A 174547-nucleotide genomic window follows, 5' to 3' on the forward strand; every position below is an offset into this window, starting at 1 on the left:
GCGCCGACAGCATCGGCGAAGCCCTCAAGCTACTTACCCCTTCTGCCCTCGACCGGTTTTATGAGTTCACGGCCTAGTCGCCCAGACCTATAATATGCTCGACCGATCTTGCGGTTTTGGCATGGCCCACCGGAACCGCTCAACGACTGCTAACAGGGGATGTATCCAGAAATATGGGGACACTATACTTAGTGTTAATCGCCTCAATTAAGTATAGTGTCCCCGAGTTTCCAGGCGATGTCATTGCTTTTTTGCTTTCCCGGCGAAGGCCGGGCCCCAGTCGGGAGACGCTGGTGATATGCGTTGCGCGTCATTTTCTCTGCCATCCCGACTGGACCCCGGCCTTCGCCGGGGAAGTACCCTTTCTGTGCCTGGAACAAACCTGAACGGGGGCCGGATCGGAGCCGACCCCACCTGATTCAGAATTTCACGCGGGCGCCGACCTGGAAGAAGCGTCCGATCACATCGTAATATTGGCCGTTGGCCGGGGTCAGGAGCGTCGAGTTGGGGACCGGCGGCGGCGCCTTGTTGAACAGGTTGCGGACCGACCCGAACAACTGGAAACGGTCATTGACGTCGAACGAGGAGAAGAGATTGAAGTAGGCGACCGCCGGCACATGATTGATGTTCGCCGTCGGCCCGCCGGGCGTGTTGTAGGTGTTGTCGAGCTTGCCCGACGAGATGAAGTTCATCTGAGTCGTCACATTGAAGCCCTTGTTGGTGTAGCTGAGCGACCCGTTCATGCGCAGCCGCGGCAGGGCGTAGGTGTTGATCGAGCTGTTCTCCCCGGCGCGATCGACAGCGACCGAGCCTGGCCCGGTGCTGACATAGACATGCTGCGTATAGGTCCCGTTGAGGTTGAAATCGAGCGTGCCGGGAAGGCTGGACGAGAGCTTGTCGAGCGGCAGGCGATAGGAAATCACGGCATCGAAGCCCTGGATATGGACCCCGGCAAGACTCTGCACGCCGAGGACGAGCGCGGTCGGCGGACCTGCCGCACTGAAGGTGAAGGCTGAGCAATAGGCGAGCTGACCCGCGCTGCAGAAGCTGCCGGCCGCGGACGAGCCGAGCGCCGTGATCGCCCGGGAGAGCTTGATGTCATAATAGTCGATCGACGCGCGAAGCCCTTCGACCGGCGTGACGACGGCGCCGATCGTATAGGTGTCGCCGCGCTCGGGCCCCAGGTTCGGATTGCCGATCGTCAAATTGACCGGGATGCTCTGCGTGTAGGTGACGCCATTGGCGGGATTGCGGACGGTGACCGACTGATTGGCGAGCACGCCGGGACCATAAAGTTCGTAGAGCGCGGGCGCGCGGATGTCGCGCGACCGGGTGGCGCGCAGCCTCAGGCCCCTGAAGGGCTCATAGGTAGCGCCGACCTTCCAGGTCGTTTGCGTGCCAACCGTCGAATAATCGGCGATACGCCCGGCGGCATTGAGGTCGAGCGAGCGTCCGAGCGGCGAATCCTTCATGAGCGGTACGACCGCCTCGAGATAGGCTTCCTTGACGTTGAACTGGCCTTGAAAAGCGCCGGCATTCGAGATCTCGAACCCATTGGCGGTCGAGATCGGGTCGCCGGTCGTGACCTGCTTTTCCCAGCGATATTCGAGGCCCGTCGCGATGGCGACAGGGCCAGCCCAGGTCGAGAAGGGTTCGCCGCGCACATTGGCGGCCGCCGAGCGCTGCTGATAGGTCACACGGGCGAAGCCGTCCTCGGTGATATAGTCGATCGCCGCCGCACTCGGCGCGCCCGCGCCGAACAGGTTGAGCGGAACGCATCCGGCCGCCGCAGTGGGGTTGTAGGTCGAGCTTCCCGGCACGAGCGCGCGGCAGGTGATCTGTCCGTTGAACAGCACGGCGTCGGTCGCGAAGGTTTCGCGCTGGCGGACGAGATTGTTCGGGACCTGGCTGAGATAGGTGTTGCGTCCCCAGGAAGCGTGAGCGTCCCACCGCCAGGTTTCGCCGAACTTGCCTTCGGCGCCGAAGGCCAGATGGGGCGTCGTGTTCTTCACCGTCACCGCCTGGTTGCCGGTGGGTACGAAATCGAAGTTCGCGCGGTTGAAGGTGAAGGTGCCGTTGGCGGGCATCGCGGCGACAACCTGCGGATAAAGCTGCTGGAGATAGGCATTGTCGCGCCGGATCGTCTGGCTGGTGAATCGCGCCGGCGAGGTCAGGAAATAGGTCTCCAGATGGGAATAGGAGCCGAGGAGATAGATGTTGGTCGAATCCGAAATATCGAACTGGATGCGCGCATAGGGATCGAAGCGCTTGATCTGCGGCGAGAGCGAAATGCCGGCCGCCTGCGAAACCCCCTGCCCGCCGATCGTCGCCGTGCCGCTGGCGAGCGAGCCAGTGTTGAACGGCGTCACCGTGCCGTTGCGCTGAAATTCGAAGTTGCGGAACGCGAAGTTGGCCGGCCCGGTGATCAGCATGTTGGGCGAACTGTAGAAGCGCACATGCGGCACGAGGAGAATGTCCGGCAGGCCATTGGTCGCCGATGCGCCATTGGCGACGAGCTGCCATTCCTCCCGCCCCCAGGGCCGCTGGTAGATGTCCCCCACCCGGTCGTTGCTGGTATAGTCGACCGCGGCGACGACATGCAGGCGATCGTCGAGGAAGTTCCCGCCGGCGAGTGCGCCGACGCGAAAGCTCCCGGCATCGCCATATTCGGAAATGCCCTTTTGCGCCGTGATCTGAATCCCGTCATATTTCTTGCGCAGGATGATGTTCACGACGCCGGCAACCGCGTCCGAGCCCCATTGGGCCGACGCGCCGCCGGTCACGACATCGACGCGCTCGACCATGAGCGCGGGAATCTGGTTCATGTCCGGCGAAACGCCGGACGTGTTGTTGCTCGCCGGCGCCTGCGGCACGACGCGCATGCCGTCGACGAGGACGAGCGTGCGCACCGATCCGAGACCGCGCAAGTCGGCAAGGTTCGACCCGGGCAGCTGGGTGCGAACGCCGGTGGCGCCCGGTGAGACGGTCGGCTTGAAGGCGGGGGTTTCCTGCAGGACATCGGCGATATTGGCCGCCTGACGCCGCTCGATCGCCTGGGCGCCGATCACCGTGGTCGGCGACGGCGCATCGAAACCAGCCACATTGGTACGGCTCGCGGTCACGACGATGTCGCCTTCCGGCGTTTCCTGGGCTGGCTGCTCTTCGGCGCCCGCGGCCGGAGTGACCTGCGCCGCCGCCTGTCCCGCGAGCAGAAAGAGTGCCCCCATGGCGCCGGTCAGGCCGGTGCCGAACCTCGCGCGAGCATCAATATGCCGATTCATCCCTGGATCCCCTCTCATTTTGTTATCGGCTCAGCCTATCTCAATCATAAAACATGGTCTAGTAGGTTTTTATCTACCTCGACCTACATGACCACGACGCTGAATCACCGCTCCTGGCACGGCAAATGCGCCCAATTAAAAACTTAATTCCATAGGTATTGTTTTCCGTCGTCAGGCAAAGCTCCGTCCCACGAACCAGAAGGTGCCAACGGCCACCAGGGCGGCCGCCGCGACGTCGACGACGATCGGCCTTGGCAAGGTCAGCCTGAACCGCGCGAGGAGCGCGACCGCCCCCGACAGCAGCAGCACGATGGAGAGCTGCCCGATCTCGACGCCGAGATTGAAGCCGACCAGGATCTCGGCGAGCTTCTCGGTCGGCAAGCGGCTCTCGAGGAGATCGGCGGCAAAGCCGAAGCCGTGAATGAGGCCGAAGACGAGGGTAACGACAAGGCGGATACGCCCCGCATCGGAGAGATGGCCCGAGACCATGAGATAGCAGCTGGCAAAGAGAGCCGAGCCGATGAGCAGCAGCGGTGGCAGCAGGCCGATGCCACCGAGCCGCAGCGCCGCCATGGTCGCCAGCGATCCTCCCACCCACAAGGCGACAAAGCCCGGGCGGCGCGACGCGAGCGCGATGTTCTCGGCACCGATAAGGGCGATGGTCAGCGCGACGAGGGCGTCGATGAACTCGGCATGCGGGCGAATGACGCCCGTCACCGCGAGCGCGAGCGTCAGGCTGTGGCCGATGGTGAAGCCGGTGACGACAAAGACGAGATCGCGCAGCCGCCGGGATATGAGGACGAGCCCGACGAGGAACGACATGTGGTCGATCCCGGTGAAGATGTGCATGACGCCCATCTCGATGAACTTGAAGAAGCTGGCCGAGCCCAGATTATTGCCGCCGGCCTCATCGAGCTTGATGGTTTGCTCGCCCGCGGTGAGGACCTGCTCGACGAACTCGCCGTCCGGCCGCTGGATCTCCGCCATATGGATGTGGGTCGGGACCACATCGAAAAAGGCCCGGTTCGCGATCTCCATGGTCGAGCTGGACGGGCAAAGGAACTGGAATTCAGCTCTTCGAAAGCCGGTCGCCGCCGCCAGCATCTTGGGTTTCGCACCCAGGGGGCAGGCAGTCCCATCGGACGTCACGCCGATCCGCGACTGGAGATAGGCGAGCAGCGCGGCGTCTGTCACCGGGCGGCCGGGCGTCAGGCGTTCGACCTCGATGTCGGCCACGGCGAAGCTCATATGGATGAGCCGCCCATCGAGCGTCCAGGAACTGTGCGACTCGCTCCGGGTATGGGCGCCGGCCGCAACCGGGAGGCATGCGAGCAGGACCAGGAACAGATGGACGAGCCTTCTCACCGCTCGAAGCCCTTCTGGACCTGGATGTCGGCGCGCTTGCGCAGGAAGCGATCATTGCCGACCAGAAGGACCCTGGACCTGCTGGTGATATAGTCGTCGAGAACCTTGTCGCGGACCTGTTCGAAGGGCCGCGGCGGCGGGATGATGTTGCTCTTCACGATCAGGATGTGAACGCCGTCCGGCATGGCGACCGGCCCGGACACCTCCCCCGGCTCAAGCTTCCGCACCGCCTCGAAGAGCTTCGGCCCGAGATGAATCCGCGCCGCGAAATGATATTCCTCGCCATTGACCATGAGCCTGGTCCGGCGAAGCCCGGCCACGGCGACCGCCGAGGGCGAGGCATGGGCCGAGCGGAGCGCCTCGACGATCGCGGCCGCCCGCGCCGGATCGGGGGCGATATAGTCGTCGACCGCGATGGTCGGTTCGTCGGCATAGCGCGCGCGGTGAGTCTCATAGAATTGCCGCAGCGCCTTCTCTTCGGGCTGGGCCACGGTCGCGTCGATTGCCGCCTGGGCCTCCACGGCCCCGACCAGGGCGATCCGGATCTCGGTGGTATCCGCCTGCAGCCCGAGTTCGACGCCGCGTTGAACATAGAGTTCCTCGCGGACCATGTCGTCGAGGACCTTGCGCTTCTGCTCGGGCGTCGCCTTGCCGAGGGGAACGTCGTAGAGCGCCTCGAGCTGCTGATTGAAGTCGCTGATCAGGATCGGCACCTGGTTGACCAGCGCGACGTCCTCGGCCGGCACCGTCGACGTCCGGGTGCCCTGGGCTGTGAACAGGCCGAAGCCCGCGATCAGGAGGCCGATGATCGCGCCTGCCGCACACAGCAGAAGCGAGCGCCGTTCATCGGGTTTCGAGAGCGACCAGTCACGGGCGGGAGCTGCAATCCCCTGCATCATTGTTCATCCTTGGGCTTGGGGGCGCCGAGCGCCGCGACATAGGCGGACACGGCGCGCGCATCGGCGGGTGCCAGGCGTTTCGCGAATGCCGGGCTCTTGCCGGCATGGCCCTGCGCGATCGAGCGATAGACCGTCTCGGGCGACCCATCGCCGTAGAGCCAGACATCGTCGACGAGATTGGGGGCGCCGACGGCGGCATCGCCCGAGCCGTCATTGGCATGGCAGTCCCAGCAGCCCGCGCGCCCCTTGAAGAGCGCCTCGCCCAGAACGACCTGCGCCTGGTCGACGGGCTGGCCGTGAAGCGAACCGAGATAGGCGACGATGCTATTGATCTCGCCGGGCTTGAGCGGCGGTATCGGCTCGGCCGCGTAAGGACGCCGGCGGCCATAGGCCGGCATATAGGCCGCCATCCATCCACGCGGATCGCCTGACCGGATGCCGTGCAGTGTGATCTGCTCGATCTCGCCGACCCTGCCGGATCCATAGAGATAGTCCCCGTCGGTCAGGTCCGGCACGCCGCGGCGGTTGTCGCCGCGTCCATCAGGCATGTGGCAGGATGCGCAGGCCCGCTTATAAACCGGCTTGCCGATCGCAAGAGCCGTCTCGCGCAGGCTTGGGTCCGCGAGGATCGATTCGGGGTCGGCTGCCATCAGGGCCGCGCGTGCGCGCCGGCCGTTCGACCAATGAAGAATCCCGGCCGCCAGCAGAAGCAGCGACAGGGCAAGCGCGGCAAGGCCGAGGCGGCCCGTCGTCGAGCGCGGATACCGGGAAAACGGCCCTCTGCCCGGCACGATCAGACCTGCCCCGCGCAAGCAGGCATGGAAGGCGGCATATGGTCGGTCCCCTGAATCTATTCCGGCGCTGGACGAGCCGTGCCGCGTGAGCACCACAGGAGGCGGGTGTTCGTAAGTACCGAACCGTTAGGAAACGTTCGGAACGTTGAGACGCCGCGCATCACGCCGGCCTTGGCCCGTGGCGGCGCCCGCACCTCAGGCCGGGCAAGCGGCCCCGGTGTCGATCCAGTGACGAACGACCCTCATGAACGCCTCGCGGCTGAGCGGCGGCTGGCGCCTCGGCTTGCCGTCGAGGTCGACGCCCGGATCCCAGGCCCAGCCGACCAGCGGGTCTTCCCCGAGATGATGGACGAGCTGCGGGAGAGTCATGTTGCCGCGATTGGGATCGGTGAGCGAGCGGCAGATGTCGCCGTCGCTCAACGTCTCCCACTCCATTTCCAGCGGCGCCAGATGCCAGTTCGGATTGCCGGGCACGCCTGCCGGCGCGTTGGTCTTGCCATGGCAGGTGTTGCAGCGAAGGGCAGGCGACCCATGGCCGTCCGGCCCGCGCGCCACGGCCATGATGTGGCGGTGGCGATCATCGCCCTGCCGCGGGAAGCCGGTCGCGGTGTGGCAGTTGAGGCACCGGGGATGCTTGAGCACGGTGACGATCGTCGAGAAGAATGCCGCGGACTGCGCCGCCTCGGAGGCGGGCGCCGCAGCGACGGACGGCTCGCTCAGCGCTCGCGCCAGCCCGGACCCGAAGAGCGCGCAGGCGGCCAGGAAGAGAAATCGGCTCAACATCAGGCGGCCCTCAGATCATGGTTCTTGATGGGCAGGGTGCGGATACGCTTGCCGGTCGCCGCATAGATGGCATTGCAGAGCGCGGGAGCGAGCGGCGGCACGCCCGTCTCGCCGATACCTCCCCAGACCGGCCCGTATTTGCCGAGGCTTGGGCTGAGGTGGATGTCGATCTTCGGGATCTCGTTCATGCGCAGGAACGGATAATCGTGGAAATTGGTCTGCTGGGCCCTGCCCTTTTCGAAGGTCACTTCGCCGGTAAGCGCAGCCGAGAGTGCCTGGATGATACCGCCCTCCATCTGTGCGATCGCGATGTCGGGATGAACCACGAAATTGGAGTCGAGTACGGCGACGACACGGTGAACCCTTGGCGTGCCGTCCGTGTCGATCGAAAGATCGACGACCTGGGCGCACCAGGCGTTGTTTTCCTCGACGATTGCGATGCCCTGATGGACACCGGCGGGAGCCTTGCCCCAATCGGCCCGGGCGGCGACCTCGTCGAGCACCGCCAGCGCGCGCGGATTGTTCCTGAGCAGTTCCCGCCGATACCGATACGGGTCCTTGCCCGCGATCTCCGCCATTTCGTCGACGAACGCCTCGCGGAAAAAGCCGTTCTGGGAGAGGTTCACCGCCCGCCAGAAACCCACCGGGATCGCGGTATTGCGACGGGAACTATACACCTCGAAATTCTCGACCGTGTAGCCGAGCTGCTTGTCGACGAAACCGTCCATCAGCAACCGGTCAACGCCATCGCGCATGAGAAACGGCGCCAGCTGCGCGAAGACCGACGAGGCGCATAGCCGCACTTCCCATCCCAGCAGATTGCCCGAGGCATCGAACGCGGCCTTGTGACGGCAGATGGCGAAGGGCCGATAATAATCGTGCGTAACATCCTGTTCACGCGACCAGATCATCTTGACGGGCTGCCCCACCGCCTTCGCGATGAGGACCGACTGAACGGCCCAATCCTGGGCCAGCCCGCGGCGCCCGAAGCCGCCCCCGAGCTGCCGCTGATGAATCGCGACCTTCGACTTGTCGAGGCTGAGCACCCTGGTGACCGTGTTGAGCGTCCCCTCCGCATTCTGGGTGGGGGCCCAGACCTCGGCGCCCGCATCCGTGACGTGCGCGGTGCAGGTCTGCGGCTCCATCGTCATGTGCGCGAGGAAGGGCGCCTCATATTCGACGTCGAGGATGCGGGCGGCTCCAGCGAAGGCGGCCTGGAGATTACCGTTGCCATGCCCCTTCACCACATCGTCCGCAGTGAGGCCCGCGCGGAGCATTCTGCGGAGCGGCTCCATCGACAGTTCCGCGGCGGCGGTCTCGTCCCATTCGACAGGCAACTGGTCGAGCGCAACCTTCGCCTGCCACCAGCTCCGGGCGACGACCGCGACCGCGTCCTTGCCGACGGGGACGACATGGGTGACCCCGGGCATCGATTTCACATGTGCCGCATCGAAGGATTTGAGAATTCCACCGAACGCTGGGCAACCCTGCACGGCGGCATGGAGCATCCCCGGCAGCGCCGTGTCGATCGCATAGACCGGCTCGCCGAAGATACGCGGGCGCTGTTCGAGCCGGCGCGCCGAGGTGCCGAGGAGACGCCAGTCCTTCGGATTTTTGAGCGCTACGTCGGCAGGGACCGGTCGCTGCGAGGCGGCCTGGGCGACGTCGCTGAAGCGGACCGTCCGTCCACTCGGCGCGTGCCTGATGATGCTGTTACGGGCCGAGCATTCGGCGAGCGGCACCTTCCACCGCCCGGCCGCTTCGCCGATGAGCATGGTGCGTGCCTGGGCTCCCGCCTTGCGCAGATACTCCTGCGAGCCCCGGATCGACACGCTGTTGGAAGCAACCATGTCACCCCAGACGCGGTCGCGCGCGGCATTTTCGGTCGCGGAGACGAATTCGGCGCGGACGCTGGCCCAGTCGCATTCCAGTTCCTCGGCGACCAGCATCGGCAAGGAGGTCAGCGCGCCCTGCCCCATGTCGCTGCGCGCCACCCGGATGACCGTCCTGTTGTCCGGTTCGATCACGATCCAGGCGGTGACCTCGGGTGCCCTGGCGGCGCCCGCCACCGCCTGCGAAAGCGCACGCGCGGCGACGGAATTTGCCGCGACCAGCCCGCCAGCGGTGGCGCAGACGCCAAACAGGAAGCTCCGGCGCGATGCCATGCCTCCTTCGGTCATGCCGCACCCGCCCGGCGCCCACCGCGCCCGCTCATCGATGCTGCCGCGGTCTCGATGGCGGCGCGGATGCGACTGTAGGTGCCGCAGCGGCAGATATTGCCCGACATCGCCTGGTCGATGTCGGCGTCGGTGGGATTGGGGATCGCCTTCAGCAGCGCTGCGGCCTGCATGATCTGACCCGACTGGCAATAGCCGCACTGCGGAACATCATGCTTGATCCAGGCGTCCTGGAGCGGATGCGGCTTTTTCGCGCCTAGTCCCTCGATCGTCGTGATGGCGCCGTTGCCGACTTCCCCCACTTTCAGCACGCAGGAGCGCCGGGCCGCTCCGTCGACATGGACCGTGCAGCAACCGCACAGCGCGGCGCCGCAGCCGAAGCGCGTTCCGCTGAGGCCCAGATGATCCCTCAGCACCCATAGCAAGGGAGTCGAGGGGTCCACATCCACCGTCCGGCGTGTCCCGTTTATCGTCAGCCTGATTGGCATGTGTGACCCCAGCCGTAAAACCCTAAAACCTCTGTTTATGGTTCATATGCGTCAGAGGATTCGTTTGAAAGGAGATTTTGCTTATTTCCGTCAGCATCGTTGCCGATCCGGCAACGGCAACCGGATCACCTTCGCGCTCACGAATCCGACCGCGTGCACCATTGTTTGTCCCCGAAAAGCAAAACTTCGCCGCGCCCAATTCGTCCCGGCGTTGAATATCCCATCAAATTGATAGAGATTAGATCGCGACATAGTGAAAGGTCGCGTCGCCCGTATGATTCCATCTCACCCGCCGCTGGAAATCCGTCCGGATCGCCATCTCGATTGGCCGACCCTGACCGTCGCAGTGGCGATCTATGCCGGCTGGATCGCGGCGACCGCCTGGCATGGCTCGATCCCCACGCCGCTGCTCGTCCTGAGCGGTGGCTGGCTTCTCGCATGGCATGGGTCGCTGCAGCATGAGACGATCCATGGTCACCCGACCGGCATTCGGCTTCTCGACGGCGCAATCGGCTCCGTGCCGCTGTCGCTGTGGCTCCCGTACCGCCTCTATCGCAGCAGCCACCTCGCCCATCATGCCAGTCCGGCGACCACGCACCCGCACGAAGACCCCGAATCCCGTTATGTCGACCGCAGTCGCGGCCTCGCCTGGCTGGCCGCCCGGCTTCAGTCGACCTTGCCCGGCCATCTGCTGCTCGGTCCCCCGATCGCGATCGCCAGGTTCGCCGGCCACGAAGGCAGGCGCGCCCTCACCGCCCCCCTGCAGGTGGCCCGCGACTGGCTGCCGCATCTGCTCGCGGTCGGATTGATGCTCCTGTGGCTCGATCATGTCGGGCTGAACATCGCCCGTTATGTCCTCATCTTCGTCTATCCCGGCATGGCGCTCACCAATCTGCGTTCCTATGCCGAGCATCGCGCGGACCTCGCGACCAAGGGCCGCGCCGCGACCGTCGAGCGGGGTGGGCCGCTGGCGCTGCTGTTCCTCAACAACAATCTCCACGCCGCGCATCATGAGCGGCCGGGCCTGTCGTGGTACAGGCTGCCATCCTACCACCGCGAGCATCGGGCTCGGCTGATCGGCGACGGCACCGTCCTCTATGACGGTTATGGCGAGATTGTCCGCCGCTTCGCCGTGAGCGCGCACGACACGGTCCTGCACCCCCATTATCGCAGCAAGAGCGCGTGAGGATGGGCACCGCTTCGCTCGGCATGTACGATCACGCAAGCCAGCGTGACGCAAATGACCGCCTCTGGGCGGCAATCGCGCGTATCCTGCGCGACCGTGGTGTCGCCGGCGTGCCGGACCGGCTCGAGCGCGACCGTTCGGTCCAGGATAGCTGGCGCGACCCGGAATTGCTGTTCGGACAGATTTGCGGGTTCCCGCTGATCACCGACACCTCGCTCGCGCTGCGTGTCCTGGCACTGCCGGTTTACGATACGCCGGGTTCCGGCGACGCCCTGCATCGCAGCTTCCTCGTCACCCGTCGGGGCGATGCGACCGCGCTCGCTGCCTATCGAGGCCGCCGTGCCGCGATCAACGACCGTCAGTCCAATACCGGCATGAACCTGTTTCGCGCCGCGATCGCCCCGCTCGCCACCGGCGGCCACTTCTTCGGCGCGGTGCGCGAGACCGGCGCCCACCGGCAAAGCCTCAGCGCGATCGTGATGGACGAGGCGGATATCGCCGCGATCGATGCGGTGACCTTTACCGCGATCGTGCGCGCGGAGCCCGAGCTGACGGAATCCCTGCAGACGATCGGCACGACCATCGCCTCGTCGACGCCGCCGTTCGTGACGGCGCGCGGCACGAGCATCGAGACCGTCGCGGCCCTGCGCCTGGCGCTGGCCGATGTCGCGATCGATCCGGGCCTCGCAGAGGTCCGGGCGGCGCTCTTCCTCGCGGATATCGCACCTGGGGGCGTCGACCGTTTCGCCCCGCTTCGCACGCTGGAGATCGACGCCGCGATCGCCGGCTATCCCGACTTACGCTGACCGAAAGGACTTGCCCATGCGGTATCTGATGACCTGCCTCGCCGCTCTGCTCGCGACCACCCCGCTCGCGGCACAGACCATCGTGTTCGATCCCCATGTCGATCTTCCCAAATCGGCGGTGGCGCCCGGCTGGACCGGGCTCTCGGATCCGAACTCGCAATTCGACCTGGAGCGTGCGCGCAAAGGCGGGCTGACCACCGCGGCGATCGCGCTGTTCGTGCCGCAGGGTTCGCGCGATCCCGCAACCCTGGCGGCTGCGCAGGCCGCCTTCGCCACTCGCGATGCGGTGATCCACGCGATCGCCGACCGCAACCCGACCTATGCTGAAATCGCCCGCTCGCCTGCCGACGTCCGCCGGATCGTCGCAACCGGCAGGTTCGCGGTCGTCGAGAGCCTGTTGAACGCCTGGCCGCTCGGCAACGAGCTCGACGCGTTCGACCGCTGGCATGCCCGCGGCGTCAGCATCGTCGGGTTCGTCCACGCCGGCCACAACCAGTTCGCCGACTCCTCGCGTCCTGCACTCCAGCTGGGCGATCGTCCGGCGGAGCATGGCGGCCTGTCACCGCTCGGGCGCCGGGCGGTGAAACGCCTCAACGATCTTGGCGTGCTGATCGACGTGTCGCAATTGTCGGACGCGGCGTTCGATCAGGTGCTGGCGCTCAGCCGGGCGCCGGTCATCGCCACCCATTCCGACGTGCGGGCGCTGGTCGACAACACGCGCAACCTGAGCGATGCGCAACTCGACGCGTTGAAAGCCAAAGGCGGCGTGATCGGCATCAACGCGTTCAGCGCCTATCTGCGCGCGCGGAGCCCCGAGACGCTGAAGGCAGTCGCCGATCTCCAGGCCGAATATGGCCTGACGCCGGCGGGCAAGGCGCTCTCGCCCGAGCGCCAGGCCGATTATGATCGCCGCTATCACGACATTGTCGGCAAGGAACCAGTCGCGACCGTCTCGAATCTGGTCGACGCGGTCGACTATGCCGTGAAGCGCATCGGCATCGACCATGTCGCGCTGTCGTCGGACTTCAATCATGGCGGCGGCGTCACCGGCTGGGCCAATGTCGGCGAAACCGCCAACGTTACCGCCGAACTGAAGCGCCGCGGCTACACGCCGGAGCAGATCGACAAGCTGTGGGGCGGCAACGTCCTGCGGGTCTGGCAGGCCGCGATCGATGCGCGCGACCCGGCCTATCGGCCCGTCAAATGACGGCTCATGCTGAGGGGTTGCGCAACCCGGCGGACCCGGCAAAGAGGCCGGCCATGACCGCCAGCCAGCTCCAGGACCTGCTCATCGCGCGATTGACCCGCAAGCTGGGCGGCAGCGCCCGCCGCTGGCGCATCGCGATCGGGCCGGTGCACTTGCACGACCTGGCGACCCATGGCCCGTTCAACTGGTCGGTACGACCGAGCGGCACGCCACGCGAAGTTGCGGAGATCGAGCGGTTGCTCGACACCGTCCGGCTGGATCACCCGGTCTTGACGGCGGATTGATCCATGCCACTTGGACGGCCTTCATTCTGGGCGAATTCGGCCGATGGCTGAGGTCTCTAGCCGGGCGATCGCCCGAGCGTCGCCGGGCCGCCGTTCTCGAAGATGATGGGGCTGAGGCGGACAAGGCGATCCTCCACGCGCTTGAACAGGTGCAGGCGCCGGTCCTCGATGCTTTCCGCTGCGATAAGATCGCTGGATACGAACATCGCACCTTGAGCCCAGGCGCCGATCTTTGCCCTGTCCACGACAACCAGCCTGCGGTCTCTGATTGCGAGCAACACGACCTCGCTATCGGGTGAGTAGCGCGGGTCGGCGCGGTCGATCGTGCTCATATTCTGGTTCGCGGTGACCACAAACCTCCCATCGGCCGAGCAATCCACGCCTTCGGGGGACGGCCCGACGCTGACGGTGTCGATCGCCCGGACTGGTTCAGCACGCAGGTCGATCAGGCTGATCGTGTCCCTATCACCCGACACCGTCCCGAAATTGCCCACCACCGCGTAACCGGTGTTGCCGCAGACGGCGATCGATGCGGGATAGAGGCCGGTGCTGATTTCCCGAAACGGCCGCGGCTCGATCTCCGTGCCGTGCCGCCGGAACAGCGCGACCCGGTTGCTGCCGGCAAAGGTGATCGCGAGAGAGCGGCCGTCGGGCAGGAACGCCATGGCCAGCGGCCGCGAGCCCTTGTCGAATCTGAGACGGCTCGCGATCTCGGCGCGCTTTCCCGCGACGCGCAGGATCGTGGCGCTGTCGTCGTCGGCGTGAGTGACGATCATCATGGCGCCGTCGGGGCTCAGCGTAGCCGATGTGCCGGCAAGACCAAGGCGTAGTGTCTGCACCAGCCGAGGCGCGTCACCGGATAGATCGATGATGGAGAGCGTATCGATCAGCACGAGTGTCCGGGGAGCATCGGCGGCACGGCCGTTTGCCGCCGGCACGAAGGCCAGGCGCCGATCCGGCGTGATGGCGATCGAGGCTGGCGGCCCCTGGAAGCTGACCGGGACATCGATCGTTCCCGATCGCCGCAGCGATCCCGAGACGAGATCGAAAAACACCACCTGATCGGGCGTTATCCGCTCGGGAGGCACTGCGTCGCTTCCGACCAGCCGTGCGTCTGCCTCCAGACCGACGGCGAGGATGGTTTCTTGCGCCGCTCCGGGCGACGCGGCGAGCAGGCACGAAGCCAGGATGATTCGATTCAGCATATCCATAGTGTCGGCACATCGGGGCGGGAGCGGTAGGCGGTGACAATGATGCGGGCTGTTCACTAGAAGTGAGCAATGGAGCGCGAAAATCTTTCCCAGCTAAACATCTTTGTCTCGGTCGCACGGGTCAGCAGTTTCCGCGAAGCCGGGCGCCAATTGAATCTGTCGTCGTCGGCGATCAGCCAGTCGATCGCGCGGCTCGAGCGATCGCTCGCCACCCGCCTGTTCGAACGCTCGACCCGCAGCGTCCAACTCACCCCCGAGGGCGAGCAGTTATTGGCTCAGGTGGCGCCGGCGCTGACGAGCATCGAACAGGCGATGGAGACCAGCCGTACAAAACCGGGCGAGGTGCGCGGGCGCCTGCGGATCACTGCGCCGCGTCTCTGCACGACCTTTCTGTTGGCAGATCGCCTGGCTGCCTTTGTCCGGGCCTATCCCTCCATTCAACTCGAGATCGACGTCGACGACAGCATGGTCGATATCGTCGGTGCGGGTTTCGACGCCGGCATCAGGCTGCACGAGCAGCTCGAGCGCGATACGATCGCCGTCCCCATTGGCGGGCCGCAAAGAATGATCGCGGTCGCATCGCCTGCTTTCCTAGCGGAATATGCTGCGCCGGCTCACCCCCGCGATCTGCTCGGCCTGCCGTGCATTGCGTTGCGGCTGGAGAGCGGGAGGCTGCACCCATGGCAGTTCGAAAAAGGCGGCGCGCCCTTGAATGTCGCGGTTCAAGGGCCGCTGATCGTCAACGATGACGATCTTGCCCTGACGCTGTGTCGCGATGGGGCCGGTATCGGGTTCCTCTTCGAGGCGAGCCTTCGGGAAGATCTTGAGTCGGGCCGGCTGATCTCCCTGCTCGAAGATTGGAGTCCACCCTTTTCGGGCTTCTACCTTTATCATACCGGCCATCGTCATGTACGCCCTCCGCTCCGCGCGTTCATTGACTGGATGCGGCGGTCGTTCGCCGCCGGCGTGCGGTAACGCGCTATCCTGCTTCTCCGGCGAGGGGCCGCTCGCCAGGGGCGCCGGCAGGACGGTGGGCCAGGAACAGGACCATCGCCAGGCCGAGCGCCGAGGTTGCCGCCCCAGCAAGCGCAACCGCCGGATAACCCAGACGAGCGGCGATCACCGCGCCGCCGAGCGCCGCGCCGATGGCGTTGCCGAGATTGAAGGCGCCGATGTTGACCGACGAGGCCAGGTTCGGCGCGTCCGCGGCGGCCGCCATGACCCTGAGCTGCAGCGGCGGCACCAGCGCGAAGCTCGCCACACCCCAGAGAAACACGAGAAGGGCGGTCGGTGCCGGCTGACGCATGAAAAGCGCAAAGGCGATCAGCACCACCGAGAGCCCGCCAAGCGTGACGATCAGCGTGCGATCCACCGACCGGTCGGCGAACTTGCCGCCCAGCCAGTTTCCGACCGTCAGGCCAACGCCATAGGTCATCAGCATGGCGGTGACGAAGCCGAGCGACGCGTTCGTCTCCTCGCGCAGGATCGGCGCGACATAGGTGAAGACGGTGAACATGGCGCTCGAACCGAGCACGGTCAGCGCGAGCGCCGCGATCACCGGCCCGCGCGTCAGCACGCGCAGTTCCGCCATCATGTCGCCGCCGGCCGGAGTCGGCATGGGCGGCAAGGTCAGGCGGAGCGCCGCCATGGTCACCAGACCAAGCCCGGCGATGCCCCAGAAGGACGCGCGCCAGCCGAGCTGATCGCCAGCCCAGGTGGCCAGCGGCACGCCCACCACATTGGCGATCGTCAGCCCCATGAACATCGCCGCCACGGCGCCGGCGCGCCGATCGGCCGGCACGAGGCTCGCCGCCACGACCGAACCGACGCCGAAAAAGGCGCCGTGGTTCAGCGAGGTGACGACGCGCGCGATGAGCAGCATGCCATAGCCGCCCGACACCGCCGACAGCAGGTTGCCGATCGTGAAGATGGCGGCGAGCCCGATCAGCAGGGTCCGGCGCGGAATTCGGCCTGTGGTCAGTGTCATCAGCGGCGCGCCGAGCATGACGCCCAGCGCATAGGCGCTGATCAGCAATCCGGCCGCCGGGATCGAGACGTGCAGATCCTGCGCGATCACGGGCAGCAGACCCATTGGCGCGAACTCGGTCACGCCGATGCCGAAGGCGCCTGCCGCGAGGGCGAGAAGAGGAGCATTGAGTTTCATGGAAATAGCCTCGACGATCAGACCAAAGGCGGATTGAGGCGGGCAAAGCCCTCCTGCTGCCGATAGGGGGTGTGGGGGTAAGGCGGCAGGACGGCGCTTGCGGCATCCAGCGCCGCGATCTGCGCAGGGCTCAGCGACCAGCCGACGGCACCGAGATTGTCGCGAAGCTGCACTTCGTTGCGCGCGCCGATGATGACGGAGGAGACAGTCGGACGCTGCAGCAACCAGTTGATCGCGACCTGCGGCACACTCTTCCCGGTTTCTTCGGCGACCGCGTCAAGCGCATCGACGACGCGGTAGAGATGCTCGTCCTCGACCGGCGGCGCAAAGGCGGCGGTCTGGTGCAGGCGGCTCCCTTCCGGAATCGGCGCGTCACGGCGGACCTTGCCGGTCAGCCGGCCCCAGCCGAGCGGGCTCCACACCAGCGCGCCGACACCCTGGTCGGCGGCGAGCGGCATCAAATCATCCTCATAGGAACGGCCGATCAGAGAATAATAGACCTGATGCGCGACCATGCGCGGCCACCCGTGACGGTCGGCGGCGGCCAGCGCCTTCATCACCTGCCAGCCCGGATAGTTGGAGACGCCGGCGTACCGCACCTTGCCCGCGGCAATCAGCATGTCGAGCGTGACGAGCAGTTCCTCGACCGGCGTCGAGGCATCGAAGGCGTGAAGCTGAAGCAGGTCGATATGATCCGTGCCGAGGCGCGCCAGGGCACCCTCGACCGACCGGGTCAGGCGCGCCCGGGACACGCCCCAGTCGCCGGGACCGTCACCCATCGGCAGGCCGGTCTTGGTGGAGATCAGCACGGCATCGCGCCGGCCGCGGATCGCCTCGCCCAGCACGCGCTCCGACGCACCGTCCGAATAGACATCGGCGGTATCGAACAGGTTGACGCCCGCCTCGAGGCAGATGTCGATCAGCCGGCGTGCCTCCGCGGCATCGCTCTGGCCCCAGGCACTGAACAGCGGGCCGGATCCGCCGAACGTACCTGCGCCGAAGCTGAGCACGGGGACGCGCAAGCCCGACGCCCCCAGTTGACGATAGTCCATGATTGACCCTTTCTGTATCTCGAAGCACAGATGGGCCGTATGGATGAGGGGCGGTAGCCCATCGTAGCGCCAAGGATTTGTGATATGGATACACAGATGATTGCCACGACTGACAGGGCGCGGGCTCTGGAGGTGTTTGCGGCAGTGGCGGCGGCGGGCAGTTTCTCGGGGGCAGGCCGCTCGCTTGGCCTGACGCCGTCAGCGGTCGGGCGGACGATCGACCGCATCGAGGCCCGGCTCGGCGTCCGGTTGCTGTTGCGCACGACACGAGCGCTGACGCTCACCGCCGAGGGACAGGCCTATCTCAGCGCGGCCCGGCGCATCCTGACCGACCTCGACGATGCCGAGCAGGCGATCGCCGACCAGGGCGCGCCGCGCGGGCGCCTGAGGGTCAGCGCGTCCCTCTCGCATGGCCGGCTATGCGTCGTACCGCTGCTCGGCGCGTTCGTGCAGCTTCATCCGCACATCCTGCTCGACATCAATCTGACCGACGCGGTGGTCGATATCGCGGGCGGCCAGGCGGATGTCGGCGTGCGCTTTGGCCCGTTGACGGACAGTCCGCTGACCGCACGCAAGCTGGGCGAGACGGGCCGTGTGATCGTCGCCTCGCCCGGCTATCTGGCGCGGCATGGGACGCCGAAGGTTCCCGAGGATCTGCACCGCCACAACTGCCTCAGTTTCAACTTCCGCCGCGCCGAGCCGATCTGGCCGTTCCGCAGTGACGGGCAGGAATATGTGCTGAGCGTGCACGGCAGCATCGAGGCGAATAACGGCGAGACGCTGGGGCAATTGGCGGTCGCGGGGGTCGGCGTGGCGCGCGTGGGGGCGTTCAGCGTAATCGATGACATCGCGGCGGGCCGGCTGGTGCCGTTGCTCGAGGAATATAATCCCGGCGATGTGGAGACGATCCACGCCGTGTTTGTCGGCGGAACGAATGTGCCGGCACGGGTGCGGGCCTTTGTCGACTTCCTGGCCGAGCGGTTGCGATAGGCGGAATCCGCGCAATCTCTTATGTTGACCAACGCTGTGAAAGAGCGAAGCGACACACCCAACAGCGCGCCGCCGAACCGCACATTGCCGTCATTCGCGGAGGCATTGAATCAAGACACGATTCGGCGCCGAGTGCCGGGCCTCCCTGACGGTCAATCCTCCCGTAGCGCCGTTGCGGGTCGCACGTTCAGCACCGGCAGGCTGCCGAGCACGCCGATGCCGAGGGTTACCAGGATCGAGGCGGCCAGGGTCAGCGCGACCACGCCCCAATCCGGCGCCCATGGGAGATCGAACACCTGCACGATGACGTACCACCCTGCCCCTGCCCCGATCGCCAGCGCCACGCCGGCGAGCAGCAAACCGAGCAGCGCATATTCCATCGCCTGGACCGCCAGCACCTGCGCCCGGCTGCCGCCGAGCAGCTTCAGGATCACCGCATCCATCCGGCGGGCACGGGCCGAGGCAGCGACCGCGCCGACCAGCACGGCGATGCCGGCCGCCACCGTCACGGCCGCGGCGGCACGGACGGCGAAAGCGATGCGGCCGAGCAGCTCGCCCAGCTGCCCGATCACATCGCCGACCCGGATCAAGGTGACCGAGGGCAGGGCCGCGCCGACTTCGCGCGCGATCTGTCCGTCACGGCCCGGCAGTGCATAGACGCTGGCGAGCAGGCTGTGCGGCGCTTCCTCGATCAGGCCGGGCGAGAAGACGATCGCGAAGTTCAGGCCGAGCCCGCTCCAGTCGATCGTGCGCAGCGCGGCGATTCGGGCCGGCACGTCGACACCGAGCACAGCGACGGTGATCTCGTCACCGATCTTCAAGCCGAGCGCAGCGGCCGCCTTGTCCTCGATCGAGACGAGGGGCGGGCCGCGATAGTCGGCGGGCCACCATTTGCCGGCGCTGATCGTGTTGCGCGCCGGCAGGGTCGTCGCCCAGGTGATGGTGCGGTCTCCGCGCAACACCCAGGCGTCCTCGGGCAGGTTCTTCATGTCGGTCACGCGCTGTCCCTTGAGCGCCACGACCGAGCCACGCAGCGACGGCGTCGCTTCGAACCGCGCGCCTGGTGCGGCGCGCCTGACGGCGATGCGGAAGGTCGCTGCGTCCTCGGGCTGGAGATCGATCGCGAAGAAGCGCGGTGCCTTGGCCGGGGCGGCATTGGCCATCTCGCTGGACAGGCTGGTGTCAATCACGGCCAGCGCGACGAACAGCGAGAAGCCGAGGCCGAGTGCGACCACCAGCCGGTCGGTCTGAGCGCCGGGCCGGTGGAGATTGGCGAGCGCCATGCGCAACAGCGGGCGGCGCGGGCGCGGCAGTCTGGCGATGCCACGCCGGAGCGCCAGCCCGATCAGCCATAGCGCGATGATCAGGACCGCGATCGCGCCGACGAAGCCAAGCGCGAGGATCGGGTCCGACGCGGTGAGCACGGCGAGCGCGACCAGCGCGGCGAGCAGACCGGCCATCGCTCCGACCACCCGCCACGACGGCAGATGGCGCCGGGCGACAGCGCCACGCAGCAACCGCGCCGCGGGGACGCTGCGCGCCCGGGCCAGTGCCGGAAGCGCGAACAGAACGCCGACGATCAGACCAAGCGCTGCCGCGCTCAGCAAGGGTGCGGGATAGAGAGCGAGGCGTGGCGGTACGGGCAGCGCGTCACCCGCGAAGGCAGTAACGATCGCCGGTACCGCCGCGCCGAGGACCAGGCCGCCGCCGATGCCCGCGCCGGCGACCAGGCCGAGCTGGATCAGGAACATCGAGGCGATCGTGCTCGACCGTGCTCCCAGCACCTTGAGCGTTGCGATGATCGGCGTCTTGCCGGCGAGATAGGCGCTGACGCCGCTGCCGACCCCCACGCCGGCAATGGCCAGCGCAGCGAGGCCGACGAGCAAGAGGAACTGGCCGAGCTGGGCAATGCCGCGCCGGAGCCCGCCAGCAGCGCTGTCGGCGGTGCGGTCCGACCAGCCCGCGCCCGGGAAGCGCGCGGTCAGGCGCTTGCCCAGCGCCTCGGCATCGATGCCCGGCGGGAGCGCCAGGCGGTAGCGGCTCTCATACAGGCTGCCCGGCTGCACCGCATTGGTCGCGTCGAGCCCGGCCATGTCGACGATCACCCGCGGACCGAAGCTGAAGCCGTCGCCCAGCGCGTCCGGCTCCTCGGCGATGATGCCGATCACCGCGAGGCGCGCGGTACCAATGCGGATATGGTCGCCGACCTTCAACCCCAGCCGGTCGGCGAGCGCGGGGGCGATGGCTGCCTGTCTACCGTGCGGTCGCGGAGCAGTGGCGCCGGGAGCGAGCCTGAAGCTGCCGACGAGTGGCCAGCGATCGTCGACCCCTTTGAGGTCGATCAATGTAGGCGTCGCCCCATCCTCGGGCTGGACCATCGCGCGCATGGCGACCGTTTCCGACGTGGGTCCCCGCGCGGCGAAGGCAGCGCTCTCCTCGACCGTCGCTCGGCGCTGCGAAATGCGCATCTGCAGATCGCCCCCGAGCATTGCCCGGCTCTGCCCCTCCAGCGCTGAGAGGATGCTGGCCGAGAGGCTGCCGATCCCGGCGAGCGCGGCGGTGCCGAGGAACAGGCATAAGGCGAGCAGCATCAGGCCGCGCCCGCCGCGCCGAAGATCCCGCAGCGCCAGCCGCCAGGCGAGACTCACGCGCGACGCCGGTCAGCGACGATGCGGCCGTCGGCAAGCTCGATCACGCGGGCGCAGCGTGCCGCCAGCGCGGGATCGTGCGTGATCACGAACAGGGTCGCGCCGGTATCGCGGTGGCGCGCGAAGAGCAGGTCCATGATCGCGGCACCGGTCGCCGTGTCGAGATTGCCGGTCGGCTCGTCGGCGAACAGCAAGGCCGGGCGCGGGGCAAGTGCGCGGGCGATAGCCACGCGCTGCTGCTCGCCCCCGGACAGTTGGGCGGGATAGTGATCGAGCCGGTGGCCCAGCCCCACCCCTTCCAATTCTGCGACGGCCCGCTCGAACGCATCGCGCTCGCCGGCCAGTTCGAGCGGCACGGCAACATTCTCCAGTGCGGTCATGGTCGGGAGCAGGTGAAAGGCCTGGAGTACGATACCGATCCGCCCGCGGCGGGCGACCGCCAGCGCATCCTCGTCGAGCGTGGCGAAATCCAGGCCGGTCACGCCGACCGCACCGCTGCTCGGCCGCTCGAGCCCGGAGAGGATCGCCATCAACGACGATTTGCCCGACCCCGACGGTCCGAGCAGGGCAACGCTGTCCCCGGTCGCGACCGACAGGTCGATCCCGTGCAGGATCTGGACGCGGGCGGGTGGTTGCCCGAGCGCCAGCGTGACTCCGCCCGCAACGATCACGTTGCTTTCGGATGGTGGAAGCGTATCCGGTGAGCCGGCCGATGCTGAGGAAGATGATGGTGCCACGATTCCTGCGATATGGCGTGCTTCGGCGGCTTGTCCAACTCGGGCTGTTGCTGGCGCTCACCGCGGCGGCCCCGGCACCGCCCAAAAAGCTGGTCTGGGCGTTCGGCGACAGCCTGATGGCGGGCCTCGGCCTGCCGCCCGACCAGGGATATGTACCGCAACTCCAGCGCGCGCTCCGACAAGCCGGGGTCGATGCCGAGGTGCGCAATGGCGGGGTGTCGGGCGACACCGCAGCGCAGGGACGGGCGCGGGTGCTGTGGGGCCTGCGCGGACTCGGGCGGAAACCCGATCTCGTCCTGCTCGAACTCGGCGCGAACGACATGCTGCGCGGCCTGCCGACCGACCAGGTCGCAAGCAACCTCGACCGGATCCTGGCCGAACTGAAGCGGCGCCAGATACCGGTGCTGATCATGGGCATGCGCGCCGCGCCCAATCTCGGGACCGACTATCGCGGCGCATTCGAAAGCATCTATCCGCGCCTGGCGAAGCGCCATGGCGTACCGCTCTACCCCTTCTTCCTCGACGGCGTAGCTGGCAACCGTACCCTGATCCAGGCCGACGGGTTGCACCCCAATGCCAGGGGAGTCGCGATCGTGGTGCGCAGGACCTTGCCGGCGGTGCAGGCGGGGCTCCGGCGATAGCCTGGCCGACCGAGTCGACTCGCCGTTTCGGGCCAACTAACAGGGAGAATAGCGGAAAAAATTTCCTCCCTGTTATGTTGGATTCAACACGGGTTTTTCCGCTTTCGTATCAACACCTTATTTGATACCCTCCCTGTTATGCGGAACAGGGAGAGAAATCGCGCATAACAGGGAGCCCGCGCTGCATAACAGGGAACCCTATTTAGCCGGCGATGTGAAAGAGCGCGACCAACGCCTGGCGGTCTCGTGTCCGGCGACATCATGCCGCGCTTTTCGACAGGATTGAATCGACCCGATCAGAGCAGGATGCGCGGGCGATGGTCGTGCAAGCGCTGCACGGAGACGGGCTTCCGCATCGACAGGTAAAGGTTGGCCGCAAGCGGCCTGGTGCCTGCTTGACTCTTATATTGCTATTTGGCTATATAGCCGAATGACGATGCAAACGAACCCCGGCCTCGATGCCGTCTTCTCCGCGCTCGGCGACCCCACGCGACGCGCCATTCTCGCGCGGCTCAGCCTCGGTGAGGCGAGTGTCTCCGAACTCATGCGCCCCTTCTCGCTCAGCCAGCCGACCATCTCGAAGCACCTCAAGGTGTTGGAGAATGCCGGCCTGATCGAGGGCGGCCGCGATGCACAGCGCCGGCCCCGCCGGCTGCGCGCCGAGGCGATGAAGGACATGGCCGACTGGATCGAGCCGTTCCGCCGACTGTGGGAGCGCCGCTTCGACAATCTCGACCAACATCTGGCCGCCCAGGCCGCGAAAGAGGAGGACTGACCCATGTTCACTGCCACCGACACCGACAACGACCTCATCAACCCCACCGGCTTCACGATCGATCGCGATACGAACACGATCCGCTTCACGCGCGCTTTCGACGCCCCCTCCATCCGCGTCTTCGAAGCGTGGACTCAGCCCGAGCAGATCGCCGGCTGGTGGGATCCGGCGGGCGAGCGCCTCAGTTCCTGTGAGATCGATCTGCGCCCGGGCGGTGCCTTCCGCTTCGTCAGCGGGCATCATCCCGACCGGCCCTTTTCCGGCATCTATCGGGAGATCGCGCCGCCGCACCTGATCGTATTCGACGCCAATGGCGCGGTCGGCCGAGTCATGCTCGACGAGGTCGCGGGCAGGACTCGCATGACCGTCGAGATCCAGTGCCAGTCGAGCGAGCATCTCGACCAGTATATGCAGATGGGCGTGCATCTCGGCACCAGCCGGACGCTCGACAATCTCGTCGCCTTTGTCGGTAAAGGTCCGGTCGGCTGAGGTCGCTCGGCCGCGACCTCAATCCGCCGCGATCGGGCCTTTCGGCGGTTGCGGACGGCGGGTCAGCCAGACCATGAAGACCAGGATCGCGCAGAGCCAGGCGGAGAGGCGGAACAGGTCGGTCGAGGCGAGCAGATAGGCCTGGCCGACCATCTGGCGGGTAATCGCGCCGGCCGCCTGGACATCGCTCATGCCGAGACCATGGAGCGCCTCGCGCGCTGCCTGGAATGGCGCGCCGGTGCCGACGGCTTCGGACAAATGGCTCTGGTGAAGCGCCTCGCGTCGGTCCCAGGCCGTGGTGGTGATCGAGGCGGCGAAGCTGCCCGCGGTGATGCGGGCGAAGTTCGAGATGCCCGATGCCGAGGGAATCCGCTCCGGCGGGATGCCGTCGAGCGAGATCGTGATCATCGCCAGGAAGAAGGTGCTCATCGCCACGCCCTGGACGAGCAAGGGCAGCATGAAATCCCATTCGCTCGCGCCGGTCGTGTAGCCGGCGCGCATATAATAGGAGATGCCGAACGCCACGAAGGCGATCGAGGCGAGGATGCGCGCATCGATCTTGCCTGAGGCGCGGGCGACGAAAGGCGTGAGGACTACCGCGACCAACCCGCTGGGCGCCGCGACGAGGCCCGCCCAGGTCGCGGTGTAGCCGAGCTGGGTCTGTAGCCAGAGTGGCAGGATCAGCGTGTTGGCGAAGAACACCGCATAGCCGAGGCAGAAGGCGATCGATCCGAACAGGAAGTTGCGGTTCCTGAACAGGGTCAGGTCGACCGTCGGGTTGGCGTCGGTCAGTTCCCAGATCACCCAGGCGGCAAAACCGATCACCGCGATGACGGCCATCACGACGATGCGGGTGGAATTGAACCAGTCGTCGTTCTTGCCGAGATCGAGCATCATCTGCAGCGACCCGACCCACAAAACGAGCAGGATCAGCCCGACCTGGTCGATCGGCAGTTTCCGCGTCGGGGTCTCGCGGGTGCGCAGGCTCTGCCAGCAGACGAACGCGCAGAACAGGCCGACCGGCACGTTGATCAGGAAGATCCAGCTCCAGTGATAATTGTCGGAGATATAACCGCCCAGGATCGGCCCCATGATCGGCGCGACCAGGGTGGTGATCGACCAGATGCCGAGCGCGGTGGAACGCTTGTTCGGAGGGAAGATCGCGATCAGCAGCGCCTGGCTGCCCGGGATCATCGGGCCCGACACGGCGCCCTGCAGGATGCGGAATCCGATCAGCGACGGCAGATCCCAGGCGATGCCGCACAGGAAGGAGGCGAAGGTGAACAGCAGCACCGAGACGCTGAAGGTCTTCACCACGCCGAACCGGCCCATCAGCCAGCCGGTCAGCGGCACGGCCACGCCGTTGGCGACGGCAAAGGCAGTGACGATCCAGGTGGAATTGTCGCTGCTGACGCCGAGATTGCCGGCGATCGTCGGCAGCGAGACATTGGCGATGGTCGAATCGAGCACCTGCATGAAGGTGCCGAGCGCCAGCGCGAACGCCGTCAAGGCTAGAGCACCGCCCCGGAGCGGCGCCTGGGCGGCGCCGGACATCAGCGGTTCGCCGCGATGATCTGCGCGATGCGCGCCTCGACCCTGGTGTCACCGCCATCGGAGGTGCCGTCCCGATACACCAGACGCGCCGGCGCACCGACCCGCGCGCCGCTGACATCGGCGGTGTCGATCGTGGCGTTGACCGAGAGGCCGACACGCAGCGGATTACGCTGCAGCTCGCCCCGGTCGAGCGCGATGCGCACCGGCAGGCGCTGCACCACCTTGATCCAGTTGCCGCTCGCATTCTGCGGCGGGAGCAGCGCGAAGGCACTGCCGCTGCCGGCGCCGAGACCGATGACGCGGCCGTGATAGACGATGCCGCTGCCATACATGTCAGCGGTCACCGTCGCGGGCTGGCCGATGCGGATGTCCTTCAGCTGGGTCTCGCGGAAATTGGCGTCGACCCAGACGCGGTCGAGCGGCACAACCGCCATCAGCGGCGTGCCCGCCGCGACCTGCTGGCCGAGCTGCACGGTGCGCTGCGCGACGACGCCGTCGATCGGCGCGGTGATGTGCATATGGCTGTGCGCGATGGCGGCGCGGCGATAGGCGGCGATAGCGGCGAGCACCGCCGGGTTGGTCGAGACGGTGGTGCCCTGCACGCCGGTGCGCGACTGGGCCTGCTGGCTGCGCGCGAGGGCGAGATTGGCCTGGGCGACCTTCACCGCATCGACGGCGTGACTCAGTTCTTCGCCGGAGACGGCGCCTTCGGCCGCCGCGCCGCGACGGCGAGTGAGATCGTTCTGAGCGCGGGCAAGCTCGGCCTGGGCCTGGCCCACCGCAGCGCCGGTTTCATTGAGCTTCGAGAAATCGGACCGAGTCGAGCGCACCGCCCGAGCCAGTTCGGCCTCCGCGGCGGCGAGGCCGACGTCCACCGTGGCGGGATCGAGATCGAGCAAGGGCTGACCGGCGCGAACCGTCTGGGTATTGTCGGCATGGATCGCGAGGATAGTACCCGGATCGCGCGCGGTAATGGAGACGACGTCGCCCGCGACATAGGCGTCGTCGGTTTCCTGCTCCGGGCTGGCGAGCAGGAAGTGGAACACCGCCCACATGATCGCCGCGATGGCGACGAGCACAGCCAGGACGGTCAGGCCACGCCGGCGTGCAGTCGGATTGCCGCGCGCCGGCGCGGTTGTTTCGCTTCCGGCGGCGGCCGGCGTCTCGGCAGGCAGGTCGATCTTTTCCATCTTGGTCATTTCGGGTCCTTCGGATCGAAGCCGCCGCCCAGCGCCATGACCAGCGCGACGCGCTGGCTGGCGGCATCGGCCGCGAGATTGGCATCGGACTGCTGCGCGTCGAGCAGCCGCACATCATTGTCGACAAGGCCGAGACGGGATTCGAGCCCGCTCGACACGCGGATCGTGTTGAGGCGTCCGGTTTCGGCAAAGCCGCGCACCACCTCGGCCTGGCGCGCGCGATCTTCGGCGAGGCTGCGGATGCGGGTCAGCGCATCGGCCGCTTCGCGCACCGCGCCGACGACCTTCTCGTTGTAATCGGCGATTGCGACATCCACGCTGGCGGTCGCGCCTTCGAGGCCAGCCTTCAGCCGGCCATTGTCGAAGATCGGCAGATGGATCGCAGCACCACCACCCACGGTGCCGGCATCGGCGTTGACGAGATTGCCCACGCCGATCGCCTGCAGCCCGACCAGTGCCGACAGGTTGACGTCCGGATAGAAGGCACGCCGCGCGGCCAGCCGACCCTGTGACGCCGCGTCGATCCGCGCGAGCGAGGCTGCCACATCCGCCCGGCGTGCGAGCAGGTCAGCCGGAATCGTCGCAGGCAGCGACAGGGCGGCATCGAGCTGGAGCGTCGCGGGGGCGATGGTGGCGGGATAATCCACGCCGCGTCCAGCGAGGGCGGCCAGCGCATTCGCCGCGAGCCCGCGCTGTGCCCTGGCGCGCACCAGCGCCTGCTGCGCCTGGGCGAGCAGGGTCTGGGCCGCCTGTGCGTCGAGATCGCTCGCCAGCTTGTTGCGGATGCGCACCCGCACCAGCCGGAGCGAGCCCTCACGTGTTGCGATGGTGCGCTGAGCGAGCGCCGCGAGCCGTTCGGCACGGGCAAGCTCGATATAGGTCTGCACCACCGACCCGGCGAGCGCGAGGCGCGCCGCCGTCGCGTCGAGCACCGCTGCGCGGGTCGACGCGCGGGCGCCGGCGATCACCGCCTTTTGCCGACCGAACAGGTCGAGATTCCAGTTCAGACCGGCCTGACCCTGGCCGATGAAACGCGTGGTGCCGGCAAAGGGCGGCGGGATCTCGTAGCGGCCGCTCAGCCGGGCGACCTGCGCCTGGGCATCGAACGCCGCATCGGGGCCGTTCTCGGCGCGCTGGCTCGCGAGGATCGCGCTTGCCTGGCGCACACGGGCGAGGGCAGCGTCGAGCGTCGGATTGCCGGCCTGGGCATCGGCGACCAGCCGGTCGAGCTGCGGATCGCCGAACGAGCGCCACCAATCATCGGCGATCGCCGGGAAGGCGGCGTCGGTAGCACCGGTCAGGCCGAGCGCGGAATCGGCGATCGGGGCGACCTCGGGTCGCGACGCTGGAATCGCGCAGCCGGCCAGCAATGCCGTGGTGGCGAGTGCCAGAGCGGTCAGGCGCATGAGGGTTCTCCGACCTGGGCCTCAAGCGATGTCCGCAAGCGCTGCAGATGGCCGATCAACTGCGCGGCATCCTCCCGCGACCAGTCGACCAGCCAACCGTTCCACCGGTCTACGACGCCGTGCATACAGCGCTCGGCGATCTCCCGGCCCTTGTCGGTCAGCACGAGATTGATTACGCGCCGGTCGCCCTCGTCCCGGTCCCGGGCGAGAAAACCCCGCTCCTCCAGCGAGTCGACCAGACGGGTGGTGGCGCCCTTGTCATGGCCCAGATCATGGGCAAGCGCGCGGCAGGTTTCACCGCGGCCATGCCAGATCGACACCAGCGCAGACCATTGCAGATACGAGACGTCCTCCTCGGCGAAGATCGGTTCGAGCCCGACCAGCGCAGCCTGGAAGATGCGCTTCGTCAGATAGCCGACCGAGACGTCGGGGTTGAACTCCTCGTGCGTGTAGATCGGCACGTCGTTGCTCCAGCAATGATTGCTCCGGCAACTAATAAGAGTGCCACCATGGCGTTTCAAGTGAGCGGCCAGGGGAAATGTTCGACCCATGCCTAAGTATGAGAGGCGGACGGAGGCTGGTGGTCGATCTGCGGAGGGAACCACCATGGCTTTCGGGCGGTTAGGCAGGGCAAGGGGCCGGGATGGCCGGGTTGTGTCTGGACCGGACGCAACTCGCCCGATAGGCGCCGCACGGGCAGGCATTTCACTTCATTCGCGCCGGGGGACAGGCTGTTTTGCGTTCAAGCTCAAGCTTACTCCTGTTGGCGAGCCTGTATGCCGTTACGCAGCCTGTATCGGCGCAACGCCGCCCTGACCCGATCGAGGAGGCGCGCAAGGACCAGAAGGATCAGGCGACCAAGGCTGATCCGGCCGCGCCCGAAAACAGCGACCCAATCATCCCGGACTCGCAGTTCGAGGAGGCCTTGCCAGCGATCGATGTCGAGCTGAAGCAGCCGCTCGCGCCGATTGAAAGTATCGATGCGATGCCGGTCGAGCCAGCCCCAACGGCAACGCCCGGAAGCCCCGCTCCCACACCGCAGACGGTCACCGCGCCCGCCGTCGAGGATCCGGCGCTCGCTCAACCGCTGCCCCCGCTCGCCGGCTTCGATGTCGAACCGCCGGCCGCCACGACTCAAACCGAGGTCGCCGATACCCCTTCCGAGCTGCGCTATTCGGTGAAGATCGAAGGGCTTGACGCGGTCAACCTCGAAGGTCCGTTCCGCGCCCTTTCCGCGCTCGACAAGGGTGACGGCAAGGGCGCCAATGGCGCGGTAATCTCCGCCCGGGCGAAGGAGGATGAGGGGCTCGCCCAGCGCCTGCTCCGCGCCGAAGGCTATTATGACGGGGTGGTCTCCTCGCTGGTCGAGCCGGTGCAGAACCAGCCGGGCCGGGTCACCGCGACGATCAGCGCCGCGCCGGGCACGCGTTATATGCTCGGCTCGATCGTGATCGAGGGGCCAGAGACGGTGCCGCCGGGCATGGTCCGAGGCGCGCTCGCGCTGCGCACCGGCGACCCGATCGTCGCGAGCGCGATCGAGGCGGCCGAGGGCGGCGTCGCGCTGCAGCTGCCGCAACGGGGCTATCCCTTCGTGAAGATCGGGCAGCGCGACATCGAGCTGGACGACGCGACTCATCTCGGCGCCTATACGCTGCCGGTCGATCCGGGGCCGCGCTCGTCCTTCGGTACCTATTCGACGACGGGCAAGCTCGCCTTCGACGCGAAGCATGTCGGTGTGCTGGCGCGCTTCAAGCCGGGCCAGCTCTATGACGAGCGGCAGGTGAACGACCTGCGCGAGGCGCTGGTCGCGACCGGCCTGTTCGACAGCGTCGCGGTCGAGCCGCGCCGGACCGGGCTCGCGGCCGCCGACGGCACCGAGGTAGTCGACCTGCTCGTCACCCAGAATGCCGGCAAGCCACGCCGCCTTGCCGCGACCGCCGGCTATTCGACCGGCGAAGGCATCAAGCTCGAAGCGAGCTGGACCCACCGCAACCTGTTCCGTCCGGAGGGATCGCTGACCTTCACCGGCACCGCGGGCACGCAGGAGCAAGGCCTGGCTGCGACCCTCCGCCGCGCCAATGCCGGACGGCGCGACCGGACGGTGCTGCTCGGCGTCACCGCCGACCGTCAGGATTTCGACGCGTACAAGGCGCTGACGATCGGCATCAACGGCAAGATTTCGCTCGATTCCACGCCGATCTGGCAGAAGCGCTGGACCTGGGCGTACGGCTTCGAGCTGCTGGGGTCGCGCGAGGACACGTTCCAGCCGGCGACCGGCACGCGCGAGTATCAGAATTACGGCATCTTCGGCCTGAACGGCCAGATTGCCTTTGACAGCACGAACAGCCTGCTCGATCCGACCAAGGGCTATCGCGCGATGATCCGCATCAGCCCGGAGACGTCGCAGACCCAGGGCAGCAACTATCGCTACGTCCGCGCGCAGGTGGACGGCAGCACCTATTATCCGGTGTCCGAAAGCCTGGTGATGGCGGCGCGGGTGCGGGTCGCCTCTATCGCCGGGGCACCGCGCGACGCGATCGCGCCGTCGCGACGGCTCTATGCGGGCGGCGGCGGATCGGTGCGCGGCTTCGGCTATCAGCAGCTGGGGCCCCGGGACATCAATAACGATCCGGTCGGCGGGCGCAGCCTGGTCGAAGGCGCGATCGAGGCGCGCTACCGGTTCGGCGATTACGGCATCGTCCCGTTCTTCGATGTCGGCCAGGCCTATGCCTCGACCCAACCGAAGTTCAGCGACCTGCGCTACGGCGTCGGCATCGGCGCACGCTATTATACCAATTTCGGGCCCGTGCGCTTCGACGTCGCCACACCGCTCGGCCGGCGCAAGGGTGAGTCCAAGATCGCGATCTACATCTCGATCGGACAGGCCTTCTGATGGCCGATACCGACGTCGAAACCCGCGCGCCGCGCCGTCGCCTTCCGGTCGGGCGGATCGCCAAATGGCTGGCGATCGCGATCGGCGCGCTGCTGGTGCTCATGGTGCTGGCGGTGTTTGCGCTCAATACCGATCCGGGGCGGCGGTTCCTGGTCAGCAGGCTCTCCGGCTATGAAACAGCGTCGGGCCTGAAGGTCGAGCTGGGTCGGCTGGATGGTTCGCTCTACGGCAAACTCACCATCCATGACCTGAAGATCGGCGACCCCAAAGGCGTGTTCGCCATAGCGCCTCAGGTCGACCTCGACTGGCGGCCCTTCGCCTTCATCCGCAACCATGCCGATATTCGATCCGCCAGCGCGCCGCTGATCACCTTGGCCCGGCTGCCCGAATTGAAGCCGGTGCCGAGCGACCCCAATGCCCCCACCCTTCCCGATATCGATATCGACATCGGGAAGCTGAAAGTCGGCCGGCTCGTGCTCGGCGCGCCGATTACCGGCACGCGGCGGACGATAACGCTCGACGCGGTGGCACATATCGCCGATGGCCGCGCGCAGATCACCGGCAATGCCGCCGCGCTGGACGGCGGCGACCGGCTCGCGCTGAAACTGGATGCGGTGCCGGACCAGGATCGGCTGATCGTCGATGCACGGCTCAATGCGCCGGCCGGCGGGATCGTCGCGGGGGTGGCGGGCCTCAAGCAACCGCTCGTCGCGCGGATCGACGGGCGAGGGAGCTGGTCGTCCTGGCAAGGCAAGGCGCAGGCCGCGCTCGGTGGGAAGGCGCTGGCGGCGCTTGACCTCACCGGGCACAACGGCACCTTCACCGCGCGCGGGCTGCTCCATCCCGGGCTGATCCTGACCGGTCCGGTCGAGCGGCTGACCGCCCCGGCGCTGCTCGTCGATCTCACCACGACCCTCGCCCAGCGCCGCGCGAACACGAAGCTGTCGGTGCGTTCCGACGCGCTGGCCGTGACCGCAAACGGCATGATCGATCTCGCGCAGAGCCGCTTCGAGGGCCTGCAGGTCGAGGCGAGCCTGCTCACCCCCGGCTCGATCGCGCCGAACCTCAACGGCCGCGACGTGCGCGCGTCGCTCCGGCTCGACGGGGCCTTTGCCCGGCCGCTGGTCGATTACAAGATCAGCGCGGCGGCGATCGGGTTCGACAAGACAATGGTGCAGGGCCTCTATGCCGAGGGCCGCAGCCGGGTGGATGCCGACCGCATCATCGTGCCCGTCGCGGGCCGGATCGCGCGTGTCACCGGGCTGAACGCAGCGGCCGGCGGATTGCTGACCAAGGTGACCGTGAACGGCGAGTTCGCGATCTCCGGCGACACGATCCTGTCGGACAATCTGCGCATCCGATCGCCGCAGATCGATGCGACCGCGATCGTGGTCGCCGACCTCTCGACCGGCATCTACCGCGCCGGATTGAAGGGGAGGATCAACGACTATCGGATCGAAGGCGTCGGCATCATCAACCTGACGACCGATATGAATCTGGTCACCGTTCCGTCAGGCGGCTTCGGGCTGCAGGGGCGGTTCGGCATCGTCACGGTGAAGCTCGACAATGCGGGCGTGGCGGACTTCCTCGGCGGGCGGGCCGTGATCGCAGGTACGATCAGCTTCGATCCCAAGGGCGTATTCCGAGTCCAGAACCTGCGTGTGGGCGCACCGAACTTCCGCCTCAGCGGAGGCCAGGGCAGCTATCTGCCCGACGGCCGCATCGCCTTCACCGCGCAGGGCCATTCGACTCAATATGGCCCACTCGCGGTTGCCGTGTCGGGCACCGCCGAGCGGCCGCTGATCCAGGTGCGGGCGAGCCGTCCCAATGTCGGCGTCCAGCTCAGCGATGTCGTGGCAACGATCCGCGGTACGGGCACCGGCTATGCGGTGGTCGCGACCGGGGGCTCACCTTATGGGCCGTTCAATGCGGACGTGCTGGTCCGTACCGGCGGCGGGCCGCTGACCATCGACATCCACCGGGCCCGCTTCGCCGGGGTCGATTTCGCCGGCACCGTCCGTCAGGCGCCCGCCGGGCCTTTCGCCGGCAAGCTCACCGCCAATGGTTCGGGCGTCACCGGCACCGTTACTTTGTCGGCGGTCGGCAAGATCCAGCGTGCCCAGGTCTCGGCGCGCGCCAACGGGGCGCATATCCCGGGCCAGGCCAAGCTCGTCATCGAACGCGCGATCGTTGAGGCGACGATCACCCTCTACGCCAAGGCACCGGAGATTCTGGCCGATGTGCAGCTTGCCGGCGTGCGCCAAGGCAATTTCCTCCTCCAGACGGCGCGCGCCAAGGTGAACTACCAAGGCGGCCGCGGCACCGCACAGCTCGTCGCGAACGGCCAGAGCGGCGCGAGCTTCCGCATCGCCGCCAATGCCCAGCTCTCGCCCGACCTGTACCGCGTCGCGGCGCAGGGCCAGGTCGGCACGGTGGCGTTCCACCTCGCCCGGCCGGCGGTGATCCGCAACGAGCGCGGCACCTATGTGCTCGCCCCCGTCGCGATCGTCGTACCGCAGGGCCAGGTCCGTGTCGCCGGGCGTTATGGCAAGACGCTCGAGTTCCAGTCGCGCTTCGACAATTTCGACCTCGCGATCCTCAACACCTTCGCCGCCGGCGCGGGTATCGGCGGCCGGGCGACCGGCAGCCTCGACTATGTCCAGGCCGGATCGGGCGTGCCCCGTGCCGATCTGCGCATTGATATCCGCAGCTTCACCCGCTCCGGCGCGGCGGTCGTGTCGACTCCGGTCGACATCTCGGCACTCGGCACACTCCGTCCCGAAGGCGGCACGCTCGCCGCGCTGATCAAGCGCGGCGGCGCGACGATCGGGCGGGCGCAGGTGCGGCTGCAGCCAGTGGGTGGCGGCGACTGGATGACGGCATTGATGGACGCGCCGCTCGGTGGCGGCATTCGCTATAACGGACCGGCCGATGTGCTGTGGAGCCTGGCCGGCCTGGCGAACCAGACGCTGACCGGGCAGATCGGCATCGCCGCGGATTTCTCTGGCCGCCTTGCCAGCCCGCAACTGACCGGGCTGATCCGCGCCAATGCACTCGCCTATGACAATGAGACCTATGGCACCCGCGTCAGCGCGATCAAGCTGACCGGGCGCTTCACCAACGACCGGTTCGAGATCAGCGAGTTCAATGGGCGTGCCGGCAAGGGCAGTGTTTCCGCACGCGGTAGCGTCGGGTTCGGATCGGACGCCGGTTTCCCGATCAATGTCCGCTTGACCCTTAGCAATGCGCAGCTCGCGCGCAGCGACGCGCTCGGTGCTACCGTGTCGGGCGAGATCGCGGTGACCAACAGCAAGGCGAATGGCGGGCTGATCTCGGGCACGCTCAACCTGCCCGAGGTGCGGTACGAGATCATTCGCCAGGGCGCGGCCGAGGTCGCCGAATTGCAGGGTGTGCGCCGCAAGGGCATCAGCCGCGCCCAAGCAGCGCGCGATGCCGCCGCGGCGGCGGCGGGCGTGCCCAGCCTGTTCAAGCTCGACCTGCGCATCCATGCCGACAACCGCCTGTTCGTCACCGGCATGGGGCTGGAGAGCGAATGGAGCGCCGACCTGCGGGTCGGCGGTACATCTGCCACGCCGGAGGTGGTCGGCAATGTCGATCTGGTGCGCGGAACCTACAATTTCGCCGGCAAGCGCTTCGATCTCGACCAGGACAGCGTCATCCGGTTCGAGGGCGGCGCGGTCTCGAACCCGACCTTGTCGATGCGGGCGACCGCGACCCTTTCGGGCACCGCGATCACGATCAACATCGCCGGCCGGGCGCAGAACCCCCAGATCACCTTCAGCTCCTCGCCCAGCCTGCCGCAGGACGAGTTGCTCTCGCGCATCCTGTTCGGCAATTCGGTAACCGAGCTGTCGCCGATGCAAGCCATCCAGCTTGCCTCAGCGCTGAATTCGCTGCGGGGATCGGGCGGCGGGCTGAACCCGCTGGGCAAGCTGCGCTCCGCCTCGGGCATCGACCGGTTGCGGGTGCTTGGTGCGGACGAGGCGACCGGGCGCGGGACCTCCGTCGCGGCCGGCAAGTACATCTCCAACGACATCTATGTGGAGATCGTCACCGATACGCGCGGCTTCACCGCGACCCAGATCGAGATCGCGCTGTCCAAGGTGCTCAGCATCTTGAGCCAGACCGGCGGATCGAACGGGACAGCGATCAACCTGCGCTATTCGAAGGACTATTGAGGGGCTAACCCGTCAGCATTCGACCACGTTGACCGCGAGTCCGCCCAGACTAGTCTCCTTGTATTTGGAGCGCATGTCCTCGCCGGTCTGGCGCATCGTCTCGATCGCCTGGTCGAGGCTGACGATATGTGTGCCATCACCGTCGAGCGCGAGATAGGCCGCGTTGATCGCCTTCACCGCGCCCATCGCGTTGCGCTCGATGCAGGGCACCTGGACGAGCCCGCCGATCGGATCGCAGGTGAGCCCGAGATTATGTTCGATGCCGATCTCGGCGGCATTCTCGATCTGGGCATTGGTGGCGCCGAGTACGGCAGCAAGGCCGGCGGCGGCCATCGAACACGCCACGCCGACCTCGCCCTGGCAGCCCATCTCGGCCGCCGAGATCGAGGCGCGGGTCTTGTAGAGCATGCCGATCGCCGCCGCGGTCGACAGGAAGATGCGGATGCCCTCGCGCGTTGCAGGGCCCTCGAAGGTTTCGTAATAGCGGATCACCGCGGGAATGATGCCGGCGGCGCCATTGGTCGGAGCGGTCACCACACGCCCGCCCGCCGCATTCTCTTCGTTCACCGCGAGCGCCCAGAGGCTGACCCACTGGATCGTGTGCGACGGCGCGCCGCGTTCCGAGCGGGAGATCAGCGCTTCGTGCAATCCCTTGGCGCGGCGGCGGACGCTGAGGCCGCCGGGCAATATGCCGTCCTTCACCATGCCCCGATCGATGCAGGCGCGCATCGCATCGGCCACGCCGTCGAGCAGCGCGTCGGTTTCAGCGGCCGTGCGCCAGGCGGTGTCGTTGCGGCGGACCAGCTCGCTGATCGAGATATGCTCGGCCTCCGCCGCGACCAGCAGCTCGTCGCCCGAGGTGAAGGGATGACGCACCGCGATGTTGCCGAGCTCCAGCCGCTCGCCGCCGCGCCGGATCGTGCCGCCGCCGACCGAATAATAGCGTGATGTGTGGGCCGTGCCGTCTGGGAACCAGGCGGTCAGATCGAGCGCATTGGGATGTTCGGGTTCGAAGCGTTCGGGGTGGAAATCGATGCCGCCTTTACCGTCCAGCTCGACCGGATACCCTCCGTCTCCGGCGCCTCGCCCCAGCGGCAGCGCATTGTCAGCGCGGAAGCCGGCAACCATTGCCGCCGCCGCTTCGGGATCGACCGTCTCCGGTTCCCATCCGGCGAGCCCGAGCAGGACCGCGATATCGGTGCCGTGCCCGATGCCGGTCAATGCGAGCGATCCGTACAGGCTACAGCCGATCTTTATCGCAGGCTCCGGCAAGGCCAGGATGGTCCGTGCGAAATCCGCCGCGGCGCGCATTGGGCCGACCGTGTGAGAACTCGACGGGCCGATGCCGATGGTGAACATCTCGGCGATGCTGATCGGGCGATGACGCGGGTCCGGAAGAGTCGAGGTCGCGGTCGGGGTCACAAAGGCATGCTCCTGTCAGGCGCTGCGAGCGCCGTTGCATGCCCCCTCTGTCCCTTTGCCTGAGATCGTTATCCCGTCGGCGGGTGCCGTGGCACCACTCTCCAGAGTGTCTGTGTCGCGCGGTCCTTTTGCCTGAGAGTTTCCGGGGCGGTTGCTCCTTCGGCGCCGGCCAAGGCCGATCTCTCCCGTGCGACGGCCGTTACCTGAGCCTGCGCCGCGCGCAAGTCAACGGCGCGGCAGGCTCTTCTAGTCCGGCAAGGTCAGCTTGAACGCCTGATAGGCGGCCGCGAACTCGGGGAGCCCCTCGCACCGCGCGGCGTGCTCGGCGAGCGCGACCCAGCCGTCCATGACGAACTGATCGGCCAGCGCCTCACCGACGAAGCGGTGCATCGTCCCGAGCAGGACATCGGCATGGCTCATCGTCTCGCCGAGCAACCATGGGTCCTTCGCGGCGGCCCGCTCGCGTTCGAGCAGGTCGAGCGTGTCGATCACCTGGGCGCGGCAGCGTTCGACCCACATCTTGTGCCCGTCTCGGAAGGCACGTTCATAGACAAGGCTGACCGCCTTTTCGGCGACGCCGGCGGCAAAGGCGCAGGTGCGGAGCATCGCGCGGCGATCGTCGCCGCGCCGGGTGAGGAAGGCGCGGTCGGGGCCGACCATCTCGTCGAGCGCATCGACGATCGCGCTGCTGTCGGTCAGCGCGACGCCGTCCTCATAGACCAGGGTCGGCACGCGGCGCAGCGGGTTGTAGCGCGCGATCTCCTCGACATCGCCGAACGCCGAGAGGGGCGCGTGGCGATAGGGCAGATCGTAGAGCTTCAACGTCACTGCGACGCGGCGGACGAAGGGCGAATCATATTGTCCGATCAACAGCATGGTCCGCCCTTTCCTTCTTTCTACCAGACCTTCACGCGCGCATTGGGTTCCAGATACAGCTTCTGGCCCGGCTGCACGTCGAACGCCTTGTACCACGCATCGAGATTGCGCACCGTCTGCGCGCGGAAGGCGCCTGGCGAATGGCCGTCAGTCGCGACCTGCTGCCGCACCGACTTTTCGCGGGTCTTCTCACGCCAGCTCTGGGCGAAGGCGAGCATGAAGCGCTGGTCGCCGGTCAGCCCGCCGATCACCGGCGCCTCCCTGCCGCCGAGCGAGGCGCGATATGCCTCGTACGCTGCGGTCAGGCCGGCCACGTCGGCGATATTCTCGCCCAAGGTCTGCTCGCCGTTGAGGTGAAGGCCGGGGAGCGGCTCATAGGCGTCATATTGCCTTGCGAGTGCCGCGCTCTGCTCCTTGAAATGCGCGAAATCGGCGGGGGTCCACCAGTTGCGCAGCTTGCCGCTCGAATCGAACTCGGCGCCGGTATTGTCGAAGCTGTGGCTGATCTCATGGCCGATCACTGCGCCGATCGACCCGTAATTCGCCGCTGCGTCCGCCTTGGGATCGTAGAAGGGCGCCTCGAGGATCGCCGCCGGGAAGTTGAGCGAATTCTGCAGCGGCAGGTTGACCGCATTGACGGTCTGCGGCGTCATCCACCACTCGCCCTTGTCCGGCGCCTTGCCGATCTTGCCGAGCTGATGCTTGTACTCCGCGAGCCGCGCCCGCTGGAGATTGCCCAGTGCATCGTCGCCCTTGATCTCCAACGATCCGTAATTGCGCCAGGTGTCGGGATAGCCGACGCCCACGCGCATCGTCTCGATCTTCTTGCGCGCTTCGGCCTTGGTCGCGGGCGCCATCCAGGTCAGGTTCTCGACGCGCTTGTCAAAGGCGGCGAGGATGTTCTTCACCATGCCCTGGATGTCCGTCTTGGACGAGGCGGGGAAGAATTTGGCGACATAGATCTGGCCGACCGCGTCGCCCAGGCTGTTGTTCACCGCGCCGATCGCCCTCTTGTCGCGGGGCCGCGGCTGCTGCGTGCCGGCCAGAGTCTTGCCGTAGAAGTCGAACGACGCGTCGTCGAACGCCTTGGGCAGCACCGCGGTGACGGTGTTGAGATGGTGGAAGGCCATCCAGTCCTGCCACGCCTCGAGCGGCTCGCTCGCGACCAGCGCGGAGAGCTTCGCGGTCGGGGCGGGATGCCAGACGATGAAATCCTGCTGGCCCGACAGGCCCGCGCCGGAGAAGAAGGCATTCCAGTCCAGGCCCGGCGCCTTCTTGGCGAAGTCGGCCTGCTTCCACGGGTTGTTCGCCTTGTGGACGTCCTGGCTCTCGATATAGCCGGCATGGGCGCCGGCGATCTTGGTCTCGAGTGCCATCACCCGGTCGGCGCGCGCGGCCGGGTCGCTCAGCCCGGCCAGGCCGAAGACCTTGGTAATATAGGCCTTATAGGCCGTGCGGAGCTGCGCCATCTCGGGCTTGGCCGAGACATAATAATCGCGCTCGGGCAGGCCGATGCCGCCCTGGAGCAGATAGGGCACGGTCTGGCTGGGGTTATCGAGCGCCTGGGTGACGAACAGGCCGAACAGATGCTCGGTGCGGTAGTTGGTCGCGTTGAGCGGATCGACATCGGCGCGCAGATCGGCGCCGAGCGCCTTGGCCAGCGCTCCCTTGTCGGCGATCGCGGCGATCGCATCGAGTTCCGGCTTGATCGGGGCGAGGCCACGCTTCTCGATGCCGGCCGTATCCAGATAGGCGTTGTAGAAATCGGCGATCTTGCGCTGGTCGGTGCCGGCGGCGGCATTGGCCTTGGCAGCCTCGGCGATCAGCTGCGCGTTGCGGCCTTCGGCGATGTTGAATACCTGGAGGAAGATGCCGGTGCTCGACCGGTCGGCCGGGATCTCGGTCTTCGCGCGCCAGCCGCCATTGGCATATTCGTCGAAATCGTCGCCGGGTTTGACGGCCTTGTCGATGCCCGCCACGTCGACGCCGATCGCAGTGCCGGCAACCGGCGTCGTTGCGCTCTGGGTGCAGGCAGTGGTGGCGAGCAGGGCAGCGAGAAAAATCGTTGAACGCTTCATGTGATAGACCTCTCCAGGGTGTATGGCGCGGGGGATACACCCGTGTTTTCGGTTACACCAGATACCAACGCCGCCTCTCGCGAACGCCGCTCGGCTCAGCTTTATGCCGCGAGCGTCGCTTCCCATTCCCGCGATCGCTGTCTAGTCAGGGGCCAAGATGAGGATGAAAACATGAGCGCGCCGGCTCTCGACACCAAGCTATCGCCGGAGAGCGAGACCTTCCGCGCCAACGCAGCGCACAACCGCGCCCTGGCCGAGCGACTCCGTGCGGACGTCGCGCGGACGGCGCTTGGCGGCAGCGAGAAAAGTCGTGAACGACATGCCTCGCGCGGCAAACTGCTCCCACGCGACCGAGTCGAGCGGCTGCTCGATCCCGGATCGCCCTTTCTGGAGATCGGGCAACTCGTCGCGAACGGGCTGTATGACGACGAGGTGCCCGGCGCGGGCATGATCGTGGGCATCGGCCGGGTTTCCGGGCGGCAGGTGATGATCGTCTGCAACGACGCCACGGTGAAGGGCGGGACCTATTATCCGCTGACCGTGAAGAAGCATCTGCGCGCGCAGGAGATTGCCGAGGCGAACCGCCTGCCCTGCATCTATCTGGTCGATTCGGGCGGCGCCAACCTGCCGCACCAGGCCGAGGTGTTCCCCGACCGCGACCATTTCGGGCGGATCTTCTTCAACCAGGCGAACATGTCGGCCAAGGGCATCCCGCAGATCGCCTGCGTGATGGGCAGCTGCACCGCGGGCGGTGCTTACGTGCCCGCCATGTCCGACGAGACGGTGATCGTGCGTAACCAGGGCACGATCTTCCTGGCAGGCCCACCGCTGGTGAAGGCCGCGACGGGCGAGGTGATCTCGGCCGAGGAGCTTGGCGGCGCAGAGACTCATGGCCGCAAGTCCGGCGTGGTCGACCATGTCGCCGAGAATGACGAGCATGCGCTGACCATCGTGCGCGACATCGTCTCGACTTTGCCCGAGAACCGGAAACCCGACATCGCGCTGAAGGAGCCGCGCGCGCCGAAGTTCGATGCCGAGGAGCTGTACGGGATCATCCCGTCCGATGTCCGCGCACCGTATGATGTGCATGAGGTGATCGCGCGGCTGGTCGACGGATCCGAGTTCCATGAGTTCAAGGCGCTTTATGGCTCGAGCCTGGTGTGCGGCTTTGCGCATATCTGGGGCATGCCGGTCGCGATCCTCGCCAATAACGGCGTGCTGTTCTCGGAGAGCGCGGTGAAGGGCGCGCATTTCATCGAGCTGGCGTGCCAGCGGCGCATTCCATTGCTGTTCCTGCAGAACATCTCGGGCTTCATGGTCGGCGGGCGCTATGAGGCGGAGGGCATCGCCAAGCATGGCGCCAAGCTCGTGACCGCGGTGGCGACGGCGAGCGTGCCGAAGATCACCGTGCTGATCGGCGGCAGCTTCGGCGCGGGGAATTACGGCATGTGCGGGCGGGCCTATTCGCCGCGCTTCCTCTTCTCCTGGCCCAACAGCCGGATCAGCGTGATGGGCGGCGAGCAGGCCGCAAGCGTGCTTGCGACGGTGCACCGCGATGCGGAGAGCTGGAGCGAGGAACAGGCCGAAGCGTTCAAGGCGCCGATCCGCCAGAAGTACGAGGACGAGGGTAATCCCTGGCACGCGACCGCGCGGCTGTGGGACGACGGCATCATCGATCCGGCGCAGACGCGCGACGTGCTCGGGCTGGCGTTTGCGGCGACCTTGAACGCGCCCGTTCCGGAAAAGGCGTCGTTCGGCGTCTTCAGGATGTGATGACAAACGTTACTCGGCAATTCCTCCCCGGCACGGGGAGGGGGACCATCCGTAGGATGGTGGAGGGGCTTGGGACGTGCTGACCGGGCCTGCTCAGACCGTCCGCCTTGCACGACGCTTGCGCAAGGAGATGACCTTGCCTGAAGTCCTGCTCTGGACCGCGCTACGCACGCGGCCAGGAGGCCTGAAGTTTCGTCACCAGCATCCGGCCGGCGGCTATGTACTCGATTTCTTCTGCGCGAGCGCGAAAGTGGCGATCGAGGTTGATGGCGAAGCGCATGGGCGCGGCGACAAGCCAGCGAAGGATCAGCTTCGCGATGCCTGGCTTGCTCGTGAGGGTGTTCGGGTGGTTCGAATCCCGGCTCAGGCCGTTCTCGATGATGTGGCGGCCGTGGTCGCTTTTATTGTGGCGAGCGTTACCCCCGACCAGCCCCTCCACCACTCGAGCGGTCCCCCTCCCCGTTCCGGGGAGGAATTTTTGTCCGGAGATATTCAATGTCCCTGATCCTTGCCCTTCTCGCCCAGGTCACGCCGATGCAGCCAATGCCCAAGGGCACCGGCCTGCCGCCCCCCGGCACCGACGAAGGCGCAGTGATGGCGCCGATCAACGCGTTGTTCGCAGGCCTCGCCGCGCGCGATTCCGCGGCGATCCTCGCGCAACTCCGCCCCGATGGCGGCGCCACCGTCGCCAATGAAGCGCCCAACGGCACGCGCACGGTCCGCCATATGAGCTGGGCCGAGTTCGCCGCGGGCGTCAAACCCGGCCCCGAGAAATATGAGGAGCGCATCAGCAATCCCGCGATCGAGATCGACGGCGACATCGCGATGGTCTGGGCGCCCTATACCTTCTTCATCGACGGCAAGGCGCATCATTGCGGCGTCGACCATTTCGACCTGGCGCGCGAGGCCGGGGCGTGGAAGATCGTCAACATCACCTGGTCCGCGCGCGCCACGGGTTGCGAGGGCTGATTTGTCCTTGCTGCTGTTCCTCGCCCTTGCGGCATCGGGCCCTGACGAAGGCAAGAAGGTCCTGGCGACCGTCGAGGCAGCGCTCGCCGGGGTGTCGGCGCGCGACGAAGCGGCCGTTCGCGCCCAGCTGCGCCCCACCGGCACCGCGACCGTGATCATGGTCGCGGCGGACGGCACCACCAAGGTCCGCAACGCCGCGCTGGATGCCTATGCCGCCGCGACGCCTGGCCCTGAGAAATATGAGGAACGGATGATCGATCCGATGGTGCGGGTCGATGGCGAGATGGCCATGGTGCGGGGGCGGTACACTTTCGCGATCGACGGCAAGGTGCGGCATTGCGGGCACCAGCATTTCGATCTCGTGCGCGATGCGGGGAGCTGGAAGATTCAGAACATCACCTGGACGGTCGAGACCGTCGGCTGCGAAGGAATGGGCGCGTGATCAAGTCCCTCCTCATCGCCAATCGCGGCGAGATCGCCTGCCGGATCATCCGCACCGCGCGGGCAATGGGCGTACGTACCGTCGCGGTCTATTCAGACGCGGATGCGAAGGCGCTGCATGTGCGCCAGGCCGATGAGGCAGTGCATATCGGGCCCTCCCCGGCGCGCGAAAGCTATCTGGTGGGCGAGAAGATCATCGCCGCCGCCAAGCAGACGGGGGCCGAGGCGATCCATCCCGGTTACGGCTTCCTGTCGGAGAATGCCGACTTCGCGCAGGCAGTGATCGATGCCGGCATCGTCTGGGTCGGCCCGAACCCCGCCAGCATCCGCGCGATGGGGCTGAAGGATGCCGCCAAGGAACGGATGATCGCCGCCGGCGTGCCGGTTACGCCGGGCTATCTCGGTGAGGATCAGTCGCCCGAACGGCTCGCGGCAGAGGCCGCAGCAGTCGGCTATCCGGTGCTGATCAAGGCGGTCGCTGGCGGTGGCGGCAAGGGCATGCGCCGGGTCGACGCGCCGGAGGATTTCGCCGATGCGCTGCTCTCCTGCCAGCGCGAGGCGGCGTCCTCTTTCGGCAACAGCCAGGTGCTGATCGAGAAATACATCCTCTCGCCGCGGCACATCGAGGTGCAGGTGTTCGGCGACAGCCATGGCAATGTCGTCCACCTGTTCGAGCGCGACTGCTCGCTGCAGCGCCGCCACCAGAAAGTGATCGAGGAGGCCCCCGCCCCCGGCATGGACGAGGCGACGCGGGAAGCGATCTGCGCCGCGGCGGTAAAGGCGGCCAAGGCAGTCGACTATGTCGGCGCCGGCACGATCGAGTTCATCGCCGATGCCAGCGAAGGCCTGCGTGCCGACCGCATCTGGTTCATGGAGATGAATACGCGGCTTCAGGTCGAGCATCCGGTGACCGAGGAGATCACCGGGCAGGATCTGGTCGAGTGGCAGTTGCGGGTGGCGTCGGGCGAGCCACTGCCGAAGCGGCAGGATGAGTTGGCCATCAATGGCTGGGCGATGGAGGCGCGGCTCTATGCCGAGAATCCCGCAACCGGATTCCTCCCGTCCACCGGGCCGCTGGATTATCTGTGGCTACCACAAGATCTGCGGATCGAAACGGGCGTCGAAGAAGGCGATGCGATTTCCCCCTTTTACGATCCGATGATTGCGAAACTCGTCGCTCATGCGAAAACGCGCGACCAGGTGTTGAGCGATCTTGCCGAAGGCTGCGCGCATGTGATGTGCGAACCGGTGAAGACCAATGCCTGGTTCCTCGCACGGCTGCTGAAGGAACCGGCCTTCGCGGCGGGCGATATGACGACCGGCTTCATCGCCGATCACGCGGAGGGTCTGACAAGCGCGCCCCAGCCCGGGCCAGCGTTGCTCCAGGCGGCGGCCGACCAGGCGATATTCCATGACGATTTCGTGATCGGCCGAGTCGGCGATCCGGATTTCGATCGGTTGCGCGGAATGCTCGGCTTCCGGCTGAATGCACCGGTCAATCGTCGCGTTTGGTTGGCCGTCGATGGCCGTGCGACGCAGGTCGATTATGTCGGAGAATGGGGACGCAGCTCCTATTTCGACGACAATCCGGGCTATGTTCAGATCGGCCAGTCTACTACGCTCTTCGAGAATGGTGCCGCATTCGAGACCCGGCCCTATCGTGCTGAGGGTGCAGGCGCCGCGGGCGCCGCCGCCGACGGCGCGATCCTCTCGCCCATGCCCGGCCGGATCATCGCAGTCGAAGTGACGGCGGGCGAGACCGTCACCAAGGGCCAGAAGCTGCTCACGCTCGAAGCGATGAAGATGGAGCATAGCCTCGTCGCGCCGTTCGACGGGACCGTGGCGGAGTTGAGCGCAGAGACTGGCGGGCAGGTGAGCGAGGGCGCGGTGCTTGCGCGGATCGAGCGAGCCTAATGAGCGTCATCTTCCGCACCGCCACCGCTGACGATCTCCCCACGATCGTCGGACTGCTCGATGACGACGAGCAGAGCAAGGGGCGTGAGGATGCGAGCCTGCCGCTCGATCCGCGTTATCTCGCCGCGTTCAAGGCGATCGCCGCCGATCCGAACCAGATGCAGGTCGTGGCGGAACTCGACGGGGTGGTGGTCGGCACGATGCAGCTGAGCTTCCTGCCCGGCATCGCCTTTCGCGGCGGATGGCGCGGGCAGATCGAGGCTGTGCGGATCGCGAGCGATCTGCGCGGCCAGGGGCTCGGCAAGCAGATGATCGAATGGGCGGTCGCGCTGTTCCGCGAGCGGGGCTGCCATATGGCGCAGCTTACCTCGATGTCGACGCGAACCGATGCGCATCGCTTCTACGAGCAGATGGGCTGGAACAAGAGCCATGCCGGGTTCAAGCTGAAGCTCTGAAAAAACAACAGGGGATGGATATGGCCGACGGCTTCGATTTCACCGGCAAGACCGTGATGGTGTTCGGCGGGACCAGCGGGATCAACCTGGGCATCGCCAAATCCTTTGCGCGGTGCGGGGCGAAGCTGGCCGTTGCCAGCCGCAGCCAGGACAAGGTCGACGCGGCGGTCGCGGCACTCTCGGAGAATACGCCAGCGCTCGGCTACAGCCTCGACGTGCGCGACTATGATGCGGTGAAGGCCGCGATCGACGATTTCCGCGCGCAACGCGGCATGATCGACGTGCTGGTGTCGGGCGCGGCGGGCAACTTCCCTGTCGCGGCGGCGATGCTCAGCTCCAACGGCTTCAAAGCCGTGACCGAGATCGACACGCTCGGCACCTTCCATGTGATGCGCGCCGCGTACGAGCATCTGACCAAGCCGGGCGCGAGCATCATCAACATCTCGGCGCCCCAGGCGTTCATCGCCACGCCGTTCCAGGTCCATGTCTGCGCGGCCAAGGCCGGGGTCGACATGATCACCAAGACGCTTGCGATCGAATGGGGGCCGGAAGGCGTGCGGGTGAACTCGGTCTCGCCGGGACCGATCGCCGGCACCGAGGGTATGGAGCGGCTGGCGCCCACGCCTGAGGCCAAGGCGCGATCGGCGAAGTCGGTGCCGCTGGGGCGGATGGGCACGGTCGACGATGTCGCCGATGTCTGCCTGTTCCTCGCCTCCGACTATGCGCGCTATGTCTCGGGCGTGGTGCTACCGGCCGATGGCGGCTGGACGGCGGGACGCACCCTGGGAGGCATGGGCTGATGGCCGGCAGGTTCTATGACGAATGGCAGGTGGGCGACCGGATCGTCCATGAGATCCGGCGCACGGTGACCGAAACCGACAATCTGCTGATGTCCACCCTCACCCATAATCCGCAGCCGCTTCACCTCGACGCCGAGTACGCCGGCGCGACCGAGTTCGGGCGGATCGTCGTCAACGGCACCTTCACGTTCGCGTTGATGGTCGGGGTGTCGGTTGGCGATACGACGCTCGGCACGCTGGTGGCGAACCTGGGGTATGACAAGCTGGTGATGCCGAAACCCGTGTTCATCGGCGATACCTTGCGGTGCGAGACCGAAGTGGTGGAGCTGCGCGAAAGCAAGTCGCGGTCTGACGCCGGGCTGGTGACGTTTCGGCACCGAATGATCAACCAGCGGGACGAAGAGGTCTGTTCGTGTCTGCGGACGGCGCTGATGCGGAAGAAGCCGGCCCAGGAGTCGGACGGATAGCGCCGGGGATGCCTCCCGAGGCACCTGTTTTACCTGTTATTTCCTGATTATTTTTTTCGCACCTGTTATGTTGGAGAAATCGTTCGATTTTCTCGTGCATTCTCAAAGCGATGAAAGCCGCCACCTGTTAATCGAATAACAGGTGCGGAACAGGTGGATAACAGGTGGGGATGTCGTGGAACAGGCTGACGCCGGCGCTGGGCAGTTTTGCATATTCAACCTGAGAAAGAGCGGAACCGCACCCGAAAATCCGATCCGACTTTCACATTGCCATGGCCGATCGAAACTTTGAATCGATGCCGCCCGATATCGATTTGCCCAGATCCAATCATCTCTCTCCGTTCGTTTCGAGCGAAGCCGAGAAACATTGAGGGAGCGCCAGGCCTGGTTTCTCGACTTCGCTCGAAACGAACGGGGGTCGGGAGATCAACCTTAAACCGTAAAGCTCTCGCCGCAGCCGCATTCGCCCTTGGCGTTGGGGTTCTGGAACACGAAGCCGGCGGTGAAATCGTCCTCGACCCAGTTCATGGTCGATCCGATCAGATACAGGATCGATCCGCCATCGACGAACAAGGTGCCGCCGGGCGTGTCGATGCGTTCGTCGAACGGCTTCGCCTCGGTGACATAGTCGACCGAATAAGCGAGCCCCGAGCAGCCGCGACGCGGGGTCGAGAGCTTCACGCCGATCGTGCCCTCGGGCGCCTTGGCCATCAGTTCCGTGATCCGCGCCTCAGCGGTCGGGGTCAGGATCAGCGCCGCTGGGCGCACGCGTGCGGTGGTCGCCATTACAGCATCCCCAGTTCGAGCTTCGCATCGTCCGACATCTTCTGCGGATCCCATGGCGGATCCCAGACGAGATTGACGTCCGCCGTGCCGACGCCCGGGACCGAGCCGACGCGCAGCTCGACCTCGGCGGGCATGGATTCGGCGACCGGGCAATGCGGCGTGGTGAGCGTCATCGTCACCACCGCATGGCCCTCATCCGTCACCTCGACGCCGTAGATCAGGCCGAGATCGTAGATGTTCACCGGGATTTCCGGATCGTAGATTTCCTTGAGCGCGTCGACGACCGCCTCATACAGCGCGCCGCCCGGTTCGCCCGAAGGCAAGCCCTGCGGCTTCTGCGAGAGGAAACCCTCCAGATAGTCGCGCTTGCGTTCGAACGTCTCCGTCACTCCGCCATCGACGCGCGCCTTGGGCGGCGCCTCGACCGAGTCCACTTCTTCAACCACAATCTTACGCTCTTCGTTCATCCGAAGATCCTCGTTACCCGTTCGATCCCGCGCACCAGCGCATCCACGTCCGCCGCGCCGTTATACACGCCGAAGCTTGCCCGCGCCGTCGCCGGCACACCGAGCGCCTCCATCAATGGCTGCGCGCAATGGTGCCCGGCACGGATCGCGACCCGCTCCTCGTCCAAGATGGTGCCGACGTCGTGCGGATGCACCCCCAGAATCGAGAAGCTGACGATTCCCGCCGAATCCTCGGGGCCGTAGAGCGTGACCGAGTTGATCTGCGACAGCGCCTCTCGCGTCTTTGCGACCAGAGCTGTCTCGTGCGCATGGATCGCATCGAGGCCGATCCGCTCGACATACTCGATCGCCGCATGCAGGCCGAGTGCGCCAACGATATGCGGCGTGCCTGCCTCGAACCGTCCCGGCGGTGGCGCGTAGGTGGTCTTTGCGAAGGTGACCCGGTCGATCATCGACCCGCCACCCTGATAAGGCGGCATCGCCTCGAGCAACTCGGGCCGCGCCCAGAGCACGCCGATGCCGGTCGGGCCGTAGAGCTTGTGGCCGGAGAAGACGTAGAAGTCGCAGTCGAGCGCGGCGACATCCACGGCCATGCGCGGCACTGCCTGGCAGCCGTCGAGCAGGATCTTCGCGCCGGCCGAGTGCGCGATATCGGCGGCGCGCTTTGCGTCCAGCAGAGATCCGAGCACGTTCGAGACATGAGCGAGCGCAACCAGCTTGTGCGCGGGCGTGATCATTGCGGCCATCGCGTCGAGATCGATGCGGTGGTCGGCGGTCAGCGGGATGACGTCGATCACCGCACCGACGCGTTCTGCCGCCATCTGCCATGGGACGATGTTGGAATGATGCTCGAGCGTGGAGAGCAGGATGCGGTCGCCCGTCTTCAACTGCTCGCGCGCCCAGCACTGGGCAACGAGATTGATGCCCTCGGTCGCGCCGCGTACGAAGACGATCTCGTCGGCGCTGCCGGCACCGATGAAGCGGGCGACCTTCTTGCGCGCTGCCTCATAGGCGAGCGTCATGTCGGCGGAGCGCTGGTACACGCCGCGGTGGACGGTGGCGTAGGTCTCGGCATAGCCGCGGTTGATGGCGTCGATCACCGGCTGGGGCTTCTGCGCCGTGGCTGCGGTGTCGAGATAGGCCCAGCCCTCCGGGATCGCCGGGAAATCGGCGAGCAGGTCGAGGGGGCGGGTGTCGGTGAGGACGGTCATTTCTAAAGCCCCTCCCTTTCAAGGGCGGGGTTGGGGGTGGGTGCGCGCGTCTGCGCGCTCAAAAAGACTCGCCGCATCAAGGTCAAAGCGCCACGCCGGGCATCGAGCCCGCCGCGTCGCTGCACCCACCCCTTGCCCCGCCCTTGAAAGGGAGGGGAGATAAGGCGAATCGTTCCGCTCACAGCATCCGCTCCAGCGCGGCCTGTGCCGCTGCTTCCACCGCTTCGCGCTCGCCCGCATCCGCGACGCCATCGAACACCGATCCGATGAACGCCCGCAGCAACAGCGCCTTGGCCTCGGCGGGCGCGATGCCGCGGCTGGCGAGGTAGAACAGCGCCATCGCGTCGAGTTCGCCGACGGTCGCGCCGTGGGCGCACTTCACATCGTCGGCGTAGATCTCCAGCTCTGGCTTGGCGTTGGCGGTCGCCGTGCGGGTCAGCAGCATCGCCTTGACCGACTGGCTCGCATCGGTCTTCTGGGCGTCGCGCGCGACCGCGACCTTGCCGAGATAGCTGCCCGTCGCGCGCCCGCCCAGCACCGAGCGCACGACCTGGTTGCTGGTCGCGTTCGGTTCGATATGGCGCATCGTGGTGACGATCTCCAGCGTCTGCTCGCCGCCGCCGAGGATCGCCCCGCCCAGTTCGAAATGCGCGCCGTCGTGCAAGGTCACGTCGAGCGCGATGCGGCCGAGCTTGCCGCCGGTGTTGAGGATATGGAAGGTCGCACGCGCGCCTGCGCCCAGCGTGACGGCATAATCGCGGATCGCGACCTCGTCGATGGCGGCATCCTGTACGATGACGCGGGTGAATTCCTCGCCGGCGGCGACGTGGATCTTTTCGGGCCCGGCGATCGGCCAGACGGTCGCGACGGCATCGAGATCGCTATAGCGCCACGCTTCATCGCGGCGGGTCGGGATGGCGAGCGAGGTCACAGCGGATGCCCCATCTTCGTGCCTTCGCGTCTTCGCGTGAACAAGAAATTCGATTCACGCGAAGACGCGAAGGCGCGAAGGAAGAAGAAAATGCCTGCGGCGTTCATGCAGCCAGCGCTCCATAACCTTCGCGCTCGAGTTCATGCGCCAGTTCCGGCCCGCCGGATCGCACGATCCGGCCATCGGCCAGCACATGCACGAAATCGGGCTGAACATAGTCGAGCAGCCGCTGGTAATGGGTGATCAGCAGCACGGCCTTGTCGGGCGCGCGCATGATGCGGTTGATGCCGTCGCCGACGACGCGGAGCGCATCGATGTCGAGACCGCTGTCCGTCTCGTCGAGGATCGCCAGCTTCGGGCCGATGATGCCCATCTGGACCATCTCGTTGCGCTTCTTCTCGCCGCCCGAGAAACCGACATTGACCGGGCGCTTGAGCATTTCCTGGTCCATCGACAGCAGGTCGGCCTGGGCGCGGGCGAGCTTGAGGAATTCGCCACCCGACAGCGGCGCCTCGCCGCGGCCCTTGCGCTGGGCGTTGAGCGCCTCGCGCAGAAACTGGACGTTGGAGACGCCCGGGATTTCGACCGGATACTGGAAGCCGAGGAACAGGCCCGCGGCGGCACGCTCGTGCGGCGCCATTTCCAGTAGGTCCTGGCTCCCGAAGGTGACGGTGCCCGAGGTGACCTCGTAACCGGGTCGGCCGCCGAGCACATAGCCGAGCGTCGACTTGCCGGCGCCGTTCGGACCCATGATCGCGTGCACTTCGCCCGCGTTCACCTCAAGCGAGAGGCCCTTGAGGATTTCCTTGCCGTCGATTTCGGCGTGGAGGTTTTCAATCTTGAGCATACTATCCTAACTTCGCGCAATCTTGGAGCCCGAGTTGGTATCGGTTCTGTGATCCGGCCAAACTATCGGCCAGTTCCATGTACCCCGCGTTCATATCCGGGGTCGTTTTCCCATCTGAAGCGTCATTTGCAGCCTTCAGTTTCGCCACCTGCCGCTCGATCTTCTTCCGATCATCGGCAAGCCGCCGTTTGACGGCCGCCTCACAAGAGGCCCTGTCCTGGGGCACGACCCCGGATTGCGTTCCGGGTGAACAGGCGACCAACAGGGAAAACAGGATGACGCCAGCGGCCGCGCGAGCGGTGACCATCACCCAACGCTCCCCTCGAGCGATATCCCCAGCAACTTCTGCGCCTCGACCGCGAACTCCATCGGGAGTTGCTGCAGCACCTCGCGGGCGAAGCCGTTGACGATCAGCGCCACTGCCGCTTCGGCATCGAGGCCGCGCTGCATGGCGTAGAACATCTGGTCTTCGCTGATCTTCGAGGTAGTCGCCTCATGCTCGATCTGCGCGGACGGGTTGCGGACCTCGATATAGGGCACGGTGTGGGCGCCGCACTGGTCGCTCAGCAACAGGCTGTCGCACTGGGTGAAGTTGCGCACGCCCTCGGCGGTCGGGGCGACACGCACCAGGCCGCGATAGGTGTTGTCGCTGTGGCCGGCGCTGATGCCCTTCGACACGATGGTCGAGCGGCTGCCCTTGCCGAGATGGATCATCTTGGTGCCGGTATCGGCCTGCTGGCGATTGTTGGTCACCGCGACCGAATAGAATTCGCCGACGCTGTTCTCGCCCGCGAGCACGCAGCTCGGATATTTCCAGGTGATCGCGCTGCCGGTTTCCACCTGAGTCCAGCTGACCTTGGAGTTCCTGCCCTGGCACAGCGCGCGCTTGGTGACGAAATTATAGATGCCGCCCTTGCCCTCGGCGTCGCCGGGGTACCAGTTCTGCACCGTCGAATATTTGATCTCGGCATCGTCGAGCGCGACCAGCTCGACCACGGCGGCGTGGAGCTGGTTCTCGTCGCGCATCGGGGCGGTGCAGCCTTCGAGGTACGAGACGTACGACCCCTTGTCGGCGACGATCAGCGTGCGTTCGAACTGGCCGGTATTCTCCGCATTGATACGGAAATAGGTGCTCAGTTCCATCGGGCAGCGCACGCCCTCCGGGATATAGACGAAGGTGCCGTCGGAGAAGACCGCGCAATTCAATGCCGCGAAGTAGTTGTCGTGCTGCGGCACGACCTTGCCGAGCCACTTCTTCACCAGATCGGGATATTCGCGGATCGCCTCGCTGATCGAACGGAAGATCACGCCCGCGGCTTCGAGCTCCTTGCGGAAGGTCGTCGCGACCGAGACGCTGTCGAATACCGCATCGACCGCAACCTTGCGTGCGCCCTCGACCCCGGCGAGCATCTTCTGCTCCTCGATCGGGATGCCGAGCTTTTCATAGACGCGCAGGATCTCGGGATCGACCTCGTCAAGGCTGCCGAGCTTCGGCTTGGCCTTGGGCTCGGCGTAATAATAGGCGTCCTGGTAATCGATCGGCGGGATATTGAGCTTGGCCCAGTCGGGCGGAGTCATGGCCAGCCACAGGCGATAGGCCTTCAATCGCCAGTCGAGCATCCATTCGGGCTCGCCCTTCTTGGCGGAGATGAAGCGGACCGTGTCCTCGCTCAGACCCTTGGGGGCGAATTCCTGCTCGATGTCCGAATGGAAGCCCCATTCGTAGGTCTTGTTCGCGGCGGCATGTGCCTCTGCGTTCTTCGTTGCCATTATGCCGGCACCTGCGACAGGCTGGCGAGGCTGACGCCAGCAAGCGCGCCCTTCACCGCTCCGTTGACGACGTTCCAGTGCGGCTTCACCCGGCAATTCTCCTCGATGCAGCAATCATGGCTGCCATTTTCGACACAGGCGGTCATGGTGATCGGCCCCTCGATCGCCTCGACGATATCGGCGAGGCTGATCGCCGCGGCCGGCCGGGCGAGGCGGAAGCCGCCGCCAGTGCCGCGTGCGCTCTCGATCAGCCCAGCTGCGGACAGGCGGCTGACCAGTTTCTGCACGGTCGGCAACGGCAGGCCTGTTTCCTCCGCCAGCAGGGTCGCGTTCAGCCGCGCCGCGCCGCCGCAATGACGGGCTGCGGCGGACATCATCACGACCGCATAGTCTGCAAGGCTGGAAAGGCGCATCTGGTCCAATCGGATTGATTCGTTCCGATTGGGCATGTGGGGGCGTGAGGGGCCGGGGTCAACCCAAATCCTCCCTAAATCCTCCCGGAACGGGGAGGAACAGGTCAGGTATCGCTGATCAGGGGGCTCACCTGGCCGCCCAGCGCCACCCGCTGGCTGATCGTCAGTTGCGCCAACAGGCTCGGTTCCGCCTTGATCTGGCGCGGGGTGTGGCCGGTGAACTGCTTCACCTCGCGGATCAGGTGCGACTGGTCGTAGAAGCCGCGCGCGATCAGGTCGTCGACCGTCTGGCTTTCCGAGACCAGGGCCACCGCGGCGCGCAGCGCGCGATATTTGCGGGCGAGCAGCTTGGGCGGCGCGCCGTACAGCGCCTTGCACTTGCGCTCGACCTGGCGGCGCGAGAGCTTCGTCGCGGCGACCAGATCCTCCATCTCGGGCGAGGGGCTGCCCGCCAGCCAGGCATCGACATGCCGGACAAAGGCGATCGAGCCCCGATCGCAGCCGCGAACCAGTTCCCGGATCAATTGTTCAGCGATCGCCACCCGAGCCGGGATGTCGGGCGCAGCGCGAAGCGCGTTGGCGGCGGCGCGGAGCCTCGGCCCGCCGAACAGGTCGGTCGCATCGATCACGCGGTTGAGCATGCTCGACGCATCGTTGCCGATCAGCGCGGCCCAGCCGGTCGCGGTCACGCCCATGCCCAGCACCAGGACCGGGCCATAGCAGCGAACCCCCATCGCGCCGCTGGTCGGGCCGATGACATGGGTCTCGGCCGCCTCCTGCACCGTGCCGTCCGGGAAGGTGTAATCGGACCCGCCGGGAGACAGGCGGAAGCGGATCTGCGCGTGATCCGCGCGCTCGGTGTCCTCGAACATGGGAACATCCGCGCGGAAGTGATAGAAAAGAGTGATGTACTCGGCCAAGTCGGCAGCCGGGACCGCATAGTCAAGCTGGATGTCCGGCAATGTATGCGCCCCTGTTTTTGTACAGAAGCGACATGTACCCGGCCCTGCGCCCAATGAAAAGAGGCCCGGCCAGCAAGCTGGCCGGGCCAAGTGAAAGAGACCCCTGTTGGGAGCTCTTCGGGTCGCAAGCTTGTTAAAGCAGCGTCCGATCCGGTCGTATTGGATGAAAGCGCCAAATCGGTCATATTCGTCGCAATCTTATCGCAGGTTAGGATGATTTTTGACCTGCGCGCAGGGCGATGCCAAAGGCGACCTCCATGATGTTCCCCCTGCTCCGCCCCGCCCTGTTCAGCATCGAAGCCGAGCGCGCCCATGGCCTGACGATCGCGATGCTCGAAGCATGGGGTCGCGCGGGCACGCCATTGGCCGCCGGACCGGGCGATTCGCGGCTTCGCATCAACGTCGCCGGCGTGGAATTCGCCAATCCGATCGGGCTCGCCGCGGGGGTCGACAAGGACGGGCGGGCGATCGATGGCTTCTTCGGCCTCGGGCTTGGCGCGGTGGAGATCGGCACGCTGACGCCGGTACCGCAGCCGGGTAACCCACGTCCGCGCCTGTTCCGCCTGGTCGAGGATCGCGCGGTGATCAACCGCATGGGGTTCAACAATGGCGGGCTCGAGGCCGCCCTGCCCCGCGCCGCGCAGGCGAAACGGCGCGGCGTGCTGGGCATCAATGTCGGCGCGAACAAGGATGCGGCCGACCGCATCGCCGACTACCGCAACGGCGTCGAGAAAGCCGCGCAGATCGCCGATTATGTCACGATCAACATCAGTTCGCCCAACACGCCTGGCCTGCGCGACCTGCAGCACGGCGCGGCGCTGGCCGAGCTGCTCGCCGCGGCGGACGAGGCGCGGCGCATGCCGATCCAGCGGCCGCCCCTGTTCCTGAAGGTCGCGCCCGACCTGGAGTCGTCCGCGATCGACGAGATCGCCCGCGCCGCGATCGACCATCATATCGACGGGTTGATCGTCAGCAACACGACCATATCCCGCCCCGGCCTGACATCGACCCATGCCGAGGAGACCGGCGGTCTGTCCGGCGCGCCGCTCGCGGTGCTTGCTCGCCAGCGCCTTGCCGATTTCCGCAAGGCGACCGGGACCGCGCTGCCGCTGATCTCGGCCGGCGGAATCGGCAGCGCCGAGGAAGCCTATGCCCGAATCCGCGCCGGGGCGAGCCTGGTCCAGCTCTATACCGCGCTCGTCTATGAGGGGCCGGGCCTGCCGCGCCGGATCGCGCGCGGCCTGTCGCGCCTGCTGAAACAAGATGGGTATGATCATGTCGCGGATGCCATCGGGGCCGGTTGACGTAGCGACAGCCACCGCTACCACGTGAGCCCTATGAAGAAGCTCCTGCTCGCGCTCGCCGTCCTTGTTTACTCTCCCGTCGCGTCCGCCCAGGGAGTCGTCACCTCCGCCGATCCGCGTGCGACCCAGGCCGGCCAGCAGATCTTGCGCGAAGGCGGCAGCGCCGCCGATGCGGCGATGGCGATGATGCTGGCGCTGACCGTGGTCGAACCGCAATCGAGTGGCATCGGCGGCGGCGGCTTCCTGGTCCATCACGACGGCAAGACCGGCAAGATGGACACGATCGACGGCCGTGAAAAGGCGCCGGCCGCCGCGACGCCCCAGCGTTTCCTTGGCTCCGATGGCAACCCGATGCCGTTCGGCCAGGCATTCCAGGGCGGCAAGTCGGTGGGCGTGCCCGGCAATATCCGGCTGATGGCGCTGGCCCACCGGAAATGGGGCAAGCTGCCGTGGAAGGCATTGTTCGCCCCGGCGATCAAGCTGGCCGAGGACGGCTATCAGGTCAGCAAGCCGCTGAACGACCGCATCGCCGGCATGGCGCGCATCTGGGACAGGTTCCCGGAGATCGCCAGGCAATATACCATCGACGGCCAGGTGCCCGCGATGGGATCGACGATGAAGAACCCCGCGCTTGCCGCGATCCTGCGCCGGATCGCCGAGGAGGGGCCGGAGGCTTTCTATGCCGGCGACAATGCCAAGGCGATCGTTGCCGCAGCGACCGGCACGACCGTCAACACCAGCGACATGACCACCGCCGACCTGGCGGCCTATCAGGCGAAGGAACGGCCGCCGGTGTGCGGTTTCTACCGGACCTACAAGATTTGCGGCATGGGCCCGCCCTCCTCGGGCGCGGTGACCGTGCTCGAGATTCTCGGTATGCTGAAACGGTTCGACCTTAAGAAAATGGGGCCGAGCTCGCCGGTCGCCTGGCATCTGATCGGCGAGGCGATGGAACTGGCCTATGCCGACCGCGAGAAATATCTGGGCGACACCGATTTCGTGCAGGTGCCGGTGAAGGGCATGATCGACCCGGCCTATCTCGCCCAGCGCTCGAAGCTGATCTCCCCCACCGCGACCCTGCCGGCCTATGAGGCGGGCACGCCGCCGGGGGCGCAGGCGCGCACCGCCGTCGTCCAGAACGAAGTGCACGGCACCACGCATTTCATCGCGGTCGACAAGGAAGGCGATATCGCCGGCATGACCTCGACCGTGGAAGGGCCGTTCGGCAGCCAGTTGATGGCGAACGGTTATATCCTCAACAACGAGCTGACCGATTTCAGCCTCGCACCCGAGAAGAACGGCGCGCCGGTCGCCAATCGCGTCGAGGGCGGCAAACGCCCGCTGTCGTCGATGGCACCGACGATCGTCTATGACGCCAAGGGCAAGCCGATCTTCACCGTCGGCGCGGCGGGCGGCAAGACGATCATCATGCAGGTGGCCAAGGCGCTGATCGCGCATCTGGACTGGGGCATGAGCGCCGAGGAGTCGATCGGCCAGGGGCTGATCTATTTCAGCGGCCGGACGTTGATCCTCGAAATGGGCACCGCGCTCGAACCGATGAAGGCGCCGCTCGAAAAGCTTGGCCATCAGGTCGTGATATCCAGCCTTGGCCTCAAGGCGAATGCAGCCGAGCGGACGGCCAAGGGCTGGGTCGGCGCGGCGGATCCAAGGAGTGTCGGCACAGCGCTCAGCGACCTGCCCTGAACTATTTGAAGGCGCAGCCGAACACGGCGCGTCCCCTCCCCGGGAGAGACCATGCGAACGCTCGAACATTTTCCCAACCTGGTCACCATGTTCTTCTCGCGCGCGCGCGAGAAAGGCGACAAGCCGTTCCTCTGGCACAAGGCGGACAATGCCTGGGTGTCGACGAGCTGGCGCGAGACCGCGGAGAAGGTCGCGAGCCTCGCCACCGCGCTGAAGGCGATCGGGCTCGAGCCCGGCGACCGCGTGATGCTCGTGGCTGAGAACCGCCCCGAATGGTGCATCAGCGACCTGGCGATCATGGCGGCAGGCTGCATCACGGTGCCGACCTACATCACCAATACCGAGCGCGATCACACCCATATCATCGGGAATTCGGCGGCGAAGGCAGTGATCGTATCGACCGCGAAGCTGGCCAGGACCCTGCTGCCCGCCGCGATCCGCGCCGAGCATGCCAAGATCGTCATCGGCATGGAGGATATCCGAGTCGGCCAATCCGGCTCGCTCGAGGTGCATGGCTGGTCGAAGCTGATCGCCGACCACAGGACCGACCCGTCCGCCGTCATCAGCACCGCGACGCGCGACGACACCGCCTGCATCATCTACACCAGCGGCACCGGCGGCGCCCCGCGCGGGGTGATGCAGCATCACGGCGCGATCCTGCACAATGTCGATGGCTGCTGCACCGTCATCTCGGAGGATTTCGGCTGGGAGGACGAGGTGTTCCTGTCCTTCCTCCCGCTCTCCCACGCGTACGAGCATACCGGCGGGCAGCATTTCCCGATCGGGCTGGGCGCCGAGATCTATTATGCGGAAGGGCTCGACAAGCTCGCCTCCAATATCGAGGAGACTCGCCCGACCATCATGGTCGTGGTGCCGCGGCTGTTCGAGGTTCTGCGCACACGCATCTCCAAGGCAGTGGAGAAGCAGGGCAAATTCTCCAACTATCTGCTCGGCAAGGCGCAGGATATCGGCGCCAAGGAATATGAAGGCCGGCTGGGCCTGCTCGACCAGCCGATGAACCTGTTCCTCAGGGCGACGCTCAAGCCCAAGATCCAGAAGCGCTTCGGCGGGCGGATGAAGGCGATGGTGTCGGGCGGCGCGCCGCTGACGCCCGAGGTCGGCATCTTCTTCCAGTCGCTCGGGCTGACCTTCCTGCAAGGGTACGGCCAGACCGAGTCGGCGCCGGTCATTTCGTGCAACCGGCCCTCGGTCGGCCTGCGCATGGACACGGTCGGCCCGCCGCTGAAGAATACCGAGGTGCGCATCGCCGAGGACGGCGAGATCCTGGTGCGCGGCGAGCTGGTGATGCACGGTTACTGGCGCAACGAGGCCGAGACAGCGCGGGTGCTGAAGGATGGCTGGCTGCACACCGGCGATATCGGCCTGATCGACGACAAGGGCCGGATCAAGATCACCGATCGCAAGAAGGACATCATCGTCAACGACAAGGGCGACAATGTCGCGCCGCAAAAGGTGGAGGGCATGCTGACCCTGCAGCCCGAGATCATCCAGGCGATGATCTATGGCGACCGCAAGCCCTATATGGTCGCAGTGCTGGTCGCCGATCCGGAATGGACCCAGGAATGGTGCGCCAGGAACGGCGATCCCTGCGATTTCTCGCGCCTGGCCGAGAACAGCAGCTACCGCACCGCGATCGGCGCAGCGGTCGAGCGGGTCAACAAGGACCTGTCGGTGATCGAACGCGTCCGTCGCTTCATCCTGGCCGACCAGCATTTCACGATCGAGAACGAGCAGCTGACGCCGTCGCTGAAGATCCGGCGGCATGTGCTGAAGGAAGTTTACGGGCCTCGGCTGGATGCGTTGTACAAGGGATAGGCATGCCGGGTGTCTGGCATGGGCAGGCTGGGGGTTGAATCGACGCCTTAAATCCTTCTCCCCCTGGGAGAAGGTGGCGCGAAGCGCCGGATGAGGGTGACTGGAGTACGACCTCCCACCCTCACCCTTCCCATCGCTTCGCAATGGGCCCAGCGTCGGGTCGGTCATGCCCCCAGCATGACCTGAACAGCGCGGGGCGCTGTTCACCCGACGCTCCTCTCCCGCTGGGAGAGGGAGTTTGGGGTTACTTCGCGGAAGCTATCGTCCCGGCCACCGACTTCGGCAACACCTCCATCGTCCAGTCCGTATCCGGCCGCAGGTACTTCCGCGCCGTTTCCTGCAGCTGTGCCGAGGTCAGGGTCGAGATGTCGCTGAGCACGCTGCGGAAGGCGGCGATGCGGCGTGGGTCGTAGGTCGCGCCTTCCAGGTTGAGCATCCAGAACTGATTGCCGGTCGACTGGCGCTTGAGCACCTCGATCATCGGGCCGATCGTCCTGCGCAGCTCGTCGTCGCTGACCGGATTGGCGACCAGATCCGCCGCGATCTCGCGCGAGAGCTTGAAGAACAGCGGCAGATTGACCGGCGCCACCTGGCCGACCGCCATCAGGCGGCCGCCGCTGGGCAGACCGACCGGCCAGCTGCTCGACACATTGGGGCTGTAGCTCGCGCCCGCTTCCGAGCGCAGCCGATCGAACAGCCGGTCGCTGAAGATCGCGGCGAGCACGTCGAGACGGCGGCTCTCGGCGATGCCCTCGACCCCGCCGCCGGTCGGCCAGGCGATCACCGCCGCGGCCTGGTTCTCCGGCCCGTCATGCGTGCGGATGACCGGCGTGAGGTTGTGCTCGGGGAAGCGCACCGGCGGTGCGGGCCGCGCATCGGCGGTGCGGGGCTTGAGCGCGCCGATGCTGCGCGCAACCGCGTCGATCGCCTTGTCGGTGCCGATATCGCCGAACACCTGGACCTCGATCGGGCCGGTGGCGAGCAAGGGCTCCCACAGAGCGCGGAACGCCTCGGGCGTGGTGTTGCGGATCTCGTCGCGGGTCGGCGTGCCCCAGCGCGGATCGCCGGCGCGTAACAGGCCGTCCAGGTCGCGCGCGAGCACGCCGTCGGGCGAGGATTCGAGGCCGGCATAGTTCGCCAGCACCGCGGTCTTGGCGCGAGCGAGCGGGCTCGGATCCCAGGCCGGGGCGGCGAGCTTGGCGGCCATCAGCCTGAGCTGGTCGGGGAGGTCGCCGGGTGACGTCATGGCGGCGAACTGGAACGCGTCGTCGTCGACATCGAAGTCGAGGCCGATGCGGCGGCCGGCGGCCATCGCGTCGATATCGCCCTGTTTGAGCTTGCCGATACCGCCCGCGATCAGCGCGAACTCGGCCGCCCAGGCCGGGCTTTCATGATCCGCCGGCAGCGCGTTGAAACCCTTGCCGAAGCGTACGCGGACATAGACCCGGTCGTCCTCCGACGTGGTCGAATAGACCATCAGGCGGACGCCGTTGGAGAATTCGACCTGTTCCAGCCCGAATTCCGAGATCTTGCGCCGGCTGACGACCTTGGCCGGCGGCCCGAGCTTCGGCAGCTTCGAGAAATCGACTGCGGCCTGGGCGCTGCGGATGCCGGCGACGCCCTTAACATCGGCGCTGAGCACCGCGGCGAGTTTGGTCGCGGCGCCCTCTTCCGGCTTCTGGGCGCTGACCAGCGCACGGGTCGCGGTGCCCTCGAAGATCCGCTTCGTGGAGGCGAGGATGCGCGGCGGCGAGAACATGCCCTTGCGCCGCGCGTCGAGGAACACGTTGTTGATCACCGCGGCGCTGGTCGTCGTCTCGCGGATGTCGACCGCCTGGACCATGTCGTCGGCCAGCTTGCTGCCGGCATCGGCGCGCGCGGTATCGACCATCGTCTTGTAGGCGATACCCTGTTCGGCGAGTTCACGGTCGATCTCGGCCTGGGACGGGGGCGACCCTTGCGCGTCGGCGATCACCGCGCGCACATCCTTCAGCGCCGCTTCCCAATCGTCGCCGACCGGCGCGACCTGGACGAAGGTGACATTGGCCGAGCGCGCCGGATCGTCGAGACCGACCCGGGCCGAGACATAGCTGCCCCCTGCCCTTGCGCGCGTTTCCAGCCGCCGGTTGATCACCGCCAACGCGACCATGTCGACCAGGCGGTTCTGGTTGAAGATCACCGTGTCGGCGTTGAACTTCCAGGGACGCAATACCGCGATCATCGCCATGGTCGGCAGGCCCGGCTCGACGATCGCCTTGGTGGCCGGCTGCTTCGCATCCGGCACGCCGAAATCGGGCTCGGCCGGCGCCGGGCCGGTACCGCGCCACGCGCCGAAATATTTGGCGACGAGGCGTTCGAAGATCGCGGGATCGAGATCGCCCGAGACGACGACCACGGCGCGTTCCGGCCGGTACCAGCGATCGTGGAAGGCGCGGACCGTGTCCGCGGTGGCTTCCTCGAGCTCCTTGGTGTGGCCGATCGGCGAGCGATCGGCAAAGGGCTGGCCGGCGAAGAAGGCGGCGTTCATCGCGTCCGACAGCCGGACCTGCGGTCCGGGCTGCTCGCGCTGCTCGGCGAGCACGGCGGGCCGCTCCGCCGCCAAAGCCGCCGGGGTGATGTTCGGCTTGCTGACCATGCCGGCGAGGATCTTCAGCGCATCGTCGAGGCTCGCCTCCGACGCATTGGGCAGATCGAGCTTGTAGACCGTCTGGGTCGGCGTGGTCTGGGCATTGCTGTCCGAGCCGAAAGTGGCGCCGAGCCGCTGCCACACCTTCTTGGTGTCGCCGTCGGGCACGAATTCGGAGCCGCGGAAGGAGAGATGCTCGATCAGGTGAGCGTAGCCGAGTTCGCTGTCCTGCTCCATCAGCGAGCCCGCGTCGATCCGCACGCGGACCGAGACCTGGCCAGGCGGCACGCCGTTCTTGCGCACGGCATAGCGCAGGCCGTTGGTCAGCGTGCCGAAACGCCAGGCGGCGTCGGGGACGATATCGCTGCCCTTGTACAGCCACGCCTCACGGCTCGCGATATTGGAGCCCGCGTCAGCGGCGGGAACGGTCTGGCCGCTGACCGTCGGCGACAGGCCGAGCAGCAGCGAAGCGATGAGCGACAGGCGCAGCGCGCGCGGGGTTACATGCATGACGGTGATCCTAGCGGCGTAATCCGATCGCGGCCAGCGTTGGAGTCGCCAAGCTGAACCTGCCGTGAAACACCACGCCGTCGCCACGATTTGGACGAAGACGGCCGATAACGATCCAGTCGTCCCGTTGTTCGGGAGAATGATCGAGTGCGCTGCATCCTTGGCTTTTCCGGGCCGTTGCAGCGCCAGTAGCGTACGGAGGCGTAGTAGCAGATGAGCGTCGAGACGAAACCGGACGCGGGCGCTTTGTGGCGCAAATCGGGCAAGCCGCCCCCTCATGGTTCGCGAATCCCCGATCTCACGGTGATCTCGGGCGTGCCGAGCCCGAAGCCGAAGCTGGAGCCGGAGCGCAACCGGCCGCTGATCATCCGATACGGCAAGCATCTGCGCGGGCTGTTCGACCGGATGATCGCCTCCTCCTCGCTCGTCTCGAACGATCCGGTGCTCGACGTGCGCGACTTCGCCTGGACGGCGCTGCTGCGCGCGCATTGGCAGGACATCCGCGAGGAGGCGATCGCCGTCGCGCTGCAGGGCGAGGCCTCGCCGAGCCTCGCCACCATCTCCCCCGATCACCGCGCGATCGCCGCGGTGAACATGTGGCGGTCCTTCTTCCTGTGGGGGTACAGCTACCCGATCGAGGACAATCTGGCGCAATGCCCGAAGACCGCAGCGATCGTCGCGCGGATCCCGAGGCTCAACAGCGCCTTTTTCTCGATCCTGGCGCCGGGCACGCACATCCCGGCGCATCGCGGCGTGACCAAGGGGCTGATCACCTGCCATCTCGGCCTGATCGTGCCGCGCGACGGCGATGTGCGCATGCGGGTGGACGACCGGGTGGTGCGCTGGGCCGAGGGCGAGACCCTGGTGTTCGACGACACCTATGACCATGAGGTGTGGAACGACACGGTGGGCACGCGCGTGGTGCTGCTGATCCAGTTCGAGCGGCCCTTGAAGCGCCCCGGCAAGTGGATCGCCGACCTGTTCCTGGGGATCGTGCGGCGCTCCGCCTTCGTGCAGGAGGCCCGCGATAATATCCAGACGTGGAATGAGGCGGTGAAGCAGCTTGATGTGTGAGGGCATGAGCATTTTTCCGAAGTCATGACGCGAATGTGAGAGTCGGTTTACGTGTTTTTTTCGGAGTTATCGCTTGGGACCTGATGAGGGTTTAGCACATTTTTGTTCAGCGTTATTGCGTACCGCGAATCATGCTTCTTCCAGCTTTGGATCATTAGCGATTCTCGATACTTTGTTTTTACTTGAGCAATGTGAGAGTCGGTTAAAGAGTATTTGGATTTACTGTTGCGCGCCCGTCGCGGGAACAAAAGCCCATGGTTCCGCACGCACCATAGCGGTTGCGGTTGCGGAACCATGGACCCCGGGACAAGCCCGGGGTGACGTTTGGGGATGGGGCGCCTCAGGGTAACTCGACCTGGTCGCAGCATTGGGGTCTTGCTGGGGTTCGGGAGAGCAAAGGCCCCCTCACCGGATCTCCCGGTAAATGTCGTCATTGTCCTCGTACAGCTCCCGGTAGATGCTGGCGTGGATTTCCTCCTCGGTTTCCTCGCGTTCGTGCCGGCGGCTGCGCGGTTCGGGCCAATAGGGATTCTCGCGGGGGCTGACGGGCTCGGCGAAGGTCAGGGCGAGCGCGTCGGCGTCGTCGGGCGAGGCGAGGCCGCGGGCCTTCATATGCTCCTTCTTCTCGAGCAGGATCGAGACCTGATCGGCGGCATAGCCATATTCGACCCCGGTGAGATCGGTCGCCAGCGCCTCCTCGTCGGGGATGGCGCCGCCGGCGAGCCAGTTGCGCATGTTGGTCCACATCTCCGAGCGTTTGTTGGCGGTCTGCACGCGCAGCTCGCCGGCCCAGAGCGCATCGCGGCCCCTGGCGCCGAACCAGACTTCATGGACATTCTCGACACCGAGCTGGCGCAGGCGATCGATCACCGCGGCGCCGATATTGCCGGCATCGACGAAGATCGCGTCGGGCTTCAACGCCTGGGCCTGGAGCGCGACGTCGCCGGCAAGGGCCATCGCGTCGGCCCGCTGCCAGCGCTTCCATGGGCGCGAGCGGGCGTCGCGGCCGCTGCGGATCGCCAGCGTCGAATGATCGTCGCCGAAGCGCGCGCAGTCGAGGCCGAAGATCACCGGATCGGTGGTGAGGCCATAGACCTCGCGCACCCGCGCCTGATCGACCAGGGTGGTCGAGATGAACTGCATCGAGGAGGCGGTGGGGAACTGCCCGCGCACGCGGACCCGGACGATGTCGCTGTCCTCGCCATAGGTCGCGACCAGCTCGTCGAGATAGGGTTTGTTGGTGCCCTCGACCGTGCGGCTGTCGATCTGCGCGGCGTTCCACAAATGGCGGTGGCGGTTGAAGCAATCATGGAACGCGCCGCTGTTGAGCGTTGGGTTGCCGAAGGCGAGGAAGACGATCTCGGTATCCTCGTCGGTGAGCGCGCCGAGCGCCACTTCCCAGACCTTGGGCGCAATGCCGGAGGCTTCGTCGAAGATCAGGATGATGCGCTTGCCCTGGTTGTGCAGGCCGGCGAACGCATCGGTGTTGACCACGCTCCAGGTGACGAGATCGCTACGCCAGGAGCGGTCATGGCCGGGCGCGGTCGAGACGAGCGAGGTCGCGGTGGCGCGGAACCAGTCCTTCGTGAAGGAGAGGTTATGCCATTTGGCGATCTCCGGCGCGGTCTTGGTGAGCAGCTGGCTTTCGGTGTTGGCGGTCGCGATGATGCGGGTGTCGACGGCGGTATCCAGGCCCCATTTGATCAGCATCGCGATCAGCGCGGACTTGCCGATGCCATGGCCCGAGGCGCGGGCGATGCGGCAGGGCGTGTGCCGCGTGGCGGGATCGGCGAGATGCGCGGCGATGGTCGCCATGACCTCGCGCTGCCAGGCGCGGGGCCCGCGCATGCCGCGCAGTACGCCTTCGCCCCAGGGATAGACGAACAGCGCGTGCCTGAGCGGATCGTAGCGGAGCGACCCGACCTCCACGCCGAGAAGGCCGGTTTCGTCGTTATTCGTCCGCATCGGGGTTCAGCCCGTCGGCCACGCGCCGCCAGCCTTCCTCGATCTGCCGGGCGAGATCGCCGGCATCGTCGGGGGAGTCGTCGATGCGCCAGCGATCGGGGCAGCGGATGCGCAGCCATTGCAGCGCCGTGCGCGGATCGGGGAGGACCACGCGCACATCGGGCTCGATCTTGTATTCGAAGCCGATCGCCCGCCGATACAGCGCGTGCTCGACGCGGTGATCGGCCTCCTCCTTGCCGACCGCGATGGCGGCGGCAAAATCGGGGAAGCTGTTGCGCCAGCGATACAGGGTCGAGACGTCGATGTTCAAGCGGCGCGCGACATCCTTGTCGGAGGCGCCGGCCTCATAGGCGCGGCGGGCCTCTTCGATGAAGGCGGGCTTGTAGCGGGTGGTGGGTCCGGGTTTCATGCGGACGGGGATAGGGGGTTTGGGGGGAGATTTGAATCGATGGCGTGGTATTGCGGGAGTTAGGGAGGGGGCGATGTGGCAGGCTCTGTCCGAAGACCGTCACTTAATCATGGCGTCTCACTCAAGGGGAGCAGTCCAGGACTGTCACCGTAATACCATCCAGTCCTGCATAAATCGCCATCGGTCATCCTCCTGCTCTGAAGCGCCCAAAGGCGACTCCGCACCTAAGCAGGAGGATGGCTACCCCGATTACGCAACGTCACGGTATTCCATCGCAATTCCGAACTCTGCGGCGAGATTATCTAAAGGAAGCTAAAGTTCCTGCTGCGATTATCATCAACGACCCAACCAAATTACTCCACCCAGTCATTAATGTTACTCCTCCGCACACGCCAACAATCGCAGCAATTCTCATTCTCGTGTTTCTATTCATCATTCACCCAACCTCTAGATTAACACGCGAAGAGAGAGGTACCTCCGACAACGGTCAATCCGCGCCCTACCCAGACCGCTCCAGCATAGGTTCCGAGTAAAGCCGGGTCTATGGCAACACCGGTATTACAGTGGGTATTACAGTGACAGTTTATTTAATCCCTTACTCTTCGTCTGCGGCTTAGGCCCCCGCTTCGCAGGGGCGAGCGTTCGTCCGGTGCGCGCTTCCAGCGCCTTGATCCAGTCAGCATCGCCGATCGGACGCCCGATGCTCTCGGCCTTGCGCAGCGCCGCATAGGTGGCCGCTTCGTCGATCTCGTCCGCCAGGAACGTCGCGAAATCGTCGATCCGCTCGAGCGCCGGCGCGACGGTGACCAGCGCATCGTCCGTGCCCGCCAGATGCGCGCGCGCTCTCGACCAGGGCCAGTCGGCGGCCCGCTTTACCAGGCGGGCGCGAACCGGGTTGAGGCTGACATAGCGTAGCGCGTTGTGCAGATGCGCCTCGTCGACCGCGACCGAACCGAACCGGCCCTGCCACAAATGCCCGGTCCGCCGGGCGCGGGCGTTGATATAGCCCGTATAGCGCCGGTGAAGGTCGCCGAAGGTGCGGCGCAGCCCGTCCTCGTCGGAGGGCACGACGATCGCGTGAATGTGATTGGGCATCAGGCAATAAGCCCAGACCGCGCAGCCCGCCCGCGTCGCCGCCTCGGCGAAGAGATCCCGGTACAACGCATAGTCCGCGTCTTCGAAGAAGGTGCGCTGACGTCCATTGCCGCGCTGCGTCACATGGTGCGGCAGGCCGGGGATCACGAGGCGCGGGAGGCGGGCCATGACACTGAAGCTATCGTAGTCTGGGGTTAAGTAAACTGTCACCGTAATAGTAATATAATAGACGAGTCAGCGCCTTCTCCAGCGCGCTCATCGTGTCCGGCCGCTGTCGCGGCGTCAACCGGAACTCCGGTTGCGATACATCCATTCCGGTTCCATTGCTCAGGCACGCGTTCCTCGATCCGTCGAAGCGGCCGCGCCGGCGGCGAGAGTCACAGCGCAATCCGCAAGCGACCGTTATCGCTACAGGAAATGGCCGACCCGGCCCGAATTAGGGCACGCCCTGGAACTACGCTATGGTCGGCGCCGTCGGGGCCACCCCGGCGGCAGGAGGGACATCATGCGGATCGAGGGGCGGATAGCGGCCTGTGTTCTCGCGGCGACGGGCTCGGCGCCTGCGCTTGCCCAGTCCGATCCGGGGGGCGTCGCGATGGGGCCGCTGATGTGCGCCTATCCCAGCGGCTATGCGCCCTGTTCGAGCGGCCCGCCCCAGCCCGCCTATGTGCCGCCGCCCTATGACCCGCTGCCCGATCTCGACCGGCGCTACCAGGCGGCGCTTGCCCGGTTGAGCGCTCAGGTCCGCGGGCTCGAAGCGCTCGCCGCTTCGGGCGTGCCCGCGTCGATGGAGGAATTGAGCAGCCGGCTCGATGTCGCATTCGTCGGCGGGTTCTATCGGCTCGATACGCTCAATGCGCGGCGCAATCATCTGGCGGCGGCGGCGTACAGCTCGCAAGGCGAGGTCGATACGCTACGCGACGAGGCGAACCGGCTCGAGGCGAACATGGCGTCTGCGGCCGGGCGCAGGGCGACGTTCCTCCAGCAGCGCGACGCCGCGCGGGCGAAAATCCGCGAGGCGGAGGCGACGATCGCCGCGCTGACCATCCGCACCGCCGCGCTGAACCGGCGATCGGATGCGGTCGCGGCGAACATCGTGCAATGGATGACGGTCGCCGCGCCGCCCAAGGCCCGGCTGGTGACGGCGGCCAATGCCAAGGCACGCGGACGAGTGGCCCCGGGATGGCTGGTGCCCGAGTTCGGCGAGAGCGCGGGGCCGGCGCGGCTCAATGTCAGCCGCCCGCCCTTGCCCGTGCCGCCCGAGCGCGGCGTCGCGTTCCGGTCGCCACCGGGGGGCTCGGTCGAGGAGAAGCTCGTCGCGGTCGAGCGGCTGCCCGGCCTGATCGAGACCGCCGCGCGTGCGGTCGATGCGCTCAATCCGCAGATCGGCGTGCTGGAGGCGACGACCGAGGAGCTGACCCTGCGCGTCAACGCCCTGAAGCAGCAGGGCGATGCGATGGAGAGCGAGATCTGGACTCTGAAATTCGCCGCGAGCGCGGCGGAGGACAAGCGCGACCGGACGATCCAGAACGAGCGGACCATCGCCCGCGACATGGTGCGCACCGCGGTCGAGACCTGGGCGCTGCAGACGCTGCGCGACGAGGTCGCGATCCCGGCGGTGCAACGGCTGGTAAAGGCGAACGCCACGCCGGCGATGGTCGCCAGCCTGACCAACAGGCGGGTCGGCCAACTCTACGCGGCGGGCCGCTCCCTGATCGCCACGCCCGTCAGCGGGACATGGAAGAATCTCGAGGCGTTCATGGATACCGAAAAGGTGATCCTGAAGGGCCTGCAGGACCCGTTCGACTATATCACCGCGGCGGCGGAGGAATTGTCGTCGACCGGCCGGTCGCGCGCCGACGCGCTGGGCGCGGCGATCTGCGCCGGGCAGACCCGGCACGCGATGGACATCACCGAGGCGGCTGGGGGCGCCCTGCCCGGCCCGGTCGGCGAGATCGCCCGGGGGATGGTGGACGGCGCCTGCCGCTGAGCCGGGATTGGAGATGGGCGTTTTTGACGAAGGGAAAAGCGGGGGTTTCGCACTGACGCCTTGATCCCGCCCCTCGTCCGGCCCACATGCACATCATGCTGATCGAGACCGAAACGACGCCGAACCCGGCGACCATCAAGTTCCTCCCCGGCCGCGCGGTCATGGAGGCGGGCACCCGCGACTTCGCCACGCCGGAAGAGGCCGAGGCCTCGCCGCTGGCCGAAGCGCTGTTCGGGCTGGGCGACGTGACCGGCGTGTTCTTCGGGCGCGACTTCATTTCGGTCACCGCGGCGCCGGGTGTCGAATGGCACGGGCTGAAACCGGATGTGCTCGGCCTGCTGCTCGACCATTTCAGCGCCAACATGCCGCTGTTCCGCGCGGGCAGTGCCGGCGGGATCGCGGTACCGTCGGCCGATGCCGAAACCTTCCCGGAAGATCCCGAGGATGCCGACATCATCGTGCAGATCAAGGAGCTGCTCGAGACGCGGATCCGCCCCGCGGTGGCGAACGACGGCGGCGACATCGTCTATCGCGGCTTCGACAAGGGCAAGGTCTATCTGCAGATGCAGGGCGCCTGTTCGGGCTGCCCCTCGTCGAGCGCGACCCTGAAGAACGGGATCGAGCAATTGCTCAAATATTATGTCCCCGAGGTCACCGAGGTCCGCGCGGTCTGAGCCAGCGCCTTCAGCAGTAAAAGGGTAATGCCATGAGCGAGAAGCTGTCCGACGCGGCGCTCGACACGATCTTCCGCGCCGCGCGCACCTATAACGGCTATACCGACGAACCCGTGTCCGAGGCCGAGCTGCGCGCGATCTGGGACCTGATGAAATGGGGCCCGACCTCAGCCAACCAGCTGCCCGCGCGGCTGATATGGTGCGTGAGCGATGAGGCCAAGGCGACACTCGCAGCCTGCGCCAGCGCGCAGAACGCCCCCAAGATCCTGGCCGCGCCGGTGACGGTGATCCTGGGCATGGACACCAATTTCCACGAGCATCTGCCCGAGTTGTTCCCGCACAACCAGACCGCGAAGAGCTGGTTCGACGGCAATAGCGAGCTGCGCGATGTCTCGGCGATGCGCAACTCGACCCTGCAGGGCGCCTATTTCATCATCGCGGCGCGCGCCCTGGGGCTCGATACCGGGCCGATGTCGGGCTTCGACAATGGCAAGGTCGATGCGGCGTTCTTCGCCGATACGCCGGCGGTGCGGTCCAACTTCATCTCGACCCTGGGGCATGGCGACCCCGCGACGATCTTCGACCGGCTGCCGCGGCCCGAGTTCGAGCGGTTCAATACGATTGCCTGAGACAACTCTTACCCTCGTCATCGAAACGGCCACCGCCGCCTGCTCGGTCGCGCTGATCGAGGCGGGCGTGGTGATCGAGGCGCGGCATGAGGTGGTCGGGCGCGGCCATGCCGAGCGGCTGGTGCCGATGATCGCCGAACTGCCAGGCGGCGGACGCGCCCCGCGCATCCTGGTCGATTGCGGGCCGGGCAGCTTCACCGGGGTGCGCGTGGGCATCGCCGCGGCGCGCGGGCTCGCGCTGGGCTGGGGCGCCGAGGCGTTCGGCTATTCCTCGCTGCCGCTCGTCGCAGCGGCCGGTTTCGCGCGGAATCCGACATGGTCCAGCCTTGCCGTCGTGCTTGAAGGCGGGCATGGCGAGGTCTTCATGCAGGCCTTCGACGCTCAGCTCGCGCCTCTCGCCGCACTCGCCTCGCTCAAGCCCGAGGCGGCGTTCGCCCTGCTGGACGGGCGGCCCGCGATCGGGAATGGCGTGCGCTTCCTGAAGGCGCTGGACGAAACGCTGCCACTGACCGAGGCGCTGCCGCGCGCCGCCGATGCGGTGTTGTTGCCCGCGCCTCTCTCCACCCTGCCGCCGCGCCCGATCTACGGCCGGGCGCCCGACGCGAAGCCGCTCGCGCCGGCGCAATGAGTACGACGCTCAACATGATCGAATTGCGTTCCGGCAGTGTCGCCGATCTCGCCCTGGTCGATCAGTTGATGCAGGGCGCGTTCGATCCGCGGTTCGGCGAGGCATGGACCCGCAACCAGTGCCTCGGCATCCTCGCCATGCCCGGCGTGTGGCTGACCATCGCGACGATCGACGGGGCGCCGGCCGGTTTCGCGCTGTCGCGGATCGTCGCCGACGAGGCGGAGCTGCTGTTGCTTGCGACCGTACCGGCGATGCGGCGGCGTGGCGTCGCCGCCGCGTTACTACGTTCTGTCATTGCCGATGCCATTAGTTCGGGTGCGGTTACTCTCCATCTCGAAGTCCGCGAGGGCAATGAAGCGATCAAACTGTATCGCGGTACAGGTTTCGTTAAGGTTGGCGAGCGTCGCAACTATTATCGAGGTACCACAGGTCAGGCATTCCACGCCTATACCTATAGCCGCAACCTTCCCTGAAAACGGGTTCAGTTCGCAATTGTTACTTGCACGTTGCGATCCGAAGTAGGATAGCGCGCAGCACGGATGCGAATTCAATGCAACCGAATAAATGGGTCGAAAGGAATATAATGGATACGCAAAGCGAGTTGCAGGAAACCTTGATAACCTTGACCGCGGATATTGTCGCGGCTCATGTCAGCAACAATAGTGTGGCCGTTTCGGACCTGCCGGTGCTGATCGCCAACGTGCACGGCGCGCTCGCCGGCCTTGGCGGCGCCGCTCCGGTACCGGAAGTGAAGCAGGAGCCGGCGGTTTCGGTGCGTTCCTCGATCAAGCCCGACTATATCGTCTGCCTCGAGGACGGCAAGAAACTCAAGATGTTGAAGCGTCACCTGATGACTCATTATCAGCTGACCCCGGAACAGTACCGCGCCAAGTGGAACCTGCCGGCCGACTATCCGATGGTCGCGCCCAACTATGCCGAGCAGCGCCGCACCCTGGCGAAGAAGATCGGCCTGGGCACCAAGCGCCGCAAGACGCGCTGATCGACCACCGCCCTCACGAGCCCCCCGACCCATCCCCCCGACGGGAAGGGGGGCTTTTGGCTTATTGCGAGTCGGTCGCCCTTTATCAATAAGCCCAAAGAGACTACATGCGTGTCATGGCACGCAAGATAGATCTCGAAGCCCTGTGCAACGAAAAGGGCCTGCGGATTACCGACCAGCGCCGCGTCATCGCGCGCGTCCTCTCCGAAGCCGAGGACCATCCCGATGTGGAGAAGGTCTATGCCCGCGCCTCGGCGATCGACCCGGGCATCTCGATCGCGACCGTCTACCGCACGGTGCGCCTGTTCGAGGAGGCCGGCATCCTCGACCGGCATGATTTCGGCGACGGTCGATCGCGCTACGAACCGGCGCCCGAATCGCATCATGATCACCTGATCGACGTCGAGACGGGCAAGGTGATCGAGTTCGTCGACCCCGAGCTCGAGCAGTTGCAGAAGGCGATCGCCGAACGGCTCGGCTTCCGCCTGGTCGATCACCGCATGGAATTGTACGGCGTCGCCCTCGACCGCAAGCCCTGAGCCTTGCCCGACGCCGATCCGAGGCGTGACGCGGCGGCGGGCAGGCCGGCTCCGATCGATGCGCTTGGCTGGATGCGCATCGGCTTGCGCGCTTCGGGGCTGATCCTCGGGCTGCTGGTCACCGTTCCGCTCCATTATCTGTGGCGGCTGCTGCGCATCGGATCGCCCTGGCCGCGCATCTTCCTCGCCTGGGCGGGGCGCATGGCGGGCGCCCGGGTCGAGCGGGTCGGCGTGCCGCTGAAGCGCGACGTGTTCTATATCTCCAATCATCTGAGCTGGATCGATATCCTGGCGATCGCCGGGCAGAGCGGCACCGCCTTCGTCGCCAAGGAGGAGATCCGCGAAGCGCCGGTGGTGGGCTGGCTCTCGACGCTCAACCAGACGGTCTATGTGAAGCGCGAGAACCGCATGGGCGTGGCCGAGCAGATCAACCAGTTGCGCGATGCGCTGACCGACAATTGGTCGGTCACGGTGTTTCCGGAAGGGACCACGACCGACGGCAAGTCGCTGCTGCCGTTCAAGACGCCGATGCTGCGCGTGCTCGAGCCGCCGCCGCCGGGCGTGCTCGTCCAGCCGGTGCTGCTGGATTATGGCGCGATGAGCGAGGAGGTCGGCTGGGTCGGGGTCGAGACGGGCGTCGATAACGCCAAGCGGCTGTTGTCGCGGCGCGGATCGTTCCGGATGAAGGTGCATTTCCTGGAGCCTTTCTATCCGCAGGATTTTCCCGGGCGGAAGGCGATCGCGGCGGAAAGCCGGCGGCGGATCGAGGAGGCGCTGGTGGCGTCGCTGGGGCATCCGCTGCGGCCGTTTGCCTATGCGGTCGATGCGGTGCGGTATGAGGCGCCGGCGGAGCAGCCGAGCGAGCCGTCATCCTCCGATGGGGGATGATTTGAAGTGGCGCGGCGCCCGGCCTATAGGCCGCCGCATCATGAAACCTTCCCCCAAGACCTTTCACGTCAAGTCGTTCGGCTGCCAGATGAACATGTATGACGGCGACCGCATGAGCGAACTCATGGCCGCCGAAGGGCTGATCGCGACCGACGATGCCGGCGTGGCGGACCTGGTCGTGCTCAACACGTGCCATATCCGCGAGCGGGCGACCGAGAAGGTCTATTCGGACATCGGCCGCCTGCGGAAGAACGGCCGCGCGCCGATGATCGCGGTGGCGGGCTGCGTCGCCCAGGCCGAGGGCGCGGAGATCGTGCGCCGCGCGAAGGTGGACGTGGTGGTCGGCCCGCAGGCCTATCACAATCTGCCCGAGCTGGTGGCGAAGGCGGCGCGGGGCGAGGCGGCCCTCGATACCGACATGCCGGTCGAAACCAAATTCGGCCACCTGCCCGCCCGCCGCCGGGTGCCGCCCTCGGCCTTTCTGACGGTGCAGGAAGGGTGCGACAAATTCTGCACCTATTGCGTGGTGCCCTATACCCGCGGCGCCGAAGTGAGCCGGCCCTGGGCTGCGATCGTCGACGAGGCGAAGGCGCTGGTCGATGCCGGCGCGCGCGAGATCACCTTGCTCGGACAGAACGTCAATGCGTGGACCGGCGAGGACGCGGCCGGGCACACGGGCGGGCTCGACGCTTTGGTGCGCGCGCTCGACCGGATCGAGGGGCTGGCGCGCATCCGCTATACCACCAGCCATCCCAACGACATGACGCAGGGGCTGATCGACGCGCACCGTGACGTCGAGAAGCTGATGCCGTTCCTGCACCTGCCCGTGCAGGCGGGCAGCGACCGCATCCTCAAGGCGATGAACCGCAGCCATAGCCGGGACAGCTATCTTCGCATCCTCGATCGGGTTCGCGCGGCGCGGCCCGACATCGCGCTGTCGGGGGATTTCATCGTGGGCTTCCCGGGCGAGACCGAGGCGGATTTCGCGGATACGCTGAGCCTGATCGATGCGGTGGGATATGCCCAAGCGTTCAGTTTCAAATACAGCCCGCGGCCGGGCACACCGGCGGCGGACATGGACGACCAGATCGCGCCCGAGGTGATGGACGAGCGGCTGCAGCGGCTGCAGGCGGCGATCAACCGCGACCAGGAGGCGTTCAACCGGGCGAGCGTCGGGCGGCGCTGCGCGATCCTGCTGGAGCGCAAGGGCAAGCTGCCCGGGCAGCTGATCGGCAAGTCGCCCTGGCTGCAATCGGTGCATCTCGTTTCGGGCGGGGCGATCGGGGATATGGTCGAGGTGGAGATCGAGGCGGCGTGGCCGAATTCGGTTTCCGGGGTCGAGCGGGTGCGGGTCGAGGCCTAACTTACTCCCCCTCCCTTGTTGGGAGGGGAGAGCTTCGTTGCCGAAAGATCGGGACTGTTGCCCGTTTCCCTCTGTCCTCCACGCGTCGGCTCTGCCAAACTCGCGAGCGGATGATGCTGACTCGCCCCTTCCCCGGAACACCGCCCCGCGCGGTCCGTTCGGGTGAGTCGCTCCCTCTCCCGCCTGAAGGAACCGCATGAGCCGCAAGCCTGTCCAAGCCCAGTCCGGTGATCGCAGCCGTGCCGAGGTCGTGTTCGACAAGCCCCAGCTCATGCCGCAGCTCTTCGGGGAGTTCGACCAGAACCTGTTGCTGCTCGAGAACCGCATGGGGGTGTACATCACCGCGCGGGGCAATCGCGTGGGGCTGGAAGGTACCGCCGAGTCGGTCGCGGCCGCGCGCGATGTGCTGCAGAGCCTGTACAACCGGATCGTACGCGGCGAGCGGGCCGATGCCGGGCTGGTCGACGCGGTGATCGCGATGTCGGCCGAGCCGACCTTGGCGGGCATCATCCGTGCCGATGCGGACGGCGCACCGCAGGTGATGATCCGCACGCGCAAGAAGACGATCGTGCCGCGGACGCTCGCGCAGCAGCATTATATGCGCGAGCTGCTCAACCACGACATCATCTTCGCGCTCGGGCCGGCGGGCACCGGCAAGACCTATATCGCGGTGGCGCAGGCGGTGGCGCAGCTGATCACCGGCAGCGTGCAGCGGCTGATCCTGTCGCGGCCGGCGGTGGAGGCGGGCGAGAAGCTCGGCTTCCTGCCGGGCGACATGAAGGAGAAGGTCGATCCCTATCTCCGCCCCTTGTACGACGCACTGAACGACTGTTTGCCGGCCGAGCAGGTCGAGCGGCGCATCCTTTCGGGCGAGATCGAGATCGCGCCGATCGCCTTCATGCGCGGGCGCACCCTGGCCGATGCCTTCATCATCCTGGACGAGGCGCAGAACACCACGCCGGCGCAGATGAAGATGTTCCTGACCCGCTTCGGCGAGAACAGCCGGATGGTGGTGTGCGGCGACCCCAAGCAGACCGACCTTCCCGGGGGCATGGCGGCGTCGGGGCTGAACGATGCGGTGAGCCGGCTGGAGGGAGTCGAGGGGCTGTCGATCTGCCGCTTCGGCGCGGGGGATGTGGTGCGGCATCCGATCGTCGGGCGGATCGTCGAGGCGTATGAGGGTGTGGATGCTTGATCTGATCACCTTCTCCTCCCTACAAGGGAGGGGACAAAGGGGTGGGTCCAGCGGCGAGCGGGGCTCGATGCCCCGGTCGACGCTTTTTGCGGGACGCACGGAGGGCTCGCTGCGCTCGCTACCCACCCCCGGCCCCTCCCTTTCAGGGAGGGGAGGATGTTAGAAACTGCCCTTTCGATCGAAGCCCCCTGGCCGGAGACCACCGACTGGGAGGCGCTCGCCCTGCGCGCGGCGACCGCGGCGATGGAGCGGACCGAGCATGGGGAGATGCTGACTGCGACCGCGACGGTCGAGATTTCCGTGCGGCTGACCACCGACGACGAAGTGCAGACGCTCAACGCGCAGTATCGGCAGAAGGACAAGCCGACCAATGTGCTGAGCTTCCCGATGGTCCAGGCCGATCTGCTCGATACGATCGACCAGAATTCGGACGATGGCGAGGTGCTGCTCGGCGATATCGTGCTGGCATACGGCGTGTGCGTGCGCGAGGCGGGCGAGAAGAATATCCCGATCGAGCACCATGCGACTCATTTGATCGTGCATGGCACGCTTCATTTGCTAGGCTATGATCATCTGGAGGATCGTGAGGCCGAGGCGATGGAGCGGATCGAGATCGATGCGCTGGCGTCGCTGGGCCTGGACGACCCCTATCTGATAAGTGAGGACTAACCACCAGCATGCCCGACGGCGACAGTAGCAGCGGCACCGGACATAAGGCCGATGGGCCAGCCCCCCAGGAGGGGAGCATATGGCGCTCCTTCCGCTCCTTCATCTTCGGCGATCCCGGCGACGATTCGCTCCGCGCGCAGCTCGAGGAAGCGATCGACGCGCATGAGGACGAGCCCGGGCCCGACGCGGCCGGCGACCTTTCCCCGCTCGAACGCCAGATGGTGCGCAACCTGCTGCATTTCGGCGAGCGCGACGCGGGCGATGTCGGCGTGCCGCGGGCGGACATCGTCGCGGTGGAGGAGAAGACCAGCTTCGCCGACCTGGTGACCCTGTTCGCCGAGGCCGGGCACAGCCGGTTGCCGGTGTACCGCGCGAAGCTCGATACCATCATCGGCATGATCCACCTCAAGGACGTGTTCAACATCCTGGCGACCGGGGCGGAGCATCCCGCGACGCTGGAAGGGCTGATCCGCGAGCCGCTGTACGTGCCGATGTCGCGCGGGGCGCTCGATCTGCTGGCGGACATGCGGCAGAAGCGGGTCCACCTCGCCATCGTGCTCGACGAATATTTCGGGACCGAAGGGCTCGTCACGATCGAGGATCTGATCGAGGAGATCACCGGCGACATCGAGGACGAGCATGACGATGCGCCCGAGGCGCTGCTCATCCCGCTCGACGGCGGCGCGTGGGAAGCGGATGCGCGCGCCGAGCTGGAGGATGTCGCCGAGACGATCGGGACCGAGCTGGACGTTGACGGCGATGTCGACACGATCGGCGGCCTGGCCGCGGTGCTGGCCGGGCATGTGCCGCAGCGGGGCGAGTGCATCCAGCATGACAGCGGCTGGACGATCGAGGTGATCGAGGCCGAGCCGACCCGGGTGGAACGGGTGCGGCTTCATCCGCCCAGGGCACGGCCGGAGGGTGACGAGGGCTGAGCGGCGGGCGAACGGACCCCGCCGATCTGGTATCCACACCGTTCGTGTCGAGTAGGGGTCGAGCCTGTCGAGAACCCGTATCGAGACACATTTGCCTCTCGATACGCCATCTCGACAAGCTCGATGGCACTCGACGCGAACGGGGTGGTTAGTCACCCTAATTCTGGACGAACAGCAGGGGTTCGGATTCGTCGCTCGATGCTCTAGGGACGCGCCGCATACCCTCACAAGGACCTGTCCATGTCGCCCCAAGACCTTGCCCCTTATGCCTCGCGCGTGCTGGACGATGCGACGATCCCGCAGCTGCCCAGGCACTATCGCGGCAAGGTGCGCGACAATTACGATCTGGCCGATGGGCGCCGGGTGATCATCGCGAGCGACCGGCTGAGCGCGTTCGACCGGATCCTCTGCGCGGTGCCGTTCAAGGGGCAGATCCTGACCCAGACCGCGCGCTTCTGGTTCGAGCAGACCACCGATATCTGCGCCAACCATGTGCTGGAATATCCGGATCCGAACGTGCTGCTGTGCCGCCGGCTCGACATCTTGCCGGTGGAGATCGTGGTGCGCGGCTATCTTGCGGGGACGACGGGCACCTCGATCCTGACGTTGTACAAGGCGGGTGAGCGCACCATGTACGGCATGACCCTGCCCGACGGGATGCGCGACAATGAGGCCCTGCCCGCCCCCGTCATCACGCCGACCAGCAAGGAATTCGACGGCGGGCATGACGCGCCGCTGACTCCGGCCGAGATCCTGGAGCACAAGCTGCTGACCCCCGCGCAATGGGAGGAGATCAGCGCCACCGCGCTCGCGTTGTTCGCGCGCGGCCGGGCGATGGCGGCCGAGCGCGGGCTGATCCTGGCCGATACCAAATACGAGTTCGGGGTGGACCCGGACGGCAAGATCATCCTGGCGGACGAGATCCACACGCCGGACAGCAGCCGTTACTGGAAACAGGCGAGCTATGCCGAGCGCTTCGAAGCCGGCGAGCGGCCCGAAAGCTTCGACAAGGACTTTATCCGCGCCTGGGTGGCGGCGCGGTGCGACCCGTATAACGACCCGATCCCGGCGATTCCGCAGGAACTCGTGCTGGGCACATCGGCGATCTATGCAGAGGCGTTCGAGACGATCACGGGCGAAGCGTTCGAGCCAGACCTGGCGGGGGCGACGGTGCTGGAGCGGATTACCGGGCGGCTGGCGCCGTTGTTCGAGGGGTAACGCGGGCGGCCCGTAGTCGAGCGGCGTCATGTTGGACCGTTGGCGCAGTAACGGACCAGAACACGTGGCGGGGAACGCTCGCATCCGCGGGATCCACGCCAGTATTCGCTGATTTATGCGACCCACCGCCGAGAGGGACGAAAACGGGCGGTTCTTGGCACCTGTGCGCGGAGTATTGAAGGGCGTCGCGTGGCACATGCGCGAGGACTGCGATTTCATGCCTCCGCCCCATGGACCTGACTGCAGCGATATTGCCGCTTTACTAACCGAATTACGCGAGGGGTATCGGATTTTCATGATGCTCTTCTTCCGGCTGAAATCGAATAGTTCGCGGGCCGCCTCTGGGCCGCGCGACGTGAGGCGTCCCGGAAGATTTCAGCATGGAATGGGGTTGGGTTGAATCGGCGGGCGAGGGCATCGGCGCGATCCGCGAGCGCGAGCAGGTTTCGCAGCCGGTGTTCGCCGATTATCTCAACGTCTGCCGCGCTCTGGTGTCGGATTGAGAGCGCGGCGTAAAGCGTCCGGGCGGCCCCGCGCTACGCCTTCTGTCTATCACTCAGCGCAAGGGATTGCAGGCGATCGCCTGATTGCGGCCGGACGGCCTGGGGTCCGAATTGAATGCACTGTCACCGAGATCTGCGAGATCTGAGCGGATTACCGGGCGGCTGGCGCCGTTGTTCGATTGAGGCCGGGCCGCGACGGGCCTTTTCGCTGATCCGTGCCCCCAGGCGAGGGGGCACGGTCAGGCGTTGGTCCGCCCTATTGTCCGGCAGCCCTGGCTTGGACCGGACAATAGCGGGCGCGAGGTTCAGATCACGGATTGATCTGGATGTAATCCAGGTCTTCGACCGCATTCTTCAGGGTGCACGCCCCGGTCCCCACGATGTACACGCCCTTGGCGCCCTGCTGCGCGGTGAGGACGTTCTTGTACAGCGTCTGCCCGCTAAGGCTTCCGGTGTTGAAGGCGAACTGATGGTTGCCGTTGCAGGTCGACCAGGGCGAAGACGGCGTTGTGGTGGCGACCGTGAAGAGCACGACGCCCGACTGGAACGCAACGACGCTCTGGATGGTGGTCAGTCCGGTATAGGTCGGCGCGGCGAATGCCGCGGACGACATGGTCGTCATCGCGAGGCAGGAAAGCACGGCTTTGATGGCTTTCGAAATTTTCATAAATACTCCTTGATTGACACATAGTTCTGCGGAAGGTTCCTATTGGATTTCTTCCGCGCGAACACAGTCCGTCGCGACGCGACGGCCTCCTTCATCGGCCGATGATCAATATTGAGTCGGCCGCGTCACGGTCCCGGATGGCGCTCTCTGCCAAATGGACCGGACGACATATCTTTAAGGGGGCGTGGAGATGTTTTGAATCGATGGCCGATTCGTGGCCGGCGCTTGCTTGACACCTCGGCGCGCGGCGGCGAGCATCGCCCTCGACAACATGGAGAGCGCGATGACCACCAGGCACCTGTACAACAACACCGACGAGGCCTGGCAGGTCACCTTCCAGGGCGGCTCGCTGCCCGATCTGCAGGGTGCGATCGAGCAGCCGGACGGCAATTGGCACGGGACCATCGGCGCCAACAGCGCCTGCGCCCTGGAGTTCGACGAGAATCGCGGCGCCCTCTATCTGCAGTCGGCCAAGGGCACGGACTGGAGTTACGACTTCAGCACGAACGATCTCGATGCGGACCCAAGCTGGGACCGTGACGGCGATACGCCGGGAGCCCGGCTGAACGACCCGGCCGATGGGACTTTCAGATCGATCAGGACGTGCCGCTGGGAGGGATCGGCGGCGGCTTGTTGACGGCGACGCCGACCGACATCGCATCCTGAGCGGCGGGCCGATCGCGATGAGGCGGGCTTAGGGGCGAAGCGGCAGTATGGCGGAGGGCTTTGCTTCCGCGCCGCGCGGTAGGCCGGGTGGTGGTGGCTGGCGCGGGGCTAGCTGGAGCAGTGGTCGGGGCATTGATCGGGGTGGAGCGACGACGCCGGCGGTCGCGGCTTTCCAGCTCTCCTCATTGCTCCGGCTGGCGCCTGCTCAACCAGAGGGCCGCGGCTTCGACGTCAGCCGGCACGCTCTCGCGCCAGCAAACCACGATCGGTTCCTCGGCGCGGGCCGGGGTGAAGACCTTCGTCATCCTGCGATCGAAGCCGATGGCGCGGTGATAGAGCGACATCTCGACGCGCTCGTCGGCCAGCCTGCTGCCCTTAGCGATGGCTGCGGCGAAATCGGGCTGGCTGCGGTACCAGTGGTTAAAGGTGGCGATGTCGAAGAAGTCGGCGATGTCGGGCGCCTCCGCCCCGAGGCAGCAGAGCTTCCGCGCCTGGGCGGCGTAGGTGGGGTAGTAGGCGGGCGCTGCGGGCTCATCGGGGGCCGAGGCGGCGGGCGGGATTTCCCTGTTATTGGGGGTGTAACACGGAATTTTCTTTTTCCGCGGGTTAAAGCGGTCTTTTTCGGGTTATTTTCTGAAGGGATATCAGCGCCTTCAGGGCCAATTCCCTGATAATCAGGAACAGGGAATTTCGAAACGCGGAACAGGGAATTTTCCGTGCGGAACAGGGAATTCGTCGCGACGGGCCGCGGGTGTGTGCGGCAGTCCCTGCCAGCTGATGTCCAGCCAGGCGCAGCGCCGCGTACAGCAAGGGCAGCGCACACGCGAATGCGGGCCAGGTCGGGATGGTTTGAAGCAGTGCCATGGCGGAACGGTAGCGGGATTCCGGATGAGGCTGAATCGATGGGGTTTGGGCTGAGGATTCGAACAAGGCTATGAACGAATAGTGGTAGCTCAACCACTGGTCCTGATTTTCAAAGCCGGAGGCGAGGAAGAAAATAGGGGGCATTACGCGTGCCGTTGTAATGAAGCCTCCAAGGTCTAGCCGTTGGATCGCCATTCAAGGACGCGCCCCGCTCCCTCGAAACCCCAAAGCCGGACCGCTGCCTCGCTCGCTCTGAACCCCAGCAACGGGGGGGTGATTAACATCGTCCTCTACCTAGCCTATAATCGTTTTTTCCGGAGGGACGTGTTGAAAAAACCAGATCTGCATTTTGACGTGAGCGTTGGCCTAAAGCGCGTGCTAGGGCGCGAACTCATAACCGACGATGAAGTTGCCATTTTTGAGATGGTAAAAAACTCCTTCGATGCGGGCGCCAAGAACGTTCACCTCTTCTTTGACGAAGAAAAAATTATCGTTGCCGACGACGGGTCGGGAATGGATTACGACGACCTCACCAAGAAATGGCTTTTTGTCGCCTATTCATCAAAGCGAGCCGCCAACGCGAAGGACTTCCGTGACAAGGCGGCGGATCGGGGTCGTCTGGCAGGAAGCAAAGGCATCGGCCGTTTCTCCTCGGATCGACTTGGTGAAACGATAATCCTTAAGACGCGCTCGAAAGGCCGCGGCGCGCAAGGGCATCGCCTCGAAATCGACTGGGAAAAATTTGAGCAGGATGACACCGAGCATTTCGAGACAATTCCCGTCGCATACCAGGAAATCGACAAGCTTACCCTTCCTCTGCAGTTGAAGGCGTTCGAAACGAAGCTCACGCATGGGACCGTTATTGAAATAAAGAAGCTGCGGCACATCTGGGCACGCGAGGATTTGGTCTCGCTGAAATCCGCTCTCGCGAAGCTGATCAACCCCTTTGGAAACGCGGCAGATGCCTTCTCAATCTTTATAACTGCACCCGATGAACAAAGCGCTGATAAGGAGGCGGAGGCACGAGCCAAGAGGGTTAGCGGTGAGGTATCTTCCAGGGATATCGTCAACGGGAGGGTCGGCAATTTCGTTTTTTCTGAACTTCAGGGAAAAACTACTTTCCTTACGGTGAGGATCGAAAGCGGTTTCATTCATTCGACGCTCACCGACCGAGGCGAGGTTATCTATGAGATAAGGGAACCCAACCCATTCGTCAGGTTGGAAGGGTCAGATTTTTACTGTGAACTCTATTATCTCAACCAATCCGCCAAGGTTACCTTCGCACGCCGCATCGGCTTGCCGTCCATACAATTCGGCTCTGTTTTCCTCTTCAGGAATGGCTTTCGGGTATTCCCCATAGGCGAAGCAGATTCTGACTGGTTTGGTTACGACCGGAGAAAGCAGCAGGGGTACTCCCGCTTCCTTGGCAGCCGTGAGATCATAGGCCGGATAGATGTTTTTGGGCCGGACGCCGATTTTCAGGAGGCTTCAAGCCGCAACCAGGGCTTGATCGACACGCCAGCGGTGCGTGAATTGAAGCAATGCTTCATGGAATATTGCCTAAAGCGCCTCGAAAAATACGTTGTGCCGGTGTCCTGGGCCGACAGTGCCGATGCCACGGCCGAAGACCTTTCCCGCCTGCTGACTGACCCCGGCAGGGCGCGGATAGCTGAAGTCGTGGCCAAGTTGGTCGACAATGATGACGTTGAGCTCATCCACTACAGCCAAAAACTCATCGGAATTTTGAACGAACGCTCCGAGCGTTTTGAAGGCTCATTGGTAAGCCTGCGGGCCATCGCGGAGAAAACGGGTGATAAGAAGTTTCTTGATGGCCTGAAGGGGGCAGAGCGACGATTCGAGGAACTCAGACGCGCGGAAGCGGAGGCGCGTAAAGTAGCAGATCAAGAGCGCGCCGCCGCATTGAAAGCGAATGCCCGTGCCACGAAGGCAGAAGAAGAAGCGGACATCGACCGGCGCCGCGCACACTTTCTAGAGAGTGTGGTGAGTCTCGATGTCGCTAAGACGCTCAATTTGCACCATCAAGTCACGATTTATTCCGTTGAACTCAATCAACAGATTGAAAATCTGATCCAGGATACAAAGAACAAAGATACGATAACGCGTGCCGAGTTGGTCAGCGCTCTCGAGCAGATGTCAATACTCAATAGGAGAATTCAGGCGGCAACCAAGTTTGCAACGATGGCGAATTTCGAGCTGGATTCCGGAATGGTCGATACGGACTTGCCGACCTTCATTGAGGATTATATCAATAAGGTGTCGGTTCTTTCGGGGCGAAAGCGAACACAGGTTGAGGTCAAGAACGAGCATCCCGGCCTCAAAATGCGCTTTAACCCAATGGACGTTGCCATCGTGGTCGAGAACCTCATCAGTAATGCAAAAAAGGCTGAGGCCCGCCGTATCGCGTTCGAGATATCCGGGCGCGATGACAAATCGGTTGTCCTTACGGCTACCGATAATGGTAGAGGATTGTCTTCGGGGGTCGATCCAGCGCGCATCTTCGAAATGGGCTACACGACCTCTGCGACCGGTTCAGGATTGGGGCTATACCATGTTCGTCAGGTGCTTGGCGAAATGAACGGTAGCATAGAGCTTGATCTAGAGCATGCGGACCCTGGCCTTTCTTTCAAGGTGGTCGTTGCACCGCGCAAGAGGCGCGCGTGAGGCTGGACTTCAACGTCCTATGGGTCGATGACCAGCCGGATCTGGTGCGCGGTTCCGTGCAGAGCCTTCATCGCGCGATGGCGGAAGAGGGTTTTGATCTTAAACATACGTTCTGCACTGAGATCGACCAAGTATCACAACATCTAGCTGATGATATTTTTCGAGATGAGATCGACCTGATTTTGGTGGATTGGAATCTCGGCGGTGGCCTAAGAGGCGAAACCGTAATAGCTAGAATCCGAGAGACGGTTCCCTACAAGGACATCGTCTTCTACTCGGCAAATGCCGATATAGGCCAGCTTCGAACAGCCTCTTATGAAGCCGGGAATGAGGGAGTCTATTTTGTCGTTCGTGATGAACTCGTGGAAGAAGTAGGTCAACTTTTCCATTCGATGATTAAAAAGGTCTTAGACCTGGATCACACGCGTGGCATTGTGATGGGAGCCACCAGCGATGTCGACCAGACCGCGCGGGAATGTCTCCAGCTTGCCCACGACTTGTTAGATGATGAAGGCAAAGCTGATATCCTTGACGAAATGGTTAGCTTGCTTAACGCAAAGGTACCTTCACTAGAAAAGAGTATAAAAAAGCTGACGGATAGCCCGGATGCTGCAACGATTCTTGCGAAGTATGGAATATTCACGGCGAATGACGGGCTGCGGATATTGACTCGCCTGATGGACTTACCTGCTTTTGCTAATCAGCAAATTTATCAGAAAAGCGTTAAGCGCTACATAGAGAATGTCGTACCCATGAGAAACATCCTCGGCCACAAGGTACTTTCACCGGATGGAAAACCACGGGGTGTTGCTGGCGTAACCTACGGGGAGGTCATTTCAATTGAGGAAATGCGTTCTCTCCGAAAACTTCTCTTAGAGTTGCGCAATGAGTTCAAGATCCTGCGCGGCTCGTTTGCTCCTTCTACCTAGATTCTCGGACTGCATCTTTGCGCTCTTCTTAAGAATTCTGAGCAATGCCTCCCCGATCGCTTGCGCGGCGAGCGGCGGGACTGCATTAGCTACCTGTGTAAACCGAGGCACCTCCCGCCGCCGTCGCTCTCCGCCGGTCGTGTACTTACCAAAGAAGTTAAACCAGTCGGGGAATGATTGCAGACGAGCATTTTCTCGAACCGTGAGCGCCCTTGGTTCCCTGTAATGAAGAAGATCATCAGGCATACTCGTGATCGTCGGTGAAGGGCGATCCGGGTCCAACACTCGTAGCGCCTGCTTCTTCAGGCCGTACCGGTTGCGCATCTCAGTGCTGATACTTGTATTTAGTCTTCCTTCAGCGTGGCAAAGACCAATAATCTCACCGAAACGCTTGCTTATTTCAGCCGAGTGCCGGGCAAGGCGCAAATCCCCCACGGAGGTTGCACCCGCACCCATTAGCTTCTGGAACGCAGTGCGGCGCGGACTGGGAATCGTTTCCACAAACCCTGGAGTGTCTACGCTGGGCCGAGTTCCTCCCGCCCCGACTTCCAGATCGGAGATCGCCGACCAAGAGGAGACGGGGGCTTGCAGATTCTCGCGCCGGAGGAAGCTCGATAGTCCTTGTTCGATCTCCTCAAAGGGATCGATCGCTCCAAGATCTGGATGGATCGCTATGAGCAGATATCGAATACGTTGCTGAGGCACGCCAAAACGCGATAGATCAAGTAAGCGTTCATGCACAATATACCGCTTCGAAAGGAGCTTTCTCAGCTTTTGAGAATAATTGTGAACGGAATCCTCTTTGCCAAAATCCATCGCAAAACCCCGGACGTTCTCCATGAGCACGATTTTGGGCTCAAGCAAGGTCACGAGTTCGACGTAGGACTGGAAAAGGCGATTACGGGGATCATCTGCTTGGCGACGCCCGGCGGTGGAAAAACCCTGGCACGGAGGACCTCCAGCTAGAACGTCAACCTTGCCACGTAAGGCTAAAAGTTTGTCGTGATATGTTCCGATCAATGATTCTATGGCCATTGACTGTTTGGGAAGCCATGAAGGCCACACGAACTTAAATCTTGAATCTCTCTCGACAAGGTTCTTTTGTAGGGTTAGGAAGGCGAATTCGTCTTTCTCGATTGCAAATAGGCCCTTGAGTCCAGCTTGCATAAGCCCGAGCGAGAGCCCGCCACAGCCGGCAAAGGCGTCGATAAATACTGGTAGTTGATTGCGCCTAGCCATAATCCCCCGGGCGTATGTTTCAATCTCCATTATGGCACGGGTAGGGCAATAGGACCAGGCGCAAATTTGTGGGTTAGTCAAGCACCTGAATCAGCAGAATTTCCGTCGCTGAGGAACGCTTCGAGACGTTCCAATAAGCTGTTCTCACTGGTGAGTTCGCACTCCCAAATTGTGAGTACGCGCCAACCCAGCGTTGCCAGGGTCTTCGAGTGCTCGCGGTCCCTGGCCTTGGTTCGGCTGATTTTGGCCTCCCAGAAACTCCGATTTGATTCGGGTATCCTGCCCTGGGAACAGTCTTCGTGATTGTGCCAGAAGCAGCCGTGAACGAAGATTACCGATCTAAAGCGCGGTAGGATAATATCGGGTCGCCCAGGCAAGTTCTTATCGTGCAGACGAAAGCGATAGCCGTGTCGGTGCAGAAGGGATCGTACCCGCTTTTCTGGGCGTGTGTCCTTGCTCTTCACGCCGCGCATGATCTTGCTGCGCTTCTCCTGGGAAACAAAATCCACCACGAAAGGCTCTCCGCGATGTCAACGGATTATCCTTCCCATTCGTTTCCTAATTGGGCCCGTGGGTGACAATACGGACATATTTAATCACTCAGGAGCAGCGCCGGTTCAACGCTTATTCCCGGCTAAGATAGCGCTCGTAGCCTACCGCAAGGGCGTGACCCCTGATACGACTAATTACGCGGTGGCGGATATCAGCAGGCCCCCGACGCTCACCACGCCGGGGACCCACTCACCAACCTCACCCCAGATCGAACCGATCCGCGTCCATCACCTTGGTCCAGGCGGCGACGAACGCATCCACGAACGCCCTGCCCGCATCGTCCGTCGCATAGGCCTCCGACAGGGCCCGCAGCTGCGAGTTGGACCCGAAGATCAGGTCGACCCGGCTGCCGGTCCATTTCTGCGCGCCGGTGCCGCGGTCGCTCGCGGTGAAGGTGCCGTCGCCCGATGCCGCCCACTTCATCGTCATGCTCGTCTTGAGCAGGTTGACGAAGAAGTCGTTGGTCAGCGTCTCCGGCCGATCGGTGAACACGCCGAGCTTCGATCCGCCATGGTTCGCGCCCAGCACGCGCAGGCCGCCAACCAGAACGGTCATTTCCGGGGCCGTCAGGCAGAGCAGATGGGCGCGATCGACCAGCAGTTCCTCGGCGGAATAGACCGAGCTTTCGCCGACATAGTTGCGGAAGCCGTCGATCTTCGGTTCGAGCGGATCGAAGCTGCCGGCGTCGGTCTGTTCCGCCGTCGCATCAGTGCGGCCCGGGGTGAAGGGCACGGTCACGTCATGACCCGCCTTCTTCGCCGCCGCCTCGACCGCCGCGGCGCCGCCGAGCACGATCAGGTCGGCAAGCGAGACCTTCTTGCCGTTGCCGACCGTGCCGCCGCCGTTGAACGCCGCCTGGATCTCCCCGAGCTTGGCCAGAGCGGCGGCCAGTTCGGCCGGCTCGTTGACCGCCCAGTCCTTTTGCGGGGCGAGGCGGATGCGCGCGCCATTGGCGCCGCCGCGCATGTCCGATCCGCGATAGGTCGAGGCCGAGGCCCAGGCCGTCTTGACCAGCCGCGAGATCGACAGGCCGGAAGCGAGGATCTTCGCCTTGAGCGATGCGATGTCGGCCGCGTCGATCAGCGGGTGATCGACCGCCGGGACCGGATCCTGCCAGATGCGCGGCTCGGCCGGGACTTCCGGGCCGAGCAACCGGCTGTGCGGGCCCATGTCGCGGTGGGTGAGCTTGTACCAGGCCTCGGCAAAGGCTTTGGCGAACTGGTCCGGATTCTCGTGGAAGCGGCGCGAGATCTTGCCATATTCCGGGTCGAGCCGCAGCGCGAGATCGGTCGTCAGCATGGTCGGGCGATGGCGCTTCGACGGATCATGCGCGTCGGGGATGGTCTCGGCCGAGTCCTTCGCCACCCATTGCTGGGCGCCGGCGGGACTGCGCGTGAGTTCCCATTCATGCTCGAACAGATTCTTGAAGAAGCCGCCGCCCCATTTGGTCGGCGTGTCGGTCCAGGTGACCTCGAGCCCCGAGGTGATGGTGTCGCCGGCATTGCCGGTGCCGTAGCTGTTGGCCCAGCCAAGGCCCTGCAGCTCGATGCCGGCGCCTTCCGGTTCGGGGCCGACATAATCGTCAGGCACGGCCGCGCCATGAGTCTTGCCGAAGGTGTGGCCGCCGGCGATCAGCGCGACGGTCTCCTCGTCGTTCATCGCCATGCGGGCGAAGGTCTCGCGGATGTCGCGGGCCGAGGCGAGCGGATCGGGGTTGCCGTTGGGCCCTTCCGGATTGACGTAGATGAGGCCCATCTGCACCGCGGCCAGCGGGTGGGCGAGATCGCGGTCGCCGCTGTAGCGCTCGTCGCCCAGCCATTCGCGTTCCGGGCCCCAGGAGATGTCCCGCTCCGGCTCCCAGATATCGGCGCGGCCGCCGGCGAACCCGGCGGTTTCGAAACCCATGGATTCGAGCGCGCAATTGCCCGCGAGGATCAGCAGATCGGCCCAGGAGAGGCTGCGGCCATATTTCTGCTTGATCGGCCAGAGCAGGTGGCGGGCCTTGTCGAGATTGGCGTTGTCCGGCCAGCTATTGAGCGGGGCGAAGCGCTGCGTGCCCGAGCCGCCACCGCCGCGGCCGTCACCGATGCGATAGGTGCCGGCGCTGTGCCATGCCATGCGGATGAAGAGCGGGCCGTAATGGCCGAAATCGGCGGGCCACCAATCCTGCGATTCGGTCATCAGGGCGAAGATGTCGGCCTTGACCGCCGCGAGATCGAGGCTCTTGAAGGCCTCGGCATAATCGAAGTCCCCGCCCAGGGGATCGCCGGCGGGGGGATTCTGGTGGAGCACCGTGAGGTCGAGCTGGTTCGGCCACCAGAGCCGGTTGGTCATCTCGAACAGGACGGCGGCGCCTTCGACTCGTCCTCCGTCCATCGGGCATGTGGCTTGCTCGTTCATGACATCTCCTGTGGTTTTGTTGGGCTCCCAGGCAGAGTGTCATGTTCGGGTTGATCGAGGAAATGGATTAAATCGCATGCACTGATCGGGTGGGTGATTATGACGGGCGGTTACGCGGGAGAGCAGGTTTGATCACGCGAAGACGCGAAGGCGCAAAGAGGGCTTGCGAAGACGGTAACACCACGGAAGGCATGGATGGGAGGGGACTTTACCCCGTGATGCGCGCCGCGACGGCCTCCGCCACCTTGATGCCGTCCACCGCGGCGGAGAGGATGCCGCCGGCATAGCCCGCGCCTTCGCCGGCGGGGAACAGGCCGTTGGTGTTGAGGCTCTGGAAATCCTGGCCGCGGGTGATGCGCAGCGGGGAGGAGGTGCGGGTTTCGACGCCGGTCATCAGGGCGTCGGGATGATCGTAGCCGGGGACCTGGCGGCCGAAGGCGACCAGCGCCTCGCGCATCGCAGTGACCGCGAAATCGGGCAGGCATTCGGCGAGGTCGGTCGGGGTAACGCCGGGGAGATAGGAGGGGGCGACGGTGCCGAGCTTGCTCGACGGGCGGCCGGCGAGGAAGTCGCCCAGCGTCTGGGCGGGGGCCTTGTAATTGGAGCCGCCGGCGACATAGGCGCGCGATTCCCAGTGGCGCTGCAAAGCGATGCCGGCGAGCGGGTGGCCGGGATAGTCGCGCGCGGGATCGATGCCGACGACCAGGCCGGAATTCGCGTTGCGCTCGTTGCGGGAATATTGGCTCATGCCGTTGGTGGCGACACGGCCTTCCTCCGAGGTTGCCGCCACCACGGTGCCGCCGGGGCACATGCAGAAGCTGTAGACGGTGCGGCCGTTCTTGCAGTGATGCGACAGGCTGTAATCCGCCGCACCGAGGATCGGATGGCCGGCCGAGGGGCCGAAACGGGCGTCGTCGATCCAGCTTTGCGGATGTTCGATGCGCACGCCGATCGAGAAGGGCTTGGCCTCGATGAACACGCCCTCGTCATGGAGCATGTGGAAGGTGTCGCGCGCGCTGTGGCCGACCGCTAGCACGACCTGGTCCGCCTCGAGATAATCGCCGGTGTGGAGGTGGAGGCCCTTCACGCGGCGGGTGCCGTCCACCTCGGTCGCGATGTCGAGGCGGTCGACGCGGCGTTCGAAGCGGTATTCGCCGCCAAGGCCCTGGATCGTCTCGCGCAGGCTCTGGACCATCGCGACCAGCCGAAAGGTGCCGATATGGGGGTGGGCCTCGGTGAGGATCTCCGCGGGGGCGCCGGCCTTGACGAACTCGATCAGCACCTTGCGGTCGAGATGCCGCGGATCCTTGATGCGGCTGTAGAGTTTGCCGTCGGAGAAGGTGCCGGCGCCGCCCTCGCCGAACTGGACGTTGGATTCGGGGTTGAGTTCGCTCTTGCGCCACAGGCCCCAGGTGTCCCTGGTGCGCTGTTTCACTTCCTTGCCGCGGTCGAGGATGATCGGACGGAAGCCCATTTGCGCGAGGATCAGCCCGGCGAACAGGCCGCAGGGGCCGGTGCCGACCACGACGGGGCGCTTGCCGCTCCAGCCGGCGGGGACCTTTACCGGGAAGCGATAGCTTGTGTCGGGGGTGCGCTGGACATGGCGGTCCTTCTTGAAGCGGGCGAGGATCGCGGTTTCGTCGCGCAGGGTGACGTCGACCGAATAGACGAGCTGGATGTCCATCTTGTCGCGCGCATCATGGGCGCGGCGGGCGACGGTGAAGCGGATCAGGTCGCGCGGGGTGATGCGCAGGCGGGTGCGGATCGCGGTGGCCAGCGCCTCTTCCGCATGGTTGAGCGGCAATTTCAGTTCGGTGATGCGGAGCATGGGTGCGCCATAACGGGGGATGAGGGGTTCGGCCAATCCCGGAAGCCCTGAACGGACTTCTCGAGATATCCTCCATCACCCCGGACTTGTTCCGGGGTCCATCGGCCCGCAAGCGCAACGGCTGCGGCGCTTGCGGAAACATGGATACCGGAACAAGTCCGGCATGACGGATGTAGTGTGATCGTCGCTCCCTCTTCCTTTCCCCCTGTCGCTGGCGTAACCTTATCTCATGCGCAAACACATCCTGATCATTACCGGAATCCTCATCCTCGCGGCGATCGCCTTGTGGTTCTGGCTGCGGCAGCCCGATGTGGCACGGCTCCCGCTCGACGCGGTCACCGGGGTGAAGCCGGAGATCTCCGCGCCGCGGATCCAGAGCTTTCCGACGATCAAGGTGGCGGATGCGGTCGGCTGGCCGCAAGGCGTGACGCCGGTGCCCGCCGCCGGCCTGGCGGTGAAGGCGTTCGCGACCGGGCTCGATCATCCGCGCTGGCTCTATCGCCTGCCCAATGGCGATGTGCTGGTGGCCGAGAGCAACTCGCCACCGCGCGAGGGCGGCGGCATTGCCGGCGCCGTCATGGGCTATCTGATGGGCCGGGCGGGCGCTGGCGTGCCCTCCCCCAACAAGATCATCCTGCTGCGCGATACGGACGGCGACGGCGTGGCGGAGAGCCGCACGACTTTCATATCCGGGCTCAACTCGCCCTTCGGCATGGCGCTGATGGGGGGCTGGCTGTATATCGGCAACACCGATGCGCTGGTGCGGGTGCCGTACAAGGACGGCGACACCAAAATCGCCGCCAAACCCGAGACGGTGATCAAGCTCAACCCGGGCGGCAACCATTGGGCGCGCAACGTGATCGCCGATCGGGACGGCAAGACGCTGTACGTGACGGTCGGATCGTCGAGCAACATCGCCGAGAACGGGCTGGAGGCGGAGAAATTCCGCGCCAACATCCTGCAGGTCTATCCCGAGGCGAAGACCTTCCGCGTCTTTGCGGCGGGCCTGCGCAATCCCAACGGCCTGGCGATCGAACCGAAATCGGGCGGGCTGTGGGTGACGGTCAACGAGCGCGACATGCTCGGTTCCGACCTGGTGCCGGATTATATGACCGCGGTGGAGCTGGGCGACAATTTCGGCTGGCCCTGGTTTTACTGGGGCGGCTATCCCGACACGCGGGTCGATCCGGGCAATCCGCAACTCCAGCAATATTCCAAGCGCCCCGATTATGCGCTGGGGCCGCACACCGCCGCGCTCGGCATCAGCTTTGCGGGCGATGCGAAGCTTGGGGGCCGGTTCGCCAATGGCGCGTTTGTCGGCCTGCATGGATCGTGGAACCGGGTGCCGGTGTCAGGCTACAAGGTCATCTATGTGCCGTTCGGCGACATTGGCTTTCCGTTGAAAGGCGTGAAACCGGTCGATGTGCTGACCGGCTTCCTCAACAAGGACGGTCAGGCGCAGGGGCGGCCGGTCGGCGTGATCACCGACAAGACCGGCGCGCTGCTGGTGGCCGATGATGTCGGTAACGTGATCTGGCGGGTAGCGGCGAAATAGGGGAAGGTTTGGGGCTGCGGCCGGTTCCCCCCGAAACCGCCGCAGCCCGTGTCGCGCGTTCCACGGCCCCTCACCGCTCGCGCTCCTTCCCAACCGGATATTAGCACGCTTCGCGCCAATTCCAATCTCTTCCCGCCGCGTCGGTATAGCTTCCTACGGGCTGACCGATAGTTTAGGAGAATTACGATGCTACCCATTACGGGTAGCGGGGCCGTCCCGGCCATTTCAGCGGAAGGGGCATGCCGATGAGTGAACGTGTCGTCACCAACCCAGCAAAAATGGGGGAGAATTGGCGGGTCGCCGTGTGCTCGCTGATGAACCTGTTCCTGACGATGCACCGCACCATGGCCGCGGCGACGCCGGTCGGGCCGACCGAGCTGCTGATCTATTCGACCGTCTCCGTCGCCAATGTGCAACGGCTGATGCGCGAGCGCAGCATTCCCGAGAAGCTGGCCGGCACCGAGATATTGCCGCGCGAATGGGTCGTGCCGATCTCGCGCAACGCCATCGCCACGGCGAGCGGCCTGCCGCGCGAGACGGTGCGGCGGCACGTGGCGCGGATGATCGAGACAGGGTTGCTGATCGAGGATGTGCGCGGCGGCGTGACCTTGCCGGTCGGCGTGATCCAGGACCGCGGGCTGGAACCGTTCCTGGAGGGAATGCTGACCAATTATGCGCGCAGTGCCGAGGAATTGCTGCGGATCGGGGTGATCCGGATCGAGAAGGACTAGGGTCGGACACGACCACTCCAAATCGTCACCCCGGACTTGTTCCGGGGTCCACCGTGCCGCAAACCAAAGCACCGATGGATGTGCGGCACAGTGGATGCCGGAACAAGTCCGGCATGACGGTCAAATGTGATCGTGCGTGATTTTTATCATTTGAGCAGCTTCTTCCCGCTCTCGGTCAGCTTGTCGCGGATCTTGCCGGCGAACAGGCGGAGCATCGGGGGCAGATCGAAGCTTGCATGGACCTTGGTCTCCATCACGTCGAGCCGGCTGGCGACGCGCTGGCCCATCGCCTCGACGGTGAAGATCAGCGTGTCGCCCTCCCACCGATGTTCGGTGACGACGCCGCCGGGCACGAAGGACGCCAGCTTGCCGATGCCCTTCTCGATCTTGGCGCGCGCCGCGGCGAGGCCGAGCTTGTGGGGGATATCGACGGTGATCGGATCATTCATCGCCTGGCCCTTACGTCGCGAACAGCATGGCGTCATCAGCGAACGCCTTGAACTCGAGCGCGTTGCCGCTTGGATCGAGGAAGAACATCGTCGCCTGTTCGCCGACCTGACCCTTGAAGCGGACATGCGGTTCGATGCCGAAGCGGATGCCGGCGGCCTTTACGCGATCGGCGAGGGCTTCCCAGTCCGCCATGCCGAGCACCACGCCGAAATGCGGCACGGGCACGTCATGGCCGTCGACCGGGTTCGCCACCGCGACCGGTTTCGCCGCCGGATCGAGATGCGCGACGATCTGGTGGCCAAACAGGTCGAAATCGACCCAGGATTCGGCGCTGCGGCCCTCGGGACAGCCCAGCACTTCGCCGTAAAAGGCGCGCGCGGCCGGGATGTCGTGGACGGGAAAGGCGAGGTGGAAGGGGCGGAGCGTCATGGGCGTGCCATAACGCCAATCCACTGGGTTCGTCACCCCGGACTTGTTCCGGGGTCCACCGTTCCGCATACGGACGGCCGAAGCACTTGCGGCCCGGTGGATGCCGGAACAAGTCCAGCATGACGGAAGTGGGGAAGGCCTTGCTCGATAATCAGGTTCAGGCATTGCGGCGCGCGGCAACGGCACGCCCCGCCCTGCTCTCCCTTCTGCTCGGCGCGCTGTCCGCAACGGGCTTCGCGCCGCTCGACCTCTGGCCCGTCACGCTCATCTGCTTCGCCCTGTGGATGTGGCTGATCCATGATTCGCCTGCCCTGAAACCCGCGTTGTTGCGCGGCTGGCTGTTCGGGGTCGGGCAGTTCGCGATTGGCATCAACTGGCTGCAGCATCCCTTCGTCTATCAGGATGCGATGCCGCACTGGCTCGGTTATATCGGGGTGCTGCTGTCGTCGCTGTACCTTGCGCTCTATCCGATGCTTGCCGCCGGACTCGCCTGGCGGCTGGCAAGTCCTCGCGCTGCGGGCGATGCGGCGACGCGGGCGGGCATCGCCTATATACTCGTGTTCGGCGCGGCGTGGATCGTCACCGAATGGCTGCGCTCGACGATGCTCAGCGGCTTTCCATGGAACCCCCTCGCGGCGATCTGGGTGCCGCTGCTCGGCGTGGCGCGGATCGCGTCATGGACCGGGACCTATGCCTTGTCGGGGCTGACGGTCGCGGTCGCGGGAACGTTGATCCTCGCCTTTGCCGGGCGGCGCGTGCCGGCGGCGGCGTTCATCATCGTCGCGCTGCTTGCCCTGTCGGGAATCCATCCCGGAACGACGGCGACGCCGCTGCCGGGAGGCTATCCCCATGTCCGAATCGTCCAACCCAATCTCGGCGAGGAGGAGCGCCCTACCCCGGCCTATGCCGAGAACAGCCTGCGTGCGCTCGAATCGCTCGCGGGCACGCCCGGCAGCCATCCACGCCTGATCGTCTGGCCGGAAGGCGCACTGCGCTTCTTCATCGAGGATGGCTATCCGGCCGACTATTATTGGCGCGGCCTGCCCGGCGTGACCCGCCGCCGGATCGCCGCCCTGCTCGGCCCGCGCGACCTGGTGCTGGCCGGGGGCAATGCCCTGCAATTCGATGCGGCGGGCAATCTCAAGGCGGGGACCAATTCGGTCTTCGCGATCGATTCGACGGGTACGATCCTCGCGCGCTACGACAAGGCGCATCTCGTGCCGTTCGGCGAATATCTTCCGCTCCGGCCGTTGCTCACCGCCTTCGGGCTGCAGCGCCTCGTGCCCGGCGATTTCGATTTCGCTGCGGGCCCCAAGCAGCGCACCATCCCCCTGCCCGGTTTCGGCAATGTCGGCATGGATATCTGCTACGAGATCATCTTCTCCGGCCAGGTGGCCGATCCGGCGCACCGTCCCGCCATAATCTTCAACCCATCGAACGATTCGTGGTTCGGCGACTGGGGGCCGCCGCAGCACCTCGCCCAGGCGCAATTGCGCGCGATCGAGGAGGGCCTGCCGATCATCCGCGCGACCCCGACCGGCATCTCCGCGGTGATCGCCGCCGACGGCCGGCTGCTCGGCAGCCTGCCCCTGCACAAGGCCGGCGCGATCGAGCTGCCCATGCCCCGGGCGGCCCCGCCGACCCTGTTCTCCCGCCTCGGCAACTGGATGGCCTTGCTGATCGCGACGGCAATGCTGCTCCTGGCAGTTGCCTTCCGCCGGGCGTCTCGCTAGGGCGCACATATAAGGAAAGCTTTATATGCGGTTTCCGGACGCCCCGGGGCCGCCCTAGCCAAGGGTAGATTTGATGCGCGCTTCGTTTCTCTTCACCTCCGAATCGGTTTCCGAAGGCCACCCCGACAAGGTCGCCGACCAGATTTCCGACGCAGTGGTCGATCTGTTCCTCTCGAAGGACCCCTATGCGCGTATCGCCTGCGAGACGCTGACCACGACCAACCGCGTCGTGCTGGCCGGCGAGATCCGCTGCAAGGGCGTGTTCGAGAATCACGAATGGGCCCCCGGCGCGAAGGAAGAGATCGAGGCAGCGGTTCGCGCGACCGTGAAGCGGATCGGGTATGAGCAGGACGGCTTCCACTGGGCGAATTTCTCGTTCGAAAACCATCTTCACGCTCAGTCGGCGCACATCGCACAGGGCGTCGATGAAAGCGGCAACAAGGACGAGGGCGCCGGCGACCAGGGCATCATGTTCGGCTATGCGACCGACGAGACCCCCGACCTGCTGCCCGCCACCCTTTATTACTCGCACCGCATCCTCGAAAAGCTGGCGCATGATCGCCATAACAAGGTCGTGCCGTTCCTCGAGCCGGACGCGAAGAGTCAGGTGACGCTCGAATATCGCAACGAGGTTCCGGTCCGCGCGACCGCCCTGGTCGTCTCGACCCAGCATGCGCCCGGCTATTTCTACGACGGCACCGAAGGCAATCCGGAACTCTACAAGGAGCTTCGCGACTATGTCGTTGGCGTGTTCAACGAAGTCCTGCCCGAGGGTTTTGTCGACGAGGAGACCAAGATCTACGTCAACCCGACCGGCCGTTTCGAAATCGGCGGTCCTGACGGCGATGCGGGCGTCACCGGTCGCAAGATCATCGTCGACACATACGGCGGCGCAGCCCCGCATGGCGGCGGCGCCTTCTCGGGCAAGGATCCGACCAAGGTCGACCGCTCGGCAGCTTATGTCGCGCGCTATCTGGCGAAGAACGTCGTCGCGGCCGGGCTCGCCCGCCGCTGCACGATCCAGCTCAGCTATGCGATCGGCATCGCCGAGCCGCTGTCGGTCTATGTCGACACGCACGGCACCGGCACCGTTTCGGAAGCGAAGCTTGAAGAAGTCCTGCCGAAGCTGGTGCGCCTGACCCCGAAGGGCATCCGCGAGCATCTGAAGCTCAACGCCCCGATCTACCAGAAGACCGCGGCCTATGGCCATTTCGGCCGCAAGCCCGACGGCGATTCCTTCACCTGGGAAAAGACCGACCTGGTCGATCAGCTCAAGGCAGCCGTCGCCTGAGCCACCCCGGGCGAAAGCCGATAAACGAGAAGGCGCGGTTCCTTGACGGAGCCGCGCCTTCTTCGTTGAAGGCTTGCGTCAACGCAGCGCACAGCTATGCCGCCCCGCAATGAACGATCCCACGACCATCCGCCGCCTCTATGGCCGCCGCCAGGGGCATAAATTGCGCCTTGGCCAGGCCGCGCTTGTCGAAGAATTGCTGCCCGAGATCAGCGCGCCCGAGACCGGGCAGATCGATGCGATGACTCTGTTCGGCGATGACCGCCCTCTCGAAGTTGAAATCGGCTTCGGCGCGGGCGAGCATCTTGCCGGTCAGGCAGCGATGCGACCCGGCACCGGCTTTATCGGATGCGAGCCGTTCCTCAACGGGGTGGTCGGCGCGCTCAACCATGTCCGCGACGGTGCGCTGGAGAATGTCCGGCTGCATATGGGCGATGCGCTCGATGTGATCGAGCGGCTGCCCGACGCCTCGCTCGACCGTGTCTATCTGCTCCATCCCGATCCCTGGCGGAAGGCGCGCCATGCGAAACGGCGGATGGTCAATCATGGCCCGCTGGACCTGATCGCGCGCAAGCTGAAACCGGGTGCCGAATTCAGGCTCGGCACCGACGATCCGACCTATTGCCGTTGGTCGATGATGGTGATGAACGCGCGAACCGATTTCGTCTGGCAGGCGAAACACCCGCGCGATTTCCTGACCCGCGCCGACGACTGGCCCGAGACCCGTTATGAGCGCAAGGCCCGACGGCAGGGCCATGAGGTCTGGTATTTCAGGTATCTGCGCCAATAGGCGGCGCGGCTTGCTACGCTCCGGATAGTCTCGGCACGGGAGCCGCAGCGAGTTCGGAAGCCTCCGAAGCCTCACAACCAAGGGCGAGCAGCAAGGTTTCGCACGCCGCCGTGATGGTCGCCGCCGCCGCGCCCTCGGTCAGAACGCGCCGGATCGTCATGATCTGCAGCCCCATGCCCAGGTCGAGCGCGCGGTCGAGCGCCATAGCGCGCAGCCTTCCGCTCGCCAGTGCGGCGCCGAATTGCGCCGTGACCTTCTCTCGCATATCGGCGTTGAGCGCTCCGACCAGCGGCATGGTGCGCAGCAGGATCCATCCCCGCGCGGGTTCGATCGTGGCGAAGTGGGTGAACAGTCGGAACGACATGGCGAGCGCGGCCAGGGGATCATGCGTATCGCGCTCGGCCTCGGTGATCAGGTCGTTAATGCGCGTCGCGATATCGTCCGCCACCGACCGGAACAGATCCTCGCGGCTCTCGAAATGATTATAGAAACTGCCGCGGGAGACGCCCGCCTCGGCGATGACATCGTCGATCGTTGGCGCATCGGCGCCGTGGCGGGCGAACAGCCGGTAGGCGGCCGCGAGCAACTGCGTCCGCGTGGCCAGACGGCGTTCCTTGCCCTGCTCAGCACGCCGCTGCTGCTGGTCCGGACTAAGCGTCCGCACTTTCCCCATCCTGCTCGCCTCCTGTCGCGCCGCCGCGTGCCTCATAAGCGATCAGACGGCCGCGCGCATCTCCAATGCCGCGGCTTCGCCGATCGCTGCCCCGATCGCCGCGCGGGCGCGATCCGGGCCGGCGCCGATGCCCTCGGCGCGGATGACCTGCACGTCGGTCAGGCCGAAAAAGCGCATCACGGCCTGCAGATAGGATTCCTGGTGCTCCGCCGCATGCGTCGGCGAGCCGGGTCCATAGAAGCCGGCGCGGGCGGAGGCGATGATGACACGTTTGCCGTGCACCAGCCCCTTCGGGCCCTGCGGCGTCCGCTCGAAGGTCACGCCTTCCCGGGAGAGGTGGTCGATCCAGGTCTTCAGCTGTGCGGGGACGCTGAAATGGTACATCGGTGCGCCGATGACGATCGTTTCGGCGGCCATGAACTCATCGAGCGCGGCCTGCGCGAGCGGCGCCTCGCCCCCGCCCCCTGCAAGCGATGCGGCGGAGAGCAGGGGCAGCGGATCGCGCGCGAGATCGCGGTAGACGACGCCAAGCTCCGGCGAGAGCAGCTTCAGCCGGGCGACGATCGCAGCAGACAACCGGCGGGTGACCGAGGCCTCGCCGGTGATGGCGGAATCGATGTGAAGCAGTGTCATCGTGATAGTCTCCAAGGATGATCGGATGAAAGGTCAGGCTCGGGCGCTCGGCCGTGCGGAAAAGCGGGTGAACCAGGCATCGAGGCGCGGATGGTCCGCGCCGAGCGACAGCGACAGCCGGGTCCGGCAGGTCTGGAACAGGGCGAACAGGCTGCAGTCAGCGATCGACGGCCGATCGCCGGAGAGGAACGCCGCCTCGCCCAGGCGCTGCTCCAGCATGTCGAGCTGCCCCGCCACCAGCGGCAGCACCGCGGCCGCGACGGCCGGCTGCTGCGCCACGCGCCCGGCGAAGACCGGGCTGGCGTGTTGGGCGATCACCGATGCCCAGGCGATCAAATCCGCGACGATCCGCTCATCGGCGCGCACGCGCGCCCGGCCGGACGCGTCGGTGCCGATCATGGGCGGCTGCGGATACAGCTCCTCCAGATATTCGATAATGGCGGCGGATTCGGTCAGCACGCTGCCATCGTCGAGTTCAAGTACCGGAACCTTGCCGGCAGGGTTCAGCGCGAGGAAAGCCGGCTGGCGGTGCGCGCCCGCCGCCATGTCAAGATCGACCCGCTCGATTTCCAGCCCCTTCTCGGCCAGATAGATCAGGACCCGGCGCGGATTGGTCGAAACGGCGTTGGCCCAGAGTTTCACGGGCGCGCTTCCCGTGCGAGCACCTGAATCATCACGCGCTCGAGGTCGGCCGCCGGATTGTCCGGGCGTGAGCAAGCGCGCCATGCAATGAACTTGTCCGGGCGCACGAGCAGGCAGCCGTCATCCTCGATGCCGCGCAGCCGCGCCCACGCTCCTGTCGGGTCGGCATGGTCCAGCCCGTAACCGATGCGGAGAACGGGAAGCGCCAAACCGAGGGTGGCGCCGACGATCCGCGCCGCTTCCTCCCAGTCATCGCCATCGTGGCCGACGATCAGCCCGAAGCTGCCCGGCCCGATGAGATCCAATGTCGACAGGCGGTGGCCGTCGCGCTCCAGCCAGGCGTGCGGCAGGTGCGCGCCCGCATGGGTCGCCGGTTCGTAGCTGAGCTGACGTTCACGCCAGCTGTCGCGCGCCGCGCGTGTCGCCGCATCGCCGATCAACGCGCCCTCGCCATAGCGATAGCCAAGCTCCACGCCATGCGCGCATTGGTGGAACTGCTGAAGCTCGATCGCTGCGTGCAGCGCCGCGCGCTTTGCCCGGCCCGTATCACCCGGCCTTGCGAGATCGGCGAAGGCGGCCCAGCCTTCGTCCTCGGTCTGGTCGGCCGAAAAGCCGATCGCCGCGGCAATGGCGCCGAGTTCCTTCACGCTCTGCATCGACCGGTCGATCACCTGTTGCGCGACGGGGCGGCGCTCCTTGTCGTAACTGTCGAGCAGGCCGGGGCCGGCGGTGCCGTCGAGCACGAGCTTGAGCTTCCAGGCAAGGTTATAGGCGTCCTGGATCGAGGTGTTCGACCCGAGCCCGTTGGTCGGCGGATGACGGTGCGCGGCGTCGCCGGCAATGAACACGCGGCCGGTGGACATGGCGTCGGCCACCTGCGCGTTCATCTGCCAGGCATTGGCCGACAGCAGCTCGACCGGCAGCGCCGGATCGCCCGCCAGATCGCGGATGCGCGCCACCAGCGCCGCTTCGGACAGGTCCGGCTCGCCCGCGGCCGGATCGTACAGGAAGGACAGCACCCACTCGTTCCAGGGGCGCACGTTCACGAAAATGCCCGAGCCCAGCCAGAAGCGGCTGCCCGGACGGTTGATGATGTAGAGAACGCCCGGCCGATGCGCGCAATAGGCGGACAGATCGGCCCGGAACCAGATGTTGACCGCGGCCGCCCATCCGGGCTGGCCGGAGAGTGTCAGGCCGGCCGCCTCCGCCACCCGGCTGCGCGCGCCATCGGCGCCGATCAGATAGCGCGCGCGAACGCGCTGTTCTTGGCCGGTCAGGCGGTCGCGCAGCAGGGCGGTCACGCCAGTCTCGTCCTGCTCTAGGTCGAGGAACTCGCGGCGCCATGCGATCGCGGCCCCGCGCGTAAGGGCGGCGCGGGCCATGATCGGTTCCATCAGATGCTGAGCGAGATTGGTCGACCGGCACGGGCTGGCGCCGCGATACTCGTCGTGGCGTGCGGCGATATAGGATGGCAGCCGCGCAAATTCCTGTCCGGCAAGGCTCGACGCCCAGACGAAGTTCTGCATCAGCGTGTCGGGCAAGCCCGCAGCCATCATGTCAGCCTCCAGGCCCAGTTCCCGCATCACCTCCATCGTGCGCTGGTTCTGATAATGGGCGCGCGGCGAGTTCGCGGTCCAGCCATAGCGCGTGACCGTAAGCGCCGGCACGTCGAGCCTTTGCAGCATCAGCGTCGCCGCAAGGCCCGCGGGGCCCGCGCCCACGATCAGGACGGGCACCTCAACATCCGCGACCGGTTCGCCATCCCCAATTGCCATGCGCACCATCTCCATCCTGCCGCCGCAGATGCGACGAATCATATGGATGATATTGTCATATGGAATATAATGTCAAATAAGTTTGCACATCGGCAGGCTCGGCGCGGGCGTGTCATTGGCAAGGATCGATCCTCTATCTTTTTATCCGTTCGGAAGGTTCCATCTTCCATGTTTTCGTATTTTCGAGCAGCATCGCGCGATGCTTAAATCCGCAACGCACGCCACTCCGCCCGATCTCAGCCGCAGCTCGGTGCCGCGTTATGTTCAGCTCGCGGGGCTTTTCCGTCGCCGAATCGAGACGGGCGAATGGGCCGTGGGCGGCCAAATACCGGTCATCGACGATCTGGTTTCCGAGTGCGGGGTCGCGCGCGCCACCATCAGGCAGGCGCTTGGCATGCTCGAGAGCGACGACCTGATCGAGCGGCATCGCGCCAAGGGGACATTCGTGAAGCGCGCCCCGCAGCAGCAACTATGGTGCGAAGTGCAGACCGATTGGTCCGGGCTGCTGATATCGCGCGATGGCGCGAAGATCGACATCCTTGCCCAGGAACCCAATGTTCTGCCGCCGGCGCCGGAGGATCCGATCGGCACCCTTGCCCCATCCTATCGCCACCTGAAGCGCCGACATACACGCGACGGAATCGTGTATCTGGTCGCCGACATCTATGTCGAATCGTCCGTGGCGGCGCTGATCCCCAAGACCGCCTACCGGACCCAGTCGGCGCTCCGGCTCATCGCAGATGCCCCCGATGTCGACATTACCGACGCCCGGCAATCACTGACGATCGGTACGGCCGACATCAAGCTCGCCGACGAACTCGGCATCGGCATCAACGATCCGGTGGCCTTTGTGCAGCGCTGCGCGGTCGATGCGAACGGCGTTATCATCCTGATCGCAAACGGAACCTATCGCGGCGACCTGGTCCGGATGGATATGCGCCTCAAATAATTCAAAAGGTCATCATTCCTTCCCTTGACCATGCTTGCGCATTCCAATAGCCTATATATCTAGTCTATAGGGACAAAGAGGCCGAATGGCCGCACAACCGGGAGGGGTAGCCTTGGGTATCTTCGAAAAACAGTGCGTCCGGAACCGTAGGGGAACCTCCGGTCGACCGGCGAGCCGACCGCATAGGGTTGGCGCGAGCGCGAAAATCAACGTTTGAGTCAGGATCAGAGGATGATGAAACTCCATTGGTCGCCCCGTTCTCCCTTCGTGCGCAAGGTGATGATCGTCGCCCATGAGCTGGGGATCGAGAACGACCTCGAGCTTGTCCGTTCGGTCGCCGCCATGGCGGAGATCAACCCCGCCCTCAGCCGCGACAATCCGCTCAACAAGCTTCCGACCCTGGTGCTCGGCGATGGATCGGCGATCTACGACTCCCCGGTTATCTGCGACTATTTCGATCACCGCGGTCAACTCCACCCCTCCGATCCCGTCGCGCGGATCGATGCCTTGCGCCGCCAGGCGCTTGGCGACGGCCTGCTCGACCTTCTCATTCTCTGGCGCAACGAGCGCGAGCGTCCCGTCGAGCGCCAGTCGGCTCCGCACCTCGCCGCCTGGGAAGGCAAGGTCGTCCAGACGCTCGATCGCCTCGAGGTGGAGGTCAGCGATTTTGCGGACGCTCCCTTCGATATCGGCCATGTTTCGATCGGTTGCGCCTTGGGCTATGCCGATTTCCGCTTCGCCGCGCTCGACTGGCGCCGGGGACGGCCGGCGCTGGCCCAATGGGCTGCGGGCTTTGAACGCCGTTCCTCGGCGATAGCCACAACCGCGACGGACGGCTGAATGGCGGGGCCTCTATCCCATATCCGCGTGCTCGATCTGAGCCGTGTCATGGCCGGTCCATGGTCAAGCCAGATTCTTGCCGACCTGGGCGCCGACGTCGTCAAGGTCGAACGGCCCGGCAGCGGCGACGACACCCGAGCCTGGGGACCGCCTTTCGCGGTCACGGGGGCCGGCGAAGGGCAGAGTTCGGGATATTTTCTCTCCGTCAATCGCGGCAAACGGTCGATCGCGCTCGATCTCGCCGACCCGGCGGACCGGGATATCGTGCTGGCGCTGGCCGATCGCGCCGATATCCTGCTGGAAAATTTCAAGGTCGGCGCGCTCGCCCGGATGGGGCTGGACGCGGCGGCGTTGCGGCGCCGCAATCCGCGCCTCATCCATGCCTCGATCACCGGCTTCGGCCAGGACGGCCCGCGCGCACCGCAGGCAGCCTATGATTTCATGATCCAGGCACTGGGCGGGCTGATGAGCCTGACCGGCGAGGCCGATGGTCAACCCGGCGGCGGGCCGCAAAAAGTCGGCGTGCCGATCGTCGATATCATGACCGGCATGTATGCGACCGTGGGCGTGCTTGCGGCGCTGGCGAACCGCGAGATCACCGGCGTCGGCGATCATATCGACGTTGCGATGCTCGATGTGCAGACCGCCTTTCTCGCCAACCAGGCGATGAACCATCTGCTGACCGGAGAGGTGCCGCGCCAGCAGGGCAACCGCCACCCCAATATCCAGCCGCAGGACGTCTATCCGTGCCGTGCCGGCCGGATGGCGCTGGCCGTCGGCAATGACCGGCAGTTCCGGCTGTTCTGCGCGGCGATGGACCAGGACGGCCTTGCCGACGACCCGCGCTTTACGACCAATGCCGGTCGCGTCCGCCATGTCGAGGCCCTGCGCGCGGCAATCATCGAGCTGTTCGCACAGCTGTCGACGACCGAGATCGGCGCGCGACTTGACGCGGTCGGGGTACCCTGCGCGCCGATCAACACCATAAAGGAAACGCTGGCGGACGTGCAGGTGCGGCACCGTGCCATGCTGCGCACGCTTCGGCATGGCGAAAGCCACGTCCCCTCGATCGTGAGCCCGCTGCGCTTTGCGGAAGCCCCGCTCAAGTTCGATCGCGGACCGCCGACGCTCGACCAGCATCGGGAAGCGATCCTGTCCGAGCTCGGATGGATTTCCGCCACCGCTGCGGATGAGCATTGATGGCGCGCATCCCCCTCCCCAGCCTGGACAGCATGACGCCCGAGCAGCGCGCGGTGTACGATCAGATCATTGCCGGGCCCCGTGGATCGGTCGTGGGTCCGCTCCGCGCCGCGCTCCACAATCCCGACCTTGCCCAGCATTGGCAGAAGTTCGGCGAAGTCCTGCGCTATTCGGACAAGATTCCCAAAAGGCTGCGCGAACTCGCGATCATCGCGACCGGCCGGCACTGGAACTCTCAGCTGGAATTCCACATCCATGCGGGCGTCGCACGCGAGGAAGGCCTGGGCGAAGACGTGATCGACGCCATACGCCTCGGCCGAGCGCCGACATTCGATCGCCACGACGACCATTGCGTCTATGAGTTCGCCCGCGGCCTGTTGTGCGATGGCCGGGTCCTGCCCCGGATATATGGCGACGCGATCGAGCGCTGGGGCGTTGTCGCCGTCGTCGAGCTGACCGCCCTTATCGGCTATTATTCGATGGTCGCCATGACGCTGAACGCGCATGAGATCGAACTCCCCGATGCCGAGGGAGACTTGCTGACCGCAGCCGATCATCTGACACTGCTCGCGCCCGGCCATCTGGAGGCGGAGGGGCGGAGGGACGGCGATGGCTGATTTCCTCCATGCCTGCGACACCCATACCCATGTCTTTCCGCCTGGCTTCCCGTTCGCCGGTGCGACCAGCTACGCCCCGCCGGCAGTCGGTATATCCGATCATCTGGCCATGCTCGACGCCTCGGGCCTGGCCTGCGGAATCATCGTCCAGCCCGGCGTATACGGCACCGATCCCGCTGCCCTGCTCGACACGATCGCCCGGTCGGAGGGTCGGTTGCGCGGCATTGCGGCACTGGAGGGTGATACCGACCACGAGACGATCCGCGCCCTCCATGCCGCAGGAATAGCCGGCCTGCGTTTCACCGAGGTCCGCGACCCGGTCAGGGGTGGGCGATACGGCGGTACGGTCGGTCTGGACGCGCTCGATAGATTGGCACCATCGATGCGATCGATCGGCCTGCACGCTCAATTATGGTCGCCGCTGGCCGACATCCTCGACAATGCCGATCGGCTGCGCGCCAGCGGTGTGCCGGTCGTACTGGACCATATGGCCATGGTCGATGCTTCGGCAGGGCCCGGGCACGCCGGATTTGGGCAATTGCTCGAGATACTGGACGAAGGCTGGCTATGGGTGAAGCTCAGCCTGTGCCGCGTGTCGGCCGCGCCCGACCATCGCGACATCCGGCCGTTCCATGACGCTCTGGTCGATCGTGCCCCGCACCGCATGCTGTGGGCATCCGATTGGCCGTTCGTCCGCATGGATCCCGCGCCCGACCCCCGCCTGCTTCTCGCCCGCTTCCGGGAATGGGTGTCCGATAGCGCCGTCAGGGATCTGATCCTCGCCCGCAATCCGGCGCGGCTCTACGATTTCAACGAGGAGATATCCGCATCATGACCGACCTGAGACTCGACCTTCAGGATCGCATCGCGACGGTCACCATCGATCGGGCACCGGTCAACGCGCTGACGGGCGAGAGCTATCAGGCCCTGGGCGACCTGTTCCGATCGCTCGGCCAGGATCAGAGCGTCCAGTGCGTGATCCTGACCGCGGCGGGCAACCGCGCCTTCTGCGCCGGCAAGGACCTGAAGGAGTTTCTTGCCGCCCGGATCGAGGACGACCCGGCCTATGCCGCGGTCGTCCATGCGACATTCAAGGCGATCTACGACTGTCCGGTCCCGGTGATCGCCGCCGTCAACGGCGTGGCGCTCGGTGCCGGATCGGTGATCGCATCGTGTTGCGACATCCGCATTTCCGCGCGCAACGCCAGCTACGGCTTGCCCGAAATCAACGCCGGACGCTGTGGCGGCGGCGCTCATCTGGGCAGGCTGATCCCGCAGGGAGCACTCCGGCGGATGTTCTTCACCGGGCAGCCGATCCCGGCGGCCGAGGCGTACCGCATCGGCCTGGTCGACGAACTGGTCGAGTTCGAGGAGCTGCAATCCAGCGCCCGGGCCCTTGCCCAGACGATCGCGGCCAAGGCACCGCTCGGCCTGCGGATCGGCAAACGGACGCTCAATGCGATCGAGGCGATGCCCTTGTTCGAAGGCTATGCGGTCGAACAGCGCGCCAGCACGGAATTGATGGCCACGCGCGACGCGCGCGAAGCGGCACTGGCGATCGTCGAAAAACGTCAGCCGATCTTCCAGGGTCAATGACATGACGGCCCGGCAAACGGCTCCGGACGGGATCGCGGCGGATCCGGACGCTCGGGAGAAAGTCTATCGGAAGATCGCCTGGCGGCTGATCCCGATGCTGATGCTGTGTTATCTGCTGGCCGCGCTGGATCGCTCCAACATCGCCTTTGCCAAGCTCGAATTCTCGCGCGACCTGAAGTTCGACGATGCGATCTTCGGGATTGGCGCCGGCGTGTTCGCGCTTGGCTATCTGCTGTTCGAAGTACCCAGCAACATGCTGCTCCAGCGTATCGGCATTCGCCGGACTCTGCTGAGGATCATGACGGCGTGGGGCCTTTGCTGCGCCGCATTGGCCTTCATGACGACTGACTGGCATTTCTACGCGCTGCGTTTCCTCCTCGGTGTGGCGGAGGCGGGATTCTTTCCCGGGGTCATCTTCTATCTGACGCGCTGGACACCGATGGCGCGGCGGGCGCGTCTGATCGCCTTGTTCATGTCCTCGATCGCCGTCTCCGGCGTGCTGGGCGGGCCGATATCCGGCGTCATCATGCACGGCATGGCGGGAGTCGCCGGCTTGTCGGGATGGCAATGGCTGTTCATCCTCGAGGGGCTGCCTTCGGTCGCCATCGGCATATTGGCGTTCGTCATCCTTCCCGAAGCGCCCACGGATGCAACATGGCTTACCGCCGATGAGAAGGCGGTCGTCCTGTCCGACCTTCAAGGAGAGGCCAGGCGCCAGCAATCCGCGAGCGGCTCCTGGCGCGCGGTCCTGCGCCTGCCCGCCTTTGCGGCGCTGGCGATCGCCTCCTTCACCCTGATGACGAGCGCCGGCGGCGCCTTGCTGTGGCTTCCCACCATCCTGCGCAATGCCGGTGTCGACACCGTTCTCGACATTGGTCTCTATTCATCGATCCCGTTCCTGTTCGCGACGGTCGCGCAATATCTGATCGCGCGCCATTCCGACCGGACTCAGGAACGACGCCTTCATGTCGCAATCCCCTTTGCCCTGGGCGGCCTTGGCTGGCTGCTCGCGGCCTGGCTGCGCGCGGAACCGGTTTTGGCGATAGCCGCCATGGCGCTGGCGATCGCTGGTACGTTCGGCGCCATGGGGCCATTCTGGACTCTGCCGGGCAAGGTCTTCCATGCCGGCCAGATCGCGGTGGGCATCGCGATCGTGACCACTATCGGCGGCATCGGCAATTTCGTCAGCCCGCCGATCGTCGGCTATATCTCGGTGACGACCGGATCGCTGGCCGCCGCCCAACTCTATTTCGCGGTGTTGATGCTTGCGAGCGCCGTGGCGGTGATGATCGCCTTGCGTCCATCCGATACGCGCGAAGGGGCGCCAGGCAGCTAACCTGGCGCCCTTTCTTCAACATTGGTTCCGGATTACTTGCCCGACGCCTTTGCCGCTTCCTCGATGATGCTGGCGACGGCCTTGGGCTGCGACACATAGACAGCGTGGCTGGCAGCGACTTCGTGGACGGTCGATCCGGCGCGGGCGGCCATCCGGCGCTGCACGGCGGGCGGGATCATCTTGTCGTCGGATGTGACGAGGTACCAGCTCTTCTTTGCGCGCCACGCCGGGGCAGTCACCAGGCCGCCCGCTGCGTTGATGCCGAAGGGAACCTGCGCGTCCGCCATGAAGCCGGCGAGATCGGGCTTCACATCGGCGGCGAAGGAAGCGGCGAACTTGGCCTTGTCGAGGAAGAGATAGCCCTCGACCGGCGGCAGGATCGGCGGCACCGGCTCACCGGCCGCGGGATTGGCCAGCAGCGAGATGATCGATTCGCCCTTGTCGGGCGCGAAAGCGGCGATGTAGACGACGCCGGCGACCTTCGGATCGGTGCCCGCTTCGGAAACGACCGCGCCGCCATAGCTGTGGCCGACCAGGATCACCTTGCCATCGGCGGCGGCGATCGCACGCTTCGTGACCGCGGCGTCCGCGACGAGCGAGTCGGTCGGGTTCTGGACCACCGTCACCTTGTAACCGTCCTTCTTGAGGATGTCGTAGACGCCTTCCCAACCCGAACCATCGACGAAGCCGCCATGGACGAGGACGATGGACTTGACGGGCTCTGCGCCCTTGTCCTGGGCGATGGCGGGAGCGGTGCCGAGCATTAGAGCGGCAGTGGCGGCGAGGAGCGTTTTGAACTTGGTCATGGCGGATTCCTTTCCTTTGTCACTGCGATAATTATTATCGCGATAAACATCAGATAAGATCGTCTTCACTCCTTGTCCAGAAGAAAATTATCGCGATATGCATTATTCCAATAATCCATTGATTCCGCAGCGAAACTGCCGTTGCCTATCCTGCCGCCCGGCACCTATGTTCGATGTTCAACCCGGTTTTTCGTTCCCTTCGTCATGATCGCGATGCTCGATTCGCCTGGCATGACTCCCGGTATATTCCCTCCGGGCCGTTCAGCCCCGGCTTGCGGCCGCATCGACCTTCAGCGCGGTGCCCAACAATGTGCAGACATCGGCATAGGCGTCGGCGACCCGAGGCATTCCTGGCGGCAACGACAGGAAGCCGTGCGGAAGCCCTGGATAGCGGCGGCAGGTCGTGGGGACGCCCGCATCGGCGAGGGCCTGAGCATAGGCCTCGCCGCCCTGGCACAGCGGATCCACCCCGGCGGTGATTATATGAGTCGCGGGCGACGCGGCGAGATTGGGGGCGAGGATGGGCGATGCGCGCCAATCGGCCAGGTCCCGGTCGTCGCGGATATATTGGGCACGGCACCAAAAAGCCTCATCCGGGGTAAGGCTCAGCGGATCGAGCGGCTGGTCAAGGCTCGCCTCGGCCAGCCGCAGATCGGTTGCGGGATAGGCAAGGCACTGGAAGGCGAAGCGGGGAAGCGGCTCGTCAGCCAGCGACAAAAGGGCGACCGTGGCGAGAGTCGCGCCGGCGCTTTCGCCGAAGATCGCGATGCGCGAGGAATCGCACCTCAGCGCCTCAGCCGATTGCAGCGCCCAGCGCGTGGCGCCGATACAATCCTCGACCGCGGCAGGGAAGGGGTGCTCGGGCGCGAGGCGATAGGTGATGGCGAGCACGGCGCACCCAGCGCCCGTTCCCAGCAGGCGGCACATCTGGTCGTGCGTATCGAGATCGCCCCCCACCCAGCCCCCGCCATGGATGAAGACGATCAGCGGCGGGCACGCCCCGTCCGGGCGATAGAGTCGGGACGCGAGCGGACCGGCCGCACCGGGCAGAACCAGATCCTCGCACGCCATCGCGGGAACATCTGGGCTTTTGAATGCCTGCGCCATGCCGTGCTGCAGGGCGCGCGCCCTGGCGGGCGTGAGGCGCGAAAGGTCATCCTCCCGCTTGCCGCCCATCCGGATAGCGGTCCTGATCTCCTCGTCCAGGAGGTGGCCGGTCGCGTCCACTTGGCGATCCTCCTTCCGCACGGCTAGAGAAGGGAAGCCGGGCCGTCCGTTCGATGGACAGGCCGTTATACCTATGTCCTCGAGAGCTTGATGAATGAAAACGAAATTGGCGACGGAAACAAGGTGACCGAGCCCGTCAGGCGCCTCACGATGGACGATCTCGCGACGCTCGCCGGCGTGTCGAAAATCACGATATCGCGCGCGCTCCAGAACAGCCCGCTGGTCCGCCAGTCGGTGCGCGAGCAGATTCAGGAGCTGGCCCGCGAGCACGGCTATCGCCTCAACACCGCGGCGCGCAACCTGCGCCTGCGCCGCAACCACAGCATCACGGCGGCGGTGGAGATGACGCCCACGGCGGATCGCACCATGTCCGATCCGATCATCCTGACGGCGCTGGGCGGTCTGCTGCAAGTAATGACCGAGGCGGGATATCGCGTGATCCTGACCACGCTGACGCAGCTGCTGCAATCGAGCCACGACGATTCCGACGGAATCATCCTACTCGGCCAGGGCAAGGCGGAGGCGGCGCGGCAGGTGAGCGAGCTGGGGCTTCCGCTGATCGTCTGGGGTACGCCGCGCGATTCCGATGGCGACTGGCTGACGATCGGCAGCGACAATCGGGCGGGAGGGCGCTTCATCGGCGAGCATCTGGCCTCGCTGGGACGGCGGCGCATCCTGTTCCTGGGGGATCCCGCCCATCCGGAGATCGGCGACCGGCTCGACGCGATCCGCGAGGCATCCGGGGCCGATATCGAGGTGCAAGTTTGCGATTTCGGGATCGGTGCCGGGGCTGACGCAATGCAGGCCGCGCTAGAGCGCGGCTGGCGCGGCGATGCGGTCGCTGCGGCGAGCGATGCGATCGCCCTGGGCGCCATGGCCGCGCTCCAGGAGGCCGGAATCGCTATACCCCAGGATGTCGCGGTAACCGGCTATGACGATATCCCCGCGTCAGCGACATCGGCCATGCCACTGACGACGGTGCGGCAGGACTGGCAGCGGGCCGGCGAGCTGGCCGGCTCTAAGCTACTGCAATGGCTCGACAATGGTCGACCCACGCCTGAGCTGTTGCCCGTCGACCTCGTCGTTCGCGCGTCAACGATCGGCGATTGAGCTCTTCCGGCGGCCGGCTTGGCGGCGGCGTCCGCCCTTCACGACATTGATATCGGAAACGCTATTGTTATCGATGTCATTCCTGACTAGGACAGGTCGAAATCGGGCTCGCGCCGATCATGTCGGACGCCGGGCGTATGAAAAGGCCGGGAGGGCATGATGGAAGGGTTCAGCAGGCGCATGATCGTGAAGCGCACCCAACGGGGCACCATGCGCTTCTTTTGGGCCTTGCTGCTGGCGCCGGTCCTGGCGGGGCCATCGGCTTGGGCGGAGGAGAACAAGCAGCCAATGTCTTCAGAAGTCGCGGTGCCGGCGTTCACGCTTCCCTATTCGTCCTATGCCTCGTCCGCCGCAAAGGAACAGTTCGTCAGCCAGCGCACGATCGCGCCGCCGCCGCCAAATGCCTCGGTCGAACAGATGCGCGCCTATTATGACGCAATCAACAGCGATCGCGTCCGGCGGCTGCGGGCGATCTTTCCGGTCGAGGTGCGGAGCGAAAACATCGGCGGTGTACGGGTGGATCGGGTGATCCCGCGCGGCGGCGTGACGGTGGGCAATCGCGGGCGCGTGCTCATCAACCTGCACGGCGGGGCTTTCATGTGGGGTGCGGGAAGCGGCGCGCTGGTGGAGGCGATCCCGATCGCCGCGGAGAGCGGCATGGAAGTTGTCGCCATCGACTACCGCCAAGGCCCCGAATGGCATTTCCCCGCGGCGTCGGAGGATGTGGCAAGTGTCTATCGCGCACTGCTGAAGAACCATGCGCCCAAGACGATCGGCATTTATGGCTGCTCCGCCGGCGGCCTGCTCACCGGCGAAGCGATAGCCTGGTTCCAGGCGAAGCAGCTACCGGCCCCCGGTGCGATCGGCACCTTCTGCGGATCGCTGGTCAATTTCCTCAGCGGGGATTCGCTTTACTTCGCGTCAGTCGCCAATGGCCAGTCCGTCGAGGCGGGGCTCGCCTCGCTTTCCTCGCTTCCCTATTTCATGGGCGCGCGAACCGACGATCCGCTGGTCTTTCCAGGACTCGACCAGGCCGGGCTCAAGGCCTTTCCGCCAACGTTGCTGATTACCGGCACACGGGATTTCGCGATGAGCTCGGTGCTCCACAGCAACGAGCTGCTCACTGCTGCGGGAGTCCGGACCGAGCTGCATGTCTGGGAAGGCATGGGCCACGCCTTCTTCTCCGATCCGGAACCCGAGGAATCGCGCCAAGCCTATCGGGTCATTGCCCGATTCTTCCAACACGAGTTGAGCGCAAATGCCGCCAACGGGCGGAAATCCGGGGACTAGGCATCCGGTCTGGCTTCGGCGCCCAACGCTGCCGCCGCGGCGGCACACGCCTTATTTGCCGAAATGATCCTTGAAGAAGCGCGCCATGATCCCGAAGGCTTCGTCGGATTCGGGCGCATCGATATAAGCCCAGAAGGCGTGCGGAAGGCCGTCGAACAGCACGAGCTTGTTCTCGACCCCGGCCTGTTCCAGCGCTCGGCAAAAATTCGCGGTGTCGCTCAGGAGGAAATCGCGCGAGCTGGTAAGGCACAGGGTGGGTGGAAAGCCCTTCAGGTCACCCAGCAGCGGCGACACCAGGGGGTCGGTGGGCTGCTGTCCGCCCTGAAGATAGAGGCGGGTCAGCGAGTCCTGGTCGAGTTTCTGGGCCAGGACCGTGTCGCCCAGGCGCGAAAGATCCGCGTCGCCCGAAAACATACCGAACATCGCGGGCATCGGCAGGCCCTCGGCACGCAGCCGGACGATCAGTTCGGATCCGAGGACCGCGCCGGCTGAGGTACCGTAAAGGCCGATATCGCTTGCCTTGTTGGTCTTCAGCAGCTCACGATAGACGGCGAGGCTATCGTCGACGGCCGCGGGGAAAGCATGTTCCGGCGACAGGCGATATCGGACCGCGATCACCGTAATGCCGGTCAACGCGGCGACCGGGATATTCTCGGTGAGCGATCCCGAATCGACCATGAAGCCGCCGCCATGTATGTTCAGGAGGATGTGCCTCGACGAAGCGCCCGTCCCCCTGGCGGTAATGCGCCGCACCGGGACGCCCGCCATGGTCGCGTCGGCGATGTCCACGGCATATTTCCGGCGCTGCGTTGCACCGAATGTCTGCTGATACTTGTCGATGAACGCGCGTTGTTCCGGAAGGCTGGCGTTCGGATTCGGGTTCGCGGCGGCACTGGTCGTGATCGCCGCCCGGGCCTTCTCGCTGAGCGTTGACGGCAGGGGTGAAGTTGCTGCGGCGGGCGACGACGGCACCGGTGGCGCGGGCGGTGGCGCGTTGGTCTGTGCGGCGGCCATGGTCGAAAAGGCGCAGGCGGCAAGAAGCGCCGTCGAACCGACGATACAGGCAGGAGTCCGTATCACGCCATGAAATCGATGAGCGATGTCCGTCATGCGTTTCCCTCTCCTGTCTGGGTATCTTGTCCGATCACATCCCGGTCAGAGTGCTAGCGAAAAATGACATCGATAACAAAGCAAAAAATGCCGGCGATGGAATAGCAAAGAGCGCGGACGAGGCGTTGGCGCGCGCCTTATCTGCGGTCGCTCGATTATGCATTGATATCGATATCATTTCTGGGTAGCCGTGGCTTGCCTACCGGGCGGCGTCCGCGCGGTATCGAGGAGAGGTCAATGAAAACCGGTCCGAAGATCGCCATCTCGATCCTGGCGACGGTGGCCGCGATGGTCGCCACCAGTGCCCCACGCGCGATGGCGACGCCCGCCTTGTCCGGCGAATCGACCGCCAGGAAGGAGATTCCCACTCTCCAGACCCAAACAACCGAGGAAGGGCAGAAGGTCGTCTACGACCTCTATACCTGGCAGCGGCGCGAGTTGGCCAAGCGCCTGCCGCTTGACGAGCCCTGGCCTTCCGAAGCGGCGATCGACGCCCAGTTCAAGCGCTTCGGCCTCACAACGCCTCCGATCCCCACAAAGCTGCCCCTGCCCGCGCGGATCATGCCCGACATCTATCTGGTCAACACCGAGCCCAACCTCGTCTATCTGATCGATGCCGGCGCGGATGGCCTGGTGATCGTCGACCCCGGGATGGAGAGCAATGTCGGCTCGATCCTCAAGAACGTCGAAGCGCTGGGATTCTCCACCGACAGGATAAAGTGGGTCATCAACACCCATGCGCATCTGGACCATGCGATGGCGGACGCGTCGTTTCAGAAGCTGGGTGCCAGAATCCTGATCGGGCGCGACGATGTCCCCGCAGTCGAGAAGGGCACGATGATCACCGGCAAGTTCCTCCTGCCGCCCGCCATGCGGGCCGCCTATCCGACGTTCCGCGTGGATTGGCCGGTTGACGACGGCGAGGTGCTCAAGCCGGCAACAAGATTTTCCATGCCATCCACACCTCCGGCCACACGCCCGGATCGACCTGCTACCTGCTGCAGATCGACGGGAAGAACATCCTGTTCGGGGGCGACACCATCCTGTTCGACTATCGGCTGGGCGCGCAATTTCCACCCTTTGCCGACAACGCCGCCTATCTCGCCTCGTTGAAGAAGCTGGCCACGTTCGGCTTCTATCCCGACACGATCCGCTGGGACGTACTGCTGCCGGGCCATGGCACGATAGTGCTCGACCGTGCCTTTGCCGATGTCCTGAAGGGATATCGGCAGGTCCAGCTCGACGTCACCGACAATGTGCCGGTCGAGGCGCTTCCCTTTGCGACCGAAGCCTATCGGAAACTCATGTTCGGTCGGCCATAGGATTTGCCGGCCGACAGGGAAGCGCCGGCTGGCACCGCCTGCTGAAACGAATCCTCCAATTTATCAAATGATTCCAATATTTTTTATACTCGAATGCGTGGAAATGGTATCGATTTCATTTTTTTATTGTTATCGATGTCATTCGTGATAAAAGGACTGCATGAGGACGCGCCGTTTGCTGCGCATCGGAAAAGTGGGGCGGCACGAATCGCCCCGCGAAGGGGAGGAACTGACATGCCGCATCGCGCCACCACTTTGCTGCTCACCGCGTCGCTGCTGGCGCTGGCTGCCATGCCGGCCGCAGCGCAGACCGCGTCTGGCGAGGCGCCCACTCCCGCGGCGCAGGGTGACGAACAGGACATCATCGTCACGGCGCGACGCGTCGCGGAAAGCCAGCAAGACGTGCCGATGTCGCTCACCGCCATCTCGAGCGACAAGCTGCGCGAGCAGAATGTCACGATGGTATCGGACCTGACTCGCCTGGTGCCGTCGCTGAACTTTACCGCCGACCTCGATCGCAACAATGTGACCTTCGCGATGCGCGGGCAGCGCGAGACCAGAGGGCCGGTCGGTACGGGCGGCGGCCCCGCCGTGGTTTCCTATTTTGCCGAAGCGCCGACGCGCGCCATCGGACCGGGGCAGTTCTTCGATCTGCAGAATGTTCAGGTGCTCAAGGGGCCGCAGGGAACGCTGTTCGGGCAAAACACGACCGGCGGCGCGATCCTGTTCGAACCGCAAAGGCCCACCAATCGGTTCGAAGGCTATATGATGGGCACGGCCGGTAGCTACGGTCGCCTTGACGTCGAGGGCGTCGTCAACATCCCGCTCGTCGATGACAGGCTGTTGCTCCGTGTCGGCGGCCAGTCGCTCAATCGCAACGGGATTACCCGCGATGTCGTCTCCGGCAAGGATTACGACGATCGCAATGCATGGTCGGCGCGCGCCAGCCTGCTCTTCCGGCCGTCCAGTTCGTTCGAGAATTATACGGTGGCCCAGTTGGTCGGATCCGAGGAGAATGGCACGGGCGTGATCCTGATCGCCGCCAATCCTGCCAGTCCCTTCGGGCCGCTGCTGACGTCGCTATTGGCGCAGCAACAGGCCAGAGGGGTCCGCGACGTTGCGCTCAGTGCCAAAAGCCGGGGAGCGACCCGTCAGCTTGGCGTCACCAATCGAACGACGGTGAGTTTTCCCGGCGATCTGACGCTGACCAATATTGTCAGCTACACCCATTATCAGACCGATAGCGGCCGCGACGACGACGGCACGATTTTGCCCATCCAGGATTCGAATGGCGCATCGAAGCCCGGGACCTGGAATACCGACATCAACTATCTCACCGAAGAGCTGCGCCTATCGGGAACGCTCGGCGGCGGCCTTTTGAAGTTCCAGGCCGGCGGCTATTATGATCATGTGTCACCCGGCGGCGTGATGACCTATTCGCAGAACCTTCAGACCGTGGCGACCAGTTCGCAAGTCGACGCAACGGCCCGATCCACCTCCAAGGCGCTGTTCGGGCAGATCGGGATCGATGTCGGCAAGGTCGTTCCGGCATTGGACGGACTCAATCTGACCGCCGGCTATCGCTATACCTGGAACGACTTCGCGTTCGGGATCGCGTTGCTGCAATATTCCGGAATCCTGCGCCCGCCGCCTGAACCGAAAGCGGGCGATGTGTGCCTGGTGCCTCCGGGCAACGTCTATCCGAACTGCAATGCTTCAGGATCGGGCAAGGACCGGGGTGCTTCGTTCGCGTTCGGCGCCGACTACAAGATCAATCGCGATGTCATGATTTTCGCCAATTACAAGCGCGGCTACAAACCAGGCGGTTTCAATGCGGCTCTGGCTGCCTTCGGCTTGCCGTCATCCAATCCATTTTACAGCTTCAAATCGGAAACAGTAGACACCGCCGAAATCGGCCTGAAGACAAGCTGGTCGCTCGAAGGGCTGCACGGCCGGTTCAACGTGACCGGCTACACCAGCAAATATCGGAACATTCACGCGACCGTGCCGGCGATCATCCCACCATTCACGGCAACCGCGATCCAGAATGCCGCCCGGGCCACGATCAACGGCGTGGAAGTCGATGCCAATATTAGCATCCGGCGGTGGCTCTCGATCGATGCCGGCTACAGCTATACCGACGCGAAATACGACGACTATCTCGTCGGCGGGGTCGATCTGTCGACCCTCCCCTTCGTCTACACCCCGAAAAACCAGTTCAACATCGGGGCGAACCTGACGCTGCCGACACCCGAGAAATTCGGCGGCCTTGTCCTGCGCGGCACCTATAGCTGGCAGGATCGCCTCTATGCCGGAGATACAGATCCAACTCAGCCCTTCTCCTTCATCAACGGCTATGGGCTGCTGGGCGCGCGGATCGACTGGCAGAACGTGCTCGATACCAAGAATGTCGATCTTTCGCTCTTCGCAACCAACCTGACCAACAAGACGTACCGGATCGCCGTCATCCAGCAATATAATGCCAGCGGTTACACCACGGCGATCTACGGTGAGCCGAGGATGTACGGCGTGTCGCTGCGGACAAGGTTCTAGGGCCCGATCTCAGCGCCGACAGCCGTGCGTTTGGAGTGATCGGCACACACTGCGTGTAGCGCAAATGGTGGCGCGGCGGGGCGTCCGATACGGGACTTCACTGCGACGCCCGTCTTAAGGTCTGGTATTTCAGGTATGTGCGGCGCTAGGTCGCATCATGGCAAGACCAGTTCTCCTGGACGCAACATGTCAAAGGGCGCTGATTCAGAACGGCCTTGCTCTCGTGCCGCTGCTCGATGCGACGGAAGTCGCGTCCCTGCTCGACGCCCTGCTGGACCTTCGTGAGCCGGCGTTTCCGCCGTCGACCATCGTCGATCAGCCGCTGACCTATCATTCGACGGCGCTCGACGCCGATGCCCATTACCGTGGACGGGCCTTCTCACTCGTCCGGGACGCCGTCGCGCCGCATATGGGCCGGCTGCTGGACGGCTTCGAGATCGCCACGGCCGGCGTGCTGATCAAAGAGCCCGGTACCGGCGAGCTGGGCCTTCATTCAGACTGGACCCTGACCGAGGATCCGGACGGCCTGGCGATCACCATCTGGTGTCCCCTGATCGACGTCGATGACGGCAACGGATGCCTGCATGTCGTGCCGGGCAGCCACAGGCTCGCCCGGCACATCAACGGCCCGGGGATCAAGGGCTATCAGGGGCGGTTCCAGCAAGAGCTCAAGGACCGCGCGGTTGCCGTCCCGATGCGCGCCGGCGAGGCGGTGATCTTCGACAGCTCGCTGCTGCACGGCTCCCCCGTCAACCGATCCGGGTATAATCGACCGGCGATCATGCTGACCTGCGTGCGGCGTGGATGCCGGCCGGTCTTCTATATCAATGATGCGAGTTCAAGCGGAGAGCGGTTCCAGATCTTCGACCTGGCCGATGGCGCTTTCCTGGAGCGTCCGGCCAATGATTATTTCACCGGGCTGGCGACGGACAAGCTGATCGGTCGCATCCCCAACACCAACGGTACCCTGTCCTCCGCCGGGTTCAGGCGCCGGCATGCCCTGGCCCGCCGATGGCGGCGCGTGTTCGGCGCCTATGAGCCACAATGGATATATGAGGTGCTGCCGGGATTCAGCTGAGGTCGGGCAGCAGGCCATGAGGTGTTTGGCTACCTCAGGCCCAGGCCGCCCGGCTAGGCGCGACGTTCGTCCGGCGTGTCGTTGTTCGATGCAAGCTGACGCTCGCGCGCCTGCGCCTGCATCGTCGGCACCCAGCGCGCCAGCGCCTCGAAGGCGATCGGGTTGTCGAATGCGATCCCGGCATGCTCATCGTCGGACCAGCGGACCGATCCAGCGATCGGCGGCAGGCCGTTGAGCATCAGGATAAGTTTTTGCCCGGTCTCCAGCGGCCCTCCCGGAGCAACCCGACCGCCCGACTGCGAAATGTTGCAGAGCGTAACGGCATGATAGCGCGCGCCGACACGGATTCGCGCCTTCACGTCGATGCCGACGCGCGGCGCGCGCGGCTGCTGCGACGAGGGCGAATAATCGTGGCTGTCGGCGAGCACCCTGGCGGCGTTGACCGGTTCGTCGAACTGGATGCCAGCGAGGCCGTCACGGCGCCACAGCACCCGGCCCGACACCGCCTGGCCGGATTTGAATTCAGCGCTCACCGGCTCACCGATGTTCAGTTCCGAATAGATATGGGCCATCAGGCCGCCGGCCGAGATATTGCGGACCAGGCACAATTCCTCGCTGCGCGGCGTCTGCAGCTTGGCGACACGAAGCACCGTCACATGGCGCAAATTCTGGCGCCGCTCGGGCGGCGGGGGCGGAGCGTTGGAAAAGGAGATCGTCGTCAATTCGCCGTCATCGAAATGATCAAGCATAGGGGCACCCTTCGTAGAGCGATGTTGTCGAGCATCGCTACCAGCGTGAAGGACGCCCATCGTCCCTCGCGCAGAACAGCGCCCCTCCCAACGCGGGATTATCCGCCACATCCCCTTCCGAAACCTTAACGACACCACCATTTTGGTGCCAGTTGTATGCAAGATATACAAAATGTTCTGACGCACGTTGTCACGTGATTCGCTTCCGCCGGCGCCCGCCCTGGCTTAAGGATTCCGCGGCGGGACCGTCCGCGCAGGAGTGGCCGAGTGAGCGACGAGATCGAGCGGATGATCGCGACCATCGGCGCCGCGCTCCGGCAAAGACCAGATTATCCGTACAATCTCGTCGGCCTCGCGGAGATGGTCGCCGCGCGCAAGGCGCCGCACCGCGCCGCCGATCTCGCGCGGGAGGCGATGGCGTTGGGACGCGACGACCCCGCGACTCTGATGCGCGGCCGGCGGCTGCTCGCGTCGCTGATCCCGGGCTATCACGTGCCGATGATGAACGATGCGCGGCGCAATGCCGCCTGGGACGCGGCGCTGCGGCGGGCGATCCGCCCCGGCATGACGGTGCTGGAGATCGGGACGGGCGCCGGCATGCTCGCGCTGATGGCGGCGCGGGCCGGCGCGGAGAAAGTCGTCACCTGCGAATACAACCCGGTCGCGGCCGGGATGGCGCGCGCGCTCGCCGCGCAGAATGGCCATGCCGACCGAATCCAGGTCGTCACCAAACGCTCCCAGGCACTCGCGATCGGCAAGGAGCTTGACCGCCCGGCAGACCTGCTGGTGTGCGACATCTTCGCCGACGGGCTGCTCGATTTCGATCCGCTTGGTGCCATCGCCGATGCGCGGCAACGGCTGCTCGCGCCCGGCGCGCCTGCCGTCCCGATGGCGGCGAGCCTGTGTGCGGCGCTGGTCGACTGGAGTGACTATGCGCGGGTCGGGCATATCGATGCGGCGTGCGGGTTCGACCTGAGCCCAATGGCGGATTTCGTGCCGACCAGCATCTTGCGGCCGATCGGCGCGGCTGGCGTGGACCTTGTTTCGGAAGTGGTCGAGCTGTTCCGGTTCGATTTTGCGCAGGAGCGCTTCCCGCCCTCGGACCGCCGCACCCTTGCTTGCCGCGCGACAGTCGCGGGCGAGGCCAATACGATCGCGCGATGGATCAGGCTGGAACTCGATGACGAGACGATGATCGAAGCGCGGCCAGAGCCAGGCGCGGTCTTCTTTTCCGGGCTTACCATGACGCCGCTCGTTACGCCGGTGTCGGTGACGTCGGGCGATACGATCATGATCGGCGCAGTGCATGATGGACGCGCCATCTCGACCTGGGTCGAGCGAGGTTAGGAGCCCGGCACGAATGCCGGGCCCCAGGTTCAACGATTGTCGAGCTGCGACCGCACCGCGGCGAGGCCAAGCCGGGTGACGCGATAGGGCCCACCGTCGAGGCTCGCGATCAGCCGCCGCCGCTTGAGCTTGCGGAATAACGGCACCGTGCAATCGGCCAGCACATAGCCGTCGCGGGTGAAGCAATCGACCGCGACGATGCGGCTCGTCTCCTCGTCGCGCCGGTGGACGATGCGTCCGCCTTGCGCCAGCGCGTGGAGCACGCGCTGTTCGTATTTCGAGATATTCATGGGAAATGTCGGTCCCTGCAAAGGGATAGCCCACACAACCGGCCCGCAGCCTCTCCCGAAGGAGGCCGCGATGGGCTGCGCACGACGCCTGGGCTCGGGACCTCGGGTCCCGATCAGGCGATCAGCGGGCGACAATTCCAGACATAACCACTCCGATTGGAGCGACGCTCATACCGGCCCGGGCGAAACCTCGTCAACCACCGGCGCCGCAGGACGCTGGCCGCTACGTTCCCACAAGCCGCGCAAGGCCCGGCCAAACAGCGCCGGCAAGCCCGGCCGCACCAGCAGCCAGTCGCGGATCGCCGGGCCCTTCGTCGCACCGATCACGCGCTTGTAGCCGCTGTCGCCCGCCCCCCAGTCGACCGTGTCGATCCCGTCCGCCATCGCGCGGACGAGGTTGCGATAATAGAGCAATTTGCCAGGCGAGTGCCTGGCGAAGGCGGGATCATAGCTGTTGGCGATGGCGTATTTGAGCGACCCCGCATTCACATCGAACGAGAAAGCAGCCGCCGCGCCGTCGACGGTGAGCAAGGCTGCCCACAGCATCTTCGCCAGCACCGGATCGCTCGCCGCGGCGCGCCAGAAGGCGCCGTGGCCGGTGATGGTGAATTTCGCGTCGCGCCCGTCGGTGCGCGCGGCGATCCAGCTCTTCTGTTCGATCGCGGCGAGCGCGTCGAACCCGCCGGCGGCCAGTTCGGCGCCTTGCAGGAACTGCCAGTCGAGCGCGCCGTGATCGCCGAGATGCTTTTCGTGGAAGCGGTTCTTGCGCAGGGTCGAATTGCGCGGCCAGCCGCCATCGGCATTGGCTGCGGCCATATCAAGGATGTAAGAGTCCGCGACGAAGCGATCGAGCGTCGCCCACCCCTTGGCCCGCGCCGCCGCGAGCAGCGGTTCGAGCGCGGGATCGCCGTCGCAGACCGGCCCGATCCTCAGTGCATTCACTTCTTGGCCGAGCCGGTCGAGCAATGCGTCGAACGCGCCCTCCCCCGCGTCAGCGCTCGCCGGAAAGCTGCGGAACGGCCAGTAACAGCCGGGCACCGCCGCCAGCCGCGCCGGCGCCGGGCCGAAGCGGATCATCGGCAGCGCGATCACCGGATCGCCGTCGCGCTCGACCAGGATGGTGCGCGCCGATCCGCCATAGGCGCTGAGCGCGGCAGCGAACCATTGATAGCGCAGGAAGCGGTGAGTTTCGGGCGCTGACTCGGCGACGAGATCGATCGCGCCCGACAGTCCGTCGAGCACGATCGCGCGCGTCGCCGGCGGCAGGCGCGTGAATTCGGCAAGCAGCATCGGCTTCGTCATGGCCGGGTTGTTACGATGCCATCCGTTACCATCCGGTTCGCGCTTGACCGCGACGCAACGCAGCCGCCACAGTCCGGCGCGTGGAATATTCGCCTGCCGTCACGACGATCGCCCAGACGATCCAGCTCTCGCTTTCGCCGGTGTTCATGCTGGCGGGCATCGGCGCCTTGCTCAACGTGCTGGCCGGACGCCTGTCGCGCGTGGTCGACCGGGCGCGTCAGGTCGAGGCGCTTCACCCGCGCTCGACCGGGCCCGAGCATGACCGCCATGTCTGGGAGCTGCGGCTGCTCGACAAGCGCATGTCGGTGATCAACGCGGCGCTGGTGATGGCGGTGTCGAGCGCGGTGATGACCTGCCTGGTCGTCGCCCTGCTGTTCGTGGCGGAACTGGCCCGGCTTCATATCGGGACCATCGTCGCGCTTTCCTTCATCCTGGCGATGATCCTGCTGATCGCCGCGCTCGCGTCCTTCCTGATCGAGGTGCGCATGTCGCTCACCGCCATCCATATCCGGCCCGAGCTGCTCGAAAAGGACCAGCGCTGACCGTCATCGCGGAGAAGCGGGTGCTTCAGGTCGTGGTGGCGATCGCTTGCCTGGTGCCAATGGTCACGGGCGGGCAGAGCATCCTGTACGGACCGGGTTTCCTCGGCCACGCGCCAGTGATTCCGACCGATCTCGACAGCCATTTCCGCTATGTCTCGGGGATATTCTTCGCGGTGGGCGTGGCGTTTGCCACCTGCGTGCCGGGGATCGAGGCCAAAGGGTCGCGGTTCCGGTTGCTCGGGGCGCTGGTAATCGCGGGTGGGCTGGCGCGGGTCGTGTCGCTGGTGGCGGTGGGGATGCCGTCAAAGGGGCATGTGTTCGGATTGGCGATGGAGCTTGGGGTCGTGCCGTTGTTGATGCTGTGGCAGGCGGGGTTCGCGCGGCGGTGGATTCCACCTTCTTAAGCCCCTCCCCTGAAGGGGAGGGGCTTTATTTGAAGGCACCCTCCAGCCCAGCCCCGACATCCGCCACCGGCAGATACTTCGGCGCAACCCGCGCATGGCTCGCCTGCTCATAGGCATAGCCCGCGTTCAGCACCGCCTGATCGCCGTACGCCGTCGCGATGAAGGACAGGCCGACCGGAAGGCCCTTGGCCAGCCCCATCGGCACGGTCAGATGCGGATAGCCCGCGATCGCCGGTAGCTCGCTCGCGCTCGGGCCGGTGAAATGGTCGCCCGAGACGCTGTCGCTCAGCCAGGGTAGGCCATAGGTCGGCTCGACCAGGATCGTCGCGTTCGCTTTCTTCAGCATCGCGTCGATCCCCTCCACCCCCGCAAGCCGCAGCGACTTGGCCCGCGCGCCGAGATATTCGGCATCGGCGAGGCCACGCGTCTTCGCCGCGTCGAGGAAGATCTCCTGCCCGAAGAATGGCATCTCGGCCGCCTTGTTCGCCTGGTTGAACGCGATCACCTGATCGAGCGTACGCGCCTTCACCGTACCGGGCGTCGTCGCGAGATAGGCGTCGAGATCAGCCTTCAATTCGACCTTGAGCACGTCGAACTCGGCATCGCCCATGCCGTCGAGCTTGGGCCGCTCGACATCGACCAGCACCGCGCCGGCCGCTTTCAGCACCGCGAGCGCCGCGTCATAGGGCGCCTTCATCGCCTCCGGCATCTCGGGCCGCAGCACCGCGATGCGCAGGCCCTTGAGCGCATCCGCCGACAACCCCTTGGTGAAGTCCGTGCGGTATTTCGCAGCGTCCCTGGTGGCCTTGTCGGCCGGATCGGCCGCGACCATCGCCGAGAACAGGATCGCCACGTCCTTGACCGACCGTCCCATCGGCCCGGGCGTATCCTGGCTGTGGCTGATCGGCACGACATGGGTGCGGCTGACCAGCCCGAGCGTCGGCTTCAGCCCGACCAGCCCGTTCATCGAGGAGGGGCAGACCACCGATCCGTCGGTCTCGGTGCCGAGCGCGATCGGCGCAAAGCTCGCCGCCACCGCCGCGCCCGATCCGCTCGACGATCCGCAAGATGAGCGGTCGAGCGCATAGGGATTGCGCACCAGCCCGCCGACCGCGCTCCAGCCGCTCATCGAATTGGTCGAGCGGATGTTCGCCCATTCCGACAAATTGGTCTTGCCGAGGATGACCGCGCCGGCCTTGCGCAGCTCCGCCACCACCGGCGCGTCGCGGCCGGTGAGATTGTCCTTGAGCGCGAGGCTGCCGGCGGTGGTCGGCAACTCCTTCGTCTCGATATTGTCCTTGATCAGGACGGGGATGCCGTCGAGCGGGCCGAGCGCCTTGCCCGCCTTGCGCCGCGCGTCGCTGGCTTTGGCCTGGGCCAGCGCGTCGGGGCTGACCGCGATCACCGAACGCAGGGTCGGCCCGCGGCGATCCATCGCGGCGATCCGCGCGAGATAGGCCTGGACGATCGCCTCGCTGGTCGTGCCGCCGGCCATCATCGCCTGGAGCTGGTCGATCGAGGCTTCTTCGACCTTCACCGTCCGGGCGGCTACAGGCACCGATAGGGTCGCGGCAAGCAGGAGCGTCGTCAGGATGCGCATGAAATCCCCCCTCATGCCGGACGTTCCGGCATCCACCGTGCCGCCAGCGCCGCACCGGCAAATCATGCGGAACGATGGACCCCGGAACAAGTCCGGGGTGACGAAATAATGGATTGTGAAGCGTCCCGGATATGAAAAGAGGCTGCCGGGTCCGCAGACCCGGCAACCTCCTGACATGGTCAGCGGCCGGATGTTCCAGCCCGGGAGACCATGCGAACCGCAGCTTCGATAGACGGCAGCGTTGTCTGGGGGAGAATACCCCCCGCCGTCATCCCGATAAAGCTAGCGGTGCGTCCCCCGAACGAACTGAACCGACCCCATTGCTGAACCATGAGACATCGGATCACCTCCTTTCGCTTGTTAAGACGTCGTACCCAGGACTGGATACGACTCCTGTTTGAATCATCCGAATCACATAAACAAGTCTTGTAATGTTCTGCGTTTTCGACGATTCTCGTCCGCCTGCGCCGCTTCCCGGGGAACGCGCCGCGCAGAGCCCCCTCCGTCAATGCCGCTTGAAATACTGGACCTCGCGCTCGTGCTTCTCGGCGGCGGCGCGGGTGTCGAAGGTGCCGAGGTTGCGGCGCTTGTGCGTGGCGGGATCGACCTTGCGCGAATAGAGGCGGTATTCGCCCGATGCGAGCTTGCGGATCATGGCATTCTCCTCAGCGCGAAAACGCGCGAGGCCGGGACTTTATCCCGTCAGCGCCGGCAATCCTCGATCACGCGCTCGATCTCGGCCCAGGCGGGCACGACCAGCGGGACGTAACCCGCCTGCTCCACCACGAAGCGGCCGCGGCTGAAGCCGATCGCGTCGAGCAGCGCATCACGCGGCTGCAGCGCGACCGCGACATAGGGCGGCGTGCCGCCGGTCGGCGCGGCGGAGAGGGTGCGCAGCGCGGTCGAGGTGCGGATCGTCAGGGCGACCGGACCGGCGGAGATGCCCTGGCGCGAGAGATAGACGGAGTTCGCCGCACGGTCGCAGCGCAGGGTCAACGCCGCATCCGCGCCAGGCACGCCGAACAGCGCGATCGAGCCGCGGCCGTCCTGGCGATAGACCCAGTCGCCCGGCGTCATCGGCCAGTCGCGCCAGTCCTTGCCGACCGGCGTAGCGATCGGCCTGGGGGCGGGCGGCGGCGGCGGGGTGTAGGTGGGGGTCGGAACCGGCCTCGGCGCCGGCCGGGGCGGCGGGGTCGGCCCGACGCAGCTTGCCAAGGCGATCAGCGCGGCCATGAGGGGGAAGGGAAGCAGACGCATTCGCCTCTCTATGCGCGATGCGGTCCTGCGGCTCAACCGCCCGTCTTGCATCGCCCCGCGAATTCGCCTCTGTTGCCGCCGGGCCGTGCAATGACGCGGATGGGGAGAGACGAGACCATGGCGATCGATGCCAAGCGACTGAAATCAATCGTCGGCGGATCGGCCGGCAATCTGGTCGAATGGTATGACTGGTACGCCTATTCCTCGCTGTCACTCTACTTCGCGGCAACCTTCTTCCCCAAGGGCGATCCGACCGCTCAGCTGATGGGCACGAGCGCGATCTTCGCGGTCGGCTTTGTCATGCGCCCGATCGGCGCCTATTGGATGGGTCGCTATGCCGATACGCATGGCCGCAAGGCGGGGTTGGCGCTGTCGGTCGGGCTGATGTGCCTCGGTTCGCTGATGATCGCGCTGGTGCCGGGTTATGCCGCGATCGGGGTGGCAGCGCCCGTCATCCTGGTACTGGCGCGCATGATCCAGGGGCTGTCGGTCGGCGGCGAATATGGCGCGAGCGCAACCTATCTTTCCGAGATGGCGACGCGCGACCGGCGCGGCTTCTGGTCGAGCTTCCAATATGTGACGCTGATCGGTGGCCAACTTACCGCGCTCGCCGTCACCTTGCTGCTGCAGACCCTGCTGACCAAGGCGGAGATGTCGGAATGGGGCTGGCGCCTGGCCTTTTTCTTCGGCGCGGTGCTGGCGCTGGCCGTCTATATCCTGCGGCGGCGCCTCGCCGAGACCGCCTCGTTCGAGAACCAGTCGGCCGACCGGCCCAAATCCGGCCTGATCGCGCTGTGGAAGGCGCATCCGCGCGAGTTCCTGCTGGTCGTGGTGATCAGCGCGGGCGGGAGCTGCACTTTCTATGCCTACACCACCTATCTCCAGAAATTCCTGGTCAACACGAGCGGGTTCGAGATCCAGACCGCGACCCAGGTGATGACTGCGGCTTTGGTCGTCTACATGCTCGCCCAGCCGGTGTTCGGCGTGCTTGCCGACCGGTTCGGGCGCAAGCCGATGCTGATGCTGTTCGGGGTGGGCGGCATGCTCGTCACCGTGCCGGTGTTCAGCGCGCTGGCGGTGGCGAGCGATCCCTTGGTCGCCTTCGCCATCATCCTGGTGCCGCTGATGCTGCTGTCGGCCTATACCTCGATCAGCGCACTGGTGAAGGCCGAGCTGTTCCCGGCGCATATCCGTGCGCTCGGCGTCGCCTTTCCCTATGCCATCGGCAATGCGGCGTTCGGCGGCACCGCGGAATATGTCGCGCTGTGGTTCAAGAATGCGCATATCGAAGCCGCCTTCTACTGGTACGTCACCGCGATCATCGCCTGCGCGACGATCGCTTTCCTGATGCTCCCGGAAACGAAGCGGACGAGTTTGATCCTCGAGGATTGACCCGATTGGAGGAATGACGATGTCCAAAGACCAGCCAATCCAACTGCTCGCCCATTCGATCCAGAGCGATACGATCAGGGTGAAGACCCGCGAGGGCGACAAGGTCGGGTCGGTCCACGACTTCCTGATCAACAAGAGGACGGGGCGGACGGCCTATGTCGTGCTGACGATCGGCGGCTTCCTGGGCATGGGCAAAGCCTATTATCCCCTGCCCTTCGGCCTGCTCGCCTATGATCCGGCGGCGGACATCTATCTCGTCACCATCGACCGCAAGGTGCTCGAAGGCGGGCCGAGCTGGGCCGCGAACCCGCCGCTGTTCGACCAGGCCTATGCCAATCGCGTGGCGAGCTATTACGGCACCGCGCTCGAAGACCTGTCGCTCGGCGGCGGTCAGGCCGGCGTCACCTCGTAGATTTCGCCATCGAGGTCGACGAGGTAGAGGTTTCCCGCGGCATCCTCGCCGAACGAGGCGAGTTGGTTGATCGTGCCGGTATCGGGCGCGAAATCCTCATTGCGGCGTTCGAAGCCGCTCGCCCCCAGGGTCGTGCCTTGAGTCAGCGTGTTCGCCGGCACGGTGAAGATGCCGCCGCGGATGTAATCAGCGAAGACATAGAAGCCGGTGAGCGACGCGACCGGGCCGCGATAGACATAGCCGCCGGTGATGGTGTTGCCCTGTTTCGGCCCGGTGCCATGGCCATATTCGAGCACCGGCTCGATCAGCCCGGCCGGCGCGGTGCCGTTGAAGGCATGCGCGCCCTCGCGGAAGCGCCAGCCATAATTGCCGCCCTTGTCCTGCGGACGGAGCAGGTCGACTTCCTCCCAGGCGCCCTGCCCGACATCGCCGATCAGCAGATTGTTGCCCCAGAAGGATGCGCGGAACGGGTTGCGCAGGCCATAGGCATAGACTTCGGGAGCGCCGCCCGCGCCGCTGGCGAAGGGGTTGTCGGCGGGGATGGTGTAGAAGGGCGCTGTGCCGCCGGGCGGATTGACCGCGATGCGCAGGATCTTGCCGAGCAGGACATTGGTGTTCTGCGCATTGTTCGGCACGTCGCCCGCGCCACCGCCATCGCCGACCGCGAGCCAGAGATAGCCGTCCGGCCCGAAGGCGAGCCAGCCGCCATTGTGGTTGCTGTTGGTCGGATGCGGGATGGTAAGGATCGTCGCGTCGAGCACCGTCGCGCCGCCGGTGCCGCGGCGATAGCGGCGAACCTCGATATTGCCCGCCGCGTTCGTCGCATAGGCATAGACGAAACCGGATGTCTGATAGTCCGGGGCCGCCACCACGCCGAGCAGGCCGCGCTCGCTGTCGGTCGAGATGTTGGTGGCGGTGATGAAGGGCGTTTTCGCGCCAGTCGCGGGATCGAGGATCAGTACGGCGCCGCCTTTCTCGACCACGAACACCTTGGTGTCGCCCGGGATCGGCGCGACATAGAGCGGCTGGTTGAACCCGGTGCCGACGCGTCGGACCTGGATGCCCTCCTTGCTGTTGGTCACGGTGATCGCAACGGAGCGCGTGGCGCTTGCCTGCCCGTCGGTGACGCCGACCTGTACGTCATAGACATTGTCCTGGCCGGCATCGGCCGGCGCCTCGAAATTGGGCGGCGACACGAACCGCACCAGCCCCGCCGCGGTGATCGAGAAGCGCGCCGCATCGGCCCCGCCAGCGATGCTGTAGGTCAGCGGATTGCCGTCCGGATCGGTCGCCGCAGCCTGATAGGCGTCCGTGACATTCTCGACGACGCTGGCGGTCGCGGCGGAGGTGAAGCTCGGGGCCTGATTGGCCGGCGTCGGGGTGGGCGTACCGCCGCCACCGCCACTATCGCCGCCGCTGCAGGCTGATGTGGCAAGCAACAGCGCGAGCGTCAGGCCGCAGGTCGATCGCCGCGATAGATGGGAATGCGCCGACATATGTCCTCCCGACGATGGCGCGAGAGATCGTCGCCCCTCGCTTTCAAACCGCCTGTAGCAGCAAACGCGCGATCTTCCGGTCCGTTGCCCCGACTCCCGCCAAATCGCCGCCGGAGTGGGTGGTTACGGAGGCGAAACAGTATAATGTTTTTTCTTCCCCTGTTATTTCCAACTTTGTTGGAGATATTTTCCATATCTCTCAATGCATTGAATGGCGTTTTCCCTGTTCCGGCATAACAGCGGAAAATGCACACGAAACAGCGCGGGCTTCCGCTGTTAATTCCGCTGTTAACGGGGCAATTTCGCAGTGGCAGGGACGGATGAGGCAAGACTGCCACGACCGTCATGAGAAAGAGCGGGCCGGAGTCTCGTCAGACTCCGGCCCGCTCTCATGATCTGACGATCGGGATCGTTGAATCGATCGACGGCGCGGTGAGCCTCGGCGGTCAGTCCGTGATCGGAGGGCGAGGCGCTTCGGCGCGCGGCGGCGCCCCCGCGGCACGCGGTGCGGGCAAACGGTAGCAGATGAACTCCCCGCCCTCGAAACCACCGCTGGCCACCACGATGTGCTGACGGCCGCCGAGCATATAGGTCATCGGCGAGCCAGTCTGCGCCTGATCGAGGAAGACCGTGCCGACTTCACGCCCCGTCATCTTGTCATAGGCGCGCAACCGCGCTGCCTTGCGTCCCTGCTCGTCGGTGAACTGGCCGCTGTCGCCGCAAATGACCAGCGTTTTGGTCACGAGCACGCCGAGGATGCCGGACTGGCCGGTCCGCGGGATGGTCACGCCCTTGAGGAGCGGGTTGTTCCTGATGAAGTCCGGCGTTTCGCCGTGGGCGACCTGCCAGAGCTTCGTACCGTGCGTCAGGTCGAGCGCCGTGATGCGGCCATAGGGCGGCTTCAGGATCGGCATGCCGCCGATGGTGAGCAGATCGGGCGTGATCGGGTCGTTCAGGCCGTCCTTCACGTTGGGCAAGACAGGCCCGCCGAGCCCGGAACGGCCACCCGGGTTCGGCGATCCGCCAAAGGCGCCGCCCATATTGTCGTTCGTGCCGCGCGACGTACTGCCCCCCGGGACAAGGCGCCCGTTGGGCAGTTGCTTGATCGCGTAATTCTGCAGCACGGTCTTCGAATAGAGATAGAAGATCCCGGTCTCCGGGTCGCAGCCGCCACCGGCCCAGTTCGCGCCGCCCTGATTCTCGGGCGTCATCAGCGTGCCCCACGGCCCTTCAGGCGTCGCGATCGTCGGCGGCCGGTAGAGCCCGCCAAGCCGGTAGTGGCTGAGGATTTCGAGCGCGCGTGCCTTCAACTCGGGCGTCCAGTCGATGACGTCGTCAGTCGTGACGCCCTGGTGATCGAAGGCAGGCGGCCGCGACGGGACGGGCTGAGTCGGCGCATAATATTCGCCGGGCACGTCGCCGGGCGCCACCTTCTCCTCGCGGATCGGCCAGACCGGCTTGCCCGTTGCGCGGTCGAGCACGAACAGGAAGGCCTGTTTGGTCGGCAGCGCGAGCGCCTTGATCATTTTCCTGCCCTGGCGGACATCCATCAGCACCGGCGCGCACGCAATGTCGCGATCCCACAGCCCGTGATGCTCGGTCTGGAAGTGCCAGCGGCGCTCACCCGTTTCGATATCGAGCGCGACCAGGGTTTCAGTGAACAGCGCATCGCCATGCCGGGTCATGCCCATCCAGTCGGCCTGGGGCAGTTCGACCCCGGCATAGACGAGACCGAGCTCCGGATCGGCGGACATCATCGCCCACACGCCGGTGTTCGTCGCCGTCTCGGCCTGTCCCGGCTTGATCCAGGTGTCGTAGCCGAACTCACCCTTTTTCGGCACGGTGTGGAAGATCCATTTCCGCTTGCCCGTGCGCACGTCGAAACCGCGCAGATAGCCAGGGCCAGTCGAGGAGGACGCCGTCCCGATGACGACCGTGTCCCGCACCACGAGCGGCGGGGCGTGAAGCCCGACGACCGGCGCCTTGGGATCGACCTCGTGATCCCAGTCGAGCCGCAGATTCACCTCGTTGCCCGTCCCGAACGCAGGATCGGGAAGACCGGTGGCGACGTCGATGGAGATCAGCTGATAGCTGCGGGTCACGTAAAGGATCCGCTCGACCTTTCCGTCAGTCCAATAGCCGACACCCCAGCCGGAGCCACCGCGGGCCCCGAGCCGGCCTTTCTCGTCGTGACGGTAGGTCCAGATGATCTGCCCGGTGGCGGCATCCATGCAGACCAGATAGCGTTCCGAACCGACGGTTCCGTAGAGACGGCCCTTCACCACGGTGGGGGTGGCGTTGAAATAGGAGTCCTTGCGGGCCCCGAAATTGTCGGTCTTGAACCGCCAGGCGACCTCCAGATTGTTGAAGTTCGAGGCGTCGATCTGGTCCAGGCCGGCATAGCGGGTGGAGGCCAGATCATTCCCGTATCCGATCCAGTCGGTGTCCGCGGCTGGCTTGGGCGGCTCGGCAGCCGTGCCGCCGGTCAGCGCGGCTTGCGCCTCGGCACGGGCCGCCCAGGGGGCGACGGCGAGTGCGGCGGCGGTGGACAGGAGAGCTTGGCGGCGGCTGATAGGAGTCGTCATAGTCACTTTCACAAGCGCGAATGAGAACGCCCAAGGTCCACCAGGAGCGCCAGACGACGCGAGCGCGCCGGCAGGTGCGACGATATGCATGAGTCGCGACCGCGCGCAATCGGATTGTATAGTATATGATTCCGAGCTCACCGGGAAAGGCTGGGCCAATGACCGAGCGCTGTCCCCGTTTCTGGCCCATAACATTGGATAACAGGGTTGGCGTCAGCGAGAAATTCGCAGGCGTGTTCCCGAGGAGGGATGTCGGCCGTTCTCTGCCGGGCAGCTTTTGGGTGATAAGTCCGGGAGGCCGCCATTAGTTCGGCCAGACAGTGGATACGACAGGCCCCACATTCGCAGGCTCGTCGCGACTTATGCGCCTCCTGGTGGCGGACGTTGGTTCAGATGCAACTCGGCGGCTGGAACTGGCCGAGAGGCGACTGTCGGCTTTCGGATGATTGTACGTGGGGAGCGGACGTTGGTTCAACTGCCCGGTAGTGTCGGAAGACCCAGTTGTGCACGTTCAGCTCTCGCTGGCCGTTGCACGAAACGGACGCCCGTTCATCTGAGTTGAACCGCAGGTCCCAAGCAACGCCTCGGTTCCGCTAAATGGGCAAGTGTGGTGGACAGGCGATGCTCACGGCCTGTTTCTGGCCGTCATTTGACGCGGAGTGCGAGCGATACGCCGGAACCAGCTATGGTCCGGCTACAGGCAAGTCGGCCCTCCGGGCACTGGTCAGCCGTTCTGATAGGCAGAGTCGAACAGCGGCTTGGCCTTTTCGAGGTCCGCCGTCGACTGGATGGTGATTTCGAGGTCGCCGGTGCCGAAGTGGCCGATCCCGCGAACATCGCGGGAGAAGCCAGGTTCCAGCACCACGGTGTCCGGGTTCACGCGCAAGAATACCAACAGTTTGCCGATCTGGTTGCGCAGCTCAACACAGCCAAAATTCTTGATGCGGCGAAACGCAATATAGAAATCCGTCGTCTTGACCTGCACGTCGTCGCCCGCAGCCTGCAGATGGTCGGCAACCGCATGATAGAGGTCGAGCAAGGCAGGCGGTGCTTCGGCGATCTGCTGGCTAACGGTCTTGTATTTCTTGCCCGGCCCGTTCGCGGGTGACGGCGACGCTGCGGCGGTCACCCCAGTCGTGGGTTTCGCCGTCGTCGCGGTCAACTGCTCCAACAGCAGCAGGTCGTCGCCGTAGCGGCGATAGCGCACCAGATCGATCGTGCGGTTCATCTGCTTGACCGCATGCTCATCCCATTTCTGGAAGTCGCCCGCGACACAGATCAGCCGCGATCCCGGCCAGTCGACCTTCTGCGCGACCTCCTTGCCAAGCCGCTCCATCACCAGCCATTCGAAATCCTTGCGATGCCCCATCAGCCAGTCGAGGTAGAACAGCCCCTGGTTGATCACGTTCTCGTTCGACGCGCGCTTATATTCGATCACCACCGGCGCATTGTTTTCGTCGATGCCGAGGGTATCCATCCGCCCGCCCTCGTTGGTGATGAATTCGGAGGCGAGGAAGCGCACGCCGAGCAGCGTCTCGAGGTTTGCCTCGAACAGCGTCTGGAGCGATTTTTCGAGCGCCATCGCGCCGCCGGAGATTTCCGCGACGCCCGCGGCAGCGGTGCGGAACAGCTTAAGGTCGCTCATCGGATCAACGCGGCAGTTGGTAGCGAATGGTGACATTCGCCCCCTTGCCCTTTGGCGGGGCCGAAAGGAGCTCGTCGCGCGCCGTCATCTCTTCGTACATCACATTGCAGCAGATGGGCATCCGGTGGTCAGGCCCGGGATAACCGCCGACCGCGCGATGCACATCGCCCGAGTTGATTTCGACAAACGAGGCGCCGCTTTCGATCGCGCGGCGGAACCGCGCCTTGATCTCGCCCCGGAAATCGTCGGCATGTGTCATGGCTTTCTCCGATTGCAGAATCATGCCGCGTATCGCCCGTCGCTCAGCCGCCGCGCCATGCCAAGGCTCGCGAGCGCGTCGAGCACCGGGCGGACGCTGGCGGCGCGCTTGCCCTTGAAGGTGCGGGCGATGTCCTGCGCGCCGAGCGGCCGGGCGGCGGCGGCGAGGATCGACTGCACCGCCCCGACCTGGTCGGGCAGGCTCGCGGGCCACGGGATGACATTGCTGACCGGCAGCACCGCCGCCTCGCCCAGATCGAGCGTGGCGGAGATGGGCGCGCGATAGCCCGGGTCCTGGAATTCGGGGCGCAGATAGCGGATCAGCCCGTGCGCTTCCTCGGCCGCGCGCTCCTTGTTGAGCGCGACGAGGCGGGTAAGGATCGTCTCGTCGTCGAGCGTGCCGGCGCGGTGTTCGTCGCCCCAGCCATAGGCATCGGCGACGCCGTCATCGATCGCGTCGTGATGCTGGCGGATCAGCGTGACGAGCCCGCGATCGTGGATGTCGCGCTCGGGCGCGGTGAGCGGCCGGCCCTGCCCCTCATTTGCGCGGAGCGCTTCCAGCACATTGTAGAGCTTGGTCAGCGTAAGGTCGGGATGCTCGGCGAGCACGCGCTTGCGCAGCGCGTCGAGCGCTTCGGCCTCGGCGCGGATATGCGCTTGGAGCGGTTCGGGCACGTCGGCTGGGAAGGGGAAGGGATCGAATGTCTTGCCAACTTGATATCGCGGCCGATCTTCAAGCGTTCCGCCCGCATGATGTTTCCACGTCGAATGGAAACGAGAACTAAGAACCGCCAACATGGCCGCATCATTGCTCGCAATCACGATGACGGAGCCATCGAATTGATGCTGCTCTGTTGACCAGAACACGAAGGTTGGGTGCTTGGATACCTCCGACGTAAGAATTACGCGCCGCATTCCTCTCACTGCCTTTCGCATAGCCGGACGCGGTTCAGCGAAGATCCACCAAAGGTCTCGATAGGCCTGACGCTTTACCGTTCGACGCACGGGAAGCACGACATTGGTGAGATGTTGATAAAGCGCTGGCTGGTTTGACGCCAATTCCGCCTCGGTCATCCCAAAAGCATCAATGACAAAGCGACCCTGCGGATGGCCGGTGATGTCCGAACCGGCGACGAGTTGGGGGATCAACCGCTCCTCCGCCCCGTTCGCTATCAACTTTGCACGTTCATCCCGGTCCAATCTGAAACCCTCACCCGCGAGCTTGACCCCCATGAAGCTCATGCTGGCGTTCGACGAAAGGGCGACCGCGTCGCTGGTATTCACGCCGATGGACAAGTCTTCGTTGATCCTGCCTCGCAGGGTCGATCCGGGGACAACCTGCCCATCGCTCGATATCCGACTGACCGTCCCGTCCTGTTCACCGATAGCGGCTACCGTCATCGATACACGAACTGCAGCGTCAGTATGCGAGTCCCTCCATGGGTGATCAGCAATGGCGAACGTGAGCGAAATTGGCTGTTTTCCGCTCATCGCCTTCCGAAGGACACTTTGCCCGATCGTCTGACGAAGCGTGTTGGTCGTAATCAACCCTGAGCGTTGCGCTCCGCCCGACGCGACGATAGCCGCTGCGCGGACCCACCAATAGTAGACGAAATCCATGTCTCCCGGCAGTTTTGGATATGTTTGCCGGACGGCGTCGAAATAGCCATCGCCTAGTTGTTCGCGAATGCGCTTCGAACCAATAAACGGCGGATTCCCGATAATGAAATCTGCCTTCGGCCACTTCGCTGCCCGCGGCTTGACGTAGCGATACACCTCCACCCGCACTGTCTCGTCCGGCACCGCCTTCCCCGTCACCGGATGCAGCTTCATCGTCTCGCCGTCCCAGCGGGTGACGGGCACGCCGCTCGCGTCGCGCTCCAGCACCTTGTCGTCATAATCGATCAACGCGTCGCGATTCTCGATCGTACGGATGTCGCGCAGGATCGGCTCGGGCGGCGCGCGGTCCTTGCCGTTGACGCGGAAATGCCATTGCAGATAGCCGATCCACAGCACGAGCTGCGCGATCGCCGCGGCACGCGGGTTGATCTCAATCCCCAGGAAATTCTCGGGCGTGATGGTGTGGCCGGTCAGCTCGGCGACATACTGGTCGTCGCCCAGGTCGACCAGCAGGTCGAGCACCTCCCCCTCCAGTTCCTTCATTCGCGCCATCGCGACGTACAGGAAATTGCCGGTGCCGCAGGCGGGATCGAGCACGCGCGTCGCGGCGAGCCGGCCGTGGAATGCCTCCACCGTGCGCCGCGCCTCGTCGGGTTTGTCCTGGTCGATCAGTTCGGCGGCGGCGACGCGTACCCCCGCCCAGTCGGCGCGTAGCGGCTCGATGATGGTCGGGCCGACCAACCGCTCGACATAGGCGCGCGGCGTGTAGTGCGCGCCGAGCTTGGCGCGCTCCTTCGCGTTCAGCGCGCGTTCCAGCAGCGTGCCGAAGATCGCGGGCTCGACCTCGGTCCATTCCTTCATCGACGCTTCGATCAGCACCTTCAGCTCGTCGAGTTCGAGCGGGATCGCGGCGGTGTCCTTGAACAGATAGCCGTTAAAGCGCTTGACCGGTATGCCAAGCCCGGCGGCGAAATCGCCCTTGTCCATCGCGCGCCACAGTGCGGAGAGCTGATGGTGGAGATGCTCGGGATGATCGAGCTGGCCGCGCAGCAAGGTCTTGAAGCTGTCGCGCGGCAGCAGCACGCCGGTATCCTCGGCGAACATCGTGAACAAAACGCGCATCAGGAAGCCGCTGACCGCATCCGCCGAATGGCCGCGCGCTTCCAGCCGGCGCGATACGGTGGCGAGCAGGTCGGCGATCTGGCGGGTGACGCGCGCCGCCTCGGTCGACGGATCGAGCGCCTTAGGATCGGTCCAGATCGCCGCCAGCCGCTTGCGCACGTCCGCGTCGCGCAAGTCGTCGAGCATGATCCGGTAGCGCGAGCGATCGGGGAACTGGGCATAGGCCTTTCCCGTGCCGCTGAAGTCGGCATAGACCTCAATGCAATAACCGATATCGGCGATCAGCAGGAACGGCGGCCAGCCATGATCGATCGGCAGCGCCTTGGCATAACGTTCGGCCTGTCCCTTGGCCTGCACCATCGCCTTTGCCCAGCCGGGCGTGCCGCGCCGCGCGGTGCCGCGCTTCATGCGTGCGGTGGCGGTCTGGCCGAAAAAGTCGAGATCGTCTTCGCCGCGCGTCGCCGCGGCACGGTCGGCATCGCTGCCCTGCTTGGCCTCAAGGATGAAGGCGCCGCGCTTATAGGCATCGAGCCGGCCAAAGCTGGACGTGCCGTCGCCATTGTCCTGGAAGACGCGGCGTTCGAACACATAGTCGTTGTGTGCGTCGTCGGTGCGGCTGCCATCAGGCGGCGCGACGCCGATCAGCGCGCATAGGCCATTGATGAAGCTTTGCGTATTGGCCAGCTCGGACCCGCCGGTATCGCGCCACTGCGCGATGAACGCTTCGATTGCGGTATCTTCCCCCATTGCCTCTTCTTGGGTCATGACGTCCCTTGGAGCAACTGTCGTAATCCACGTCATCTCATATGGCGGTTTGGCGAGCGGATTTAAGTTAGGGGCGCCCTTGGCAAGGATTGTCCAAGCGCAGCGCTAAAGCAGTCGGCTAGCCGCAGCAAAGTCTAGGCAACGATCGGGATCCCTCCAGATGAATAAGGCGTTCGTCGCTCTGACCGCTCCATGAACGAGCGGCCGAAATCGATTTACCGGTACCGCAAAGCGGCCAGACCGCTTTCCACCATTGGTGCCGAACGCCGCTACGTGAACGAATGTCCGCTTTTGGAATCAGCTTAGGGGCGGCTGGATGACCGCCTTTGGGGCGCGTAGCCGCCTATCCGCCGAGACTCCCTCGAATGGCAGCTCTTCTCGAAACCCGCCGCTAGTCGGCGCGAAGCCTCAACGCCGCCCGCCGCCCATCCGCATCTTCTGGCTCTTGCCGTAGCGCGTCTTGCGGGTGCCGGGCTTGCCTTCGTTGGCGCGACCCATCACCGGCGCGCGTCGCTCCTCGGCGGGGAGGCCGAGTTCTTCCGCTTCCAGCGAACGGATCTCGTCGCGCAGGCGGCCGGCCGTCTCGAACTCCAGATCGGCCGCGGCGGCGCGCATCTGCTTTTCGAGGTCCTCGATGTACGCGCGCAGGTTGTGGCCGACCATGTGCGGCCGATCCTCGTCGATCTCGATCGTGACCTGGTCGCGGCTCGCTACGTCCTTGATGATGTCGCCGATGTTGCGGCGGATTGTCTGGGGCGTGATGCCGTGCTCTTCATTATAGGCGAGCTGCTTTTCGCGGCGCCGCCCGGTCTCGTTCATCGCGCGCTCCATCGAGCCCGTGATGCGATCGGCATAGAGGATCACCCGGCCGTCGACGTTGCGCGCGGCGCGGCCGATGGTCTGGATCAGCGAGGTCTCCGAGCGCAAAAAGCCTTCCTTGTCGGCATCGAGGATCGCGACCAGCCCGCATTCCGGGATATCGAGCCCCTCGCGCAGCAGGTTGATGCCGACCAGCACGTCATAGACGCCGAGCCGCAGGTCACGGATCAGCTCGATGCGCTCCAGGGTTTCGACGTCGGAGTGCATGTAGCGGACCTTGATGCCCGCCTCATGCATGAACTCGGTCAGGTCTTCGGCCATGCGTTTGGTCAAGGTCGTGACCAGGGTGCGATAGCCCGCCTCCGCCGTCTTCTTCGCTTCGACGATCAGGTCCTGCACCTGCTCCTCGACCGGCTTGATCTCGATCGGCGGATCGATCAGCCCGGTGGGGCGGATGACCTGCTCGGCAAAGACGCCGCCGGTCTGCTCCATCTCCCACCCGCCCGGCGTGGCCGAGACATAAGTGGTCTGGGGGCGCATCGCCTCCCATTCGTTGAAGCGCAGCGGGCGGTTGTCGATCGCCGAGGGCAGGCGGAAGCCGTACTCGGCGAGCGTTAGTTTGCGGCGGTGATCGCCGCGCGACATGCCGTTGATCTGGCCGATGGTGACATGGCTTTCGTCGACGAACAGCAGGGCGTTGTCGGGCAGATATTCGAACAACGTGGGCGGCGGTTCGCCGGGCATGCGGCCGGTGAGGAAGCGGGAGTAGTTCTCGATGCCCGCGCAGCTGCCCGTCGCCGCGATCATCTCGAGATCGAAATTGGTGCGCTGCTCGAGCCGCTGCGCCTCGAGCAATTTCCCTTCCGGCACCAGCTCCTTCAGCCGCTCGGCCAGCTCGTGCTTGATCGCCTCCATCGCCTGTTTCAAGGTCGGGCCCGGCGTGACGTAATGGCTGTTCGCATAAACCCGGACATAATCGAGGCTCGCGACCTTCTTGCCGGTCAGCGGATCGAACTCGACGATCTCCTCGATATCGTCGCCGAAGAAGGACACGCGCCAGGCGGTGTCCTCATAATGCGACGGGAAGATCTCCAGGTTGGAGCCCTTCACCCGGAAATTGCCGCGCTGAAAGGCGGCGTCGTTGCGCTTGTATTGCAACGACACGAGCTTGCGCACGATCTCGCGCTGGTCGACCGTCTGGCCCTTCTTCAGGTCGAAGATCATCGCCGAGTAGGTCTCGACCGAGCCGATACCGTAGAGGCAGGAGACCGAAGCGACGATGATCACGTCGTCGCGTTCGAGCAGCGCGCGCGTCGCCGAATGCCGCATCCGGTCGATCGACTCGTTCACCGAGCTTTCCTTCTCGATGTACGTGTCGGACCGGGGGACATAGGCCTCTGGCTGGTAATAATCGTAGTAGCTGACGAAATATTCGACCGCATTCTCGGGGAAGAAGCTCTTGAACTCGCCATAGAGCTGCGCCGCGAGGATCTTGTTCGGGGCGAGCACCAGGGCCGGGCGCTGCACTGCCTCGATCACCTTGGCCATGGTGAAGGTCTTGCCCGATCCGGTCACCCCGAGCAGCACCTGGTCGCGCTCGCCCGCCTCGGTCTGTTCGACCAGCTCGGCGATCGCGGTCGGCTGGTCGCCCGACGGGGTATATTCGGAAACGAGCTTGAATTTCCTGCCGCCCTCCGCCTTGGGCGGCCGCGCGGGGCGGTGAGGGACGAAGCTGACGCCCGTCTCGGGCTCTGCAAGGCTGGTGCGAATCTGGATTGCCATAGTGACCGAATATGGGGAGGAAGGCGCCAACCCGCAACGAACGGGATCGGTCGCGTGTCACTTCCGCATCGGAGTATGAGCGATGAACAAGTTCCTTGCCGCCGCACCCCTTCTGCTCCTCTCGGCCGCCTCGGACAGCCTGCCGATCCAGCCGGGCAAATGGCAGACGGCCGTCACCATCCTCGACGTGCAGATGCAGGGTGGGCCTCCGGGCGTCGCCGCCGGGATGCGCGGCCAGCCGCCCCAGATCGCCACCGCCTGCGTCACGCCGCAACAGGCGGCCAACGGCCCGCGCGCCGTGCTCGAGGCCAGCAAGGGCAGGTGCCGCTATACCAGCTTCAATGCGAGCGGCGGGCGGCTGACCGGCGTGATGAACTGCGCCTTCGGCACCGGCGCCATGACGGTGACATCGAACGGGAGTTACACGGCCACCTCGCTCGACATCAACGGCACGACGGTGATGACGGGCAAGATGCGCATGACGACGAAGACCCATACGGTCGGCCGGCGCCTCGGGCCGTGCTGAACCGGTGCGAATGATCCGACAGAAGGAATAGTCGATGCGTATCCATATCCTGCTCGCCGGCGCGGCGGTGTCGCTCGCCGCGTGCAACCAGCCAGCGCCGACGGGGAACGCCGCAAGCACGACGACGACCACCGCCAACACCACGACGCCTGCCGCGCCGGCAGCACCTGCGACGGTGAAGGTGGCATCACGCGTCCCCGGCGAGTGGGAATATGTGACCAAGGTCGAGATGCTCGAAATGAACGGCACCTCTCCGGGCATTGCCGAGCGGATGAAGGCGGGGCCGCAGATCAACACGCGCCGCGAATGCATGAGCAAGGAAGAGGCCGAGGAGGATATCTCCAAGGCAGTGCAGAAGGATAAAGGCGGCTGCCGCTTCGAACGGATTCAGACCAACGCCGGCAGCATCGCGGGCACGGCGATCTGCAGCAATGGCGGCATGGAGGCCACCGGCAAGATGAACGGCACCGTCAAGCCGACCGCGATCGACATGGTCGTCGAGATGACGATGAAGCTGCCGAGCCCCGGCACCGCCCCGCCTTCCTCGATGAAGATGCGGATGACCATGGCGGGCAAGCGAGTCGGCGACTGCGCGGAATAGCGAAGGCAGGAGAGCGAGATGAGGGGTTACGTCAACAAGCCCCGCGCGTTCCGGGTCGGCAGGGCCTGAGCCCGGATCGTCAGTAGATCCGCCGGTACGCCACCCGCCACATCACCAGCCCGATCGCGGCCGACATGCCCGCCAGGATGATGCTGGTCGCGATCGCGCTGATCCAGCGGAACATCAAGGTGCGCGAATCGGTCGGCGGCATGGCGAACAGGCCGAAGCCATAGGTCTGGCCGCCGAGGAACAGCGCAAAGCCGGAAATGGCGCCGACCAAAGCGGCGGTGCCCGGACCGCGCCGGTTGGCGGCATGCGCGACGAGCCACAGGGGGCCAGCGACCGCCGCCACTGTCATCGCGGTGATCACCATACCGACGACGAATCCGACGGCGATCCCGAGCGGCGACGGCGGCCCGCCGATCGCGACCAGGATGCTCGCGAAAGTGCCGCCCATCAGGCCGCCCGCGCCAAGCGACAGCCCGGCGCGATCCAATGTCGTGTCATATCCGCGCAGCGCGACCCGCTCGGTCAATGTTTTTACTCCCCCGGTGCCGGCTGCATATCACCGCCGCGCGTCGCGCCCAAGCCCATCCGTTTCGGTTGTTCGCGATCGGGACAGTCGCGCCGGCGACGTTAGCGGAGCGCACGCACCGCCGCCGTATCGAGGCAGCGCTCCATGTCCGCGCGGGGGACCGCGGCCCGCGGGGTTGGCGGCCCATAGGGCGCGACCGGTATCGGCTGGCCGAGCGCCACCGTCCCGAACCCGCTCAGCCCGGCGCATTTCTCCGCCGCGGCCAGCAGCCGGGGCGGCGTGTCATAACCCTCATAGGAAAGCCGGAAGGTCCCCCAATGAATGCCGATTCCGGTGGGCGCGCCGAGCCGCCGATAGACCTCGACCGCCTCGATCGGCCCGATATGGCTGCCCGAGTCCATCTGCCCCGCCTCGAACCGGAACGCCCCGATCGGGATCAGCGCCAGCCGTACCGGCCCGAGTGCCCGCGCCTCGTCCGGCCAGCGCAGATCGCCCGCCCCGGTATCCCCAGCGAAGAAGACGTTGCCGCCCGGCAGCCGGATGACGAAGCTCGACCAGAGCGCGCGGTTGCGATCGGTGAACCAGCGGCTGTCCCAATGATGGTTGCGGGTCACGACCACCTCGACGCCCGGCTTCACCGCGACCCGCCCGCCCCAGTCGCGCGCGATCGACGGCACGCCGGCCTGGAGCATGACGCTGTCGTTGCCGAGCGCGGTGACGATGCGTGGATGATCGCGATTCCACAGGCGTTTCAGAGACGCCAGGTCGAGATGATCATAATGGTTGTGGCTGACCAGGATCAGATCGATCTTCGGCAGATCGTCAAAGGCGATGCCCGGTGCCGCGACCCGCTTCGGCCCGATGCCCAGCGGCCCGGATCGCTCGGCCCAGATCGGATCGGTCAGGATGTTGAGGCCCTGAGTCTGGATCAGCACCGTCGCATGGCCGATCCAGGTCACGGTCATCGCCTCGCCCTGGACTCGCGCCGGAATGGCCGAGCGGCGGACGGCGACATGCTCGGGCCAGGCTGGGCGGCCGTCGCTGCCGGTCAGATAACGCGCGAAGAACCCAGCCCGACTGCCGCCCGCCGGCACGCGGACCGTGTCCTCGTCCCCGTCCGGGTTGAAGAAGCGCTGGCCGTCGAAATGGCTGGTGACCGGGCCGCGATAATAGATGCGGTCGAGGAAATGCGGGACGATGGTGAAGGCGAGGCATATCGCGACGACGGCGAACAGCAGGGCGGTCAGCAACCAGCGCGCGGCGCGCCACAGTCCGTATCGAAAGGATGTCATCGCACCCGCCCGTTCCACAAGGAGTGTGGCGCCGCAAGCGCCTCTTGCCCTCTTGTGGGAATTGGCCCGAGCGGCGTACCATATATCTATTGCGACGACGCTTCGTTGTGTTTACACAACATATCAATGGATATTCATAATCGAATCGCCGTCTTTCGGGCTGAGCGCGGCACCTCACGCCGCGAGCTGGCCGATGCCGTCGGGGTCAATCCGCAGACGATCGGGTATCTGGAGCGCGGCGACTACAAGCCGAGCCTCGAACTCGCGATGAAGATCGCCGCCTATTTCGACGTGGCGGTCGAGCATCTCTTTTCCTTCCAGCCTTTCCAGTCGGTCGCGGTCGCCCTGCGCCGCGCCAACGCCGCGGAGTGACGCGCATGGGGTATCGTACCGAAAAGAGTTTCGCCGCACGGATGGACGACCTGGCCGAGCTGACCGGCATCCCGCGACTGACCAGCAAGCTGGCGCAGGACCAGCAGCACCGTCGCCACCTGCGCTGGCCGTCGATGACCGCGCTGGCCCTCGCCACGATCGGGTTCGGACTGACGATCGTTTTGCCCGATCGGATCTTCCTCGGCACGGCGCTGCTGTGGGTCGGCGAAGGCATCGCGTTGATCCTGACCTGGTTCGGGCCGGTCAAACCATGGGGCACCACGCGGGGCGTCGACGAGCGCGACCGCGCGCTGCGCCGCGATGCCTATTTCGCCGCGATGACCAGCGCGACCGGCGTCGCGGTCCTCGGGCTTATCGGGATGGCCGGGCTGGCGTTGCTGCAAGGCTGGAACCGGTGGATCCTGATCGTCGAGATGGGCATGCTCGCCTTCTACCTGATCTTGCTGTGCCTGATCGTGCCGACGCTCTATGTCAGCTGGACGACCCGGCCGATCGAGGACGAATAGACGCGGCTTTCCCGGGTTGGGCCGGCGCGCTATGAAGCGATCATGATCGGGGGGTGAGTGATGCGGGACAGAGCCATAGCCGGCGACACGCTCAATGGCTCCGCGGAACGCTGGCCGACGGTCGCTTATGTTTTCGCGGCTGTGAGCTTTTTCGGCATCGTCGCCTCGGTCCTGCTTCTGATCAGAGGCAGCGACAGCCTTGCAAGCCAGGTCGCTACGTTCGCCGTCATCATAGCGTTCCTGCAAAACGGCATGGCACGGTCTCATGGCCGGTCCGACGCAGCGGCCAAGGACCTGGCGGCGCCCGAAAACGAGCTGACATCGAGATTAGGCCAGAAGGCTGGCCTGGCGTTCCTCTTTATCTGCTACCTGATCGTCAAATGGACGGCGGGCGACACCATCGTGTTGCAACGGGACGAATTGACCACCGTGTTCTTCGCCACCGTCGCCATCATCCTGGCGGTTCCTCCCACGTGGCTGCTCTGGCGTACGCGGCCCTAGGACGTCCTGACCCGTACCAACAGCCACCCGCACAGCCCGGCCCCCACCGCCATCACCGCCGCCACGATCGCCGCGCCGTGGAAGGCGCCGAGCGAGACGCCGCGCCCATCGTCCGTCAGCACCAGCCCGATCAGCGCCACCGCGATCATGCCGCCGACTCGCGCGGTCGCGTTGTTGACGCCGGAGGCGGCGCCGGTGTGGCGGTGGTCGACCGCCGCCATCACCGTGGTGGTCAGCGGCGCGACGGCAATGGTCATGCCGATCCCGATCAGCAGCATGCCGGGCAGCACATGCCGCACATAATCGATCCCCTCGCCCGGCATCGCCGCGAACAGCGCGAAGCCGGCGCCCGTCACCATCGGCCCGATCGCCAGCAGCGGCCGGGCGCCGATCTTCGCCGCGAGCGCCCCGGCGCTGCGTGAGCCGAGCCCCATGATCAGCGACAGGGGCAGCATCGTCGTGCCCGCCGCCACCGCGCTCCAGCCGCGCGCGATCAGCAGATAGGGCAGCAGCAACAGCGACCCCGCCAGCGCGGCATAGAGCAGGAAGGTCAGCAGGGTCAGCCCGGTGAAGGTCCGCGTGCCGAACAAAGCGAGCGGCACCATCGCGCGGTCCCCCAGCCGCGCCTCGAGCATGACGAACGCCACCAGTGCGATCGTCCCGCCGCCGATCATCGCGGCGCCGGTGCCGCGGTCGTGCGCGGTCATCAGGGTCAGGCCCCAGACCAGCAGGCCGAGCCCGACCGTCGCCAGCGCCGCGCCATACCAGTCGGGCGGTGTCGCATCCTCGTCATGCCCGCCCGGGACATAGCGCCAGCCCATCACGAACGCCGCCGCCGCGATCGGCAGGATCAGCGCGAAGATCGATCGCCAGCCGACATGGTCGACCAGCCACCCGCCCAGCACCGGCCCGATCGCGGCGCCGATCGCACCGGCAGCCGCCCAGGTGCCGATCGCCTTGGCCCGCGCTTCGCCCTCGAAATCGGCGCCGAGGATCGCGAGGCTGGCCGGCACCAGCAGCGCCGCGCCGACGCCCTGCCCGATCCGCGCGGCGATCAGCCAGCCCAGGGTCGGCGCGGCCATGCAGCCGAGCGTGGTGACGGCAAAGGCCAGCAGCCCCCAGAGGAAGGTGCGTTTGCGCCCGACCCCGTCGGCCAGCGCCCCGCCGATCAGCACCAGCGCCGACAAGGGCAGCATGAAGCCGTTGACGATCCACTGAATGCCGCTGCTGTCGGCGCCCAGGCTCCGCGCCATCGCCGGTAGCGCGACATTGACCACCGACCCGTCGATCATCGCGACGCTCGACCCGAGCACGGTGGCGATCAGCGCGCCGGTGCTCCCCGTTTTCCGGTCCGCGCTCGCCATCGTCAGCTCCCGATTCTCATAGGGTCGTCACTTATTGCGCCCCGGACAGCGGTCGCGCCGCCAGCGTCGTCGCCAGGAACGCCAGGATCGCCGCCTCGTCCTGCTTCGCGGTCCAGGTGCCCAGCCGCCACAGCAGCGCTCCGAATGCCATCATCACGAGCGGGATCGCCACGAACGGCACGATGGCCCCAAGCGGCGCGCCCGATGCGATCGTCCCGCCGCCGGCGAGCGCCAGGAACAATGTCAGGAAGCCGAACCAGCAGCCCATGAAGACTCGTGCGCTGGCCGGGGTGCCGATCTTGCCCTTGATCCGGGTACCGCCGCCGGCCGGCTCCATCGTCGCGGTCAGGCTGGTCTGGAAGCTGTTCTGGATGTTCGGCCGGAAATAGAACAGCGTCATATCCTGTTCCGTGCCGTTGCCCGTCACACCCTTGACGGGCCTGGCGGTCCGATCGCCCAGCACCTCCTTCAGCTTGGTCGCGATCGCGGCCGGGCTGAGCGGAGACTGAAGGACGATGCGGGCCATGGGTCAGACGCCTTCCAGCAATTTCTCCCGCGCGATCTTCTCGCGCCAGACGAGCGGCGCCAACTGGTGGACATTCTGCCCTTCGCTGTCGACCGCGACCGTCACCGGGAAATCGCTGACCTCGAATTCATAGATCGCCTCCATCCCGAGATCCTCGAAGCCGACCACCTTCGATCCCTTGATCGCCCGCGCGACGAGATAGGCGGCGCCACCGACCGCCATCATGTAAGCGCTCTTGTGGTCACGGATCGCCTCGGTCGCCGCCGGGCCGCGCTCGGCCTTGCCGACCATGGCGAGCAGGCCCTGTTCGAGCATCATGCGGGTGAATTTGTCCATGCGCGTGGCGGTGGTGGGGCCGGCCGGGCCGACCACTTCCTCGCCGACCGGATCGACCGGGCCGACATAATAGATCACCCGGCCCTTGAACTCGACCGGGAGCGGCTCGCCCGCATCGAGCATGTCCTTGATCCGCTTGTGCGCAGCGTCGCGGCCGGTGAGCATCTTGCCGTTGAGCAGCAGCCGGTCGCCATGCTTCCAGCTCTGCACGACCTCGGGGGTCAGATTATCGAGATCGACCCGGATCGCCGCCTGATCCGGCTTCCAGTCGACATCGGGCCATTCGTCGAGCTTCGGCGCTTCGAGATAGGCCGGGCCCGAGCCGTCGAGCGTGAAATGCGCGTGGCGGGTCGCAGCGCAGTTCGGGATCATCGCCACCGGCTTGGAGGCGGCATGAGTCGGCCAGTCGAATATCTTCACGTCGAGGATGGTCGAAAGCCCGCCCAGCCCCTGCGCGCCGATGCCCAGCGCGTTGACCGCGTCGAAAATCTGGATGCGCAGAGTCTCGATATCGTTGCGCGGGCCGCGCTGCTTGAGCTGCGCCATGTCGATCGGCCCCATCAGGCTTTCCTTGGCGAGCAGCATGGCCTTTTCCGCGGTACCGCCGATGCCGATACCGAGCATGCCGGGCGGGCACCAGCCGGCGCCCATCTGGGGAATCATCTCGAGCACCCAGTCGAGGATCGAATCGCTCGGGTTCATCATCTTGAACTTCGATTTGTTCTCGGACCCGCCGCCCTTGGCCGCGACATCGACCGAAACCGTGCTGCCGGGTACCATCTCCACATGCAGCACGCTCGGCGTATTGTCCTTCGTGTTGCGGCGGGTGAAGGCGGGGTCGGCGAGGATCGAGGCGCGCAACTTGTTCTCTGGATGGAGATAGGCGCGGCGCACGCCCTCATCGATCACGTCCTGCAGGCTCTTCTCGCTCTCCAGCCGGCAATCCTGGCCCCATTTCACGAAGACGGTGACGATGCCGGTGTCCTGGCAGATCGGCCGGTGCCCCTCTGCGCACATGCGGCTGTTGGTCAGGATCTGGGCGATCGCATCCTTGGCCGCCGGGCTCCGCTCCGCCTCATACGCCACACCGAGCGCGCGGATATAATCCATCGGGTGATAGTAGCTGATGAACTGCAGCGCGTCGGCCACGCTCTCGATCAGATCGGCTTCGCGGATGATGGTGGTCATGTCGGTTCCGTGGCGTGAGATGAGTCGCGCGCTGCCTTATGCCCGGAGCCCCGTCGGGCCAAGGGGCGGCGGCGATTCCGCCCCCGGCTCGCAGCAGGAATTTGGCAAGATTCTTCCGTTAGAGCCAGAATGGATGTCCGCCTCGTTTCGCCCTTTTCGTGCCCTGACCTCGGCTGCTGGGGCGTTCCGCGACGATCTCGCCCCTGCCGCCGAGGCGTGCGACACCCATCTCGACACGCTACGCGCCCAGGTCGATCAGCTCGCCGCCACCTGGCTGTTCGCGCTGGTGGCGCTCATCGCCGCGCCGGCCATGCTCTGGTACGGCGCCTTCCAGCTCGACCGTCTCGACCTGTTGCGGGACATCGAGCTGCGCGGCGCGATCGGCGTCGGGCTCGGCGTCTTCGCGCTGGCGCTGCTCAAGATTCCCGCCCTGGCCCAGTCATCGCCGCATGCCCATATCCGCGCGATGACGCTGATCGGCGCCGCGATCGCCGTGCTGCTCTTCTCGCTGCTCGGCATCAGCGCGAAATTCCCGGCCGGCACCAGCCAGCTCGCCAGCTTCGTCGCGATCTTCGCGACGATCGTCATCCTGGTCGTCGTGCTCCATCCGGTGCGCGCCGCGACGATCGGCTTCGCCGCCGCTCTGGTCGCCACGATCACCATGCAGTCCGGTTTCGGCATGGCGAGCGGCGTCGCCTTCGCCTTCCTCGTCTGTCTGTCGATCGCCACCTATCGCCTCGCCCGCCTGGACCGGTCGGCCGCCGGCAATCGCGGCGCGGCCGAGGCGCAGGGCAAGATGGCCTCGCGGCTGGTACGGGAATATGAAGGCCATACCACCGGCTGGTTCTGGCAGACCGACCGCCATGGCCGCGTGACCTATTTGTCGGCAAAAGTGGCGCAGGAACTGGATTCCGAGAATGCGCCGGCGATTGGCGAGATGCTGACTGCCCTGTTCCGGATGGACAGCGCTTCGCCCGAGACGGAGCGCACGCTCGGTTTCCATCTGTCGTCGCGCACCGCCTTTTCCAACTATTCGGTCCGGCCGGCCAGCACGGGCAAGCTGGAGCGCTGGTGGTCGATCTCGGGCCGGCCGACCGTCGACGAGCTCGGCCGCTTCCAGGGTTTCATCGGCAGCGGCAGCGACCTGACCGAACGGCGCCGCGCCGATGCCGAGATCACCCGCCTCGCCTTGTTCGACGGGCTGACCGGCCTGGCCAACCGCCAACGCATGCGCCTGTCGCTCGACCAGATGCTCAACCAGCCGAGCGGCACCTATCGCGCGACTGCCCTGCTGCTGCTCGATCTCGACCGCTTCAAGGCGGTCAACGACACGATGGGGCATCAATCGGGCGACGCCTTGCTCAAGCAGGTGGGCCAGCGGCTCCAGCGCTCGGTCGGCGAGGCCGGCCTGGTCGGCCGCCTGGGCGGCGACGAGTTCCAGGTCGTGCTGCCGGGCGAAGCCAATCGCGAGCGGCTGGCCGAGCTGGCGCGATCGATCATCGCCTCGCTGTCCCAGCCCTATTTCATCGACGGTTCCTCGGTCACCATCGGCTGCTCGATCGGCGTTTCGATCGCGCCGGAGGACGGCCGCGACGCCGAGACGCTGATCCGCAATGCCGATCTCGCGCTCTACGCCGCCAAGGCCGATGGCCGCGGCATCCACCGCTTCTTCCGCGAGGAGCTGCTGGTCGGCGCGCAGAGCCGCAAACAGCTCGAGGACGATCTGCGCAACGCGCTGGCGCAGGATCAATTCTATGTCGCCTATCAGCCGGTGGTCAGCACCAAGACCGAACGGATCGTCGGATACGAGGCGCTGATCCGCTGGGATCACCCGACCCGCGGCGCCGTCTCGCCCGCCGAATTCGTGCCGGTCGCGGAGGATTGCGGACTGATCGAGTCGATCGGCGAATGGGTGCTGCGTACCGCCTGCACGGAAGCCGCGACCTGGCCCAAGGACATCCGGGTCGCGGTCAACGTCTCGCCGATCCAGTTCGCCAACCCCGCGCTGCCGGCCGTGGTCACCAGCGCGCTGGCGAAGTCGGGCATCGCCCCGGCGCGGCTCGAGCTCGAGATTACCGAAGGCGTGTTCCTCGACGAAACCGCCTCGTCGGAACAGATGTTCAAGATGCTGAAGGGCATCGGCGTGCGCCTGGCGCTCGACGATTTCGGCACCGGCTATTCATCGCTCGGATATCTGAAGAAGGCGCCGTTCGACAAGATCAAGATCGACCAGAGCTTCGTGCGGGGCGCCGCCATCGCCGGCAACCGCAACGCGGCGATCATCAAGGCGATCGTGACGCTGGCCGACACGCTGGGCATGGAGACGACCGCGGAAGGCGTCGAGGCGCAGGACGAGATCCAGCTCATCCGCGATCTCGGCTGCAGCCATATCCAGGGCTATGTCTATGGCAAGCCGGCGCGTGCCCCCGAGGTGTTGAAGCAGCTTGCCGCGGCCGGCGGCATGGCGACCGCCACGGGTTACCGCGTCAGCCGCGCGCCGCGCCATTCGATGATCCGCAACGCGCGGATCACCGCAGGCGACGTCCAGGGCGAGATCCGCATCCGCAACATGTCCTCGACCGGCGCGATGATCGACGGCATCGATGTCGACCAGGATGCGATCGGGCTGGAGATCATGATCGAACTGCTCGAGGAGCAGATGTTCCCCGCCAGGATCCGCTGGGCCGCGGACGGCAAGGCCGGGCTGGAATTCGCCCAGCATTTCAACATGGAGCGGCTGAATCCGCAGACTTCGTCTGCACAAACCCCGCAGCAGAAGCGCTCGGCCTGACGGCTATGCCTCAATCCCGATCGGTCGGCGCGCCGAGCGGGAACATGTGCCGGTACGGCCGCGCCTCATCCAGCGCCCGGGCATAGGAAGGCCGCGCCAGCAGCCGCGTCCGGTACGCCCAGACATTGGCATATTCCTGCGGGATCGGATGGGTCCAGTCGGCATAGAGCAGGGCGGGTGCCGCCGCGCAGTCGGCCATGCTGAAGGCGCCGCCTGCGGCCCATTCGCGGCTTTCCATCCAGCGATCAAGCACCGCATAGGCATTGTCCAGCATCGCCTTCGCTTCGGCAACGCCATAGGGATCGTGATTGCCGTCAGGGCGGATGAAGTCGAACACCACCCGGCTTTGACTGTTCATCACATAATTGTCGAAGAAACGGTCGAGCATCCGCACCTCGATCGCCGCATCGGGATCGTCGGGGATCAGCGTGACCGGCCCGGGATGATGGACGCCGAGATATTCGATGATCACACTGGCTTCCGGTACGATCCTCTCGCCATCTGTGAGCAAGGGGAAGCGCTTCATCGGCCATAGGGCGGCGAATTCGCTTGCCACGGGCTCGCTTCCGTCGAGCATCTTGTACTCGAAGGGGATATGGTTCTCGTACAGCGCGACCAGCGCCTTGTGGCAATAGGACGACAGCGGGTGGGCGTAGAGCTTCAGCGTCATGTCGGTCTCTCCTTATTGCCGTGTCAGCACGATATGCGTGGCCTTCTCGCCCGGCGCCTGCTCGCTCACATTATAGCCGAGCGCCGGCAGATCGAGCCCCGCGAACAGCGCCTCGCCCTTGCCCAGCACCACCGGCGAGATCGCCAGATGCGCCTCGTCGATCGCCCTCATGGTCAGATATTCCCGGATCGTCGCGGCGCCGCCGCCGATTCGGATATCGCGGTCGCCCGCCGCCTCGCGCGCCAGCCGCAACGCCTCCTCGGCCCCGCCGGTGACGAAATGGAAGACGGTGCCGCCCTTCATCTCGATCGGCGCGCGGGCATGGTGAGTCAGGACGAACACCGGGCAGTGATAAGGCGGCGTATCGCCCCACCAGCCCCGCCATTCCTCGTCCGGCCATTCGCCGCGGATGGGGCCGAACATGTTGCGGCCCATGATCCAGGCGCCCACTCCCGCCATCGAGCGGGCAGCATAGGATTCATCGACGCCCGACGATCCGCCCTCCTCGCCGATCATCGCCAGAAACGTCTTCGTCGCGACCAGCCACCGGTGGAGATCGTCGCCGCCCACCCCCGTTGGATGGGCCAGGTCCTGGTCGGGACCCGCCCCGAACCCGTCCACCGATATCGAATACGCATTGACGCGAACCCTGGTCATCGCCCTCTCCATACTGCTTGCGAATCAAAACCGGTTGCCTTTTATCAAACCAGTTCTACATTGCAACCAGTCATGACGATCCATATCGAAGACCCGCGATCGGGCTGTCCGATCAACCTCACTATCCAGGCGCTGGGCGATCGCTGGAGCCTGATTATCATCCGCGACATCATGTTCGGCAATCGCCGCCATTTCCGGGAATTGCTGGGCGCGTCGGAGGAGCGGATCGCCTCGAACATCCTGGCCGACCGGTTGAAGAAGCTGGTCGCGGCGGGCTTCCTCGCCATCACGGACGATCCCAGCCACAAGCAGAAGCATTTCTACAGCCTGACCGAGCCGGCCATCCAGCTCGTGCCGCTGATGGCGCAGCTCGGCGCCTGGGGCCGGCGGCATCTGCCGGTCACCCCCGATCTCGCGATCCGGGCGCAATTGCTCGAGGAAGGTGGACCGGAGATGTGGGTGGATTTCATGGACGAGCTGCGCACCGTGCATCTCGGCACGCCACCGACCGGCCGCCCCAGCGTCGCGATGCGGCTGCAGGCGGCCTATGAGGCGATCAAGGGGGCATAGGTTCTTTACCCTGCCCTCTACCCCGTCACCCCGGACTTGTTCCGGGGTCCACCGCGCCGCAAGTTCATCGGCCTTCAGGCTCGTGGAACGGTGGATGCCGGAACCAGTCCGGCATGACGGAGGAGGCGTGGGGTTATTGTCCGGCGCTGTTGCCGACAGGTGCCGGTGGAACCGGAGCGGACGGCGGCGGCAGGGGACCGTCAGCCTCGGGCGGGAGCGGCCCATCGCGATCGTCCCAACCGGGACCGTCCGGCCCGCCATGACGCCCACCATGTCCTCCACGCCCATGGCCCATCCGCCCGAGCGGCGTCACCTTGCCATCAGCGCCGACCAGGAAGGACGCGCGCAGCACGCCGCTGCGGTTCCAGCCCTGCACCGTCACCGAACTTCCGGCCGCAATCAGCCCGTCGGACCGCGGCCCGCCTTCCACCATGGTACGGCCGCTCGCATCGGCCAGGATGAAGTTCGATCCGTAAACCTCCCCCACCTTGCCGCGCACGGTGACCAGGCCCTCCCCGGCCTTGAGCGAGGCGATCGCGACCGGGTTGAGCGGGGCCACCTCGATCGAGGGCCCCGCCATCCGCGCGGCGGTCGCGCCAACCGCGCCGCCGGCGCCGAGCAGGGCGATGGCGGCAAGCGTGGTGCGAAGGGTCGGCCTGCGAGCCGGTTTCACGGCGATTTCTTCAGTCATTCGGTTTCACTCCATGGGTTCAGGATGAAGCCGTGATAGCGATGGAGCCCAACGCCCCGCTGAACCTCCCCGTTCAGTTTCGGTTTAAGGGCCGGGCCTAGCGCGGTGACGGAAAGGAGCCCGAATGCGCATCTTGCTGGTCGAGGACGATTCGGCGCTCGCCGACGGCATCGCCCGGGCACTGCGCGCGGAGAATTTCGCGGTCGACATCGCCGCCAATGGCGAGGACGGCGCGCATCTCGGCGATACCGGCATCTATGACGCCGCCGTGCTCGACCTCGGCCTGCCGGTGAAGCCGGGCATCGCGGTGCTGCAGGAATGGCGCGCCGCCGGGCGCGGCCTGCCCGTGCTGATCCTCACCGCGCGCGACGGCTGGTCCGACAAGGTCGAGGGGTTCCGCGCCGGAGCCGACGATTATCTGACCAAGCCGTTCCGGGTCGAGGAACTGGTGATGCGCCTGCGTGCGCTGATCCGCCGCGCCGCCGGCCATTCCGCCACATTGATCGCCTGCGGGCCGCTGAGCTTCGATGCGCAGACCGGCCAGTTCGAACTCGACCGCCTGCCCTTGAAGCTCACCGCGCTGGAATGGCGAATCCTCTCGGCGCTGATGCTGCGCAAGGAAACGGTGATCGACCGGCTCGACCTGCTCGAGCATGCCTATGAGAGCGATGCCGATCCCGATTCCAACTCGCTCGAGGTGATCGTCGGCCGGTTGCGGCGCAAGATCGGCCGCGACCTGATCGAGACGGTGCGCGGCCGGGGCTATCGCCTGACCGAGGCGTTGCCATGAGGCTGGTGCCGCGATCGCTGTTCGGCCGGCTCGCCGCCCTGGCCGCGCTGGCGACAGTCGCCGCGCTCGCCTTCGCCGCGCTGGCCATCGGCGCGGTGCTCGAACGCTTCGTCATCCAGGGCCTCGACCAGCGCCTCGACGCGCAGATCGCGGTACTGGCGGCGGCGGTGCGGCCGGATGGCGGCATCGACCGCAGCCGCATCGTCGTCCTGCCGGCCGATCGCCGGGGGCGCGGCGGCGGCTGGTGGATCGAACGGCAGGACGGCTTCGTGATCGGATCGCTGCCCAAGGTCGAGATCGCCGCGCTGACCGACCCCGCCGTCCGGCCGCCGCGCGAGCGCCCGCATCATCGCGCGGGCGATCGCGACCGGGACGGCGACAAGGACGCGGCCTCTTATCCGTTCGACGGCCGCATCGGCAGCCATCTGTATCACGGCCGCCGCCTGTCGGTGCCGACCGCGGCCGGCCCGGTGACGATCACCGCCGTCGCGCCCGCCGCGATCGTCGAGCGGCCGATCCGCGCCGCCATGACGCCGTTGCTCGGCTCGCTCGCCCTGCTCGGCCTGGCGCTCGGCGCGGCGACCCTGATCCAGCTCCGCATCGGCCTGTACCCGCTCCGCCGGCTGCGCGACTCGATCGGCGCGGTTCGCGCCGGCGCCGCGACCCGGGTTCCGGACGACCAGCCGAGCGAACTCCAACCGCTTGCCGACGAACTCAACGCCCTGCTCGCCGAGAATGCAGCCGCGCTCGCCAATGCCCGTGGCCACGTCGCCAACCTCGCGCACGGCCTGAAGACGCCGCTCGCCGCGCTCGCGCTGCGCCTGGACGAGCAGGGCCGCGACCCGGACGGCGCGCTGGCGGCCGAGGTCGCGCGGATCGACCGCTCGATCCGCCACCATCTCGGCCGCGCCCGCGCCGATGCGTCGGGCGGCGCGGCGCGGCGGCGCACCGCACTCGAACCGGCGGTCGACGGAGTCGCCGGGGCGCTCGCCCGGATCCATGCTGACCGCGCCATCGCCTTCACCCGCGCCGTGCCGCCGGGCCTCGCTCTGGCGGTCGACCCGCAGGACCTGGACGAGCTGCTCGGCAACCTGCTCGACAATGCCTGGCGCTGGGCCGCCACCCGAATCATGCTGACGGCCGACACCGACCCCTCGGGCCGAGCCCGAATCGCCATCGAGGATGACGGCCCCGGCATCGCCGCCGGGGACCGCGCCGAGGCGCTGCGCCCGGGCCGCCGACTCGACGAAAGCGGCGACGGCCATGGCTTCGGCCTCTCCATCGTGCGCGAGCTGGCGGAACTCCATGGCGGCGCCCTGGCGCTGGAGGGGGCACCGGGCGGTGGGCTGCGCGCGATCGTCACCCTGCCGATGGCCGCACCCGGCCCATTGTGAAAATTTAGTCATGTTCCGCGTTCGTTCTCTTGCCTTTCGCAAACCCCGCAGAACTCCACGCGTCGCTGCGCTGCACCGTTTCGTCGATGCCATGAACCGACTCAAATTAGCGACGAACCGAGTCTCCTAACTGTCATTTACTGTCTTGCGTCCCCGCCGGAATGGGCACAATCTGTTGGGGTTGAGTTCGGGGGCGAACCCAAGAACTGGTAGAACGACAACCGCGACCCCATATTGCGGCATGCTTCCACCCTGCACCTTGTGGTGCGGGCACGGCATAATTCGTTCTGCTTGGGCGCCCTCGAAATGGTATCATGGGGGTTCGCCCCCGATTCGAACGGACCGGGAACGCCAAGGGCAAATGCCAAGGCAAACCAGTCGTGTATGTTTGATGGAAAAGCAGGGGCAGAGCGATGGATTTCAGAGATACCCAGGAGGCGAGCGTAAACATGGCCACCGACACGATCGAAGCCGCCACGAGCGCGCCCGTCGACACCTCCAGCAAGAATGGCGGCGCCAAGCGCAAGCTGGCGACCCGCGGCGATTCGAAGGAAGTGAAGCAGCAGCTCTATCCGGTCGAGGTCGATCATTCGCGCGACGCGCTGCTCACCGATTTCGGCAAGGACACGCTGAACGACCGCTATCTGCTCCCGGGCGAGCGCTACCAGGACCTGTTCGTCCGCGTCGCCTCGGCCTATGCCGACGATGCCGCGCATGCGCAGCGCATCTATGACTATATCTCGCGCCTGTGGTTCATGCCCGCGACGCCCGTGCTGTCGAACGGCGGCACCGGGCGCGGCCTTCCCATCTCCTGCTTCCTCAACTCGGTGCCCGACAGCCTGAACGGCATCGTCGACACCTGGAACGAGAATGTCTGGCTCGCCTCGCGCGGTGGCGGCATCGGCACCTATTGGGGCAATGTCCGCGGCATCGGCGAGCCGGTCGGCCTGAACGGCAAGACCAGCGGCATCATCCCGTTCGTGCGCGTGATGGATTCGCTCACGCTCGCGATCTCGCAAGGCTCGCTCCGCCGCGGTTCGGCTGCCTGCTATCTCGACATCTCGCACCCCGAGATCGAGGAATTCCTCGAGATCCGCAAACCCTCGGGCGACTTCAACCGCAAGGCGCTGAACCTGCACCATGGCGTGCTGATCCCCGACGCCTTCATGGAAGCCGTGCGCGAGGGCACCGAATGGAACCTGACCAGCCCGAAGGACGGGTCGGTCCGCGGCACGGTGGATGCGCGCGCGCTGTTCCAGAAGCTGGTCGAGACCCGTCTCGCAACGGGCGAGCCGTACATCATCTTCGCCGATCATGTGAACAAGGCGATGCCCAAGCATCACCGCGATCTCGGCCTCAAGGTCTCGACCTCGAACCTGTGTTCGGAAATCACGCTGCCGACCGGCAAGGACCATCTCGGCAACGATCGCACCGCGGTCTGCTGCCTCTCCTCGCTCAACTTCGAGACCTGGGATCAGTGGAAGGGCGAGAAGGGTTTCATCGAGGACGTGATGCGGTTCCTCGACAATGTCCTGCAGGATTTCATCGACCGCGCCGAGCCCGGCATGGAGCATGCCGCCTATTCGGCGATGCGCGAGCGTTCGGTCGGCCTCGGCGTGATGGGCTTCCACAGCTTCCTCCAGGCCCGCGGCCTCGCCTTCGAAGGCGCGATGGCCAAGAGCTGGAACCTGAAGATGTTCAAGCACATCAAGGGCCAGGTGGACGAGGCCTCGATGCAGCTCGCGATCGAGCGCGGCCCCTGCCCCGACGCGGCCGACATGGGCGTGATGGAACGGTTCAGCTGCAAGATGGCGATCGCGCCGACCGCGTCGATCAGCATCATCTGCGGCGGCACCAGCGCCTGCATCGAGCCGATCCCGGCGAACGTCTATACCCACAAGACGCTCAGCGGCTCCTGGTCGATCCGCAATCCGTATCTGGAAAAGCTGCTGATCGAGAAGTCGAAGAATTCGGATGCGGTGTGGAATTCGATCCTCGAGCAGGGCGGCAGCGTCCAGCATCTCGACTTCCTCACCCAGGAAGAGAAGGACTGCTTCAAGACCAGCTTCGAGATCGACCAGCGCTGGCTGATCGAGCTCGCCGCCGACCGTACGCCCTATATCGACCAGTCGGCCTCGCTGAACCTGTTCATCCCGGCGGACGTGGAGAAATGGGACCTGCTGATGCTTCACTTCCGCGCATGGGAGCTGGGCATCAAGTCGCTCTATTATCTCCGCTCGAAGAGCATCCAGCGCGCCGGCTTCGCCGGGGGCGTGGAGGCCGACAACACGATCGACCTGCGCGAGATTCAGGTCGAATCGAAGGACTATGACGAGTGTCTGGCTTGTCAGTGAGGTGCGACAACTAAGTCACCCTCACCCTTCCGGACCTGCGGTCCTCCCTCCCTCTCCCGCTGGGAGAGGGATTGCGGTGGCACACGCTTCACCCCTCTCCCAGCGGGAGAGGGAGGGGCCCATCGCGCAAGCGATGGGAGGGTGAGGGCGATGCGCAACTACCGCACCGTCCCCTCCGGCAGCGTCGATCGCGCCAGGGAATTACGCAAGAACGCCACGGATGCCGAAAAGCGCCTGCGCCGCGCGTTACGCGAAGCCTTCCCGACAGCGAAATTCCGCTATCAGGTCCCGTTCGGCCCGTATTTCGCTGATTTCCTGAGCTTCAGCCTGAAGCTGATCGTCGAGGTCGATGGCGGCCAGCACAGCGAGGCCGCGACTTATGACGCGGCACGGACGCGTTTCCTCGAAGGCGAGGGCTACACGGTCCCGCGTTTCTGGAACAACGACGTGCTGGCGAATACGGATGGGGTGATCACGGCGATCACCAACTCCCTCTCCCAGCGGGAGAGGGAAGGAGCCGCAAAGCGGCGGAAGGGTGAGGGCGACCAAACGCCACACCTCGCCCGATCGCCCTCACCCTCCCATGCTACGCATGGGCCCCTCCCTCTCCCGCCGGGAGAGGGAAAGGTGGCGCGATGATCCTACGCCTCTTCCTCGAACGTCACGGCGACATCGGCGTTGGCGCTGAGCCGCACCTGATCGCCCTCGACATCGGCGACCAGGCCGAGCGGGATGAAATGATGGTGTCCTTCATGGCGCCCCACGCCGCTGTCCGCCTTGGTCAGCTTGATTCGGCCGTCCTCGACATGGTCGACCGTGCCGACATGGACGCCGTCGGCGCCGATGACGTCCATATGTTCCTTGATTGCGCTTGCGTCGGCCATGTGCATTCCTCCTGGTTTACGGGTGCGGCCCCTCAACGCGCGCCCGGCCGATTCGATGCAAGCGAACGGAGGCCCGGCCCATGTTGGTGACCATCGCCTGTTTCTGCATATTCCTCGGCGTGCTGGTGACGATGATCTCCAGCCGCGAGGCGAAGAAGGATTCGCTCGGCCAGCGCATCCCGCCCGAACAGGCGAAGATCGTGGCGCTGGTGCTGTTCATCGTGGGCGTCGGCCTGTTCGCCTATTCGCTCTATCTGCGGACGTTCGGATGATGGCCCGCGCCCGCCTCGTCGCCCTCCTCGCACTTGCCGCGAGCCTGTCGGCCTGCGCGCGCCAGATCGCGTCGTCGGTGCAGCCCGCCGCGCCCGGCTTCCTGCTGGGCCTGTGGCACGGCTTCATCTTCCCCGTCGCCTGGATCCTGTCGCTCTTCATGCCCGACGTCGCGGTCTATGCCGTGCCCAACAATGGCGGCTGGTATGATTTCGGCTATTTCATCGGCATCGTCTTCCTCGGCGTCGGCTCGCACCGCGGATCGAAGACGGTCTATACGAGCCGGCAGCGCGGATGAACCGGGCGCCGCTCATCATGACCGCGGTCGCCGCCGCCGCCGGCATCGGCGGGCTGGTCGTGTTCACGCGGCCGGCGCGGAGCGAAGGCGCGGTCTATGGCCGCCGCATCGCCGGCACCATGCTGATCGCGCTGGCGCTGCTGCTGGGGCGCTTCGCCTGGGCGTTGGATTCGTGGGGGGCGGGATCGTGAGCACGCAAGTCCTTCTTGTCATCTCAATAGCATGCGGCGGCGGCTTGATCGCGCTGATGTGGATCGTCGGCAAGCTGCTGGGCACGGCGCACCGCCGCTGGCTGGAACGCCGCCTTCACCGCCGCTTGGCACGCGGCAATGACAGCTATTTCGAAGAGTTGCGCTCCATCGAAACCGCGCTTGCTCAACATGATCACGCACCGCACAAGCTCGGCGCACTGGACTATGCACTGGGCCTCATCCTTGCCGTCATCCTGGGCATACAGATCGTCGCCTGGACCGTACCGGAGGCCGAACGTCCCGGCTGGACCAATCATCTGAGCATGTCGATATTCATTTTGATCGGGGTCCAATGGGCAACCGGCAGCTCCAATTTTTCCGGGACCCCGACACGCAGTTCTCGGCTCCTGGGCGTCGCAATGATTGCACTGTTTTCCCTCTTCCTCATCCTGGACCTCTCCAAACTGGGAGGCGCACCGTGAGCCACTGGTCGACCGGCGACTGGTTCTCGGGCGCGCTCGATCTCGCGCTGCTCGGCTGCGGGGTCTATTATCTCGTCTTCGGCGCGAAGCTGCGCGAGCGCCGCACCCGCAGCAACGAGGCGGGGCTGGCCGACGGGTCGCTCGACGCCAGGACGGCAAAGCCGCCGCCCGATTATTTCCGCCTGGGGATCGTCCTCACCATCGCTGGTGCCGGACTCCTCTACCTCAATTTCTTCCGCTAAAAACCGCGTAACTGTAAGGATCCGCCCATGTCCCTCCTCGAAGCCCGCAAGCAGTACAAGCCGTTCGAATACCCCTGGGCGTTCGATTTCTGGAAGCGTCAGCAGCAGATCCACTGGATGCCGGAGGAAGTGCCGCTCGGCGAGGATTGCCGCGACTGGGCGCAGAAGCTCAGCGACCATGAGCGCAACCTGCTCACCCAGATCTTCCGCTTCTTCACCCAGGCGGATGTCGAGGTGCAGGATTGCTATCACGAGAAATATGGCCGCATCTTCAAGCCGACCGAGATCAAGATGATGCTCGCGGCCTTCTCCAACATGGAGACGGTGCACATCGCGGCGTACAGCCACCTGCTCGACACCATCGGCATGCCCGAGAGCGAATATGGCGCCTTCCTCGAATATAGCGAGATGAAGGACAAGCACGATTACCTGCAGGGCTTCGGCGTCGAGACCGACGAGGATATCGCCAAGACGCTGGCGATGTTCGGTGGCTTCACCGAGGGGCTTCAGCTCTTCGCCAGCTTCGCGATGCTGATGAACTTCCCGCGCTTCAACAAGATGAAGGGCATGGGCCAGATCGTGTCATGGAGCGTCCGCGACGAGAGCCTGCACTGCGAGGGCATCATCAAGCTGTTCCACGCCTTCGCCAAGGAGCGGGACTGCCTGACCAAGTCGGTCAAGTCGGACATCCGCGACATGTGCCAGACGACCGTCACGCTGGAGGACGCCTTCATCGACCTCGCCTTCGAGATGGGCCCGGTCAACGGCATGACGCCCAAGGAGATCAAGAAGTATATCCGCTACATCGCCGACTGGCGGCTGGGCCAGCTCGGCCTGAAGCCGATCTACATGATCGACGAGCACCCCCTGCCCTGGCTCGCCCCGCTGCTCAACGGCGTGGAGCACGCCAACTTCTTCGAACAGCGCGCGACGGAATATTCCAAGGCCGCGACGCGCGGGAACTGGAACGAGGTGTGGGACGGGTTCGACAAGCGGCAAAAGGCGAAGTCGGGCAAGGCTGCTAATGAGGATGCCGGGGATGGCACCGGTGGCGGGGATATGTTCTCGCAGGCTGGCGTGGCGGCGGAATGAGATTCCCCTGCCCCGCTTATGCAGCAGTCGCTGAGATACCGACACATTATTGAAATTGAATGTAACACCGTAGGTGCAGAACAGGTGATACACTCCAAAAGCGGTAAGCGAGGCGGCTCAAAACGAGAGCCGAGAAGGTCGGCGCGTTTGGCTCGAATCGCGTCTCGTCCAGGGGCATTCCGGCGAGAGAAAACAAGTCGCTTGACCCTCCTCGGGCAGACACATAAGGATCTCGTTTTGTTCTTACCTTCGCCCAACGAGGAGCGTCCAGTGCTGGATCCAAATGGACACGTGTCAGCTAGCGTCGACTTGCTGGGCGTCGCGAAAGATAAGAAATTTGGTACGATTCTCGCTGATCCGCCGTGGCAGTTTCAGAATCGGACTGGCAAGATTGCGCCGGAGCACAAGCGTCTCAACCGTTACGGGACCATGACGCTGGAAGATATCTGCGCGCTACCGGTGAATGAGATCGCCGCCGATCCTTCGCATCTCTACCTTTGGGTTCCAAACGCTTTATTGCCCGAAGGCCTTAAGGTGATGGACGCATGGGGCTATCGTTATATTTCTAATATCATTTGGCATAAGGTGCGGAAGGATGGGGGATCAGACGGACGCGGTGTCGGCTTCTACTTTCGCAACGTAACCGAACTCCTGCTGTTCGGCGTGCGCGGCAAGAATGCGCGGACGCTGGATCCGGGCCGTAGCCAAGTTAACATGATCCAAACTCGAAAGCGCGAACATAGTCGCAAACCCGATGAGCAGTACGAAATTATCGAAAAATGCAGCTGGGGTCCTCGCCTCGAAATGTTCGGCCGAGGCACTCGAAAGGATTGGACAGTCTGGGGAAACCAAGCTGAGACATATGAAATTGGCTGGAATACCTATGCCCACAACAGCGTTGAAGAAAGCATAAAGGCTGGACTGCGTTAAATAATGGAAGAGTGGCATCCCGGAAGTTTTACCAAAAACTTTAGCTGGGGCCCTGAAAGCCAGGGCCTAAAAGTTTTGCATGAAATGATTCGAACGGGGTTCGCGGACGACATACGCGACGTGCCTAGAGCGAAATTTCGCGAACGAGTGCGTAGCTCAGGCCGTCCAGACTATATTGCATTGAACTTCTTTCTTTATAATGAAGTTCGATCGGGGATAGATTTTGTCGTAATAGACGAATTAGTATTTCAAGCGCTCAATTTCCGGCATGGTCCGCATTTTGATCGTTTAGCGTTATTTGCATTCAACTTTAGCAAAGTGGGCCGATGGAGGGGCGCGACCGCTTATCAGGAGCGACCGGCACTCTGGGCTTTTCATTATGTAGCTGATCGGGTCGGGCCCGTTTTTGGATGGGACGCGGCACAGATATCTGCTGACGACATTGAGGCCTTTGTAGCAAATGATGACCGATATGTCGGACAGACGTCCAGAAAATTAGCGACTAACTTGAACTATTTATACAAAGTTGGCGGGCTGGGCTCTTATAAGTCTACAAAACCTGAACGATGGTGGTTGAGCGCGCTGTTTCTTGCCTTAGATCGGACCGTTCTTCCTAATCAGATAGGAACCGGAAAGTTAGCAGATGCCGCGTTAATGGGGCAGTTGATGCGGAGCGGTTTTGGCGTGCTTGGCGGAAAACGCGGCGTCGCTAAGGACATAGCAGCGGGATATTTCACGAGCCTTTATGGCGCATGTGGAGGCAGATCCCGGTTCTCCGAAGAGGCTGTGCAAGATCGTGAGAGATTGCTTATTCCGCATATGATCCCGAACGAACCGGTCGAGCCAGGCAATATAGGCATCTTTCATCCCACCAATCCAACCGCACGAAACGCGATCCCGAGAATATGCAAAGTTTTGGCAAAGTATGTGGCGGGATTTGAGCTATTCGACGTTGAAAATCTCGACGATTTTGACATGGAAAGCTATATTAGGTCACAAACAGAAGAGGCCCTACGCTCCCTTAAGGAGCTTGGAATTAAGCCAAATATGTCGAGTGACGATCTTACGAAGCTGACGAGGGGGGAATGACGACCTACGTAGATACTAATGTCTTAATCGACCTTTTGGAGCCAGAATCCGAACACCATGCGTGGAGTGTCGGAGCTATCGAACAAGCAAAAATGACTGGGCCGGTTCTCGTCTCCGACGCAGTGTATAGCGAATTCTCCATTGCGATGGAAACCGAGGCTCACGCAGATGAGACTCTCAATCAGCTAGCATTTGTCCGTTGCGGTTATTCAAATCAAGTTTTATTTCGGGCGGGCAGGGCATATTCTCACTATCGGAAGAATAAGGGAACTAAAGTAAACGTTCTTCCAGATTTCTTTATTGGCGCACTAGCTGATGTAGAACAGGCGCCCGTTCTCACGCGAGATCCGCAAAAGATACATGCGTATTTTCCAGCCGTAGAGCTTATAACGCCGTAGCCTTTTAAATCGGTAAAATTCCGGTGAAAGTTTAGCAATTAGCGAGCCTCCCAGACTACGCTAAATCCGCTGCTCACCTCCTCCTCGCGCCTCTTGCGTCCGCTTGATCCGCTCAGCCCGCGCGCCTACCCTCGCGACCGTGAAGGACGAACGCAAACGCCGCATCGCAGCGATCTTCGGCCTTGCCATGTGTGGCTCGCCTATCCGATCGCCTTCGGCACCGGCATATGGGCACGTCGCGACTATCGATGCGCCGGCCGGACCTTCACCGGCCAGTCCGACGAGTGCTTCAACGACTACCTGCCGCTGCTGGAATTCCTGCTCGCGGCGCTGATGCTGGTATTGACCGTCGAGTTCGCCAGCTTCGCCTTTTCGATCTTTGCCCCACCCGTAGCGGAGCGTCAGCACCGCCGGAGGCTTGCCAGAGCGCGACCTGCCGCGGAGCGTTACCCGCTCTACCAGATCCTTGCCGGCGCGGGGTACTTTGGGCGGCCCTTCACCTGTGGTCGATCCCCCTGTCGCCGCGCTATTGGTATCTGCTCGCCTATTGGCTGATCTGGATTGGCTAGTTCATTACAGGCGTCCTGCTGAGCCGCCCGGCAACAGGCCGCTGATCATCCATCCTGCGAACCGGTAAGGGAGACCTCAGCTAGCCGAAGTCACGCACGAAGGCGGCGATCTCGTCATCGCTCGCCCGCCATTCCTCTCCCCTCACTTCGGCCAGCGCGATCAGGCCCAGCAGAGACACCGGCTCCTCGGCCACGAAACGGTGCTGCCCCTTCTCCGCAACCATCATGTCCCCGCTTGTTGTCACGACGAATCCCTTCGACAGGATCGCGAGATAGGCGGGCGCCATTGTGTTCGCGGCCTGGCTGATCTGCATTTACTCGCTCCGAACGCGAATTGAGTTGGCCCGGCGTCGCGCGCCCCTCACCGCCCCAATCCCCCCAGCCACCGGATGATCTCGCTCTCCAGCCGGATGCGCCGGTCGGACCAGCTATGATCGGTCGCGACATGCAGGGTGGTCAGCCTCTTGCCCCCGGCCGCCTTCACCGCGGCGGCCAGCCGGTCGGCCTCTGGCGCCAGGCCGTCGTCGGAGGTCAGCACGAACAGGTTGGTCCCGGTCAGCCGCGGCCCGGCCTTCACGAAATCGAACGCGTCGCCATGGGCGATCGCCTCGTCGGCCATGATCGCGCCGTTCGTATCGGCCAGCGCCTCGAGGCCGTTGGCGGTGAAGAAGCCGGCTGCGGTGTCGCGCGGCATGCGGCCGAGGAAACCGATATTGCCGGGCGAGATCAGCGCGGCGCCGATCAGCGCCGGATCATGCGCCGCGGTCAGCGCCGTCACCCATCCGCCCAGGCTGTGCCCGACCATCGCGATGCGCTTCGGGTCGATGCCAAGGCTCGCGGCATTTGCGGGGGTGCGCAGCCAGGCAAGCACCGCATCGGCATCCGCCAGGTCATTGGCGAAGCGATAGCTGCCGGGACTGCCCCAGGAGCCGCGATAGTTGAAGGTGATCACCGTCCAGCCGGCCCGCCGCATCGCCTGGGCGAGATCGAGATTCTTCTCGTTGCCCGGCAGGCCGTGGCACAGCAGCACCACCGGATGCGGCCCCGCCCCCGCCGCGACATAGGCAAGCCCGTTGATCTCCACGCCGCCGCTCGGGATATGCAGCACCTCCATCCGCGCGGGGTGCGCGACATCGCGCACCGGATCCGTGAAGATCGCCGCCGGCACCTCCTGCGCCGCGGCTGCTTGCACCATCGGAGCGGTGGCCAGCGCGGCCATGGCGATGATCCAGTTTTTCATCGGATTTCCCCCTTCATGACATGATTGATCCCCTGACATTTTCACCTATATCATTGATAAATATAGTAAAATATCAGTTCGAGCGAGATTTCGAAAATGTCAGCAACCCTACTGACATTTCCAACAGCCACCCCGATTCAATAGTTGAGCCCGCTCACTGCACAAAACTCGAAAATGTCAGCGACCCTACTGACATTTTCAACAATCGCCTTCGATTCAACGCCCTTACCGGGACTGATATTGAGGCTCCCGGCGGAACCCACGTCCCGCCTGTTTCTCATCGTTGGACCCAAGCAGGAACCTTTAAATTCGTCGCCATCGATCTTGTGGCGGACATCGTTCGCATCGGGCATACAAGCAGGATGCGCTATGCACTCGGCTTATTGATCGTGGCTTCGACAAGCGGGTGTACCGCCAGATCGCAGCCGGAAATCGATCGCGTTGAAATAAGGATCAGAGGAGGCATGCCCGCGGTCGTCAGCGCAAACCGGCAAGGGCAAAGCCGGACCCAGATCTTCCCGCCTTGGCCGAATGGGCGAAGCGAAACATTTGCTCTGACGCCGCCGCAGTTTATCGACCTTATCGGACGCCTCGAACCATATCGCGCGGAGGCCGTCCCCCTGAATGACGCCAGTGCACGGATCATACTCGAGACACCGTGCCCCAAGGGCGTTGCCTACGTCACCGACGCCGGAGGCGTAAGTATCCGCTGGATAGGTCCGACGTCCGATCTGATCTATGACGCCGACTTTGGATGCGACCACAAGCGCAACGCGGCAAGGAACGATGCATTTCTGCGCGCTGTGAAGGCTTTGCCGATTCACCTGAACTGATACCACCGCTTCCCGCCCCTCCCAAGGCGGGGCGTTCATGCGATAGCCATTCCATGATCCGTACGGCCGCAGCGGGGGATCGACGCCGGAAAGGGAAGCATGACCCCCGCACGCCAAAGCCCCGCTCGCCCCACCAACCTGCTGAAGTTCGGCGCGGTCGCCAACGGCCCGGCATCGAGTACCGCCGCCACCTCCGCCGCGCTCAATGCGTTCGGCAAATGGGCCCGCGCTGAATCGGCGCAAGGGCGCGCGGTGCATGTCACGGTGCCGCCGGGCATCTATCATTTCGACCAGACCGTCGCGACCGACTGCTTCAAGGGCATCTCGACCCTGGTCTTCGACGCGCACGGCGCGACCTTCCTGCAGACCTCGCCCACCGGCTTTCCCTGGCCGGTCGGCTGCGACACGGTGCTCTATCGCAACATCGTCAATCCGCTGATCCGTGCGGCGAAGAAGGGCGATACCAGGGTGGTCGTGGCGACCCCGGCGGACCTGCGCCATTATACGCCCGGCGAGATGGTGATGATCGCCGGCGAGGATATCCAGTTCGGCGGCTATCCGCCCAATTTCTATCGTTTCGATTTCGTCCGCATCAGGGCGGTCGATCCGCGCTCCGGCGTGCTGACCTTCGATGCCCCGCTCAGCCATGAGTACCGCCCGGATTTCCCCTCCTATCCGGCGCAGAACAAATGGGACGGATCGCGCGTCTACAAGCTCGATCGCAACGGCTTCACCTGGGATATCGACCACAGCTTTCTCGGGCTCACCTGCCGCCACGCGGGCACGGCGCACAGCAACTACATTCTGGCGATGGGGCGCAAGGTCACCTTCCGCGACTGCGACACGCCCGGTTTCGCCGAAAGCGTCTGCGAGGAGTTCCTCGCCGAACGCTGCGTGGAGCGCGTCCACAGCGAGCCCGACAAGTTGGTGAAGCGGTCCGTCCGCCGCGGCGGGCGCCTGCTCGCCGGCATCGGCATGCAGAGCGCGAGCGTCGACCAGGTCAGCCTCGAGAATTGCCGGATCGCGCTGCTCGGCATCGGCGGAAAGAGCCTGCACGTCACCAATTGCGACATCGCCAGGATGGGCTTCTCCGGGGCGCTCGGCTTCAACGACGAGGCGATCTTCGAGAATTGCCGGATCGCCCAGGCGCAATATTGCTACCCCTTCATGCCGACCGGCAGCCGCTACAATCGCGTCGACGGCACCAATGTCACCTATGCGAACGGCGTCTTCACCGTCCGGAAGAACGACGTTTCAGGGCTTGAGCACGGCGGCGGGCTGGCGAACTGGAACATGCTGCCAGGCCAGCCGCTCTCCTTCTGCCGCGGGCGACCGGGCGACGCCACGCAGAACGGCTCGCACGTCGCCGGCGATCTCGGCGCGGGCGTGGTCCTCTCGGTCGTGGATCGCCCCGGGGCCATTCTGATCCGCACCACGCTGAAATCGGCCGGCGTGCCTCCCTGGTCGTCGGGCCAGGTCTTCGTGAAACGCCGCAACGCCCCGATCTTCCGCAACTGCACCGGCGCCGAACCGGTCCGGCTCGCTGCCGAGGCGGCCAGAGCCGGCAAGGACTTCGGCGCCTATTTCCGCTATCTCCTCACCGCGAAGACGATCGCGCAGGGCTCGGTGCTGGAGGGGCGGACGGGTCGGCTGATCCGGCTCTTTGCCAACGTCATCAAGCCGATGACCGGAACGCCCGGCGCCGTGCTCACCCTCGGGGAACTGGGCGCCTACCGCGCGAGCACCATGGCATCGCCCGCCCATTTCCAGATCGACATCGACCTGACCCTCCCGGGCAAGCGGGACTTCACCGTGAGCGCCCTGCGCGGCGGCATGGGCAGGGACCGGGTCGTGTATGACGGCCGTCCCCAGCCGCGCCTGCCCGCCGATCTGTGGTGCGACAACGGCATGCCCAATCTGTTCTGCACTGGCGCGCCCTTCACGAAGAACCCCGCCGCCGCACCGGTGATCGAGCTGATCTTCGAATTCGATGTGGGGATGCTCGCGCGGCGGACGGTGATCGGGCGGGGCTGATACCCCGCTCCGGTCACCCGACGGCCAGCAGCGGGATCGTCGACGGCGGATCCTGGAACAGCCATTCCTCGGCCTCCGCCATGGTGCCGAACATCCGGGTGCCGTCATAAGGGAGGATCCGCCGGGTCTGCGTGCCGGTCGGGGAATCACCGCGCCCTACCGCGATGCGGGCCGCCTTGATCGCCGAAAAGTCGAGACCCTGACCGAGAGGCCGATGCGGAGATAGGCGGGGTTATACCTAAGCGCCGTTACCCTCGTTCCCGGCGCAAACCGCGATTGTCGCCCGGCGTCGTTTGTTGCAGCCTCTCGGCGATGCCCGCCCCCGATCCCGCCAGCGTCCTCCTGGTCACCTTGCTGGATCCCGACGCCCCGCCCGGCGGACGGGAGCTATTGTGTCGGCTCAATGCCCAGGCGCTGATGGGCGTGTTCGACGAGTCCCTGACAGTGCACCGGCTGGCGAGACGATCCGGCCTGAGCCTGATCCAGGCCGTGCGCGGGCAGCCCGGGCTCGACCCACGGGAAACCGCGCGCGTCATCGCCCGGGTCGGCGAGGTTGCCGCGGGGCAGGTATTCGTTGACGGCTCGAGCCTCGGGCACCTGGTCGCGCCGATCAAACGCGCCTTTGCGCAGGTCCGGGTGGTGACCTTCTTCCACAATGTCGAGGCGCGCTTCTTCCTGGGCGCTGCCCGGGCGAAGCGGACCGCCCTTTCCCTCGCGCTTCTCGCCGCGAACTATGCCGCGGAGCGCAAGGCGGTGCGCCACAGCGATGCGATCATCTGTCTGTCGAGGCGCGACAGCGAGACGCTGCGGCGACTCTACGGGCGCGGCGCCGATTATCTGTCGCCCATGGCGCTGGACGATGCCCTTCCCTCGCGTCCGGCGATCGCGCCATGCCGGGAACGGTATCTGCTGTTCGTCGGCGGCGCCTTTTACGCAAACCGGCAGGGAATCGAGTGGTTCGCACGCGAGGTCGCGCCCCAATCGCCGCTGCCTACCGCGATCGTCGGACAAGGCATGGAGGCGCTGCGGCAGGAATTCGGCGAATCGCCCAACCTTCGGATCATCGGTGCCGTGGACGATCTCGCGCCCTGGTATCTCGGCGCGCAGTGCGTGGTCGCGCCGATCTTCGACGGATCGGGCATGAAGACCAAGGTCGCCGAGGCGCTGATGTTCGGCAAACGCATCATCGGCACGGCCGAGGCCTTTTCGGGCTATGATCCCGCTGTCGCCGCAGCCGGCTGGTTGGCCAGGGATGCGCCCGGCTTCCTGGCGGCGATCGGGCAAGCGGCGGAGGCCGACCTGCCGACGTTCGATCCGGCGATGCGCGCGCTGTACGACGCCTCCCACTCCCTCGCCGCCGCGACACGTCGCATGGCTGGGATCATGCTGCCGGCATCATCCCGTCGCACCGCCTCGGTCGCGGCGCGATCGCCGATCACCAAGCTTCCGGCATCGGGGGCCGTGCTTGCGCCTGTCTCGCCATCCGGAAGGCAATGAGCCGGCCGGCCGTCAGCGCCCATTCGGACAGATCGTCCGGCATCCAGGTTACCGCGCGCTTGTCCAGGCCCAGCACCGCCAGCACCCGGTCCAGCGTGGCCGAGTGGCCCATCGCCGCGGCTTCGCCGCCATCGATGGCGATCACGGTCCCGTAAAGGGGATGGCCGTTCGGGCCCTGGTCAAGTTCCCGGATCAGGATCGGCGTTTCCGCCGGCCCCAGGGCAAAACCGGTCACCCGGCCCAGCCCGTCCTCCTCCCATCGCTCGAGCTCGACGCCGAGGCGGCGGGCGAGTTCGGGCGCGCGACAGGTGATCGTCGCCAGGTCCCAGTCCAAGCCGCTGGGAAAGCGGAAGTCGCGAAGCTGCTCGATGCCGACGCTCATGTCCCGGCCCCTCTTTCCGGTGCTAGGCCGCGTCCTGCGCGCGTTCCCGCCGCTTGATCTTGCGGATCTCGGCCAATTGCCCCTGTACGATATCGAGCGCGTCCTGCTCCTCGGCGCTCAGCCCCTGCGGGTCGACCCGCCGGATCAGCACCTCGAGCGCATCGCCGATCCGGCCGAGCTGGCGGCCATAGCTGCCGACCTCGTCCAGGACGTCCTGCTCGATATCCGGCCGGGGCGTGGCGCCGAGATCGATGTTGATGAAGCCGAACTGAGCGCCCTGCTGGTAGAAACTCATCGGGTTGATCGCCTGCCACAGCTTGTCCGGCGCCAGGGAGAATTGGAACGACTTCATGCGGTGCCTCCATCGCAGGATCGGAGGACAGGATAACCCGGATTTGCCGCGGCGCAGCATGGCTTGCGACGAAAGTCCGACCGGCGTGCGATCACCAGAGAAGCCAGGCCGCCTTAAGGGGCAGCCCAGCACTTGCCTGGTCGCGCCATCTTCCCTTTTCGGACGCTTGACCCGAATCGCATCATGTGTATGATATACATAATACACCAAGAAGGCATGCCTCATGTTTCTCGCGTTCGCCCTTGCCGCAGCCACGCCCGCGCAGGCTGTCGTCGTGCCGGCTAGCGGTGCCGAACTGACCAGGGAGATTCGCGCGCGCGATGCGGAATTCTTCCGGCTGTTTTTCGAAGGCTGCGATTCCGCACGGCTCGCGACGATGCTCGCACCGGATTTCGAAATGTATCACGATCGCGACGGGCTGGTCGCGCACTCGGCGGCGCCTTTCCTGGCGCAATATGAAAAGGCCTGCGCTGCCCGTCGCGCACCGGACAGCTGGCGCTCCCGACGCGCGCTGGTCGAGAGCTCGCTTCATGTCGAGGCGATCCCCGGCCTGGGCGCGATCGAGGAGGGCGACCATGATTTCTACGAACGGAAGGGGGACGGGCCGGAGGACAGGGCAGGCACCGCCCATTTCGTCCAGCTCTGGGTGAAGGGCGCCGATGGCTGGCGGCTCTCGCGGGTCTTCAGCTATTCCCATCGCGCCGCCGATCCGGCCGGACAAAAAACGCCTTGAGCGGCAATGGCGCCGAGCGGCGCGATGCCGGCCACCAACCAGCACCATAGCGGCTTATTTTCCGTCAACCACCGCAACGCACCCCTCCTTAAACCGTCTCCGATCATGTAGATGAAGGCCGTCCAACCGGGGGAAGACTCATGCGCCGCGACGCTCGCCTCTTCCTGCTCCTGCTCGCTGCCGCGCTCGGCGGGTGCGCGTCCATGCGGGCGCAGCGGCCGACAGCGATCGTCGACCTGCCCCCGCCCTCCGACAAGCAATGGCAGCGCCTGATCGTCGGCGAGGATGCGGATCGACTGGCGACGTTCAGGGCGCTGTGGTCGACCGCGCTCGCTGCCGCGAAACCGCGCTTCGCCGGCGCAGTGGCGCGGGAGGGCGCGCTGCTCGACCCCGCCCGGGCGCTCGCCCATCCCGCACTCCCGCCGGGCTCCTATCGGTGCCGCGTGGTGAAGCTCGGCGGGGAAGGCCGGCGCGTGCCCGCCTATCGCACCTTCCCCGCGACCTTCTGCTATGTCGGTGGCGAGAGCGAGGGCCAGTCCTTCACCAAGCAGACCGGCAGCGAACGGCCTTCGGGCTGGCTCTATCCGGATGACGGCAACCGCTTCGTCTTTCTCGGCGGCTATGGTCTGGGCGAGGCCAAGGCACCGATTTACGGCGCCGTGCCCGCCCAGAGTGCGCTAGGCGTGATGGAGCGGATCGGCCCGTTCCGCTGGCGGCTGACGTTGGCGCCCGTCGACAAATCGGCGCTGCTCACCGTCTATGAGATCATCCCCGTGCCGGCCGAGTTCCAGCTCGCCGAGGGGAAATAGCCCCAATGCAAAGAGCGGGCGCGGCCATCGCCGCACCCGCCCTCTCCTTACGAGCCGAAACCGCTTAGAAGCCCTTTACGAGCCCCGCCATCGGCCGAACGCTGTGCGCCGAGCCGAAGGTGTTGACCTCGCCGCGCACGCGGATGCCGCTCTTGGTGCCGACCTCGACGCCGGCGCCATAGGTCATCGCGTGATAGTCGCGGCTATTGTCGCCGAACTTGTCGAAATTGACCCACTGATAGCCGACCTTGCCGTAGAACAGGCCGTTCTGGCCCGCCCGGACGCCGACCCGACCGGCCGCGCCATATTCCCAGTCGATATCGCCCGAGACGCCCTTGGCGGCATTGCCCTCGGCACCGACGAACAGCGGCCCGACGACGTTCAGATTGACGCCCGCGACGCCCTGGACAAGCGCCCCATTCAGCCGGTCGTTGCGGTTCGGCGACTGCGGGATGCCAGCGTTGCGCTCGTTATCGAACTGCTCCCAGCCGCCCGTCACGCCGACATAGGGCTCGATCCGGGAGGAGCGAGCGCCGTCCGGTGCGGTGTCTGCCTGCCCGTTGTCCTGCGCGAAGGCGGGGACGGCGACGAATGCGGCCGCCGCGGCGGTCACGATGAAAAGCTTACGCATGGTGTACACCTTTGTTGTTACTCCCCGGCTGCCGGACGCCTCGCGCATGCCGACATCGCCGAGGTCCGTCCCAACCCCTCAATCCGGGAGCCGTTGCACCGCGGGGCAAATAAGCCCGGCCCAGGCCGATAATGCGGCTTTCGGGCAACGGTTTCTGTCGCTCCGATGAACGAAACGTGGCATAATCAGCCATTTTCAGGCAGTTGCATGGCGAAGTTAAGCAGCGCGCGACTCAGCGACGACCGTGGCCGCAAGCGGTCTCCCCGATACAGATGAGCTGGTCATAGCCTGATCGCGGACCGATCGCGTGCGCTGCCAACGCCGCCGGGGTCAGCGCCCGGAGATCGAGCCCGCGCCACGAGACCAGGCGCCCGATATGGCCGAGCCACGCGTTCAGCCACCCCCGCGCGGGCGCACCGCTGACGCGCAGGCCGACCGGATGATAGTCGCTTGCCGTCGGCGTCGGCCCGAACTGCCGCGCCACCACGCGTACCCAGCGCGGCGTCTCCGGTCCCGGCGGCAAATGCGGCACGGGATCGGACGGCACCTCGTAGCGCAGGCAAGCGATCCGCGTCGCCGCATAGTGCCGCGCGAAGGCACCGTTGCCGGCCCGCGCCGCAGCGATCGTCGCCACGCTGAGGGGCATGTCGCCCCATTCGGGCAGCTGGCTCGCGCGCCACGCCGCAAGATTCGCCAGCGCTCCGCCCTTGCTGTGGCCGGTCAGGAACAGATGCCGCTGCGCCCGCCCGTCCATCAGATTACGGACCAGCAGGCCGCGCACCAGACTCAGCACGCCGGGCGATCCCTCGGCATCGGCCCATAGCCGCCGCATCGATTCCGCAAAGCCCAGATGCACGCCGCCGGGATAATCTTGTGTCTCGACACAGACGGCCAGGCCGTCATTCAGCCAGTCGAGCAGGGTCGCCCAACCATCATGGCCACCATCGAACGCGATCGGCAGCGATCCGCGGAATGCCACCACCACCCCGTCCGGAACGCGGCCGACCAGCGCCTGGTCGATCGACCGGTGACCGATGGCGCCGGCGCGGCGCACCACGACCGGCGGCTCGATCCAGCCGACACGACCGTGCGCCTCCCCGGAGTCGGGTTCATAGGCTTGCGACGATGCATAAAGCAGCCGGCGTTTCATGCAGTCCTGCACGGGCGATCCTCCTGATCGCCGTTCGACCATCCGGGCACCGCGCCCGCCATTCAGGCCAATCCCGCTAAGGGATTCTCCGCAAAGGATATGAATCCGGCCCCGGAATCGCCCCCGAGGGCCGGTTTCATGCTCGATATGTCAGCCTTTTATTTGCCGAGCTGGCCCCGGATCGCGCCCTTGGGGAAAGTCGCGTTGTGGACGTTGACATAATAGTCGCCCGGGCTCGCGGCGATTGCTGCGGAGACCTCGGCGGTCACCGGCTTGCAGCCTTCGGAACTGCCGCTGGTCGGCGGGTCGAACGGCACCACCACCGGGCCGGAGGCGCCCGCGGCACCCTTGTGGATATGTGCCATCGTCGCCGGCTCGATGCCGGATACGGTGAGCTTGTAGCAGACTTCGTTCTTGTTGGTATCGACCGTCACGGTTGCGGTGCCGGTGCCGTCGGCGTCGGTGTCCGCGTTGCCCGCGAGCGTCGCCTTGAGCGAGACGGGATCGGCGGCGAGTGCGGGCGTCGCCGCCATCGCCGCTGCGAGGGTGAGCAGGATCATTCGCATCGCGTTCTCCTAGATCGTCCATGCGCCCGGCCGGCGCGACACGCACCAGGCCGTCGCTATGACGGCGCGGTTGTGAGCCCGAGGCAATCGCCGGTCAATGTGGGAGGGCGCATGCACATATCGGCTCGTCTCATCCGCGCGGCGAGTTCGGGGCTTCCGGCGGGACAATGTCGACGCTGCTCAGCAGCCGATCGTAGCGCGAACGGTCGGCGTCGCTGATCCCATGGGCGATCACCATGCCAGAGGTCACGCCGAGCGCGACGATCAGGCCGATGCGCAGCCAGGGCCCGCGCGGGCGCGCCTCGGGGTCGGGCCCGCTGTTCCAGTCCCGCGCCCGCCGCTTGCGGACCTCCGCCCGGTGCCATTGATAATCGTGTGCCATCGCCCTCGCCCTTTGCGCACGAGCGGTTTTCTAGCGCGGCAATGGTAACCCGATTGCTAAGCCATGGCCTCGACTCGACGAAAAAAGCCGCCAAGTTCAATCCGTTCGTCGCATTCCGGAGCGATCAAGCCCGCGCGCCCTCGACGACGCCGCCCGAGTTGTGTCGGAGTGCCTTGAGGACGGTGTCGACGATGGCGTCTGCATCGAGGCCTGCTTGGGCATATTGCTTTTCGGGCTTGTCCTGGTCCTGGAAGATATCGGGCAGGCGCATGGTGCGGATCTTGAGCCCGGCAT

The 174547-nt window shown here is 65.3% G+C and carries 166 protein-coding genes and 2 riboswitches; of the genes, 89 read left to right on the forward strand and 77 right to left on the reverse strand.

Annotation, left to right across the window (positions count from 1 at the left end; all coding sequences use genetic code 11):
* Positions 1 to 419 precede the first annotated feature (419 nt).
* From AC1RT8_RS20930 to AC1RT8_RS20960, 7 genes are all read right to left on the reverse strand, one after another.
* Complete coding sequence (locus AC1RT8_RS20930) at positions 420 to 3281, reverse strand: TonB-dependent receptor domain-containing protein (protein ID WP_493078028.1); 2862 nt, start codon at positions 3279 to 3281, stop codon at positions 420 to 422.
* Positions 3282 to 3452: 171 nt separating this feature from the next.
* Complete coding sequence (locus AC1RT8_RS20935) at positions 3453 to 4646, reverse strand: HupE/UreJ family protein (protein ID WP_493078030.1); 1194 nt, start codon at positions 4644 to 4646, stop codon at positions 3453 to 3455.
* The gene (locus tag AC1RT8_RS20940) at positions 4643 to 5542 is read right to left on the reverse strand and encodes a peptidylprolyl isomerase (RefSeq protein WP_493078032.1); all 900 of its coding nucleotides are present in this window, start codon (positions 5540 to 5542) and stop codon (positions 4643 to 4645) included. Before AC1RT8_RS20940 ends, AC1RT8_RS20935 begins: the two co-directional genes overlap by 4 nt.
* Positions 5542 to 6357 (reverse strand): c-type cytochrome, encoded by an 816-nt coding sequence (locus AC1RT8_RS20945; RefSeq protein ID WP_493078034.1) that lies wholly within the window; start codon positions 6355 to 6357, stop codon positions 5542 to 5544. The genes AC1RT8_RS20940 and AC1RT8_RS20945 overlap by 1 nt, the downstream gene beginning before the upstream one ends.
* Positions 6358 to 6534: 177 nt before the next feature.
* Positions 6535 to 7119, reverse strand: coding sequence for an Isoquinoline 1-oxidoreductase subunit (locus AC1RT8_RS20950; protein ID WP_493078036.1), 585 nt, complete (start codon positions 7117 to 7119; stop codon positions 6535 to 6537).
* Positions 7120 to 7121: 2 nt separating this feature from the next.
* Positions 7122 to 9287 (reverse strand): xanthine dehydrogenase family protein molybdopterin-binding subunit, encoded by a 2166-nt coding sequence (locus tag AC1RT8_RS20955; protein WP_493078038.1) that lies wholly within the window; start codon positions 9285 to 9287, stop codon positions 7122 to 7124.
* 11 nt (positions 9288 to 9298) lie between these two features.
* Positions 9299 to 9787, reverse strand: a complete 489-nt coding sequence (locus tag AC1RT8_RS20960) for a (2Fe-2S)-binding protein (RefSeq protein WP_493078040.1) — start codon at positions 9785 to 9787, stop codon at positions 9299 to 9301.
* Between the two features lie 274 nt (positions 9788 to 10061).
* On the opposite strand from AC1RT8_RS20960, the gene AC1RT8_RS20965 reads away from it, so the two are divergent.
* The 4 genes from AC1RT8_RS20965 to AC1RT8_RS20980 are packed head-to-tail and all read left to right on the forward strand — an operon-like array spanning position 10062 to position 13270.
* Positions 10062 to 10973: a fatty acid desaturase gene (locus tag AC1RT8_RS20965; RefSeq protein WP_493078042.1), complete on the forward strand. Its 912-nt coding sequence runs from the start codon at positions 10062 to 10064 to the stop codon at positions 10971 to 10973.
* A 2-nt stretch (positions 10974 to 10975) separates the two neighbouring features.
* Entirely contained in the window at positions 10976 to 11779 is an 804-nt protein-coding gene (locus AC1RT8_RS20970) for a phosphate/phosphite/phosphonate ABC transporter substrate-binding protein (RefSeq protein WP_493078044.1), read from the forward strand.
* Between the two features lie 16 nt (positions 11780 to 11795).
* A complete protein-coding gene (locus tag AC1RT8_RS20975; protein WP_493078045.1) occupies positions 11796 to 12986 on the forward strand; it encodes a dipeptidase in 1191 nt (396 codons plus the stop codon).
* Between the two features lie 53 nt (positions 12987 to 13039).
* Entirely contained in the window at positions 13040 to 13270 is a 231-nt protein-coding gene (locus AC1RT8_RS20980) for a hypothetical protein (protein WP_493078047.1), read from the forward strand.
* 56 nt (positions 13271 to 13326) lie between these two features.
* Here the strand turns inward: AC1RT8_RS20980 and AC1RT8_RS20985 are convergent, their stop codons facing one another.
* Positions 13327 to 14538, reverse strand: a complete 1212-nt coding sequence (locus AC1RT8_RS20985; RefSeq protein ID WP_493078049.1) for a YncE family protein — start codon at positions 14536 to 14538, stop codon at positions 13327 to 13329.
* Between the two features lie 12 nt (positions 14539 to 14550).
* Here AC1RT8_RS20985 and AC1RT8_RS20990 point away from each other — a divergent pair, with 12 nt between their 5' ends.
* The gene (locus tag AC1RT8_RS20990) at positions 14551 to 15456 is read left to right on the forward strand and encodes a LysR family transcriptional regulator (RefSeq protein WP_493078051.1); all 906 of its coding nucleotides are present in this window, start codon (positions 14551 to 14553) and stop codon (positions 15454 to 15456) included.
* 4 nt (positions 15457 to 15460) lie between these two features.
* On the opposite strand, the gene AC1RT8_RS20995 is transcribed toward AC1RT8_RS20990, so the two are convergent.
* Together AC1RT8_RS20995 and AC1RT8_RS21000 are read right to left on the reverse strand one after the other, a co-directional pair.
* Entirely contained in the window at positions 15461 to 16645 is a 1185-nt protein-coding gene (locus AC1RT8_RS20995; RefSeq protein ID WP_493078052.1) for an MFS transporter, read from the reverse strand.
* Between the two features lie 17 nt (positions 16646 to 16662).
* Positions 16663 to 17697: an aldo/keto reductase gene (locus AC1RT8_RS21000; protein WP_493078053.1), complete on the reverse strand. Its 1035-nt coding sequence runs from the start codon at positions 17695 to 17697 to the stop codon at positions 16663 to 16665.
* Positions 17698 to 17793: 96 nt separating this feature from the next.
* On the opposite strand from AC1RT8_RS21000, the gene AC1RT8_RS21005 reads away from it, so the two are divergent.
* On the forward strand, positions 17794 to 18687 hold the full coding sequence (locus AC1RT8_RS21005; protein ID WP_493078054.1) for a LysR family transcriptional regulator: 894 nt from the start codon (positions 17794 to 17796) through the stop codon (positions 18685 to 18687).
* A gap of 152 nt (positions 18688 to 18839) precedes the next feature.
* Here AC1RT8_RS21005 and AC1RT8_RS21010 read toward each other — a convergent pair whose 3' ends face one another.
* On the reverse strand, positions 18840 to 21335 hold the full coding sequence (locus AC1RT8_RS21010; RefSeq protein ID WP_493078056.1) for an ABC transporter permease: 2496 nt from the start codon (positions 21333 to 21335) through the stop codon (positions 18840 to 18842).
* On the reverse strand, positions 21332 to 22006 hold the full coding sequence (locus AC1RT8_RS21015; protein ID WP_493078058.1) for an ABC transporter ATP-binding protein: 675 nt from the start codon (positions 22004 to 22006) through the stop codon (positions 21332 to 21334). Before AC1RT8_RS21015 ends, AC1RT8_RS21010 begins: the two co-directional genes overlap by 4 nt.
* Before the next feature lie 56 nt (positions 22007 to 22062).
* Between AC1RT8_RS21015 and AC1RT8_RS21020 the strand changes: the two genes are divergently transcribed.
* The 3 genes from AC1RT8_RS21020 (at position 22063) to AC1RT8_RS21030 (ending at position 23977) form a co-directional block, all read left to right on the forward strand.
* Complete coding sequence (locus AC1RT8_RS21020; RefSeq protein WP_493078274.1) at positions 22063 to 22713, forward strand: arylesterase; 651 nt, start codon at positions 22063 to 22065, stop codon at positions 22711 to 22713.
* A 430-nt stretch (positions 22714 to 23143) separates the two neighbouring features.
* Positions 23144 to 23488 (forward strand): ArsR/SmtB family transcription factor, encoded by a 345-nt coding sequence (locus AC1RT8_RS21025; protein WP_493078060.1) that lies wholly within the window; start codon positions 23144 to 23146, stop codon positions 23486 to 23488.
* 3 nt (positions 23489 to 23491) lie between these two features.
* Positions 23492 to 23977 (forward strand): SRPBCC domain-containing protein, encoded by a 486-nt coding sequence (locus tag AC1RT8_RS21030; RefSeq protein ID WP_493078061.1) that lies wholly within the window; start codon positions 23492 to 23494, stop codon positions 23975 to 23977.
* An 18-nt stretch (positions 23978 to 23995) separates the two neighbouring features.
* Here AC1RT8_RS21030 and AC1RT8_RS21035 read toward each other — a convergent pair whose 3' ends face one another.
* The 4 genes from AC1RT8_RS21035 to AC1RT8_RS21050 are packed head-to-tail and all read right to left on the reverse strand — an operon-like array spanning position 23996 to position 28597.
* Positions 23996 to 25531 (reverse strand): DHA2 family efflux MFS transporter permease subunit, encoded by a 1536-nt coding sequence (locus AC1RT8_RS21035; RefSeq protein WP_493078062.1) that lies wholly within the window; start codon positions 25529 to 25531, stop codon positions 23996 to 23998.
* The gene (locus AC1RT8_RS21040) at positions 25531 to 26721 is read right to left on the reverse strand and encodes an HlyD family secretion protein (RefSeq protein WP_493078276.1); all 1191 of its coding nucleotides are present in this window, start codon (positions 26719 to 26721) and stop codon (positions 25531 to 25533) included. Before AC1RT8_RS21040 ends, AC1RT8_RS21035 begins: the two co-directional genes overlap by 1 nt.
* Before the next feature lie 5 nt (positions 26722 to 26726).
* Entirely contained in the window at positions 26727 to 28136 is a 1410-nt protein-coding gene (locus AC1RT8_RS21045) for an efflux transporter outer membrane subunit (protein WP_493078064.1), read from the reverse strand.
* On the reverse strand, positions 28127 to 28597 hold the full coding sequence (locus tag AC1RT8_RS21050) for a MarR family winged helix-turn-helix transcriptional regulator (protein ID WP_493078066.1): 471 nt from the start codon (positions 28595 to 28597) through the stop codon (positions 28127 to 28129). The genes AC1RT8_RS21045 and AC1RT8_RS21050 overlap by 10 nt, the downstream gene beginning before the upstream one ends.
* A gap of 302 nt (positions 28598 to 28899) precedes the next feature.
* Here AC1RT8_RS21050 and AC1RT8_RS21055 point away from each other — a divergent pair, with 302 nt between their 5' ends.
* Together AC1RT8_RS21055 and AC1RT8_RS21060 are read left to right on the forward strand one after the other, a co-directional pair.
* Complete coding sequence (locus AC1RT8_RS21055; protein WP_493078067.1) at positions 28900 to 31029, forward strand: autotransporter assembly complex protein TamA; 2130 nt, start codon at positions 28900 to 28902, stop codon at positions 31027 to 31029.
* Positions 31029 to 35228, forward strand: coding sequence for a translocation/assembly module TamB domain-containing protein (locus AC1RT8_RS21060; RefSeq protein WP_493078068.1), 4200 nt, complete (start codon positions 31029 to 31031; stop codon positions 35226 to 35228). The genes AC1RT8_RS21055 and AC1RT8_RS21060 overlap by 1 nt, the downstream gene beginning before the upstream one ends.
* 12 nt (positions 35229 to 35240) lie before the next feature.
* Here AC1RT8_RS21060 and AC1RT8_RS21065 read toward each other — a convergent pair whose 3' ends face one another.
* The 3 genes from AC1RT8_RS21065 to AC1RT8_RS21075 form a co-directional block, all read right to left on the reverse strand.
* On the reverse strand, positions 35241 to 36650 hold the full coding sequence (locus AC1RT8_RS21065; protein ID WP_493078069.1) for an L-serine ammonia-lyase: 1410 nt from the start codon (positions 36648 to 36650) through the stop codon (positions 35241 to 35243).
* Between the two features lie 43 nt (positions 36651 to 36693).
* Positions 36694 to 36759: riboswitch (glycine riboswitch) on the reverse strand.
* A 1-nt stretch (position 36760) separates the two neighbouring features.
* Positions 36761 to 36848: riboswitch (glycine riboswitch) on the reverse strand.
* 48 nt (positions 36849 to 36896) lie between these two features.
* Positions 36897 to 37526 carry a glutathione S-transferase family protein gene (locus tag AC1RT8_RS21070; RefSeq protein ID WP_493078071.1) on the reverse strand — a complete coding sequence of 210 codons (630 nt, stop codon included), beginning with the start codon at positions 37524 to 37526 and terminating at the stop codon, positions 36897 to 36899.
* Between the two features lie 20 nt (positions 37527 to 37546).
* A complete protein-coding gene (locus AC1RT8_RS21075; RefSeq protein WP_493078073.1) occupies positions 37547 to 39604 on the reverse strand; it encodes a M13 family metallopeptidase in 2058 nt (685 codons plus the stop codon).
* Positions 39605 to 39775: 171 nt separating this feature from the next.
* Between AC1RT8_RS21075 and AC1RT8_RS21080 the strand changes: the two genes are divergently transcribed.
* From AC1RT8_RS21080 to AC1RT8_RS21115, 8 genes are all read left to right on the forward strand, one after another.
* Positions 39776 to 41377: a carboxyl transferase domain-containing protein gene (locus AC1RT8_RS21080; protein ID WP_493078074.1), complete on the forward strand. Its 1602-nt coding sequence runs from the start codon at positions 39776 to 39778 to the stop codon at positions 41375 to 41377.
* Between the two features lie 76 nt (positions 41378 to 41453).
* On the forward strand, positions 41454 to 41882 hold the full coding sequence (locus AC1RT8_RS21085; protein ID WP_493078075.1) for an endonuclease domain-containing protein: 429 nt from the start codon (positions 41454 to 41456) through the stop codon (positions 41880 to 41882).
* Complete coding sequence (locus AC1RT8_RS21090; protein ID WP_372853029.1) at positions 41873 to 42346, forward strand: nuclear transport factor 2 family protein; 474 nt, start codon at positions 41873 to 41875, stop codon at positions 42344 to 42346. The genes AC1RT8_RS21085 and AC1RT8_RS21090 overlap by 10 nt, the downstream gene beginning before the upstream one ends.
* A gap of 1 nt (position 42347) precedes the next feature.
* Positions 42348 to 42788 (forward strand): DUF4440 domain-containing protein, encoded by a 441-nt coding sequence (locus AC1RT8_RS21095; RefSeq protein ID WP_493078077.1) that lies wholly within the window; start codon positions 42348 to 42350, stop codon positions 42786 to 42788.
* On the forward strand, positions 42785 to 44701 hold the full coding sequence (locus tag AC1RT8_RS21100; protein ID WP_493078079.1) for an acetyl/propionyl/methylcrotonyl-CoA carboxylase subunit alpha: 1917 nt from the start codon (positions 42785 to 42787) through the stop codon (positions 44699 to 44701). Before AC1RT8_RS21095 ends, AC1RT8_RS21100 begins: the two co-directional genes overlap by 4 nt.
* Positions 44701 to 45156: a GNAT family N-acetyltransferase gene (locus AC1RT8_RS21105; RefSeq protein WP_493078080.1), complete on the forward strand. Its 456-nt coding sequence runs from the start codon at positions 44701 to 44703 to the stop codon at positions 45154 to 45156. The genes AC1RT8_RS21100 and AC1RT8_RS21105 overlap by 1 nt, the downstream gene beginning before the upstream one ends.
* A 20-nt stretch (positions 45157 to 45176) precedes the next feature.
* The gene (locus AC1RT8_RS21110) at positions 45177 to 45956 is read left to right on the forward strand and encodes an SDR family oxidoreductase (RefSeq protein ID WP_493078082.1); all 780 of its coding nucleotides are present in this window, start codon (positions 45177 to 45179) and stop codon (positions 45954 to 45956) included.
* Complete coding sequence (locus tag AC1RT8_RS21115) at positions 45956 to 46423, forward strand: MaoC family dehydratase (protein WP_493078083.1); 468 nt, start codon at positions 45956 to 45958, stop codon at positions 46421 to 46423. The genes AC1RT8_RS21110 and AC1RT8_RS21115 overlap by 1 nt, the downstream gene beginning before the upstream one ends.
* Before the next feature lie 432 nt (positions 46424 to 46855).
* On the opposite strand, the gene AC1RT8_RS21120 is transcribed toward AC1RT8_RS21115, so the two are convergent.
* The 9 genes from AC1RT8_RS21120 to AC1RT8_RS21160 all read right to left on the reverse strand — a co-directional run bounded on the left by AC1RT8_RS21120 (position 46856) and on the right by AC1RT8_RS21160 (position 53720).
* On the reverse strand, positions 46856 to 47209 hold the full coding sequence (locus AC1RT8_RS21120; protein WP_372853041.1) for a HesB/IscA family protein: 354 nt from the start codon (positions 47207 to 47209) through the stop codon (positions 46856 to 46858).
* Positions 47209 to 47676 (reverse strand): SUF system Fe-S cluster assembly protein, encoded by a 468-nt coding sequence (locus AC1RT8_RS21125; protein WP_493078084.1) that lies wholly within the window; start codon positions 47674 to 47676, stop codon positions 47209 to 47211. Before AC1RT8_RS21125 ends, AC1RT8_RS21120 begins: the two co-directional genes overlap by 1 nt.
* A complete protein-coding gene (locus AC1RT8_RS21130) occupies positions 47673 to 48887 on the reverse strand; it encodes a cysteine desulfurase (RefSeq protein WP_493078086.1) in 1215 nt (404 codons plus the stop codon). Before AC1RT8_RS21130 ends, AC1RT8_RS21125 begins: the two co-directional genes overlap by 4 nt.
* 178 nt (positions 48888 to 49065) lie before the next feature.
* Positions 49066 to 49818 (reverse strand): SufD family Fe-S cluster assembly protein, encoded by a 753-nt coding sequence (locus tag AC1RT8_RS21135; RefSeq protein ID WP_493078087.1) that lies wholly within the window; start codon positions 49816 to 49818, stop codon positions 49066 to 49068.
* Positions 49819 to 49921: 103 nt separating this feature from the next.
* Positions 49922 to 50665, reverse strand: a complete 744-nt coding sequence (gene sufC / locus AC1RT8_RS21140) for a Fe-S cluster assembly ATPase SufC (protein ID WP_493078089.1) — start codon at positions 50663 to 50665, stop codon at positions 49922 to 49924.
* A 1-nt stretch (position 50666) separates the two neighbouring features.
* Entirely contained in the window at positions 50667 to 50975 is a 309-nt protein-coding gene (locus AC1RT8_RS21145) for a hypothetical protein (protein ID WP_493078091.1), read from the reverse strand.
* Positions 50972 to 52435, reverse strand: a complete 1464-nt coding sequence (sufB, locus tag AC1RT8_RS21150) for a Fe-S cluster assembly protein SufB (RefSeq protein ID WP_493078092.1) — start codon at positions 52433 to 52435, stop codon at positions 50972 to 50974. Before sufB ends, AC1RT8_RS21145 begins: the two co-directional genes overlap by 4 nt.
* Positions 52435 to 52848 (reverse strand): SUF system Fe-S cluster assembly regulator, encoded by a 414-nt coding sequence (locus AC1RT8_RS21155; protein ID WP_493078093.1) that lies wholly within the window; start codon positions 52846 to 52848, stop codon positions 52435 to 52437. The genes sufB and AC1RT8_RS21155 overlap by 1 nt, the downstream gene beginning before the upstream one ends.
* Positions 52849 to 52952: 104 nt before the next feature.
* Entirely contained in the window at positions 52953 to 53720 is a 768-nt protein-coding gene (locus tag AC1RT8_RS21160; RefSeq protein ID WP_493078095.1) for a helix-turn-helix domain-containing protein, read from the reverse strand.
* A 347-nt stretch (positions 53721 to 54067) separates the two neighbouring features.
* Here AC1RT8_RS21160 and AC1RT8_RS21165 point away from each other — a divergent pair, with 347 nt between their 5' ends.
* Genes AC1RT8_RS21165 through AC1RT8_RS21175 form a run of 3 tightly spaced genes read left to right on the forward strand, consistent with a single transcriptional unit; the run spans position 54068 to position 58654 of the window.
* Complete coding sequence (locus AC1RT8_RS21165) at positions 54068 to 55114, forward strand: quinone-dependent dihydroorotate dehydrogenase (RefSeq protein ID WP_493078097.1); 1047 nt, start codon at positions 54068 to 54070, stop codon at positions 55112 to 55114.
* Positions 55115 to 55147: 33 nt separating this feature from the next.
* Complete coding sequence (gene ggt / locus AC1RT8_RS21170) at positions 55148 to 56818, forward strand: gamma-glutamyltransferase (protein ID WP_493078098.1); 1671 nt, start codon at positions 55148 to 55150, stop codon at positions 56816 to 56818.
* Between the two features lie 51 nt (positions 56819 to 56869).
* Complete coding sequence (locus tag AC1RT8_RS21175) at positions 56870 to 58654, forward strand: AMP-dependent synthetase/ligase (RefSeq protein WP_493078099.1); 1785 nt, start codon at positions 56870 to 56872, stop codon at positions 58652 to 58654.
* A gap of 244 nt (positions 58655 to 58898) precedes the next feature.
* Here AC1RT8_RS21175 and AC1RT8_RS21180 read toward each other — a convergent pair whose 3' ends face one another.
* Entirely contained in the window at positions 58899 to 61790 is a 2892-nt protein-coding gene (locus AC1RT8_RS21180; protein ID WP_493078101.1) for a M16 family metallopeptidase, read from the reverse strand.
* 213 nt (positions 61791 to 62003) lie between these two features.
* Here AC1RT8_RS21180 and AC1RT8_RS21185 point away from each other — a divergent pair, with 213 nt between their 5' ends.
* Positions 62004 to 62864 carry an aspartyl/asparaginyl beta-hydroxylase domain-containing protein gene (locus AC1RT8_RS21185; RefSeq protein ID WP_493078102.1) on the forward strand — a complete coding sequence of 287 codons (861 nt, stop codon included), beginning with the start codon at positions 62004 to 62006 and terminating at the stop codon, positions 62862 to 62864.
* A gap of 405 nt (positions 62865 to 63269) precedes the next feature.
* On the opposite strand, the gene AC1RT8_RS21190 is transcribed toward AC1RT8_RS21185, so the two are convergent.
* The 3 genes from AC1RT8_RS21190 to AC1RT8_RS21200 all read right to left on the reverse strand — a co-directional run bounded on the left by AC1RT8_RS21190 (position 63270) and on the right by AC1RT8_RS21200 (position 66501).
* A complete protein-coding gene (locus tag AC1RT8_RS21190) occupies positions 63270 to 64829 on the reverse strand; it encodes a terminase (RefSeq protein ID WP_493078104.1) in 1560 nt (519 codons plus the stop codon).
* Positions 64816 to 65238 (reverse strand): transposase, encoded by a 423-nt coding sequence (locus tag AC1RT8_RS21195; protein ID WP_493078106.1) that lies wholly within the window; start codon positions 65236 to 65238, stop codon positions 64816 to 64818. Before AC1RT8_RS21195 ends, AC1RT8_RS21190 begins: the two co-directional genes overlap by 14 nt.
* 570 nt (positions 65239 to 65808) lie before the next feature.
* Complete coding sequence (locus AC1RT8_RS21200) at positions 65809 to 66501, reverse strand: REP-associated tyrosine transposase (RefSeq protein WP_493078107.1); 693 nt, start codon at positions 66499 to 66501, stop codon at positions 65809 to 65811.
* Between the two features lie 337 nt (positions 66502 to 66838).
* Between AC1RT8_RS21200 and AC1RT8_RS21205 the strand changes: the two genes are divergently transcribed.
* The 14 genes from AC1RT8_RS21205 (at position 66839) to AC1RT8_RS21270 (ending at position 78564) form a co-directional block, all read left to right on the forward strand.
* Positions 66839 to 68323: an HlyD family secretion protein gene (locus AC1RT8_RS21205; protein WP_493078108.1), complete on the forward strand. Its 1485-nt coding sequence runs from the start codon at positions 66839 to 66841 to the stop codon at positions 68321 to 68323.
* A 95-nt stretch (positions 68324 to 68418) separates the two neighbouring features.
* Positions 68419 to 68997: a NifU family protein gene (locus AC1RT8_RS21210; protein ID WP_493078110.1), complete on the forward strand. Its 579-nt coding sequence runs from the start codon at positions 68419 to 68421 to the stop codon at positions 68995 to 68997.
* Positions 68998 to 69029: 32 nt separating this feature from the next.
* Positions 69030 to 69626 (forward strand): malonic semialdehyde reductase, encoded by a 597-nt coding sequence (locus AC1RT8_RS21215; RefSeq protein WP_493078112.1) that lies wholly within the window; start codon positions 69030 to 69032, stop codon positions 69624 to 69626.
* Positions 69619 to 70254, forward strand: coding sequence for a tRNA (adenosine(37)-N6)-threonylcarbamoyltransferase complex dimerization subunit type 1 TsaB (gene tsaB, locus AC1RT8_RS21220; protein WP_493078113.1), 636 nt, complete (start codon positions 69619 to 69621; stop codon positions 70252 to 70254). The genes AC1RT8_RS21215 and tsaB overlap by 8 nt, the downstream gene beginning before the upstream one ends.
* The gene (locus tag AC1RT8_RS21225; protein WP_493078115.1) at positions 70251 to 70727 is read left to right on the forward strand and encodes a GNAT family N-acetyltransferase; all 477 of its coding nucleotides are present in this window, start codon (positions 70251 to 70253) and stop codon (positions 70725 to 70727) included. The genes tsaB and AC1RT8_RS21225 overlap by 4 nt, the downstream gene beginning before the upstream one ends.
* A 110-nt stretch (positions 70728 to 70837) precedes the next feature.
* On the forward strand, positions 70838 to 71254 hold the full coding sequence (locus AC1RT8_RS21230; RefSeq protein ID WP_493078116.1) for a Ros/MucR family transcriptional regulator: 417 nt from the start codon (positions 70838 to 70840) through the stop codon (positions 71252 to 71254).
* A gap of 116 nt (positions 71255 to 71370) precedes the next feature.
* Positions 71371 to 71793, forward strand: coding sequence for a Fur family transcriptional regulator (locus tag AC1RT8_RS21235; protein WP_493078118.1), 423 nt, complete (start codon positions 71371 to 71373; stop codon positions 71791 to 71793).
* A gap of 72 nt (positions 71794 to 71865) precedes the next feature.
* Positions 71866 to 72681, forward strand: a complete 816-nt coding sequence (locus AC1RT8_RS21240; protein ID WP_493078277.1) for a lysophospholipid acyltransferase family protein — start codon at positions 71866 to 71868, stop codon at positions 72679 to 72681.
* Between the two features lie 40 nt (positions 72682 to 72721).
* Positions 72722 to 74044: a tRNA (N6-isopentenyl adenosine(37)-C2)-methylthiotransferase MiaB gene (gene miaB / locus AC1RT8_RS21245; protein ID WP_493078119.1), complete on the forward strand. Its 1323-nt coding sequence runs from the start codon at positions 72722 to 72724 to the stop codon at positions 74042 to 74044.
* 196 nt (positions 74045 to 74240) lie between these two features.
* Complete coding sequence (locus AC1RT8_RS21250) at positions 74241 to 75239, forward strand: PhoH family protein (protein WP_493078121.1); 999 nt, start codon at positions 74241 to 74243, stop codon at positions 75237 to 75239.
* Between the two features lie 156 nt (positions 75240 to 75395).
* Positions 75396 to 75908, forward strand: coding sequence for an rRNA maturation RNase YbeY (gene ybeY / locus AC1RT8_RS21255; RefSeq protein WP_493078123.1), 513 nt, complete (start codon positions 75396 to 75398; stop codon positions 75906 to 75908).
* Positions 75909 to 75916: 8 nt separating this feature from the next.
* Entirely contained in the window at positions 75917 to 76843 is a 927-nt protein-coding gene (locus tag AC1RT8_RS21260) for a hemolysin family protein (RefSeq protein ID WP_493078124.1), read from the forward strand.
* Positions 76844 to 77083: 240 nt separating this feature from the next.
* A complete protein-coding gene (locus AC1RT8_RS21265; protein ID WP_493078126.1) occupies positions 77084 to 78061 on the forward strand; it encodes a phosphoribosylaminoimidazolesuccinocarboxamide synthase in 978 nt (325 codons plus the stop codon).
* Between the two features lie 380 nt (positions 78062 to 78441).
* Entirely contained in the window at positions 78442 to 78564 is a 123-nt protein-coding gene (locus AC1RT8_RS21270; protein WP_493078128.1) for a helix-turn-helix domain-containing protein, read from the forward strand.
* A 310-nt stretch (positions 78565 to 78874) separates the two neighbouring features.
* Here AC1RT8_RS21270 and AC1RT8_RS21275 read toward each other — a convergent pair whose 3' ends face one another.
* The gene (locus tag AC1RT8_RS21275) at positions 78875 to 79231 is read right to left on the reverse strand and encodes a hypothetical protein (RefSeq protein ID WP_493078130.1); all 357 of its coding nucleotides are present in this window, start codon (positions 79229 to 79231) and stop codon (positions 78875 to 78877) included.
* Between the two features lie 283 nt (positions 79232 to 79514).
* On the opposite strand from AC1RT8_RS21275, the gene AC1RT8_RS21280 reads away from it, so the two are divergent.
* Complete coding sequence (locus tag AC1RT8_RS21280) at positions 79515 to 79868, forward strand: ligand-gated ion channel (RefSeq protein WP_493078131.1); 354 nt, start codon at positions 79515 to 79517, stop codon at positions 79866 to 79868.
* Between the two features lie 211 nt (positions 79869 to 80079).
* On the opposite strand, the gene AC1RT8_RS21285 is transcribed toward AC1RT8_RS21280, so the two are convergent.
* Positions 80080 to 80241 (reverse strand): hypothetical protein, encoded by a 162-nt coding sequence (locus tag AC1RT8_RS21285; protein WP_493078133.1) that lies wholly within the window; start codon positions 80239 to 80241, stop codon positions 80080 to 80082.
* Between the two features lie 262 nt (positions 80242 to 80503).
* Positions 80504 to 80956, reverse strand: a complete 453-nt coding sequence (locus tag AC1RT8_RS21290) for a hypothetical protein (protein WP_493078135.1) — start codon at positions 80954 to 80956, stop codon at positions 80504 to 80506.
* A 132-nt stretch (positions 80957 to 81088) separates the two neighbouring features.
* Here AC1RT8_RS21290 and AC1RT8_RS21295 point away from each other — a divergent pair, with 132 nt between their 5' ends.
* On the forward strand, positions 81089 to 83443 hold the full coding sequence (locus AC1RT8_RS21295) for an ATP-binding protein (RefSeq protein WP_493078136.1): 2355 nt from the start codon (positions 81089 to 81091) through the stop codon (positions 83441 to 83443).
* The gene (locus AC1RT8_RS21300; protein WP_493078137.1) at positions 83440 to 84372 is read left to right on the forward strand and encodes a hypothetical protein; all 933 of its coding nucleotides are present in this window, start codon (positions 83440 to 83442) and stop codon (positions 84370 to 84372) included. Before AC1RT8_RS21295 ends, AC1RT8_RS21300 begins: the two co-directional genes overlap by 4 nt.
* Here AC1RT8_RS21300 and AC1RT8_RS21305 read toward each other — a convergent pair.
* The 4 genes from AC1RT8_RS21305 to AC1RT8_RS21320 all read right to left on the reverse strand — a co-directional run bounded on the left by AC1RT8_RS21305 (position 84316) and on the right by AC1RT8_RS21320 (position 90391).
* The gene (locus tag AC1RT8_RS21305) at positions 84316 to 85641 is read right to left on the reverse strand and encodes a DNA cytosine methyltransferase (RefSeq protein ID WP_493078138.1); all 1326 of its coding nucleotides are present in this window, start codon (positions 85639 to 85641) and stop codon (positions 84316 to 84318) included. The two genes, AC1RT8_RS21300 and AC1RT8_RS21305, sit on opposite strands and share 57 nt — an antisense overlap.
* Positions 85642 to 85688: 47 nt before the next feature.
* Positions 85689 to 86123, reverse strand: coding sequence for a very short patch repair endonuclease (locus AC1RT8_RS21310; protein WP_493078139.1), 435 nt, complete (start codon positions 86121 to 86123; stop codon positions 85689 to 85691).
* A gap of 238 nt (positions 86124 to 86361) precedes the next feature.
* Entirely contained in the window at positions 86362 to 88563 is a 2202-nt protein-coding gene (gene katG, locus AC1RT8_RS21315; protein ID WP_493078141.1) for a catalase/peroxidase HPI, read from the reverse strand.
* A gap of 208 nt (positions 88564 to 88771) precedes the next feature.
* The gene (locus AC1RT8_RS21320) at positions 88772 to 90391 is read right to left on the reverse strand and encodes an NAD(P)/FAD-dependent oxidoreductase (RefSeq protein ID WP_493078142.1); all 1620 of its coding nucleotides are present in this window, start codon (positions 90389 to 90391) and stop codon (positions 88772 to 88774) included.
* A gap of 229 nt (positions 90392 to 90620) precedes the next feature.
* Between AC1RT8_RS21320 and AC1RT8_RS21325 the strand changes: the two genes are divergently transcribed.
* Together AC1RT8_RS21325 and AC1RT8_RS21330 are read left to right on the forward strand one after the other, a co-directional pair.
* On the forward strand, positions 90621 to 91946 hold the full coding sequence (locus AC1RT8_RS21325) for a PQQ-dependent sugar dehydrogenase (protein WP_493078143.1): 1326 nt from the start codon (positions 90621 to 90623) through the stop codon (positions 91944 to 91946).
* Between the two features lie 245 nt (positions 91947 to 92191).
* Positions 92192 to 92677 carry a hypothetical protein gene (locus AC1RT8_RS21330; RefSeq protein WP_493078144.1) on the forward strand — a complete coding sequence of 162 codons (486 nt, stop codon included), beginning with the start codon at positions 92192 to 92194 and terminating at the stop codon, positions 92675 to 92677.
* 146 nt (positions 92678 to 92823) lie between these two features.
* On the opposite strand, the gene AC1RT8_RS21335 is transcribed toward AC1RT8_RS21330, so the two are convergent.
* Both AC1RT8_RS21335 and AC1RT8_RS21340 read right to left on the reverse strand, forming a co-directional pair.
* Positions 92824 to 93126, reverse strand: coding sequence for a polyhydroxyalkanoic acid system family protein (locus tag AC1RT8_RS21335; RefSeq protein WP_493078145.1), 303 nt, complete (start codon positions 93124 to 93126; stop codon positions 92824 to 92826).
* A gap of 10 nt (positions 93127 to 93136) precedes the next feature.
* Positions 93137 to 93556: a VOC family protein gene (locus tag AC1RT8_RS21340; protein ID WP_493078147.1), complete on the reverse strand. Its 420-nt coding sequence runs from the start codon at positions 93554 to 93556 to the stop codon at positions 93137 to 93139.
* 119 nt (positions 93557 to 93675) lie between these two features.
* Here AC1RT8_RS21340 and lnt point away from each other — a divergent pair, with 119 nt between their 5' ends.
* From lnt to trmB, 3 genes are all read left to right on the forward strand, one after another.
* Positions 93676 to 95289: an apolipoprotein N-acyltransferase gene (gene lnt, locus AC1RT8_RS21345; protein ID WP_493078148.1), complete on the forward strand. Its 1614-nt coding sequence runs from the start codon at positions 93676 to 93678 to the stop codon at positions 95287 to 95289.
* Positions 95290 to 95362: 73 nt separating this feature from the next.
* Positions 95363 to 96580: a methionine adenosyltransferase gene (gene metK, locus AC1RT8_RS21350; protein ID WP_493078149.1), complete on the forward strand. Its 1218-nt coding sequence runs from the start codon at positions 95363 to 95365 to the stop codon at positions 96578 to 96580.
* A gap of 109 nt (positions 96581 to 96689) precedes the next feature.
* A complete protein-coding gene (gene trmB / locus AC1RT8_RS21355; protein WP_493078150.1) occupies positions 96690 to 97370 on the forward strand; it encodes a tRNA (guanine(46)-N(7))-methyltransferase TrmB in 681 nt (226 codons plus the stop codon).
* A 13-nt stretch (positions 97371 to 97383) separates the two neighbouring features.
* On the opposite strand, the gene AC1RT8_RS21360 is transcribed toward trmB, so the two are convergent.
* Genes AC1RT8_RS21360 through AC1RT8_RS21375 form a run of 4 tightly spaced genes read right to left on the reverse strand, consistent with a single transcriptional unit; the run spans position 97384 to position 101093 of the window.
* Positions 97384 to 98034: a TetR/AcrR family transcriptional regulator gene (locus AC1RT8_RS21360; protein ID WP_493078152.1), complete on the reverse strand. Its 651-nt coding sequence runs from the start codon at positions 98032 to 98034 to the stop codon at positions 97384 to 97386.
* A gap of 51 nt (positions 98035 to 98085) precedes the next feature.
* Positions 98086 to 98676 carry an FMN-dependent NADH-azoreductase gene (locus tag AC1RT8_RS21365; RefSeq protein WP_493078154.1) on the reverse strand — a complete coding sequence of 197 codons (591 nt, stop codon included), beginning with the start codon at positions 98674 to 98676 and terminating at the stop codon, positions 98086 to 98088.
* A 33-nt stretch (positions 98677 to 98709) separates the two neighbouring features.
* Positions 98710 to 99318 (reverse strand): glutathione S-transferase family protein, encoded by a 609-nt coding sequence (locus tag AC1RT8_RS21370; RefSeq protein WP_493078156.1) that lies wholly within the window; start codon positions 99316 to 99318, stop codon positions 98710 to 98712.
* Entirely contained in the window at positions 99315 to 101093 is a 1779-nt protein-coding gene (locus tag AC1RT8_RS21375) for an FAD-dependent monooxygenase (protein ID WP_493078158.1), read from the reverse strand. The genes AC1RT8_RS21370 and AC1RT8_RS21375 overlap by 4 nt, the downstream gene beginning before the upstream one ends.
* Before the next feature lie 115 nt (positions 101094 to 101208).
* Here AC1RT8_RS21375 and AC1RT8_RS21380 point away from each other — a divergent pair, with 115 nt between their 5' ends.
* The 7 genes from AC1RT8_RS21380 (at position 101209) to AC1RT8_RS21410 (ending at position 107631) form a co-directional block, all read left to right on the forward strand.
* The gene (locus tag AC1RT8_RS21380; protein ID WP_493078159.1) at positions 101209 to 102042 is read left to right on the forward strand and encodes a GntR family transcriptional regulator; all 834 of its coding nucleotides are present in this window, start codon (positions 101209 to 101211) and stop codon (positions 102040 to 102042) included.
* A 231-nt stretch (positions 102043 to 102273) separates the two neighbouring features.
* Complete coding sequence (locus AC1RT8_RS21385) at positions 102274 to 102882, forward strand: glutathione S-transferase N-terminal domain-containing protein (protein WP_493078161.1); 609 nt, start codon at positions 102274 to 102276, stop codon at positions 102880 to 102882.
* A complete protein-coding gene (locus tag AC1RT8_RS21390) occupies positions 102883 to 104082 on the forward strand; it encodes a CaiB/BaiF CoA transferase family protein (RefSeq protein WP_493078163.1) in 1200 nt (399 codons plus the stop codon).
* Positions 104082 to 104699: a carboxymuconolactone decarboxylase family protein gene (locus AC1RT8_RS21395; RefSeq protein ID WP_493078165.1), complete on the forward strand. Its 618-nt coding sequence runs from the start codon at positions 104082 to 104084 to the stop codon at positions 104697 to 104699. The genes AC1RT8_RS21390 and AC1RT8_RS21395 overlap by 1 nt, the downstream gene beginning before the upstream one ends.
* The gene (locus AC1RT8_RS21400) at positions 104692 to 105534 is read left to right on the forward strand and encodes an amidohydrolase family protein (RefSeq protein WP_493078167.1); all 843 of its coding nucleotides are present in this window, start codon (positions 104692 to 104694) and stop codon (positions 105532 to 105534) included. Before AC1RT8_RS21395 ends, AC1RT8_RS21400 begins: the two co-directional genes overlap by 8 nt.
* The gene (locus AC1RT8_RS21405; protein WP_493078169.1) at positions 105531 to 106295 is read left to right on the forward strand and encodes an enoyl-CoA hydratase-related protein; all 765 of its coding nucleotides are present in this window, start codon (positions 105531 to 105533) and stop codon (positions 106293 to 106295) included. Before AC1RT8_RS21400 ends, AC1RT8_RS21405 begins: the two co-directional genes overlap by 4 nt.
* A 1-nt stretch (position 106296) precedes the next feature.
* On the forward strand, positions 106297 to 107631 hold the full coding sequence (locus AC1RT8_RS21410) for an MFS transporter (RefSeq protein ID WP_493078170.1): 1335 nt from the start codon (positions 106297 to 106299) through the stop codon (positions 107629 to 107631).
* Positions 107632 to 107663: 32 nt separating this feature from the next.
* Here the strand turns inward: AC1RT8_RS21410 and AC1RT8_RS21415 are convergent, their stop codons facing one another.
* Complete coding sequence (locus AC1RT8_RS21415; RefSeq protein WP_493078171.1) at positions 107664 to 108437, reverse strand: alpha/beta hydrolase; 774 nt, start codon at positions 108435 to 108437, stop codon at positions 107664 to 107666.
* 261 nt (positions 108438 to 108698) lie between these two features.
* Positions 108699 to 109664 carry an alpha/beta hydrolase gene (locus AC1RT8_RS21420; RefSeq protein ID WP_493078173.1) on the reverse strand — a complete coding sequence of 322 codons (966 nt, stop codon included), beginning with the start codon at positions 109662 to 109664 and terminating at the stop codon, positions 108699 to 108701.
* Between the two features lie 90 nt (positions 109665 to 109754).
* Here AC1RT8_RS21420 and AC1RT8_RS21425 point away from each other — a divergent pair, with 90 nt between their 5' ends.
* Complete coding sequence (locus AC1RT8_RS21425; RefSeq protein ID WP_493078175.1) at positions 109755 to 110774, forward strand: substrate-binding domain-containing protein; 1020 nt, start codon at positions 109755 to 109757, stop codon at positions 110772 to 110774.
* A 288-nt stretch (positions 110775 to 111062) separates the two neighbouring features.
* Positions 111063 to 112064 (forward strand): alpha/beta hydrolase, encoded by a 1002-nt coding sequence (locus AC1RT8_RS21430; RefSeq protein WP_493078177.1) that lies wholly within the window; start codon positions 111063 to 111065, stop codon positions 112062 to 112064.
* A gap of 51 nt (positions 112065 to 112115) precedes the next feature.
* Here AC1RT8_RS21430 and AC1RT8_RS21435 read toward each other — a convergent pair whose 3' ends face one another.
* Positions 112116 to 113174, reverse strand: a complete 1059-nt coding sequence (locus AC1RT8_RS21435) for an alpha/beta hydrolase (RefSeq protein ID WP_493078179.1) — start codon at positions 113172 to 113174, stop codon at positions 112116 to 112118.
* Positions 113175 to 113489: 315 nt separating this feature from the next.
* Between AC1RT8_RS21435 and AC1RT8_RS21440 the strand changes: the two genes are divergently transcribed.
* The 4 genes from AC1RT8_RS21440 (at position 113490) to AC1RT8_RS21455 (ending at position 118127) form a co-directional block, all read left to right on the forward strand.
* Positions 113490 to 114287 (forward strand): MBL fold metallo-hydrolase, encoded by a 798-nt coding sequence (locus AC1RT8_RS21440; protein WP_493078180.1) that lies wholly within the window; start codon positions 113490 to 113492, stop codon positions 114285 to 114287.
* Positions 114284 to 114496: a hypothetical protein gene (locus AC1RT8_RS21445; protein ID WP_493078182.1), complete on the forward strand. Its 213-nt coding sequence runs from the start codon at positions 114284 to 114286 to the stop codon at positions 114494 to 114496. Before AC1RT8_RS21440 ends, AC1RT8_RS21445 begins: the two co-directional genes overlap by 4 nt.
* A 234-nt stretch (positions 114497 to 114730) precedes the next feature.
* The gene (locus AC1RT8_RS21450; RefSeq protein WP_493078183.1) at positions 114731 to 117049 is read left to right on the forward strand and encodes a TonB-dependent receptor; all 2319 of its coding nucleotides are present in this window, start codon (positions 114731 to 114733) and stop codon (positions 117047 to 117049) included.
* Positions 117050 to 117272: 223 nt separating this feature from the next.
* A complete protein-coding gene (locus AC1RT8_RS21455) occupies positions 117273 to 118127 on the forward strand; it encodes a phytanoyl-CoA dioxygenase family protein (RefSeq protein WP_493078184.1) in 855 nt (284 codons plus the stop codon).
* 53 nt (positions 118128 to 118180) lie between these two features.
* Here AC1RT8_RS21455 and AC1RT8_RS21460 read toward each other — a convergent pair whose 3' ends face one another.
* A complete protein-coding gene (locus AC1RT8_RS21460; RefSeq protein ID WP_493078186.1) occupies positions 118181 to 118876 on the reverse strand; it encodes a PilZ domain-containing protein in 696 nt (231 codons plus the stop codon).
* A gap of 267 nt (positions 118877 to 119143) precedes the next feature.
* Between AC1RT8_RS21460 and AC1RT8_RS21465 the strand changes: the two genes are divergently transcribed.
* Complete coding sequence (locus AC1RT8_RS21465; protein ID WP_493078188.1) at positions 119144 to 120223, forward strand: 50S ribosomal protein L11 methyltransferase; 1080 nt, start codon at positions 119144 to 119146, stop codon at positions 120221 to 120223.
* Between the two features lie 29 nt (positions 120224 to 120252).
* On the opposite strand, the gene AC1RT8_RS21470 is transcribed toward AC1RT8_RS21465, so the two are convergent.
* Both AC1RT8_RS21470 and AC1RT8_RS21475 read right to left on the reverse strand, forming a co-directional pair.
* On the reverse strand, positions 120253 to 120513 hold the full coding sequence (locus AC1RT8_RS21470) for a YjhX family toxin (RefSeq protein ID WP_493078189.1): 261 nt from the start codon (positions 120511 to 120513) through the stop codon (positions 120253 to 120255).
* Positions 120514 to 120681: 168 nt separating this feature from the next.
* A complete protein-coding gene (locus AC1RT8_RS21475; protein WP_493078191.1) occupies positions 120682 to 121815 on the reverse strand; it encodes a GNAT family N-acetyltransferase in 1134 nt (377 codons plus the stop codon).
* An 80-nt stretch (positions 121816 to 121895) separates the two neighbouring features.
* Here AC1RT8_RS21475 and AC1RT8_RS21480 point away from each other — a divergent pair, with 80 nt between their 5' ends.
* Positions 121896 to 122357 (forward strand): DUF2721 domain-containing protein, encoded by a 462-nt coding sequence (locus AC1RT8_RS21480; protein WP_493078193.1) that lies wholly within the window; start codon positions 121896 to 121898, stop codon positions 122355 to 122357.
* A 20-nt stretch (positions 122358 to 122377) separates the two neighbouring features.
* Positions 122378 to 122761, forward strand: coding sequence for a DUF4345 domain-containing protein (locus tag AC1RT8_RS21485; RefSeq protein WP_493078194.1), 384 nt, complete (start codon positions 122378 to 122380; stop codon positions 122759 to 122761).
* Between the two features lie 25 nt (positions 122762 to 122786).
* Here AC1RT8_RS21485 and AC1RT8_RS21490 read toward each other — a convergent pair whose 3' ends face one another.
* The 3 genes from AC1RT8_RS21490 to AC1RT8_RS21500 form a co-directional block, all read right to left on the reverse strand.
* Complete coding sequence (locus AC1RT8_RS21490) at positions 122787 to 124361, reverse strand: amidase (protein ID WP_493078195.1); 1575 nt, start codon at positions 124359 to 124361, stop codon at positions 122787 to 122789.
* Positions 124362 to 124866: 505 nt separating this feature from the next.
* Complete coding sequence (locus tag AC1RT8_RS21495; protein ID WP_493078196.1) at positions 124867 to 125016, reverse strand: hypothetical protein; 150 nt, start codon at positions 125014 to 125016, stop codon at positions 124867 to 124869.
* Between the two features lie 47 nt (positions 125017 to 125063).
* Complete coding sequence (locus AC1RT8_RS21500; RefSeq protein WP_493078197.1) at positions 125064 to 125618, reverse strand: hypothetical protein; 555 nt, start codon at positions 125616 to 125618, stop codon at positions 125064 to 125066.
* 117 nt (positions 125619 to 125735) lie between these two features.
* Here AC1RT8_RS21500 and AC1RT8_RS21505 point away from each other — a divergent pair, with 117 nt between their 5' ends.
* Complete coding sequence (locus tag AC1RT8_RS21505; protein WP_493078198.1) at positions 125736 to 127010, forward strand: MFS transporter; 1275 nt, start codon at positions 125736 to 125738, stop codon at positions 127008 to 127010.
* A 13-nt stretch (positions 127011 to 127023) separates the two neighbouring features.
* Complete coding sequence (locus tag AC1RT8_RS21510) at positions 127024 to 127422, forward strand: PRC-barrel domain-containing protein (protein ID WP_493078199.1); 399 nt, start codon at positions 127024 to 127026, stop codon at positions 127420 to 127422.
* On the opposite strand, the gene AC1RT8_RS21515 is transcribed toward AC1RT8_RS21510, so the two are convergent.
* The 6 genes from AC1RT8_RS21515 to uvrB all read right to left on the reverse strand — a co-directional run bounded on the left by AC1RT8_RS21515 (position 127401) and on the right by uvrB (position 139514).
* Positions 127401 to 128918 carry a PQQ-dependent sugar dehydrogenase gene (locus AC1RT8_RS21515; protein WP_493078200.1) on the reverse strand — a complete coding sequence of 506 codons (1518 nt, stop codon included), beginning with the start codon at positions 128916 to 128918 and terminating at the stop codon, positions 127401 to 127403. The genes AC1RT8_RS21510 and AC1RT8_RS21515 overlap by 22 nt on opposite strands.
* Before the next feature lie 446 nt (positions 128919 to 129364).
* Positions 129365 to 131503 carry an outer membrane protein assembly factor BamB family protein gene (locus tag AC1RT8_RS21520; protein ID WP_493078201.1) on the reverse strand — a complete coding sequence of 713 codons (2139 nt, stop codon included), beginning with the start codon at positions 131501 to 131503 and terminating at the stop codon, positions 129365 to 129367.
* Between the two features lie 724 nt (positions 131504 to 132227).
* Positions 132228 to 133148, reverse strand: coding sequence for a DUF5655 domain-containing protein (locus AC1RT8_RS21525; protein ID WP_493078203.1), 921 nt, complete (start codon positions 133146 to 133148; stop codon positions 132228 to 132230).
* 4 nt (positions 133149 to 133152) lie between these two features.
* Positions 133153 to 133431 carry a hypothetical protein gene (locus AC1RT8_RS21530; protein WP_493078205.1) on the reverse strand — a complete coding sequence of 93 codons (279 nt, stop codon included), beginning with the start codon at positions 133429 to 133431 and terminating at the stop codon, positions 133153 to 133155.
* On the reverse strand, positions 133428 to 136895 hold the full coding sequence (locus AC1RT8_RS21535; protein WP_493078207.1) for a class I SAM-dependent DNA methyltransferase: 3468 nt from the start codon (positions 136893 to 136895) through the stop codon (positions 133428 to 133430). Before AC1RT8_RS21535 ends, AC1RT8_RS21530 begins: the two co-directional genes overlap by 4 nt.
* 426 nt (positions 136896 to 137321) lie before the next feature.
* Positions 137322 to 139514, reverse strand: a complete 2193-nt coding sequence (uvrB, locus tag AC1RT8_RS21540; protein ID WP_493078208.1) for an excinuclease ABC subunit UvrB — start codon at positions 139512 to 139514, stop codon at positions 137322 to 137324.
* A gap of 82 nt (positions 139515 to 139596) precedes the next feature.
* Here uvrB and AC1RT8_RS21545 point away from each other — a divergent pair, with 82 nt between their 5' ends.
* Both AC1RT8_RS21545 and AC1RT8_RS21550 read left to right on the forward strand, forming a co-directional pair.
* Positions 139597 to 140040 carry a DUF3617 domain-containing protein gene (locus AC1RT8_RS21545; RefSeq protein WP_493078210.1) on the forward strand — a complete coding sequence of 148 codons (444 nt, stop codon included), beginning with the start codon at positions 139597 to 139599 and terminating at the stop codon, positions 140038 to 140040.
* Between the two features lie 34 nt (positions 140041 to 140074).
* Positions 140075 to 140641, forward strand: a complete 567-nt coding sequence (locus AC1RT8_RS21550; protein ID WP_493078212.1) for a DUF3617 domain-containing protein — start codon at positions 140075 to 140077, stop codon at positions 140639 to 140641.
* Positions 140642 to 140720: 79 nt separating this feature from the next.
* Here AC1RT8_RS21550 and AC1RT8_RS21555 read toward each other — a convergent pair whose 3' ends face one another.
* Both AC1RT8_RS21555 and AC1RT8_RS21560 read right to left on the reverse strand, forming a co-directional pair.
* Entirely contained in the window at positions 140721 to 141176 is a 456-nt protein-coding gene (locus AC1RT8_RS21555) for a hypothetical protein (protein ID WP_493078213.1), read from the reverse strand.
* A gap of 101 nt (positions 141177 to 141277) precedes the next feature.
* Positions 141278 to 142468 carry an MBL fold metallo-hydrolase gene (locus AC1RT8_RS21560; RefSeq protein ID WP_493078214.1) on the reverse strand — a complete coding sequence of 397 codons (1191 nt, stop codon included), beginning with the start codon at positions 142466 to 142468 and terminating at the stop codon, positions 141278 to 141280.
* Between the two features lie 126 nt (positions 142469 to 142594).
* Here AC1RT8_RS21560 and AC1RT8_RS21565 point away from each other — a divergent pair, with 126 nt between their 5' ends.
* From AC1RT8_RS21565 to AC1RT8_RS21575, 3 genes are read left to right on the forward strand one after another with little or no spacing between them, the layout of a single operon-like run.
* Entirely contained in the window at positions 142595 to 142840 is a 246-nt protein-coding gene (locus AC1RT8_RS21565; RefSeq protein ID WP_493078216.1) for a helix-turn-helix transcriptional regulator, read from the forward strand.
* Positions 142841 to 142845: 5 nt separating this feature from the next.
* Complete coding sequence (locus tag AC1RT8_RS21570; protein ID WP_493078218.1) at positions 142846 to 143367, forward strand: hypothetical protein; 522 nt, start codon at positions 142846 to 142848, stop codon at positions 143365 to 143367.
* 60 nt (positions 143368 to 143427) lie between these two features.
* Positions 143428 to 143868: a hypothetical protein gene (locus tag AC1RT8_RS21575; RefSeq protein ID WP_493078220.1), complete on the forward strand. Its 441-nt coding sequence runs from the start codon at positions 143428 to 143430 to the stop codon at positions 143866 to 143868.
* Here the strand turns inward: AC1RT8_RS21575 and AC1RT8_RS21580 are convergent.
* The 3 genes from AC1RT8_RS21580 to AC1RT8_RS21590 are packed head-to-tail and all read right to left on the reverse strand — an operon-like array spanning position 143865 to position 147282.
* Positions 143865 to 145232 carry an MFS transporter gene (locus AC1RT8_RS21580; RefSeq protein WP_493078222.1) on the reverse strand — a complete coding sequence of 456 codons (1368 nt, stop codon included), beginning with the start codon at positions 145230 to 145232 and terminating at the stop codon, positions 143865 to 143867. The two genes, AC1RT8_RS21575 and AC1RT8_RS21580, sit on opposite strands and share 4 nt — an antisense overlap.
* Positions 145233 to 145263: 31 nt before the next feature.
* On the reverse strand, positions 145264 to 145758 hold the full coding sequence (locus AC1RT8_RS21585; protein ID WP_493078223.1) for a hypothetical protein: 495 nt from the start codon (positions 145756 to 145758) through the stop codon (positions 145264 to 145266).
* A 3-nt stretch (positions 145759 to 145761) separates the two neighbouring features.
* The gene (locus tag AC1RT8_RS21590; RefSeq protein ID WP_493078224.1) at positions 145762 to 147282 is read right to left on the reverse strand and encodes a fumarate hydratase; all 1521 of its coding nucleotides are present in this window, start codon (positions 147280 to 147282) and stop codon (positions 145762 to 145764) included.
* 133 nt (positions 147283 to 147415) lie between these two features.
* Here AC1RT8_RS21590 and AC1RT8_RS21595 point away from each other — a divergent pair, with 133 nt between their 5' ends.
* Entirely contained in the window at positions 147416 to 150073 is a 2658-nt protein-coding gene (locus AC1RT8_RS21595; RefSeq protein WP_493078225.1) for a putative bifunctional diguanylate cyclase/phosphodiesterase, read from the forward strand.
* 10 nt (positions 150074 to 150083) lie between these two features.
* Here AC1RT8_RS21595 and AC1RT8_RS21600 read toward each other — a convergent pair whose 3' ends face one another.
* On the reverse strand, positions 150084 to 150743 hold the full coding sequence (locus AC1RT8_RS21600) for a glutathione S-transferase family protein (RefSeq protein ID WP_493078227.1): 660 nt from the start codon (positions 150741 to 150743) through the stop codon (positions 150084 to 150086).
* 12 nt (positions 150744 to 150755) lie between these two features.
* Positions 150756 to 151400, reverse strand: a complete 645-nt coding sequence (locus AC1RT8_RS21605; protein WP_493078229.1) for a dihydrofolate reductase family protein — start codon at positions 151398 to 151400, stop codon at positions 150756 to 150758.
* Between the two features lie 72 nt (positions 151401 to 151472).
* Between AC1RT8_RS21605 and AC1RT8_RS21610 the strand changes: the two genes are divergently transcribed.
* A complete protein-coding gene (locus tag AC1RT8_RS21610; protein WP_493078231.1) occupies positions 151473 to 151970 on the forward strand; it encodes a winged helix-turn-helix transcriptional regulator in 498 nt (165 codons plus the stop codon).
* Between the two features lie 133 nt (positions 151971 to 152103).
* On the opposite strand, the gene AC1RT8_RS21615 is transcribed toward AC1RT8_RS21610, so the two are convergent.
* Positions 152104 to 152661, reverse strand: a complete 558-nt coding sequence (locus AC1RT8_RS21615) for a hypothetical protein (protein WP_493078232.1) — start codon at positions 152659 to 152661, stop codon at positions 152104 to 152106.
* 124 nt (positions 152662 to 152785) lie between these two features.
* Between AC1RT8_RS21615 and AC1RT8_RS21620 the strand changes: the two genes are divergently transcribed.
* The 4 genes from AC1RT8_RS21620 to AC1RT8_RS21635 all read left to right on the forward strand — a co-directional run bounded on the left by AC1RT8_RS21620 (position 152786) and on the right by AC1RT8_RS21635 (position 157838).
* A complete protein-coding gene (locus tag AC1RT8_RS21620) occupies positions 152786 to 153451 on the forward strand; it encodes a response regulator (protein WP_493078233.1) in 666 nt (221 codons plus the stop codon).
* Positions 153448 to 154845: a sensor histidine kinase gene (locus tag AC1RT8_RS21625; protein ID WP_493078234.1), complete on the forward strand. Its 1398-nt coding sequence runs from the start codon at positions 153448 to 153450 to the stop codon at positions 154843 to 154845. The genes AC1RT8_RS21620 and AC1RT8_RS21625 overlap by 4 nt, the downstream gene beginning before the upstream one ends.
* Before the next feature lie 413 nt (positions 154846 to 155258).
* Positions 155259 to 157199, forward strand: coding sequence for a ribonucleoside-diphosphate reductase subunit alpha (locus tag AC1RT8_RS21630; RefSeq protein ID WP_493078235.1), 1941 nt, complete (start codon positions 155259 to 155261; stop codon positions 157197 to 157199).
* A 150-nt stretch (positions 157200 to 157349) separates the two neighbouring features.
* Positions 157350 to 157838, forward strand: a complete 489-nt coding sequence (locus AC1RT8_RS21635; RefSeq protein ID WP_493078236.1) for an endonuclease domain-containing protein — start codon at positions 157350 to 157352, stop codon at positions 157836 to 157838.
* 2 nt (positions 157839 to 157840) lie between these two features.
* Here AC1RT8_RS21635 and AC1RT8_RS21640 read toward each other — a convergent pair whose 3' ends face one another.
* The gene (locus AC1RT8_RS21640) at positions 157841 to 158083 is read right to left on the reverse strand and encodes a DUF2171 domain-containing protein (RefSeq protein ID WP_493078237.1); all 243 of its coding nucleotides are present in this window, start codon (positions 158081 to 158083) and stop codon (positions 157841 to 157843) included.
* An 80-nt stretch (positions 158084 to 158163) separates the two neighbouring features.
* Between AC1RT8_RS21640 and AC1RT8_RS21645 the strand changes: the two genes are divergently transcribed.
* The 10 genes from AC1RT8_RS21645 (at position 158164) to AC1RT8_RS21690 (ending at position 163630) form a co-directional block, all read left to right on the forward strand.
* Positions 158164 to 158355 carry a hypothetical protein gene (locus AC1RT8_RS21645; RefSeq protein WP_493078238.1) on the forward strand — a complete coding sequence of 64 codons (192 nt, stop codon included), beginning with the start codon at positions 158164 to 158166 and terminating at the stop codon, positions 158353 to 158355.
* The gene (locus AC1RT8_RS21650) at positions 158352 to 158651 is read left to right on the forward strand and encodes a hypothetical protein (protein ID WP_493078239.1); all 300 of its coding nucleotides are present in this window, start codon (positions 158352 to 158354) and stop codon (positions 158649 to 158651) included. Before AC1RT8_RS21645 ends, AC1RT8_RS21650 begins: the two co-directional genes overlap by 4 nt.
* 17 nt (positions 158652 to 158668) lie before the next feature.
* Complete coding sequence (locus tag AC1RT8_RS21655; RefSeq protein ID WP_493078240.1) at positions 158669 to 158842, forward strand: hypothetical protein; 174 nt, start codon at positions 158669 to 158671, stop codon at positions 158840 to 158842.
* Positions 158839 to 159324, forward strand: coding sequence for a hypothetical protein (locus AC1RT8_RS21660; protein ID WP_493078241.1), 486 nt, complete (start codon positions 158839 to 158841; stop codon positions 159322 to 159324). The genes AC1RT8_RS21655 and AC1RT8_RS21660 overlap by 4 nt, the downstream gene beginning before the upstream one ends.
* Positions 159321 to 159566: a hypothetical protein gene (locus AC1RT8_RS21665; protein WP_493078242.1), complete on the forward strand. Its 246-nt coding sequence runs from the start codon at positions 159321 to 159323 to the stop codon at positions 159564 to 159566. The genes AC1RT8_RS21660 and AC1RT8_RS21665 overlap by 4 nt, the downstream gene beginning before the upstream one ends.
* Before the next feature lie 27 nt (positions 159567 to 159593).
* A complete protein-coding gene (locus AC1RT8_RS21670; RefSeq protein WP_493078243.1) occupies positions 159594 to 160658 on the forward strand; it encodes a ribonucleotide-diphosphate reductase subunit beta in 1065 nt (354 codons plus the stop codon).
* A gap of 270 nt (positions 160659 to 160928) precedes the next feature.
* Positions 160929 to 161588, forward strand: coding sequence for an MT-A70 family methyltransferase (locus AC1RT8_RS21675; RefSeq protein ID WP_493078245.1), 660 nt, complete (start codon positions 160929 to 160931; stop codon positions 161586 to 161588).
* Between the two features lie 3 nt (positions 161589 to 161591).
* Positions 161592 to 162677, forward strand: coding sequence for a hypothetical protein (locus AC1RT8_RS21680; protein WP_493078246.1), 1086 nt, complete (start codon positions 161592 to 161594; stop codon positions 162675 to 162677).
* Positions 162674 to 163075, forward strand: coding sequence for a type II toxin-antitoxin system VapC family toxin (locus AC1RT8_RS21685; protein WP_493078247.1), 402 nt, complete (start codon positions 162674 to 162676; stop codon positions 163073 to 163075). Before AC1RT8_RS21680 ends, AC1RT8_RS21685 begins: the two co-directional genes overlap by 4 nt.
* Positions 163076 to 163264: 189 nt before the next feature.
* Positions 163265 to 163630 (forward strand): hypothetical protein, encoded by a 366-nt coding sequence (locus AC1RT8_RS21690; RefSeq protein WP_493078249.1) that lies wholly within the window; start codon positions 163265 to 163267, stop codon positions 163628 to 163630.
* A 94-nt stretch (positions 163631 to 163724) separates the two neighbouring features.
* Here the strand turns inward: AC1RT8_RS21690 and AC1RT8_RS21695 are convergent, their stop codons facing one another.
* Positions 163725 to 163958, reverse strand: coding sequence for a hypothetical protein (locus AC1RT8_RS21695; RefSeq protein ID WP_493078251.1), 234 nt, complete (start codon positions 163956 to 163958; stop codon positions 163725 to 163727).
* A gap of 47 nt (positions 163959 to 164005) precedes the next feature.
* Positions 164006 to 164884, reverse strand: coding sequence for an alpha/beta hydrolase family protein (locus AC1RT8_RS21700; protein WP_493078252.1), 879 nt, complete (start codon positions 164882 to 164884; stop codon positions 164006 to 164008).
* A gap of 20 nt (positions 164885 to 164904) precedes the next feature.
* Here AC1RT8_RS21700 and AC1RT8_RS21705 point away from each other — a divergent pair, with 20 nt between their 5' ends.
* The 3 genes from AC1RT8_RS21705 (at position 164905) to AC1RT8_RS21715 (ending at position 169248) form a co-directional block, all read left to right on the forward strand.
* Positions 164905 to 165717: a hypothetical protein gene (locus tag AC1RT8_RS21705; RefSeq protein WP_493078254.1), complete on the forward strand. Its 813-nt coding sequence runs from the start codon at positions 164905 to 164907 to the stop codon at positions 165715 to 165717.
* A 99-nt stretch (positions 165718 to 165816) separates the two neighbouring features.
* Entirely contained in the window at positions 165817 to 167751 is a 1935-nt protein-coding gene (locus AC1RT8_RS21710) for a hypothetical protein (RefSeq protein ID WP_493078256.1), read from the forward strand.
* A gap of 312 nt (positions 167752 to 168063) precedes the next feature.
* Positions 168064 to 169248, forward strand: a complete 1185-nt coding sequence (locus AC1RT8_RS21715) for a glycosyltransferase (RefSeq protein ID WP_493078258.1) — start codon at positions 168064 to 168066, stop codon at positions 169246 to 169248.
* Here the strand turns inward: AC1RT8_RS21715 and AC1RT8_RS21720 are convergent.
* Complete coding sequence (locus tag AC1RT8_RS21720; protein WP_493078259.1) at positions 169187 to 169630, reverse strand: hypothetical protein; 444 nt, start codon at positions 169628 to 169630, stop codon at positions 169187 to 169189. The genes AC1RT8_RS21715 and AC1RT8_RS21720 overlap by 62 nt on opposite strands.
* 22 nt (positions 169631 to 169652) lie before the next feature.
* The gene (locus AC1RT8_RS21725; protein ID WP_493078261.1) at positions 169653 to 169982 is read right to left on the reverse strand and encodes a hypothetical protein; all 330 of its coding nucleotides are present in this window, start codon (positions 169980 to 169982) and stop codon (positions 169653 to 169655) included.
* A gap of 223 nt (positions 169983 to 170205) precedes the next feature.
* On the opposite strand from AC1RT8_RS21725, the gene AC1RT8_RS21730 reads away from it, so the two are divergent.
* The gene (locus AC1RT8_RS21730) at positions 170206 to 170715 is read left to right on the forward strand and encodes a nuclear transport factor 2 family protein (RefSeq protein ID WP_493078262.1); all 510 of its coding nucleotides are present in this window, start codon (positions 170206 to 170208) and stop codon (positions 170713 to 170715) included.
* A 140-nt stretch (positions 170716 to 170855) separates the two neighbouring features.
* A complete protein-coding gene (locus tag AC1RT8_RS21735; protein WP_493078264.1) occupies positions 170856 to 171524 on the forward strand; it encodes a DUF4893 domain-containing protein in 669 nt (222 codons plus the stop codon).
* Positions 171525 to 171588: 64 nt separating this feature from the next.
* Here AC1RT8_RS21735 and AC1RT8_RS21740 read toward each other — a convergent pair whose 3' ends face one another.
* From AC1RT8_RS21740 to AC1RT8_RS21755, 4 genes are all read right to left on the reverse strand, one after another.
* Entirely contained in the window at positions 171589 to 172155 is a 567-nt protein-coding gene (locus tag AC1RT8_RS21740; RefSeq protein WP_493078266.1) for an outer membrane protein, read from the reverse strand.
* Positions 172156 to 172387: 232 nt separating this feature from the next.
* Positions 172388 to 173305: a lipase family protein gene (locus tag AC1RT8_RS21745; RefSeq protein WP_493078268.1), complete on the reverse strand. Its 918-nt coding sequence runs from the start codon at positions 173303 to 173305 to the stop codon at positions 172388 to 172390.
* Between the two features lie 158 nt (positions 173306 to 173463).
* On the reverse strand, positions 173464 to 173865 hold the full coding sequence (locus AC1RT8_RS21750; protein ID WP_493078270.1) for a CHRD domain-containing protein: 402 nt from the start codon (positions 173863 to 173865) through the stop codon (positions 173464 to 173466).
* A 136-nt stretch (positions 173866 to 174001) separates the two neighbouring features.
* Positions 174002 to 174253, reverse strand: coding sequence for a hypothetical protein (locus tag AC1RT8_RS21755; protein ID WP_493078272.1), 252 nt, complete (start codon positions 174251 to 174253; stop codon positions 174002 to 174004).
* Positions 174254 to 174547: the final 294 nt, after the last annotated feature.

It is taken from the genome of Sphingomonas sp. GW821-FHT10F11 (assembly GCF_058809095.1).

Excerpts from the sequence above, each read along its gene's own strand:
- AC1RT8_RS20930 (WP_493078028.1), bottom strand. The coding sequence starts at position 3,281 with ATGAATCGGCATATTGATGCTCGCGCGAGGTTCGGCACCGGCCTGACC.
- AC1RT8_RS20940 (WP_493078032.1), bottom strand. The coding sequence starts at position 5,542 with ATGCAGGGGATTGCAGCTCCCGCCCGTGACTGGTCGCTCTCGAAACCC.
- AC1RT8_RS20955 (WP_493078038.1), bottom strand. The coding sequence starts at position 9,287 with ATGGCATCGCGCCGGAGCTTCCTGTTTGGCGTCTGCGCCACCGCTGGC.
- AC1RT8_RS20960 (WP_493078040.1), bottom strand. The coding sequence starts at position 9,787 with ATGCCAATCAGGCTGACGATAAACGGGACACGCCGGACGGTGGATGTG.
- AC1RT8_RS20965 (WP_493078042.1), top strand. The coding sequence starts at position 10,062 with ATGATTCCATCTCACCCGCCGCTGGAAATCCGTCCGGATCGCCATCTC.
- AC1RT8_RS20970 (WP_493078044.1), top strand. The coding sequence starts at position 10,976 with ATGGGCACCGCTTCGCTCGGCATGTACGATCACGCAAGCCAGCGTGAC.
- AC1RT8_RS20975 (WP_493078045.1), top strand. The coding sequence starts at position 11,796 with ATGCGGTATCTGATGACCTGCCTCGCCGCTCTGCTCGCGACCACCCCG.
- AC1RT8_RS20980 (WP_493078047.1), top strand. The coding sequence starts at position 13,040 with ATGACCGCCAGCCAGCTCCAGGACCTGCTCATCGCGCGATTGACCCGC.
- AC1RT8_RS20990 (WP_493078051.1), top strand. The coding sequence starts at position 14,551 with ATGGAGCGCGAAAATCTTTCCCAGCTAAACATCTTTGTCTCGGTCGCA.
- AC1RT8_RS20995 (WP_493078052.1), bottom strand. The coding sequence starts at position 16,645 with ATGAAACTCAATGCTCCTCTTCTCGCCCTCGCGGCAGGCGCCTTCGGC.
- AC1RT8_RS21000 (WP_493078053.1), bottom strand. The coding sequence starts at position 17,697 with ATGGACTATCGTCAACTGGGGGCGTCGGGCTTGCGCGTCCCCGTGCTC.
- AC1RT8_RS21005 (WP_493078054.1), top strand. The coding sequence starts at position 17,794 with ATGATTGCCACGACTGACAGGGCGCGGGCTCTGGAGGTGTTTGCGGCA.
- AC1RT8_RS21020 (WP_493078274.1), top strand. The coding sequence starts at position 22,063 with ATGGTGCCACGATTCCTGCGATATGGCGTGCTTCGGCGGCTTGTCCAA.
- AC1RT8_RS21025 (WP_493078060.1), top strand. The coding sequence starts at position 23,144 with ATGACGATGCAAACGAACCCCGGCCTCGATGCCGTCTTCTCCGCGCTC.
- AC1RT8_RS21030 (WP_493078061.1), top strand. The coding sequence starts at position 23,492 with ATGTTCACTGCCACCGACACCGACAACGACCTCATCAACCCCACCGGC.
- AC1RT8_RS21035 (WP_493078062.1), bottom strand. The coding sequence starts at position 25,531 with ATGTCCGGCGCCGCCCAGGCGCCGCTCCGGGGCGGTGCTCTAGCCTTG.
- AC1RT8_RS21040 (WP_493078276.1), bottom strand. The coding sequence starts at position 26,721 with ATGGAAAAGATCGACCTGCCTGCCGAGACGCCGGCCGCCGCCGGAAGC.
- AC1RT8_RS21045 (WP_493078064.1), bottom strand. The coding sequence starts at position 28,136 with ATGCGCCTGACCGCTCTGGCACTCGCCACCACGGCATTGCTGGCCGGC.
- AC1RT8_RS21060 (WP_493078068.1), top strand. The coding sequence starts at position 31,029 with ATGGCCGATACCGACGTCGAAACCCGCGCGCCGCGCCGTCGCCTTCCG.
- AC1RT8_RS21070 (WP_493078071.1), bottom strand. The coding sequence starts at position 37,526 with ATGCTGTTGATCGGACAATATGATTCGCCCTTCGTCCGCCGCGTCGCA.
- AC1RT8_RS21075 (WP_493078073.1), bottom strand. The coding sequence starts at position 39,604 with ATGAAGCGTTCAACGATTTTTCTCGCTGCCCTGCTCGCCACCACTGCC.
- AC1RT8_RS21080 (WP_493078074.1), top strand. The coding sequence starts at position 39,776 with ATGAGCGCGCCGGCTCTCGACACCAAGCTATCGCCGGAGAGCGAGACC.
- AC1RT8_RS21090 (WP_372853029.1), top strand. The coding sequence starts at position 41,873 with ATGTCCCTGATCCTTGCCCTTCTCGCCCAGGTCACGCCGATGCAGCCA.
- AC1RT8_RS21105 (WP_493078080.1), top strand. The coding sequence starts at position 44,701 with ATGAGCGTCATCTTCCGCACCGCCACCGCTGACGATCTCCCCACGATC.
- AC1RT8_RS21110 (WP_493078082.1), top strand. The coding sequence starts at position 45,177 with ATGGCCGACGGCTTCGATTTCACCGGCAAGACCGTGATGGTGTTCGGC.
- AC1RT8_RS21115 (WP_493078083.1), top strand. The coding sequence starts at position 45,956 with ATGGCCGGCAGGTTCTATGACGAATGGCAGGTGGGCGACCGGATCGTC.
- AC1RT8_RS21120 (WP_372853041.1), bottom strand. The coding sequence starts at position 47,209 with ATGGCGACCACCGCACGCGTGCGCCCAGCGGCGCTGATCCTGACCCCG.
- AC1RT8_RS21125 (WP_493078084.1), bottom strand. The coding sequence starts at position 47,676 with ATGAACGAAGAGCGTAAGATTGTGGTTGAAGAAGTGGACTCGGTCGAG.
- AC1RT8_RS21130 (WP_493078086.1), bottom strand. The coding sequence starts at position 48,887 with ATGACCGTCCTCACCGACACCCGCCCCCTCGACCTGCTCGCCGATTTC.
- sufC (WP_493078089.1), bottom strand. The coding sequence starts at position 50,665 with ATGCTCAAGATTGAAAACCTCCACGCCGAAATCGACGGCAAGGAAATC.
- sufB (WP_493078092.1), bottom strand. The coding sequence starts at position 52,435 with ATGGCAACGAAGAACGCAGAGGCACATGCCGCCGCGAACAAGACCTAC.
- AC1RT8_RS21155 (WP_493078093.1), bottom strand. The coding sequence starts at position 52,848 with ATGCGCCTTTCCAGCCTTGCAGACTATGCGGTCGTGATGATGTCCGCC.
- AC1RT8_RS21160 (WP_493078095.1), bottom strand. The coding sequence starts at position 53,720 with ATGTTCGAGGACACCGAGCGCGCGGATCACGCGCAGATCCGCTTCCGC.
- AC1RT8_RS21165 (WP_493078097.1), top strand. The coding sequence starts at position 54,068 with ATGATGTTCCCCCTGCTCCGCCCCGCCCTGTTCAGCATCGAAGCCGAG.
- ggt (WP_493078098.1), top strand. The coding sequence starts at position 55,148 with ATGAAGAAGCTCCTGCTCGCGCTCGCCGTCCTTGTTTACTCTCCCGTC.
- AC1RT8_RS21175 (WP_493078099.1), top strand. The coding sequence starts at position 56,870 with ATGCGAACGCTCGAACATTTTCCCAACCTGGTCACCATGTTCTTCTCG.
- AC1RT8_RS21180 (WP_493078101.1), bottom strand. The coding sequence starts at position 61,790 with ATGCATGTAACCCCGCGCGCGCTGCGCCTGTCGCTCATCGCTTCGCTG.
- AC1RT8_RS21185 (WP_493078102.1), top strand. The coding sequence starts at position 62,004 with ATGAGCGTCGAGACGAAACCGGACGCGGGCGCTTTGTGGCGCAAATCG.
- AC1RT8_RS21190 (WP_493078104.1), bottom strand. The coding sequence starts at position 64,829 with ATGCGGACGAATAACGACGAAACCGGCCTTCTCGGCGTGGAGGTCGGG.
- AC1RT8_RS21195 (WP_493078106.1), bottom strand. The coding sequence starts at position 65,238 with ATGAAACCCGGACCCACCACCCGCTACAAGCCCGCCTTCATCGAAGAG.
- AC1RT8_RS21200 (WP_493078107.1), bottom strand. The coding sequence starts at position 66,501 with ATGGCCCGCCTCCCGCGCCTCGTGATCCCCGGCCTGCCGCACCATGTG.
- AC1RT8_RS21205 (WP_493078108.1), top strand. The coding sequence starts at position 66,839 with ATGCGGATCGAGGGGCGGATAGCGGCCTGTGTTCTCGCGGCGACGGGC.
- AC1RT8_RS21210 (WP_493078110.1), top strand. The coding sequence starts at position 68,419 with ATGCTGATCGAGACCGAAACGACGCCGAACCCGGCGACCATCAAGTTC.
- AC1RT8_RS21215 (WP_493078112.1), top strand. The coding sequence starts at position 69,030 with ATGAGCGAGAAGCTGTCCGACGCGGCGCTCGACACGATCTTCCGCGCC.
- AC1RT8_RS21225 (WP_493078115.1), top strand. The coding sequence starts at position 70,251 with ATGAGTACGACGCTCAACATGATCGAATTGCGTTCCGGCAGTGTCGCC.
- AC1RT8_RS21230 (WP_493078116.1), top strand. The coding sequence starts at position 70,838 with ATGGATACGCAAAGCGAGTTGCAGGAAACCTTGATAACCTTGACCGCG.
- AC1RT8_RS21235 (WP_493078118.1), top strand. The coding sequence starts at position 71,371 with ATGGCACGCAAGATAGATCTCGAAGCCCTGTGCAACGAAAAGGGCCTG.
- AC1RT8_RS21240 (WP_493078277.1), top strand. The coding sequence starts at position 71,866 with ATGCGCATCGGCTTGCGCGCTTCGGGGCTGATCCTCGGGCTGCTGGTC.
- miaB (WP_493078119.1), top strand. The coding sequence starts at position 72,722 with ATGAAACCTTCCCCCAAGACCTTTCACGTCAAGTCGTTCGGCTGCCAG.
- AC1RT8_RS21250 (WP_493078121.1), top strand. The coding sequence starts at position 74,241 with ATGAGCCGCAAGCCTGTCCAAGCCCAGTCCGGTGATCGCAGCCGTGCC.
- ybeY (WP_493078123.1), top strand. The coding sequence starts at position 75,396 with ATGTTAGAAACTGCCCTTTCGATCGAAGCCCCCTGGCCGGAGACCACC.
- AC1RT8_RS21260 (WP_493078124.1), top strand. The coding sequence starts at position 75,917 with ATGCCCGACGGCGACAGTAGCAGCGGCACCGGACATAAGGCCGATGGG.
- AC1RT8_RS21265 (WP_493078126.1), top strand. The coding sequence starts at position 77,084 with ATGTCGCCCCAAGACCTTGCCCCTTATGCCTCGCGCGTGCTGGACGAT.
- AC1RT8_RS21270 (WP_493078128.1), top strand. The coding sequence starts at position 78,442 with ATGGAATGGGGTTGGGTTGAATCGGCGGGCGAGGGCATCGGCGCGATC.
- AC1RT8_RS21275 (WP_493078130.1), bottom strand. The coding sequence starts at position 79,231 with ATGAAAATTTCGAAAGCCATCAAAGCCGTGCTTTCCTGCCTCGCGATG.
- AC1RT8_RS21280 (WP_493078131.1), top strand. The coding sequence starts at position 79,515 with ATGACCACCAGGCACCTGTACAACAACACCGACGAGGCCTGGCAGGTC.
- AC1RT8_RS21285 (WP_493078133.1), bottom strand. The coding sequence starts at position 80,241 with ATGTCGCTCTATCACCGCGCCATCGGCTTCGATCGCAGGATGACGAAG.
- AC1RT8_RS21290 (WP_493078135.1), bottom strand. The coding sequence starts at position 80,956 with ATGGCGATCCAACGGCTAGACCTTGGAGGCTTCATTACAACGGCACGC.
- AC1RT8_RS21305 (WP_493078138.1), bottom strand. The coding sequence starts at position 85,641 with ATGGAGATTGAAACATACGCCCGGGGGATTATGGCTAGGCGCAATCAA.
- katG (WP_493078141.1), bottom strand. The coding sequence starts at position 88,563 with ATGAACGAGCAAGCCACATGCCCGATGGACGGAGGACGAGTCGAAGGC.
- AC1RT8_RS21320 (WP_493078142.1), bottom strand. The coding sequence starts at position 90,391 with ATGCTCCGCATCACCGAACTGAAATTGCCGCTCAACCATGCGGAAGAG.
- AC1RT8_RS21325 (WP_493078143.1), top strand. The coding sequence starts at position 90,621 with ATGCGCAAACACATCCTGATCATTACCGGAATCCTCATCCTCGCGGCG.
- AC1RT8_RS21330 (WP_493078144.1), top strand. The coding sequence starts at position 92,192 with ATGAGTGAACGTGTCGTCACCAACCCAGCAAAAATGGGGGAGAATTGG.
- AC1RT8_RS21335 (WP_493078145.1), bottom strand. The coding sequence starts at position 93,126 with ATGAATGATCCGATCACCGTCGATATCCCCCACAAGCTCGGCCTCGCC.
- AC1RT8_RS21340 (WP_493078147.1), bottom strand. The coding sequence starts at position 93,556 with ATGACGCTCCGCCCCTTCCACCTCGCCTTTCCCGTCCACGACATCCCG.
- lnt (WP_493078148.1), top strand. The coding sequence starts at position 93,676 with ATGACGGAAGTGGGGAAGGCCTTGCTCGATAATCAGGTTCAGGCATTG.
- metK (WP_493078149.1), top strand. The coding sequence starts at position 95,363 with ATGCGCGCTTCGTTTCTCTTCACCTCCGAATCGGTTTCCGAAGGCCAC.
- trmB (WP_493078150.1), top strand. The coding sequence starts at position 96,690 with ATGAACGATCCCACGACCATCCGCCGCCTCTATGGCCGCCGCCAGGGG.
- AC1RT8_RS21365 (WP_493078154.1), bottom strand. The coding sequence starts at position 98,676 with ATGACACTGCTTCACATCGATTCCGCCATCACCGGCGAGGCCTCGGTC.
- AC1RT8_RS21375 (WP_493078158.1), bottom strand. The coding sequence starts at position 101,093 with ATGGCAATTGGGGATGGCGAACCGGTCGCGGATGTTGAGGTGCCCGTC.
- AC1RT8_RS21385 (WP_493078161.1), top strand. The coding sequence starts at position 102,274 with ATGATGAAACTCCATTGGTCGCCCCGTTCTCCCTTCGTGCGCAAGGTG.
- AC1RT8_RS21390 (WP_493078163.1), top strand. The coding sequence starts at position 102,883 with ATGGCGGGGCCTCTATCCCATATCCGCGTGCTCGATCTGAGCCGTGTC.
- AC1RT8_RS21395 (WP_493078165.1), top strand. The coding sequence starts at position 104,082 with ATGGCGCGCATCCCCCTCCCCAGCCTGGACAGCATGACGCCCGAGCAG.
- AC1RT8_RS21400 (WP_493078167.1), top strand. The coding sequence starts at position 104,692 with ATGGCTGATTTCCTCCATGCCTGCGACACCCATACCCATGTCTTTCCG.
- AC1RT8_RS21405 (WP_493078169.1), top strand. The coding sequence starts at position 105,531 with ATGACCGACCTGAGACTCGACCTTCAGGATCGCATCGCGACGGTCACC.
- AC1RT8_RS21410 (WP_493078170.1), top strand. The coding sequence starts at position 106,297 with ATGACGGCCCGGCAAACGGCTCCGGACGGGATCGCGGCGGATCCGGAC.
- AC1RT8_RS21415 (WP_493078171.1), bottom strand. The coding sequence starts at position 108,437 with ATGACCAAGTTCAAAACGCTCCTCGCCGCCACTGCCGCTCTAATGCTC.
- AC1RT8_RS21425 (WP_493078175.1), top strand. The coding sequence starts at position 109,755 with ATGAATGAAAACGAAATTGGCGACGGAAACAAGGTGACCGAGCCCGTC.
- AC1RT8_RS21430 (WP_493078177.1), top strand. The coding sequence starts at position 111,063 with ATGTCTTCAGAAGTCGCGGTGCCGGCGTTCACGCTTCCCTATTCGTCC.
- AC1RT8_RS21435 (WP_493078179.1), bottom strand. The coding sequence starts at position 113,174 with ATGACGGACATCGCTCATCGATTTCATGGCGTGATACGGACTCCTGCC.
- AC1RT8_RS21440 (WP_493078180.1), top strand. The coding sequence starts at position 113,490 with ATGGCGACGCCCGCCTTGTCCGGCGAATCGACCGCCAGGAAGGAGATT.
- AC1RT8_RS21450 (WP_493078183.1), top strand. The coding sequence starts at position 114,731 with ATGCCGCATCGCGCCACCACTTTGCTGCTCACCGCGTCGCTGCTGGCG.
- AC1RT8_RS21460 (WP_493078186.1), bottom strand. The coding sequence starts at position 118,876 with ATGCTTGATCATTTCGATGACGGCGAATTGACGACGATCTCCTTTTCC.
- AC1RT8_RS21470 (WP_493078189.1), bottom strand. The coding sequence starts at position 120,513 with ATGAATATCTCGAAATACGAACAGCGCGTGCTCCACGCGCTGGCGCAA.
- AC1RT8_RS21475 (WP_493078191.1), bottom strand. The coding sequence starts at position 121,815 with ATGACGAAGCCGATGCTGCTTGCCGAATTCACGCGCCTGCCGCCGGCG.
- AC1RT8_RS21490 (WP_493078195.1), bottom strand. The coding sequence starts at position 124,361 with ATGCGCATCCTGACGACGCTCCTGCTTGCCGCGACCCTATCGGTGCCT.
- AC1RT8_RS21495 (WP_493078196.1), bottom strand. The coding sequence starts at position 125,016 with ATGATCCGCAAGCTCGCATCGGGCGAATACCGCCTCTATTCGCGCAAG.
- AC1RT8_RS21500 (WP_493078197.1), bottom strand. The coding sequence starts at position 125,618 with ATGCGTCTGCTTCCCTTCCCCCTCATGGCCGCGCTGATCGCCTTGGCA.
- AC1RT8_RS21505 (WP_493078198.1), top strand. The coding sequence starts at position 125,736 with ATGGCGATCGATGCCAAGCGACTGAAATCAATCGTCGGCGGATCGGCC.
- AC1RT8_RS21510 (WP_493078199.1), top strand. The coding sequence starts at position 127,024 with ATGACGATGTCCAAAGACCAGCCAATCCAACTGCTCGCCCATTCGATC.
- AC1RT8_RS21515 (WP_493078200.1), bottom strand. The coding sequence starts at position 128,918 with ATGTCGGCGCATTCCCATCTATCGCGGCGATCGACCTGCGGCCTGACG.
- AC1RT8_RS21520 (WP_493078201.1), bottom strand. The coding sequence starts at position 131,503 with ATGACGACTCCTATCAGCCGCCGCCAAGCTCTCCTGTCCACCGCCGCC.
- AC1RT8_RS21525 (WP_493078203.1), bottom strand. The coding sequence starts at position 133,148 with ATGAGCGACCTTAAGCTGTTCCGCACCGCTGCCGCGGGCGTCGCGGAA.
- AC1RT8_RS21530 (WP_493078205.1), bottom strand. The coding sequence starts at position 133,431 with ATGATTCTGCAATCGGAGAAAGCCATGACACATGCCGACGATTTCCGG.
- AC1RT8_RS21535 (WP_493078207.1), bottom strand. The coding sequence starts at position 136,895 with ATGGGGGAAGATACCGCAATCGAAGCGTTCATCGCGCAGTGGCGCGAT.
- uvrB (WP_493078208.1), bottom strand. The coding sequence starts at position 139,514 with ATGGCAATCCAGATTCGCACCAGCCTTGCAGAGCCCGAGACGGGCGTC.
- AC1RT8_RS21545 (WP_493078210.1), top strand. The coding sequence starts at position 139,597 with ATGAACAAGTTCCTTGCCGCCGCACCCCTTCTGCTCCTCTCGGCCGCC.
- AC1RT8_RS21550 (WP_493078212.1), top strand. The coding sequence starts at position 140,075 with ATGCGTATCCATATCCTGCTCGCCGGCGCGGCGGTGTCGCTCGCCGCG.
- AC1RT8_RS21560 (WP_493078214.1), bottom strand. The coding sequence starts at position 142,468 with ATGACATCCTTTCGATACGGACTGTGGCGCGCCGCGCGCTGGTTGCTG.
- AC1RT8_RS21565 (WP_493078216.1), top strand. The coding sequence starts at position 142,595 with ATGGATATTCATAATCGAATCGCCGTCTTTCGGGCTGAGCGCGGCACC.
- AC1RT8_RS21570 (WP_493078218.1), top strand. The coding sequence starts at position 142,846 with ATGGGGTATCGTACCGAAAAGAGTTTCGCCGCACGGATGGACGACCTG.
- AC1RT8_RS21575 (WP_493078220.1), top strand. The coding sequence starts at position 143,428 with ATGCGGGACAGAGCCATAGCCGGCGACACGCTCAATGGCTCCGCGGAA.
- AC1RT8_RS21580 (WP_493078222.1), bottom strand. The coding sequence starts at position 145,232 with ATGGCGAGCGCGGACCGGAAAACGGGGAGCACCGGCGCGCTGATCGCC.
- AC1RT8_RS21585 (WP_493078223.1), bottom strand. The coding sequence starts at position 145,758 with ATGGCCCGCATCGTCCTTCAGTCTCCGCTCAGCCCGGCCGCGATCGCG.
- AC1RT8_RS21590 (WP_493078224.1), bottom strand. The coding sequence starts at position 147,282 with ATGACCACCATCATCCGCGAAGCCGATCTGATCGAGAGCGTGGCCGAC.
- AC1RT8_RS21595 (WP_493078225.1), top strand. The coding sequence starts at position 147,416 with ATGTCCGCCTCGTTTCGCCCTTTTCGTGCCCTGACCTCGGCTGCTGGG.
- AC1RT8_RS21600 (WP_493078227.1), bottom strand. The coding sequence starts at position 150,743 with ATGACGCTGAAGCTCTACGCCCACCCGCTGTCGTCCTATTGCCACAAG.
- AC1RT8_RS21605 (WP_493078229.1), bottom strand. The coding sequence starts at position 151,400 with ATGACCAGGGTTCGCGTCAATGCGTATTCGATATCGGTGGACGGGTTC.
- AC1RT8_RS21610 (WP_493078231.1), top strand. The coding sequence starts at position 151,473 with ATGACGATCCATATCGAAGACCCGCGATCGGGCTGTCCGATCAACCTC.
- AC1RT8_RS21615 (WP_493078232.1), bottom strand. The coding sequence starts at position 152,661 with ATGACTGAAGAAATCGCCGTGAAACCGGCTCGCAGGCCGACCCTTCGC.
- AC1RT8_RS21620 (WP_493078233.1), top strand. The coding sequence starts at position 152,786 with ATGCGCATCTTGCTGGTCGAGGACGATTCGGCGCTCGCCGACGGCATC.
- AC1RT8_RS21625 (WP_493078234.1), top strand. The coding sequence starts at position 153,448 with ATGAGGCTGGTGCCGCGATCGCTGTTCGGCCGGCTCGCCGCCCTGGCC.
- AC1RT8_RS21630 (WP_493078235.1), top strand. The coding sequence starts at position 155,259 with ATGGATTTCAGAGATACCCAGGAGGCGAGCGTAAACATGGCCACCGAC.
- AC1RT8_RS21635 (WP_493078236.1), top strand. The coding sequence starts at position 157,350 with ATGCGCAACTACCGCACCGTCCCCTCCGGCAGCGTCGATCGCGCCAGG.
- AC1RT8_RS21640 (WP_493078237.1), bottom strand. The coding sequence starts at position 158,083 with ATGGCCGACGCAAGCGCAATCAAGGAACATATGGACGTCATCGGCGCC.
- AC1RT8_RS21645 (WP_493078238.1), top strand. The coding sequence starts at position 158,164 with ATGTTGGTGACCATCGCCTGTTTCTGCATATTCCTCGGCGTGCTGGTG.
- AC1RT8_RS21650 (WP_493078239.1), top strand. The coding sequence starts at position 158,352 with ATGATGGCCCGCGCCCGCCTCGTCGCCCTCCTCGCACTTGCCGCGAGC.
- AC1RT8_RS21655 (WP_493078240.1), top strand. The coding sequence starts at position 158,669 with ATGACCGCGGTCGCCGCCGCCGCCGGCATCGGCGGGCTGGTCGTGTTC.
- AC1RT8_RS21670 (WP_493078243.1), top strand. The coding sequence starts at position 159,594 with ATGTCCCTCCTCGAAGCCCGCAAGCAGTACAAGCCGTTCGAATACCCC.
- AC1RT8_RS21680 (WP_493078246.1), top strand. The coding sequence starts at position 161,592 with ATGGAAGAGTGGCATCCCGGAAGTTTTACCAAAAACTTTAGCTGGGGC.
- AC1RT8_RS21685 (WP_493078247.1), top strand. The coding sequence starts at position 162,674 with ATGACGACCTACGTAGATACTAATGTCTTAATCGACCTTTTGGAGCCA.
- AC1RT8_RS21695 (WP_493078251.1), bottom strand. The coding sequence starts at position 163,958 with ATGCAGATCAGCCAGGCCGCGAACACAATGGCGCCCGCCTATCTCGCG.
- AC1RT8_RS21700 (WP_493078252.1), bottom strand. The coding sequence starts at position 164,884 with ATGAAAAACTGGATCATCGCCATGGCCGCGCTGGCCACCGCTCCGATG.
- AC1RT8_RS21705 (WP_493078254.1), top strand. The coding sequence starts at position 164,905 with ATGATTGATCCCCTGACATTTTCACCTATATCATTGATAAATATAGTA.
- AC1RT8_RS21710 (WP_493078256.1), top strand. The coding sequence starts at position 165,817 with ATGACCCCCGCACGCCAAAGCCCCGCTCGCCCCACCAACCTGCTGAAG.
- AC1RT8_RS21715 (WP_493078258.1), top strand. The coding sequence starts at position 168,064 with ATGCCCGCCCCCGATCCCGCCAGCGTCCTCCTGGTCACCTTGCTGGAT.
- AC1RT8_RS21720 (WP_493078259.1), bottom strand. The coding sequence starts at position 169,630 with ATGAGCGTCGGCATCGAGCAGCTTCGCGACTTCCGCTTTCCCAGCGGC.
- AC1RT8_RS21725 (WP_493078261.1), bottom strand. The coding sequence starts at position 169,982 with ATGAAGTCGTTCCAATTCTCCCTGGCGCCGGACAAGCTGTGGCAGGCG.
- AC1RT8_RS21730 (WP_493078262.1), top strand. The coding sequence starts at position 170,206 with ATGTTTCTCGCGTTCGCCCTTGCCGCAGCCACGCCCGCGCAGGCTGTC.
- AC1RT8_RS21735 (WP_493078264.1), top strand. The coding sequence starts at position 170,856 with ATGCGCCGCGACGCTCGCCTCTTCCTGCTCCTGCTCGCTGCCGCGCTC.
- AC1RT8_RS21740 (WP_493078266.1), bottom strand. The coding sequence starts at position 172,155 with ATGCGTAAGCTTTTCATCGTGACCGCCGCGGCGGCCGCATTCGTCGCC.
- AC1RT8_RS21745 (WP_493078268.1), bottom strand. The coding sequence starts at position 173,305 with ATGAAACGCCGGCTGCTTTATGCATCGTCGCAAGCCTATGAACCCGAC.
- AC1RT8_RS21750 (WP_493078270.1), bottom strand. The coding sequence starts at position 173,865 with ATGATCCTGCTCACCCTCGCAGCGGCGATGGCGGCGACGCCCGCACTC.
- AC1RT8_RS21755 (WP_493078272.1), bottom strand. The coding sequence starts at position 174,253 with ATGGCACACGATTATCAATGGCACCGGGCGGAGGTCCGCAAGCGGCGG.